Here is a 175,539-nt window from a genome sequence, read left to right on the forward strand (position 1 = left end):
TGCGTCTCTGCGGTTCGTAAAAAAAGGAATCTTGGTATTAAAATAAAAATAAAAAAACACAACTTCCACCAAAAATATGAACGCAACTTTGAGCCGTCCCATTTGGTCAACTGACTTAGAACTAGAAATATTTGATAAAATTATTAATCAACACGCACCCCATTTACCAAAAAAGCGTTTACATGAAACCAAACCCCCAGAAACAGCAGCAGAAATTGAAAAATTCTACCATTTTCGGGTAGCAGGTGCGGCGCATGATTTATTTATTGTTCAAGTTTGCGCTCAAATAATTGGTCAAATTCCTGACCCAGAACTCCAGCTTTTTTTAAGTCGCCAAATTGGTGATGATGGCGCACACGCTCATAATACCCGTCAACGGGCGCAAGTTATATCTGGACGTGACCCCATTCAAGATATACAACGACAAGTACAAAAACATTGGAACTATATGGGAGATTTACCAATTCGTAATTGGCAAGGTTTTTTGGCTTTTGAATTACATTATGAAATGCACATTGTGGCATCTTTATTAGTCAATAGCCGCACCAGTAAAATTAGTGATCCAGAATCAGCTAAATTTTCAGCTACCAAAATTCAACCAGAAGAAGCTTTTCACCGTTTAGGGGTAGTAAATTGGTGGCAACGCAAGTATGACCAAGCCTCACCAGCAGAGAAAGCAGATTTAGTTGCACAGGTGTTAGAAGTTGATGAAGAAGGGCAAAAAAGACGAAATCCCTACTTGAAAGAGCATTGGCAACTAACTCATGAAGCTATTGGTACAGATATTGATGATTTACCAAAAATTTATGATGCTTGGCGGCGAGAAGTACTGGCTTACTTCTTAAATGTTCCTGTATCTCAACTTCCTCAGCTTGTGAGTGTTAATGATTGATAGTGAAAAAGATTTTAGAAACGTTAGGGATTTCCAGAAAATAAATGATCTCATTTTGTGGGGTAGGCATACTTCGACAAGCTCAGTACAAGTCCTGCCTGCCTTTGATAATTAGCGGGCAAGATGCCCGCACCACAAGAAGTATTTGTATATTTTTTTATTTGGAAGTCCCTTACATGGAACGTCTCTACAAGGGTTAAAAGTCACGCATATTTAATTCTTATTCCTATGTCTAATAGGGAATAGGGAAGAGAGAGTAGGTAAGAAAATCCATTAGGACTTACGCACCATTCACGGAAAATCGTTCGCGTAGCGTGCCGTAGGCATACCGCAGAGGACGCAGAGAAATAAGAGTTTGAGAGGTTTTTTGCGTAAGTCCTATCCATAATTACAAATTACAAAATAATAGGCGGGTAATGCCTACCTATTATTTTCTGAATTATGGCTCATTTTAATTTTTTCTTAAGAAAATCATCAAAATATATTATATTTTTTTATGGTGTGAAAGGTTTTTATAAAATAAACTTTCACTATTTAAATAACTTAACTAAAGACGAGCATGATTATTAAATAATGTATTTGCAAATACAAATCTATCTAAGGTCAGATTTATAATTGTCGGATGTAAGAATATGTTTATTAAAAACAGCAAACTAATGAAAGCTAAATTTCCTGCCACCTTAACAATTATAGCTGCTTTTTTTGGCATAAATAGCGCCGTGTATGCTCAATCAATTACACAGCCTCAATCTGGAAACTGGACTTTAAGTGGCGACTCTTTAGTTAATATTAATGATCGCAGCGCCGAAAATGATTTTGGCAAGTTTTTTGATCAAATCTCCAAAACTCAAGCTCAAGAAAACACACTTTCTGAAGAATTACCTCTTAGTGAGTCAATATCAATTCCTTCTACTCCTATATTTTTACAACCCGCATATCAAAATCTCAATGAAAATGACGGGTTACAGTTGCAGTTAGATTTGAGTGATGGTAATTGATACTTTTCGACTACACACTCCACATTAAGGACTAATGCTTAATTAGTTCTATGCCTAATTTGCTACCTATTTCCATAACATTGTTTGTAAAATCTGTCATACCTGCTATCGGGGCAGCAGCTACACTAGCAGCAGTTAGTAAAGCTACTAGACGCTTTTTGAGTTTGGGTAAATTGCGTTCTTTTTCAGGCTTTTGAATTTCTGCTTCTACATCATCAATATCAATAGTAATATCGTCGTGGATTTCTGGTGGAAATTGGGCGGCAGTTTGGCGCAGGTTGTCGATTAATTGTAGAATTTCATTCATATTTGCGCCGCTTGTTTGGTTGAAGTTAGAGGCTTGCTGACTGGCGTTGTCTTTGACTTGGTTGGCAACGTTGGCGATGTTTGCGCCTTGAAAGTTGTTTGTGAATTGAGGATTTTCTGACATAGCATTTGCCTCGGCTTTATTAATAATTGGTCTGCTGACAGCTAGTTTAGCAATATCTCGCATATCTTCATAAGCAGTCCTATCATCTAAATCATTATCTCCTTTTTGTGATTTTCGCCGCGATTCTAGTGATTCGTAACCATCTAAAAGTTGACGCAAATCGAGTTTTAATTTTAGTTTGCCGATAGTGACTGTGCTTTCACCCATTGATTCGAGTCCGAGGAGTTCTTGGTAGTCGAGGGGCGGATGATTGGGATGGTTGGGGACGGGAACCCATTCTGTGATTTCGAGATTGGGGAGACTTTTGTGGATTGTTTGGAAGACCTCGCGGAGGATGCCGAGAAATAAGCGGCGGGTTTCTTTGCGTCGGCTAATGGTGATAAAGATTTTTTTGTCTTCGGGGTCGGCTTTGATCCGAGCGATGTTGTAGATTTCGTTGTTTTCTTGATATCGCAGCATTACGCCACTGCGCCAATAGATTTGGTTATAGATTTTGTCGTGGGTGTTAACAATGAAGCGGGAGATGATGCTTTCCGGGAGAACTTTGTAATGATATTGAAATTCCAGGGTTTCCCCTTCTAGTTCTGTTTCGTCTGGTTGGTCTTTAGGCAGAAGTCCCGCAATCAGGAATTTTGGTGGTTGACATTCTAGTTGAAAGCAAAGCTCAAATTCCTTCATTAGTCCGATTAGATAGCTGTGCCGCTGGGTGGGGTATCGCTCTGGATTGAGGATGCGGGTGAGATCGGTGCGGGTGAAAATGCCTTTAGCTTTAGTTTTGAGGTTTTCATCGCTCAGGAGGGCATAAATGCCTTCTGTCACCCAGTTGGGTTTGAGGACGTTGGTATCTTTGAGGATGGGATGATCTCGAAAGTTGAGAACTAAGCCAAGTCGATGGAGGAGATCGATGAGTTGATCTTGGTTTTGTTCTTCAGGAATATTGTTTTTGTAGCAGATGCCAATATAGTTACTGTAGCTGATGAAGTCTTGGGGCATGGATTCGAGTTGTTGTTTAACCTCAAACCATGACAGGGGTAGAAGGTCGTAGACTTCTTTGAGGTTGGCGATTTGCTGCAAAATGGCGGTGCGAAGTTTATCAATGCCGATATTGTCTTGGCAGGAAGTTTCGATAATGGCTTGGATGTTAGGATATTTTTCGCGTAATGCCTTGCGGTTGATGTCGAGAGGTTGTTCGTCTTTTTTGTTGCCAACGATAATCACGGGGGACTGTCCACCGAAGCTTTCGATTAGTTTCAGCCAATATTCGATGCGGTTTTCTTCTTCGCTGGTGCGACAATTACAGACTAGAAGATAGAGGCTGCGCTTAGTCAGAAAAAACTGATGGGTGGCGTGATAAATTTCCTGGCCGCCAAAGTCCCAAACATTGAGGCGAATGTCTTTGCTATTGACCTGCACGTTCCAAGTTTCTACATTGAGTCCGTCGGTTTGGGGTTGATTTTTGTCATATTTATTGTAGATTAGTCGCTCGATAAGGGATGTTTTGCCGACGCTGCCTTGTCCGATGAGTAAGAGTTTGGCTTCGTGTAATGGTCGAGTTTCACTTATGCTAATTTGCCTCAAGTAATTCAAAATCTCTTTTGCATTTCTTGAATTAAGAATTTCTAATGGAATATTGGTAATTGAATTGTTATCAAGGTAAAGCGTTGTCAGATTGGTTAATTTGGCGATCGCCTCTGGTATTTCCGTGATTTGGTTGTCACTGAGGTAAAGCTGGGTCAGATTGCTTAATTTGGCGATCGCCTCTGGTATCTCCGTGATTTGGTTGAAACTGAGGTCAAGCGTTGTCAGATTGGTTAATTTGGCGATCGCCTCTGGTATCTCCGTGATTTGGTTGTCACTGAGGTCAAGCGTTGTCAGATTGGTTAATTTGGCGATCGCCTCTGGTATCTCCGTGATTTGGTTGAAATCGTGGAGAAACAGGTCGCTACCGAGGTGAAGTAGGGTGAGATTGATTAATTTGGCGATCGCCTCTGGTATCTCCGTGATTTGGTTGTCACTGAGGTCAAGCTGGGTCAGATTGCTTAATTTAGCGATCACCTTTGGTATCTCGGTTATTTGGTTGTTATAGAGGTGAAGTAGGGTGAGATTGCTTAATTTGGCGATCGCCTCTGGTATCTCCGTGATTTGGTTGTCACTGAGGTCAAGCTGGGTCAGATTGCTTAAATTAGCGATCGCCTCTGGTATCTCGGTGATTTGGTTGTTTCTGAGGTCAAGCTGGGTCAGATTGCTTAAATTAGCGATCGCCTCTGGTATCTCCGTGATTTGGTTGTAATAGAGGTCAAGGTAGGTGAGATTGCTTAATTTGGCGATTGCCTCTGGTATCTCCGTGATTTGGTTGTTATAGAGGTCAAGCTGGGTGAGATTGCTTAATTTAGCGATCGCTTTTGGAATCTCGGTTATTTGGTTGTTACTGAGGGCAAGCTGGGTCAGATTGCTTAAATTAGCGATCGCTTTTGGAATCTCTTTTATTTGGTTGCCACTGAGGTGAAGCTGGGTCAGATTGCTTAAATTAGCGATCGCCTCTGGAATCTCGGTTATTTGGTTGTTACTGAGGGCAAGCTGGGTCAGATTGCTTAAATTAGCGATCGCTTTTGGAATCTCTTTTATTTGGTTGCCACTGAGGTGAAGCTGGGTCAGATTGCTTAAATTAGCGATCGCCTCTGGTATCTCGGTTATTTGGTTGCCACTGAGGTGAAGCTGGGTCAGATTGCTTAAATTAGCGATCGCCTCTGGTATCTCGGTTAGCTCTACGCGAATTAAGATAAGTTCTTCTAAATGTAGTATTTGCGCTACCACATCGGGAATGCTCTCTAAAGGATTGCCACTAATATCCAACTTACGCAAATTAGGCAAACCCAATAGTTCAAGTGGCAGCGTTTTTAAATTGTTACCTGAAACCTTACCGAGGAGGCGGCCTCCTACGTATTCATAACCTTCAACCTTCTTTCCCAAAATCAAAGACTCAAGCTGCTGCAATTTACCAATTTCCCCAGGTAACTCAGTCAACTCTTGCCCTGACAGGTCTAACTCTTGCCAACCCTCAGCCGCAGCGCGATCTATCAGAACCAACAACTCATCCTGCGTCATAATTTCAAAGAAAAGGTAAGAGAAAAGAAGATTGATGAAGATTATCTTAACTGATCAGTGTAAATGCTAGGTTATGGCTGTTTACTGTCAGAATCAGGATATCCAGGATTAAAGGATGAACAGGATGAAAAGAAGGATTTCATCACCAATTACCCATTACCAGCCTCAATTAGATACAGAATCTAAATTGAAACCTATACACAAAGCCAGTTTTACTTCTAACTTCTGACTCCTGATTCCTGACTCCTAACTCCTGACTCCTGCTATAACTAGCAACTTGAGTTAGTAATCTATCAGCTGATTTGCAGTAAAATTAGTCCTTTAGAGAGAAGAGGTTTTTTAATGACTCGTGTCATCATTGTGCGTCATGGTCAAAGTACATATAACATTGAGAGACGTATTCAAGGACGCACTGATGCGTCAACTTTAACGGATCAAGGTCGGAGTGATGCTGGTAAAGTCGGTGAAGCTCTGAGTAATATAGCATTTACAGCAATATACAGCAGTCCCCTTAACCGAGCGAAGACAACAGCGGAAATCATTCACAATCATTTGGTAGAAAAGTCTGCTGTAATTCAGATTTCTGAAAATTTGGTAGAAGTGGATTTACCTTTGTGGGCAGGAATGCTGAGTAGTGATGTTAAAGATAAGTTTGCTGATGACTATAGCATCTGGAAAAAACGCCCCCACGAATTGCGGATGATTGTCAATGATGCACAGGAGACACGAGAACTTTTTCCAGTTCTGGCTTTATATGAACAAGCAAAGCAGTTTTGGCAAGAAATTTTATCTCGTCATCAAGGGGAAACTATTCTCATTGTTGGACATAATGGTATTAACCGCGCCCTAATCAGCACAGCTTTAGGTATTCCTCCTACTGGTTATCATGGAATACAACAATCTAATTGCGGGATTAGTGTTTTGAATTTTGCGGGTGGTTTGGGTGAACAGGTGCAATTAGAATCAATGAATCAGACGCAACATTTGGGTGAGGCTTTACCCACTTTGCGACCAAATCATCAAGGATTCCGATTGTTATTAGTACGTCATGGTGAAACAGAATGGAATCGCCAAGGCAAGTTTCAAGGTCAAATTGATGTTCCTCTCAATGATAATGGTAGAAACCAGGCGGGAAAGGCTGGGGAATTTCTCAAAGATGTAGCAATTGATTTTGCTTTTAGTAGCACAATGGCGCGTCCAAAAGAGACAGCAGAAATTATTCTCAACCAGCATCCTCATATTAAGTTGGAATTACTGGATGGTTTGAGGGAAATTAGTCACGGGACTTGGGAAGGAAAGTTTGAGGCAGAAATAGAACAGGAGTTTCCTGGAGAGTTGGAACGCTGGCGCAATGTACCGGCTGAAGTGCAAATGCCGGCAGGAGAAAATTTACAACAAGTACGGGAACGTAGTGTAGTCGCTTGGCAGTCAATATTACAAGCTGCTGAGGTAAATCAATTCCAAATCGGTTTAGTGGTGGCTCATGATGCGACTAATAAAACCTTACTCTGTCATATCCTGGGTTTATCATCAGAAAATTTCTGGAATTTCCGTCAAGGAAATGGCGCAGTTAGTGTGATTGATTATCCTTCCGGTGCAAATGGTTTACCAGTATTGCAAGCAATGAATATCACTAGTCATTTAAGTGGCGGTGTGTTAGATAAAACGGCAGCAGGGGCATTGTAGGAATCAGGTGCAGGCTTGCCCTGAGTTTCGACTTAGCTCAACTACCGCGTAGTCGAAGGGGTGCAGGAAGAAAAAAATAAATATATGTTTGGTTTGCTCTCTGTTATGGATTTTAAAGCCGTTATTATTTATGACAGGGGTAAAAAATCTGAAGCACTTTCAGCACTGATAGGTAATAGCTAATAGCGCATGGCAACTGAACTTCTGCAACAAGTAAGGGTAATCGATCCGGTTTCGGAAACTGACCAAGTAAGTGATGTTTTGATTGTTGATGGTGATATCCAAGCTATATCACTGCAAATTTCTGATGTTAGTTCTGATACTTCTATTAAAGATTGTCGTGGCTTAGTTCTTGGTACTGGATTGGTGGATTTATATAGCCATTCTGGTGAACCAGGGTTTGAAGAACGGGAGACTCTGGTTTCGTTTTTGGCAGCTGCTGCGGCTGGTGGTTTTACTAGAGTGGCTGTTTTACCAGATACATCTCCGGCTATTGATAATCCTGCTCTAGTTGCACAGTTACAGCAAAAGAGAGTGGGGGTGAAAGGTTCACCTCATCTTCAGATTTGGGGGGCGATGACTCTCGATTTAGCTGGTAAGCAGTTGGCAGAATTTGCTGATTTGGCTACTGCTGGGGTTGTGGGTTTTACGGATGCTAAACCTTGGGAAAATTTGGGAATGGTGAGGCGGATTTTGGAATATCTGCAACCTTTTGGTAAACCTGTGGCGTTTTGTCCATGCGATCGCTCTTTATCATTAAATGGCATGATGCGAGAAGGTGCAGAGGCTTTGCGTGTGGGTTTACCTCCGGTTCCAGCCAGTGCCGAAACTAGTGCGATCGCATCTTTGTTGGAATTAGTCGCCGCTATTGGCACACCTGTACATATTATGCGGGTTTCTACAGCCCGGAGTGTGGAATTAATCGCCACTGCTAAATTTCAAGGTTTACCTGTTACGGCCAGCACGACTTGGATGCACTTGTTACTTGATACTAGAGATGTTAAAAGTTATCACACATCCTTGCATTTAGAGCCACCTTTAGGTAATCCCAGTGATGTAACTGCCTTGCGTAATGGTTTGCGTGGGGGAGTAATAGATGCGATCGCTATTGATCATGCACCATACACCTATGAAGAAAAAGTCCAAGCGTTTGCAGAATCACCACCAGGCGCAATGGGTTTAGAATTAGCATTACCCTTACTGTGGCAAAATCTGGTGCAAACAGAGGAATTTACACCTTTGGAATTATGGCGAGTTTTGAGTAATCAACCAGCAGCTTGTTTGCAGCAAAAAATGAAACCGATTAAACCCGGTGAAAAAGCCGAATTAACCTTATTTGATCCTCTACAACCCTGGAAAATCAACAGAGCAAATCTGCATACACTCTCTAATAACACACCTTGGTTTGGACAAGAAATCCAAGGGCGCGTTTTGCAAACTTGGTGCTAAGAAAAAGTACTGAGTATTGAGTACCGAGTACCGAGTGTTGAATTACGAATTACGAATTACGAATTACGAATTATTTTAAGTTAGTTCTAACCAGCCTTGATAACCGGTGACGATGCGATCGCCATCTTTGAGAATATGCACTTCTATTTGGTCACTGGCCCAGCTAATTTGGTCTTGTAATTCTGGGTTAAACACATGAACCCGTTGATTTTTAGAAGAAACGGGAGACATAGGAGAATTAACTGCTTGAGACTGGACAAAAGGCCCGTCAATTAAAATATCTAATTGTGATAATAATTCTTGTGAACCAGGAGGTGCAGATTCAGATTGTAGTTGCTTGAGAGTGAACCCAGTAAAAGACATCACATTTAATCCAGCGGCTTTAAGCTGACGTGCTAAATTAGCTAATGCAGATGCTTGCCAAAATGGTTCACCACCAGAGAAAGTTACACCTGTGTTATGGGGATTTTTAATAATATCTGCGGCGAGCGTATCAATAGCAACTAGTTGGTTAATTTCAAATGTCCACGAGTCAGGATTAAAACAACCATCACACTCACGAGGACAACCTTGCACCCAAACAACGGCACGACAACCAGGGCCGTTAACTTCTGATTTATCAACATAACCCATAATATTGAGATAGCCAGCGGGAATTTCCTGGAGTGCTAATAATGGTTCTGTTGACTTTGTTTCCATCTCTTTGAACTCCTTAAATAATTATTGTCTCTGCTTCCTGCTTTGTGCAACCTGTCTCCTGGAAGAGTAACGTACAGGAATTTGAGTAACATTTTGAATTGTTTCAGCCATCGAACAGAGTTCTTCAGGGCTGATACAGTTAAAATGTTCACAGGTATAAGCGCGAGATTCGACAATCTCATTACCTCTAGATTCTAACTGATGAACTAGGACGCGGGAACGAGAAGGAATGTTAAGTTGAATTTCATCAGGTTGGAGACGCTTCATCAAGTGTATGTAATGTGCTTGAGTTTCTGCTGTCCAAGCAGACAAAATCATGGTTTGTATTGCCATATATCCCCGATATTCTTGTCTAAATTTTGAAATTCCCTTGAGGATATCTGGTAAATTAATTGTCTCTAATGGCTGATTAATTTGCCGTAGTTGATTTGACGAAACAGCATCTAGTTTAATGGCGACAATATCGGCTGGTACTAAAGCGTCACGGACTGATTTATCACCTAGCAACGTGCCATTAGTTAATACCACTAATGGTTTGTTGATGATGTATGTCGTAGCTTGCAGAATTTCCTCTAAATTCAATGCGAGGGTAGGTTCACCACTACCACTGACGGTAACTACATCTATTGGTATTTCTTTTTGTATAAATGCTTGCAAATCAGAGATAACTTGGGTTGTGGGAACAAAAATTTGCCGTTGAGTTGTTTGTTGCTGGATATTTCCCAACTGACAATAGACGCAGTTCAAAGAGCAAGTAGGGCTGATACCAATAGGATCGATACCAAGCGATCGCCCAAATCGCCAAGAATTTACCAGTCCATAAACTGAAGAATACTCTATTTTTTCTGCGTATGATGGGGATAAACTCATAATTACCTCATTTAGCCTAGTCTGCAATCTAGTAGATGGAAATCCCATAACAGGATTTTCACTTACAATTTAGAACTAGTTTGTGAAAAACTTGTGGAGAGAGGTACGGTTATATCGGATATAATCTCGCAAGAATATACTAAAGGTAACAGTGGCCCTAGTTGTTCTTGTCCATTCACAGCTAAATCACTGTGACATAAGTACAGTTTTTCGGATACACGAGCGAGTAAATCAGCTAAGATTCTTTTTAATCTTTGTTCTTCTGCTAATTGCTCATCTGCTGCTGTCCAAGGTTCGCCTAATCTATCTTGTAGGAATAAGGTAGCACCAAACAAAGTGGCTGCACCGCCTTTAGCCCAGAGGGGTGAACCTGCATCTAGCCAAAAATGCCAACGGTGAAATCTGCGACTAGCACGATATTGGAAGATTGTCGCTAAAGTAACGGCTTTTCTGGCGCTACCAAGGGAATGAATAGGGTAGGGGTTAGCAGTAATTGTTCCCCGTCGCAGTAGTTGAATAAATTCTGCAATGCTGCTACAGAGGCTTTGTTGATTATGCAGTGAGAGTAAGTTGGAATCGGTTTGTCTTAATCTTGTATCAACTTCCCAATAGTGTTGAGCAGTTTCTAGCAATTCTCGTAATGCGGCTAGTTGCTCATAGGAGAGATTTTGATCTTTACACAAAAAGTCTTGAATTGCTTTGTAGAGCAGTAAAATTGGTGTGGGTAGAAAATTAGGATTTTGCTGTGAGCGCTTTTGTTCTTCTATCCACTGTAATATTTCCCCATAAGCTCTACTACCTTCATAGCCGATTCTATCCCAGCGTTCAAAGGCTGTCACTGGTAGCAAATGTGGGTGATCTGGATGGGGTACAAAACAGGAATCTGCTATTAACCCTGCGCGGACTGGATCAATTCTGGGTTGATGAGATTCTTGTGTTTCCCCGTCATGGGTGCGACTCTGACTTAAAATTACCAACATCTCTGCAACGGCATCCCGGTCTACTAAGCGCCCTAAGCCAGGATAAACTAGAGCTAGTAAGGTGAGTAATGCTCTGACAAAAGGTGAACTAACTAAAGGACGTTGGTCATTGAGAGATTCTACAGGGATATTCTGCTTGGTTAATATTTCTGTGAGAGTATAACGTGCGATCGCATCTAAACCCGGTGCAATAATCGCTATTTCTTCTGGTTTTACCTTTCCCGTCTCAATTCCATCAATGATCACCTCTGCTGTTTGACGCAATAGTTGAGCGCGAGAAGCGGTTTGGATAGGTTGTACAGATGCTGGTAAACGGAAAATTGCCATTGGTTCTGTGACTATTTTCACCATCGGTTCAGCCAGTTGAGCCGCTAAACTATCTAAAGGTGGGCTTTTTAAGGTTTCTATCTGACAACGCTGTGCTAACCTGGCTAAATATTGGGGATCTGCACCCAGTCCCCAGCGAATTGCACCATCAGGATTATAGCTAAAAGCCCCCACTGCACCGTTATCTAAGAGGAACTCAAACAAATTATGAGCGATCGCTGGATAATCATCCACATCATCTGCTAATATCGCCTGATAGCGACTGACTAAACGCTGCTGATAATCAATATTTTTTAACAAATGTTGGCTATATAATTCCGTAATCAATGCATAAGTCAGCATTCCCCTCTCTAAACACCAATTACGCCAATCTAGCAGCAAAGATGCCAAAAAATCAGGTTCTAAATTATTAACACTTTCCTGAAAACCGCTTTGCAAAATCTCAGCAATATCTTCGCAAGGCTTACCACTATAAGCTGCTAATTGCCATATATCTAATATACGCCTAACTAAGCGATATTCATTTACTCCTGCACTTCTCAATGTCTCTACATCTAACTGAGAACGCCAAAGTTTTGTTGCTAACTCCTGCTCAGTTTCTGGACGCAATTTTACAGGGAATTGTGCTTTAATCTGCAACGATTCAATTAATAACGGCCAAAATAAAATAACTTCATCCTGAAGAAACCCCAAGGTGGTTTTAGCACGAATTGGGTATTTTCCTGAAGTTAAGGATACAATTTTATCACTTAATAAACGGCGATTCTCATCATTAGAGCCTAAAACTAAAACCCCAAGTTCTGTTGGTAGGATATTTGATGTTTGTATTGTGCTTTTAGCTTTTTTATTGTTTGGATTTTTCGTATAAAATAATTCTGGATATTGATTCTCAATTTGTATCCAATGACAAAATTGCTCGGCTATGCGAGTAGTCTTACCGCTGCGACTAGTACCAACAATCCAAACAGAATCAGAAACCACAAATACACTCCTTATAGATTTGTTAGTATACCTCGTGCGTTAACTTAAGGTTAATAATCACCAAATTATGTTAGATAATCATCTACGATGAGAAACTCTGTCTTTAGTCAAAAAATATACAGTTTTTTGCTGGCTGCTTACAGATGGTACTTACTGACACCAGAACGATCTTTGGAGGAAGCTTACCAAACAGCATTAAAAATCAAGGAAATCGAAGATCAGCATTTCCAAGGTAATAAAATATCTGCTGATTCTGCTATGTACAGTAGTAGTGTCATGGATTACTTTGAGGCAGATTTAAAGAAATTATTAAAAAATGCCCGAATGCGACTGACAGAGTTTAAAGCTAGTCGTTGGTTTTCAAACGAATCTAAACAACAAGCAGCCATTAAAACAGGTATAGAATATCCCTCTCCAGCTTTAGTTTTAGAAAAACTAGAATTTATTGATCAAGTCATTGCTAAATACACAACGGAACATCTAGAAACAACTCCAGAAAATTTAACTTCTTCATCTACAATTGTAGCAGATAATGCAGCTATTTCCCAATCGAACAAGGCAACAATATCAGTTAAAAACAGTGATAAAAAACCAAAAAGAAAAGCTGATGCTACAGGAGTTTTACCTCGTTCAATTTTAAGCACTATCACTCGTCTCCAAGCAGAATTAGACCCCGATTCTGAAAAAGACATAGTACAGAATTTCCGCCAAACGCAAAAAACAACAATTATATCTATTCGATTTATTTTACTCTTAATTATAATACCACTGCTCACCCACCAGATAGCTAAGGCTGTAGTTGTAGGCCCTGTAGTAGATCATTTTAGAGGTTCCCAAACAGAGCAAATCTTCCTGAATACAGAAATGGAAGAAGAAGCACTTATAGAACTACAAAAATTTGAAGAAAGAATCAAATTTGAAAACATGATTAGTAATGCACCACCCATATCATCTGAAGATATAGAAATCAAGATGCAAGAGAAAGCACAGGAAGTAGCTGAACAATTTCGGGGTGAAAGTGCTAATGCAATTAAAAATGTATTTGCAGATATTTGTTCGGTAACTGCTTTTATTTGGCTGTTAATTGTCAGCAAACCTTCTATCTCAGTTCTCAAAGATTTCTTTGATCATGTAGTATATGGATTGAGTGATAGCGCCAAAGCATTTATTATTATCTTATTTACAGATGTATTTGTCGGTTTCCACTCTCCGCACGGTTGGGAAGTAATTTTAGAAGGTATCTCAAGACACTGGGGATTACCAGCAAATCGTGATTTCATCTTTTTATTCATTGCCACATTTCCCGTAATTTTAGATACGATTTTCAAATATTGGATTTTCCGGTACTTAAATCGCATCTCTCCTTCCGCTGTTGCTACATACCATAATATGAATGAATGATGGGAAGAATTCAGGAGTCAGGCTTCGCCGTGAGCGTCAGCCGAACGGAGTCAGGAGTCAGAATAAATCCTCTCGTTCCCATACTCTGTATGGGAATGAATTCTAGAAGGCTCTGCCTTCCATGAAAATAGAGGCAGAGCCTCTGTGGTAGCATTCCCAGTCAGAGACTGGGAACGAGATAATAATTATCAAATCAGTAATTTACTGAGTAGAAATTTTTTCAACAAAATCCAGTATAATGCTCCAATTTTTATTTATTATGTATCCTGAATCCTGACAATAAATGCGTAATTAAATAATTATTACCTCTTCCCTCCTAATTGTCATTTGTTATCTTTCACTTATTCCCTTAAATTAATTCCATGCAAAAGATATTGAACACGACTCTTAGCTTACCTGTGTTTTTAACTATTTTTTTGTTAGAAATGCCAACTATCAAAAATAAAGATGTAGTTTCTCCAGAATGTCAAGTAACCAAGTGGGATTTACCGGTTGCTTTGAAAACTGAAAACACAAAAAATTTACCTGTACTTGTGCAAAGAGTTCCAGTTACTTGTTGTGAAAATGATGCTTCTTGTTTAGATGAAAGAATTTATGGTGGTGAAAAAGATAAAATAGCAGATAAAAAAGCATTGTTAGCATCTATTGACCAAAGTTTAAAATATTTTAAATCTGGTCGTGCTACAAATGCTTATCAAAGATATAAAATTCCAGGAATTACGCAAGATAGAGTTTATAAAAGCTTGCAAAGATTCCGGCAAATTCTGATCTCAACTAATTCGGCGAAAGAATTACACGCAGCGATTGAAAAAGAATTTGTATTTTATCAATCAGTGGGTAAAGATAATCAGGGTTCGGTTTTATTTACCGCTTATTATGAACCTTTGTATTTAGCTAGTCGCACTCCTACAACAGAATTTAAATATCCTGCTTATCGCTATCCTGCTGATTTACAATCATGGACTAAACCTCATCCTACCCGATTAGAATTGGAAGGTGCAGATGGGTTACAAGGTGCAAAAGGTAAATTAAAAGGTTTAGAATTATTTTGGTTTAGAGATAGATTAGAACCATATATAATTCAAATTCAAGGTTCAGCACGTCTTAAACTAACTGACGGCAAACAAACAACAATTGGTTATGCTGGTAATACAGCTTATAATTATAAGAGTTTGGGACGTTTATTAGTAGATGATGGCAAATTACCTTTAGAAGGTTTAACTATGCCAATTATCCTCGACTATTTTCAAAAGTATCCCCAAGACTTAAATATTTATATTCCGCGCGATCGCAGTTTTGTGTTTTTCCAAGAAACGAACGGTAGACCAGCACAAGGTTCTATTAGTGTACCACTCACACCAGAACGTTCCATAGCTACCGATAAATCTTTAATGCCTCCTGGTGCTTTAGCTTTAATTCGCGCACCTTTCCCCTTTGTCAATCCTCAAGGTGAATTAGAACATCGTACAGTTAGCCGTTATGTATTAGATCAAGATACAGGTGGTGCGATTAAAGGTGCTGGTAGAGTGGATTACTTCTTAGGAACTGGTAAAATAGCAGGCGATCGCGCTGGGGTGACAGTTAGTGATGGACAGTTGTTTTATTTATTACTTAAAGCTAATAAGTAATATCATATGTGTTGGCTGGTAATGGGTAATGGGAAAGAGTAATAATTTCCTTCTTCTTTCTTCCTTCGCGCCCTTTGCTTCGCAACGCTTCGCGAACGCGCCTTCGCGGTTCATTTAAATTCTTACTCTTCCATCAACATCAACCGCAAAGAATCTAAACACACATACCAAGGAAAAGATTTGTCTTTAATTGTCACCCATTTTTCCTTATAAACTTCAGTTTGCAAGTGATAATCATGAGGATTATCAGCAGGAGAATGTAACTTTAAAAATAACGTCATGCGGTGAGGTGTTTCGCTGGTTCTGACTAACCAACAGGGAAAAGTATTTGATTGATTGGGGTTATTCGTAAAACTAATTTGATGGGCGCGAATACCAATGTGAGATAATTGATTTGGAATTGATTCAACAACAGTAAGATTACAACCCCAATCAGTTGCTTCTACCTGTTGGGATGATAAAACAACAGCACGAGAAAAGTTTTTACATCCAGTTAGTTTGGCAACATTCACAGTTGCAGGATGCTGAAAAATCTCATATTTAGAACCATGATGAGCTTCTTTCCCTTGTTCTAATACTAACAAATTGGGACAAAGACGATAGGCTTCTTCCATGTTATGAGTGACAAATAAAGTCACACCAGGATAATCAGCTAGAGTTTCTGTCATTTGTTGTTCTAACTGACTCCGCAGATGTGTATCCAGGGCAGAAAATGGTTCATCTAAAAGTAATGCTTCTGGTTGACTGGCTAAAGCCCTAGCTAAAGCTACCCGTTGCTGTTGTCCTCCTGAAAGTTGGTGCGGATAGCGATCGCCCAAACCTTGTAATTGCATCGCTAATAATTGCTGTTCTACCTCCAACCGCAGATTCCCCTTGGGTAAGCCAAAAGCGATATTTTGTGCCACAGTCATGTGTGGAAAGAGGGCATAATTCTGGAATAAAAAGCCAATATGGCGATCGCGTATCGGCACGTTAATTCCTTTCTCAGAGTCAAATAAAACCTTACCATTCAAGACTATCCGCCCTTTTGTGGGTGTTTCTATCCCCGCAAGACAACGCAGAATCATACTTTTTCCTGCACCAGAACTTCCCAGCAATCCCAAGGGTTGATTATCGGTGTTAAAAGCTACTCGGAGATGAAAACTAGCGAGTCGCTTTTCAATATCCAGAAACAAACCAGATGTAGGGGATTTGGTGGGTAAAGAAAAGGAGCGATTTTCTGCTTCTTTTTGTCCCTTGTTCTCATTGCGTCTGCGTCGCTGCTTAAGTTCTAGCCAGAAGTTAGTCAGAATAATTCCTGTGAAAGAAATTACCATAATAGCGATCGCCCAAAACCAAGCTTCATTCATATCCCCAGCTTCCACAGCAAAATATATCGCCATCGGTATATTCTGCGTTTGTCCAGGAATATTACCTGCTAACATCAAAGTTGCACCAAACTCACCCAAAGCACGGGCAAAAGCTAAAGTTGCACCTGCTAAAATGCCAGGAAACGCCAAAGGCAAACTCACCCGCAAAAATATTGTTAATTCCTTAGCGCCTAAAGTTCTCGCTACTCGCAACAGATTCCCATCAATTTGTTCAAAAGCCCCTAATGCCGTTTTATACATGAGTGGAAATGAAACCACCGTTGCCGCTACAGCTGCACCATACCAAGTAAAGACAATAGTCAAATCAAACGGTTCCAACAATTTACCAACCGGGCCATTTTTACCAAAAAATAGCAGCAACAAAAACCCAACAACCGTCGGTGGTAAAATCAACGGTGCAACAAAAATACCCTCAATTATAGATTTGCCTTTACCTCTATATCCCAACATCCAATAAGCAGCACCGATACCCAAAAAGAAAGTGATAAAGGTCGCTAAAAATGAAGTTTTCAGCGATATCCAGAGGGGTGATAAATCCTGTGGCATAGTTTATGTGTTTCCAACTAAGTTGGTATCGTAACATAAACTAGACCCAGATCCCTGACTTTTTAGAGATATCAGAAATCTATAATGTTTAATTATGTTGCTCTACTTAACTAAATTAGTTAACTATAGCGGTATGCCTTTGAATGAAATACATCATAGCCACCTCATCGCTTGCGGTGAACCAGCGCTGTAGGCGGGTTTCCCACCGTAGGCGACTGGTGAATCCGAAGGAGGATGGGGTTGGCGGTGGGGTTCTTGTATGTCACTCAACCGAGAACCGCCATAAAAGAAATCACAAATTACCGCTTTCCTAGAGTATTTTTAAATGCGGGTCTTGCGGCTATTCTATCAAGATATGCAACAACACTAGGATATTGACGATAATCGAGAGATAAAAGCACCTTTGCATAATGCAAGTATGAAGCAACTGCTATATCTCCAGCACTCAGTTTTTCACCTAATAAAAATGATTTTTGTTGCAAAATTTTATTAAGTGGCGTTAGTAAAATAGGCATCTCCTTTTCGCGTTTATCTGCTGAAAATAAAGCTGGTGCAAGAGTAGCATTAGCAAAAATTACCCACTGTTCAATTTTTGCACGCTCTGCTAATGAATTAGGCATTTGTTGATATTTTTCTGCTAAATATAATAGAATTACCCCAGATTCCCACAGTTTCAAATCACCATCCACTATTGCTGGCACTTTACCCATAGGATTAATAGCTAAAAATTCAGGTTGACGCTGTTCATTAGCCCCAATATTTAAGGAAATATAGTCATACGAAACCCCTAATTCTTCTAAATACCATTGGATAATAGGGGTTCGTGTTTGAGGTCCACCATAGAGTTGTAACTTATTTGGTTTTGTAGGTTTTTGACTAGATTCAGAAAGTTGTGTAAAATCACTTTGTAGCAGTGGTAAACCTAGAAGCGGTTGTATTGGCAGAAAAGTGAAAATAACGACGCTAGTAGGCAGCAAAAATTTTCTCGACAAAATTTGACACATTTTTAATATCTCTTGAGAATTGTTTACTTTATTTACGAGTAATTAATTACTCTAAATTTCCAATATACACTATATAATATATGGCAATCCTCAAACATTTTTGAAAATTTTTAAGTAGTGGATGGTGAGCAATACCCACTTCACTATGTTAAAAAAAATAAACACGATTCATATATAATTAAATGATTCTCAAACTATTTATCTCACAATGAAATCCAAAACTTATCTCAAAATCTACATTCAATTTTTAGTTATAGGATTGTCATTTGCTGCGGATAATGTCATTGCTCAAACATTACCTCTGGCATCTAATTTAATTGGTTTTGATACTCCAGAAGGGGAAACATTATTAATTAGTAGTAAATCGCGGGCTGATTTTTTCCCTTTAAGTATGCAATTTGTCACTCAAGATAATCTTGCTTATTGTGGAGTTGCAACTATTGTCATGGTGCTAAACAGTTTAAAAATTTCTGCACCGGAAACACCAGAATATCAAAAATTTAAAGTATTTACCCAAGACAACTTTTTTAGTAATCAAAAAACTCAACAAGTCATATCGCTAGAAAAAGTTATGCGTGGTGGAATGACTCTACAACAGTTAGGAGGATTATTATCCAGTTATGATGGCGTAAAAATCACAGTTTATCATGGTAGTAATAGCAGTTTACAAGAGTTTCGTAAATTAGCAGCAGAAAATTTAAAGCAGCCAGGTAATTTCGTGATAGTTAACTATTTACGTACCGAAATAGGACAAGAAAGAGGCGGGCATATTTCGCCCTTAGCAGCATATAATGAAGTGACAGATAGATTTTTAATTATGGATGTTTCCCGTTACAAATATCCGCCAGTTTGGGTCAAAACAGCATATTTGTGGAAAGCGATGAATACAGTTGATTTAGCCTCTGGAAAAACACGAGGTTTTGTATTTGTAAGCAGGGAATAATACATTAATCATCACATCACTATAAAACTTTAGCACTACTAAACCCTCAATTAAAAATTGAGATGTATCAAAAACCATCATATCCCCCTCTAAACCCTTTGATAAGGCAGTTTTTAACATAATATTTAGACATCTGGTGAAATTTAGATATGCCTCTTCAAGAACCCTTGTAGAACCGATAATCCCTACGAAATATCTTCTACGTGACTAGAATACTTTACACAAGTTTTTCACATTCTGTCTCTATATTTTGAATATACTTCTCAAAAAAGTGCAAAATTTGGCCATTTCAAAATTCCTTCCTGAAATTTCCCTATCCTGAATCTTTCAACTACTTGAGTAAGGAAATACAAGAGTGGACAGCTTTAGTCTATCAATCAGAAAATTTCTCTAGGAGATGTCTATCATGCATGACTTAAAACAATTTACCTTAAGAGATATGTCAGAATGCGGTTTAGCTCTGCGTCATTTAGGCAACGAAGCTAACAGCATGGAAGAAACCAGTAATGCTATTATTCAATATCTTTATAATAATTTAATTGATAAACAGTCTGGTGAAAAAGCTTGTGCGCTTATTCGTTTTTTTAAAACTCAATCTTACAGAGAACTCACACCAGAATTACAAGAATATACACATGGAATGTTAGGCAATCATGTACCAGAAGATAGTCTCAAATGTTTAACATTATTGGCAACTATTGGGCAACTACCAGAATGGAACTCACGGCATCAATCTGAAAAACATCAGGTGATTCCTCTCTTCAGTGAAGAGATGATTGCTCGCATACCTATGATTTTTCAACTTATCCAACAACTAGGGCTAAATCTTGGCACTGTAATACGTCCAGATCCGAATTTATTAACTGATTTAGAACAGCGAATGTATAACGTCTTTTATGTTCCTGATGCTTTGGGTAGTCCTTATATTCCTTCACAAACATCATTTGTAATTCCGTATAATATCAAATCTGTAGTTGGCTTTGGAGGATTATTGCCTTCAGGCAATATATTTGTAATTCTCATGTTTTTGAAAGTTGAAGTTCCCCGGATAAGTGTCGATTTGTTGCGTCCGTTAGCACTAAACGTCAAAATGGCAATACTACCTTTTGAGAATGACAGAATTTTCATGGGTCATGAGCAAGCTCGTGTCAGTGAGAAACCGGTCACGACAACAGACAATGAAGCCTTGGAATATATTAATTCACAAATAGCGACATTAACTCAGTTATTAGATGTATCAGAACAATCTACGATTAGTCAATCAGATCGCCTTGAACAAACAAACACCTACCTTCAGGAAACTTTACAAGAGCTGCAATCAACTCAAATTCAAATAGTCCATAACGAAAAAATGTCTAGCTTAGGACAACTAGTTGCTGGTATTGCCCATGAAATTAATAACCCTGTTAACTTTCTTCATGGTAATCTTAAATATGCTATGGACTATACCCATTTAATAGTACAAATTATTCAAAAATATCAAGATTATTATCCAGAGCCTCCCAAGGAAATTCAAAAATTAATTCAAGACCATGAATTAGACTTTCTGACTAAAGACCTAGCTAAACTTTTAAATTCCATGATGTTAGGAACGAAACGAATTACTGAGATTGTTAAATCGCTACGAAACTTCTCTCGTTTGGATGAAGCAGAAATTAAACAAGTCTATATTCATGAAGGTATTGATAGCACTTTAATGATTTTAGAACATCGCTTACGAGCTAGAGATGATAGATATCCCCAAATTCAAATTATTAAAGAATATAATCAATTACCTTTAATAGAGTGCTGTCCTGGTCAAATTAATCAAGTTTTTATGAATATCCTTACTAATGCCATTGATGCATTACAAGATGGTAGTAAATCATGGTTCATAGATAATGATCAACTAGAAAAACCCAATCACCTATTACCAACTATTCATATTCGCACGGAGGTAATTGATCAAGAATGGGTAGCAATCAGTATTGCTGATAATGGTTGTGGGATGAATGAAAAAGTGTGTGCAAGATTATTTGAACCTTTTTTTACTACTAAACCAGTGGGTAAAGGTACAGGCTTAGGTCTATCAATCAGTTATCAGATTATAGTCGAAAAACATAGTGGACAAATTAGCTGTATTTCTGATCCAGGGGAAGGAACAGAATTTATAATTAAGATTCCTATCAAGGCTAAAAATCCCTGAGTTTGATGTCAATAAAAAGTATCAAAGTGAATAATAGCAATCCTATTGGATTTATGTTCACGTGCCGAAGGCATCACGGAATTTTTAAAACAAACCGCAGAGAGCGCAGAGGTAGAGAAAATGTTCATATCTTAGTTTAGGATTGCTATACTGAGTCAAAAAGTATTGCTTATTGAGCAATCAGCAAGTTATTAAATTATTAAATGTTTTTTGTTTTACCATTAGCAGTTTCAATTCAAGAGTATTTTCGGATTATTAATTTTTCCTTAATTAACAATAACTTAACTTTTAATTATTGAAAATATAGTCTCTGTAAATAAAAGTTCCTAACGCCTTTTAAAACTGATTTCATGACATCTAAATGTAGTTAATACCATGTTAAGTTCTTCAATTTTTCTATTTTTTATTGTCACCCTAGTTACTCTTGGAGCTTGGATAATGGGACTATCCATTTTCAAGACTCAAAAAATTCTCAAATTATTTAAAACAGAACCAGAGCAACTAAGTTGGCAAATCATGTTTTTATTAATGATTTTTTTTCTGGGCGGTTATTTGTTATGCATCTATTTAACAATTGTAAGACTGATTGAATGGATACCATTGCTCACTGGTCTGGTTTTCTTTTTCGGATCATTATTCGTATTTTTTAGCGTTACTATCTACTATTATACATTGCAACGACTGTTTCTAACACAGGAAAAATACCGCACAGCAAAAGAAAATGCTGAGTCAGCTTTATTGAAATTACAAGAAACTCAGCAAACTCAAATGCAATTAATTCAACGCGAAACTATGTTAGGGTTGGGAAAAATGGTTGCTGGGGTTGCCCATGAAATTAATAATCCAATGAGTTTTATTCATGGCAATTTAGAATGTCTTCGTCAATATACTCATGACTTACTAAATCTTCTAGCAACTTATGCTTCTGTATATCCAAATCCAGATATCAAAATTGTCAATGCTCTTGCTAACTGCGACCTAACGTTTATCGAGAGTGACTTGCCAAAGCTCTTGCAATCAATGCAAGTTGGCACACTTCGTATTAGGGAGATTGTAGAATCACTTTCTAATTTCTCCCGTTTGAATGAAGCTGACTATAAAAAAGCTGATATCCACCAAGGTATTGATAGTACACTCGTCATTTTGCAGCATCGACTTAACTGTTATGCTAGTAATAGCAAACCTATTTCAGTGATTAAAGAGTATGGGAAAATTCCTCGTATTTTTTGTAATCCTCGCTTTTTAAATCAGGTATTCCTAAATTTAATTAATAATGCTATTGATGCCTTGATTAAAAAAGCAGCTACTTGCGGTAAAACTCCAGATGAAACACCAACTATTTGGATTAGGACATTTCACTCTCAGGACAATGAAATCGCTATCTCAATTGCTGATAATGGTTGTGGCATGAGTGAAGAGATTTGCCAGAGTATTTTTCAACCTTTTTTTACTACTAAGCCTGTTGGTGAAGGAACTGGTTTAGGTTTATCTATTAGCCATCAAATTATCGTTGAGCAACATGGTGGTTCTATCAAATGTACTTCTATGCCAAACCAGGGAACTGAAATTGATATTAGATTTACTATAAACAATTGACGCAAAAAGAATTAAAGACGAATCCATACTTAATCTTATGATTTCTTGATTCATGGAATTAAATCAACCTCACATAAAGATAGAATAGTATTAATAAATGCTTTTAATTCAGGACACTGATTAATAGAAAGCATCAAATCTTGGTTTTTCAAAATTCTGGCAGCATCACGAATTTTATTATAACTGCGTTGACATTTACCAGTTTCAAATATTTCTTTAATCCGATATGATGGTGGATTGCCATGATTAACCTTTTCCGGTATACTTCCTGGTACTGATTTATTAGATATTGCTAGTTTCTGAATTGTTGACCAATACGGTAATAACCAAGCTTCAAAATCATGCTGTGCTACATGGGGATAAAAATTAGGGTTATTCCCTACCCAATCTTTCATTTTAGCTTTAGCATCTGCTGCATCTTGAAAATCATTTGTTCCTGTATAAACATCGGTTAAGGCAATTACTGCATTAACAGCATCTTTACCTATAAACAAGTTATTAACAATTCGTTTAAGTTTATCTTCTTTTGGAATGCGTCCATTATGGGATATAAACTGAAGTTTGGGCATTTGTTGTTGCAAATGTGATTTAAGAAAATATTAATTCCGTAGTTTCCACTTGCCTAAAATACGAAAAAAGTGATATATGTAATAATACGTAACTTATAAGTATGTTCTATGCCTTTGAAAGCCCTAGACTCAAGTCAGAATGCTGTATACAGTTTAGCTTATGCTAATACTATTGAATTAAAAGAAAGACATCCTGAAGGTTTTACCTGCCCTTACTGTCAGCAAAAAATGTTTGCGAGGAAGCCTAATAAAAAAATATTCCACTTCTACCATGCTTCCCAGTGTACATCCAAAATAGAACATCATCCCGAATCTATGGAGCATTTACTAGGTAAGCAAACTTTATACGATGAACTAAATAAACAAATTCAAAATTCAAAAAATAGCGAACTTAAAGTGGAGATAGAATATCCAGTGAAAGAAGCTGGAGAACATGGAAGAATAGCTGATTTAATGATTACTCATAAAGAACAACCTCATATTGCAATTGAGTGCCAATTAGCTAATATTACTGTTGAATTACTAAAGAAAAGAACTCAAGATTATGAAAAACAAGGAATTGGAGTCATTTGGTTTATTGGTAAAAAAGCAGACACTCATGAGAACCGCCAGTTTCTATATGAAGAGTTTGGAGATTGTCACATCATTAAATTTGAAGAAAGAATTATCAACAATAACGAAACCATCTTTGAAGCAATCTTCAAAGATAATTAAAATACAAATAGAATCTTCAAAGATAATTAATGTACAACTTAATCTGGATGACAATTTTCTTGACAAATATCTAATTAAGTTTCAACGGCATTTAGCAGGAAAACAATTGAATCTTTTTGAAACAAATAATTATGAAAAGAAGGAGACAACAAACTATGAATATGACCAGTATTTTCACTAAAAATTAGTTGAATTTATATTCCTTAACATACTTAAAAAATGCCTATTATCGCTAAAACCCAACGCCACATCATCTCCTTAATCTCGCTTAGTACTATCTTCATCTGCCAAGTCGCATCAGCTACTATCACCGTACCTCTACACAGCAAAAAAGGGATGGTAGTTTCTGCCCATCCTTTAGCGAGTGAAGCGGGACTTTTAATGTTAAAAAAAGGCGGAAATGCGATTGATGCCACAGTAGCTACAACTTTTGCTATTTCGGTAGTTGAACCTTTTTCTGCGGGGATTGGTGGGGGTGGATTTTTACTTTTGCATTCTGAAAAAACAGGGGAAATCAAAGCTTTAGATTTTCGGGAACGCGCACCTATCAAAGCTACAAGAAATATGTATTTAGATGCAAATGGTAAAGTGCGTCTTGGTGCGAGTACAGATGGTTATTTAGCGGTAGCAACACCGGGAACTGTGGCAGGAATGTATGAAGTGCATCGTCGTTATGGTAAATTACCCTGGATAGAAGTTGTTAAACCTGCGATCGCACTCGCTCAAAATGGTTTTATCATTAGCGATAGGCTTTCTTGGCGTTCTCTGTCGGCTTTTGCAGAACGCAAACAAGCAATTCTGAACAACCCAGCCGCGAAAAACATCTTCACTCGCAATGGTGAATATTACCAACCAGGGGAAAAATTAATCCAGAGTGACTTAGCCAAGACATTAGTAGCCATTTCCCAAAATCCCCAAAATTTTTACACTGGGAAAATTGCCCAAACTATCGCTGCTGATATGGCGCAAAATGGCGGTTTAATAACCCTTGCAGATTTAAAAGCCTATAAAGCAATTTGGCGCACTCCCGTTTGTGGGAACTTCCGTGAAGCTAAAATCTGTTCTATGCCACCACCATCATCAGGAGGTGTGCATCTATTGCAAATGTTGAACATTATCGGTGACACAGACTTAAAATCTTTAGGATGGCATCATCCCGACGCTATACATTTAATTGTAGAGGCAATGAAGATTGCTTACAGCGATCGCTCAAAATATTTAGGAGATCCCGATTTTGTCAAAGTTCCTGTCCAGCAACTAATCAGTCCCGCATACGCCCAAAAGCGCCGCCTAAAAATTAACATGGACGTGGCTACACCATCAACAGAAGTCAACCCAGGACTCAAAACATCGAAATCCAAAGAATCAACAGAAACCAGTCATCTTAACGTTGTTGACGCAGACAGAAACGCCGTGAGTGTAACCTTCACCATTAACTTAGGCTTTGGTGCTGGGATTGTCACACCAGGAACAGGAATAGTTTTGAACAACGAAATGGATGATTTTGCAGCCGCACCAGGAGTACCAAACGCCTTTGGTTTAGTGGGTAACGAAGCTAATAGCATTGCACCCCGCAAAACTCCCCTTTCTAGCATGACACCCACCATCGTCACCGAAAACAATCGCTTGCGTTTAGCCGTGGGAACCCCTGGTGGTAGCACCATCATTACCCAAGTATTGCAAATTATCTTGAATGTATTCGCATACAAAATGGATGTGGGTGCAGCAGTTTCTGTGCCACGCATACATCACCAGTGGCTACCGGATGAGTTACGCGTCGAGCCTTGGGGTTTGGATGCTTTAACCTGGCAAGACTTACGCCGTCGCAGACACAAGATTATAGAAACTGCACCTTGGGGAAATGCCAATGCCATTACAGTTACAGAAGATGGTACTCTAGAAGGAGCAGCCGATCCCCGTGGTGATGGCTACCCCAGAGGATATTAATTTTCAACTGTTGACTCTGTATAGGTGCTGCTGAACTCGTTAGCTCGTGCGCTATGAACTAAAGTCCAACCCGCTTTTAACAGTTTTTGATAAGTTGCCCAACCTTTAGAACCACCGGGTATTTGATAATCTGGTACTGAAAATTGAGGAAAAGCTGTGTAAGGCCGCCAAGGTTGTCCAAGTGAAGTCTGCAAATGCAATATTTTTTCTCCATCACTACCAGACTTAGATAACCAGCACATTTGTCGATGCATGGTAAACTCCTTTGCGTTTAACTTGTTTCGCATAATGGCAGGTTTTTGGTAATACCTGCCTCAATCGTGTGAGGTAACTTAATGCTTTATAAAGATGAGATTATTCGACTATGTAGTTTTACTACTTACTATTGGTTGCAGAAAAATTACTGTTGAAGATAGACTCCTATATGCGGTAATCCGCAAGATATGAAGATTAACATTGAACACAAAGGGTTGTCCTAAATGTTTTCTTCTAGTGCGATATTTTTCTAATATTAACTACGGTTTATACGATTGTATGTAGCATTAACTACGATTTCTGTAAATAACGATAAATTCAGGTATTTATTTATCTAATCAGTATTAGAAGGATAGCAAATTAAAGCAGTATAAAGGGGTGAAGCAGCAAGATTTAGGCTTCATTCTGTTACAGAAACAGATATTGTGAACTATCCTGTTCATCAGATGACATCTGAACTGCTACATCCCAATACATCAAAGATAAAGCGGCTAAGAATCTGCTCCGTTCACTAAAACATTATGGTTATCGGGACTTAAACCTTTTTAAGGAAGAAATAAGCTTCAAAACCTGGCGGGGTAAGGGAAATACATTAAATGCCCAAAAATGCCACCAAACCCAGATATACCAACAAACCAATCAAAACGATGTAAAATCCCTTTGGGATATACGTTTGAGGTTATTTTATCGGTGTTTTTTGCCTAAGTCCCATTATACGATAAGCCCAGATGTAACCTCATCTTGATTCAGGATATCAAGGTACTGTTTATAGATGTATACCTTATTCCTGGGCTTACCCGTTGCCTCAATTACAATCCCAAGCTGCTCAAGGTCTTGGATTGCACGCTTAACAGTTGGTTTAGTTGTTCCGCAAGCCTCTGCGGTTTCAGGAATTCGGATCGCGATTCTTTTCTTTAAGTAATCGTAGACTGTTAAGTTTGACTGCACTGCAACCGATTGGTAAATCGAGCCTTTCCGCGACTGCTCTACCACTTTTCGATCCCGCTCGAAGAGAGCAAGCAGCGCCCGGATCTTTTCCGTAGCTTGATGAGCTATAGTTGTGACACCTTCAAGAAAAAATACGAGCCACTCTTCCCAATTTCCTTGGGTTCTGACTTGTTGGAGAAGATGGTAGTATTCAGTGCGGTGCTGTTTAAAATAAAGGCTCACATAAAGCCACGGTCGTTCGAGAACCCCCTCGGCAACTAGCATAAGTGCTATGAGCATACGGCCTACTCGACCGTTACCGTCAAGAAAGGGATGAATTGTCTCAAACTGTGCGTGAGCAAGCCCAACCTTTAGTAAAACGGGGTACTCCGTAGAATGGAGAAATTTCTCGAACGCACTGAGTATTTCAGGTAGCTCATGTGGTGGTGGTGGCACAAAGACTGCATCACTTGGTTTGCTTCCACCAATCCAGTTCTGGGAACGCCTAAACTCTCCAGGTGCTTTTTTGTCGCCGCGCGTGCCGTGGACAAGTCGCTCATGTGACTCACGAATAAGACGTAGGCTGAGTGGCAGCGTTGAAAGCCTTTCAACACCGTATTTTAATGCACCAATGTAGTTAGAAACTTCTTGAACATCCTCCAATATAACACCCGGCGCTGCCTGATTCTCATGAAGAAGTAGATCGGTAATAGATGATTGAGTTCCCTCTATTTGACTTGATAAAACGGCTTCCTTTCGTATGTAGCTGTATAGAAGTTCTTCAGGTCCAGGAAGTAGTCTTCCAATACCATCAAGCCGACCTAATGCCAACCCCGCAGCTTCAATCTGTCGCTGAAGCGCAGAATCTACTAGGATTGATGGAATAGGAGGCAAGGGTGCAGGAATAAAAGCTGCGTAGGATGCTTCACCAGTACCCTGAGGCATCCATCGACCTGCTCTTTCTGACTGCTTAGTAAAGGATGACATACTTGTGAAAAAATTAGTAAATTAAACCGCCTTTCATTTTACTAGACGAAAGGCATTCGGAAACATAGAGGTAACACATCAAGCAAATGTAAAGACGTTTTATGGAACGTCTCTACAAGGGTTCTAGGGCTAAAGTTTTTGTTCCTTCAGTCAGGAGAATGCGATCGCACAGATCGAACAGTTCTACCTCAGTCTGCACCCGTCGCATCAGCCGCAGGAAATTACCTTCAGCGTCAACACTCAGCGCAATGTAGTTGAGGAACATTTTCAGGTAGCCTACCCGTGATCGCTCTGGTATGGTTGACACTATGGGAGTTTGCCATAAACGATCAATATACTTGCGTACCTCTACTAAAGGAACAGGTGTAATCTCCTCTCCTCGTAAAGCCTGGCGAATTTGATTAAAAAGCCAAGGATTCCCGATCGCCCAGCGTCCCACCATCACACCCGCCGCACCCGTTTGAGAAAGCACTTCCAAGGCAGTTGTCGCTGAGTTGATATTGCCATTAGCCAACACTGGACAATCAACCCGTCTCACCGCTTCCGCAATCAAATCATATTTAACTTCCCCGTGGTACATATCTTTCACCGTGCGACCATGCAAACTCAACAAATCAATGCTGTGGCGATTGATGATATCTAAAATTTCATAAAAGTTATCTGTATTTTCAAAGCCCACGCGCATCTTCACAGTTAAAGGTTTATCATTCACAGCAGCACGCAGTTCTCCCAATATCTGATCTACTTTTTCCGGTTCTCGCAGCAATCCACCCCCAACATTTTTGCGATAGATTCTCGGCGCTGGACAGCCCATGTTTAAGTCTACTCCCGCGATATTATATTTGCAGAGTTCCTTTGCTGTTCTCACTAAATCAGGAATGCTTTCGCCAATCATTTGAGCAAAAACGGGGCGACCCGTATCGTTTTCGGTGATTGCTGCCAAAATGTTACGATTGAGTCGTGAGGTATCATTGACGCGGAAATACTCGGTAAAGAAGTAGTCAGGACTGCCGTAATGGGCAATGACCTTCATAAACCAGAGGTTTGTCACATCCTGCATGGGCGCAAGAGCGGTGAATGCTAGGTCTGGCTGAAGCGATGGGGGGAGCGATACCTGGGACATAGAGAAGTTGATAAAAAATCAGTAATTCATAGGAGTTAAGCACGATTTACGGAGTAATTAACCGCAGAGGCGCAGAGAACACAGAGAAATGAGAGTTTGAGAGATATTTTGCGTAAGTGTTGAAGAATCTTATCTTTTGATTTTAATCTGATTCATAATGATAACGAGCTTGTAAAAAATACACTTTATTCTCTGTGACTTTATAAACTAAACGATGTTCTAAATCTATCCGTCGTGACCAAGTATCAGGAGCAATATATTTAAGAGGTTCAGGTTTACCTAAGCCTGTAAACGGTTGACCATCAAGAATATCCGCTACTAAATCTAGTATTTTATCCCCTTTTTTCTTATCATGATTATACCACCAAGCTAAATCTGCTTTAAAATCAGGACTGAAAACAGGAAAATAACCAGATAATTCTTTTTCTTCATTATGAGTATCTGGCTTTTTTTTCTTACTACTCAATTCCTAACTCCTCTTTTAATTCAGCCACTGTTTGAGGAGTTTCCATTGCTGTTTCACTCCATTCTAAAGCTCGAAATAAACGTTTAGCATTTTCAGGTGATCTCAATAAATAAACACACTCTAATAAACTGGAAAGTTCATCTTCGGCAATTAACGCCACATTTTTCTCATTACGACGTTTAATTACTATAATTTCCCGTTGGTCACACACCTGATCTAAGATAGTTGCTAAATTCAACCTTGCTTGAGAGTAAGTGGTTTCTTTGTTTAACATTCTCTTTTTTAAGAAGTTGTACAGTATTATTGTACAATGTTGTATTTTGGTTGTCAAAATGGTATTTATTGATACAATTAGGAAACTGGATAAATCAAAATAGACAGTCAAAACACGGAACTAATTAAAATAGCCTTTCTCAAAACAGAAAATAGAAAATAATTATGAGACCATTAATTTCTGAATTTTCTTACGGATATGCTTTGACTGAAGAAATAGTTTCTTATCATCGTCATAAAATGAAAGTTGCACCTGTTTTTCCATCACTGTATAAGGAAGGGAAAGACGGATATGGATACGATGTTAGTATTGACGTATTAGGTATTCCTATTTTTTTACAATTCAAATTATCTGATTATATGAAAGGACGTAAAAAAACTAAAGAAATTGAACACAAACTTTTTACAGGTTCTTTTTATCGAATGCACTTACGCTCTCGCGAAAAATCCAAACAACATGACTTACTATTAAAACTAGAAAAACAAAGGAATCATGTTTATTATGTAACACCTCTTTTCTATGAACTAAAAACACTTAATGAACTTTATATAAATAAAGAAATAGTAAAAAATCCTGCTTTTATTTCTCCAAGTTTGATAGGAGTGATTCCAGATAATGATGAACATCATATATCTTTTCAAGCGACTGGGAAGCAATTTTATATATTTTCCGAACCTAGAGAATTAGGCATATTACCTAGTTATGAGACAGTCTTTGAAGATTTAAATTTCACAGAATCAGAATATCCTTGGGATACAATTACCTCTGATATGATTAGGATTTTAAGAGATAGTGAAATTCTTAGTGATGAAAATTTCAGTTTACTAAGAGCAAGATTCAGAAACCAACCTCAAATACAACAAGTTGCTTATTTAGCTCAAGTTTTTTTTGAGAGTCAGCTATTTGTTGCAAATCGTTCCAATTAAACCACAAATTTTAGTAATCTCCACTCACAACCCCAACCCTACCATTGACTTGCACTTTCAGTTAGAGAGACGAGGATGACAAAGAGGGGGACGAAATGGAATGCTCAAGTTTCCACACAAAAAACTACCCCATGTCAGTCCCCCATCTTTATCGTCAACTGCAAGCGCAAGTAAGTCAATGGATTCATCCCCAAGACATGAGAAATGGAATTTTTGATTTTCATACCTCAAATTCAGCAACGCCTAATTTTTAAATAAACATGATCCGAAATTCAACTTTGCTAAAGTCCCGATTTCTTAAATCAGCATCTTCAATAAAAAAGTAAAAGAATTCGCCATTGCACGATGTTTGCCCAAGTTCTAGCAACAATCGACCCTTTACGCCTTCCGTGGCTGCACCAACGTCAAAACAAGACGTATCTGCAAATCCTCCCAGCTTATCGCCAGAGCAATCTTCGGTATACTCTAGACTAAATTCTTCATAGAGGTCTGTCAGTGCTTCAGGCGGCTGAATCTCCTCATAGCGAGGATACCAAAACAATTCCTGTGCAACTGAAAACTCTAATGCGTAAATTTCTGAATAGTCGCGGAGAGTATCTTCATTGTCGATAAAGCTAAAGTCGGTGACTAATTCACTGTCAATCTCCAAAACTTCTGGAAAATAGAGGACGCGACATACTTCTGGGCTGAGTTCAGACATTGCCGCGTCGTAACCCAGGTAAAATTGCAAAATTCCCTGCTGGGGAAAATCAAAGCCAGCAATTGGGGGTACATCTGCACAATTAACCTGCATCAGCAACGGCATAATTTCTCCGGTGACGCGATCGCATGGATGTTCGTAGTCTTTCGGCAGATAGGGATTTCCACCAATTTTGCTTTGCCAAAGTTTTAACGGATCTCCGGTGGAATCCTCCTTTAGCTGGCCAACCTCTTGGCTACTAATTTTGATATAAGGCAACAACTGTGACTCTATAAATGGCCGCAGTTCCTCAAATTCAGGGGGGAAATCGCGCAAAATTTGGGGAATATGGACTATATTTTCTGCATTCATCATTGTTTTTTGCGATCGCTCTCAATTTATAGACTCTTCTGCATAAACTTTTCTTGACTCTTCTTTGTCACGCTTATTTTCATCACTATTCATAGACAGAACCAAAAGGGTAAAGTTTTGTGTTTTTTACAAAAAATATCTAAAAAATTCTAGACTCTCTAGCCAACTAGAGGGTTTAGGATGAATATACAAAGAACTCTGAGCCGAAAATTTAGTAACAGGAAAACACAAATTACTGATTTTTGGCAGAAATGCTCTAAACATTTCTGAGCAGATGATAACCGAGAAAGCTTCTGAAAATGCTACTCAGCCACAAATTCGTGACTTATCTCAAGCTATCATCAAAACGCCAACTGACCAAATTGAAAAGTTACAGCAATTGTCTTCAGCTAAATCTTAATTTTTTCACTCATTTAAACCTATGACAATCAAACTTACAGTTCCGGGAATGGCTTGTTCAACTTGTGCAACTAATATTACCAATGCAGTTAAAGCTGTTGATGCAAATGCCACTGTTGACGCTGATCCAAAAACCAAGCTTGTAAATGTAGATACTCAAGCATCAGAAACAGCAATTAAGGAAGCTTTAGTTACTGCTGGTTATCCTCCTGCTTAACTAGTTCCGTGGGTTTAAGTCCCCCGGTTCTATAATCGGCAAGTTTTGTGTTGGGGTTAAATCCCCATTACAAAACTTAATTACGAATTACGAATTACGAATTACGAATTACGAATTATTTTAAAGGTTGGAATATGGATAATCTCACACTTAAACTGCGGGGCATGAGTTGTGCCTCCTGTGCTAACAACGTTGAACAAGCAATACTTTCTGTTTCTGGTGTAATTGATTGCAATGTTAACTTTGGAGCCGAACAAGCAACTATTAATTACGATTCTAACCGTACTAATTTAGCAGAAGTTCAAGCCGCTATTGAAGCTGCGGGTTATTCGTCTTTTTCGCTACAAGAACAACAAGATGAAGATGATATCCAAAAGGCAATTCAGTTAGCAGAACAACGAGAATTGAAACTTAAACTATGGATAGGAGGTATAGTTAGTACTTTTCTATTTGTGGGTTCTTTACCCATGATGACTGGGTTAAAAATGCCTTTTATTCCCGGTTTTCTTCATCATCCTTGGTTGCAATTAGTTTTAACTACACCTGTAGAATTTTGGTGTGGAGGGTCTTTTTTCCGCAATGCCTGGAAGTCTCTGAAACATCATACAGCAACGATGGATACATTAATTGCTTTGGGAACAGGTGCAGCTTATTTATATTCTTTATTTGTCACGCTTTTTCCTGGCTTTTTTATCGCCCAAGGTTTGCAACCTCATGTTTATTATGAAGTAGCAGCAATGGTGATCACTTTAATTCTTTTGGGACGATTTTTGGAACATCGCGCTAGGGGACAAACTTCGGAAGCTATCCGCAAATTGATGGGACTACAAGCAAGAACTGCCAAGGTGATCCGAGATGGGGTAGAAATGGATGTTCCTATTGGTGAGGTGAGAATTAATGATGAGATTTTAGTACGTCCTGGGGAAAAGATTCCTGTAGATGGGGAAGTGATTGATGGTGTTTCAACAGTAGATGAGGCAATGGTGACAGGTGAAAGTGTCGCTGTGAAAAAGCAACCAGGTGATGAGGTAATTGGGGCGACGATTAATAAAACTGGTAGTTTTAAGTTTAGAGCTACTAGGGTAGGTAAGGATACTTTTTTGGCGCAGATTGTCAAGTTGGTGCAAGAAGCACAAGGTTCAAAAGCACCGATTCAGCGGTTAGCAGACCAGGTAACAGGGTGGTTTGTGCCGGCTGTAATTGCGATCGCTATTTTTACTTTTGTCATCTGGTTTAATTTTATGGGTAACTTTACCCTGTCTATCATCACAATGGTAGGTGTGTTAATTATCGCTTGTCCTTGTGCTTTGGGTTTAGCTACCCCTACTTCTGTCATGGTAGGAACTGGTAAAGGTGCAGAAAATGGCATCTTAATTAAAGGTGCTGACAGTTTAGAATTAGCTCACAAAATTAAAACTATTGTTCTTGATAAAACGGGAACTTTAACTCAAGGTAAACCCACAGTTACAGATTTTATTACTGTTAAAGGTACAGATAATCATCATGAACTGGAATTATTACAGTTAGCTGCAACTGTAGAAAGAAATTCTGAACATCCCTTAGCCGAAGCAGTGGTACAATATGCCAAATCCCAAGAAGTGAATTTAGCAAATGTTCAGGATTTTGCCGCTATAGCTGGTTGTGGAGTCCAGGGAATTGTTAATGATCATCTGGTGCAAATTGGGACAGAACGCTGGTTAACAGAATTGGGGATTAATACAGTTTCTTTACAACAGTATCAAGTAGGTTGGGAATCTGGAGCTAAAACGGTAATTTTAATGGCTGTAGATGGGGAATTACAAGGAATAATGGGTATAGCTGATGCCCTCAAACCTTCTTCAGCCGCTGCTGTGCAAGCATTACAGAAATTAGGCTTAAAAGTGGTAATGTTAACTGGAGACAATCGCCTCACAGCCGAAGCGATCGCACATCAAGTTGGTATTACCCAAGTTTTTGCCCAAGTCCGTCCAGATCAAAAAGTGGCAATTGTGAAATCATTACAAAACCGGGGACTGGGGAATGAAAGCCCAAACCCTAAGAAAATCGTCGCTATGGTGGGGGATGGGATTAATGATGCACCAGCGTTAGCCCAAGCAGATGTAGGAATTGCCATTGGCACGGGGACAGATATTGCGATCGCTGCAAGTGATATTACTTTAATTTCTGGAGACCTACAAGGCATTGTCACCGCAATTCAACTCAGTCGCGCCACCATCAAAAATATCAAGCAAAATCTCTTCTTTGCTTTTATTTACAACATAATTGGTATTCCTGTTGCGGCTGGTATTCTCTACCCTATTTTTGGTTGGTTACTCAATCCCGTTATCGCTGGTGCAGCGATGGCTCTTTCTTCCGTTTCTGTAGTCACCAATGCTTTAAGATTGCGTAACTTTCAACCAGGAACTAAGTAAATGTTGAACAAAAAAAAGCTTTGGGTAAGTCTTATTTGTTTAGTATTATTGACATCAAGCCCAGCATCAGCCGAAATGGCAAATTCTCACTCAGAGCAAATTAATCAATTTCATCAAATTGAACAACCTTTAAGAGTGAAAGTTGCTGTTACAGTTGCAGGTTTAGCTTTAATTAGCATAGAGTTATGGTGGTTTATTTTCAGTAAATCAAAATCACCATCAAGTAAACATAATTAGTAATAAAAGTTTTCTCGCTCTCCATTGTATTCCTATAGCCGTATTTAGAGAACTCCACAAAAAAGATGATCCAATCTTGTGGGATGGGCATCCTGCCCGTCCTTGTATTATTAGCAGGCTTTTCGGCCTGCACCACAAGAAATTTTGGGATATTTTTTTATTTGGAAGTCTATTAGTGAAAATTGAGACAAAAAAAGGCTAAACCTAGAACTAAAATCAAGAATATCTAATTTGTAGCAACAGCCGATTAGATATTCTGGGGGGTTTAACTTTGTGAATACAGGAGGGATCTTGAACAAAACCAAATCCACTTTTGCCTGTAATCACTAACTCACTTTCTTTACCATAATAACCATACACCTCTTCATCAGATTGGCGATTAGGAGCCAATAACATCCTTAATTGCTTCTGCTTTTGAGAATTCTTAATCATGATATGTGGACCAGAATCTGCATCTACATCTGTAATGTAGAAATAGATAGTCATAAAGTTACAACCGGCAACATCATAATGAAAATTTGTGGGTGGATAAATTTTTTTAATCTCTGCTTCTGGTAACTCTGAAGCAAAACTCCAAGTTAGATGTTGCGTAATCAGCTTTGGCCAATATTTGAGATATTGCCTGACTATATTTAAAAGTACAGGATCATGAACAATTTGCTTAATGGCATCACAATTCATCACATTACTTACCAACCCTCGCATCACATACCGTCCATTTTTTAAGCAACCATTTTTTACATCGCATTCTAAAAACTCATCATCATGTTCTGGTTCAGTACAAAGTCTATTTGTAGCAAATTCATAAATTTCTTCAACCATATATTGAGGTAGTTGCAATCCCAAAAAAACAGACTGCTTTTCGATATCTGTCACAATTTCATTAACTGGAAGATTCTGAAATATGGAATTTTCTAGTATTTCTAATCGCTTTTTGCAACCATTAGGGTAAAAATTTTGTATTTGGTTTTGAAAAATACTATACGCCTTGCGAAAACAATAAAATCTTCCTAGACTTTGCCAATAACTTATTCCTACTCTTTTATGAAAGTCGTTTGTCAAATTAGTATTGCTTATTACATATTGCCGTGATAATCCATTGAATAGTTTTGTCATATTTATCAAATGCCAAACTAATATTGATTAATCTTTTTCTATGGGACTTCCAAATAAAAAAATCCCCAATTCGTAGGGTGGGTTAGCGCAGCGTAACCCACCATTATCCCTAAATTTATGGTGGGTTACGGACAAACTTCCTATAGCCTGCGTGGCATAGCCATAGCCACCCTACGATTTTTGGGTAATTTATTTTTTGGTGTTCCCTATTCCATGAGATGCCTGTAACTTAATAAATTAGAACACTATATAGAAGGGAGCAACCAAAATAATGAAAGATGATTTGAGGATTTTCTGATACCACGGTTTGATTTTTCCACAATTAGCAAGAGATTGCTATCTATCCCAGGGTAGTTGCCAACAGTTGGAAATGATATGTTTTCGCATTCACTACCCATATAATTGAATAAAGCGCATCTTCATAAAAGAACGAAATAACGCTCAAAATCTTGATTCAATGTACCTTAATACGACCTAACTCTGAGATTTTTCCAAAATTTAAATTGGATTTCTGTAATTATTTTGAATAATAGGACAAATAGTTTCCTGGGGTTGGCTTTCCATACTTTGCCAACCTGAAAGTAACCCAGTTATTTCTGAACGCAAAGTTAACAATTGTTCAATCTGATTATCAATTTGTAATACTTTTTCTTGCAACTTATCTTGAATTTCAACACAAGGGGGTTGTCCGTGGTCATAAACTTGTAGAATATCTCGAATTTCTTCCAAACTTAAACCCAGATGTTGCGCTCTTTTAATAAAAGCTAATCGAGTTAGTACATCTGCTGAAAACTGACGAAAGCCCCCTTCAGTACGTCCTGATGGTTTAATTAAACCCACGCTTTCGTAATAGCGAATTGTACGAATTGAAATACCACTTAGTTCTGTTACCTGACCAATTAAAAGTTGTTGTTTATCCTGGGTTAACATAACAGATTCCCAAATTATTGTTGTTATTATTATTACATAAATAAAAAAAGCTGTCTGGAGATTAAACTTTTAAAAATTATTTGCTTAAATGATTCTCCTAGTACTGAAAATAACTGTTTTGATCAGCTTGACATGATATCTCTAAATTAACCGCTTCACCGCAAGTGAAACCCTAAAATGAATGTCAACGCTGAGAACGTGAGCTACCCCCGGAAACTTAAAACTTTCAATAACCCAGAGCGTTTTATTGAAGGATGGTATTGGGTAATACCTTCTCGAAAGTTACGGGTTGGTGAAGTAAAACCTGTAACAATTTTGGGGAGAGAACTAGTTATTTATCGTGGTCAAGATAGACGAGCAGCTATCTTTGATGCTTACTGTCCACACATGGGCGCTCATCTGGCTGAAGGCAAAGTTGAGGGTAATGAACTACGATGTTTTTTTCACCATTGGCAATATGACTCTGAAGGTTTTTGTGTTCATATTCCTTGTTTAGATGAGCCGCTTCCTGTTAAGGCAAAAACTTGGCCTACTGCCGAAAAGTATGGAATGATTTGGGTGTGGACTGGAGAAACACCACAACAACCTTTACCCTTTATTCCAGAGTTAGAAATTGATGATTGTGAAAGCACTTTTGGGGCGCATTTTATAACTAACTGTCACCCTAATGTAGTGATGATCAATGCTATTGATGCTCAACACTTCAATACAGTTCACAAGCTGCCATCAAAATTTAATTTTGAAAAACAGGAACTGAATGAAAATGCGATTACTTTCAGCAGTAATACACAGGAAAGTTTAGAATCTTTTTTGATTAAACTGATCTATCCCTCCTATAAAAATCCTGTTACTTATAGTCTTTGTTATTGGTACGGAACTACTGGGATGGTGACAATTGGACCCGAATTCCTTCATTTCTATATTATGTTTAGCTTGCGCCTCATTGAAGGTGGAAAAGCTGAAGGACAGGCAATTTTTATTACTAAAAAAAGGCTAAGTATTTTTGGGAGGTTGTACAATAAATTTTTGCTGTGGCTGACGAAAATTTTTTCTCAGTACTTTATTAAGAATGACAGTAAAATTTTTGACACGATTCAGTTTAATTTAAAAACTCCTATCCAGACTGACCAATCAATTATGCAATTTATCAACCACCTGGAAAGACAGAAACCTCTGAAATGGGGAACTTGGAACTTAGAGCGATACCCTCGCTCAGATGAGTTATCACGTGATGGTGAAACACGAGATATAGACAAACGGGAAACCCGCGACAAATGGAATGATGAGCTAGTCAATGATTGAAAGATCAACTTTTTGGCAATAAAAATGAAGTGGCTTGGCCACTTCATCAATTCCCAGGTAGAACCTTTGGAATGAGTATAACGACTGTCCAAATTTAAAATCGTATAAATTAACACTAAATCTCTGGTTATATGATACAAACTAGAAAAAATTCTATAAATTAGGTACAAATTATATTCTATTTACAACCAAAAAAGTTGGTAAAGGTACAGCTTTAAGAAGTGAAAGCATCGAAATCGCGACCGTATTTTTGTATACTTCCATTTTGAGATTACTGAATAGCACGGAAAATGCAAATAAAGATTAAGCTTCCCCAGTTTGAAGACGTGGGGATTTCTGACCTTCGGGTTGGGAATAGAGAACAAAGAAATAACCCTGATTTTTTAGGGTTAAAAGTACTATTATTTTTTTATAAAAAGAGTGAAAAACCGGAATCTAGATTTTATCTCTAGAGAACTCAGTTGAACATATCCCAGAAAAAATAAAATCAATGAGGGGATTTTAAGTAACTGGACAAAATTAGTCTCACATTTTTAAGTCTGTATTGTTGATTGGATAAATCACAAATACAAATAAGATGTAAAAGTAATTTTTATTGACTACCCATGTTTTTTACCAAACCTTAACCTAAAATATACTTAATCCTAAATTTTATGAGATAGACTTATCGAGTTCAGCAAACAGAAAAGGCTATAAAAGCGGCAAAATTACGGAAACTATCAGCTGCACCATCAAGTATTCTAGGGCTTTTGCAAAGCTAATTATCATTAGCTAATTCCCATGTAGAGATATTGTATTGAACGTTTTTACATAGCGCCAAAAACAAAAAGAATAATTTTTTGTGCAAACCAAAAATTAGGAGTTCTAAATTATGTATATAGAGCCAAATATCACTGATCTAATATCTCTTAAACAAGAAATTCAAGGACTGACTTATTGGCGAACTGAAGATTTTTTTCCTTATAGTGAAGATTTGGAAGTTAGCCTTGGTGAAACTACTTTTATTTTAAACTATGTAGATTATAAAAATAACTTTGCAATTGCTAAAATTATCATTAAAGCTGCTAAAAAGGCAGGAATTACCCCCCAAGAGTATTTACAACAATTGAATAATTATGGAAATATTCTCTCTAAGCCCTTCTGTTTTTGGAAACAAGATCAATCAGGAAAATGGCAATATAAACTCACTAATACGTTAACGGAATTTGAAACTTTCATACCTTTTTCTTTAGCGTATGGATAAATTCATATATTCCCTTGCCCAATTATGCAATTTATTTTGCAACTGATTAAGGGAACTCCGAAAAATAAATTATTCAATTTCTGGAATCAAAATGACTTTTTCTCCCCCTGCTCCCTGCCCCCTGCCTGATCCTAACGACAATTTTTAACTCTAACCTGCTTAATTATTCCGTTCCCTCATTGACAGGGAACCTATCAATTAGCTGCATAGCCCGTTGAGCGTTTCGCCGCAAAGAGTCTTGCACATAGGGAACATGAGGAATTTGGGATAATAAATCCAATGTCCGGCGTAATAGCCTGACTACATCACCTTCATCCAAAGTGGTGTTTGCACATAGTTCTACCCATTCTTTTCCTAATGCCCACTGTTCGACAATGGCAATTAATTCAAACTCTAACCAAATAGGTAGGGCAACATTATAGCGTCGTTGTATTTGGAATAATTGGCGACGAATTCCGCGCAATTTTGCCAAAGCATCTGCGACTTCATTACTGAGGTCAAAGCGCACTTTGCTATCTGGGCGTGGGGTTTCTGTCACTAAAGCCGCAGCAGCAGCAGCTAAATGATGGGGATCTAAATTATCTAGTTCGCCACTAGCGATGACTAAACCTAACCACAATTCATTTTCACCCCGAATAGCGGCGGCCATTTGTCCCAATTGTGTGGGTACTAAGTTCTCTAACCCGCCAAATTGCTGCAAGATGTGAATTAAATTCAGAAATTCTTCCCAATGTCTTTGGGACTGTTGTTCTACTTGCCCTTGCACCTCTTCTAATTCTGCTTCTAATTCCACACAACGCGCTCTGCGTTTAAAGATAGTTCCCACATTCCCTGATTGATGTAAGGGGTGATTTTCTAATTGTGCTTGAACGGCGTTAACGCGGCTGAGTTGTTCAGATACTTCTGGAGGCATATACATAAACTCGCCGGGATCGGGTATGCTTTGTGCGATCGCTAATGTTTCTTCGCTACCACTAACACACTGTCCCCGTTTTATAGCCAATTCTGAAGGTGGTAAGATATCGGGCGATACCTCAACCCTTGGTAATTCAGCATATAAATCAACTACATCGGCAGTTGTGGCCACATACCAGCGGTTATCTTTCCCTAAACAGACGAAATAAGAAGTTTGACCAGGACTGGTTGCCTTCCCCACTAATATCGCTGTTATGGGTAAAGTTGCTGTCATGTTTTTGTCATTAAGACTCAACATTGTCCCAGATATGGCAAAATCCAACATCATCGACAGTTGTTCTTGTCTGTCTGCCTGTGCTTGTTCTTGCAGGGTTTTGAATATATGGCGTTCTACTTTCAGGCGTTGCCGTAATTTTTCATATAGCGCCAATTCATTTTCATCAATTTCAGCTAATTCTGCCTGGAGTTTAGCTAATTCTGCCTCTATTTCCCCAATTTCGTCGTACTCAGGTCTTAAATGCAAGGTCGCCATGTACTGCCCAAAACTGCGTTCTATCAGTTCTCTGGCTCGTTCTAAGGTGTGGGTTTGCAGTAGATTCAGCACCATCCCATAGCTAGGTGTAAACTGACTCACGAGAGGATCTGCTGGAGATGTAGCCAAATAGGCTGCTTCTTTTGCCCCTTCAAAGGGTGTTTGTACTGTCACCACATAACCTTGTAAATCCATGCCCCGGCGACCAGCCCGGCCTGACATTTGCAGGAATTCGGAAGCTTTCAACAGGCGGTGTCCGTTGTCAGTACGCTTGGAAAGGGTGGAAATAACTGTTGTCCGGGCGGGCATATTAATTCCCGCTGCGAGGGTTTCGGTAGCAAAGACGACTTTAATTAATCCCTGTTGAAATAGTTCTTCGACTAACCCTTTCCATGCTGGTAAAATCCCGGCATGGTGGGCAGCAACACCCCGGTACAGGGGGGCAATTTGTCCAGAACGTCCAGCGTCAGGGTTGCGGTTGAGAAAATCGTCAATTTGCCGTCGTAATATTTGGGATTCGTCATTATTTACTAGCCATAAATCACCTACTTCAGCTACGGCTTTATCACATCCCCGACGGCTGAAGATGAAATAAATAGCTGGGAGCATATCCCGCTGCTCTAGTTGACTGAGGGTATATATGATACTAGGCGCTTCTGGTCTACCACCTCTGCCCTTTTCTGGTTTGCCTTTTTTACCACGTTTAATGAGGCGGGGGTTAATTTTTGTATTGCTGTCATTGAGCAGGGGAAACAGCCCTTTGGGATTGCAATAGTGAAATTCTAAGGGAACTGGGCGAAAATCGGAGTAAATGAGGTCTGTGGGTCCATGAACACGATTCAGCCAGTCGGTAAGTTGGTCACTGTTGGCAACTGTGGCCGAAAGGGCGACTAGTTGCACTTCACGGGGACAGTAGATAATAGATTCTTCCCAAACTGTACCTCGTTGGCGATCGTTCATGTAGTGGCACTCATCTAGCACCACTGCCTCAACGTCTACTAAAGAAATACCGATTTGCCCAATGGGTGTGCCATAGAGCATATTGCGAAAAATTTCGGTGGTCATGACCAAAATAGGTGCATCCCTATTGATGGAAGCATCACCTGTTAATAGTCCGACCTGTTCAAACCCGAATTTTTCTCGAAAGTCACGTAATTTTTGATTCGATAACGCTTTGAGGGGAGTGGTGTAAAACACACGTTTCCCCCGCGCCAGGGCGCGATAAATGGCGTATTCCCCAATTAATGTTTTACCTGAACCCGTGGGCGCACAGACGACTACGGAGCGTCCAGCATTCAAGGAGGCGATCGCATCTAGCTGGAATTGATCCAGTTCAAAGGGAAATATTGACCCTAAGTCAATTTCTGAAGATGGGACAGGATAGTTCACTCAATCATCATTAGCAACCAGACTATCTACTATCATAACCTGATTAGTGATTTGCTACGTTGACAGCTAAAGCTGAGTTGTGGAGTAATTACTTAGTCTTTTTTAATTATTTTACTGTTTCTGCAATTTTGCGTAGGACTCGACAAGCACTTTCTAATTCGCTTTGGCTAGTCAGAGGGGCAAATACTCGTGAGATAGCATAGTGTTTATTTTCTAGCTTGACAAACACAATATCGTCACCATTGGTTAGCATTCCAAAATTAGGCACATCAACATTTGGACTGGCCATCAAGTAAGCCAGAGTTTGGGGCAATGCTGACCAAACTGATAACATGGTTTTTTTTGATTCTAAAACTATTATCCAAAGGCGATCGCTTAATACCAGCACATCTATTCGACCCTGTAGAGTTTCTTCGCTATCAGCTACTGTTATCTGCACAGATTCTTCAGCTCTGATGCGAAAAGGTGGATCGTATAAACCAGCAACGGTCAGCAATGGAGAAACGAGTAATAGCATCACCGTACTTTCCAGTAAATATCCGCCTGAACGGTGATAAATATAACGCTTCCATAAAATTTCTAGGTTGGTGCAGTCATTAGCGTTAATCTCAGGTAATTGATCATGCCATTCTGTAAAAAAATCCTGAGCTTGACTGCGACTCAAGCCAAATCTTTTTTCTGCTTCTGCGATCGTGGTGATAGTCTCAGTAACGGCTAGTCCTTGCATGGTGGATTTTTGTTACAGTATTTATATTTATATCGTCACTGCTAAGTTCCCAATTTCGACCTTCATAATTTCCGTTTTTGATAACCTCCAAAAACACAATAACAATTTTTGCTTATTCTCTTGTCAAAAGCTAAAATGCCTGTCATGTACAGTCAAAAAATTGTATTATTATATGACGAATTACGCTAGAGACATCATTACTTTACAGTCCTACGCCGCAATGTGGTGGCCTGAAAATTTAAAGGATAAAAATGCAACGATAAGTATTATTCCTAGATTACTTGAAACACAAGACGATTTCATTTCAATTTTACAATTGAGCAAAAAGACTCCTACACAAGTCTTCGACCTTGTGGAAGCAGCGAAGTTTCCCGCAAACTTATTCCTAAAGCACTTAGTCGTCATTTCAGACTATGGTGGTGAACCCATGAAAAAGCTAGGAAAAAGTTTCACAAATATTTTTACTAAAAGAGATCAGGCCGCTAAACCAGTAATGGATTATGTCTGGAAAGGGGCAAATTACCAATATGTTTTTGAGTCAATGCCCGTCAAAGGCGAATTAGATAATAAAAAGCTGAATATTGATGGAAAGGGGCTGCAATTGGATAAACCATTTGACGGACTTAAACGTGACATGACTATGATTTTGCTTTATGCCAGTACGTCTGAAGTTTCAGATTATGCTGGCTTAGATGTCTGTATTCTTGGTTCTTTACTTGGTGATGAGGTTGCATTAGAACATCATATAAAGCAAAACTATATAGTTGTTAGTCAAATAACACGCGGTGCAAATGCCAATTCATTAGGACAATTAGCACAACGTTATATTGTCGAGTACCTAAAAGAAAAATTGGGAGATGAATTTAATATTACCAGCAATGGGTCAATTATATTGCAGGGTTATGGTAAAACCACTGGAATGCCTTTTGATGTAGTTGTCACAAAAGCAGGTACAAAGGTTGGAATTGAAGTTAGTTTTCAAGTAACCACCAACAGCACAATAGAAAGAAAAGCAGCACAGGCATCTGAAAGGCAAGCTCTTATGAACACTGCTGGTCACAAAATAGCTTATGTAATTGATGGGGCTGGAAATTTTGAACGCTCTGCTGCTATCTCTACAATTTGCCAGCATAGCGATTGTACAGTTGCTTATTCTGATAGTGAGTTTGATGTTTTAGTTGATTTTTTGCGTGAGAGTTTGTCATGATTCGTTTTATTGATCTTTTTGCTGGTATTGGTGGAATGCGCCTCGGTTTTCAGCAGGCGTGTGATGTTTTGGGAATAGAATCTCAATGTGTACTTAGCTCTGAAATTGATAAAAAAGCTATTGAAACTTATAGACTAAACTTTGATGATCAACCTACTGGAGACATCCGAGAAATTGATCTAATACCTGAATTTGATTTTATGCTTGCTGGTTTTCCCTGCCAATCTTTCTCTTACGCTGGTAAACAACAAGGCTTTGGAGATACAAGAGGCACGCTCTTTTTTGAAATTGAAAGACTACTAAAAATTCATAAACCACAAGGTTTTCTGCTTGAAAATGTCCGTGGTTTAACAACACATGATCAGGGTAGAACCTTTAAAACAATTATTCATACTTTAGAACAACTTGGTTACGGTGTTCATTATCTTTTACTCAACAGTAGTAACTTTGGTGTACCGCAGAATCGTGTTCGTATATATATACTAGGGCTACTTGGGAAAAAGCCAGTAATTAAACTTATGTCAGATAGAGGTGCTACTGACTCCCATACTTTTAAGGAACAGCTATATCAGCTAAGTCTTTTTGCTGATAGTTATACAGTTGTTAAGGTTAAAGATATTCTAGAAAAAAAAGTTTCTGAAAATTATTATCTCTCACAAAAATTTGAACAGCAACTTTTTGATGCTGTAAATGGTCAATTTGAAAAGCTTCATGGTGTTCGTCTTATTGACTTTCGTGGGGGCAATTCTATCCATTCTTGGCATTTAGGTATTAAAGGCAAGTGTACAAAGGATGAACGTGATTTTATGGATGCCTTAATATCCCATAGAAGGCATAAAGAATTTGGTGTTCATCAAGATGGTAAAAGCTTAACTCTAGAACAAATCAAGACATTTTTTGATCATCAAAATATAGAAAATATTATTAATTCACTCATTGACAAAAAATATCTTAAAGAAATGAATGGAAGATATAATCCTGTGAGTGGAAATATGTCTTTTGAGGTGTTTAAGTTTCTCGATCCAGACAGTATTTCTATAACCCTAACATCATCAGATGCTAATAAGTTGGGTGTAGTCCAAAATGGGCGACCCAGAAGAATAACACCTCGTGAATGTGCAAGATTACAAGGCTTTCCAGAGTCTTATATTGTTCATCCAGATGATAGTTCAGCATACAAGCAGTTTGGTAATGCTGTTAGTGTGCCTGTAATTCAAGCAATTTTAGATGACTTCATAGCAAATAATAGTCTCACAAAAGTAATGTTCTATTCTCATGCGAACACTTACCTGACAATGAACAATAAACCTTGAAAGTGGGACGCAAGCGATGAATAATATAAGTAGCATTCCTTTAAAGAAGATATGGATACTTTAACCAAAAACCGAGAGCAGATTATCGAGTCAATTAAGACATTGCCAGAAGATTCCCTCGCTGAACTCATCAATTTTGTTGATTACCTGCGCTATAAAGCAACTGAACAACAGTCCCAAAAAACCAGTGCAAACTTTTTGCTTTCAGTTGCAGCCTTGGGAAATTCACTAAAAAAGGATGTTTCAGAGCGAGATGAAGAAATTCTGGCAAATGAAGTTGATCCTATTCGCGGTTGGAGTTTACATCGAAATGAGCAAGTATGACAGTTATACTTGATACTAGCCTTCTCTTTGCACTTGCAGATCAAAGTGATCGTAATTTAGAAAGTTCCCAGTCCTATTTACCCAGTTCCTGAGAACGAACTGTAGCAGCTTTGACAGCTTCAATTAAAGCGGAACGAAATCCAGCTTTTTCTAATTGACTAACTCCGGCTATTGTCGTCCCACCAGGACTGGTAACTCTGTCTTTGAGTTCTGCTGGGTGTAATTTAGTTTCTTCTAAAAGTTTGGCTGTTCCTAATACCGTATGCAAAGCTAATTGTTTAGCTACTACCCTCGGTAAACCTGCGGCTACTCCCCCATCTGATAACGCTTCTATCATCAACGCCACATAAGCCGGTCCACTACCAGATAAGCCTGTCACCGCATCCATGAGGGTTTCTGGAACTTCTACAACTTCTCCCACCGCTGAAAAAATCTGTTGTGCTGTTTGCTGGTGGATGGGGTGGGTATAAGCACCTAGACAAATTGCCGTTATGCCTGCGCCCACTGTAGCGGGAGTATTAGGCATAGCACGAATAACTGGCATTTGCGGAAAGGCGGCTTCTAGCTGCTTTAAAGGCACACCTGCCAAGATAGAAATGATCAGGGGATAATGTTCTATAGGTAATATATCTGCTAATTCTTGAGCGATCGCACTAAATACTTGGGGCTTGACTGCCAACATTACCGCTTCTTGAGCCTCAGCCAAAACCAAGCAATTATCCGTCGTCACACCTACATCATATTGCTGCTGCAAAAAACTCTGCCGAGAAACTTGAGGTTCACTAACTAGGATTTCTGAACCTTGATAAATCCCCAAAGCAATAAGGCGGGATAACAGAGCTTCTCCCATCACCCCGCCACCAATTAAGCCAAATTTAATAGTCATTCGTTAATAGTCATTGGTCATTAGTCATTGGTCATTAGTCATCCAGATCACGACAAATAACATAAATGCCGGAAAGGCAACTTGCCTAATGGTAGAACAAAGGGCAAAAGACTAATGACTAATTTAACTTCTTTATTGTGCCATCCGGTTAACTTCATTTCCCCAAGCTGAAGTTGTGCTTGCAGGACGAGAAGGACGGGCAACTGGTTGTGGTACTTCATGTAAAAAACCACCTTGAGTGCTGACTTGCACACAACTGGGCGTAAACAAAAATATACTTTCTCCAATCCGCTCTTGATGTCCATCTAGAGCATAAGTACCACCGGCAACAAAATCAACCGCCCGTTGAGCTTGATCCGGGTCCATGATTGTCAAATTTAAGACAACCGATTTACGCTCACGCAATGCTTGAATTGCCTGGGGCATTTCTTCAAAAGTACGTGGTTCAAGTACTAAAACTTCAGAAATTCCATTAATTGCGCCTGGCATACCAATTACGTTACTCATAGGCTTTGACCCTGCTGCGGCTACTTCATCCCCCATTGTAGGCACAGGTTCGCGCCAACGTCGATTGGGGGTAGCAGTAGTTTCTTGTGGTTCTGGTTGAGGATTTTCTTGCTGATACAGATTTTGGTAGCCATCGGTATCTGGCTCTTCTTCGTAGTACTCGTATTCTACTTGCTCATTCAACCCCACAAAATCCCTGAGTTTGGAAAATATATTGTTCATTGTGTACGCTCCCAGTGGAAATTACCTTAATTGATCTGGCTGTAAACTTTGGTAGCCAGTATAGTGGCTGCTGCCTTCAGCAATTCTATTGCTGGTTGTAGCCTCTAGTACAGGTTTTCATGAAGAAAACACTGTTCTAAAAAGGACTATACCTTATGTGGACATTTAATGAGTTAAAATTATATCCTAAGGTAGAAGCAACTGAAAGTTATTTCAATCTCAATTCTGTCTTACTAATTACATTTGTCAATACCCTGGTCATTAGACACGTATTCAAACGGAAGTTACTGAATTTGTTTAGATATGATTTGTCCATTGTTTTTGATACCCAACTCCAAGCTAGACGTAAACAATGTCAACCTCGTTTCCCAAACAATACGGTTCCTAATCTTACCATCGTTGCACCTGTTTGCACTGCTAATTCGTAATCCCCTGACATACCCATTGATAGATGCTGCATGGTTATGTTTGACCAGTTCTGTGATGCAATTTCTTGGGCTAGTTGATGAGTACGATCAAAAACTTTCAAAATTGCCTCATGATCCAAGCCACGGGGCGGAATTGTCATCAAACCTTGAATTTTTAAGTTCTGGCATTGGTTAAGTGCTTCCAAGTCAGGTAATAATTCTGGTATCATCCAACCAGACTTACTCGGATCGGGGAGAATTTTGACTTGTAGGCAAACCAATGGACTCACCCCTAATTGTTGCGCCAGAGTATCTAAACGCTGGGCTATCTGTAGATTATCGACGGAGTGTATCCAATCAAATAATTCCAAAGCTTTTTTAGCTTTATTGCTTTGTAAATTGCCAATAAAGTGCCAAGTAATATCCGGCAAATCTTGTAACTCGATTTGTTTACTGGCAGCTTCTTGGACACGACTTTCACCAAAATCACGAATTCCTGCGGCATAGGCATCCCGCATCAGTTCGGTTGGTACTAACTTGCTGACAGCAATCAACCGCACTGAAGGAGGAAGTGAGACGCGAATGTTAGCAATATGTTCACGAAGAGAACTATTCATTGGAAGGTGCGTTGGAAAACACTTTGAAGCTGCTCGTACTCCTGGGACTTGCCACTGCGACGCAAAGTACGTAAGCGATTTTCCAGCATCATTCTTGCTTCAGTCCGGCCAAGAGACTGAAATTTAATACCTTTAACGTCATTTGCTACCAAAAAAAATAAGCGTTGGGCATAAAGTGTAGTGAATAGATCTTGGTTTTCATCAACCATACAGATCTTATATAGCAAACCCCACGTTGGATGATTTATGTAAGTTTCTGAGTTATCTGGATTCATTTAATAGTCAAGGTTGGAGTATATATTCTTTATTTCGCAGCCAAACACAAGCATTCCGACGATAATAAATATTCTTTCGCCAAGAATTTTGCTGACAATGCGAAACTAACGACATTTTGCCAGGTTATGGCTTTGATGAAGACCTTGATCTAGTTTTTCATTGGCAGGTGAAGCAGTACCGAGGGAAAAACACAATCAAGAATATGTTTCTCAGTCCTGGATCATGCACAATTCATAGATTGTGCCGGATTAGGAACAGAAAGTGATTCCTTTGTTTGTTTACAGTTTACCAGGAGGAAAGCGATCGCTAAAGTTCCTCAGAGTTAAAACCAGCTTTCGGGCTTTTCATTGCACAAGCTTCTTTCCATCGTGCCATAATTCTTGCTTTATGGCGCAAATAGTAGTTAATTTCACAGCTTGATAGAATTGATTGCTAACGCTTCTGTACGCAACACAAAAGAAAAGTGTAATATTGCTTTTCTTCTCATTTGGGGTTTGTCCGGATGCGTTGCTTACCTAAAACATGGTAGTCATGCTTTAAAAAATATCAATCTCTATACTTCGCTACTATTTATCGCACTTTAGCTTGAAAGCGGACAAAACCATAAGCTTCTAAAGCGTTAGTGTTGACACCAGGCAAAGTGCCTAAATTAACTACAATAGCCCCTTCTATATTCGGATCTGTACCACAGACTGAAGGTAGTGTTTCTCCGGGAGCATAGAATCTAGCATCATCACCATCATCAACATTTGTATAAGACAGTGAGGTGTTATTTTTTTGTACTAAGATGCCCCGATCTGCACCAGGTAATCCATTTGTAGCCTGATTGACATTATTGTATTTACTGGGTAAGTAAGTTTGATTTAAAGGAATGCGATCGCACAAACTCACATTAACTGCATCCTGTGGTCCCATTGATAAAAAGTAGATCGTATATTCAACTTCATCCCCAGGTTTGACCATACCTCCATTGACTTCTCCCGCTAGAGATGTACTCAGAGGTGTTGGCCATTGATCAGTATCTGGCTGCAAATTAGGGTCAATCACAGTAATGAGATTATCATCATAGGGGCTGGCAGTATCAATATAAGCACCAAGATTATTGCCATCGTTCATGGTTGAACCATTAACCCCAGTAATCCGTTTAACTAATAGCAGCGTCCCTTGGGGAGTACTTGTAACTGTAACTGTAAACAAGGTAGGGTCATCGTCTGCGCTACTAGCAGGATTGTTACCCGTATTTATACCATCGTCAGTAACTTGTAAAAAATAATTATTCACAGCAGGTGGATCAGTAGTCGCGGTAGCAGAGTCTGCATCTGTCAACACAGTACCAACTGATGCTAAGGGATTATCCGGTGTATTGAAATCAGCACTTGCTTGGTTACTAATAGGATTACCACCATTAGAACTATTAATTGTGGCAGTAATTGTAATTGTAATTGTATCATTTACACGTAAAGTACCAGAATTAGTAACATTACCAGAGCCATTGTAACTAGGATTGATTGTAATATTATTTCCTGGAGTAACAGCAGTAATCACCGTACTGACAAAAGTTAATTCCGGGGATAATGCATCTTTAATAACAAAATTAATGGCATCGCTATTACCAGGATTTAGGTTGGAATAAATAATAGTATATTCAATGGTATCGCCCACAGTCACTGTGCCACTATTATCAGTATCCGCTAGAAAACGCACTGATTTAGTACCTTTAACATTAGCTTGTTGGTTTGCAGTAATAACCAAAGGAGTAAATACTCCCTGACTCGAAAAATATGTCCAAGTATCTATCCCTTTAAAATCACCATAGACACCACTAAATTCATGCTCTCCAGCTGCACTATTAATTCCTAAAGCAGCATTACGAGGATTAGTAGCTACTTGTCCTCCTGTGGGATTTAAGTTAACAGATACTCCATTGGCAGTAGTATAGTTATTGTCATTGTAGTAAACAGTAGTTGGGCCAATCGGCTGTCCATTCACATCTAGGAAATTACTAAATGGACCAGGGGGATTTTGCATCGTGATTTTAAACCCCGATGGATTGTTCTCAGCATCTAACATAGGAAAGTGATATTCCCCTGCCCTCGCTGTGATTCTGGCATTATATGGCGCATTTCCTGGGAGGGGTGATAGGTTGACTCCACTAGCATTTTTTCCATCCCAGAACACTACATTAGAACCTACAGATGACGGGTTTTGCAAAACGCGATCAACACTAGGATCAAAAATGCCGTCGTTGTTAGTATCAATAATAATTTGATAGCTGCCAGGCGTACTAGAATTGAAACTAAAATTACCTCCTACCCCAACTGGTGCCTGGTTGCCACTACCTCCATTTCCTCCAGTAAATAGAAAAGAAGTTGGTTCTACGGGTAAAACTGCTGTTATGGGAATCCCCAGTCCTATCAATGCTGAAGGGTCTGGTTGATTAAAAAAAACTAAGTGGGTAATATCTGTGAGTGTATCTGGCAGACTTGGGTTTTGAACTGCCACATTACCAGAGAAGATCAGATCATTATTAGTAGCACCACCAGCAGAATGGTAAAGAGTTGAGTTATTAGTTTTGTCAATATATCCCCGACTATTGGCAAAAAAGATAAACCCAAAGGGATCGACTCCATTCATATCAGTTTCATATCTATATCCATCTTTAGTTTGAATATAAAGATTGGAATTGAGTCCTATGTTATTTGAACCCATATTCATCGCAATATAGTTGGTAAAAACCCTCCCTTTTTGGGCAGTGCCACCTGTATTTCTAACTGTAATATCCCAAGCGGCGACTCCTCCTTGTTGATTATTATTTATGGGAAATGGATTCGTGACTGTAACAACAGTAGGATTACTACCTCCGGGACTGAAAACCGGAGAACGAAATTCAACTTCGTAAATACCAGTTTCTGTGGCCACAAAGCTACAAGGAGTGTAACCACCGATATTGGGTAAAGGCCCTGCTGTTTCTTTGGCAACGGTGTCAATTAATCCAAAACCCGTAGATAGAACATCGCAAGTACCATTTTGACCCCCAAAGGGACTTCTATAGACAATATCTTGAGTACCATTACTACTTGTATGCACGCTAGAGCCAAGATTAACGGTTTCCCCTACTTGTACGTAAACCTTTAGGGTTGTTCTCCGAGGAATACCCGCAGAGACTAAATTAGTCCATTCTAGATAAGGTCTGTATCCACCATTAGAGACTAACTCTTTGCTGCCCTCAGCCCAGCTAGGTTGTATCCCTTGTCCCCAAATACATAAAATAAAGGCCAGACTACTAATTAATTTCTCTGAGTAGCTACTTAGTAATGACAGTTTCATATTAGTTTTCATATTTTTAACTTTTCTCCTGCTGGTTTAACTACAGACTCTCCTGCTGGAGACGGTGTGGGTTTTTGCAGACCAAAACCATCAAACAATTCGTTGAGTTTGACAGTCAGACCCAAATAAAGACCACCGGCAGAACGAGTACCAGAAAAATCAGGATCATCAACTTTGCCAAAAACATAGCCAGCAGAAAGGCGCAAATTAGAAGTTAAATAATAGCCAGCTTCAACTACAAAACCTGTTTCTGAATAATTAGATTGACCTATCCAACGAGTTTCTCCCACCAGATCCACACTATATCCTAAGCGATAAGTAGCCCGGAATTGTGCTAAATTGACTGTACTTGTACCAGCTAAATCATTAGCTAAATAAGAAGTGCTATTTCGTAGTGCATATTTCCCATAAAATTCCCATTGCCAGTTAGGAGCATAAATAGTTTCCATGGCAAAAGTATGATCTTGAGAACCTGTCCCACTGCCTAACAAAATTGTATCAGGAATTGTTGCCGGATTTTGGCGATATTCATACCTTAATAAAGCGTTAAATTTATCATTTTTAGGGTCACGGTAAGCCAGACCCATTTTTAAATTAATGGTGTCATCTAATCCTGATAGTTTTTGGTTAGCAGCATTAGCTTGTTGATAGCGTACTAAAGCAGTAAGAGAAGGAGAAATTTTCCCTGTAGCGCCCGCAGAAATGACTGTATTCCTACCACTAGAAGAAGTGCGATGTTCATAACGAGCGCTGGCTTGAAACTGAGGATTATTGCTATATTCCAGCCCAACACTATAGCTATCACCACCATTAAAACCAATGGCAGAAGCAGATTGACCAGAGGCGAATGGTTGAGCAAATTTTTGACCTGCTCCAGTATTACCAAAAAAGCTACCAAACACGTGTTCGTAAGCTAAATTTAACCGCAAACCAGGGGCAACAGTCCAGCGATTATTTAAACCAATTGCTCCTTGAGTAGTGATTTCATTCGCCCCACCTAAAATGGTATAACGACCTGTTAAAGTAGTATCTGAACCAAGTTTATGTTCGCCATTTACACTTAAACTAGTGATAGATTTACCATTATCTTGACCACTACTATAAAACTGTTGAGCTAAACTGACATTGACTCCAGGAATAGCTCGCCAATTTAGTCCTAAAATAGTCCGGTCAGGGTAAACATTATCAGCACTAGCAGAAAGGGTAAGTTCATTTTGTGCCTGGAAAGTGAGACTATTAGTAATCGGAAGAGACAACCGCGATCGCAACTGATCAGAATTACTTGTCAAACCACTACTGTTATCAATGCGATCTTTTCGATTCCGATGAATCCAATCTACATCAAAAGTAGCTTTACCTAAACGTTGTTGTATACCTGCTGTAATGGTTGTTAACGAGTTATCAACGTTGCTCCCTGGGATAGCTTGAGAACGAGGTGAAAATAATTCTTCAAAAGTGTCTAAAGGTAAGGGTGCAATACCAAAATTATCTTCATGATCATATTGAATCCGCAAGTTAGTGGTATTGGTCAGTTTACCGGTTAGTTGCGCTCCATAACGAGTTTGCCCAGGAACAAAACTAACTGTGGCATTATTGGCAAAACCTGTATCAGCAAAACGATAATAAGCACGACCTTGAAGACCATTAAAAATCTTGCCTTCAGCTTCCAAGCGATAAGCCTGACTGCTGACACTACCCATCAAATCAGAACTATTACTAGAATGGGCATATTCGCCAATTATTTTACCACTATTACCTAAAGAAATTTGTGTATCTGCACCATAGAGTTCAAAGTTATATAAACCTTGATTTTCTTTTAAATAAGTTGCTGCTATCCAAGTTTCTTGATTAAGGGTGCGATCCAAATTATATTGGAAACGACCTGCATAAATACTACTATTAGAGTCTTGTGAATCATATTGATAAGTAGTAACAATCCGCCGTACTAATACCTGTCCAAATTCATCAATGTCAGTACGGAGGATAGGTTCACGGAATAATAAAGTTCCGCGATCATAATCAATCTCATAATCTGCACCCCGGTTCAACTGTTGACGTTTAAGAACAGTCCCTGGACGATTTAATTCTTCTAATTCAATGAAAACATTTTCACTACCAGGAAGTAATATTCGCCGAGAAAGAAAATAATAACCACTAGTACCATCAGGGGCTAGAGTATCTCGTTGAAAACTTTCGACATTATTACCATAAAAACCTGTAATTTGTAGATTTCCCCAATTATAGTTAGCTTTAAAACCGTGAAGTTGACGGGTTGTGGCAGTATATTGTTGGGAGGGGCGAGAAAATTCTTCTGTGTTGTAATCACCCCACATAAAATAATCTGGGCTAACACCAGGAATCCCTGTGGAACGCTCTAAACGTGCATAGACACTATCAATAGAAGGTGCAGTAACATCAAGTTTGGAACTATCACCATAAACAGGATAGTTTTGTTCATTTGCTTGATAAGTTTTAAATAAACGATTTTCACAGTTACAATCTTCATTTAAAGGACGGGAACTGTTATATGCTCCAGTAAATAACCATTCCCCAATATTTCCGGTGGCAAATATTTGTGAATGAAAATTTAATTGAGTATTATTATTTTTATCTGGGGGTACAAAATCACGCAATTTACCATAATAATCAGTCCCTCTAGCACCTAAACGAATATCTATGACTCCCGTCACTAAACTGGGACGTAAAGCTGTAGCAAATTCTAATTGAGTAAAGGTTTCTAAATTATTAATTGAAGCGCGAATTCGCACGGTTTGGGCTTTCAAGTCTGAACGTAATTGGGCGGTAAATTCTCCTGTTTTTGCTTCTACCTGAAACCCTGGTTGGTCGGGTTTAAAATCTGCACTAATAAATTCTCCAGCGCTGGTTTCTAGAGTCACTACACCATCTTGGTTGGAGCGATTACCATTTTCATCAATCAGTTGACCCTTGATGGTTGCAGTAGAACGTCCATCAGCAGGAATATTCGCTTCTAGAGTTTCTATGGTTAATTGCTTGAGTGTTCCTCGTACTGATATCTCTACGGTGTCTGGAGGTGTTGTTGCTCCTACTATTTGTGCCGACAGGGTGTTTTTTCCTGGCTGGAGAGAAACACCATACCATGTCTGCGTAATCAAATTGGTCTCTGTATCAGTTTCTGTCCGTCCTACTAAAGAAGGGTCTATTAGTGTATCATTGACCCGCAATTCCACTTGACTACCTACAGGAAATTGCAATATTACTGTAGTAGCTGGAACATCAAAAATCCTATTTTCTGTTGGTGTGAGGATTTTGACTGCTGTTGATATTGGGGCTACTTGTTCAGGTATTTGGGTTGTAGTTGTTGGCAAAACTTCTGAATTTGCAGTAGTGTTTGATTCAATTTCTACAAATTTATCTTGTGGAATTTGGGTTAAAGTTGTTGGGAAAAATTCTGAGTTTGCGGTGGTGGTTGATTCAATTTTTACAAATTCATCTTGTGGAATTTGGGTTAAAGTTGTTGGCAAAACTTCTGAGTTTGCGGTGGTGGTTGATTCAATTTTTACAAATTCATCTTGTGCTATTTGGGTTGGAGTTATTGGGAAAAATTCTGAGTTTGAGGTGGTGGGTGATTCAATTTTTGCCACGACATCTTTTGGTAACTGATATTCAGTAACTTTGGGTGGTAGAGCAATTTCTTGATCAGTTATTTGCTCATTAATATTTGTAGGATTATCTAAAGGTTTATGGGTCTGGGGATTGTCCTTAGCGGTTTCTCCTTTGACTACATGAGGATAAAATAGATAGCTACAAGCACCAGCTATTACCCCTATAGCTTTCAGGTTCTTGATATGGTGCAGTGGTGGTTTCATTTCTTTACTTGCTCCTGAAAGATGGGGGTGACAGCAAAATTCATTCTCACCAAACCACCTGGTTCTAAACGCACTAAACGAGATTGGCTATTACGTTCACGGAATTTGTGATTGGGAGCGAGGGCATAACCAGGAATACTACTCAGATCAAGAACTCCGGTGTGACTTCCAGGTAAGACATTGGCTACGGAAAATAAACCATTAGGATCTGTGGTGATCCGATTACCATCTTGCAGAAAAATTACTGCGTTAGCTATTCCTGGTTCATCATTTTGTTGTTCACCATCAAAGTTTTTATCTAGGAATACGCGACCAATTAAAGTACCACAATCACTGACTATTCCTGGTCTAATTTTTAGTTGGTGAGTTGCTGGTCCATCTTTGACACTAAAGCTGTTATCAATTCTTTGTGCATTGACAATGGCACTATTTCGACCTGTACCTCTTTGAGCATCATTTGTGAGTTGAACAGCGTAAGCAATGTTGAGAATTTTTGAGCTTAAAAGAGTAATGTTTGTGCGGAATGTGATGGTATTACCGTTAATTTCGCTGGTAACACTAACTGGGTTTCCTTCTAATTCTCCCCGGACATATTTGGGTAAAAATTGAAAGCCTAAAGGTAAGTTGTCGGTGACTATAATATTATTTAAATCTGTATCTGATTGATTTTTGAGTGATACGCGATAGATGGCTGTATCTCCGGGTTCAGCGGTTGCGCGATCGCCTGTTTTGATGATCTGTACTTGACTGGGTTGACACAGGTTTGTTGTTAGTTCAAAAGCTAATAAGTTTAGTCCTTGGAGTTCGGCATTATTAACTAAAACAGTTGTGGCTTCTACTGTTGTTCCACCCGTTAAACTAATGGGTTGTCCATCTAAAGAAGTGGCAAGATAACGAATAACTTTGTTAGCTGTTCCTCCGATATCAATGCTATCTAAAATAACAATTTTAATTCGGCGTTGTTTATAGATAGAATTAGCTGGGGTATTAATCACAAAAATATAAGTTTTCCCTGGTTGGGTTTGACCTTTGTTGGGGTCAAGAAGAAAATTATAAACACCTGCGGGATTATTGGTAATAAAATAGGGATTACTATTTTCAATATTTGGCGCTTTTCCTCCAGGAATATTATTATTAGGAATATCTGGTAGTTCTGTCCGTGTTAAGGAAACTAAATTTCCTAACTCAGATCCTGTGGGATCGTTAGAGTTAGCTTCATACACACCAACAGAGAAACCTGTATAGTCTGGTAAGAGTGTACCAGCACAACCTAAAATCCGCCCTAGAGGGTCAACTAATGAACTAAAATTGAAGTCAAGTTTACTAGAACTTCCTTTAAATTCACCTTCATCATTTGCAGGATCTGTATAGGTATAATCAGCCTGATTTGTGATAATTGTTGTACTTTGGGCTATTACCCTATTTATGGTAGCTATGGGAGTTTGCAAAATACATCCTAAAATAATTGCTGTTGTCAGTCTTGGCAATAGTTTTTTAATAAAATAATTTTTCCTAGATTTACGTTTATTAATCATGTCCAGTTTCTTCTACAATGTTATTAGTTATTTAATAACTAAAAAATCTTCAGTAAATACAGTGCAAATAATTTTTGCTATTCCGTAAAACAGATTTTTTAAACCAGTTAGTAATGGGTAATTTTAAAAAAGTGTTTACCCATTACAAATTTTTTATGATTAGCGCACTTGGGTTTGATAAGTGGCTTTAAATGTGGTTTTAGCTGCAATTGTTGGTACTTGTAAGCGGATATTAGTATAAGCAGTTGCTGGTGCTGGTTTAGTTTCTACTGTTCCGTTAGGAAGGGTAACTTTAATAGTGGGATTTTTGACAAAACTGCGTCCACCATCAATGCTGTAGGTGATAGTGGTATTGCTGCTAGTATTAAGACTTTTCAAGACATAGGACATTTGTTTGGGTATGGGTTGATTTAAAGTGAGGTTTTTGAGTTGGCGATCGCTCTTATTTTCTCCCTTTAATGTATATAGCAATACATCCCCTGGTTTGACCACGGCTTGATTTTTCAAAGCTTCCCATTTCTTGATTTTATTACCTTGTTGATCCTGCGTTTCTACTTGCTTTTCTGCTACTAACTGCAACTGTAGTTGTGATTGATTCTTACTATTTTGAGCAGTTGCACTTTCTAACTGAAAGAGAGAAGTTACACCAGGAATTTGACCTATTAATGGTGCTGCCATCATCAAGGAAATTGCACCAATACTGGCAATATAAACTTGTTTCATTGTTATTACCTGCTTTGATTAATTTGCTGATTGTATTTTGAGAGGATGTTGGAAAAGTTGTGGCTGATGTATTCACAAATTTTAATCTTCCTAAATCCTCCTTTCTAAGGAAGACTTTGAGAAGATTATTTTACCCTTAAAAAAGGATTTTCTTGATACAACCTTAGACTTTTCCAACATTAACGTTGCTGATAGTCAGGACTTACGCAACTGGCACATTGGTAAGGTGCGTCAGATATCAATAATCTGTTTATTTGCAGGATTTATGCAGTCTGACGTGGTTGGTGAGCTTGCCGAACCACACCCTACAACAGATTTTTAGTGTGACACGCAGCTTTAGTCCTAATAGTATCAGCAACGCTGGATATAAGTTTCACTAAGTCTGGCTAATTACTTATGATCAGTTTGGTTTAGTTGGTAGTTGCTTTTTTCAATTACTCATTACCAAACCAAACAGATATGATCAGTATTCAGACAGACACAAGATTAATTCATCTTCCGTTGGAAAATGAATGTTCTTTGGACACCTGGTGCAACTATTCCTGTGACTTGATTGATATATTTTGTGACATCAGTATTCACTGTTGTACCAGTTTGATCAATACTAGCAGTGGTAGCTGGATTACCACTAAAGAAGTTGATAGTAGAAGCACCTGAATCTTGGGCTGAACCAATAATATTGCTAGTATCACTTTGACCATTAGTGTCATTATCTAAAGCCCAGTTGTTCGTGCCTGTAGTGCCATCTTCAGTAATCACAATTTTGTCAGCGTTCAAAATCACATTACCTGAACCAGCTTGGGCATCAGAAATATTTGTGTACCGAATTAGGTACTCAATAATATTGCCTGGTGCTGGAGTTCTGAGTACATCAGTAACAGTTGAATTAGGATCAATACCATTGACAGCAGGTGTAGACTCAAAATCATCTTGACCTGTACCAACTGCTGGACCAGTTCCTTGTAAAATTCGTGAGAGTTTTACCAGTTTCAAGTAACCAGTGTATACCCGGTCAATAGTGGTATTTGTTGTTGTAGTACCTGCTACATCAATTGTGGCAGTGATGGGGACTGGGAAGCCAAATTCTGTATCACCTCCATACTGGGCGATAGTATCAGTTGATAATGGAGTACCTGCTGGTAAATTAACTTCTACACCATAATTAATAGTTGCATTAGGAGCAACATTTGGGATTGTAATTGGTGTACCAGCGGTGGTGAAAGTTCCTGTTCCTTGATCGTAGGTATAGATAATAGATTGGGCATTATAGGTAAGAGTTACCTGTGTTCCATCAGGCAAGTCTAATTGATTTGCTGGTGCGGTTGGCGCTAGTGTGATATCACCTGGGCTGGTACCACTGTTCTGAAGAGTATTAGTGAACCCAACTGACTGCGGATCAAGTGTAGAACCCGGTGCAGTACCAGCAGGAACAAGGGCTGATTTATTGGTGAAGTCATCATTATTATCAGTTGGACCAATGGCATCTGGTACACCCTGTGGCCCGTTGAGAACTGATGCTGCTCCAACTACTACTACATCGAAGACGTTGGCTTCACCACCTTCACCAGTACCAGTATTATTGTTGGCTGTATCTGTTCCCGTTGCTGCTAGTTCTGCGTCAGTTACTAAGCCATCAGTAACATTATTAGTTATATCATCGGGAAGACCATCAGCATTCGTATCTGTACCAACAGGAGGTGTAGAACCATCGAAGTTACTGGGATTTTGGTCACCGGATTCATCGTAAACTGGGAGATTATTACCTGGTGTTTGACCAAATAATTGGGCGATATTGATGACTTTTAATGGTGAAGTCGCAGTTGGCATCGCTAACTGAATCGAAAAACCATTGACTGTTGTACCAGGAGCAATGGAAGTTATGGTATTGGTTTTGTTGATAAAACCAACGCGGGTGATACCTGCCAAGGTATCAGCACCTTGTAAGGGGAAGCGTTTCCATTGTGCTGCATTGGCATTAATCGTTGCGGCATCAGATGTGGTATAAACTGCGTCCCAACCAGTAGGCGGAGTGGGTGCTGCTGCTAGTTGTGTACCTGCGGGAATGGCATCAGAAACGAGGATATAAGAACCATCAGCAGTGTCAACATTGATGGTTGTACCGGCTAAAGGTGCTGGCGTAATACCACTGCCAGTGATATCATTGCTTTCTACGCGCAAACCTAAATCATAGGTTAGTGTGTCATCTGTAATATTATTTACAGTTGCATTGTTATCGTAATCACTACGCACTTTGAGAATGGTAGCTAATGCGTAAGTTTTTGCTGTGACACCAACTTGAATATCCTGAACGGCGCTGGCTTCCCGTGTCCCGTTGATGGGTGCGCCAGCTGCTTCATTAGTAGTACCATCGGGGTTATCTACTGTGTATACGTCACCACCATCTGGGATGCGAAGTTGGTTTTGAGCATTACCAGGGGTGTTACCTAGGGTAACTCCAATAGAGTCACCGGTTTGAGCGCCTGCTTGTACAGTTATTGGCACACGAACCAATACAGTGCCGTTAGGAGCAACTGAGGGTGTGATTGCCTCTGTATTAGTAATTTCTATCCAAGTTGTGCCGCCGTCAGTGCTGTATTGGAGATTATTAGCTGTAGTAGCACCGGGTAAGGTTCCTGATACTGTACCCGGACCAGTGGTGGTGGCTAAGTTAGGAATACGGAATGTGGTCGGGTCGTTACCAACGTTGGTGACGGTGTAGGTGTAGATTAATAGGTCTCCAACTCCTACAGTTCCACCGTTGTCATCTACTATTCCTGCGGCTGAAACGGTAATACCTGCGACTTCTGCAACGGTGATGGTGACGGTGTTGGAGGTGGTATTTAAGGTTGTTCCTGGGCTATTGGGGTCTTCGTAAGTTGCGGTGGCGGTGTTGCTAATAGTTTCACCTGCGGTAGTTCCTTCTGCCATTGCAGGTGCTAGTAGTTGGAAAGAACCATTGGCTAATAATGCGATCGCAACTAAAGAACGGTAAAACTTGGATGTTTGATACTTCACTGTTTCTTACGGGATGTATTGAATATTTATTGTTGTTTCCGTTGGCTACTGACTGGAAGCGCGTTTAATTTGATGACTCAAGGCCATTCAATGTCAACAAGCTCCGAAGTAATCAGACATTAAGTCACTAGTCGCATAACTGAATCAGTTACTTGAATAAAACTGCCAATACTGACATAGCTTCTTTAATGCACATACTAAAAAGATATCAATAGCTTTTAGATAATTTTGTAACCATATAGTAATGGAAAAATATCATTAATTGAGCTATTCACATCTCAAGTATCTAAATATAAATACTTGGAGGTTGTGCTGTTGTCAAAGCTGCTTTTTTCACCTGACAACCTAAGAAGATTTAGGTGGTTTTGCTACTGCTGTATGACATCATAACAATAATAAAACAGTGGTGTATAAATATAAAATATTTTTTATGTAAAAATTTGAAACCTGCCTGAGCTTGACAAAATCGTAGATAACCACGGATAGCATTCTGTAACACTATCTATATAGTATTACTTAACTCTTATGCCTTTACTGAGAGGGGATAAACAACATAAGAATTGCTTGATGGAGAAGACGTAAAAGTAGTCTGGCTAAAGGTTTAATGTATTTAATCTAAGCTTCGTAATTATCACTTCATAACCTATAATTAACCGAGAGATATGCAATATTTTGTACTAAAAAATACATTTATTCTCCGATTAAATATTTAAACTAACAGGTTCTCAGATATTATTTTTACTTATACTGGGATGTGATTTAATGTTGTCTACGCACAAGTACTAACAGTAGAAAATATACGGTCGTATTCAAGCTGGTTGTTTGCATTTTACACTGTAACATACTAGTGTTACAAACATGGAACTATTTGTAGTTAAATAGCAATTGCTACACTCGCCGTAGCGATCGCTAAAAGCTTAAAAAATACCTATATTTTTTGTAAAAATACAAAAGATATCCGCTTAAAAAATGCAATTACGAGTAAACCGTGCCTTTTGCCTTAATTAATCCAGGTGTGTTGGAGTTTGACGCTTCTCAACAACCGGATTTTTGATTGCTTGGGCTGCAACCATGAATTCAGGCACATTAATAACGCCCCGAAAGCAAAAATCGCGCAGAAGTTGCCATCCTCTGAGAGTCAAAAACTGTTCACGCATATTTGGCCTAGCGGCTGGATAGAGTTGTCTCCAAAGCAGAAGATCCCTACGAGTCAGACACCAATCATCACAACGGTACTGTTCTACCAAAAAACCTGCTTTTTCAAGTAGTGCAAACACATCCTCCTGACTAAATGCATGGAGGTGATAGGGATCTATATGCCGAGTTTCACCGAGTGGGGCTGACAGTAGCAACTTACCTTCTGGAAGCAGAAGATAGCGGAGACGATCCAGAAATTTGTCAGGATGGAGGACGTGTTCTATCGTCTCAAAAGAAACAATAACATCAAAATGCTCCTTCCACTCGAAAGCAAGAGCATCAGCACAAACAAATTCTACATTATTCTCTTGATAGTGCTTTCTGGCATATTGTACCGTCTCTGGGCAGATATCTACACCTACCACAGCGATCGCACCAGCACGACGAAGCATCTGACTACCGTATCCTGTACCGCAAGCAATATCCAGAACCCTTTTCCCTTTTACATAGCGTGCTGCGGTTTCATAACGCCGGAGATGGATCTCAAAAAGCTTTTGACTAGCCGGATCATTTGGTATCTGTTTAGGAATGAGGCGTTCCCAGGTAAAAGGAAGACTTTCTGAATCTGTAATCGGCTGAATAGGAACATCGTGTTTATAGTTCATCGTTCTACCTACTTATCTAAAACATTCAAGTCCACTTTTTGTAGCCATTCCTGGGTGCGTCGCATTCCCTCCTCCAAATCAATTTTTGGTTTATAGTTTAATAATTTCTCGGCTTTAGCAACCGAATAAGCATAGGGGCGAGTGATAAAATCTAAAGTCTCCGGCACAATATCAACTTTCTTACCTAAAAGCTTCTGTCCTTGATAGCGCAACTGAATTAGCAGTTTGAGTTCATTTTTAGGCAGAGAAGAAGGTACCGGCAACCCAGCAATATCAGCTAAACGCGTAAAATATTCTTGCCAAGAAGTCTCTTGTCCATCAGTAATATTAAAAACTTCTCCATAGGCCTCTTTTTCCATAGCCAGAAAGATCGCATCTATGAGATTGTCCACATAGAGATGATTTATCACTCCCTGTCCATTGTTTGCCAACAGAAATATTTTTTGGCGCATCATTACGAGTGGTCGGACTACCCAAGGATAGCTCCTAGGCCCGTAAACATCTCCTGGTCTGAGGATAATAATATTAAAATCAGGTGGCGAATTGAGTTGCAAAAGTTCTTTTTCACTTTCTATTTTTGTCTGACAATAAGGATGATTCTCAGCAAAAATTGGACCGGATTCAGTGACATAATTGGGATAGTTATAACCATAGACTAGAACACTGGAGAGATGAACAAAGGTTTTGACACCTGCATTCTTAGCAGCTTTAGCTATATTAACTGTTCCACCAACATTGACCTCACGAAAATCCTTGAGTGACCCATGTTCTTTGACAATAGCAGCCGTATGTAGAACTATATCCACATCTTGGCAAGCCTTTTGGACAGCAGCAGGATCAGTGACACTACCAACAATTACCTCAGCGCCTAGTTTTTGCGCTTTTTCAGCTTGAATTTGGGAATGTTGCAGCCCACGGACTTTCATTCCTTTTGTGAGAGCAAACTCAGTAGCGTGCAAACCGATAAACCCACTGATTCCAGAAATAAGCAGCGTTTTTTCAGAAAGGTTCATAGAACTTGTAAAAATTTAATTTTCTTGCAGATTTAAATTAATTTTCTAGAGAACTCCACAAAAAAGATGATCCAATTTCACCAAATCAAAGCGACTTTTCTTCCCCCTGCTCCCTGCTCCCTGCCCCCCTGCCGTCACAACGACGGGATATTTTTTTAGTTGGAAGTCTCCTAGAATTGAGCGACGTTCTACTCAACCCTCTAACCCCTACACTCTTTTCATTTCATAAAGGAACGGTTTTATCTGTTCAGGGCTGGAGTAATATTGCATATTTCTTAAATTCAACAAACAACGGAAATAACCTTTCACAACCGCATAGGGTTGTGTGTGCTTAGTAGCTTCAAAAATATCAGGAAGATATTGGTGAGAGAGATAAGGATACCGATGATGCACTTGCTGATAATTAATGTGGCTCCATAACCAATTCATCAAAGGGTTTGTTAATACCACCCAACTGTCAACTTGTAGTTGGTCAGCTTCAAGGTTCTTGTACTCATCCTCCGTGTCAGCTTCCAGATCAATGCTTTTTTGAGCAACAGGTGAAAGAGCAGCTACAAAAGCATAATGATCGCATAAAGAACGGAAAGAATATACAATTGGCGCTAATAGAAACGTGGGAATTACTGTATATGAAAGAGAAATCCCTACTAGTGGCAGAAGATAAAAATAGAAAGCCGTAACTAATCCCACAAAAAAAATATCTTTTAGACCTCGATACGCCTTACTCCACTTATGAGAAAATACAGCCAATAAATGAGATGCAACTATTGTATAGTGATCATAAAGAGCGATTAATCCTCCCATCATAAATGCATACCAAAAAGGGTGGTTATGCAATCTTTCCTCAGGATCTAGTCCTGGTTGATGAGTGTAACGATGATGGGTTAAATGAAAATGCCGATTGGCATAAAAAGGGAGCAATAAAACTAAAGCAGTCATGATTCCACCACAGAGGTCATTCCAAAACTTACTTTTAAATAACACTCCATGAATACCTTCATGTGCAATAACTGCAATACCTGTTAGCAGCAAGCAATTAAATACTGCCAAAACCATCACAAATGTCCACTTAACGACCAGATGTGCTGGTTGAGGATGAACCTGGAAGTAAGCATCAATTGCGGTGACACCAATCTGGGCTAAAGCAAAGGAACTGATGAGCAGACTGATCAATAAAAGTGATTTGAACAGATTGTCTAGCTGAGGAATTACCTGTTCAGCGGGTTTAGGAATTTTGAATTCTTTCATAAGTCAACTTCTAGGAATGGGGAGCATCTCACTTCCGGGATTTTATTTTTTGTGAGATGCCTGCGATCGCTAATTAGTGCAATGAATCAGGTAGCAGACCGAGAAAACTGCTCAAAGCCCTGAATATTATTTTGGATGGCCTGACTAATCGAGCCACCTGAAGCCATAACGCGCATTTCGCGGTTAACCGGCCACAGATAGTCAATATCTTGAAAAAACCGCCGCAATTCTGACAAGAGACGTTGATGAGACTTAAATACAGCATGAAAACCTTCATGTTCATGACAGAAGCATTTCTCTATCCAAGAGAGAGCTTCTTCAGTAGACATATCAAATAGAGGAGTTTTTAGTATTTTGTAGATCAAAGGCATAATCAATAGTTTATCTGGATAAAAGCTCCCGACTGCAACTCCAGACAACGTATTGAGAACAGTTAATTGCATCATGTAAATTGACAAATTAGCCATGAATTTTTCATAGGCTGTTGGCTTGGGGAAGTCCTTATACAAATCGTGAGCAATCAATTGAGAAGTGGTAGTATGGAAAGATTCATCTAAGAAATGATAATGAGAAACGGCTAGGGGAACAGGAATAAACTCACCTTTTTTTTCTAACTTTTTGAAATACTGGGAGCGACTATATTCTGTAAGTTTGAGAATCATATTAGCGATGAAGCGTAAGGTATAGTACTGGGATGCCAAAAAAGGTGTACTACCCCAATTGAAACTAAATAAATGTCGCATAATTCCAGGTGATAAACGCCCAATCATTCCTCCTTGCATTAGCTGAGATTCTTTTCCTGAGAAAGGGTTGCCAATGATAACATCACCTAGCAGACCTATCTCAGTCATATTTGCAATAGTGCGAAAAGCCTTAATATGATAGCGTTCCTGAGAAGTTTCCATATCTAATTCATGGCAGAGAGTTTCGTAGCCACCTAGACCATAAAAAACGCTGCTGGTGATTTGATTGTAAAGAGCAGTATTAGTTTCACTAGCAGCAGTAAGGTTATAACCTCCAACCCAAAAAAGATGATTAAGGGCAATTTTTTGGGTTGAGGAAGCTGCTTCGTAAAGTGGAGTACCGTATAAAAGTGAAAGCTCAGGTTCACTCCAATAATAATCTCTGTCTCTGCTATAGTTGAAGTTATTTTTTAGCTCTGTTATTTTCTCCGTGTAATCGGATTCAGTATTATTTTTATAGTTGATTTCATTCAATTTTAAATGCTTTTTAACTTTGTCTTCAAGAACGGCAGAAGATACTTCATCTGTTTCTACTTGTTTGATAATCTCTGTCATAAATACTCCAAAAAAATTATCAAGAAGAAATATTTACAAACCTGTATCCCTTCGGGACACTTTGTGAACACGGAGCGTGCCGGAGGCTATAGCATTTCCGAGTAATCGCTCAAACCCTAGATTCTTTCCTTCAGATCCCGTTAGGGATACGTTCCACTCAGAATGAAAAATTATACCTTTTCCAACTTTTCAAACACCCTCTAATTGTTCACCGATGTTTACTGTTTGGTAGATAGCATGACATCAAAATCAGATATTATTGATTTTCCCGCTGCTAATAAATCTGAACTCCCCCCTAGACCCCCATTGAGGATGTTATCCTTGATATTGCTTCCGAAGATATCAGCACTACCACCAAAACTAGATATTTCATTTTGAATCTCATGCTTTAGAGACCCGCTCAAGTCTTGTAGCTTTCCTGATACCAAACTTTTCCCTAGCATCCCATCAATGATGTGATCCTGGAAATGGCTGTCGAAGATATCTGCACTACCACCAAAACTAGATATTTCATTTTGAATCTCATGCTTTAGAGACCCACTCAAGTCTTGTAGCTTTCCTGATACTAAACTTTTCCCTAGCACCCCATCAATGATGTGATCCTGGAAATGGCTGTCGAAGATATCAGCACTACCACCAAAACTAGGTATTTCATTTTGAATCTCATGCTTTAGAGACCCGCTCAAGTCTTGTAGCTTTCCTGAATTAGAGTCGAGCTTGGCTACCCAGCTATCTACAGACCCAGCATTGATACCCCCTAAAGATCCCTCAGTAGTTCCTGTCACGAATACATTACCCGCCTGGTCAAGGGTAACACTAGTGGCGACATCAGACTTAGAAGTTCCAAACTGTTGAATCCATAACTGTTTACCGTTACTGTTGAACTTAGCTGCCCAGGCATCATTAGAACCAATATTCTTTCCTCCCAAATTGTTGTCAGTATATCCAACAAGAAAGATATTGCCATTTAAATCAACCTTCATATCCAAGGCAGCATCATTACCATTAGTACCAAACTGTCGAGTCCACAGAGAATTACCATTGCTGTCATATTTGGTAATCCAAGCATCTTCAAACCCGATATTCTTTCCCCCCAAATTACCTAAAGTCCATCCTGTTATGTAGACATTACCCTGACTATCTGTATCAATTCCCTTAGGAAATTCATAATCCTTAGTGCCGAACTGTCGAATCCATTCCGACTGACCATTGTTGTCATTCTTGGCAACCCAGACATCATATAAACCAGAATTTTTTCCACCTAAGTCACCCATTGTCCACCCTGTAGAGTAGACACTGCCATCATTACTGACAGCAAGACTGTAAGCTTCGTCAAAGGCGGAACTGCCAAACTTTTGAAACCATTGCTGGTTGCCACTGCTGTCATACTTGGCTACCCAAGGATCATCTGTGAAGACATCAGGCTGAAAAAAAAGTCCTCGCTGTTGTTGCTCGATGGAGAATCCTGTGAGGTAGACATTGCCATCCTGATCGACTTTCATGTCAAAGGAGGCATCAACAAGCTCATTCCCAAACTGTTTCATCCACTGTTGCTTGCCACTACCGTCATACTTGGCTATCCAGATATCATAATTTCCTTCTCCTTGGTTAAATCCCCCCAAATTGCCTTTTGTCATTCCTCCCAGGTAGAAGTTACCTTTGTTATCAGTGGCGACGCTAGTAGCAAAGTCAGACTGGGAAGTTCCAAACTGTTTAATCCACTTTTGATTGCCATTGTTGTCATACTTGGCCACTAAGACATCATTAGACCCAGCATTGGCTGCTCCTAAAGAACCACCTGTAACTCCAGCCACAAATAGATTGCCATAAGGATCTGTGGCTGAACTGACAAGGGAATCAAAACCACTAGATCCTAATTGTTGAGTCTTCTTGAGGACAGGCGCAGGTGGTGGAGTGTAGCCCTCATACTGGAAATATTTGCCATCAAGACTTAAATGATAACTTCCAGGCAAAAAAGCAATGAGGTCAGGTACAATTCCGTGTTTCCAAAATATCGCCGTACCCAGAGGAGATTTTACTAGTTGGTAGTCTTTTGAGCGGCCGTGTAGTTGAATAGTATCTTGCTTAGGGTTGAAGTCTAAAATTGAAGCAAATTGCTTAAAACCGAAGTTGAGTCCTTTCGCATCGGTATAGTAGGGCTGTTTCCAATCACCAAGAACAAATCTATCGCTCCAGTTAAATTGACTACCATTTTGCAGAGCCATTAAGTCGCTATCACCCAGCATGATATCAATTTGCAATTGATCGGGATGATTATCACCAGGTTGCAAACCAATTAAGGTATCATTTCCAGAGCGACCCCACATGAATTCACTATCTTCGCTTTTCAAAAGCAAGTCGCTACCAGGAGTAGTTACATTTATAACTCTTAAACTGGTGGCATTGATTTGGCTTTCCAACTGGGTCAATATATCTTCCATGTGTTCCAAACTGGAGTTTTGAGTGCTGACCGCTGACCGAAAAATTTTAGATTTTGGATTTTAGATTTTGGATTGGGAATTTTCGGTACAAGCCCCGCCTCTTCAGGGCAGAATTAATCCAAAATACTCGCTGCGCTGCGTACACTTCGCTAACGCCAATCTAAAATCCTCAAGCTCCACCCTAAAGTGTGGAGTAAATCCAAAATCCAAAATCGTAAATCCAAAATTGATTGACGGCTGCTTGTATAGTCAATGAAAAATTAAACGGCTGTCAGGTGCATATAAGCGTATGAGAATCTAGCACTTTCGGGAACCAAGCAAAATATTTTATCGCCTCGTTCAATTTTTCCTGAAGACATCAATTCCTCTAGCATCACGAAGATAGAAGCTGAACCTGTATTTCCTTTTGTGGTTAGATTGGTAAACCATTTATCATATGTAATATGCATTCCAATATCCGCCATTTTGTCATAAAGTTCCTGTCTAAAATATTCTGATGAGTAGTGAGGTAAAAACCAATTGATGTCTTCGGCTTTGAGGTTGTATTTGTCTCGAACTTTTGCTAAACCTTTTTGACCATAATCAATAATATTTTCTCCTAGAAGTTTGGCATCCTGTTTGAGAGCTAAATAACTCTGTTTCCATACGTCTTCTAGCTTTTCGACATCTCGCCAGCCTTGTACAGAACCATCTGCTCTTTTCACACATCCCATATACATACAAGTTTCCAGAGAATTTGCAAAAGAGATATAATCAATCCAATCTATTTTTAGGGAAATACCATCTTGACGAGGTGTATTTGTGATCAAAACTGCTGTGGCTGCATCAGAAAGCATCCATCTTAAAAAATCTTTTTCAAAACCTATGACTGGTTTGTTTTCTAATTCCTGAAGTTTTGATTCTATTTCCGATTGAAAGTATGCTGCTTTTAACAAATTTGATGCGAGTTCGGAGCCAGTTGTGACAGCATTTTTTGTCAAGCCAGATAACACGTTCATATATCCATACTTGAATGCAGTTACTCCTGAGCAGCAGACACCACTTGTAGATACAACTTCACAAGGGGGAGATTGAAGTTCTCCATGCACCATCAGAGCATGATTAGGAATAAGTTGATCTGGAGATGATGTGCCACACACTAAACACTCAATTTCTTCAAGGGGCAAATTAGAATTTTTGGCAAGAATACGCACTGCCTCAGCCGTTAAGTGGGCGTTAGTGTGAGTTGGTTTACCAGTTTTTGGATCTATAGCATAGTGTCGAGATTTTATGCCGTTGTTTTTGAGAATGCGATTTTTACAGCGAGAAGGTTTGTTATTGATTAACCCAAGAACATTTTCAATTTCTTCATTATTTACGGGTTGATTAGGTAAAAAAGCGCCTAAACCTGTGATGTATGCTGAAGCCATAATCTTCTCCAAATAAGTTGATTAAAAATCAAATTAACAAAGGTAATTTTTGGCAATTAAGGAGTTATGATGCACTTCTAACCCACAGCAGATGGGGATTTGAGGAGTTGAACATAAGACGCTATTTGTTTGTTGAGCAGTGGAGCTAAGAAAAATTGAATGATGGTGGAAACTAGAAGGACAATGGGAATAGCAAATATGAGTTGGAATGCAAAGATGCAGATGATTGGTAGTCTGCTCCAACTTCCTTGTTTGCCAAATAAACGAGCGATTTTAGCCCAAGGACGATAAGCCATCCGGCCGATTAGTTCGGGAATGACATAGCGGTGATTGACTTCAACTGCATCTAGACCTTTGAGTAAGGGCTGATTTGAGCGATCGCTTTGCCCGCCGTAGGCATCGCTACACCCATCGCTCAACGCGGGGAGATTGTTGGCTATTTGCTGGCCGAATCGTGATAAGTCATCAATTGTGCGATCGCTTACTCCTCCTGGAGGTAAGACCCCCCAAAGCCCATTTTTTTTCCCAGTCAACAGTAATCTGGGTGTACTAATAAATGTGGCTAAAGGTTTACCTTGGTGAGTAACAACCACATTATCAACATGAATACCCCCCACATCAGCAATCATTTTCTTCATAGTTTCTGAGGCTGAGTGCCACATATTTCGACACACCAATAACGTCATAACTTTCGTATTCTGTAAAACTTGGGCATATTTAGATTTTAAAAAGCCCTGAATTGGTAAAGATGGCGACAAAAACCAAACTTGATAAGCAATAATCACTAAATCAAATTTATCATCTTCACTAAATTTCGGTGGATAGATTTCCGGTGGTTCGTTGTTAATACATTCTGGAAAAACATCAAAAAATTTAAATAAACTCCAAGGATAAGGATAATCAATCTTTGCTTTAATACACTCCCAGTGAATTTCAACTTCTGGGATACTGAGACACTTCGTAAAAGATTTTATTGCTCGATCCACATCTCCCGAATGTGAATAATACACTATTAGTAAACGTTTCATAACTGTTAATATTAGTAACTGAAAAAAAGAATCAACTTATCATGATTACAACACAGTTTCATTCAGCATTTTTTCTTCTTTATCTGGAGATTATTGTTTAACAAACCTCTGATAATTGGCTAGGTTAATCTGCATTGAGTTGATTTGCTGTAGCGATTCCTGTCGTACCTGTAAATAAGCAGTGTGAGCTTCAGTCATCAGAGAAGTGTTTTTACTGTGCTTTTGGTAGAGAGGATTACTGAAATTGGATTGTTGATTTTTCAGTTGAGTAAATTTGTCCATTAATTAAATCCCCATTCTGATCGCTTTAATTCAGGACTTATGCAACTGGCATATTAGTAGGGTATATCAGACTCAACAGATTTTTAACATTTGACAGACCCTGAAAAATATTGAGTGTAACGCTTGCATAAGACCTATAATTTAGATTATTTTTTCAAAACATAGCAAAGATATTCTTGGTCTCCTTTCATAAATGCTTCATACATCGGAGTTCCTTGGCATCCAGCAAACCAGTTTGCTACTATATGTAAATATTTAGGGAGATACTGGTTAATTATTGCCAACTTGCGTTCATTTTCCAAATCCATAGCTTTAATAACATTGGCAGTAATCTTTTCTAGGTTTAAAATTTTGAAACCAGATTCTTGTAAAAGTTGTGTAGTCTTATCAATCTCGTCTTTTGGTCTAAAGTCAGCAAATAAAAAGTAACCATTTGTACGAATAACTCTAAAAGCTTCCGCAAAAAAGCGTTTTCTTGAACCGTAACAATGTGATGATTCAACATTAACGAGAACATCAAAAGAATAGTCATTAAATGGTAAAAATTCTGCATCTCCTAATTGAAAATTTAGTTGCGGAACAGAATGATTTTTCTGACAAAAGGCAATATTGCTTTCCGAAAAATCAACCGCCGTCATTGTTTTTGGATGTAAATAACGCATCATGTATGAAGAGCCTCCTCCACGCCCACATCCTACTTCAAGAACATCTAAGCCTGTTAATGAGATAGAATTTGCCACATGATGATAGAGTTGAATGCAATAACGTTCCTCTTCTTCATAGCTGCTTAATTTTAACTGTTTAGCATCCGGTTCCAAATCTGCATAACCATAGTTAATAAAAGTAATTTTTATCTTACTAAAATTAGATGCAAAACGGTTATACCACACCTTCCAAAACAATCTTCTTAAAGGATAGTAATTGGGGCGAGCTATGAAATTATTTAAACTATTTTCTGGTGTAGAAATGAAATTATTGAACATTTGCTTAACTCCAATTAATGGGTGATATAAAATTGTCAACTAATAATCAAATGTTTGCAAAAGCATAGAGTATTGAAAAATTCTTTTTTGGCTAATCAAAAAAGACGACATCAGAAAGTTATCAATCGCCTAGATTTGCTTTGAGAGAAGCAAAATGTTTTCCACCTAGTTCTATTTTTTCTGCTAGACAACCATTTTTTAATCTATCAACTAGATACTCCATATCGCGAGCAATAAAATTTGTACCATGATCCGGTTCTATTAAACTAATTAAGTTGATATTTTGTGTTGATTGATTAGCTAAGTTAGAAAGACCTAAAAAATTTAGCACTCCTGATTCATATGTTCCGCAGGGTACAGAAGGATGATTAACTCCCACACAGTATTCATCCTTTTGAAACCAATCAAATGCAGGATAGCCATGAAAATGAACAATTGGCGCACCATTTTGAATTAATTCCGGTGTATACAAAGCAGCAGCCATGCTAATTGCCAACATGACATAGATATCATAAGAAGGTTTAATATCTAATTTTTGGGACTTATTCCCTAAAGGTAATTGCAGTTGTAAATTATCTTTTAAACCAATACGAATGATATCTTGCTCAATCTTTAAGTCTGTTTTATTTGAACCTGAACGAGAGCTTACCAGCCAAATGTCAGGAATTTGCTTAAATACATATTCTCCAGCAATAATGATTTTAATATAACGTCTACCTGCTTGATTTCTACGAATTTCATTACTACTAAATCCAGGAACAGGCAATAAGTTTTCCCACTCATTAGTATTAATTTCTGGTTTTCCTATATAACAAGGAGGTTCAGCATAAGCTACAAAACCATAGGAAACTCCTGTCCTACCATTGACAATAACATTGACAATATCTCTGTGGGACTTTCTCTTAATAACTTCAGCCAGTTTAAACCCTGCTGGAAATAGGCCAGTTGAGGCTAATTCTTGGCCTAATTTAACTAATTTATGAGCATAATTAGATATAGAAGGATTATACTCTCCTATTTGAAATCTACTCATTAATAGTGGAGCAATGGGGACGAATATTTTAGGAATTAGTGATTTATAAACGAAATTATTTATTTCATGTTTAGAAAAAATAGAATCAGAAAGATTCATATTGAGAATAGAAATATTCTCAGTAGATATGCCAATTACAATTTCAGAAAAAGTTTTAATTAATGTATTAATGCCGATGCTAATTTTTTCTTGATACTGGGTTGATGGATTGATAAATCTATGATCTATTTCGCCAAGAATGATTACTTGAGTGTTTGCTGGATCTTCAACATATTTAGCTGCATGATCTTCAGCCCAAGTACTTAATTTAGCAATTTGGACGACAGACATTTTTTGCTGATTTAGCAGCCAGGGATAAGATAAAACATAAAAAGTCTCAGCTATAAATATTCCTAATTTTCTCAGCCAAGAATTAGGTCTTGCCACATCTATTACGGCGTTAATTTCGGCTTTTACTCCCCTAATTTTTAAAGATTGATTCCAGTTAAATAGTGGGATTTTAATATTATATAAAAAATCTGTTGTCGCTTCTTGCCAAGGAATAACAGCAACGCCAAATTCTTTTAATTTAACTGCTAATTCCTGACGAAATTTAATAATAGTGTGATGATGATAACCATAAGGTAAAGGTCTAAATGTGACACTAAGATTTTGAGCCATCAATTTTGGATCAATGATTGGTGGCTGATATTCTATAGGTGATTCACCAGCAAAACCACCAATTAATCTGCCGATAGTTTGCAGGCTAATTCCTTGACTTAGAGGTTCAGATGAAGATTTAGTGACGATATTCATTTCTTGCAATAACGCCAAAATATCTCCTTTATGCATGGCTATTTCTGCTTGTATTTCTGGTGTAATTACTTCCTTAGGAGAACGAATATTTAGTTTGTTATTTTCCACCCAAAATTGTACACCTTGTTGAGTAAGTTTGGCTAAAAGTTCGGATGCATTCATGACTAAATCTCCCAGATTTTAATAAGCTATAAAGCCTCAAGAAAAAGAAGACACTCCACTGAATCATGTTGTCTCTATTCTGGCGAAGTGTCAGTCTTAGAGGAGGAAAAACTTAAAAAACTTTATTGCTTACAGTTGCAAAATTTCTGATTGGGAATTTTCCAATTCTTCAGCTAATCGTTGAGAAAGTTCCTCAATTGTAGGGTAGTGCCAAAGATGGATAAGAGATAATTTCAATCCCAGGAATTTCTCAGCTTTACTCGCAAGAAGCATTGCTTGTGCTGAATCTAATCCATAACTATCTAAAGGTTCACGGATATCTATTTCTTCAGGATTGACTCCCATCATATAGGAAACATTAGAGACAAACCACCCTTGAATATCCGCTACTGAATAAGATGTTTTTGGCTGAGAATTGTCCATATGTTGATTCATTTTTATCCTGATAATGTTGTGGTATGTAAAATTTATTAATCAACTAGCTACTCGAATGCAAACATCATCTTTTACTACACATTGACAAGCTAGGCGAATATGTGGATTTTCAGGGGCTAAAATATCAAGTAGAATTCGCTCTTCCTCCATGACAGGAGAGAGATTTTCCATCCCACTCATAACTTCAATTAAGCAAGTTCCACAGACACCATTACGACAACTAAATAGAATCGAGTTAGGATATTCATCACATATCTGAATTAAGGATTGGTTAATTGGAACTTTAATAGTTTTTTGGTCGTCTTCAAAGTGAATAGAAGCTATCATTGTTTGCTCCAATTTTTCTATTTCACTAAACCTAAATTATGGCGGAGTAATTAACAGGTACTTTAATCATTACGCAACCTCTACAAAAGTTTGAATTTCCTTGGTCTCTAGACTATCTTTATACCGTTGATAGCGATTACCAAGCCTGCTTTCATTTAAGTCAAGTTCTAGTTGTTTGATGAGACGATAAATTTGCTGAGATTTATAATGCCAAGTTTTTTGTTCTAGAGATCCAATGATTTTTTGCCAATTCCGACTAATCTTCCGCCAAGAATTAATTAGTTCATTGAGATTTACTTGCTTATCAGATAATTCCGGATGGTGTAGTGTCATGCACAGTGCATTTAGCCCAACTCTGACATCAGTAAATACAAATCCTTCTTGACTTATATTTAACTTCTCCAAATAAGTTGCAAAAGCAGCTTGAATATAGTCTTCTACAACTTTCTGTAAAAAATAACGGATGAAAGCTTGAGCTTCCGGAGGAGCTTTCTTGTACAGTTCCATACCTAAATCAAAAGATGTTGTATAGTGGCGTGCCTCATCTGTTAAATGTGCTTTATTCAATTCCACAGCCAATGGCTCATATTCAAAGTTTTCCGGAGTATCAAATAAATAAGATTCAGCTTGTTTTAATTCCACATTAGCAACATATCTGTACAGCAGCCATAAACTTCCGAGTCCATTTTCTTGAACTTTATCAGCAGGTAGCATTCTGACAGCATCTCCAACTATAAACTGTAAAGTTCGATATATTGAAGTACTGTCTTTATTTTTTAATTGCTCTACTATTGTTTCCAAGTAATTTTTACCTTTTAATAGTAAAGACAAAGTTTCATGATGTTCAGAATCAAAGCTGAAACAAGTAGTTAAACTTTCCCAATCTGATTGAGGTATAGCTCTAAAATTTCCGAAGAAGAAGCCAGGCTCGTCAAATAAACCAGTAAATCCTGTTTCTCGGCAAACCATACTATATAAGGTTCTAAAAGACCAAATATGATCTAACTCTTCACTGGTTTCTTGATGAAGAATCATATACTCATCCGAATAGGGAACAAAAATTTTTTCAGCCACACTTATATTGGATATAAGAGTTTGGGATTCGCTATTGGCAACAGATTTATAAAAGTTAGCTAAGAATGCAGCAGATAAAATTGACTTCTGACGAGCATTGAAAGAATGTAAATGTTTACAGCCTGCTATTGGTAAGGTAATTATTTCTGGATGAGAGTACAGTTTTTCTCCTTTAATTCCTTGCTTATTCATAGCTATGGCGAGGAATTTTAATTCTAAAGGCTGAGTATGTGCTTGCTCAAAAAGCTTATTTTGAATCAGAGTAATTCGGTCATTGATTTTGACAGTATTCATCTGCATATCCTTATTGATTAGTAAAATCTATGTGTATCTAAAACCTGAACAATTACTACAAGTTTTTTATGAGGAATGCTAGGAAACTTGAAGATAGGCTATTAGAATTTCAAAAGAAATTATCTACTAGAAAAAAAGTGTTGCCATTATTTGAATTGCCAATCTCATAAATACATGATATAATATTTTCTATTAAATAATCCATCAATTGTTTACTAATTGAAGGCTGGGAAAATACAAAATTTAACAGCATTTTCCCTTGGAAACTAGCAGCATGAATCACAAACATACCTCCATATAAAGCATGAGAACCAGCAAAGCTAATATCTTCTAGTTCTAATTCACCATAAATATTGGGAATATTTATCTTGCCAATATTAGAAACTGAAACTGTAGCGGCTACTTGTTTGGGAAAGAAAAAACAAAAATTTATGAGTTGTTTGGCAATTAATGGCATACTGAAAATATCACCACGCTTGATACTAGTTTCTAAATTATGTTTTACTAACCGTGCTAATTCCCAGAAAGATGTGTGCGCTTTTATAGTGTAGAATTGCATCATAGAAGTAGCCATAATACCTAAATCTGATTCACTAATTTGAGGTTGTAAACGCCTACGTAAATCAAGATATGATAAGCAATTTACGTTCATACTTTTTTGATTAGGTTTGATAATTTTTCTGGCTACTGTGAACATGAGTATGGCACATAAAGCACTATATACTGTGACATTTTCTCGCCGACATTTATCAATAAACTTTTGGGTTAACTCTGGCTCAATTTGTCTATGGATAATTTGAGAAATCCGTTCAGGAATAGATACATATTTCTCAAATCCTAATGTTTTTGGTCGGTAGAAAAGCTTTTGAATCCCAATTTTTAACGACAATAAATTACTGCTTATATATCCTCTATAATCTTGTGCATATTTGGTGATTATGCTTTCAATAGGTGGTAATGATTCCAAGCTAATAATTGGTTGAATTGTGTCGCCGGAGGCGAGTCTTTGATAATAATTTAAGATTTGTGAGTGAAGTTGAATGCTTGATAATCCGTCTGCGATTGCATGGTGCAAAGTTGTAATGAGATAACTAATTTTTTGATCCCCCAGGATAGGAGCTAATACAACTCGCATTAGGCATTTGCTACTATCAATTTCCTGGTTCATCTCTTCATTAACTACTTCTTGCCATTGTGTCTCATCTAAAGGATTAATAACTCGCAAAGCAATTTTTTCTGTACCCGCAGTTTGAAAGTAGAGACAATTTTCAAAATCTATAATTCGGGAATTTAGACGAGGATGACGATATTGGAGAATGTCTAGAGATTTTCTAAGAAACGCTTCTTGGAAATTACCTTTGATACGACTAATAGTAACTAAATTCCAAGTTTTAGCTCGTTTGTTGAGAATTTCCATTATTTCTTCCAGACTTCCCAGTTTTCTGTTGTCTGGCATATTTATAATCCTTCTGGACGATATTGACTGTATTCATCTGGAATTTGTAGTCCCTGAATTTTTAAATTTTGAATGCGGTATAAAAATGTTGATCCTGTCATAATATGATCAGCAAGTTCTACGACTTTACGATTTTTTGGTTCAGATAAATAGGAGCCTCTGACCCAATCATTAAAGCTACCCATTGCTGGACCACACCAGATTTGATAATCAATTTCTCGACCTTTTTCACCAGTGTTAGACCAACGAGAAGATAGTCCTAAATACCAGCGGAAAATCAGAGCCATTTTTAGTTTAGGATTACTTGCTGCTTTGGTTAATTTATCAGGGTTGCGTTGGGATAAATAAGTAACGGTTTCTTGCCAAACTTCTTGTACAGTTTTTTTCAAAATCTGCTTTTCTAATTTTTCTTTTTCTACTGAAGGAATTTCTTCAATTGAATTATAGTTTTTGTAAAATTCTAAAAGTTTTTGAGCGCGAAGGGGAAAGAGGGTTCCTCTTTTAAGAACTTGCAGTTTGACTCCCATTTCAAACATATCAGCAGCAGGAGCCATCATGACATCAGTCATTTCCGCTTGAGCTAGTAATGCTTTGGTATATTGAGAAGTTTCTGCTTCAATACAGGATTGATTAATGGAGCCTGTGACTACATAGGCAGCACCCATCATAAAGGCAGCTAAGGCTGATTGCGGTGTAGAAATTCCACCGGCTACGCCAATTCTGACAGGGTTTTCATATTTATATTTATTTTGAATTTCATCTCGCAATTCTAAGATGGAAGGTAATAAACAAATGAGAGGACGATTATCTGTGTGTCCGCCAGAATCTGCTTCTACGGTGATATCATCAGCCATCGGAATTTTAGAGGCTAGAGTTGCTTGTAATTCGCTAATAAGACCTTGTTGAACTAATTGTTTGAGAATTTTTGTGGGAGCAGGTTGAAGAAATTTGCTGGCTACTTCTCGCCGAGAAACTTTGGCAATGACTTTATTTTTGATTTCAATTTGATTGGCTGAATTTAAATTTAGTCCAGCAACTCGATAGTAAACAATGTTGTCGGTTAAATCTAAAAATGCAGAGGCTTCTATGATTCTGATTTGGTATTTGAGATATAAATCAATGCTACGCCGTTCAATTGCTGGTTCGCTGGGACTATGGAGTAAGTTAAAAGCAAAAGGTTTTTGATCTAAGGCTGGTTGAATGCGATTAATTGCTGCTTCAACACGGGAAGGAGATAAACCTCCTGCACCAAATGAACTAAGAATTTTTTGTTTTCCTAGAGAAATTACCATTTCTTCAGAAGCAATTCCCTGCGCCATTGCACCTGTAGCATAGGCATATTTTACGCCGTAAAAATCTAGAAAACTTGGATCACCTAATTGTTGAATTGTTAAGGGAGGAACAGCCATAAGCATTTCTAGTTGGGCTGTTTTACCATTATTGGCATGAGATAAATTACCTTCATTGGTAATGCCAATTTGTCCTTCATACCTAACTATATAACAAGGTTTATTTAAATTCTTCAGTTTAATTTTAATTTCTTCGGCATTAAATGAAACAGTATTTAAATTACCTTGCCAAATTTGAGGATTGTTGATGAATAGGTGGGATAATCTGAGATGATCATGTTGGTGCAGGTTATTTTCTGTATTAAACACGTTAATAAACCTCTGATTTTAGGAATTTGCACGTAATCTAAGAGATAATTTTGGATTGACCCACGGCTTTATCCGTGGGATTTTAGCATCAAGAAATCATTGGTGAAGATGCTATAGCGGTTCTCGGTTGAGTGAGATACAAGAACTCCAACCCCCGCCTACAGCGCTGGTTCACCGCAAGCGATGAGGGGGCTATGATGTATTTCATTCAAGTGCATACCGCTATAAGATTTTGACTGGTTTTTGTGAGATTAATTTATTGTTATTCTTACTCAAGTATTTTTTTGTAAAATTCAATTTGCTGTTGAATTAAGGAATTTATTTGTTGTAGTGATTCCTGACGTGATTTTACTAAAAAGGTATGAGTTTTAGTCATAAGTGCATTATTGTTACTCAATTTCTTGTAGTGCCAATTAGATGGTTGAGAAGAAATAGATTTGAAAATTTTCTCTGGTTGTTTAATGGCAGGATTTTCTAGGTTAATTAAAGGCTGATTTTGTGGTTTTATATTAGTTTCCCGTTGATTTTTTGGCTGAGGTTCTTCTGAAGAGAGAGAATACAAGGGTGATAAATCTAATTCAACACGATGGCTGAGAAGTTTGCCTAATGCTCTGATAATTGAAGTATGATCATCTAATCCTCTGCGATTAATAGATACGGCTATGTGTTCTTTTTCTTTGAGGTGTGAGCTAATCCATCTTGAACAACTGCTACCAACACCTACTTCAATAAATATTCTGATATTGTCGTTGTAGACCCGGTTAATGAGGCGAGGAAAATCAAGTTGCTGACATAGGCATTTAGCAATGTTGTGTCCTATAGTATGGCTATTGAGTTTGATTGGTTCATATTCTGCGGCGGAATAAAAAATAGATGCTGATACGTTTCCAAGAGGTAAAGTGTTAATTTTTACTAGTTCATTGTACTCGGAGTGCATTGGCTCACAATGAATTACATGATTGATGGAAGTTGGAAAAGCATCACAATTTAGTTGTTGAATTATTCTTTGACAGGCCTTTGTTTCACCAGAGATAACAATTTCTTCTGATGTATTAATTAAAGGTATGTAGACGCGAGTTTCGTTTTTTATTGCTTCCTGGACACGGGATAATGGACATATGAGAACGTAGTTGCTCCAAAAATCTGAGGTTTGATCTTCTACGGGTAATTTCCAATATTGGCGAACTGCATTTTTGGGGCCGGATAATTGAGTTTTAAATAGCGGCGATGAATTCAAATAATCACTTGTTTCTTTAAAGCTAGTCCAAATACCTTGGGCTAACATCATGCTGGTTTCACCAAGGCTATAACCAAAGGCACATTGTGATTGTATTTGGAAATAATTTTTGAGTATTGCGGTCATGAGTCCAGCAAAGCCAACTTCAGATTCCAGCATTGCTACTGGATCATCTATTAATTGCTGTTCTAAGGCTTCTATTTCTATTTTTGATAATTTTTTTAAGCTGCGGGGATAGAGAATTTTTTCAATGTTGGCGGTGCGATTATAAACGCTATTGATAATTGGATCATCATAAATTTTGGGAAACAGCCGTAAGAGATTTCGCCCTACTCCGATGTAAGAAGTGAAGGAACCGGGGTAAACGAAAGCGACTTTACCTTTTTTGCCCTGTGGTTTGGCGGTAAAATAGCTCCCAAGGGGGGTTTGCCAGTCTTTTCCGGTATCAAAGGCAAGATTAACGCCTGAGATGGCGCGGTCTATTTCTCGTGTGAGTTCTTCTTGATTTCGTGCCAGAATTGCGATCGCATAATTTGCATAATTTGAATGTTGATGTTTCTGAAATTCTCTGAAGGTTTGGCTGGCCAGTTGAGAGAGAACAGGGGCCTCTTTGAGGGTTTGCTGGAGTGCGGTAATTTGGTTTAATAGGGAGGTGCGATTTTCCGCTGCGATCGCATATAAATAATAAGGAATCTGCTCTAAATATCTGCTCCTGCGTTCTATCTGGCTGACTTCCTCTGATAAAATCAAGTGTGCATAACTGCCATTTGCCTCCATGCTGTTAACAGCAGCTATTCTTTTATTCGTACCTGGTTCTATAAACCAAGGTTTAGATTCTGTAGCCACATAAAAGGGACTTCCACTCCACATATCCGGTTGTTTGGGACGTGACCAATTGGGAACTGCGGGAATGTAGCGGTGATATAAACACAGTGCTGTTTTAATTAAACTGATGATTCCTGAAGCATTATGAGTATGACCAATATTAGCTTTGATGCTACCTACCGCACAACTTAAGTTTGATTCCCCAGTTGTATAAGCTGTAACTAAACCTTGAATTTCCGTTTCATCTTGTTGGAGATTTCCACTAGCATAAACTTCCAAATAGCCAATATCTTGAGCTTGAATATCTGCGATCTGAAAAGCAGTCTGACAAGCTTGAGTAACTGCTTGCGGTTGATATGGGGAATTCTGCACCACACTCAAAGCATCAATTACTGCATATATGCAATTATTCTTTTGTTTGGCTGTTTCATGAAGTTGCAATACTACAGCGGCTGCACCTTCTCCTACTAAAGTAGGATCAGCATTTTGATCATAACTGAGAGTCTGCAAACCTGTAATATGATTTTTCTCGTGAGCAAAATCCATTGCTGCAACTAAAACAGCATCTACTTGTTTATTTATTAATAGTTTCTGTGCTAAATTCAAGGCTGAAAACCCTGAGTTTTCTTCAGCGAATGCAGGACTAGTCGCATCCCAAAGCCGAGAAATATAACTGGCTAGTTTATTTTGATAGTGACTTTGAGATTCAGTCACCATCACAACTGCAATTTTTGTCTCTGGATCTAATTTAGCATCTTTGAGAGCATTATTAGCTACCTGCAACATTAATTGTTGTTGAGAGGAAAGTTGATTGATTTCTGCGAATGGAATTGGTAATGATGGTGTATCGCCATAAGTCAGGGGTGTAAAATGTTGTTTGCCTTGGTAAATACTGCTTTCAAAAGCATCTAATCCAGAGCAATTACTAACGAAGCAATCCATTCCTATAATGGCAATTTTAGGAATTTTATTTTTCGGAAATTCTTTCATGCTTATTCTCCAATTTCGTACTAAATGAATATGGATTAAATGAACCGCAAAGACGCGAAGAACGCGAAGGAAGAAGAAAGAAGATAGGTATTATATAGCAGTTGTCAGTTGAATAATATTCAAATGTAATTTACAAATGACCGCTGCTATATTGGGAAGGTAGTTTTGATACAGGAGATTGCAGATCAATGAGGTACAAAATCAAAATTGAAACCTAGACACCAAGGCAGTTTTACTCCTGATTCCTGATTCCTGATTCCTGACTCCTGACTCCTGAATTCTGCTGTATGTCTATCCTATTTGCTTGGGTAAAATAGTCCCTTTTGCACCAATCATCCGGTTATAAACTTGTCCTTCCTTGTTATGGGTAATGACGTTAGCTACTACATTTGATTCTGTCTTGGATTGGATTTCACAGGTAACGTAAAATGTTTCACCAAAAGGTACTTGTGCAAATTGTTCAAAGTTTTTAATTTCTGAGGGTAAGCAACCTACTTGATGAAAATGCTGTGTCCAAATCCAGAGTGCATGAATCTGCACATCTGCAATATAAGGATTGAATGTTTGGACTGGAAATTGTCCCTGTTGTTGTGCTGTAGGTTGTGGTAAATTACATTCGATGGTGAGTTTACCAGGACTGGTATTTAATACAGATTTTACGCCTTGAAAGATAGTTCCATGAAATAAGCTAGAAGCGCCGTTTTGATAAAGTAATTGATTGGTAGAGAGGAATTGCTCATCCTGGTTTAAGTTTAGCAATTCATAGTTAGAGGTAATGGGAATTTCGCGCTTCAAAATCAGATTAGTACTGAAGTGATACCTGATTTTACCTTCTGGAGTGATACTGCTAATTTTAGCAGAAATTTCTATTTCTTCGTTTTCAATTTTAGCAACTTCTTGAAGTTCTAGAGTATATTCATCGACGAGATTTTCATCAAAAACAATTCCCTTTAAAACTTTGAAATTGGGGCAACTAAAAGCCTTGAAACCTGGATAGATTTGTTCGCAGGTGTTAGCCATCCATAGTAGTCCACAAGTAGCGGGAAGAACTGGACGACCGACAATTACATGATCCTGTAGAAATGGGTTAGCTGCTAAGGTTAATTGGCGATGAATGCGATAGGTTTTTAATTCGCTGGGTAAGGAAGATGGGATATAAACTAGGGGGCTACCAATTATCAATTGCACTGTTTCTGGACTCGCATTTGTTAGTTCATCAACTAACATTTGTGTGCCGATTTCTATGGGTATGGTTTCAATTCCCCGTTCTGTAAAGGCTTGCTTTAATTCTGGTGATACCATGCCGCTATCCCAAGGACCCCAGTTAATAGCGGCTACATGGCAGTCAGGATGGTTGCGTTTGACGAGATGGGCAGATTTGTTGAGGATCTCGTTAGCGATCGCATAATCCGATTGTCCCACATTACCATAAAAACCAACCACTGAGGAAAACAAAACTAAATATTGCAGTTGTTTTGGTGGTACACAACGGAGTAAGTTTTCTAAACCCTTGACTTTGGAAGAGTAAACTGTTTCAAAATCACGAATTGATTTTTTTTCAATGCGCTTATCAGCTAAATTTCCGGCACCATGAATAATTCCAGTTATCTCCCCTACACATTCAATTATGGATGCCAGTTTCTGTTCTAACAAAGCGCTGTCAGTAACATCTACACTCAAATATACTGCTTCCCCTCCTGCTTCCTCAATTGCTTTCAATGTATTTTGAATTTCTCGTTGTGCGGAAATTGCCTGATATTTTTTTTGCACCATTATTGGTGTTGGCTTTTCTCCTCTGGCTTGAAAATCCTCCATAATTCGCTGTTTTAATCGGGCTTCATTCTCATAGCCCTCTGCCCAAACTGGTTCTGCTTCTGTACTCGAACGACCTAAAAGAATGAATTTACATTGATGTTGCTGGGCTAATTTAATGACACATTGGGCAGTTATACCTTTTGCACCACCACTAACTAGAAATACTTGATCCTTGGTAATTGATAATGGGGAATTGGTAATGGTTAATGGAGTGGGTTCTGCAATTAAGGTTACTCTACCTTTGTTGCTATATCCTACTTCTGTAACTAAAAGATTAGGATCTTGAAGTTCAGCAAGAATATATTTTACAGAAGTGTCTGTATCTAAATCAGGACTTAAATCGAGAGAACGACAAAATACAGCTTCCCATTCTTGATTTAAACTCTTGGTCAGTCCAAATACCCCCGCACCAATCACACCAAAATTAATTGTGTGTCCAAGTCCAAACTCACCATCTAAACGGGCAACATTGATAAAACAACTGCGTCCTTTTGTAGCTGCATTATTTAGTGATTCTTTGAGATATTTAGCAATCAGAAATACATGACGCAGCATGGTATGTTCTGTTTCTAAATAACGCACACTATGACTTGCATGGTCGTGAGTGGCAGGATGTAAGTGAATAAATGTACCAACAGTTCCATAATCACGAGATATATTTTCTAACTGTTGTTGTAAAGCTTCTTCACTCCAATCATCTAAAACTACATGATTAATTCCTTTCACTAAAGTTGACTGCACAGAGGGGAAACTTAAAACTACAGTTTTCCAACCTTTTTCCATCAAAGCTGCTGCTAATTTACTAGTAGTAGGAGAACCATTATCAGTAATTAAAGCAATATGATTTTCAGGAATCTTGAAATCTAACACATCAGGTTGGGGAAGTTGCTTTAATTTCACAGGACTGCGAAGAATCTTATGATTCAATTCTGGTGCTTTCACATCCTGCTTTTTTTCAGTTAGTAACTTAGTTATACCCTTAGCCTGATCTTGCATATATTCGGCAATTTGACCCAAGGTACGCAATTGACCCAATTCTTCTGGATTCGGTCTGGGTAAGTCGGGGTAAAGTTCTAGCAACCCTCCTAAAATTTCTACCCGTTTGATAGAATCAATTCCTAAATCCGCCTCAATATCCATTGATAGTTCTAACATCTCTGTTGGATAACCTGTTTTATCACTAACAATAGTGAGGAGAATATTACTCAAATCTGTGGGTATGATTGCTTCTTTATCTATATCATTTGCAGCAATTTCTTCTAAATTATCCTCACTTGTAGAGAGAAGTTTTATGGGAGTTGGAGAAACTTCTGATTCAGGAAAAGTAGTTTGAAATTCGGAGATTTGTGAGTTATTTTCTACAACATCATGAGGAACTTCTACTAACGTTTGTGCTGGAAAATTAGTAGCTTCTGAAACCTCTACTTTTTGATTAAGTAACTCTGGAACTAGAGTTTTTATATACTCTGCAATTTGACCCAAGGTACGCAATTGACCCAATTCTTCTGGGTTTGGTCTGGGTAAGTCGGGGTAAAGTTCCAGTAAGCCGCCTAAAATTTCTACCCGTTTGATAGAATCAATTCCTAAATCTGCCTCAATATCCATTGACAGGTCTAACATCTCTGTTGGATAACCTGTTTTATCACTAACAATGGTGAGAAGAGTTTGTCCGAGTGTGGAAATATTAATATCAATTGGATTTGTCGGTACTACTGTGATAGTGTTTGACATTTCCTCTAACCCTTCTTGCAGGGGAGGAGAATTATTAACCCCATTCTTGTTAATCAAATTTTTTTCATTTTCCGCTCTTTCTCGCGCTTCTTCAGGGAGATATCGAGAAGGGTTTTGGGGTTGGGGTCTATCATTAGGAACTAGCAAAAAATTATAATGTTGTTGCAGCAGTTGGAAGTAAGTATGAGTGTATTCCTGCTGATAGTTCAGATATTGTTTATGAATGCGGATAGTGTCAGTTTGATGATCATGAAGCCGCATTATGCTACGTTCAGAACTAGAAATTGCTAGTTGTTGTGTTTGTGCTTGATATTCATTAACTTGATTATTTGCTAATAAGGAATGCTGCTGTTGCATCAACTGGTAAAAGGTTTTCGTATACTCTGTTTGATTGTGCAAAGATTGTTCATGAACCTGTGTAATATCACGTTGATTACGAGTAAATTCTGCTAATGACTGTTCTAAGCCATCAATAACTTTTTCATAATTTTCAATGGGAATTTCCACTTTATCTAATTTGCTATTATTTCCATTATTTGTGGATTTACCATTACCGTTCATTAATTCAGTATGGGCAGGAAGAAGAGATTCTATCTCTACAGCTTGGTGATGTCCATTCATTAATTCTGCATGAGGAGATACCATACTAGTTTGATGTCCATTCATTAACTCTGCATGGGGAGATATCATACTAGTTTGATGTCCATTCATTAATTCTACGTGGGGAGATACGGTATTAATTTGATGTCCATTTTCCAGGGCTTGTGCAAATGCTTTTTTTGCTTTGTCAGTGATATTGGTACTGTTTAACCGCACGTTTAAAACCTTCTTTTGATCAACTTGAGTAATTTTCGTTTCAATTTGATAGGGGTCGAGGTTTTTTAGAGGTAAACCAGCAACTCGTAATTGTATTATTGCTTCTCGTAAAACTAAGTCGCTATTCTTAGTATGATTCCCATTTAAAGCTACAGCGATATGTGGTTTATCATTCAGAATATCTTTGACTAAGTTGGTCAGAACATTTTTAGGGCCAAACTCAATAAAGCAATAGCCACCATCTGCATATATATTCTCAATTTCCTGTTGAAATAGAACTTGATTTAGCAGATGTTCTTTGAGAATTTTTTGAATGCTTGAGGAATCACTAGGGTAACGTTTACCTGTAACATTGGTATAAATTGGAATCTTGGCATCGTTGAAAGTTACTTTCTCAATTGCTTGGGAAAAAGGTTCCTGGGCATGGGCTACTAATGGTGTATGAAAAGCTGCGGAAACTCCTAATGAAAACGTCAAAAATCCCTTTTCTTTTAAAACATTCTGTACTTGGGAAATTTCTACTTTTTTTCCAGCTAATACCACCTGATTTGGAGAATTCCAATTAGCAATAGCAACTTGGGGGAAATCTTTAATTAATTCCTGCACCTGACCAACATCACCTTTAACTGCTAACATTCCCCCTGCATCAGATTCCAGGGGTGTAGTCATTGCTTTTCCCCTAGCTTTCACCAGGAAGAAATAATCTTCTTCACTCAACACTCCCCCAGCCCACAAAGCTGTTAATTCTCCAAAACTATGACCGGCAACAAAATCAGCTTTAAACCCAGCTTGTTGTAGTATGTTGTATAAAGCTGCGCTGAAAGCACCAATTGCAGGTTGTGCATATTCGGTTTTTTGTAGTGTTTCTAGCTGATGTTTCTTTTGTTCTGTATCAAAAACTGGGTGTGGAAAAACTACTTCAGATAGAGGGTTTAGCCCATCTTTGCATAACAATTTATCCATGCGAGCATAGTTTTGACGCAAGTTAGGAAAGTTAACTGCTAGTTCCCTTCCCATGTCTAAATATTGGGAACCTTGTCCAGAAAACAAAGCAACTATCTTACCTTTAGTTTCTATGCCAGTTTGGCGATAGTAAATTCCTTTGGGATGTTCCCATGATTCGGATTTGGGCTGGTTTTGTAACTGGTCAATACTAATTTGTAAAAATTCTTCTACTTGTGTAAAATTATCTGCTAAAAATCCAATTCTGGCATAGTTGATGGGGATTTCTACGGCTTCAGATTCTGTAGTTATTTGTTGATAATGAAGTTGTTTTTGATCTGATTTTAATTGTTGCTGAATCTCTTGGCAGCGAGATAATAATTCTGGGGTTGTGGGTGCAGATAATAGGATTGATTTGGGAGTATTGTGTAAACGATAAGATTGATCATGTTCGTTTTCATATTCTTCTAAAACAACGTGATAATTTGTGCCTCCAAAACCAAATGCACTTACCCCAGCCCGTCTAGGTTGGTTACTAATCCAAGGGCGAGTTTCTGTATTTAAATAAAATGGGGAATTCTCAATATTTAGTTTTGGGTGTGGTTGAGTAACGTTAATTGTGGGTGGTAGTACTTTGTGATGTAATGCCAACGCTGTTTTAATGAGACTTGCTGCACCGGCTGCGGCTTTGGTATGTCCAATTTGTGATTTAACGGTTCCTAAAGCTATATGTTGGGTTTTGGAATTGTTTTCACCAAAAAACTGTTTGATAGATGTGAATTCTGTAGGATCTCCTACCATAGTTCCCGTTCCATGTGCTTCAATTAAACTCACACTAGCGGGGGAAATTCCTGCTTCTTGGTAAGCACGTTGCAAGGCTTTGATTTGTCCTTCGGAACGTGGTGCATAGATACTTTTATACTTACCATCGCTGGAAGAACCAATTCCTTTAATGACTGCATAGATGCGATCGCTATCTCGGACTGCATCTTCTAATCGTTTCAGTACTAACATTCCTACGCCTTCACCCAACATCATGCCATCAGATTCAGCATCGAAGGGTTTGACTTTCTCTCCGGGGGAAATAGCTGGGGTTTTACTAAAACACATATAGGCGAAAATCGAGTTATCGGTGTCAACTCCGCCAGTCAGCATCATGTCGGCGCGATGTTCAACTAATTCGCTAATGGCCATTCTCAACGCACCTAAGGAACTAGCGCAAGCTGCATCAACTACGCAGTTCATCCCTCCCAAGTCGAGGCGGTTAGCGATACGCCCAGAAATGACGTTAGCTAACATTCCAGGGAAGGCGTTTTCTTCCCATTGCACATATGCACTTTTGATTTTTTGAATGATTTTTTCGGTGTCTTTGTCTGATAAACCGCTGTTTTTCAGGACTTTTTCCCAAACTGGGTATTGCAACCTTGCACCTAAAGGTACTGCTAACTGCCGACCAATGGCTACTCCTAATACTACTCCAGTGCGATCGTAGATATCACTGTTAATCTGGCTAGATTCACCATATCCAGCATCCTTCATCGCCGCTTTTGCAACTACTAAACCGAGTAACTGGGAAATATCTGTCACCTCTAGGATGTTGGGAGGTAAGCCAAATTCCATTGGATTAAAATCAATGTCTGGGAGAAATCCTCCTCGTTTGGAGTAAGTTTTATCAACTGCATGAGGATTAGGATCATAGTAATCTTCTATACTCCAACGTGAAGCAGGTACATCCGTAATACAATCAATTTTCCGAATAATTGTTTCCCAATATTCCTGTAAGTTTTTTGATTGGGGAAATATAGAAGCCATGCCAATAATTGCCACATTAGTTTGCTGCAATTGCGTATTAATTTTACTAAGTAAATTTGTGTTTTCTGACATATTTATTTTCCTCTTGATCAGCTTGAGCAAAGCCTTTTCACAATTGCTGATTTCATCTTGCAATTGTGCCAATACAGCTTCAATTTTGGAAGCAGCCATGACTATATATTCACTATTTTGCTCGTGAAATTTAGAGTTGCTAAGACAGTTTTAGTTTGAATCTAGATTATTTAAGTTAAATAACTAGAGACAACAAACTTCTCTTCGCTGAAAATTATTGATTGCTAATCTAAATTTGGTAAAATGCATGACTTGGCGGCTCAAGTTGGGATATTTTTATCCAGAGAACTTTATCTTCTTCTTCCCTGTATCTTCATTAAATTGCCGCTTGGGTTTATCTTAAACTGGTGACAAATCTTTTGCAACTCATATGCAACTTAAATGCAACTTGAGAAATTTATGCCGACTGCAAAGTTGCTAGAGCAATCTCAATGTGAGATTTTATTATCCAATTATTTTCTATTATTAACTCATGCAAATAAGACTGTTCATAAAATTGCATATAAATTGCATGAATTTGACAAAGCCTTATCTATATCTTTATAGATTCTACCAATCAGAATTTTTTATTTATCTAGTAATTAATCTGTAAATGGGCATAAAAAAATATTATCTCCCCTGATGTAAATAACGTCAAGATTTGCTATATAATAAAATCTGAGACATTAATACAAAAATATAACTATAGAGAGGTGTTGTAATTAATAAAAATATAAGTTGGTACTACTATTTAATACTTTTATTTGTAATTTATATATCAACAGGTAGTCTCGATTATTACACACACAGCAACAGGATATGTTAACCGATTCTCTCCACTATCTATAGACAGATTAGCTCCTGCACTGTGATCAGCAATCAAGTCTACTGTAAATTTTAAATCACTCAAATTTATTTTTAAGCATCTATCTTAAAGTAGATTTTTTATTACTAACATCAATATTTTTGATAAGATATTTCATTGTTATAAAAATTGTTTTTTCTAAATTTTCCATATTCTATATTGTTATTTTTACAACTTGCAACTATGCCTTAAGTAGTAAATTATTAGTATTTTCAGTAATGAATATACCCGTTTTTAGTTAATGAATAACATAAGAAAAAACTCTATCGACAAGTTGGAAAATTGCCAAAACCGATCAATTATTTAATTTAGACATATTTGTTGCATAAGGCTTGAAATTGAGGATAAATCAGTTTATTGTGTGTGATTGAATGATGTAAATGTAAATCCATACTGTTCGTTTAGCATAGTGAGTAGATACAGAGTTAATTAGAGTAAATATATAAATTCACTTTATTAATTCATCGCTCTATCCACTCTTAAACGCACAGTCTTGCAGCACAAATTTATGCAATATAAACTTATTGTGTCTGGCATTCTGCAAAATTGGAATTACACGAAAATATAAGGGCTTGCTGGCATGAGACTATCTGAACTAGATCCACTCATCCCGCTAAATGAGTTGAGAGAAGAACTTCTCAAGTTACCAAAAGGCTACTCTTTTTACGAAGACGAGTTGGTAGATTTCTTATCAAGACGAAGATGGCCTGAGAGCGATCGCCGGATTGATAGAACAACTTTCTGGCGGTGGCGTAACGACAACGGAATTGAGCATCAAAAAGTATTTAGTCGCTTGGATATCCTCAAACTCTGTCAAATCTGTGATCATTATCGCGTGGATGGAACTCGTAATGAATACTTAGCAATTATGAAAAAGAAAAAAGAAGTAATGCTCAACAAATAACTATGCATCTTCACTGGTGCAGAAAATACTCAATAGCTCTACTCACAGCAGATACAGCTAACACCAAGTTTGGATTTTGAATTTTGGGTAGATTAACGGTTTTAAGTAAGAGGCTGTTATCAAAATCTTCAACAATACTAACTATCCAAATTTGGGATCAGGAATAGATGGATATTTTCACAATATATCCATCTTCCTAGCTCTATCTTTGCCAAATATTGAAAAATACATCGAACCGACGTTATCAGGGAATGCTCTCAAGTGTACTGCTCTGTCTCTTTTGTAGAGATAGAAGCTTCTGTCAACCCCTTTGGGGAATAAAGCGACGTGCTAATTGCTAATTTAAAAGGCATAATTATGGTACACAAAGAAAAGCAGTCATTGACAAACCCTGTAGGTTGGTTGTCGATAACTTTGGCAATTACTACAGCTGTAGCGACTGGTACAGTAGCTCTCTACAGTCTTTCACGTTTTCATTTAAGGTCTAAATCAAATGCTCCAGTTCCTATCAGCAGTCCAACTCCAACAGTGACTGCTGTTGCTGCTTTAGGACGTTTAGAACCTCAAGGAGAAATTATTCGTCTGTCTGCTCCCGATTCACTAGGTGGGGGTGTGAGACTAACCAAACTTTTGGCTAACAAAGGTGATAAAGTCCGTCAAGGACAAGTGATAGCTGTTCTTGACAGTTACGATTCTAATTTTGCAGCTTTAGAAAAAGCCAAGAGGCAAGTACAAGTTGCTCAAGCGAGTCTTCAGCAAGTACAAGCAGGCGCAAAACAAGGTGATATCTATGCTCAAGAAGCAACAATTGCACGTTTAGAAGCTGAGTTGCGTGGAGAAACTTTTACTCAAAAAGCAACAATTGCTCGCCTAGAAGCTGAATTAAATAATGCGGAAACAGAGCATCAGCGATATCAGAAATTATACCAAGATGGTGCTATTTCTGCTTCTGATGCAGACACAAAACGCCTGAGAATGGATACTGTACAACAGCAACTCAATGAAGCTAAGGCTTCCTTAAATCGAACTGTAGAAACGCTTCAAAAACAGTTAACTGAAGCCAAAGCTAGATTGAATAGTATTGCCGAAATTCGTCCTACTGATGTGCAAGCAGCACAAGCTGATGTTGAGAGTGCAAAAGCATCAGTTAAACAAGCTCAAGCACAACTAGAATTAAGTTCTGTCCGTTCACCTATAGATGGTCAAGTGTTAAAAATTAATGCTTGGCCAGGAGAAATAATTGCTAGTAACGGTATAGCTGAAATAGGTCGCACTCAACAGATGTATGTAGTAGCAGAAGTCTACGAAACCGATATTAAAAAAGTGCGGTTAGGCCAGTCAGCGGTAATCACTGCTGATGCTTTTACAGGAAAAATACAGGGAACAGTTACAGATATCGGTTTGCAAGTAGGTAAACAAAATATTTTCAATAACAATCCTGGTGCAAATACAGATAACAAAATAGTTGATGTCAAAATTCGTATTGATAAATTAACAGATAATCAACGAGTTGCAGCCTTGACTAATTTGCAAGTACAAGTACTCATCAAGATATAGGAATTCTGGCTACTGACTCCTTTTTTAATAACTCGAAAATAATTCAATAGACATAGTAAATGTGCGTTTCTTAGAACCCTTGTAGAGACATTCCATAGAACGTCTCTATATCCTTTTCCACTGTCTAATAAGTGTAATCTGACTCCCAGAGGTTTTCAACATGATTCTCAATATACCTCTAGCTTGGCTACAACTAGCCAAACAAAGAGTTCGCTTTTTTGTGGCTTTAGCAGGAATTGCTTTTGTTGCCGTTTTGATGTTTATGCAAATAGGCTTTCAAGATGCGCTCTATGCGAGTGCTACACAGGTACACAAACATCTTCAAGGAGACTTGTTTTTAATTAGCGCACAATATCAATCCCTGACTTCTAATCAAAGCTTTTCGCGCAATCGTTTATACCAGGCATTGGGCTTGGCTGATGTTGAATCAGCCGATCCTTTATATGTGCAGTTCGCCAAATTAAAAAATCCGATTAATGGGCGCAAATATCCTATATATGTACTTGGATTTGACCCAGTAAAATCAATTTTAAAATTACCAGAGTTACAGGAAGGTTTTAAATTATTAGAAATACCTAATCAAGTATTTTTTGACCGTGCTTCTCGCCCAGAGTTTGGTCCAATTGCTGAATCTTTTCAACAAAATAAATCTCCAAATATGGAAATATTTAGTTATCTGGGTACAGTTGGTTACAAAGTTAATGTAATCGGCTTATTTAGTCTCGGTCCTTCCTTTGGAGTTGATGGTAATTTAGTTGTTAGTTCTTCAACTTTCATGCGAATATTCCGAGAGCGTGGAGCAGAAAACATAGATATGGGGTTGCTTCATCTCAGACCTGATGCTGATCCAAAAAAAGTTATAGCGAATTTATCAGTTAGGTTACCTAAAGATGTCATGGTGATGACTCGGCAAGAATTTATGGAATTTGAAAAAAGTTATTGGACTTTGAGAACACCTATTGGTTTTGTGTTTAATTTGATGGTAATTATGGGTTTTGTAGTTGGCATCATTGTTGTTTATCAAATTCTTTATAGCAATATATCTACCCATTTTGTTGAATTTGCTACCTTAAAAGCAATGGGTTTTAAAAATAAGTATCTTCTACGAGTTGTTTTTCAACAAGCTTTAATTTTAGCCTTTTTGGGGTATATTCCTGGTTTTGCTATATCATTGGGACTTTATGATTTAGCCAAAAATGCTACAAAATTACCAGTTATTATGGATATGGAAAAAGCATTAATAGTATTAATTTCTGCAATTTTAATGTGTTTGATTTCGGGATTTTTCTCTACAAATAAATTACGCAAATTAGATCCAGCAGAAATTTTCTAATTCTATTTACTATGATGCTATCAAAATTTATTCTGGAAATTACAAACCTAAATCAATATTTTGGTACAGCCAAGATACGTGACCAGATATTATTTGACATTAATTTGACAATTAATTCGGGAGAAATTGTCATTATGACGGGACCATCGGGTTCAGGAAAAACTACTTTATTAACTTTGATTGGTGGTTTACGTTCTGTTCAAGAGGGAAGTCTCAAATTTATTGGACAGGAATTATGTGGAGCTAGTAATGATCAATTAGTGGAAGTACGCCGGAAAATTGGCTATATTTTTCAATCTCATAATTTGCTAGACTTTTTAACAGCTAGACAAAATGTACAAATGTCGCTGGAATTACAAAAAGATATTTCTAAATGGGAAGCGCGTATGCAATCGGAAGCAATACTTGATGCTGTTAAATTAGGTAATCGAATTAATTATTATCCTTCTGATCTCTCAGGAGGACAAAAACAACGGGTTGCTATTGCTCGTGCTTTAGTTAGTCATCCCAAAATGGTATTAGCTGATGAACCAACCGCAGCTTTAGATAGTAAATCAGGTAGAGATGTTGTAAATCTGATGCAGCAATTAGCAAAGGAGCAAAATTGCTCTATTATAATTGTGACTCATGATAACCGAATTTTAGATATTGCTGACCGGATAATTCATATGGAAGATGGTCGCTTAATCAAACAGGTTTCGTAATTATTTCAGGGTAAATATAGTTGCTAAAATTAAAGTATTTCTTCAGGAGGAAATTATACCTGCTGAAAGTATGAGGTGATTATTTCTCTATATAGGTAAAGTATGAAGACTGTCTAGTTAGATTGAATCTGAACATTAGTTTAGGTTGTGCTGAATTATGGTGCAAGATTTGATTATTTGCCTACAAGAAGCAACTTTATACTTTATACTTAAAAAGTCTTGGGTTCCTAAATATCGTGATGAATGTTTAGTAAATCTTCCCTGTGAATGTCTAAATCCTGGGAAAGAAATAAAATGCGAAGATTGCCCATATTTAGAGGCTTGTTTGTCTAATTGGAAGCTCCAAAATGATCATGTTAAGCCAAGGACAAAATCTAGCAATTCAAGATAGTAAATGAGCAGAATTTATATCTAAAAATAAGGTTGCTTGGGGTTGTTTACGCAAAATAGAGGCTGGACAATTTGTGGTAATGGTTTTTTGTAATATCTCTTGGACTATCTTGGCTTTGCGTGTTGCTGGTGCTAGACAGATAATTTTTTTGGCTGCACAAATCATGGAGATAGTAATGGTAAAAGCATATTGAGGAACGGTTTCTATGTTAGAAAAGTATCCTGTATTTACTTGTTGTTGACGGTTAACTTGATCTAGTTTTACTAGTTTGACACTAGCGGGGTCTTGAAAATCTGCTACTGCTGGGTCGTTAAAAGCTAAATGACCATTTTCACCTATACCAAGAAGGCAGAGGTCAATGGGTTGAGCTTTTAGTAGTTTGGTATAGCGATCGCACTCGGCTACAGGTTCTAATGTATCCCCTTCTATATAGTAAAATCGTTGTGGAGATACCCGCTGTTCTACACGCTCCCGTAAATAACGCCGAAAACTAGCAGGATGGTCAGCAGTGATTCCCAAATATTCATCCAGATGGAATAAGGCTATCCGTGACCAATCTAGACCACCTAAAGCGATTAAAGCATCAAGAAATTGAAGTTGAGAGTTTCCTGTGGCTAATAACAAAGCAACTTGATCTTGTTGCTGGAGCAGATTATATAAATACTCTTGTGCGATTTTGGCAGCATCTTCTGCCATTTCCGCTTCAGTGTTGTAAATCTGCACTAAGAGATCATCGACACGAAAAGATTTTGTAGCGGCTGACATTGGCTTTGAAAATCACAATTTATTACGGTTGTCGGTTTTGTTTGTTACCCCTCCTCTCATCATTTATTTATGGGTGTTTTGCTTTCCCATTCGTGTTCAAATTCCGCTTCGGAAATTTCAAATTCTGTGATATTTCCATCATCTAATCTTTTATCGCATAACATTCCGTAATTATCGGCAAAATGCTTACTATCATAGAATAAAACATTGCCATTTTCATAAACTTCTATTTGTCTGCGGGCATACAAATCTCCACCCAGTTCCATAAAGTAAGTGCTAGTACCCCAAGCGTCATATTCACCACCAAGAGATACCTCCCAGAACCATTTGTAATATTTCTTTACTTTTTGTAATGTAGACATAGTAATTTTACTCCTAATACTGCGGTTACTACTTTAAATTTTATGACTTACTGAATTACCTCTAATAATATCTATTATCCACATTATCTGTGGTAGATATTATTAGTATTATACTGTAAAGTTAGCAATGTTTCTAGTTTAGGTATTCAGTTAAGTTGTATTGTTTCCCGTACTTCCATTAAAATGATGCCCAGCATATTTTTTCCACTGCCATCAGATCCACACCCCCAATAATAGTCTATAGGCGAATTTTCAACTAGTTCTTCATTGCCTGTGGCTAGGAGAATATCTCTAATATCTGTATGGGTAGAAAACTTACAGAGTAAGGCTTTCCGCATGATATCATCTTTTACTTGCTCCCAATCGGAACGCAAGGGACGAGTTCTTTCTCTACCCATTTTTGCAGCGTCTTTTGGAGTTTTAACGAGACGAATTTGTTCTAAATGAGGTGTACCAATAAACTTCTGTGCTTGAAAGTAATGTTCGCTGGTAAACCAATATAAATCATCTAATATAAAACCATGAGATGAGAAATTAGAAAAACAGCCATATTGATCACGAGTGTTATAAAAATAAATTGTCATCGAATCCTTACCTTAAATATCAATTTACGAATTAGGTTGGTGTAGCTTGCGGTCGGCATTATTACAAATTACGAATTATTTTAACTTTGTTTTTCACTATCAGTTAATTTTCTCGGTTCATAGTGACGACAGTCCTGGCAAGGGCCACTAGGGTTGACAGCACAACGGACGTAACCAGAACGAGCATTAAATTGACAACTAATATCACCTACCAAATAGCCTACACCTTCTAAATAATAGCGATCTATCTCAACGGGTCTGATATATTGCCTGATCTGTATCCTGGAAGAGTTTATAGCAGCTTGTCTGATGCGTGCGCGTGTCCGCTGCTGGGTTTTGCGAATCACCCACAAAGACAAAAGGGACGGTAAGAATCCAACGGTGATCAGCAAAAGTGTTCTTAACACCTTCTCTTTACCTCGTTTGTGCGCTAATTGATACTTTTCCCAGTTTAGCTAAATTCTGGGAGTTTAAATCTGGGTTACAAAAATTAATTAGAGCAAGGAGTTAGGAGTCAGAATTAGTTCAAAAAATCTGAAAAAGTGTTTGATATTTAATGGTATCTACGAATTAAGAATTATCTGTCAGTTGTTTGACCTGAGCAGGAAATCTAGCATTTTTTAACGATTGCACAGTTGAGAAAGAATCTTGTACCCAAAATTGTTTACCAAAACGCACAAGTTGACGAGAGTTACCGGATTGAATAATGCCAATTACTGGAACTTTCGCTTTATCTTTATCTCCTGACTGTTCTTTTAAAATTGATCTAAGGCGATGCTGGACTTCAATGGTACCAGCTTCTTGGGGATTTAATTCCACCATTACCATCTTGACTTCTTCAACTGGTTCTGCATCTTCAACGATAAATTGATTTTGATCATCTCGTTTGTCTACTTTACCCCAAATGATTAATCTGGCATCAACTTGTAGTAGTGAAGCAACTCGTTCATAATTTTTGGGAAAGACGATTGCTTCTGATGATGCAGTTAAGTCTTCTATTTGTAAAATTGCCATTGGATCACCTTTTTTTGTCACTACTTTTTTGACATTATTTAGCATGACAACGGCACAAAGCATGGTATTATCTTTTTGTTCTCCTAACTGAGATAGGTTAATTGGTGCTAGAAGTGATGATGATTGTTTGATATCTTTGAGTGGGTGAGCCGATACATAAAAACCTAATAATTCTTTTTCCATCCGCAATTTTTCTTGGGGAGGAAAATCTGAAGTTTTTTCAGCTTTGGGAGCAGATTCAAAGGCGTTATTTGATTTTGGTTGATTATTATTGCTGGCAAAACCGCCACCCATTAAATCAAACAGGTTTCCCTGTCCACTGGCTCGATCTTTAGCACGAGATTGCGCCCAATCGTATACTAATTCTAAGTCGCGGCTTAATTGCTGACGGTTGGATTCAATTTTGTCAAAGGCTCCACATTGAATGAGTGATTCGAGAGTGCGACGGTTAACTGTACGTAAGTCGATGCGATCGCAAAAATCGCCCAAGGATTTAAACTCCCCTCCCTCGGCTCTTGCTTCCAGAATACCTGCGATCGCATTTTGTCCCACATTCCGCACTGCGGAAAACCCAAATAAAATCTTCTCTTCCGCCGGCGTAAAGTCCAAACCAGAGCGATTAATATCCGGTGGATCTATGGCAATACCCATACTCATACAGTTATTCAAATATTTCTGCACTTTGTCGGTATCTCCACTGTTAGCTGTCAACAGTGCAGCCATATATTCCAAAGGATAATTCGCTTTTAAATATGCAGTTTGATAAGTTACATAAGCATAGGCAGTAGAGTGGGATTTATTGAAGCAATTAGAAGCGATAAAGCCATTTTTGATGGCAAAATTATGATCCTCTTCAACGCCAATATCATAAACATTGGCTTGACCTACGTATTGACGGGAAATTATTTTAACCATATTACTTAGCTTTTAAAAATTTGTTTATTTACTGATTTTATGTTAACCCTTACCAGTGCTACGATTAAACTCATCTGATTGAATGATCAGAACTAGTCTACGATATCCTGGTTCAAAAGCAACAGGTATGGGCAAGTTCTACCCACCAAATTTCACCTCGCTGCATCACCAATTTTATTGAGATATTGTATGGGCTTGTAGACTTATAAACAATGGATCAATACTGCTATCTTCATCGGCATATACAGCATCTAACTGTTGAGTAATTTGATCCGGTTGATGTGATTGCAAGTATTCTTGAAGTGCTATGGCATAAAGCTGACTACGGGATAAGCCTTTATGTTTTGCAAATTGTTCAGCAGCTTCAAAAAGAGGGTCAGGGATGGCAATTGCTGTTTTCATAGCTTGGTATATCTTGATTATACCGATTTTGTGTAATTAAGGCAATAACCGTTTTAGGACTGTAGGTTGGGTTGAATAAAATGAACCCCAACAAATAAATATCAACAACAGCGATAGTCTTAATGTTGAGTTGTGTTCCTGAATCCAACCTACAAGAGCAGCTACCACAATAGCATTCTAGGGACGGTCTTGATTGTTATAAAATAGGCAATCACACTAGATTCTTGAAGTTGAAGAAGGTAAAGGTTTTGCTAAATTTCTAACACGCTCATAAATCTTTTCATATTTTTTAAATATTTCTCTATCTGAAACAATTTCAATGCTCTTAAGTTTACGATTTTCATGCAAATGGAATATAGCTAAACGCATATCATCAATGAGTATGAACCCGAAATCAAGGGGTTTTTCACAAATTGGAGGAGTTGATTCATACAGTTTCTTTATTTCAACATATGAAACACCTATTTCATACTTTTGATGATATTCAATAATCTGACCTAAATTTTGTAATTCGCTCAAATCATCAATTACAAATATACGATTTACATCAGCATATTCAGTATCAATTTTACTTTTTAGTGGAGATAGGAGTCTTCTAGTATGTTCTTGCGTCCATTCGTCAGGATTTATATAACTAACAGCATAAAACTTATTGTCTAAGTCATACATCAATTTTTTCCAAATAATGTATAGCTGTTCAGCAGGAAAGGTTAGTGAGCCATAATGTACAAGATTAATCAATTTACAAGCGGATTCAATCTCATTTGAAAGACGATCAACCCTCCCACTTAATTTCAATATTTCCTCACTTAATCTAAGTTGACTAACATCCTTTTTACTGCTGATAACAAGCCATATAACAACTGTTGAAGCCGTCAAAGAAATGAAAAATACTGCAAATGTAAGTAATTGAACACTTGGATTGTTTGAAGTTATTCCGACTAAAACAGATCCAGTTGCAAAAACTAAAAGGATTCCAAATATAAACAAATATTCTGGTTGGACTTTTAGCCCTTCAATAATTTGTATATGTGCGCTGCTCTTTTCTGAATTGTTTGTATTTGTAGGCATTATCTCTAAATAAACTCCTAAAAGATATAATTTTCATTATTACTGTAACTTTTTACTCATGCTGGTGTCGAGTATTTACTTTGATTTAATAAGGATTTAAGCGTTCAGATGAAAATTCTCCAATCCCCAGTCCTGTAAATGCTAAAATCAATGACTTGATTAATAAAGAGAAAAATTATGGCATCCATCCGCGAGTTGCACGCACAGCTAGTAAAAAAAGAACGTTCTGCTGTTGAAATCACCCAAGAAGCTTTAGATCGCATTCAAGCCTTAGAGCCGAAATTGCACAGTTTCTTAATTGTAACGGCACAACAAGCTCTAGAACAGGCTCGTGCTGTGGATGCAAAAATCGCTGCTGGGGAAGAAATTGGCATCTTAGCAGGGATTCCCATTGGTATCAAAGATAATATGTGTACTAAGGGTATTCGCACCACTTGCGGCTCTAAAATTTTAGAAAATTTTATCCCACCTTATGAGTCAACGGTAACGCAAAAACTGGCAACGGCTGGGGCTGTCATGGTTGGTAAAACCAATTTAGATGAGTTTGCAATGGGGAGTTCCACAGAGAACTCGGCTTATCAAGTTACAGCGAATCCTTGGGATATTTCACGGGTTCCTGGTGGTTCTTCTGGTGGTTCGGCTGCGGCTGTAGCGGCTGAGGAATGTGTTGTCTCCCTGGGTTCGGATACGGGGGGTTCGATTCGTCAACCGGCTTCTTTTTGCGGTGTGGTGGGGATGAAACCGACTTATGGTTTAGTTTCCCGTTATGGGTTGGTGGCTTATGCTTCGTCTTTAGATCAAATTGGCCCCTTTGCTCGTACAGTTGAAGATGCGGCTATATTGTTGAGTGCGATCGCAGGATATGATGCCCAAGATGCAACCAGCTTAAATGTAGAAATTCCCGATTACGCAGCCAGCTTAACTCCAGATTTACCAACTGGAAAAAAACTGAAAATCGGTGTAATTAAAGAAACTTTTGGTGAAGGTTTAGATTCTGAAGTAGAAGCAGCAGTTAAGGGCGCGATCGCACAACTAGAAAGTTTAGGCGCAGAAATTCACTACATTTCCTGTCCCCGCTTCCGTTATGGTGTACCCAGTTACTACATAATCGCTCCCTCCGAAGCATCAGCCAATCTAGCTCGTTACGACGGTGTTAAATACGGCTTGCGTTCTCCAGATGCAGACAACCTGCTTTCCATGTACACCCGTACACGCTCCACCGGATTTGGGACAGAAGTCAAACGTCGGATTATGATTGGTACTTATGCTCTTAGCGCCGGTTATTACGACGCATATTATCTACAAGCGCAAAAAGTCCGCACATTGATTAAAGAAGACTTTGAAAAAGCCTTTCAGCAAGTTGATGTTTTAGTCACTCCTACTGCTCCCACCACAGCATTTCAAGCCGGCGAAAAAATCACCGATCCCTTGAGTATGTATTTAAATGACTTAATGACTATTCCCGTCAATCTCGCAGGTTTACCAGGTATCAGTGTACCTTGTGGTTTTGACAGCAAAGGTCTACCAATTGGATTACAGTTAATTGGTAAAGTGCTAGGAGAAGATCAACTTTTACAAGTAGCTTATGCCTATGAGCAATCAACTAATTGGCATCTTCAAACAGCGAAAATAGCTTGATAATTCGTAATTGATAATTCGTAATTCGTAATTAATTCATAAAGGTGAATCAGGTGCAAGGAATAAGCGTTGAAACTACCAAAAACCTATCACTTGAACAGCTTCAGGACTATTCTTCTCTTCTTCTAATTCTTCCTCCTGACTCCTAGCCCTAACCAAAAGACTTTTATGGCTTACGCCACGCTACGCTATCAGCAAGTCCTAATTACGAATTACGAATTACGAATTACTAATTACTATATGTAACCTCCTTAACTTGACCCTCATTTCCTAATGGTTTAGGTTGTTCTTCATTAACAGATACCAAAACCGCACCCGCATTACCAGAGCGTATAGTCAAAGATTTTTTAGCTGTCCAAGTTTTGCTTTCCCCCTTACTTAAAGTTCCCTCAAATGCAGTTCTGCCATCAGCTTTTACTTGCAGCCACGATAGTCCTTTAAGTTCCAAAGTAATAGCCATATTTGTAGAAGGCTTAGACTGACTAGTTAAAGGTATTGTTGCGGAAGGAGTAGACTTAATAATCGGAGATGGTTGAGGTGTGGAAATACTTTGACTTGGAGATGGTAGTATTTCCTGTTGAACGCTAAGTATTGGATCTTGCGTTTTAGCTAATGATGTGCCTGTAAGTTTAGGTTTGAGTAAATAAAATAGTCCAACAGAAGCAGCTATTAATAAAAAAATATAAGGAACAAAAAGTGGTATGTATAAACTTGATTTTGTAGTTGAATGATTAAATTCTAGAGGTACAACATCAATGGGAAAACTATTTGCGATCACAGTCCCATCTAGTCCTAATTTATCTGCATAGCGACGGAGAAATCCTTGCACAAAAATAGGCTCCGGTAACTCCTCAAATCTCCATTCTTCTAAAGCTTGTAAAAAAAATAGTCGAATATGGGTTTGAGCAGCTATTTCTTCTAAGCGGATAGATTTTTCTTGTCTAATGTGTCGTAAATTGGCAGTTATTTCTTTTAGCCGTTCTTGTTGTGCCTCATTTAAAACAGTCACTGTCATCACCTCTGGAGTAAATACGTAAACTATTTGTATATAAATTCAGTGTACAGTTTAAATTCATTAACGATCATCTTGATACTTAAAGTAAATTTTCAACCGAAAATATCAAACATACACAGTTAAAATTATAACTGTATTTATCCTTACTCTCAAATTGGAAAATATATATACAGGATATATATTGTAACTAAAAAAATCACCTCTTACCTCTATTGCAAGGATTATTTATCTAAGCTTTAAGTAGAAAAAGTTACAATCTTATTTTCAGAAGTTATTGTTTTATTAATGTTTGCTCAAAAAAATATTATTAGTATTGACACTCCCTAACTGAAAGGTACGGGGATTTCTCAGCATTTACCAATAATTATTCCTACATTAAAATATAACTTTCAGGTGTGGTAGATACCGCAATTGGTTAATTTATGAGATTCAGAAACAGATGAATTGCGAGAAAGCTCTGCGTACATCCATGCTATCAAGGACTATTGAATCTTTCCACCAAAGTTAAAAACCCAACCTCAAGGGTTCTCAGCTTATTTGATGATAATGATGAGTCTTTGCTAAAAATCGTCGGAAATGATACTCATGACTCCGGATGTCGCAATTAATCACAGAAGAAATTACTCAGGTCAAACCACTGTTTCCCCTAGCACCCGGAGGGACTTAGATCATGACTATGGCATCTGCGTATTTTTTCAGCATTCCTGGTAGTTCTACCGTTCAAATTAGTAAAGATGAATTGCGATCGCTACTCAGAGAGATAGAATCTGAACTACACCGTAGTAAAGTATATCGTCTTGCTGTCGCTAATGTACAGAAATTGCTTGGTTCATCCGATGAACAAGCAACTACTTTATTTAAGGCTGTCGGTAGAGAAGCGATTAGTTTAGCATTTAAGCAGTTCGCAAGAAAACATGAGATGGTTATAGATACCCATCCCAAAATAGATGACATTGAGTTATCAAATGTAGATTTAGAGCCATCTAGTAATTCACCGCAAAATTTAAAAATTATTACATCCAGTCCACAGCTAGGTTTGGTTGAGAATACTCCCAGTAGTTTATCATCTACAACTAAACTTCAACCTGATGTAGTAGCAAATAAGACCGTAGAAGACAAACCTAAAACAAAGACACCAAACAGATGGTTTCGGCAACATCAAAAACTTTCCAAAAGTGAACTAGCAGCACAACTAGCAGCAGAACAGCGGTTAGAAACCCTGCGTCAAATCGGGCAACAACTCAAGCAAGCACGCGAGTTTCAAGGTCTAACTCTGCAAAAACTTAATATTTACACTCATATATCAGTTCATCAGATGCAAGCAGTCGAGAATGCTGATTTAGAGTCATTGCCGGAAGATGTTTTGATTCGTGGTTTTATCCGCGTCATGGGCAATGCCCTAGGGTTAAATGGCACAATTTTAGCTAATACTTTACCGATACCCAATCAGACAAAATCAGTTTTGCCCTCTTGGTATCATTCCAAAAATTACTCTGGAAAATTAAATGTAGAAATCCGTCCCATACATCTATATGTAGGCTACACAGCCCTTGTTGCGGGCGCTTTAGGGGGATTATCCTTTGTTTCTCAGCAAACAAACAATGACACCGTACAAAATTCTCAAGTGATTGTTCCCACATCTTCATCACTATGTCAATCAACTCAAAAAACTGAAGCGAATTTTAAACCAGGTCTTAAGTCTAGTACCAATGGTGTTTGTGTTGGCTCGGATATTTCTCCACCAGAAGCATTGTAATTGAGCATAAATAAACTTCAACAACAATTGTAAGAATTCAGGAGTCAGGAGTCAGGAGTCAGAAAAAAGGAAGGATGAAGAATATTTTCTCTTCTGTTAAGAGTTAAGACCTCCTTGCTATATCAAACATTCTGTATTCTGAATCCTTAGCAACAATTACTTGATACAATGGAATTCAAACAAATTGCTTTATTCAACAAACGTCTACTTTAAAGAAATTTCCTAGCGAAAACCTCCATTTTCATGAGCAGCGACACCCAACTGAGTCTCTTTAATGAATCAAGCTTTAACCAAAAAGATTTGATTCCCACTGACGCGAAAATTCCTATTCCGTCCGGTACATATTCTCATATGGCCGATTTAGCGCAGCACTGCAACAATTGCCGTCGTTGTGGGTTGGGTGAAAATCGCACTCATGCTGTGGTAGGACGTGGTAATCTCCAAGCCAAAATTATGATTATTGGGGAAGCACCAGGGCAAAGCGAAGACGAAACCGGTTTACCATTTGTGGGTAAATCAGGTCAATTATTAGAGAAAATTTTGGCATCTGTAGAATTGAGTACAGAGAATGATGTATATATTTGTAATATAAACAAGTGCCGTCCACCAGAAAATCGAGTTCCTACACCTGATGAAATGGCGGCTTGTAAACCTTATTTATTAGAACAAATTCGTTTAGTTGACCCGAAAATTATTTTATTAACTGGTGCAACTGCTGTCAAAGGCATTACAGGAAGTAAGCAGGGAATTACGAAAATTCGCGGTCAATGGTTGGAATGGGAAGGGCGTTTATGTATGCCGATTTTCCACCCCGCTTATTTGTTGCGTAACTCTTCTAAGGAGAAAGGTTCGCCTAAATGGTTGATGTGGCAGGATATTCAGGTTGTAAAAGCTAAGTATGATGAAATTCGGAATAACAGCTGATGGAACTGAAAGCTATAGTGAGACTTTTTTGCTGGTTAATCTGGGAAACATCACCAAAACAGGAAAACTATGTCAGTTCTCATTGGTTTAACGGCTGTACTCTTATTAGCAGGTTTTCCTATCCTAATGTTGACAATAGCAGCTAATTCAAGCAGTAACAATTCATCTACTAGAAAAAATTCTGACTCTAACGACTACTCTAGCAGCAGCGATACTTGGTTTGTTGGAGATGCTGGGAGTTATGACGGTGGTAGCAGCAATGACTCAAGCAGTTGCGACAGTGGGGTATCTGACGGTGGTGGTTGTGATTGATGGTAGTGATGATTAAAATTGTTCTAACGAAGATAACTGTACCAGTGAAAAAAGTTTAAAAAGCCGAACAAGCAAGCTTTATTCACACAGTGTAATGCCCACAGTATGGGGGTTGCAGTGATCAATGCTAACCCTCCCTAAGTACATTTCAAAAATTAAAAAATCAAATAGGAGTCCTATAGTTGTCTAACTTTGTGAAGATATTTCGATATTATTACCGACTTCTACGGTTTTTCCAACTTCAGATTTAGCTACTCTTGTATTCACACTTAATCTAAAAAAATGATTAAATCTAGATGCAGCCACCCAAGGGGGCATAGTTGCTTGACGGTTCTGCACAAATATTTTTTGAAAGTTGGGGTAAGCTTCACCTAAAGAAGAATCTCTTGTAGGAACTATGCAACGCTGACAGGGATTAACTCCCAAAAACTGCACGTCTCCTACTATAAAAGATACAGTTTCTCCATTGGCAGTATACAGCCTATCTTCCCAAAATGCGGGTACACCATCAATCTCAATATTGGCACGCATCCGACGACGCATTTCATCTACACTCATACCAGGAAACCAAGAAGCTACTTCTGTTAATGTTGCGGTGCTAATTACTGTTGCACCAGGTGAGTCTGTATCATCAGGAAAACCCATATTGGTGTTTTGGGTTAATTTGACAGCAAACCCGAAAAAATCACTTAATGTTGCTTGTAGTTCTGCTTGTTCTCTATCAAGATGAAAAATTTGTGGTGAGTCGCTATCAGGAATTTTGAGGTGAATAATTCTCTCTTTTAAAGAAAATTCTGAGCGCAATAAATGAATTTTGGCATGGCGTTTACCATTGACAAATTTACCCTGTGCATCAACAATAGCAAATTCGCGGTCATACTGAAGTGCGCCACTAGGTAAAATCGTCGCTTTTTCTACTTCGATTCCATCCAATGATTTAATTGGATATAGCAAAATCTTAGCTAAATACGGCATTTTTTAAAATAATTCGTAATTCGTAATTCGTATACTGCAAACGGGTGAAATCTGGACTTATGTCATACTGTTCGCGGAGCGTGGCGTTAGCCATACGTAACGTAGTGCAGCGTTCGCGTAGCGTGCCGTAGGCTCTAGTACCTCGGAGATTCTTCACTTCGTTCAGAATGACACCAAGCCAGTTTTACTCCTGACTCCTGACTCCTGACTTCTGACTCCTAGCCCTAACTATCGCGATCGCACACTTCCGGCTTGACAATCGCGTAACCAAAGTTTAACACCTTGTGCGATCGCACCACTACTACTTTCCCTCGCTGCTGCAATAGGTGGTTTAACTGGATATTCACCAGTGCGAGTAAACATCATCACTACATTCCAACCATTTTTAGTTTTCGTCAAAAACAACCAGTGAAATTGTTGTAATTCTACGGCTTTTTGATTTAAATACTGTCTTTCAAAGGTAGTAAAGAAAACTTGCTCTACTCCCTCTGATTCATATTTATTTGCGGTATCAATCCCAGGATTTAAAGGTAAAGCTTGAAACTCAGGTTTACCAGCTACCAATACATAAGGGAAAATATCAACGCTGCGACTGAGACGACGAGCGCGTTGGGTGGCACGGTTAGCATAACTCGGTAAATCTAACAGTAACTGTGTAGTTAAAGTTTCTAAACTTTGCTCTGAACAAGAATTACCTATTTCTGGGTTGACAGTTTTGGGAGTGAGAGTTTTGGACAATGCAGGAGAAATGAATAGCAAATAACTACAGGCTACTAACCACAAGCAATAGGTGACAGAGTTGAAAATCTGTTTGTGTCTAAATTTTATCATTAGTTGATTTCCTAATCACCTTGGTAGTTGCTATATACAGCAGATTCCAGATCAATGAGATACAGAGTCTAAATTCAAAGCCAGATACTAATCTGACTCCTTCTTCCTTCTTCCTTCTTCTTTACTCTTGTACGGGCGAAGCATTCGGGCGATCAATTATCAGTTTTTGTCCAAGGCTATTTTCCGAATGCTTCGCCCCTACTTTTCCTGACTCCTATTTTCATTTAGTTCTTCGGTAATCTTCTGCCAAGCTAACACAGGATCAGCCGCTGCTGTAATTGGACGACCAATAACCAGATAATCTGCACCTGCTTTGATAGCTTGAGAGGGTGTGAGCGATCGCTTTTGGTCTCCTTTTTCAGCCCAGGTTGGACGTACACCAGGACAAACCAACAAAAAGTCATTTCCACAACTTTCCCGTAATTGTCCCACTTCTTGGGGTGAACACACAGCCCCGTCTAAACCCGATTCTTGAGCCAAAAGCGCCATTTGTAAAGCAAATTCTGGCAATTCTATGGGTATCTTTAATTCAAACGCCAATTGTCTGGTTGAAATGCTGGTTAACAAAGTAATCGCAATTAATTTGGGCGGTTTTGTACCCGCTTTTTCGGCTCCTACTTGTACCGCTTCGGTGGCAGCTTTCAGGGCATCTATACCATTAGTAGAGTGGATTGTCAATAAATCCACACCATAAGCAGCAGCAGCACGACAAGCACCTGCAACCGTGTTGGGGATATCGTGAAACTTTAAATCTAGAAAAATGCGTTTTTGGCGAGATTTGAGAATTTCTAGAATTGTGGGACCTGTGCTGGTAAACAGTTCTAAACCGACTTTCCAGAAAGTGACTTGAGGAAGTTTATCCACAAGAGCGATCGCACTATCTAAATCTGATACATCTAAGGGAACGATAATTTGGTGATTGGTCATTGGAGTCAGGAGTTCAGGAGTTCAGGAGTTCAGGAGTTCAGGAGTCAGGAGTTTTAGATATTGTTGTATTTCTTCCCAGCCCCTTTTCAATCTATTAAACGCACAAACTTATTTTTACCAACTTGCAAAACTTTACTGTGTAAATCACTAGGTTCTGAGAATGTAGTATCTGCATCAGTAATTTTGACACCATCTAAGCGCACTCCACCTTCTTGAATTTTGCGTTTCCCTTCCCCAGTGCTTTTACACAAACCAGTAGCACCGAGAAGATAAGCTAATTTAGCTGGAAATTGAGGTACAACAGCCAGTGAAAATTCTGGAACAGCACCTTCCTTCCCACCGCTTTTTGCAGCTTCCTTCGCTTCATTAGCTGCTTGTTCACCATGATACTGTCTGACAATTTCCCAGGCTAGAAATTCCTGGCGATCGCGTGGTTTTTCTGGCAAACTATCTAAAGGTAAATCTGTCAGCAATTCAAAATATTGTGACAGTAAATTATCTGGCACACCTTGGAGCTTCTGATACTTTTGAGAAGGGTGTTCTCCCAAGCCCACATAATTACTTAAGGACTTAGACATTTTTTGTACACCATCTGTACCAATCAAAATTGGCAACAGCAGCCCAAATTGAGGTTTTAGATTAAAATGGCGTTGCAAATCTCTACCTACTGCAATGTTAAACTTTTGATCAGTACCGCCTAACTCCACGTCAGCCTCAACTGCCACAGAATCAAAACCCTGCATTAATGGATACAGGAACTCATGAAGGAAAATAGGATTCTCTTTTTTATAACGTTCCGCAAAACCTTCCTTAGCTAACATCTGTCCCACAGTCATAGTAGAAAGTAACTCCAAAGTTTTCCCCAAATCAAGACGGGAAAGCCACTCTGAGTTATAACGCACCTCCAATCTGCCTGGTGTGTCAAAATCTAAAATAGGGCGGACTTGGTCAAGATAAGTTTGAGCATTTTGAGCCACATCTGCCTCTGTCAGTTGACGACGCACATCAGACTTACCAGTAGGATCACCAATACGAGCCGTAAAATCGCCAATAATCAGAACAGCCGTATGACCAGCATCTTGAAAAGCTCGCAGTTTTCTTACAGGTATGCTATGACCAAGATGAATATCTGCACCAGTAGGATCAATACCCAGCTTGACTCTTAAAGGACGATTCGCATTTGCTAAACGGGTTTCTAGACTTTCAGCTTCACTATCATCATCAGGTTGAGGAAAAATATCTGCCACACCACGATGTAACCAAGAGAAATTTTGCGTCATAATATGAAATTCGCTATTAACTACACTTTGTACTTTAGAAATTAGGTTAGTTATGTTCACTGGCAAATTATCTGTGTTTTGCTCTGCCAGACTACTATAATTGCAAAAAATTAACCGACTTTTTCCATTCCATCAATTACATTTATATTTACTAGTGAGGAAGTGAGAACGCCGTGTCGTCTAGGACTTTTGAAGACAAACAGCCACAAGAGCAGGCTTCATCTGGATTTGAGTTTTTTAAAGGAGTAGGTCAAGTAACCGGCGCTACTCTGCTATCTATCACGCTGTTAACAAGCTCTATTGTAGCCGGGGGACTGGTTGGACTAGCCACTAGTTTCCGCAATTTGCCAGACGTGAGACAATTACGTAACTTTTCTCCTTCAGAAACTACATACATATATGACATTAAAGGTAAACTTTTAACAAGATTTCATGGTGAAGCTAACCGGGAAGTCGTACCCCTAGATAGAATTTCCCCAAATCTGAAACGGGCAGTATTAGCCAGTGAAGATAGTCACTTTTTCACTCACCACGGTATTAACCCTACTGGTGTTGGCCGGGCTGTAGTCGTCAACTTAGTAGCAGGTGGTGTCAAAGAAGGTGGTTCTACCATCACCATGCAGTTAGTCAAAAACCTGTTTTTGTCTCAAAAACGTGCTTTTACTCGCAAATTAGCAGAGGCTGTACTAGCAATTCGGTTAGAACAAATTCTCAACAAAGACCAAATTTTAGAAATGTACCTCAATCAAGTTTATTGGGGTCATAACAATTACGGCGTACAAACAGCAGCACGGAGTTACTTTAACAAATCAGCAGAATTTTTAACTTTGGGTGAGTCAGCAATGATGGCTGGTTTAATCCAAGCCCCTGAGGAATTCAGCCCCTTCGCTAGTATGAAGCTGGCAAAACTGAAGCAAAAAGAAGTGCTGGGGCGGATGTTGGAATTGACTTGGATTACCCAGAAAGAATATGACGATGCTCTCAAGCAAGAAATTAAACTCGGTAGAATCAGGTCATTTCAAGGTAGTGCTTCACCTTACATAACCAATGCTGTAGCCCAAGAATTAGCGAAAAAGTTTGGGCGTGACGCATTGCTAAAAGGCGGAATGCGGGTACAGACGACTGTCGATGCTAAATTTCAAGAAATGGCAGAAGAAACAGTCGCCAAGTGGCATAAAACTCTACTGGGTCGAGGGTTATACAAAAATCAAATTGCCCTTGTGGCAGTTGACCCCCGGACTCATTTTGTTAAAGCCCTAGTGGGTGGTGTAGATTCTAAAGCCAGTGAGTTCAACCGCGCCACCCAAGCTCAACGTCAGCCTGGTTCAGCTTTTAAACCCTTTGTTTACTATGCTGCCTTTGCTACTGGTAAATATACTCCAGATAGTACAGTGGTAGATTCTCCAGTTAGCTACCGAGATGGTAATGGTTGGTACTTTCCGAGAAACTATGATGGCGGCTTTAGCGGTGCAATGTCAATTCGTACCGCCCTTTCTCAGTCTCGGAATATCCCTGTAATTAAGCTTGGCAAAACCGTAGGGATGAATAGAGTGATTGAAATTTGCCGCACCTTGGGCATTATGAGTCCGATGGAACCTGTTACTTCTTTACCTTTAGGTGCGATCGGTGTCACTCCTCTAGAAATGGCTAGTGCCTATGCTACCTTTGCTAATTATGGCTGGCAGTCACCACCAACAGTGATTGTAAGGGTAACAGATAGCAGTGGGAATGTGTTACTTGACAACACACCTAAACCGCAGCGAGTCCTTGATCCTTGGGCATCAGCAGCGATTATTGATGTCATGCAATCTGTTGTTACAAGTGGTACAGGTAAAGGCGCTGCTATAGATAGGCCAGTTGCAGGTAAGACGGGGACAACTTCTTCAGAAAAAGATATTTGGTTTGTGGGTACAGTACCACAACTCACAACTGCTGTCTGGATCGGGAGAGACGATAACCGCCAATTATCTAGCGGTGCTACAGGTGGTGGGATGGTTGCTCCTATCTGGCGTGATTTTATGAGCAAAGCTCTTAAGGGTGTACCTGTAGAGAAATTCAAGTCACCTTCTCAGTTTTCTCGCCCTAAATCAAATTAGGGAGTAGGGAGCAGGGAGCAGAAGAAAGATAAATACTCTTCCCCTGTCCCCACTTTCCTGTCTCCCTTCAAGGCGTTTTTTCCAGTTCGGCTTTCATCCTGTTGAGGGTGACGTTCATTTGCTCAAACATTTGTTGCGGGGTAACGCCAAACTGACCTAGCTGAGTTTTTAGTTGCTCTATGGTCATTTGCGCCATGAAGTCTTCTGATAGCTCAAAACGCTTCATAAAGATGCGATATCGATCCATCATTGCTTCCATCTGCTCAATAAACAGCTTTTTGCCCTCGCGGTCAAATTTGCCGTAGTCGTTGCCAAGCTTAATCAGCGATTGATAATCTTCAAAAAGCTGCTTGGCTTCATGCTGAACTATCTCAGAATCAAAGAATCCCATTTTGCTTCTATTTAACTGAGTGCTATTACCCAGTAATTTCAAATTTTGCCTCTAGTATTATTTTAGCTTAAACAAAAAGAAGCCCCACATCTCGCTCTTAGGGTTAATTAACAGTTAAGGTGTAGAACAAGAAGTCTTAGATAGAATAAGACCGTGGGGTAGAAAATTTGCTATTTGAGCAACTAAGTTAACTTGACCTTTGGCATCGACAACCCATCCTTGCGCTTCTACAATCTCTGTTGGTATACGGTCACTAACACCTACAGGTTGAATATCTGGGTTATTTTGTTGATTAGACACTAGTTCCACTAAATCAACTAATGCTCTTGTCCCAGTAAATAAATCATCAGGACTAGATGGTAATCCACCACGGCCAATGATAGTAAACTTATTTTCTCGACTGGCAAATTTGCTACCAGCTGCACATCCCTGGGCAACCTGATTATCAGTATCAATCACACTAGTTGACAGATCAATTAAGCCTTGACTGGGATCGGTAGATAACTGATTAATTTGGACTGTACCACTAAACTCTGGACTTGCTCCAGTGGCAGTAATATCACTTTCTGGAGTTAGTTGATCTCGAAACTGTGTCCCAAAGACACCTTGAGTAGTAATTGTCACCTTACCACCACGAAAATCAGTCGAATTGGCACTAATGTCACTATTTTCTGCTGCTGCTAAAACATCAGTAACAATGGTGATATTGCCACCAATAACATTGCTACCAGTCGCATTAGTAGTAATTTTGCTACCATTACGCATAATCAAATCTTGAGAACGTAAATTAATACTAGCTTGCTCTTGATTAGTATCAGTACTATTGCTGCGGCTATTGCCACTAATAATACTAAGGTTGTCCATCAAAATCGAGTTAGCCTTCAAGCTAAAATTGCCTGCATTTCCTGAGCCTAAAGCCTCTACAGTGATTGTAGCCCTATCAAGGATTTGTAAATTATTAGTATTAACTTTTATATCTCCTGCTGCCCCTGTTGCACTTAACCCAGAACTGGCAAAAAAACCACTGGATGATCCATTAATATCAGTACCAACTAGTTGGATATCAGCAGCATTGACTGTTAAAGTTCCAGCTTTACCTGCACTAATAGTGGAAACACTGATTTCTGCCCCCTCCTGAAGTTGCACTTTATTAACATTAATAAGCAAGTTTCCTCCATTCCCGACACCAACAGCACCAGCACTAATTTTGCCATCCTGCATTTGCAAAGTATTAGCATTAATATTTAAATTACCTCCGTTACCTGTTGCCCCAATTTCTGATGCAGTACCTAAAGCATTAACAAAGCTTTCAGGTTCTTTACCAATTAAGTGAATATCAGAGGCATTAATTGTTAAATTCCCACCATTTCCCGCGCCAAAAGTGGCAGCCGATATAGCAGTATTTTTTCTTAGAATTAATTGATTAGTGCTAATTTCTATATTTCCAGAATCAGCAATACCCAGGGTAGAAGAGTTGATATTTGTATTAACATTTATATCATCAAATACTTGGTAAAAAGATTCACTTGGCGTTAGTTGAATTGATTCAGAAGCATTAATGTTAATATTACCTGCTTTCCCTGTACCTAAAGAACTACTGGCAATAGATCCTCGATTTTGAAGCCGCAAATTTTTTGTCTTAATATTGATGTTACCAGCATCTCCACTACTTTGGAGTCGATTTCCTGTTGCTAATAAAGATTCAATTACTTCTATTGACTCAGAGGCGTTAATGTTGAGATTACCACCATTACCCTGATCAATAACAGAAACTAATAAAATAGCTCCATTCTTAAGTATCAATTTATTTGTATTAATTTCAAAATTTCCGGTACTTCCAGAACCATTACTAAGGATAAAAAAACCATCCCTTCCTTCAGAAACATCAGTGCTGGGATCGAGAATGTTTGCTGCTTTTTTCTCAAATTCACCAGTACCAATTATTTCTATAGTATCGGTGGCATTAATGGTTATATTACCTCCTGGTAATGACCCCAAAGTTAAAGATGCTATGCGCGATCCTTCACTCATTTGCAGATTACCAGTTTGTATCTGCATCTCTCCCCCACCAATGCCACTGGTATCAACATTAGCTTCAGCAGTTAGTTGAATATTGCCAAATTTTTGTATGCCATCATAAGCCAGGGAAAATCCTTGGTTGGTGGAGGTAAGACTAACTAAACCTTCTCCAGCAACACTACCCAATTCTAATCTTCCTCCATTTGTCTTTAGTGTTGCACCCTTTAAACTGATATCACCACCTACTAAAGCTAAGGTTTGATTTGCTTGTATCTGCAATCCAGTAACTTTACTCTGTACTTGAATCAATTCAGGATGTGCTGCAAATTGCAATCCCATAGGCATACTGATAGTCAATAATGGTGTGCTTTGAGAAACTTGACTACTAAACTGCGTACCATCTACAAATTTGATGCTGTTGGCTGTACTCGCTATCAAAGAACCACCAATGTTTAAATTGGCATTTTCACCAAATACAATCCCGTTAGGATTGATGAAAAACAGGTTTGCACTACCATGAGTACGAATCAGTCCATCAATATGGGAGATGGAGTTACCTGTTACCTTGGTGAGGATGTTTTGAATTGCCGAACTATTATTAAATAAGGCTTCACCACCAGTAGGTACAGAAAATTCTTGGAAACTGTGAAATAGATTAACTCCCTTAACTGTACCACCGTTAATTTCACAGACTGTGCAATTTTGTTGTACCTGAGAGTTAGTTGGAAGGGTGTTGTCAGGAATTATTTGGGCTGTGGCTTCTTTGGTGTGAGAGGAGGAAATGAGCAATGCTAACAGGTACAAGCTTAAGGGTAAAATAGCAGATTTTTTTGCACCTTGGCTTTGTTTGAGAGGATCGATTTCCTGTTTGCTCATGTTGGGTTATTTATTTGTCTATGTTGTTATTTTTGTTCGCTAGTTGTTAATTATACAATAAGGCTGTGCAATCCGCCTATACAAGAAAATTTGGTTCTTCGGTTCTTTTTATGGAAAACCTGATAAAAGAGATGCAAGAGTCGGGAAACTGTCTGATAGCGTAGCGTGGCGTAGCCATATCAGGATTTCCAGGATTTAAGGATGAACAGGATAAAGTCTGGGATTTGATCACCAATTACCAATTACCAATTACAAAAAAGGGAACAGGGAACAGATAAGAAACTTTAGTTCTGAGTTTAAAGCTCAGTCAAAAAAAAAGATGTTTTTACAAGATGACGAGCAGCGAAAAAAACAGTTTCATTATTTCAATTTCATGTTTTTAAACATTAGTTTTTTCTGTAAGCATTAGCGCCCATATCCCAAAGCCATCTTGAGTATATCTTTGTATATTTCGCTGAATCCACGTCTGAGTCATTTGGCGATCAAAAGGTTTCGGGTAGAACTGCATTGCTTCAGGATTGGAGAAGACTTCGAGTAAATCGTCTACGTCATTAAGAGTCATTTCCCGCAAAATTAATCGTTTAGTTTCTAAGAGCATATTGCGATTCCTACGGAGCGCTTTGCTATCGCTTTACTAACACCCTCAAAATATCACCTGAGTGATAGTTTTACTAGCTCGATGGGCTGTTACAAAGAAAAATGTGACATCATTCCAATAGCCTTCTTTAGTTGCAGCTTGATTTACTTCTGTAAAGTATTCTTGCTTACAACGCTCTAAGTCCTCCTCTGATATTTTCACATCCTGAAGCCCGAATGCACTCTTAGCATTACCATTCCACGCAATCTCAGCATCTTGCAAGTAGAAGCCTAATTGCTCAGTTGTAATTTCGATCTCTTCAAAGCCAATTGTTTCCAGTATTTGGTAACACTTCTGATGTGTTCCGAGTAATTCATTAGGATTTGGGATAGTGATACCGTATTTTTGAACTACTGCCCGAAACAAAACAGATGCGGTTGGAGAGGTTTCTGCAAGGCAGGAAAATGCGACAATTCCGCCTGGTTTTAGAGCATTATGCCATCGACAAAGTGATGTGGGAATATCTGTGAAGTAGGCGATCGCAGATGAACACATAATAGCATCAAATTGCCTCTCCTCAAATTCTTGCTCATCTGCATCCACTGTATCAAACATGATATTAGTCAATCCTAAAGCTGCAACTTTTTGCTGGGCTTGCTGCAACATTCCCAAAGCAAAGTCAGTTCCCAAAACATAACCTGTAGAACCAACAATTTGAGCCGCAGCAATAGCTGCTAGACCTGTGCCAGTAGCGACATCTAAAACTTTCTGACCTGGTTGTAATTTTGCTAATTCTACTAATCGAGAGGCAGCTCGTCTATGAAACTCATTCTCGTAGTTTGGGCGGTTGTTGAAATCGTTAAGAATCTGCTGTTTATAAGCATTTAGCGATGAGTAATTCATACACAGTTATTGATTTAGTCTCTTACATGAAATAATTAAAGTCCTTCACGCAAACCCATGGCAATTTTACTGTGTTTTTCTATTTGTCCCATTACCTGTTTTGCCCGCTTTATTACCACTGCTGGTAAGCCGGCTAATCTTCCGGCTTCGATACCATAGGATTTATCAGCACCTCCTGGTTGAACTTGATGTAAAAAGATAATTTGGTCGGGTAACTCTTTAACTGTAACTTGATAATTAGCCACATTAGGAACAATACTAGCTAGTTCATTTAATTCATGATAATGGGTAGCAAAAATTGTCCTTGATTGAATTTCTACTGCTAAATATTCTGCGACAGCCCAAGCTATTGATAATCCGTCAAAAGTAGCTGTTCCGCGACCAATTTCATCTAACAAAACCAAAGATTTAGCAGTCGCATGATTGAGGATATTTGCTGTTTCATTCATCTCTACCATAAAGGTAGATTGACCAGTTGCTAAATCATCAACAGCACCGACACGGGTAAAAATGCGATCGCACACTCCCAGCCTAGCAGACCGAGCCGGCACAAAACTCCCCACCTGCGCCATCAACTGAATCAACCCCACCTGACGTAAATAACAACTCTTCCCACTAGCATTTGGCCCCGTCAGAATCACCAAATCAGGCTTCTCCTCCTCCGCGTCCTCTGCGCCTCTGCGGTTCGTTTCTCCTCCTAACCCAGTCGAATTAGGAACAAAAAACCCAGCAGGTAAAGACTGTTCCACCACAGGGTGACGACCATCAACAACCTCAATCTCCTGCCCTGCAAGCATTTCAGGACGACAGTAACCTTGATGTACAGCCAATTCTGCCAAACCACACAACACATCCACAGCTGCTACCGCACGGGAAATATTCCGAATTATCTCCGCATGACTACCCACTTCTTCCCGCAAAGCTGCAAAAATCTCATATTCCAACTGATTTAAATCATCCCTAGCTGTGAGAATTCGCGCTTCTCGTTCCTTCAAATCTGGGGTGATGTAACGTTCCTCATTTGTTAAGGTTTGCTTGCGGATGTAATTATCTGGAACTTGGTCAGATTTAGAACGCGAAATACTAATGTAATAACCAAAGGTTTTATTAAATCCCACCTTCAAATTTGGAATTCCCGTTCTCACCCTTTCATCAACTTCTAAATTTGCAATCCATTGTTGATCACCTTCCACAGTCGCTTTTCTTTCATCCAACTGCGGATTTATCCCTGGACGAATTAAACCGCCTTCTTTGAGATGAATAGGTGGTGATTCTACGATATGCAGTTGTAATTTTTTTGCTAATTCTTCCAGTACAGCGGGTACTTTTTGCAAAGCTTTGAGAAATGGGGATTGCGCTTCTGATGCTATGTATGATAATTCAGGTAAACGGGAGAGAGAATCAGCTAAAGCGACTAAATCCCGTGCATTTGCTCTCCCTGAACCTGCGCGACCTGTTAACCGTTCTAAATCGTAGATTTGTCGTAATAACTGCCGTAAATCTTGACGGAGAGGGGTATTTGTAACTAATTCTTGAATGGTATCTTGGCGTGATTTAATACCTTTAATATCAAGTAGCGGTTGTAACAACCATCTTCTTAAAGCTCGTCCACCCATTGCAGTGCTAGTTCTGTTTAAAGCCCACAATAAAGAACCGTGAAATGTGCCATCGCGGACGGTTTGGGTAATTTCTAGGTTGCGTCGGGTTTGGTGGTCAACAATGAGATAATCAGTCAGGGTGTAGGTGTGTAATAGTTGCAGAAAAACGGTATTTTCTTTTTGGGTATCTTCGATATATTCCAATAGTCCACCAGCAGCGCGAACAGCGAGGGGGAGATGTTCACATCCTAAACCTTCAAGCGATCGCACTTTGAATTTCTGCAATAATTTACTTCTAGCTTCAGCTTGGGAAAAGGGAAGTTGCGATCGCAAACTATAACAAAATGTGGGTGGTAAACATTGGGGAAGAGATGGGGAAGTTTCCCCTGGACGCAGTAAAGTACCTAAATCGGGGGCATTTGTGGGAAACAGAACCTCAGATGGTTGCAACCGCATTAGTTCTTGAGTAAGATTTTCTAAATCGCTACCTTGACAGGTGAGAAATTCTCCAGTTGATATATCTGCGTAAGCTAATCCCCAATGATTAGCCGCAATTACCACAGCCGCAAGGTAATTATTGCGACTTGCTTTGAGCATTCCTTCTTCTAGCAAAGTCCCTGGTGTGAGGATGCGGGTAACTTCGCGTTTTACCAAACCAATAGCATCAGCAGAGTCTTCCACTTGGTCGCAAATCACCACAGCGTAACCTTTTTCTATCAGTAAGGTTGTGTAGCGTTCCCAAGCGTGGTGGGGTACACCGGTCATAGCGACGCGACCAAGTTCACCACCGTGTTTACTGGTTAAAACTAATTCTAGTTCTCTGGAGACTGTGACTGCATCTTGGAAAAAAGTTTCAAAAAAATCACCGACGCGATATAGCAGCAACGCATGAGGATATTTATCCTTCATTTCTACATAGTGCTGATACATCTTACTCAGCTTGCTGCGGTCTTCTATTAATCGCGTATCGCTAAGAGGTGTATGAGGTTGATTGGGTTCCGTTGGTTGAGGTGTGTTGGGAGAAACGGTCATAGATGCTTAGGATGTTACGCACGGAATAGCCACAATACTCGATGATAACGTGATGTGGGGGATGGGGGTGCGATCGCTTAAAGTTTATTTATTTTTTGGTGTTGTGGATTTAGGAAGTCTCACGCAAAGGCGCAGAGGCGCAAAGAGGAAGAGAGAGATTATGATTGTAATACTGGTTCTCTATCTACAAGAAGCATTTCAATTACTTCACCTCAATTTTGCCGTAATTCATCCAATGTTTCACCTTGAGAATACACTCCAGGAAATCCAGGTGCATAAGCAACATAAAGCTTTGTTTGTGAATCTCTCTCAATAATTGTGGTGAAAGTCTTCATAGAATGCTATGTGAGATGATATGTTGAGATTTTATATGAGTTTAATCTGCTGCGATAGCTGGTCAAAAATTCTGGTTTTCTCTACTATTAATGTAAATGTCTATTTTCCACGGCTACTACGGCGTGTAGGAGGAGTTGGTTGTGGTGGTTCTTGAGATTTTAAACCATTATCATCAGTCAGAAATTCTACATGAAAACCTTTTTCACGATAGTAATACCAACCCAATACGACAATACTAGCATCTCCCATCGAGGTTTTTTCTACAGCTTGATTAGGAAATTTATCTGCTAAATTTTTCAATCCTTCCGCTTCCCAAAGTATGATTTGTTCATGAAAAGCAGCCCAAGGACTTTTTTCATCAGCAGCATCAATCATTATTTCTGCAAATCTTTCAGATGTTATCCGTTTACTGTCTGAATTTGTGGTTTTAGCTTGTGCAATATGATTACCTGTTTCTATAACTGTAGCTAAAGGAAGTACCAAAGTTGTTCCTTTCTCAATTTCTGTGTGTATTTTCTCGTCAACAAGCTCAAAATCCCATTTATTATTACCAGCAGTTTCTTTACCTGGAACTTTTAACCAGACGCACAATAAAGACGTATCTATTAATAAAACTTTTCTCATATTTTTAATTACTCCCCATGAGAAAGGCTGCGTTCAATTGCGCCTTTAGTAGTCATTTGTCCCAAGGAATATGATGCAAATAGTTTTGGGAAGTTGTCAATATCTTCTAAAAGGGTAAGTTTACTTTCTCCGGTTTCTGAATCTCGATGTGCAACAACCACAAACGGAACTATTTCTGAACCAAAAGCATCAAGTAAAGCTGGGTTATGGGTAGTTAGTAAAATATCAATATTGCGTTTACTGCCAATTTCTTTTAATATTTTCACAAGTAATGCTGCACGGGAAGGATGTAAACCATTATCTATTTCTTCTATGACAATTTGACTACCTTCTGGGCGTGTGAGTAATGCTGTGAGAATTGCTAGAAAGCGTAATGTTCCATCTGACATATTTCTAGCATCAATTTCTGTTGTTTCTCCAGGTTTCCATTCTTCCTGACAGTAAAGCATAGCATCTGTACCAAATCTACCCACTTTTTCAGCCCATAGTTTTTGAATATCACCTTCGGGTAAATCTTTAATATAGTAAGATAGATTTAATTCAACTTCTGCTTTTTTTTCTTCTGATAATGCTGCAAGTACACCAGCAATGTTTGAAGCATCACTTTCTATGTTTTCAGAAAGTCGTGAAAAATCACGCATTTTGGAAGGAATGGGATTTAAAATTAGAATGTTTGCAATTGTTGGACGAATTACATTATTAATTAAATTAGGCAACTTTTTATCATTAAAGTCTAATGTCCTTTTATGCGATTTTTCATTTTCCTCATTTAGTCCATCTATTCTGAGGTTAAAAAATTGACCTATTGTACAACTTTGATAATTTGATAAATAACTTCTAACTACAAAGTTATATCCATCTAGAGAAAAAGTTTGGTACAAAATACGATTATTATCTTGATAATCATAGACAGTTATATTTTCTTCTAGAAGATGAACAGGATTGTCTGTACATACTTCAATGGAGTGAAGATAATCAATTTTATTATTATCTCCCTGAATTAGTGTCTTCAAGGTGAATACCGATTTACCTTGATAGCCAGCCCACTCAACACCACCACGAATAGAAGGAAGTGTTTTATCTCCTGCTAAAGCTGTTTCAATATTTTCACCGTTAGCTATTCTTTGCAAAAATTCCAAAGCTTCGACGACATTAGACTTACCACTTGCATTAGTTCCAATCAGCACAGTTAAAGGATCAAGTGGAAGTTCAGCATAACGGAAACTTTTCCAATTTTCGAGAATGAGTTTTTTAAGCATAATCAACTCCCAAAATATTTCTTATCTTTATCGTAAACAAAATCAACCCTCAGCGAACCTCCGCGTTAACCTCAGCGCCCCTCTGCGTTTCAATTACATCCTCAACCTTCCTCAACTCACCAGCCCGCCAACTATCAGCAATATCCTTAATAAAACTAGCAAGAGGAATAGCCACCAACAAACCCAAAACGCCTCCCAATTTTGCACCTAATAATAAAGAAATTACCACCCAAACAGGATTTAACCCAGTCAAATTACCCAAAATACGCGGTGCGATAAAATTAGAATTTATTTGGTCAATAGCAACAGCTACACCTAAAACTTCTACACCTAACCAAAAGTTGTTCAACGCCACCAATAGACTAACTATTGCAATACCTATACCTGTACCAAATGGAAAGAGAGAAAAAAGACCAATTGCAATTCCAAAAAGTAATGCTAATGGAACTCGTAGCGCCACAAATGCCAGAGTTACTACCACACCTAATACAGCACCTAATGTTGCTTGACCAATAAAATAATTTTGAAAATCTTCTCGTAATAAGTCTCTAACTCTTGTACCAATATTTCGCGGAAACCACTGGTAAATTCCATTCCATAAAGGTTCACCATTTAAAATTAAATAAACGGTTATTACTAATGTTAATAGTATGTTAACTAAAGCCCCAATCGTGTCGAAAGCAAAACCTAAAATTTTACCTGTAAAAGACTGAAATTGATTAGAGATTCTTTCCAGAAATTGAGTTGCCAAACCACTTAAATTCACAGGCAGTTGTTGTGTTGCTGCCCAATTTAAAAATGCTTGCAATTGATCATTGCCAGATTCAATCCAATAGGGGAAAATATTAACTAGTTCGTTAAGTTGTTGAAAAATTAGTGGTACTAAAATAACGCCAACAGCCCCTAAAATTACTATGGCTAAAAGTAATACTCCCACAATTGCTAAATTACGGGGAACTCCGCGTTTCTGAAAAAATTTAATCGGATAGTTTAAAACAAAAGCTAATAAAATTGCGGCAGAAACAACACTTACTAAAGGTTGAAAGTACTGCACAACCTGAATTAATAACCAACCATTAAGAATGACTACGGGAAAGGCTAAACCTATACTTACCCATTGCGGTATTTTGTTTGCTATTTGCATGAAGCTAAATCCACTATATTTATTAAGTTTTACAATGTCAGATATCTAGTTGAAATTTTGCAATTAGAAGATAGAAATTTTTCTTTTTTGATTAATAAAGTCCATCATGATTTTTTTATGGATAGTGCTTAAAGGTCTGACTTCATTTGCTATGGCTGAATAACAATCACCTCGATAGATATCTTCTGGGGTTAATAATCCCATGTCCCAACCTTCATTTAAAACTAATTGATCTAATTCCACTAATAATGGTGCTTGAAAAACATGACGGATAACTCTCTCGTCGGGATAAATTCCAAATTTGCTAAAAGATGGTAATTCGTAACCAATTTCTTCAATTACTTCCCGCACAAGTGCTATTTCTGCTGTTTCACCAGGTTCTAAATGTCCCCCAAAGAATCCCCAGCAACCAGCAGCGGCGATAGTGGGGATATTGTCGCGTAGTTGCATGAGATATTTGTCGTTTTGGTAAAGAATTACAATTGCTACTTGTGGTATTTGATTATTCATAAATTTCTACATTGGGTAAGGTTATTTGTGCTTTTCTGTGTGAAATTACGTATTTTTTATAGTGTTTGGTAGAGAATGGTCATCCCTACCTGTTCATTTTCATTGTTATTCTTCTTCTAAATAAATTTCTCCGTACTCTTGACCAGCTAAAGGAATACTTTTGTATTTTACTTTACCCTTCAACACTACATCTTGTCCCACTTGGAAATTTTTTTGATTAGTCACAACCCAGATTTTGCCTGTTGAGTCAGCGATTTGATATACTTGCCGCTTAACTAAAGGAGCTTGTTTTTCTACCTTGCCTTGGATGTAAACTGTAGTAGTGCGGTTGTCTTGTGCTGGTTTAATTGCCTGAATCGGTGTAACGTTAGCGCCAATTCTCAGATTATTTAAGTTCAATTCACCAGGTTTTCCGTTACCACAACTACAAAGTCCTAGTACCAGAAAAACGGTTAATCCTTGGTAAAAAGATTTCATAGAAGTCAGTTTTGCTTGTTGCCGAAAAGCAAACGATTGAGAGAATTTTTGCATGAATTCTAACCTTGTTACCAGTTTTCTCAAGTTTCCATTCATACCAAGTTGTGCTGATTACAGGAAATGGACAGAACAACTGTTTTTAATTTATCCTTTTCTTCTTTATCCTTCAGTTGACGCAGCTAATCTGAGAAAATAGTCGAAGGCAGAATGCAGGAGTCAGGAGTCAGGAGTCAGAAGGCAAATCAATACTCTCCCTCATTTTTCAAGTCCCCAGTCCCCTTACAGGTAAATTTTATGGAAACACAAACTGCCAAACTGCTTGATGGTAAGGCATTAGCTGCTAAAATTCATCAAGAGTTGGCTGCTACGATCGCACAATTACAACCTAAAATTGGACGACCTCCTGGTTTAGCAGTATTGATGGTTGGGGACAATCCCGCATCAGCAGCTTATGTAAGTAATAAAGAAAAAGCCTGCACTAAAGTGGGTATTGCCTCTTTTGGTAAGCATTTTCCTGCCGCAACTACCTTAACAGAGCTAGAGGAAGTTATTAGTGAACTTAACCAAGATGAACGGGTAGATGGGATTTTGGTACAGTTACCTTTACCTAATCATTTAGACTCAATCGCACTATTACATCAAATTGCACCCGATAAAGACGCAGATGGACTACATCCAGTGAACTTAGGACGACTGGTGCGGGGTGAGTCGGGTTTACGCAGTTGTACTCCCGCTGGTGTGATGAGACTGCTAGAAGAATATAAAATTCCTTTGGTGGGAAAACAAGCAGTAGTGGTAGGACGTAGTATTTTAGTGGGTAAGCCTATGGCCTTGATGCTATTAGAGGCTAATGCCACTGTCACCATAGCTCATTCGCGATCGCACGACTTAAAATCCATCACCCAAAATGCTGATATTCTGATTGCAGCAGCAGGTCTTCCCGGACTAATCACGGCTGAGATGGTGAAACCGGGCGCGGTTGTGGTAGATGTGGGAATAAATCGCGTCACTGATAGCAGTGGGAAAAGTCGTTTGGTCGGTGACATCGACTTTCAATCAACGGCTAAGGTGGCAGAATATATCACCCCAGTTCCCGGTGGTATCGGGCCAATGACAGTCGCTATGCTATTGCAAAATACAGTTTCTAGCTATTTACGTGCAACGGGCAATTAGAGTAACGAGTACCGAGTATTGAGTGTGGAGTATGGAGTATGGAGTAATTAACGGTTTCCTGAACATTTTGACAGTTAAGCAGTAATAGTTCCTAACTGACTGTAACGATTTAAGATTTTTTGGCTCAAAACCCCTAGTTGAAAGTAGGAAATCAAGCTAAAATCCAAAATCGTTCGACTGACTTGTACTGAGCCTTGTCGTAAGTCCTACGGACAGGCTGCGCCAACGCGGAGCGTCCCGCAGGGAAGTAGCGCTCACAACGAAGTCTAAAATCCAAAATAAAATTACCAGTGAATCTTTCTGCTCCAGCACACCGTAAAATCTTCATATATATTGCAAGCAACCGAAAATTTTAGGACTCTAGGAATGGTAGCAACGGATAACTTTCAGAAAAAATCAGAGGAAACCAGGTTTAACCTCGCGTCCTATCTCAAAGAACGACAAAAGCTCTGTGATACTGCTTTAGATCAGGCTATTCCTGTCGTTTACCCAGAAAAGATTTATGAAGCCATGCGCTACTCTCTATTAGCAGGAGGTAAGCGTGTGCGTCCCATTCTTTGTCTTGCTACATCAGAAATGATTGGTGGCACAATTGAAATGGCCATGCCTACGGCTTGTGCAGTGGAAATGATCCACACCATGTCGTTGATTCATGACGACCTACCGGCTATGGATAATGACGATTACCGTCGCGGTAAATTGACGAATCACAAGGTATACGGCGAAGATATTGCGATTTTAGCAGGGGATGGCTTATTAGCTTTAGCTTTTGAGTTTGTCGCCACCCAAACACCCCAAAACGTGCCGAGAGAGAGAGCTTTACAAGTAATTGCTCGTTTGGGTAAGGCATTGGGTGCGGCTGGTTTAGTTGGTGGTCAAGTGGTAGATTTAGATTCAGAAGGTAAGTCAGATATTTCTCTGGAAACACTGAATTTTATTCATAATCACAAAACAGCCGCCCTATTAGAAGCTTGTGTTGTTTGCGGCGGAGTTATTGCTGGTGCATCTGCTGAAGATGTAGAAAAATTAACTCGTTATTCGCAAAATATTGGTCTGGCATTCCAAATCATTGATGATATTCTGGATATCACCTCTACCCAAGAACAACTAGGCAAAACCGCAGGTAAAGACCTAAAAGCCGAGAAAGTCACCTATCCCAGCCTGTGGGGAATTGACGAATCACGCGCCAAAGCCCAACAACTAGTTGAGTCAGCTTGTGCAGAATTAGCATCATTTGGAGAAAAAGCCATACCTCTTCAAGCGATCGCTCATTATATAGTTAGTCGTAATCACTAACATCAAAACCTAAAAAGCAGAAGGCTTTAAATATATCCATCTATTTAGCAATTTCTGCTGTGCTAGGCGAATTTGGCATCTTGGCTTACATAAAAAACTGTTCCTCAACACACAACCACTGCCCATATTTAACTAATTACCTAACCAAAACACCATGCAGGACATAGGCGACATTTTAAACAACAGGGTGCTGCTGGTTGCTCTTGTAGCTTGTTTTGTTGCTCAAGGATTAAAACTCATCTTTGAAGTCATCAAACATCGCAAAATAGATGTGCGTGTCTTAGTAACCACCGGAGGTATGCCCAGCGCCCATTCAGCTTTAGTAACAGCTTTAGCCGCTGGTGTCGGACAAACTCTAGGTTGGGCATCTCCTGATTTTGCTGTAGCTGTGATTTTTGCCATCATTGTCATGTACGACGCAGCTGGAGTGCGTCAAGCTGCCGGTAAACAAGCTCGCATACTCAATCAAATGATTGACGAATTATTTCATGAAAAACCAGACTTTAACCAAGACCGTCTCAAGGAATTACTTGGACATACACCAGTTCAGGTCATAGCTGGTGCGGCTTTGGGTGTAGCTATTTATTGGTTATCTAGAGCAGCTTATTAGTTATTAGTCAGACAATTTTAGATTTTGGATTTTGGATTGACCCCACATATAAATCTGGGGACTTGTACCATCAAATGATCATTAGTCATTGGTAAACTGTTAACTGAAAAAAATCACTTGGAACTTACTGCTGAACGCAGTAACATCACTTTTCTACCATCTGCTAAGAGGGCAAAAAACCCACCCTCATTTAATTTTTCTAACGTTTTGTATGCCTCTGTTTGATTGGTAGTATAAACAGCCAATAAATAAGGGCGTTGTCCATAGGAAACAAGACCCACATTACCCCCTACTGCTCTTTGCAAACTACTTGCCATGTCCGGGCGATTGAAATAATCTACCAGTACAGCATAACCATCTCCCAAAACTTTAGGATTATAGCTGACTCTCTGAGTTGATATCTGAGTTGCTACAGGTGGAGGTGTAACCATTGCAGGTGTCAAAGTTGGTGCTGTTGGTCGAGTCGTGATAATGGCAGATAATCCCACGATATTGTTAACATATTTTGCCCAACGATTAGCATCATCAATCTTGTTGAACCCGCCGATCCTCGTTACTGTTTCATTCAGATATTTACACGTAACAGGTTTCAAATCAGATGGTAAAGCACTGCGTAACTGTTGTTGACTATTAGTTGTAGGACTAACAACTAATAAAAGATACTCACCTGTATTAGGCGGTTGACACACAGGAATAGCTTGTTGAGCGAAAACAGAACTAATACCACCGATAAAGGGAGCGATCGCTAATAATAAAGTACTTGGTAAAAAATGAAATCTTGGCACAAACATTGGATACCTGATATTGTTTATTTTACAAGATGTATAAAACTACTTTTTGTTCCCTTTAGATTTGGCGAGGAAGAGCAAATAAACATAAATAAAGATAAACAAATATTTATCATTACTCTCCTCTACCTCAGCAACTAATGAGAAAATATATGGGACTTTATGACACAGTTGTCAAAGATGCCAAAGGATCAGAAATTGTTGCTGAAGGAGCCGTAAATTCCCCGGTGATTACATACTCTAATCGCAATTTTAGCCAAGTAATAAATTGAGAATTAGTAGAAATAATTGCCACCGGAGGTTGAGGACATTTCGCTTTTATTTGTTTCATTTCCGGTGCTTCCAGAAAAGCTGGTTGCTTAACTAACCAAAAATCAATTTCTTTTTCTTGTTCGTGGTAATGACGAGTGCGTTCCTTCAAAACTTCGTGTATTGGTTCTTCTTCGAGTAGAAAGTGTTGACTAGCCAAGACGTAATAGTATGTTTGCATTTTCATATCCTTTGGTTACTATTTAACAATTTATAGGGTACAGGAGCATTTCTGTACCCAACTCAGTTAACTTTTTTTGAATCCCTTAAACCAAGAACTAAAGGGACAACCACCACCCTTGCTTTCACTATTTACTAGTTTGCCACCTGCTGTCAGTTTTTCTAAAAACAGGTTGTTGTCAAAATAGTGTTCCAAGGATATAACCTTTAAATCATCGGTGACACGAGCCACACTCATACCGATAATTTCCACTGTCTCCCCAGTCGGTGCAAACTCTTTGTAAGCACCCTGAAAATGTCCCCAGTGTCGCCACTTGAATGTAACATTAGGTGGGGCTGAATAGACTTCCAGAACTTCCCAAGGAAAACCTTGAGGAAATGTACTGTGAAAGATTTTAGCCGATGATTCAAAACTTTCTTCAGAAGCTTTGTAATGTTCGGAATCAGCCATAAATAGATTGTAAGTACCTTGGGCGGATAAATCGTCTGCTGTATACTCTTTACCCCCATTAGTACTAACTCGAAACTGATCATTGACAACAGATAACCATTGCTGGGGGTTACTTTTGAAAGATACCTCCATCTCGAAGGTTCTCACCAAGTTCTGCACGATCGCTTCTAGTGTACCCTCTAAGTGATTGCAGGTACTCTCTTTAGCTAGATTTTCTTTAGAACGGCTATAGTCTGGTGGTGTTTGATAACGCCATTCAGCATGGGTACTGTATGCAATCACTGTATCCCGATCCTGTACCCAAAGCGGTAGGTTGTTAGACTGTGTGGAAGTCATAGAAGTCTTGATTTACAAATGTGACGTTACATGGCTTTGGATTACGCAGATAACTTCCCTCTAGTCAATTACGAATTACGAATTACGAATTACGAATTACGAATTACGAATTACCAAGTATGGCTTGTTTCATTTCTCGGACGGCTCTTTCTATTCCTACTAAGGCTGCCCGACTGATGATAGTATGACCAATGTTGAGTTCTTCCATACCTGGGAGCGCCGCTACGGGGTAGACATTCCAATATGTGAGTCCGTGTCCGGCATTTACCCTCAACCCAGCTTTAATCGCTCGCTCGCAACCCTGCGCTAATAAAGCTAGTTCGTGTTTGCGGGTAATTTCGTCTTTAGCTTCAGCATATTGGCCTGTGTGTAGTTCAATAAACTTAGCTTGCACCTTAACTGAAGCTTCGATTTGTGCTGTTTCGGCATCAATAAATAGACTTACGGGAATGCCAGCACTTTGCAGTTTATCAACTATCTCGCCTATTCTAGCAATTTGCCCGACAATATTCAAACCGCCTTCTGTGGTGACTTCTTCGCGTTTTTCGGGTACTAATGTTACATAATCAGGTTTGATGTCGAGAGCGATCGCTAACATTTCATCGGTTGCTGCCATTTCTAAGTTTAAGTGCGATCGCACCGTTTGCCTTAAAATTCTTACATCTCTGTCTTGAATATGTCTTCTATCTTCTCGTAAATGCACCGTAATTCCATCTGCACCTGCTAATTCTGCCAACACCGCAGCCGCTACAGGGTCGGGTTCTACAGTCCGTCTGGCTTGGCGAATGGTAGCGATATGGTCAATATTTACACCGAGTGTAGGCACGCCTGTTTTCTCCTGTTTCACTGTCTTCAAATGTTGATTTTAACCAATTCAGGGGGTATGAGTAAGTTGGTGTTAAAAATTGTCGTTATGATCAGGCAAGAAGCAGGGAGTAGGGGAGATAATAAATAATTACGAATTACGAATTACGAAGAGGTAATATGCTTTTAGAACTGCAACAAATTATTGTCAAACCAGGCCAACAAATGTTACTCAAGGATATTAGTTGGCAGCAATTAGAAAATATTTTAGAAGAAATAGGAGAAAAGCGTGCTGCACGTATTTCTTATAGTGATGGCTGGTTAGAAATCATGGTTCCTTTACCCGAACACGAAAAAGATAAAGAGATATTTGGTGAGTTGGTCAGAATTTTATTAGATAAACTCGAAATTGATTTTGAGCCTTTTGGTTCTACAACACTTAAAAATGAGAGAATGCGCCAAGCTGTCGAACCAGATACCAGTTTTTATATTCAAAATCAAGCTGCTGTAATTGGCAAAAATAGGATTGACTTAAATATAGATCCACCACCAGATTTAGCTATTGAAATTGATATTACTTCTCGCACTCGATTTGAGAATTATGAAATTTTAGGAGTTCCTGAACTTTGGAGATATCAACAACAAGGTTTGGAAATTTTCTTGTTACAAGAAAGGAAATATGTAAAGTCTCAATCTAGTCCTAATTTTCCTAATATCCCTATTGTGGAATTAGTTAATGAATATGTTCAGCAATGTTTAAAAATTGGCAGAAGTCAGGCTATACGTAATTTTAGAAATTGGGTTAAGGATAATTTGTAATCCCTGTTTAGTAAAGTTGCAAAATTAAGGTTGAATTGGTACAAAATCATATTCATCAGTTCCAGGTTTTTGTTGAACTTTGAGCAAGTCGATCCTAGTATTTCTGGTATTTCTGCGATCGCCTGATAAAAATTGAATCTTTCCTGTTGCACCATCGACTGAAAAATCCGAACTGTACAGTGCTTTTTGCAATCCATTACGGGTGTTACTCGTCTTCAAACCTTTAGTGATCGCCAAAGTCGCATCATAAGCCGTAGCCGTTCGCCAGTTTACGCGTCCACCCCAAAGTTTCATGGCATTTGATGCAAAAGGATTATCAGCTATAGCTGTAGGATGCCAAGGTACAGCAACTATTATGCCGTTGATATCGGCTTTGCCCTTCTGTAGAGTGTTATATGTTGCTAGAGTGGAGCTGCCAAGTAGGGTCAATCGTCCTTTATTAGCTTGTGCCACTCCTAAACCTTTATTCTTTGTGTCTACGTATATAGCTAATACCAAGCCATCTGCACCATTGGAAATAGCTTGAGAAATGACTTCACCAGCGTTGAAATTGGGGGCTGAAATATCGCAATTGGTGGAATTAATTCTGCCACCAGCATCCCCAATCGCTTTAATAAACACATCCTTAAATGATGAGCCATCAATGGCGCTGGAATCACTACAAATCAGAATATTTGTTTTGCCAGCCGTCTTAATGACGTAATGAGAGAGGGTATTTGCTATCGAACTAACACTGGGCGCAGTGCGGAAAATGTAGCTGCCGAACCCAGAGAGGTTGCGAGCAAAACTAGTGGGAGACATCATCACTAATCCCCTCTGTTGATATACTGGGGCAGCAGCAAGGGAAGCATTACTACTATTGTGTCCTATCACAGCCAAAATTTTGGGATCTTTGACAAAGTGAGTGGCAATCTGTACGGCTTTACCTGGATCATTATCATCATTAGCGATCGCTACTTCTAAAGCTTTGCCCTTAATGCCACCACTATTATTTACTTCATCTTGTGCTTGAGCTACACCACGTAGGATTTCTTTTGCTATATTCTGGTCAAGACCAATGGGTACGCTCACAGCAATTTTGAGCCGTTCTCCTTTTTTACGAGCCTCAGCGTTGTTCAAGTAAATCAATGCTTCTGGGTCTGTTCTATTAGTGAGATTAGCTTGACGGTATGAATTGAACTTATTAATAGCAGTCAGACAATCACCATTTAAAAATGCTTTTACTCCAGCTTCTCTATCTCGGTTAGTATCTTGTTTTAATAAAATTTCTTCACCCAGGCTAATATTATCATTCAGACTATACTGTTCTTTTTCACAAGTTATATTTATTCTATTACTTAGCAAAATATATACTAAGCCGCCACCAGTAATTATTCCGATTAAAAGTCCTAGTAACTGGCGAAAATTACTATTTTTGTTCGGAGGATTATTTATATTTACGCCAATTACTTTATCTGTTTGTTCAGCCAGTATAGGTGCTTCAACTAATGCTATATCTTCATTTCTAAGTCCTAAAATTTTCTGAAGACGTTTCAAATCAGCGCGAGCTTGTTCATTAAGAGGAAATTGATGTTCAATCTCGTTACGTAAAGCCAGCTCATAGCGCTGCAATTTTCTCTTATACACTTCAATAGGTTCTAAAACCACAGTTTCAATTGCAGCAGCATCCTCAGGCGTTAGTTCCAGTTCCTCTTGTCGCCCTTCCAATGCAGTGCGACCAGTAAAAGAAATCTCACCATTACCACACTTTAGCCAATGCTCAACTTCTCGATGATATCTAAGCTACAAAGTTTCTATGGCTACCGCTATTTCCGATTGTTGAGGATTTACCAGCACTTTAACCTCATCAAACCCGCCAATTTCTGGGTTTTCCAAAACTTTCTGCATGGCTTCGACATCTTTTGTCGCTGCTGGTAATGGGTTCAGTCCAGGTTCATACTCACTAACTCCTATTAGCAGTGCTACTTTCGCCATCTTGTTATTCTTCCTTAATGCTGAAATTTCTTAGTTACCTGCGATAAACCTTTGCGCTTGTTCAATGACAGCGGTTAATTCTTCCTGACTGCTGGCTTTTACTTTCAGCTTTTTACCGTTAGCTTCGACTTCCAATTCAATAGTTTTGTTACCCAAGCGATCGCCCAAAAATCCCAACAATTTCTTACAATTACTAATAGTTACCTCAGCTTGCAAAACCCCGACTAAAAAACCACCAACAGATTTCGCTCTTTCGGGTATTTCTGTAGCTACTACGAGTTCAGCACTTTCCACATCCAAATCTCTGATTTCTCTGAGCAAATTTCGCGTTTCTTGTTCTTGTCGTTCTTGCTCATCTGCATCTAAATCTGGATTGGAAAGAGTGATTTGGAGTTTAACATTAGATTCTGAACTCATCTTGCACCTTAGAAGTTTGTTACCTTGTTGACTATACTATGGCATTTATGTAATTTTACTGTATAAAATCGGAAATATTTCTAACTTTTACGCAACTATTGCTATGGTCAAAGACTTTTAGGAAGCTCCTGACAGATTATGATTAAGATTTACGGCTTGATGAAAAAGGTGAGAATTGCTCATGACTACCGAAAACAATCTAGCCATTGTGGACTGGGAATCCCATAACCCACCTACAGATTTAATATTTGATGATGGTGAACCCTTGGAATCAAATCGACATCGTATTGCAATGAATGTCTTGATTCGGTCATTGCAGCAAGCTTGGTGCGATCGCAATGATTATTTTACTGGTGGCAATATGTTTATTTATTACAGCAGTAACCAGATTCGGAATCGTGATTTTCGAGGTCCCGATTTCTTTGCAGTTCTCAACGTTGATGGTACAAATTCTAGACAAGGTTGGGTAGTTTGGGAAGAAGATGGTCGCTATCCTGATGTGATTGTGGAATTAATGTCACCGTCTACAGCAGGAATAGATAAGGGAATTAAAAAAGACCTTTATGAACAAACTTTCCACACCTCAGATTATTTTGTCTACGACCCATTTGACCCTAATTCTTTACAAGGATGGCATTTAGATGATAATCAAGAATATCAACCTTTGACTCCCAATGAAAATGGTTGGTTATGGTGCAGACGTTTGGGGTTTTGGTTAGGAACTTGGGAAGGAACTATAGATAGAGAAAGTGCGATTTGGGTGCGGTTTTATGATGTTGCTGGAAATCTAGTTTTGTTACCAGAAGAAGCAGCTAAATCACAAGCAGCTAAATTGGCTGCTAGATTAAGAGAACTGGGTGAAAATCCAGATATGTTGTAATGTAGCTTCAATGTAGGTTGGGTTGACGCAAGGAAACCCAACATTTAACTAATTTGTAACTAACTTGAAGCGCTAGTATAAAACCGTAATGCAAACCGCCAAAACCAAGTAGAAATTGAAAATAACGTCACCGCTAATATTACTGCACCAAATAACCAAATCAATTGACTTTCACCTAACATTACTTGAGCAGGAACTGTGGTTAAAAATGCGACTGGAACTACAAAGGTGAAGAAAACGCGATAAGCTGCCGGATAGGCTATAATTGGATATCTGCCAGCTTCTAATAAACCTCGTAATACTTCAGTCACATTGTATATTTTGACAAACCAAATTGTGGTAGATCCCAACATGAACCACAAACTATAAAGAATCACTAAGCTGCAACATAAAGGTAATATGCTGAGTAAATATTTGTCGATTCCTAAACCCAGATTTTTACCTGCGTAGCCAATAATGACACAGCCAAAAATTAAATCTGGTAATCCCCACGGTGATAGGGTGTGAGTAGAAAGCCAAAACTGACTGCGGATAGGTTTTAATAATACAAAGTCTAATGTACCTTCCTGGACATGACGAACAATGCGGTTTAAGTTGGGAGCTAGGAGAGTGGCAGAAAAACCTTGTAATAAGGTGAAAATTCCTAAAACTATTAAGGCTGCATCCCATGACCAGCCAGTAAAAGTATAGCCTTGGCGGTAAAATAAGAATAGCCCAAATAAGCTACCTGCTAGATTGCCTATGCTGGTGAGGGCGGCTAAGATAAAATTAATGCGATATTCCATCTCTGCGGCAATAGCAGTAGTCCAAAATAACCGTAGTACTTTCAAATATCTTTGCATCTTGTTCGTATAAACTGATAGCTAGTAGATTCTAAAATAACTTCATATAATTTTAATATTATTTTTTATTTTCTGAAAATTTTGAACGTTAAGATGTTGAGTGCAACTTCTTGATTAGGTTAGATTTGAAGGATCTTAATTTCCCATAATCAATTCAATGACTGGGTTGCGTTGGTTTATGGAGAATTATTTTGGCTGAATCTGGCTTACTGATTAGTTTTTTCTTGCTGGTGATAATTTACTACTGGAGTTTAAAAAATTCTAACAATATATGGCTAAACTTTCTAACGAATTACAACGCTATTTTTTTGAAGAAGAAAGACCTGAAAAAGTAACTTTGGCAGATATTTTGTTACTAGCTAAAGAAAGAATTTTTGGTTTCTTGCTGGTGATTTTGTCTCTACCTTCAGCTTTACCAGTTCCTGCACCTGGTTATTCAACTCCTTTTGGTGTGCTGATTTTTCTGTTAGCTATACAATTAATTGCAGGTGCGAAAACTCCTTGGCTACCTCCGAAGATGTTTAATCATCCTCTGCAACTATCTACTGTTCAGGGTTTTCTCAAAGCGGGACTGCCTTGGTTGCGTAGGATTGAAGCGATCGCACGTCCACGTCTATCCTATGTTTGTACCACGTTACCAGGTAGAATAACCATTGGTAGTGCGATCGCTCTCATGGCTATTTCAATGATGATTCCCATCCCTGGAACCAACACTCTACCAGCAATGGGCATTTTCGTGACAGCTTTTGGTTTATCAGAAGATGACGGTGCTATTAGTTTAGGTGGTTTAGTTCTATGTGTGATGGGAGCAATTTTAACTACCTCAATTCTGTTTGCTTTGATGTGGGGTGGTTCTAGTTTGTTAGATGTGATCAAAACTTGGTTGGGACGGTAAAATCATACTCCAGGAGAATGAACCCATAACCGCAGCAGTTGATAATTTTCTCATGACTTCCAACATTAATCTTGATTTATTCCTGGAAAATCTCTTTTTTTTCCTAGTAGCTACATCTTTTTTTGTCATTGTAGATGCTGCGTGGAAACACGCAAAACCTTACACCCTGCCGGAACCTTTGCCAGGATGGTTTAAAATCTGGTTTGGTACAGTGCAACTGGGGGGAATAGTCTTACCACTCATAGTTATGCTGTTGTGGGGTGTTCTCTGGGGATATACTTTAGTTTTAACCGTACTCGCTGGGTATTTTGTGATGCTAGGGTTGCAAATACTTTCAGAAATCCTCACACTCAGACGTTTTCAAACCGTAGTTTGGGTAATGGTTCCTTACATATATTTGCCTTATCGGATTTGGCAGTTGTATGAAGGTTTAAATCTTTTGGGTTCAGAAACTGATTTACTGTGGGTACGTAACTTATTAGTTTTTGAGATTGTGTTGTGGACTTTAAACTATGCCTTGGATGTAACACAGTTACCAAGATTGCTGCGGTGGGAAGTGAGAGAAGGAAGCGGATTAGAACAAGAATACACCGTTGATTAATTAGTAATTACTCTTATTACCCTGACTCCTGACTCCTGTTCTCCTGACTCCTGACTCCTGACTCCTGATATGGTAACTTCAAACAAGGAAAATATTTTTTTGGAAGTTACGACTTGAAAACACGTTCTAATTATTGGTTACTGCTACCCTATATCCGCACCCAATGGGAAACCGTCGCTAAGGGATTTGTGGGTATTCTAGGATATGTATTGGCTACGTTAACGCTGATTAATATAGCGGGTAAATTGGCAGTTCCCTTTGGACAGGGTAATGTAGTAGCGATCGCTCAATTAGCAGGAGTCTGTGCATTAGTATTTCTCGTGCGTGGTTTTTTTCAGTCCATGCAAGATTTATACATGGCACGCGCAGCTTTAAGAATTGCTTTTCACCTCCGTCAACAAGTTTACACACACTTACAAAAGCTCAATCTCAGCTATTTTGAAACTGCAAAAGCTGGTGATTTATCTTACCGTCTCACCGAAGATGTTGACAGGGTTGGGGAAGTTATCAACAAGCTTTTTCATGATTTTGCACCTTGCGTTTTGCAGTTGTTAGCAATTCCCATTTACATGATTTACTTGAATTGGCAACTCACTTTGGCTACAGTGATTGTTGCTCCAATTATGGGAGTTTTAATTGGTTGGTTTGGGGAACGTTTACGGAAATATTCTCTCAGAAGTCAAAATCGAGTTTCGGATTTATCTGCTATTCTCACAGAAGTATTCAGTGGTATTCGGTTAATTCAAGCTTTTGCAGCGGAAAACTATGAAATTGCGAGATTTAGCCATGAAGCGGAACGCAGTTTAAAAGCTAAATATTCAGCAGAAAAATTAAAAGCAATTCAAATTCCCATTGTGGGATTTTTGGAAGCTTTGAGTGCTTTATCTTTACTAATGGTGGGAACGTGGCAAATTTCTCAAAATAATTTAACGGTAGGAGCTTTTTTCAGTTATTTAGCAGCAGCAGCTTTGTTAATTGATCCTATCGGACATACTACTAATAACTATAACGAATTTAAACAAGGCGAGGCTTCAGTTGACCGAGTATTTGAGTTGTTAGCAATTCAACCGACGGTATTAGAAAAGCCAAATGCAATTAAGCTGCCAGCAGTAATTGGCAAAGTTGAATATCGTGATGTGACGTTTGCTTATAAAGCTGGTGAACCTGTATTAAATAATATTAGTTTATTAGTAAAGCCCGGTCAAGCGATCGCACTTGTAGGTGCTTCTGGTGCTGGTAAAACTACTTTTGTCAATCTTTTGCCCCGTTTCTATGATCCTGAAGTGGGGACAATTTTTATAGATGGTGTAAATATTCGTGATGTGACTTTAAATAGTCTCAGGAAACAAATTGGCATAGTTCCCCAAGAAACTATCATGTTTTCGGGAACAATTGCCCAAAATATCGCTTTTGGACAAAAAGTTTATGACCTTAGCACAGTTGAAGATGCAGCAAAAATTGCTAATGCTCATCAATTTATTCAGCAACTACCAGAGGGTTATAATACATGGGTAGGTGAGCGTGGTGTGAATTTATCTGGTGGACAAAGACAGAGAATTGCGATCGCTCGTGCTGTGCTGTTAAATCCGCAGATTTTAATATTAGATGAAGCGACATCTGCGTTAGATTCAGAATCAGAAGCTTTGGTACAGGAGGCTTTAGAAAGATTGATGAAAAACCGCACAGTGCTAATTATCGCTCACAGGTTATCGACAGTGCGGAAGTGCGATCGCATTTTGGTTTTAGAAAAAGGACAAATAGTGGAATCGGGAAATCATGAAGAATTGTTAGCTTTAGAAGGAAGATATGCGCGGTATTATGCTCAACAGTTTAGTTAAATCAACCTCATATTAACCTTGCCTCTAAGAAAAAGCTGCCAAATAGTTAGCTGCTTCTTCTAGAGTTTGAATCAAATCTTCCAATGTGTAGATATTATTGCTTTGGACGCTGGTTTGACTTGCAGGAGTAGATGCTTGTGTAGAATGCTGGGTAAAAATACGATTAATCAACTGCATAACTATGTTTCCCCACTAGTTTATATAAATCATAGTCGGCTATTTTTATGAATTAGATAGTGATGGAGATACGATAAAGTTGTGATTTTAAGTAAGTTTAATGCTGATATTAGTAGGTGATAGCCAGTGATTTTAACTAGATTGCTTAGTGATTCACACCTAAAAAACCGTGTGATCAGTATCACTACTACTAGTAAAGACCGAAAAAGACAACACTGAATTTATTTTGATGAAAAAGATTTAGGAACTAAAGATTTTTTTGCTTTGGTTATACAACTAAAAATTCTAGATTCAGAATATTTGCAAGAGGTCTATTTAATTTACCAAAAAAAGCAGAGGTTAAAAAACAGAGAATGGATAACTTTAACTTCTTTTCTGATTACTTGGTTGCGAGTTTCCGTTTAACTGTACCCCTAGCTTATGCTGCCTTGGGAGGATTATATTCTGAACGGTCAGGAGTTTTAAATATTGCTTTAGAAGGAATGTTACTCAGCGGTGCTTTTATTGCTGCTGTAGCGACTTTTTATACAAAAAATCCGACATTGGGATTACTAGCTGCCTTATTTGTTGGTGGCTTGGTGGGGTTACTTCACGCTTTTTTATGTGTGACTTTGCGCGTTAATCAGTTAGTTTCTGGTTTAGCTATTAATCTTGTTGCATCAGGAATAACATCATTTTTAGCGCGGTTAGTATTTCCAGGTAATAGTATTCAAAGATTACCAGAAATTACAGTTATTATTGTTCCCGGTTTGGCTAATATTCCTCTCATTGGCAATCTTTTATTTCAGCAAGATATTTTAGTTTATTTACTATTTTTATTAATTGCTGTAACTACATATATATTGTTTCATACCAACTTCGGTTTAACCCTCAGGGCTGTGGGAGAATATCCCCAAGCAGCAGATACATCTGGTATATCAGTACAACAGGTGCGTTACTGTGCTGTAATTATTAGTGGCTGTCTTGCCAGTTTAGGAGGAGCTTATCTTTCTTTAGTAGCGGTAAGATTTTTTGCTGAGGGAATGAGTGCTGGTAAAGGATTTATTGCCATTGCGGCTTTAATATTTGGTAGATGGCATCCTTTAGGTAGCGCTTTAGCTTGCTTGTTATTTGGTGCAACCGAAGCTTTGCAGTTACGCATACAAGCTTTGGGTGTAAATATTCCTTATCAATTTTTATTAATGTTACCTTATGCGATCGCTATTTTGGCATTAGCAGGATTGGCAGGTAAATCTACACCCCCAAAAGCATTAGGTACTGCCTATCGAAAGCACTAATTACAGCCGTTGCCTTATCTTGCCCTCAGATTTGACGGAGATTCCCATAGATGATTTAACCTGGATCAACGGCTGAGATATCTAGTAATATTTACCCTGATTACTACTAAGGTATGACTAAGAGGGAATATACTGTGATAGAGTCTTAGCTAAAGTAGTTTTTGGTACTGCACCAACAACAGTATCGACTTGCCGCCCCCCCTTAAATACCATTAAGGTGGGAATGCTACGAATACCATAATGACTGGCAACAGTGGGGTTCTGGTCTGTGTTCAGTTTCACCACTTTTACCTGTCCTTCATATTCAGCAGCAACTTCATCAACAACGTTTGCCAACATTCGACAAGGGCCACACCAAGGGGCCCAAAAATCAACTAAAACTGGAGTCTCACTCTCCAACACTTCTTGCTTGAATGTGGCTTCTGTGACATTGGTAATAGTCATAGTTGTTCTCCTGATTTGATTCAGTCATTCGATCAGATCGAATAAACGTGAAAGCTGGATATTTCCTCATGCTTACGGGAGGTGATCCCGATGCATTCATTGGAAAGCAGATTATGGGGATTAGCGATAATCAACAACTTAAATATTCAGTTATCTAGCGATTTTACCGCATAAACCGATTTTATCGAGGTTTCAATTACTTAAATCATTATTACAATGCGTCTTTACACAGATACGGTGTTATTACCTAAGAGTTAAAATAAGAGCAGAAAAATCATGAGAGGGATTTATGATGAGCGATCGCGACTATACATTAATTATTGATAAAAGTGGTAGTATGTCCACTCCTGACCAAGCAGGTGGTAGAAGCAGATGGGAAATAGCCCAAGAGTCTACCCTCGCTTTGGCTAGAAAAGCCGAACAATTCGACCCCGATGGACTCACAGTTTACGTCTTTTCCGGCAGATTTAAACGTTACGAAAACGTTACCTCAGCCAAAGTAGCACAGATATTTCAGGAAAATGACCCTGCTGGTACAACTAACTTAGCCGCTGTGCTAATGAATGCACTCGATAATTACTTTCAGCGCAAAACCGCTGGACAAACTAAACCAAATGGGGAAACAATTTTAGTCATTACCGATGGTGAACCAGATGATCGCAAAGCGGTATTTGAAGTCATCATTAACGCAACTCGAAAAATGGAACGGGACGAAGAATTAGGAATTTCCATTATTCAAGTAGGGACAGATCCTCAAGCTACGAAATTTCTCAAAGCTTTAGATGATCAATTGCAAAGCGTTGGCGCTAAATTTGATATTTGCGACACCGTAACTTTAGATGAGTTAGAAGATATGAGCCTTGCAGATGTCTTGATGAATGCCATCACAGACTAATTCATAGTCATCTTTTCTGACCATAACCTCTAAAACTTATTTTGGATAAATCGCTTCCAAAATATCAAATATAACTACTGATGAAAACGGGAGAATTATAAATGTTAGAAAATCGGGATTACACACTAATCATCGACCATAGTGCTAGTATGGCAAAACCATCTGAAAAAGGTGACAAAAGCAGATGGTTATCCTTACAGGAATCTACATTTGCCTTAGCTTGTAAATGTGAACAATTTGATCCCGATGGTATAACAGTTTATCTATTTTCCCGAAAATTTGAACGTTTTGATCATGTGACTTCGGCTAAAGTATCACAGATTTTTGAAGAAAATATTCCCGCTGATACGACAAATTTAGTAGGTGTCCTTCAAGATGCCATTAACAACTACTTTACCCGCAAAGCTGCTGGTCTAAGCAAGCCCAATGGGGAAATAATTTTAATCATCACTGATGGCAAACAAGATGATAAGCAAGCAGTCTGTGAAGTCATAATCAATGCCACACACCAAATGGAACACGAAAAAGAATTAGGAATTTCAATTATTCAAGTAGGCTCAGATCCTCAAGCCACAAAGTTTCTTAAAGCTTTAGATGATAAGTTGCAAACCGTTGGTGCTAAATTTGATATTTGCGATACCATTACTTTAGAACAATTAGAAGAAATGAGTCTCACCGATGTCTTGATAAATGCGATAAATGACTAATTTGATTTTATAGATTTTGCGTCACAACGGGAGGATTTAGAAATGCTAGACAATCGGGATTACACTTTAATTATTGACAAAAGCGGTAGCATGGCTACCCCAGATCAAAAGGGTGGAAGAACTAGATGGGTAGCAGCCCAAGAATCTACTTTAGCTTTAGCTAGTAAGTGTGAGCAGTTTGATCCAGATGGAATCACTGTTTACTTATTTTCTGGTCGATTTAAACGTTATGAAAATGTCACAGCTAGTAAAGTTGTGCAAATCTTCCAAGAAAATGACCCTTCCGGTACTACTGATTTAGCAGGTGTATTGAAACACGCTACTGATGATTATTTGCAACGCAAATCTAGCAATCAAACCAAGTCAAATGGGGAAACAATTTTAGTTGTTACTGATGGAGAACCAGATGATCGTAAAGCGGTGATGAAGGTAATTATAGAAGCTTCTCGCAAGATAGATCGAGATGAGGAATTAGCTATTTCTTTCATTCAAGTTGGTGCAGATCCCAACGCTACCCGCTTTCTCAAAATCTTAGATGATGAATTGCAAAGTGCGGGTGCAAAATTTGATATTTGTGACACAATTACAATGGAAGATATGGAAGATATGAGTTTATCTGAAGTACTACTAAATGCAATTAATGACTAGTTATAGACATAATTAGGACTGAAAGCAATGGATTCCATTGATAAGTTATTAGCTGAACTTCAGGCTGAATATTTAGAAGCAAAACCACAACCGCAGCAACAAATAACTCCACCTAAACCCTTTATTTATTCTTCAGCAAAGTCAAATTCTTTAATAGATAATTTGTTATCAGAAGTCAAAACCGACTTTCTGGAAAAAGATGCTGCGGAAGAATTGAAACAAAAACAAGAATTAGAACAAGAAAAAAGTCGTCAAGAACAATTAAAAGCTAAACAATTAGAAACTCTGAAAAAGCGAGCAAAAGAGTGGTTATCTAAATTAGATCCGTTTTCACCCGAAGGACTTTGGTTTGAAAGGTTCGCTGAAGCATACCCTTCAAAATTAGAAGCAGCAATTGAATATCTACAAACTAGTCAATAAAATGTAAGTATTCAGCTATCAGCGGTCAGCTTTTTAACGGTTACAGAAAAGATCACTATCCGATCATCTACCGTTTTATCAAACATTCTGACTCCTGACTCCTGAATTATTACAATAAAATTATGATTTGGTCATGGGTAATGGGTAATTATTACTGTGTTCTACTTTTACAAATTACAAATTACCATTTTCATGATCATTCATCTGAGATAAATGCTGACTAGCCCATTCGTGCATTGCATAGAGAATTGGTTTGAGACTTTCTCCTAAAGGTGTGAGTGAATATTCTACCTTAGGGGGGATTTGTGCATAGATTTCTCGGTGTACAATACCATCCTCTTCCAATTCTCTAAGTTGCTGAGTGAGCATCTTTTGGGTAATCCCGTGTAAAGAACGCTGCAATTCTCCAAATCTTTTTACTCCTGTAATTAATTCTCTAATTATTAATACCTTCCAACGTCCACCGATGATCTTGATAGTGTTTTCCACTTCACAAGTCAGCCTATTTACACTATAATTTTCTGCTTCTGCTTTCATAGTTACTTTTTAGTAAGTATAGTACTTTGAAGTGCCTACTATTCATAGTAGTTGTACATAGGTTAAAGTCAATAGTAATTAGAGGAATAAGGAGAACACTATGAACGAACCTGTAATTGCGGATAAAAAACCTGCGGTTTTAGAACTAGAAGCAGGTACTTATTACTGGTGTACCTGTGGACAATCTCAAAATCAGCCTTTTTGTGATGGTGGTCATAAAGGTAGCGAATTTATACCCCAGGTTTTTGAATTAACTGAGAATAAAAAGGTGGCATTATGCCAATGTAAATATACAGCTAATGCTCCTTTTTGTGATGGCGCTCACAGTAAACTTTAATGTGTAATTGGAACAAAAATAAATAGAAACATCTTTTTGTTCTAGCAATTATCGTTACATCTTAACTGTTTAAAAACTCAACAGCCCCTTTTCCTTTTTTCACCTGTCTAGAAAATTGGTAAAGGGGTGTTTTGTATTTGCATACCTTAGAGGATTTTTGAAAAGTTTGCGGCGAATATAATAGAGCTTACGGGATCTGGAAGCATCTTTCTAATCGCCCATTTAAGTAATAAATTAGACTTTTAAAACATCCTTTGAAATGCTGTTAGAGAACTCCACAAAAAGAAATGCCCAATGTCATTCTGTTCAGGAAGTGTGGGGTTAGCCATACGGAACGAAGTGTAGTGAAGAATCCTCCGAGATGCTTCGTTTCGCTTTGCTACACTCAGCATGACAAAACAGGATCATTTATTTTGTGGCTTACTCTTAAGGTACTTCAATGGGAATTAAAGTATTTTCCGGTAAGTAGCTATGAAAACAACCTTCATCTGCTAAAACCAACATTAGACGCAGGGGATAATCTGGGGGAACTTGCAAATCTGCCCAAGGTATGGCTATTTCTAAACAAGTATCTAAAGCAGCTTGAGCGCGACTAACACGAGGATGCCATTGATAGTTGTCTCCTGCTTCTCGGAATTGAATTGATTGTGTGAGTAAATTAATTTCTAGATGATGGTGAAACAGGTAATTAACTGGCGATATATCTGGTGTTTCTGCCAAGGGTACGGGGCTATTAACCATTGTTCTGTCTGGATAAAACCAGAGTAAATTCAATTCTGGTGGTAGTTCTTTTCCTGGTGCAATGCCGCTTTTAAAGTCTACCCGCAAATAAAAATTCAGGTGATCTACTCCATACCACAGTCTCTGAACGAGGCTGCTGTTGTGCATTGTTCCCCGTGCGCCGCCTATTTCTAAGCGTCCAGCTTTATCCCAGTCTTGTTCATCACCTAGACCATTAATGACCGGATGAATAAAGCCTTCTGGTCGATGATCTGCCCGTGCTGCATGAACTTCTAATGGTTTTGTTAAATAGGCTGGGATGGGTTCATTTAAGGCTTTATAAATGCCATAGAGATGTTCACGAAATAACTTGTCAAAGATGGCATCTTGATTTGAGGAATGTCCTTCACCAAACCACCAAAACCAGTCGGAACCTTCGGCTGCATATAAGGCTTCCCAAGCAGCGGGGTTGTTCTCTTCTGTGGCTTCGGGGTGATTGGCTAGAACTTGTCTGGCGTGGGTGAGGTAGTCCCAAGCGCGATTTTTGGCGGGATCACCTATCCAGGTGGTGAAGCTACCATCTACCCAGGAACCGCTATGGAGTTGTTCTCCGGGAATGGTGGCTGTGGGGGGAAATTTGTCTAGGAATTCGGAGACGGTGACGAGTTTGATGTGAGGTTCGTCACTTAAGCTTTGATATAGGGTTTCTAGGAAGGGTTTACCATCTTGAGGATAAAATTCCCAGCAATTTTCACCATCTAAGGCGATGGTAACTAACCAGGGCTGTTCGCTGGGGTTCTCTCTTTGCATTTTAGCGATCGCTTGCAAATGTCCCACTAAGTCTGCTGTAGCCTGTTTTGGTGGCATCGAACTGTATGTAAAACCAATCAAATCTGATAATCTATGGTCGCGGAATACTATTGATACATCACCAGCGGGAGTTTGCACACGATAAGGACGATAAAGCAATTCTGGTTGCATGACATTTCCTGCCCCATCTCGATGGAAAAAGTGTTTCAGCGTCCAACCCAAAACGGCTTCATCCGAGCAAATCCACTTAAAACCTTGTTTAATAATATACGGTAAAATTTCTGGGCTAACTGACTGTTCAGAAGGCCATAAACCTCGTGGTTCTTGTCCAAAGCGGTCTTGATATAAATCCCAAGATTTTTGTAAATGACGGGGAATATCTTCAGCCCACTGAAAACGATCCTCTGGTAAGTTCATGTTTGGCACTGCTACCCGACCGGAATTGGTATCCGCTAACAAGGGTAAAATTGGGTGCGTGTAGGGCGTTGTCGTGACTTCTAGTTGCCCCGTTTCCTGCATTTTCCGGTGTTGGGGAATAATGCGGCTGAGGATTTGGCGTTGTTTAGAATAAATGCGTTGGCGATCGCTTAAAGTAAAATTTCGTCCCTGTTCTAACCAAGCTGCAATTTCCGGATCATCCCAAAACAGCGGGTCAATCCAAGCTAAATTATGCCAAGCCAGTAAATCGCTGTAATCTGAAGCTTGCCAATTTGCTAAACACCAACCTTGTCCCCGTTCCTGCCTTTGGCAGTACAATTCGGCATAGCGAGGATGAGGATCAATTAGTGTGTGGTGATTCGCATCAAAAAAATGCTCAACAATAAATTCCCGCTGTTCTGTGGTTAACTTTTCAACAGGTGTCAAGCTGGCTGTCAGGTAAGGATCAAAAGCAGTACCAGCAATATAATCTTCTAGTTGTAAAATCAAAGATGGTACTAAATTCACCGTTTGGTGTAACTTAGGATACTTTTCTAACAGCAATATCAAATCCAGATAATCTTTAGTTCCATGTAACCTTACCCAAGGTAGACGGTACTGCTGGCTAAGAGAACCCGCACCACTGCTGCTAGGAGACTTATACAGTGGCTGATGTTGATGCCAGATAAAAGCGACATAGAGGGGGTGAGACATAGGGAGTGATCAAGTAATGGGGGGATTGGGTAATAATTTTGAATTATCAATGATGGTAATTGGTAATGGGTAATTGGTAATGGGTAATTGGAAAAATGACTTCCCCATCCTCTCCATCTTCGCCATCTCCCCAATCCCCAATCCCTAGATAACCTGTTCGATTTCGGAAATTTCAGGAATCATTTCCTTAAGACGGCGTTCAATACCCATTCTCAGCGTCATTGCTGAACTGGGACAAGAACCGCAAGCACCTTGTAACCGCAGTTTCACAATCGGTCCATCCAGTTCTACGAGTTCCACATTACCGCCATCAGACATCAGGTAAGGACGCAATTCATCTAATACGGTTTCCACGTTTTCAGTTGTCAGTTCCAGAGTTGCCATAGTTGTAGACCTGTTAAATTAACGATTGGGATGAAATTTGGAGTTGAGAAATTGTATCCTTTACCCAAAATATCCAAAATTTATGCTTTTGCTGATTTAAATCGATCCTAGATCCAATTGTCGCTATATTGTTAGTTATCTGTTTTTGATCACTAAAGCAGCTGGATATGAGAGTAGGTAAAATTAGTGATGGAATCAGCCGCATTCAAGGAAACATCACTAATACCATTTTCATACTCTTCTACCACTTGCTTCGTCATGATGTAATAATCGTCAAATTTTTCATAAGTGTCTGTAAATTTCAGCACACTGCTAACCTCATTGGTTTGAGAGTCGCAAAACACCACATCATAGCGATTGGCAATGTAACCAGCACCAGTATCAAAGTAGTCTAGAGTCTCAATGAGTAAAGCCATACGACCCATGACTCGATTTTCTTGATAAATTTTGCGATCGCGGATTTTATACTGGGAATCTATAGATTTACCCTTGACTAAAATTGTTACTGAGCCTGTTTCATCCGTCTGTCCTAAAGTAAACTCGTGCTGACTGTGAGACTGCTGAAAATTGGTGCGTTTGCAGTGTGTAACTATTTCCTGTAACTGGATATAAATGCCTTCTTCTATTTGGTGATCTGCAACGCCTGTAACTTCTACATCCAAGTCACGGTTAATCTGAATTTTGCCAGTGTAAACATCACTTCCCTGTAGCAGTTGTACATCTGCGCTGTAACCAGGAAAGTTATCGTCCCAAGTGTAACGACTTTCGTAAGCATTTTGAAATAAAATGCCTGCTGTTGTCTGAACTGTCATAAAAGCACTTTGACTTCACTTTTATTCACTCTAGCAGATAGTAGTAAAACTTTAAGGTAATTAAATCCGGCTCTTGATACTTCAACTCTCTGTTCCCCGTTCCCTGTTCCCTTTTAAAATTGAGTTTCTATCTCGCACTCAACAGGGGAAAACAACACAGGTTGTTGATAAAGTGGCACTGTGAACGTAACTGTTGAGCCAAGTCCTTCGCCTAAACTATAGAAATGTACCTCACCTCCCATTGCCTCTATCAGCTTTTGGGATATGGTTAGTCCCAAACCTGTGCCACCGTAATGGCGAGTGCGGGAACCATCCACCTGAGAAAATAATTGAAACAATTTATCTTGTTTATCTAAAGAAACACCAATACCAGTATCTGCCACTCTTACCTTTACCATGCCAGGTAAGGTCGGTGATTGTAATTTGCCCTTGCCTTTTTTGAGGACTAAATCAGCACTAATGGTGACACCACCTTCGTTAGTGAATTTCAAAGCATTGCCTACCAAATTAAGTAACACTTGTAATAACCTTCGGTAGTTACCTTGGACGATGATTTCATCGGATGTAGAAGGCATTTGCATCTGAAAACTGAGGTTTTTCATCTCGGCTTGGGGACGCACAAAGTTTTCTACATCAGTGAATAACTCATGAAGTCTGACCGGACCACAGCGGATGTCCATTTTGCCAGCTTCTATTTTGGCAAAGTCTAAAATATCATTGAGAATACTGAGGAGGTGGATGGATAAGTCATGAGCATCTTGTACAAACTCATGCTCTTCTGGTCCATCTGCCATCCCTTCCAAAATCAGCTTTAACAACCCAATCATGCCGTTGAGAGGGGTACGAATTTCATGGGATACGTTGGCCAGAAATTCGCTTTTTAGGCGTGAAGCTTCTTCTGCTTGTTGCCGAGCCTCTTCTAGTTCTTTATATAAGGTAGCATGAGCGATCGCAGTTCCTAACTGGTCTGCTAGCTCTCTGCTCAATTCCAGTTCAGTTTCTGTTAATATGTGGCATTCATTGCTTAAGCTTAAGGCAAATAATGCATTCGCTTGGTCTTGATAACAAGTAGCCACCAGCAAAAATTTCTGTTTTTGAGAATTATTCGGAACGGGAAACTCTATCACCATCGGTTCTAAAGTTGCCAAAACTTGAGCAAAAGCAGGCTCAGAAGATATGTCTATTTCTGAGCCAAGCATGGGATCTAAGCCTGGTTGGTGATACTCTGCGATTACCTGGACTTTCGTTATGTTGGGCTGATAAGGACAGATAACACAGCGTTCTACTTTGAGTACCTTTCCTAAACTATCAACCGTTTGCTGCCAAATAACATCTAAATTCAGTGTCCGCCGAATATTTCTGGTGATTTTATTTAATAATTTTTGGTGTTGCTGTGACACCTGCGGCATTTTCAGCGAAGGTAAAGTCAGTTCTGGTTGTGAAGGCTGTCTGGATTCCTGATTCACTACTTGAGTTTTAACTCTAGCTTGCAACAACCGCCCCATCACCAAAACTGTAGTCGCGACTTGACCCAATCGCGGCATAATCGGAGTAATTGTCAACTCCAACTCTAATAAATCCTGACTGCATTTAAACCAGCACTGAACCCTTTCTGGAACTAGATTCGTCAAAATCCGCTGTAATCTTTCCAGATAGGCAATTTCATCTACTGGAGTAAAGGTTTTATGCTTATTAAGCACATCGAGTATTTTCTCAGTCTTTAAATCTAGGAATTCGCTATGCTGCCAATCAAATGTCAGATAACGCCCAGTTCTATCTTGCGTATATACCAACTCAGATCCGAGAGTTGCTAATAAGCCATCCGTGCTGCGGTTGATAGATTCCAGATTCTGAGAAAATAAGTTCGCCAATTGGGTGTTCGCAGTAATAGTCATTAATCGAGTTGGATAGACAAATTGCTTTCCACCGTAGTTGTACTAAAGCTGTTTAAATTTTGGCATAAAGTTTTACAGCTTTTACATTTTCGATTATGTATTTTTGAGTTTTTTGGAATCTGGAGCCTTAAAATTTACATTTCTTATCATTAGGGGGTAAAGGAGGCAGGGAATTGATAGCTAATTTCAATCGTTCCATTCACCGCGAGGAGGAACTGGTGTCCGCATCGGAGTGCGTGTTAACTCATCATCTCTAGGTACATCTCCCCGCAACCATTGACGGATAGCAACCTCAATCACTTTACTGGGATCATTGGTGAGATGCTGAATTTGCGCTATTAACTCGGAGTCTAGACGAACGGCTATTTCTACCTTATCGGGGTGTTTTTTTTCCACATCGGTAGGTTTTTCTTGCATATTCATGGGTTTAAATGCTCTGAAATGTTTTTGTCTAAAGCTATGTCAAGCAATGATATTGATGATTTAGGCTATTTCACTGAACAAATATTAAAAGTACAGTTTCATAGCTCACGGAAATAGTACCAAAATAACAGGATTAGATTCTAAGTGGCAATTTTCATAAAAATGCTCAGTAAGTGGGAAACTCAGGGACTTTAGCCTTTTTTTAATATGGTTCAACGTGGCTCACCAGCCAAGACACGGGCGGATTTAAGCGCTGTTACCATTACATGGCAGTTGCTTGATTTAGTGTACTTTTGGAATACACTTGCAATGGAACAATTACCATTTAAAATTTCATAACCCTGTACACATAACGGTTTTGCTCAATTGAGCCTCCCTTTCGGAGTAATGTTCCCTTGGTGTAATTAATGCTTATTTATTGTATGCTCTTGGTTGAAGAATACTAGCAGCTATAATTAGACTTTCATAATATTCTTAAAAATTCACCTATCTAGAGAGTGGGGATTTGAGGAATTACTCTACCACCAATCACTAATTATCAATTACCCATTGCCTAAGAAAGCATTAAAATACATTAAGTAAATAGCTTTAACTTTTGTTTGCTGCTGAAGCAAAGATGGTATATGACTGACGTTCCCGCAGTTCGCATTCGTAATTTTTGTATTATTGCTCACATTGACCACGGGAAATCTACTCTCGCTGATCGCCTCCTACAAGCCACTGGGACTGTAGAAAATCGACAGATGAAGGAACAGTTTCTCGACAACATGGATCTGGAACGGGAGCGCGGCATTACAATTAAGCTGCAAGCTGCCCGGATGAACTATACTGCTAAAGATGGCCAGCAGTATGTTTTAAATTTAATTGATACTCCTGGACACGTAGACTTTTCTTATGAAGTGTCGCGTTCTCTAGCTGCTTGTGAGGGCGCTTTGTTAGTAGTGGATGCTTCCCAAGGTGTAGAAGCACAAACTTTGGCCAATGTCTATTTGGCACTGGAGCATAATCTAGAAATTATCCCAGTTTTGAATAAAATCGACTTACCAGGAGCAGAACCTGACAGGGTAATTGGTGAAATTGAAGAAATTATTGGTTTAGATTGTAGTGGCGCAATTCTGGCTTCTGCTAAAGAAGGAATTGGTGTTCCGGAAATTTTAGAAGCCATCGTCGATCGCATACCACCAGCACCAGATATCATTAATGAACGATTACGGGCGTTGATTTTTGATAGTTACTATGATAGTTACCGGGGTGTAATTGTTTACTTCCGGGTGATGGATGGTAGTGTCAGGAAAGGCGATCGCATTTACTTGATGGCATCTGGGAAAGAATACGATATTGACGAGATAGGCGTTCTTTCTCCCACCCAAAAACAAGTTGAAGAACTACACGCTGGAGAAGTGGGCTATTTAGCCGCATCAATTAGGGCTGTAGCTGACGCACGGGTAGGAGACACCATTACTCTAGCTAAGGCCAAAGCCACAGAAGCTTTACCTGGTTACACCGAAGCTAACCCAATGGTTTTTTGTGGGATGTTCCCCATTGATGCCGATCAATTTGAAGATTTGCGGGAAGCTTTAGAAAAACTCGAACTCAATGATGCAGCCCTGCATTATGAACCAGAAACTTCTAGTGCTATGGGGTTTGGTTTCCGCTGTGGGTTCTTAGGTTTACTGCACATGGAAATTGTCCAGGAACGCCTAGAACGTGAGTATAATTTGGATTTAATCATCACAGCCCCATCGGTTGTTTATAAGGTGATTACGCTCAAAGGGGAGGAACTATACATTGATAATCCTAGTCGCCTCCCCTCTCCTAATGAGCGCGAAAGAATAGAAGAACCCTATGTCAAAGTAGAAATGATTACTCCTGAAACCTACGTTGGCGCTTTAATGGAGTTGTCGCAGAATCGCCGGGGTATTTTCAAAGATATGAAATATCTCACCCAAGGACGAACCACACTCACCTATGAGTTGCCTTTGGCAGAAGTAGTCACAGACTTTTTTGACCAAATGAAATCGCGATCGCGCGGTTATGCCAGTATGGAATATCATATCATTGGCTACCGTGAGAATCATTTGGTGAAGCTGGATATCATGATCAACGGTGAGCCTGTAGATTCTTTAGCAATGATTGTTCATAGAGATAAAGCCTACAATGTTGGCAGAGCAATGGCTGAAAAGCTCAAAGAACTGATTCCCCGTCATCAATTCAAAGTCCCCATTCAGGCTTCTATTGGCAGTAAAGTCATTGCCAGTGAACACATCCCAGCTATGCGAAAAGACGTTTTAGCGAAATGTTACGGTGGTGACATTAGCCGCAAAAAGAAACTCTTACAAAAGCAAGCCAAGGGTAAAAAACGCATGAAAGCAGTAGGTACAGTAGATGTACCACAGGAAGCATTCATGGCTGTGCTGCGTTTAGATCAAAATTAGGATCACGTCTTTGGTTCCAGGGGAAAAGGGAAGAAAAACCTCTAACCTATCCCCAAACCAACTGACTAACTGAGATTTTCCTCCTGATTACGAATTACCCTGCGGTTCTATTCCCAAAGCTCTTAACTGCGCTTCTAGTTATGCAGTGCGTTGTTGAGCTAGTTCGGCTTCCTGTTTTGCGATTTGAGCTTCCTGTTAAGCTTGTTGTGCGCTTTCTACCAATGCCGACAGGCGTTCGCGTAGCGTCTCGTAGAGAGGGAGGGAAACATCGAGGAAACGTAGCTTGCTTGCCCGTTGCGGTACAAATCTTTTGCTATGTGATTTTATAACAAACGTTGTTTACTCTAATATGCTAAAAGTTGTCAAAATCAGGTTATATCCAGATGTCCAGCAACAGCAGTCACTAGCACAAGCTTTTGGCAGTTGTCGTTGGTTATGGAATTACTTCTTGAATTTGATGAACCAAACATATAAAGAGACTGGCAAGGGTTTATCTGGATACGAAGTTAAAAAGATAATTCCCCAGTTAAAGAAAGAGTATGAGTGGCTATCACAAACTTATTCACAATGTTTGCAGCAAGTTTGTTTGAATCTTGGGGTAGCTTTCAATAACTTCTTTGAAAAAAGAGCTAAATACCCTAGATTCAAATCTAAACACGGTAAGCAGTCAATACAATATCCTCAAAATGTCAAGGTTGCTAATAGTTGTTTAACCCTCCCCAAAATAGGGGATGTATCGGCAATTATTCATAGACCAATTGAGGGTAAGGTTAAGACTGTTACTATATCTAAAAACTGTTCTAATCAATACTTCGCAGCTATCCTGTTTGACGATGGTAAAGAAAAGCCAGCATCAAGTACGGATGGTAAGGCAATAGGTATTGATTTGGGATTAACACACTTCGCTGTTACTAGCGATAGTTCTAAGTTTGACAATCCTAGAATAATTAATAAATATGAGAAGAATTTAAAAATTAAACAACAGCAAATATCTAGAAAGCAGAAAGGTTCTAATAACCGGATTAAAGCCAGAAAAAAAGTTGCTAGAGTACATAGAAAAATAACAAACTGCCGTGAAGATTTTCTGCACAAGCTATCGCGTAGGATAGTTAACGAAAACCAAGTTATCGTGCTTGAAAATCTCAATATTAAAGGCATGATGCAAAACCACTGCCTAGCTAAATCCATTCATCAAGTTGGCTGGGGTATGTTTTGTACTATGCTGAAATATAAGGCAGAAATGGATGGGAAGATTTATCTTGAAGTTGATAGATTTTTCCCCTCTTCAAAAACTTGTCATGTCTGTCTTAATCAAGTTGGCAGTTTGCCACTGGATGTCAGAAATTGGACTTGTGAAAACTGCCAAACTAAGCATGATCGAGATATTAATGCAAGCATCAACCTCAAAGATGAGGGACTACGAATTTTGACCTCTGGGACGGGGGGTAAAGCCTGTTGTCCAGATGTAAGTCGGAGTAAGGGAGGACGTAAGAAATCCACTACTACGCTTTCTGTTGGACAGGAAGCCTACAGTGACGCTTCGCGTACACTGTAGGTAAGTTCACAACCTAATTCATTTCCTTCGCGGTTGGAAACTATTTCTATCACTACATCTGGTGCTTTACCAAACTGCCAATTAAAATAACTCCGGTTCTTCTTCTCTCCCCAATTTTCCGGCATGGTGACATCTAAACTGAGCAAAACATCCGGTACAAGCGGAGGTAAACCGATGTTATAAAAAACTCCCACATTGGCTGCGGCGATAAAGGTTTGTGACTCCGTGGGGGGCAGCCAAGCATTATATAAAACTTCTGTTAATAGACGCTGTTGTTTTTCAGAGAGAAAATTATCCACTGGGGTATCATCTTCAGTAATAATCTGGCTGATATCGGGTTCAGCAGCAAGTTCAGTTGAAAAAGCCTGTTGTACCATGATGAACGGCCTACTTGTATCGGTTTGGGTTTCTATAATTTAGTTTATCCTCTGGGAGTGAGCAGTGCGATTGCCTCCAGCACTGCACTCCGCACAATCGCACTCTTTGGGTATTTTAAAATCTCAAATAGTTCCCTAAGTTTGACAACTCTGATAAGCTTTATGAAAAAAAACTCTTAAAAAATTAAAAAGCTTTAGTAATCATCCTTATCCTAATTGTCAGACTTGTATTTTGAGACAAATATAGTTTTTAAAAGTTTTTTTAAGTTTTGTAAATCATCGGGGAGTTGCGTAAATGAAAATACTAGTACTGAGTTGGGAATTTCCGCCGAGGATAGTGGGAGGAATTGCCCGTCATGTAGCAGAATTATACCCAGAACTGGTGAAGCTAGGACATGACATTCACCTGATTACACCTGAATTTAACCAAGCATCGCTGTATGAGTTAATTGAGGGTATTCATGTTCATCGTGTACCAGTAGAACAAGGCAAAGACTTTTTCCATTGGGTAGCCAATTTAAACGACAGTATGGGAGATCACGGTGGTAAATTGATCATAGAGGAGGGCGGATTTGATATTATCCATGCCCATGATTGGTTAGTTGGAGATGCTGCGATCGCACTCAAACATACTTTTAAAATACCACTAATTGCTACTATCCATGCTACAGAGTACGGTCGTTATAATGGTATTTATAATGACACACAAATGTATATTAGTGGTAAAGAAAAGTTGTTGACTTACAACGCCTGGCGAATTATCGTCTGTACTGAATATATGCGTGGAGAAGTAGTGAGAACGCTACAGAGTCCTGGAAGCAAAATAGATGTTATTTATAATGGTATCCGCCCCGAAAAAAAACAACATCACAAAGATTTTCATGCTCAAGATTTTCGTCGCCAATTTGCCGCTGATCATGAAAAAATAGTTTATTACCTTGGCCGGATGACCCATGAAAAAGGCGTACCTGTATTACTTAATGCGGCTCCTAAAGTGCTTTGGCAAATGGGAGGATATGTTAAATTTGTGATTGTTGGTGGTGGTAATACCGACCATCTCAAGCGTCAAGCTGGGGATTTAGGAATTTGGGATAAATGTTATTTTACTGGTTTCCTATCTGACGAATACTTGGATAAATTCCAAACAATTGCAGACTGTGCAGTTTTTCCTAGTCTTTACGAACCCTTTGGGATTGTGGCTTTAGAAAGCTTTGCTTCTCGTGTACCCGTCGTAGTTTCAGATACGGGTGGTTTTCCTGAAGTAGTGCAACATACGAAAACAGGAATTGTAACTTGGGCAAACAATTCCGACTCTTTAGCTTGGGGAATTTTGGAAGTTTTAAAAAATCCAGGTTATCAACAATGGTTAGTGGATAATGCTTATCAAGATTTAGAACGACGTTTTCGATGGCCGAAATTAGCCAAACGCACAGAGGCAGTATATGAAAGAGTATTAAGAGAGCGATCGCAAATTGATTGGTAATTGATAGGTTATTTAACACAAAGCAAAACTGAGGTTTTTGCAGAGTAGTAGCGAGAATTAAAGACTACTCTGGATTTTTTGGCGTAAAAAAACATTACAAGTCCTGTACGCTGGGAATTTTACCCTTTCTGGTGAGAGAGTTAGCAATAATTGCTGTTTGCGCCAAAAAATTAGTATGACAAGAGCATTCCCCATAACAAAGCGTTTGAAGAATGCAAGAACTACGTTGTTGAGGATGGTAAACCGCATCATAAACCGTCTCACAGCAAACTTGAAGCGCTATTTTCGAGACATCACCACCGATGTCCGTCCTCCTTCAGCGAAAACAGGTTATAAATTGCCCCTTTTAGCCGGCCCTGTGCATAATTTGGGTGGGGGAGGTAATGATGTCGATGACGCTATCCAGTGGATGATTAACAGTGTCAGGGGCGGTTCTAACTCCGACACCAAAGTAAACGTTTTAGTGATTCGCGCTGCTGGTGACGATGATTACAATCAACTAATTTATCGCATGAAAGGGGTAAATTATGTAGAAACTTTAATCATTAGTAACAGACAAGAAGCAAACAGAACTGATATCTTTGATAAAGTCAGAAATGCTGGTGTAATTTTCTTTGCTGGTGGTGATCAATGTGAATATATTCGCAACTGGAAAAATACAAAATTAGAAGTTGCAGTCAAATCAGTTTACGATAAAGGCGGTGCTATTGGTGGTACAAGTGCAGGTGCAATGATTCAAAGTGAATACGTTTATGATTCTTGCGCTTGTGAAGACAGCATTGAAACCAAGGAAGCACTGAATGATCCTTATGGGAATATTACCTTTAGCTATAACTTTTTCCAATGGAAATATTTGCGGAAAACCATCATTGATACCCACTTTGATGAACGCAAAAGAATGGGTAGAATTATGGTTTTTATTGCGCGTCAAATTCAAGATGGTGTATCTGCAAGTGCTTTAGGTATAGCAATTAGTGAAGAAACATCTTTACTTGTTGATAAATACGGAATTGCAAAAGTGATAGGTAGAGGATCAGCATATTTTGTCCTAGGAGATCATTTACCAGAAGTCTGTCAACCTGGAAGTCCTCTCACTTTTTCTGACTACAAAATCTGGAGAGTCCCCAGAGGTGATACTTTTGATTTAAACAAAATGCCCACTAAAGGTTATTATCTCAGGAGCGTAAAACGGGGAAGGTTTGATTCAGATCCTTATTAATTGAGTAGAGTGCGAAATTTGGCGTAACTGAAAATCAAGAATTGGTAGTGCTTGCTGAAAATTTTCTTGGTAAGAGTAGGGGTTTAGCAGTGCTAAACCCTTATAGGAATCAGTAGAGAGAGTTAGAAAGAAGTCAGATAATCTCGAATCTGAAAAAGTATAAAAATATTTTTGAATAAGTACTTATTATAAGAATTACTCATCTGTAAAGTAATCAGAATCTATTTTTTTAATCTCGTAAATAGAGACAGTTGAAACGCCAACATGATTATCAATCATCTATTGGGCTAATTCCTGTCCATCTATTAACACAATTTTACTATCTATAATAGATACATATTCTCTAGCTTCTTGGGAAAATCTAGAAGTAGTTATAAAAACACCTTTTTTAGCCCTTTGTCCATGTAAAGCCCCGACAAACTTTTGAATTTCCGGTCTACCAACAACAGTATTATCCCATCTTTTAGCTTGAATATAAACAATATCTAAACCTAATTTATCTTCTTTAATTATGCCATCAATTCCTCCATCTCCACTTTTCCCGATTGCTTTCCCAGCATCACGCCTTGAGCCACCATAACCCATTTTTACTAATAAATCGACTACCAATCGTTCAAAAAAATCAGGTGAACAACTTTTTACACGGTTAAGTAATTCTAACTCTAATTCTTTTCTAATTTTCTGATACCCAAATTCTATAGATTCTTGGGGTGTAGTTTCCGAGATTTCTATAATTTCCGGTTCTGATTTATCATTATCTTTTTTAGAATTTAGGAATTCTATATGCTCTGGAAACTGATTTAGAAACTTGATATTTATTTTCGTTGGATTTTGAATTAATAAATCCTTACCTCTATCAGTAATTTGAAAAAATCCTCTTTTGGGATATTCCAGTAAAACAGCTTTTTTTAAATGAGTTCTAGCCCACCCCACACGATTATCAAAAACGGTTTGTTGTCCACTAGGTAATAAACCCTTTTTTCTTCATCACTTAAATTAAAAACATCAGCTAAAAATGTAATAGCGTCTCTTAAAGAATGTTCCTTACCATCACTTGCATATTGCAATAAAGGAAGCATAATAGATTGAAAATCAGGAATAGTCACTTTCCACAAATTGACAAATTAATGTATTACTGTTTATACCATAATCTTGTATTTTTTTAGAAAATCTTTTCCTTCCTGCGCCAAAGAAATAAACATATTATAATAATATAAAAGATGAAAAAACTAACAAAATAATTTATAAATCTATGACTAAATCACATCGTCCCCCGATTCTCAAACCTGACGAAACATATACATTTCGTAAGTATTTTGAGTTAAGGTTTGCACCTGCGGATATTTTACAAGAATTAGGAGTTGATTTAACTAGAGGAACAATTGATTGGCCAATAAGTATCAATAAAATATCTCGATTAGTTGATCTAAAAGAACGATTAGAAGAAGCAATTCAAAGAGTTAGTTTGACAAGTGAAGCTGCAAGAAGAGAAGTTTTAATTGCGCCAATTCTCTTAGAAGTTGCACATATTACTGAATCTAAAATTAATATTGAATATCCCATTGAAATAAATCAATTTTTGCGGGGTGATTTAGATTATTACCTGCAATCTCAACATCAGGTTTTAGTTGTCGAAGCTAAACACGCAGATTTAACGCGAGGGTTTACTCAACTTGCAGTTGAATTAATTGCTTTAGATCAATGGATTGAAGGAGATGAAGCAATATTATATGGTGCTGTAACAACTGGAGATATTTGGCAATTTGGAAGTTTTCAACGAGAAAAGAAACTAATAACTCAAGATTTAATGTTATATCGAGTTCCGACTGACTTAGAAATATTAATGCAAATTTTAGTAGGAACTCTTACCCAAAATTAATAAATGTAACTTTCTAACTTCTTCCTTTGCGTCTTCCCTGCGGGACGCTCCGCGAATGCGTCTTTGCGTGAGGATTTAATCAAAATTAAACCCCCTGCAAAAAGCAGAGGGAATAATCAAACCTTACGCTTTTGGTTTAAAAGTCGAAGCAACGTGCAACTCTTTCAACTGTTTTGCGTCTACACTTGAAGGAGCATCTGTTAATAAACAACGAGCTTGTTGTGTCTTGGGAAAAGCAATAACATCACGAATTGATTCTTCTCCAGATAACAGCATTACCAAACGATCTACACCGTAAGCAATACCACCATGAGGAGGAGTACCATATTCAAAAGCTTCTAATAAAAAGCCAAATTTACTTTGTGCTTCTTCGGGTGATAAACCAATAGCTTCAAACACCTGTTCTTGAACTTCTCGCTTATAAATTCGCAGACTTCCACCACCAACTTCAAACCCATTAAACACCAAATCATAAGCTTGAGCGCGGGCGGTTTTTAAATCATGCAAATCATCAGGATGAGGTGCGGTAAATGGGTGGTGTAATGCTTCTAATCTTTTCTCATCAGCATTCCATTCAAACATCGGAAATTCTGTAACCCAGAGAAAGTTAATTTTATCTTGTGCAATTAACTTAAATTCTCTAGCAATAAATTGGCGAATTCTATCTAAAGTTTTATTGACAGTTCCTGTGTCAGCCGCTGCAAATAATAACAAATGACCAGCTTTTGCACCTGTGCGGGTGAGAATTTCTTGTTTTTGTTCTGGTGTCAAGTTATCTTTAATCGCACCTATAGTGTCAATTTCTCCATTTTCTCGGACGCGAATATAAGCTAATCCTTTTGCACCGGCTTCTGCGGCTTCTTTGAAGATGTCTCCACCTGGTTTAATGCGAACATTAGAAATTGCATCGTTACCGTTAGGAATGGGGAGAATTTTAACTATGCCACCGTTAGCAATAGCTTCTCGAAATACTTTGAAACCGGAATCTTTTAAAACGTCGGAAACATCAACTAATTCTAAATCGTAGCGGGTATCTGGTTTATCACTTCCGTAACGGTTCATGGCTTCGGCGTAGGGAAGACGAGGAAAAGGACGAGGTAAATCAATTCCCTTAACGGTTTTGAAAATATGACAAACTAACTTTTCGTTGAGTTCGATAATTTCATCTTCAGACATGAAACTCATTTCCATGTCTAATTGTGTAAATTCTGGTTGTCTGTCTGCGCGTAAATCTTCATCCCGGAAACATCGCGCAATTTGATAATATCTATCCATTCCAGATACCATCAATAATTGTTTGAATAGTTGCGGTGATTGAGGTAAAGCAAACCATTCACCTTCATTAACGCGACTGGGAAGAATATAATCTCTCGCACCTTCAGGAGTGGAACGGGTGAGAATGGGGGTTTCGACTTCGATAAAACCTTCTAAGTCTTCCAGGTAGCGACGCATAGATTTAACGACTTGATGACGCAGTTGCATATTTTGCGCCATGCGATCGCGTCGTAAGTCTAAATAACGATATTTTAACCGCAAGTCTTCCCGCACGTTTTCGGTATCAGCAATGGAAACTTGGAACGGTAATTGTTTGCGGACGGCGTTGAGTAGTTCTATTTTATCAGCGTAGATTTCTACTTCACCTGTGGGGATGCGGGGGTTGAGTGATTCGTCGGGACGTTGTGTTACTCTACCAGTAATGGCGACAACGTATTCATTCCGTAGCGCGTTAGCTTGTTCGTAGGAGTCTGGGGTGCGTTGGGGGTCGCTAACGATTTGGACAATTCCAGTGCGATCGCGCAAATCTAAGAATATCACACCACCGTGATCGCGGCGACGGTCTACCCATCCGTAAAAAGTAACAGTTTCTCCAATATCCTCTTTTCGGAGTTCGCCGCAATAGTGAGTTCTCATAGTGATTAGTTCTTTTTTTCCGGGCTAGATGGGTGAATAAATAGTCAAAGCTTTCCCATTATCCAGCATCAACACTAATTGTAGTCATTTTGGGGTAAGAAAAATCAGGAGTCAGGAGTCAGGAGTTCAGGAGTCAGGAGTTCAGGAGTTCAGGAAGAGGAGGGTTTAGGGAGAAGGATGCAGAAGTCAGAATAACCATTACCCATTACCCATTACCCATTACCTCATACAGTAACTGCTTCCCGCACTGCTACTGGTTCTCCAGTCAAGCTAAAAGGGCGAACTTCGGTAATTTTCACTTGTACCAACTTTCCTTGAAGTTCGTTGATATCACCGTTGAAGAATGTCAAACGATTTCCGCGTGTGCGTCCCATTACTTGGGTTTTGTCCTTGGTATTTTGGGCTTCGACTAAGATTTCTTCGATTCTGCCAAAATAACGCTGCGATCGCTCTGCTGCTTTGACATTAACTAAATGATTGAGTCTTTGCAAGCGATCGCTCTTCACTTCTTCACTCAATTGATTATCCCACAAAGCCGCAGGTGTACCGGGACGGGGTGAATAAGCAGCAGTATTCAACAAATCAAAACCAATATCATCCACCAATTTCATCGTATTTTCAAACTGCGCTTCCGTTTCCCCCGGAAAACCCACAATTGCATCTCCACTAATTGACGCATCTGGCATATAACGGCGAATAGTATCAATAATCCGTCGATATTTTTCGTGAGTATAACCCCGTGACATCGCCTTTAAAAGCTCATTATCCCCAGACTGAAAGGGAATATGGAAATGTTCGCATACCTTCGGTAATTCCGCGCAAGCCTTAATTAGTCGTTCTGTAAAATAACGGGGATGACTAGTAGCAAAACGTAACCTTTCCACCCCTGGCACATCATGTACATGATAGAGTAAATCTGTCAAGGTGTGCAGGTGACGACCTTCGGGAGTTGCTCCAGGTAAATCTCTCCCGTAAGCATCAATATTTTGACCCAAAAGAGTAATTTCTTTATAACCTTGTTTCCCTAACTCTTCCATTTCTGCGCGAATAGCTGCTGGTGTCCGAGATTGTTCGACACCGCGCACGTTGGGAACTACACAATAAGTACAACGCTCATTACAGCCATAAATGATATTTACCCAAGCTGTCACCTCACTATCTCGGCGTGGTTGGGTGATATCTTCAATAATATGCACCGCTTCTGTAGCGACAACTTGATTACCATCCAAAACCGACTCCAGCAAATCTTTGAGCCGATTAGCGTGTTGAGGCCCCATCACCAAATCCAATTCTGGCACACGTCGCAATAATGCCTCACCTTCTTGTTGGGCAACGCAACCAGCAACGATTAAAGTTAGATCAGGCTGTTCATGTTTGCGTTTTGCCTGTCTACCCAGATAAGAATAAACCTTCTGCTCGGCGTTATCCCGAATCGTACAAGTATTATAAAGAATTAAATTTGCATCATTAGGATCTTCTGACCATTCAAAGCCCATGTCTTCTAGTATGCCAGCCATGCGCTCTGAGTCGGCTTTATTCATTTGGCAACCGAAGGTAGTAATGTGGTAGCGACGGGGTGAAGTGGTCATTTGGAATTACGCTTAATCAGTATCATGTATTTTAAATCTATTTACCATTCTATCGAAAGCGATCGGCTTATCGCAGGGAACATCTCCCAAAACTGTGGTTTGTGGAAGTCTTCAGTAAGTTTACTTAAATTTCGGAACAACTCACATATCATATGACTAATTATTAGTCAATCACTCTTTAGATATACTTGTGCCTATCTCTCTAGATAGATGAGGTATAAGAGAAATAAGTTATATCTTCAATTATGAGACATTGATAGGATTTCCTTGGGTGGAAACTACATAGTTGTTAAAGCTTTTTCTTGCGTAATTACAGCTAACCTATAAACCAATTTCTCTGCCATATACCCCTCCCTTCAAAAGAGGCATTAGTGACTTCAAAATTATCCTTCCACAGGTTCTAATTCTTATAGAAACTATGGATGGATTTTTTTTAACCGAATTAGCTCAGAATTAATTTTTGGAAACTTTGTTCATGCTTAATATCATCAAAATCTATATCAATTGCAGCGTCTTCCTTATAACTAGGTTTAAGTTGAATTGCTGTTTGTAGATTTTCTAAAGCTAATTCTACTTCTCTCTGTAGCGCATAACAAGCGGCTTTATTGTAATAAGCACTAGGATAGTCTGATTTGATTTCTAGCGTTTTGTCAAAATCAGCGATCGCTTCGTCATCCCTTCCTAATCTTACCAAGGTGTAACCACGTTTATCTAAAATCTTAGGTGAATTGGGTTGAAATTGCAGCGCTTGATCAAAAGATGCAAGTGCATCTTCATAACGTTCTAACTCAACCAAAGACAAACCCCGATTTAACCAAGCTACACCATCATCTGGCTGAATTTGGGTAGCTTTATCAAAACAGTTAAAGGCTTCTTTATGTTTTCCTAGATTCCCGCAAGCAACACCAATATCACACCAAGCTTGATGATAATCAGGTTTAATTTTTATAGCTTGGTTGTAAGAAGCTATAGCTTCTTTGTAGCGTTTTAGCCTATTCAAAATAATGCCACGTTTGAGCCAAATTTCTGCATCATCAGATTTGATATTTACCGCTTGCTCATAAATAGCAAAAGCATCTTCATAACGTTTTTCTGAAAACAGCATATCTGCTTCTTTGATATAATCATCAGCAGAAACTTCTGGTTGTGGTGGTTCTGATTCTGATATGGTTTCCGGTTTTGGTGTAGGTTTAACTTCCTTTAACTCTTCTAAAATAGCATCTTTACGCTGTTGAGCATCTAATTGTAATTCTGAAAGTTGGTTAACAAATTCAGCTTCTAATTTTCTCAAGTTCTCCAGAATTATCAATTTGTGTTGTTGAGTATCAGTTTGAATATCTGAGAATTGAGAAGTAAATTCTCTACCAGATATTTCTAAATTATCAATAATTTGTTGTTGACGAACTTGAGCAGCATTCTGTAATTCTGCAAGGTGATTCACAAATTCAGATTCTAACTTTTGTAAATTTTCTAAAATTATCAATTTGTTTTGTTGAACATCAGTTTGAATATCTGAGAATTGAGAAGTAAATTCTCTACCAGATATTTCTAAATTATCAATAATTTGCTGTTGACGAACTTGAGCCGCATTTTGTAATTCAGCAAGTTGATTTACAAGTTCAGAATCTAACTTTTGTAAATTTTCCTGAATGAGAGCTTGCTGTTGTTGAACATCAGTTTGAATTTCTGAAAACTGAGAAGTAAATTCTTCACCAGATGCTTCTAAATTATCAATAATTTGCTGTTGACGAACTTGAGCAGCATTCTGTAATTCAGCAAGTTGATTTACAAGTTCAGAATCTAACTTTTGTAAATTTTCCTGAATGAGAGCTTGCTGTTGTTGAACATCAGTTTGAATTTCTGAAAACTGAGAAGTAAATTCTCCACCAGATGCTTCTAAATTATCAATAATTTGCTGTTGACGAACTTGAGCAGCATTCTGTAATTCTGCAAGTTGGTGAGAGAATTCTAATTGTAAATTAACCAAACCATCAAAGACATGATTTTTTTGAGTTTGAGCATCAGTTTGTAATTCAGCGATTTGTGATTTAAATAAATTATTTAATTTTTCTAAATGCTCTATAGTTATATCTTTTTGGTTTTTAGCATCTAATTGAAATTCTGATAATTCAGCAGTAAATTCTGATTGCAATTTTGATATACTTTCAAAAGTATGATCTTTGTGTTGTAAAGCTTCTGACTCTAACCCATGAAGTTGAGATATCAACTGAGAACGGGATTGTTCAATATCACCAGCAGCGATATCTTTTTGGTTTTCCAGTTCTAACTTCAGTCTAGTAAATTGAGCAACTAAATCAGCTTCTAATTTTTTAGCATTTTCAATTGCAATCTTTTGTTGTTGACTAGATAAATTTAATTGTTCTAATTGAGTATTTAATTTAAATTCTAAATTGCTAATATTTTCTTGAGCAGATTCAACCTCACGCTCTAATGCTGTTAAAAATTCTTGTTTTGATTTTGGTAAATCCGATAATAAGATAGATAATTTATTCTCTTCACCTTGAATTTTTTGTTGAAGCTTGTTAACTCCCTCTCCTAATTCATGGGTAAGATTTTGAGATATTTTAATCAGGTTTTCCGCATCTTGATTAACTGTAATTAATTGAGTTTGCAACTTTTCTATTCCTTGTACTTGTTCCATTGCTCGCTCAACAATTTCCCGAATTATGGCTTTCCGTAATAACCATAATGTAGCAATTAAAACCACAGGAAATAAACTTAAGATAGTTAACCAGATATTGAGCAGGGTATTGGTGCGAGTGAAAGCACGCTCAAAGTCTGACTGTACTTGCTTTTGAAGTTTGGTTTCTGTTCGCAGTCTGGTTAATTCTTCCCGTTCCTGATTTGATAATACCTGAGCATTAGCGGATAATTGGAGTTGTCCACTGACAAAACCAGTAGATATCAGCAAGGGTGATAATAAAATTGCGCTTTTTAAAGCCAGAGTTGAGATTATGGGGTTTTTGCTCTTCATGACAACCTTCCCTATCCGTTGGTTAGTTTTTGCAGCGGTTTGCCTATATGCCATCTATGATAGATGATGGGTGTGGGGTTGCTAGATTTCAGAGCCGTTGTTTGATTTTAGCAGATTAGTGGAGTGCGGTGCGATCGCCTATTCTAGAACGGAAGTATGGAAAAATCAACCAGAGAACATCTAGAAGCTAGAGGTTGAAAAATTGGAACAGTCGTAGAATTTCTAGAGCTAACTTTAAAGGAAGCAGCTTTATTAGAAATTAAATTAGCACTTAGTCGCGACAGTAAGATAAAGGAAAAATCTTAGTCTCTCATTGCTGTTGAGTCGTTAATAGTTTAAGATATCTATAATTACCATCTTAGAGTTAAAGTAAATTCTGTGCTGGATTATATCACTGCAAATCTTCCATTATTTGCGGATTTGGATCGAAAGTTGATAGTAAAAATAAAAGATATTGGTGAAGCTAATTTCGAGCAAGCAAATTTTATTATCAATGGAGAAGCTTTAGATTCTCTGAAAAAACTCCCAGATTCATTAGTACAAACGGTAATTACCAGTCCTCCTTATTATGGTCAGCGTGATTATTGTTCAGAAAAACAAATTGGAACTGAAGAAAGTCCAGATGAATATATAAATCGACTTTTAGAAATATTTGATGAAATAAAAAGAGTTTTAAAAGAAGATGGTACACTTTGGATAAATCTAGGTGATAAATATATAGATGGCAGTTTGGCAGGACTTCCTTGGAAATTAGCATTAGCTCTTAAAGAAAGAGGATGGATTTTGAGGTCAGATATTATCTGGTATAAACCTAATGCAATGCCATCTTCGGTTAAAAACCGTCCGACAACTGATCATGAATATATGTTTTTATTTGCGAAAAGTGCAAAATATTACTATGATGCAGATGCTATTCGTGAACCTCATGTGACTTTTTCAGAAAATAGTAAAATGCGGGGAGGACGAAATCATTTAGGTAAGAAAGGGGGAACTCCAGAACAGGGAAAAAATTCAGGTAATTCTAATTTACATAACGGTAGATGGGATCAAGCTTTTCATCCCAAAGGTAGAAATAAGAGGACTGTTTGGGAAGTTCCTTTATCGAAATTTAGAGATGCACATTTTGCAGTCTTTCCTGAACAACTAATAGAACCATGTATTTTAGCAGGTTCATCTGAAGGAGGAATAGTTCTTGATCCCTTTTTTGGTGCTGGTACAGTGGGATTAGTATCTATGAAAAAAGGACGTAGGTTTATGGGTATTGAACTTAATGAAGATTACTGTAAGATTGCTAGTAGGCGTATTTTTTCAACATGATTATTCAATTGATTTAAAAATATGTAAAATCTCTTTAAGTTTATTATTGAGTAAAGGTTCTACTTCAATTATTTGATTGGGATTTTTATCAATGTGAATAAATACTTGAGATTTCAGTGAATCAAAATCTATTTTCCATGCTTCGGCAATGATAATTGGAATACATTCATATCCATCATTCTTCGCTTTTTCAATTGCTTGATTAATGTCTCTGGTAAAAAGTAGAGCATGGCCACCACCAGTTGTTTCTCTTGTTTTAACTGGAATTAATATTGTTCCTTTATTTCCTTTAATTGTAACATCATAAGTCTCACCACCAAGTTTCATTTGAATTTCCCCAATTGTCAGTTTTAGGTTGTTAGTTTTAAATATTTCTTTTAAATTTGTCCGAATAATTGCTTCAAATAAATTTCCTTTTATGGCTCGACGACTTCCTTCTAAGCGTTCCATCATAACTTCACAAATAGGAAACCATTCCCATCTTTCTGGCTCAGGTAAAATTGTAGATACATATTCACGCACATGATTTAGAAGTATGGCTTTACGCTCATTAGCTGTCCCATCAATATTTTTAAGTATTCCTTGTAATCTTTGTATGGGAGCATCTCTAAAAATCCAACCTAACAAAAGCCATTTAGCTTTACTTTGAGGATATGGACGCGCAATACCATCATACAAATTTAAGTTTTTAGCTAGTTTACACTGTAAATATTTTTGCAGAACTATTTGCGCTTTGGATGAGTCTTTTTCAATAACAAATTCATATAGTCCAATATAACTTTCTGATTGTAAAAATTTAATAAAATCATCAAAAAAAGGTTTATTTGAGTTAGCAATTATTGCTAATTCCTTGATTCGTATATTATCGGAAATATTAGTCATTAAAAAACTCTTTGGGTGAAATATTTAACGCATCTGCAATTTTATGAATATTTAGAAGACTAATATTTCTTTCTCCCCGTTCTACTCCTCCAACATAACTGCGGTCTAAGTTACATAAATGTGCTAAGTCTTCTTGAGATAGTCCTAGATTTTGTCTAATTTGACGTAGACGACCACCAAATTTTTTTTGAATATTTTTACTATCAGGTGTAGTCATAAAGACAATTAAAATCTATTGATGATTTTAAGTCCACGGACTTTAAGTACCATAATCATGTAGAATCAAGTATGAACATTTCCCCAAAGCTACCGTCTACAATTTGACGTAGTGTACAGAATGCATAAACCATGAAAAACAGACACAAAATGGCTTGTCACCAAAAATCACTCATCAGTCTCAGCTTAATTACCACCTTTCTCGCACCCTATTCCGTTGCTGCTACCACTCCACGCACTCCTGATAAAACCGTCAACTGTGAAATTCTTGTTGTTGGTGGTGGACTCTCTGGAGTTGCTACAGCTTATGAAAGTTTACTCGCAGGACGGACGGTTTGTTTAACGGAAATAACCGACTGGTTAGGTGGACAAATATCTTCTCAAGGTACATCTGCGTTAGATGAAAGACCAACCCAAAGAGATAAACAATTCTATTCTCGTGGATATTTGGAATTAAGAAACCGCATTCAACGCAAATATGGCAAACTTAATCCTGGTGATTGTTGGGTAAGCGACTCCTGCTTTCTTCCCCGTGATGCTCACAATATCATGACACAAATGCTCAAAGAGGCTGAAAAGCGGGGTAAAGGAAAGTTGCAATGGTTTCCCAATACAGTAATTAAAGATTTAGCAATTAGTCAAGATGGTAAAATCATTAATAGTGTGATCGCAATTCAACATCAACCAGCAACAGGCGCACCACCCCTAAACACCGCTACATTATCTCAAACGATTGAAGATGCTTATCGCTACGAAAACTCCTCACAATTAAGCAAAACTTTAATTCGCTTTCTCCCCAAACAAACTAAAAACAATACTTCCAAATGGTATGTTGTAGACACCAGCGAAACCGGGGAAATTATCGCTTTAGCCGATGTTCCCTATAGACTAGGAATAGATGCGCGTTCCTATCTAGAACCTTCATCTTCTAGCACTACCAACGATCCCTATTGTACCCAAGGTTTTACTTATACCTTTGCAATGGAGTCTACCAAAGACCCGCAAAATCAAGTAATACCTCCATTTTATCCCCAATATGCGCCATATTTTAGTTATGAATTAGCGCGATTGGCAAATTTTGATTTAGTCTTTACCTACAGACGGATTTGGAGTCCGCAAAAAGGACAACCAACTACATTCAATGGGGTTAAGTTTACCGCACCCACACCAGGAGACATCTCCATGCAAAACTGGACTTGGGGGAATGACTACCGTCCAGGAACCGCTAATGATAATCTCATTTATACACGTCAACAATTACAAACTTCTGGACAGTTAAACCCTGAAGGTTGGACGGGGGGATTAAGAACCGAAACACTCCGCAAAGGTGAAGAAAATGCTCTTGCTTATTATTACTGGCTAGTCGCGGGAAATACTGACTCCCAACTCGGTGCAGGTGTAAAGCAACCCCAACCAAATAACCGTTTGTTAACAGGGTTAAATTCCCCAATGGGAACCGCACACGGTTTATCAAAATACCCATATATGCGGGAAGGAAGACGCATTATCGGCCGTCCTAGTTGGGGACAACCGGAAGGTTTTGGAATTTGGGAAATTGATATTTCTCGCCGTAATTATAATGATGAATATTACCGTAACAACTTGCCAGCGGATATGTATCGTCGGTTAACAGCAGCACTGGCAGGTTTAGAAGCACCATCAGTAATTAGTGGTCAAATCTCTCCAGATAAGATCATGCGGCGAAGTCGTTCAACGATTTTCCCTGATTCTGTGGGTATCGGTCATTACGCCATAGATTTTCATCCTTGCATGACAAAAAGCCCTGCTGAAGCACCTGGTAATACTGAACGTGCGGGAGAAAGACGGGGTGCTGGCCAAGCATATCCTTTCCAAATTGCCCTCAGAGCCATGATTCCCCAAAAAATTGATAATTTATTGGTAGGGGGTAAAAGTATTGCTACCAGCCATATAGCTGCTGCTGCCTATCGGGTTCATTCCTTTGAATGGTCTTCTGGTGCGGCTGCGGGAACTGTGGCCAGTTTTGCAATCAAACAAAATATTGCACCCTATCAATTAGTTGATGATTTACCTAAACAAGAACTGCAATTACAAGTTTTAAAACGGCTGTTGGAACAAAATGGTAATCCTACAGCTTTTCCTGATACCTCCATTTTTAACCAAAATTGGGAAGATTGGCGGTAGGTTCAACATCTTCACCCACAGTAGCAATATAATTAAGGGCGGGAAAACCCCGCCCCTACAGGGTTGTTGATCAATAACTGCGCCTCACCTTGGGTGAAAAACATTATATCCGAACTCCTGACTTCTGACTCCTACTCTATGGTAATCAAGAATTAAGGGGCTTCCAGAAAATAAATGATCTCATCTTGTGGGGTAGGCATCCTGCCTGCCCTTGATAATTAGCGGGCAAGATGCCCGCACCACAAGAAATATTTGTATATTTTTTTATTTGGAGGTCCCTAATTACTATCACTTGATGGAGATGGTTGTTGCAAACGTCGCCGCCAGCTGCTAGGTTTAGGGCTACTTTGACTATTGTTAGTGACTGAAGAAGCTGGAGTTGTTTCCCGTCTTCGTCTTCTTTTGGTTGTTTGTCCTGAAGATGAAGAAGCATTAGTTACTGCTGGATTTCTTCTTCTTCTGAGAGCTTCTCCCAAACGCTGACTTTTAGTTGATGATTGAGTGGAAGTAGATTCTGTTGATGCTGCTGTATTTCTGCTGCGGCGAATTCTTCTGGTAATTGGGTTCGGTTCTCTAGGAATATTTTCATTAACAGATGTTACCAATCTTCGGCTGCGTCTGGGTGTTTCACTTGCAGAATTACTTGCATTGTTTGTAGATGCAGCGTTTCTTTGTTCTGATTCTCTTTGTTTCTTGCGTTCTTGCAGTTGGCGATATCGTTGGGAACCTGCGATCGCATATTCAGTCCCAATACTAACACCTTGTCTACCTTCTGAACTGGGTTTGAGTTTCCACTTTTGCGCTCGCTCTAAATGTTCTGCATCTAATTTCTCGTTACCACTGGATCTCAACAACCGAACTTTAGTAACATTACCACTATTATCAGTATCAACAGCTACTTCAACTCTGCCTTCTACTCCTCTTCTCCTCGCCCAATCTGGATAATTTGTATTACACTCCCGACAAGCAGCACGGCCATTACCGCTACCAGAGTTAGTTCTTACTTTAGAAGGTGTAGGTGAAGTGGCAACTTTTGAACCACTACTACTGCTGTTACTACTGGCGTTACTACTGCTATTATTACTGGCGTTACTATTGCTATTACTATTATTGCCGCTATCGGTGCCATTACTATTATTGCCGCTACCTGTGCCATTACCACTGCCAGGAATCCCTATTGAGTTTGATGTTATTCCACCATTCCCACCCGCAGTACCTTGAGAGAGTTGTGGAACTTCTTGATTTGCCCTTCCATCTCTGATTCCTGCTAACAATTTACTGAGATTGGAACTGGATTGTGAAGATGGCTGAACGGCAGTTTTCTCAGTAGATAAGGGTTTAATAGCGGTATCTGTTGACTGAGAAACTTGAGGCTGAGTATCTGCTGTTTTTGGTGATAATGCTGCCTTTGCGATCGTAGGTAAAGGTTTGAGAGGTTCTATTCTCGGAGCAGGAATCACAGCAGGTTGAGGCGAAACTACTGTGTTTTTTTGTGGTTGCGGTACAAATACGGTTGGAGAGGTATTAGAATTAATTGAACTTGTGAAAATTCTGGAATTATCAATAACTTTAGGTTTTATTTCCTTTTCTGGTTCTTCTATTGGTTTTATTTCTTCTTCTGGTGGAGTCTCCACAAAAGTGATTTCTACAGGCTCTTCTTCCGGGACTTTTGTGAGTAGACTACCAATACCAGAAGCCAGCAACCCAATATGTATAGCCAAAGAGCTAATCAAGCTATAAGTCAAAAAGGTTGTTAGAGTCTTTAATTCTTTTTCTCGCTGCTCTAGGGCTGTGCTGGAAAAACTCATAGTTCTTTGCTACCTATTTTATTGCTACCTATTTTCAGTAACATTGGCAGATTAGCAGAAATTTGCTGCAAATGTCAATCAATAAATTTGAGCTTTTTATAGTTGCGAATTTTAGCCTAAATCTCTCATCAACAAAAGATTACAGCGATTTTAACCTCTACTTGGGCTGTATTTTTACCCTTCAGATGTAGCAAAAGATTGACATATATTTTCATTTGCTCTAATTTAAGTTGAGAACTTATATCAGCTATTCCCGCTGAAAATAGTCAGGAAATTTTATTGAAAGGCTTGCAAATCGGACATGGATATTAAAAATCTGTTTATCGCAGGTGGTGTGGTAATGTGGCCGCTGCTACTGTCTTCTGTGTTGGCAGTAGGGTTAATTATCGAACGGATCAAATTTTGGGTAAATATCAGTAGTCGTCAGCAACGGGTAGTCAGAAATGTATTGAATCTCTATCGTCAGGATAATGTGGTAAGTACAATTGATACACTGCAAAAGAATGCAGATTTACCAATTGCACGGATTTTTTTGACGGCTTTAGAATTAGAAGAACCGAATCCAGAAGAATTTCGTTTGGCTTTGGAGAGTGAAGCCCAGGCAGAAATACCTTTATTCAAAAGGTTCAATACAATTTTTGATACCATTATTGCTCTTGCACCACTGTTAGGATTACTGGGAACCGTATTAGGGTTAATTGGTTCTTTTGCTTCACTTAATATTGGTGATGTTGGCGGAACAAAAGCGGCCGGAGTAACTAGCGGTATTAGTGAAGCCTTGGTTTCTACCGCTACTGGGTTAATTGTGGCAATTTTTACACTGGTTTTTGCTAATACCTTCCGGGGATTTTATCAAAGACAAATTGCTTTGATTCAAGAATACGGCGGTCATTTAGAACTGCTATACCGTCGTCGCTACGAAAGAGGAGAAAAAACCTATGCGTCTACAAGATGAGCCGGAAATACCAGCACAGATAAACATTGTGCCGATGATTGATGTGATATTTGCAATTTTGACATTTTTTATCATGTCAACGTTGTATCTAACTCGTTCTGAGGGTTTACCAGTTAATTTACCTCAAGCCGCTACGGGAAAAACAGATCGTCCCGCACAGGTGACACTAACAATCAATAATACTGGCAAGATTTTTCTGAATAAAGAAGCAGTTAGTTTAGAGCAATTAGCAGCCCAGGTGAGAGAAAAAGTAGAACCATCAAAGCCATTGATGGTGATACTCAATGCAGATGAAGCTGTTAATCACGGACAAGTAGTAGCGGTGATGGATAAAGTGCGACAGGTAGAAGGAGTGAAATTAGGTATAGCGACACGGAAATAATTAAGGAGTCAGGAGTCAGGAGTCAGGAGTCAGGAGTTAAGAAGGAAGAAGGAAGAAGGAAGAAGGAAGCAAAAAAACAAAACAGTATAAAGTATGACGACAGATTCTTTCGTTTTTCACGAGCAGATAACGCCACCAGTGGGAGGCTAATATTTTGATTAATTCGGCGGCTAAACCTGTATTCAGTTTGGTTGTTTGTGTGGTGCTGCTGCTAGTTTGTTTAGTATCTAGTGTCACCTTGGGAGCAGCAGAAATACCAATAGATAAGATTTTGACATCCTTTGTCAGCTTTGATGGTTCATATCAACATCTAGTTATTCAAACTGTCAGATTACCGCGATCGCTCATTGCCATTCTCGTCGGTGCATCCCTAGCAGTTTCCGGGGCATTGATGCAAGGTTTAACACGCAACCCTTTAGCAGATCCAGGTATTTTAGGCATTGAATCCGGCGCAGCACTCACCGTAGTTGTCACAATTTTTGTATTTGGTAGTTCATCTGTTACTACTTTGACAATTGCGGCTTTTTTGGGTGCGGGAATCACAGCAGCTTTAGTCTACTTCTTGGGTTCACTGGGAAAGGGCGGCGCTACCCCACTCAATCTCACAGTAGCAGGTGCAGCACTGACAGCTTTAATTTCTTCCCTAACCACTGCGATTCTGATTATCAGTCAACGCACATTAGAAGAAATTAGATTTTGGTTAGCTGGTTCATTAGCTGGTAGAGATGCCACTATACTCGTTTCCGCACTACCTTTTGTCACCATCGGCTTAGTAATTGCCTTGGCTTTGGGTAGACAAATTACCACCATGAGTCTGGGTGACGATGTAGCCAAAGGTTTAGGCCAAAAAACAGCCTGGATAAAAATTCTGACTGCCATTAGCGTAGTTTTACTAGCAGGAAGTTCCGTAGCCCTGGCTGGTCCCATCGGTTTTATTGGTTTAGTTGTTCCCCACATAGTCCGATTTTTCATTAAAACCGATTATCGCTGGATTTTGCCTTATTCCGCTGTTTTGGGGGCAACTCTGCTCTTAGTAGCAGATATTACCGCCCGTGTCATCCTCAAACCCCAGGAATTACCTGTAGGTGTAATGACAGCACTGGTGGGCGCTCCCTTTTTTGTCTACCTGGCTAAATCAAAGGTGAAGAAATGAAGGTTGATTGGTTGGTTTTTCGTTCCTCAGCAATATCTTTTCGCATAGACCGACGTGTACCAGTGATGCTGTTATCTTTAGTAGCAGTAATTGGGGTAGCAATGGTGATGAA

At 38.7% G+C, this 175,539-nt stretch carries 143 protein-coding genes and 3 pseudogenes; 55 read left to right on the forward strand and 91 right to left on the reverse strand.

Annotated elements, in window-relative coordinates; all coding sequences use genetic code 11:
- Positions 1-76: 76 nt before the first annotated feature.
- Both ACSQ6I_RS24915 and ACSQ6I_RS24920 read left to right on the forward strand, forming a co-directional pair.
- Positions 77-892: a hypothetical protein gene (locus ACSQ6I_RS24915; RefSeq protein WP_438892917.1), complete on the forward strand. Its 816-nt coding sequence runs from the start codon at positions 77-79 to the stop codon at positions 890-892.
- Between the two features lie 632 nt (positions 893-1,524).
- The gene (locus ACSQ6I_RS24920; protein ID WP_438892918.1) at positions 1,525-1,890 is read left to right on the forward strand and encodes a hypothetical protein; all 366 of its coding nucleotides are present in this window, start codon (positions 1,525-1,527) and stop codon (positions 1,888-1,890) included.
- Between the two features lie 31 nt (positions 1,891-1,921).
- Here ACSQ6I_RS24920 and ACSQ6I_RS24925 read toward each other — a convergent pair whose 3' ends face one another.
- Positions 1,922-5,425 (reverse strand): leucine-rich repeat domain-containing protein, encoded by a 3,504-nt coding sequence (locus ACSQ6I_RS24925; protein ID WP_438892919.1) that lies wholly within the window; start codon positions 5,423-5,425, stop codon positions 1,922-1,924.
- Positions 5,426-5,767: 342 nt separating this feature from the next.
- On the opposite strand from ACSQ6I_RS24925, the gene ACSQ6I_RS24930 reads away from it, so the two are divergent.
- The gene (locus ACSQ6I_RS24930; protein ID WP_438892920.1) at positions 5,768-7,111 is read left to right on the forward strand and encodes a histidine phosphatase family protein; all 1,344 of its coding nucleotides are present in this window, start codon (positions 5,768-5,770) and stop codon (positions 7,109-7,111) included.
- Positions 7,112-7,300: 189 nt separating this feature from the next.
- Positions 7,301-8,560 carry a dihydroorotase gene (locus ACSQ6I_RS24935; protein ID WP_438892921.1) on the forward strand — a complete coding sequence of 420 codons (1,260 nt, stop codon included), beginning with the start codon at positions 7,301-7,303 and terminating at the stop codon, positions 8,558-8,560.
- Between the two features lie 75 nt (positions 8,561-8,635).
- On the opposite strand, the gene ACSQ6I_RS24940 is transcribed toward ACSQ6I_RS24935, so the two are convergent.
- The 3 genes from ACSQ6I_RS24940 to ACSQ6I_RS24950 are packed head-to-tail and all read right to left on the reverse strand — an operon-like array spanning position 8,636 to position 12,417.
- Positions 8,636-9,259, reverse strand: coding sequence for a 4Fe-4S single cluster domain-containing protein (locus ACSQ6I_RS24940; RefSeq protein WP_438892922.1), 624 nt, complete (start codon positions 9,257-9,259; stop codon positions 8,636-8,638).
- A 21-nt stretch (positions 9,260-9,280) separates the two neighbouring features.
- Positions 9,281-10,177 (reverse strand): radical SAM protein, encoded by an 897-nt coding sequence (locus tag ACSQ6I_RS24945; protein ID WP_438892923.1) that lies wholly within the window; start codon positions 10,175-10,177, stop codon positions 9,281-9,283.
- Between the two features lie 14 nt (positions 10,178-10,191).
- The gene (locus ACSQ6I_RS24950) at positions 10,192-12,417 is read right to left on the reverse strand and encodes a recombinase family protein (protein WP_438892924.1); all 2,226 of its coding nucleotides are present in this window, start codon (positions 12,415-12,417) and stop codon (positions 10,192-10,194) included.
- Positions 12,418-12,504: 87 nt separating this feature from the next.
- On the opposite strand from ACSQ6I_RS24950, the gene ACSQ6I_RS24955 reads away from it, so the two are divergent.
- Together ACSQ6I_RS24955 and mltA are read left to right on the forward strand one after the other, a co-directional pair.
- Entirely contained in the window at positions 12,505-13,818 is a 1,314-nt protein-coding gene (locus ACSQ6I_RS24955; protein WP_438892925.1) for a proton extrusion protein PcxA, read from the forward strand.
- A gap of 362 nt (positions 13,819-14,180) precedes the next feature.
- On the forward strand, positions 14,181-15,446 hold the full coding sequence (gene mltA, locus ACSQ6I_RS24960; protein ID WP_438892926.1) for a murein transglycosylase A: 1,266 nt from the start codon (positions 14,181-14,183) through the stop codon (positions 15,444-15,446).
- A gap of 122 nt (positions 15,447-15,568) precedes the next feature.
- On the opposite strand, the gene modB is transcribed toward mltA, so the two are convergent.
- Together modB and ACSQ6I_RS24970 are read right to left on the reverse strand one after the other, a co-directional pair.
- Positions 15,569-17,362: a molybdate ABC transporter permease subunit gene (gene modB, locus ACSQ6I_RS24965; RefSeq protein WP_438892927.1), complete on the reverse strand. Its 1,794-nt coding sequence runs from the start codon at positions 17,360-17,362 to the stop codon at positions 15,569-15,571.
- Positions 17,363-17,661: 299 nt separating this feature from the next.
- Positions 17,662-18,366, reverse strand: coding sequence for a glutathione S-transferase family protein (locus tag ACSQ6I_RS24970; protein WP_438892928.1), 705 nt, complete (start codon positions 18,364-18,366; stop codon positions 17,662-17,664).
- 208 nt (positions 18,367-18,574) lie between these two features.
- Between ACSQ6I_RS24970 and ACSQ6I_RS24975 the strand changes: the two genes are divergently transcribed.
- The 3 genes from ACSQ6I_RS24975 (at position 18,575) to ACSQ6I_RS24985 (ending at position 23,090) form a co-directional block, all read left to right on the forward strand.
- Positions 18,575-19,309 carry a phytochelatin synthase family protein gene (locus ACSQ6I_RS24975; RefSeq protein ID WP_438892929.1) on the forward strand — a complete coding sequence of 245 codons (735 nt, stop codon included), beginning with the start codon at positions 18,575-18,577 and terminating at the stop codon, positions 19,307-19,309.
- Between the two features lie 406 nt (positions 19,310-19,715).
- A complete protein-coding gene (locus ACSQ6I_RS24980) occupies positions 19,716-21,494 on the forward strand; it encodes a sensor histidine kinase (protein WP_438892930.1) in 1,779 nt (592 codons plus the stop codon).
- Positions 21,495-21,932: 438 nt separating this feature from the next.
- Positions 21,933-23,090, forward strand: coding sequence for a sensor histidine kinase (locus ACSQ6I_RS24985; RefSeq protein ID WP_438892931.1), 1,158 nt, complete (start codon positions 21,933-21,935; stop codon positions 23,088-23,090).
- 50 nt (positions 23,091-23,140) lie between these two features.
- Here ACSQ6I_RS24985 and ACSQ6I_RS24990 read toward each other — a convergent pair.
- Positions 23,141-23,686 (reverse strand): annotated as a pseudogene (locus ACSQ6I_RS24990) (DUF4276 family protein); the annotation flags it as partial.
- Between the two features lie 81 nt (positions 23,687-23,767).
- Between ACSQ6I_RS24990 and ACSQ6I_RS24995 the strand changes: the two are divergent.
- Positions 23,768-24,373, forward strand: coding sequence for a competence protein CoiA (locus tag ACSQ6I_RS24995; RefSeq protein ID WP_438892932.1), 606 nt, complete (start codon positions 23,768-23,770; stop codon positions 24,371-24,373).
- A 219-nt stretch (positions 24,374-24,592) separates the two neighbouring features.
- Positions 24,593-26,320: a gamma-glutamyltransferase gene (ggt, locus tag ACSQ6I_RS25000; RefSeq protein ID WP_438892933.1), complete on the forward strand. Its 1,728-nt coding sequence runs from the start codon at positions 24,593-24,595 to the stop codon at positions 26,318-26,320.
- Here the strand turns inward: ggt and ACSQ6I_RS25005 are convergent.
- The 5 genes from ACSQ6I_RS25005 to ACSQ6I_RS25025 form a co-directional block, all read right to left on the reverse strand.
- Positions 26,317-26,574 (reverse strand): hypothetical protein, encoded by a 258-nt coding sequence (locus ACSQ6I_RS25005; RefSeq protein ID WP_438892934.1) that lies wholly within the window; start codon positions 26,572-26,574, stop codon positions 26,317-26,319. The two genes, ggt and ACSQ6I_RS25005, sit on opposite strands and share 4 nt — an antisense overlap.
- Before the next feature lie 712 nt (positions 26,575-27,286).
- Complete coding sequence (locus ACSQ6I_RS25010) at positions 27,287-28,447, reverse strand: Fic family protein (RefSeq protein ID WP_438892935.1); 1,161 nt, start codon at positions 28,445-28,447, stop codon at positions 27,287-27,289.
- A 154-nt stretch (positions 28,448-28,601) separates the two neighbouring features.
- The gene (locus ACSQ6I_RS25015) at positions 28,602-29,612 is read right to left on the reverse strand and encodes a tRNA dihydrouridine synthase (protein ID WP_438892936.1); all 1,011 of its coding nucleotides are present in this window, start codon (positions 29,610-29,612) and stop codon (positions 28,602-28,604) included.
- Between the two features lie 142 nt (positions 29,613-29,754).
- Positions 29,755-30,078, reverse strand: a complete 324-nt coding sequence (locus ACSQ6I_RS25020) for a Txe/YoeB family addiction module toxin (RefSeq protein ID WP_438892937.1) — start codon at positions 30,076-30,078, stop codon at positions 29,755-29,757.
- A complete protein-coding gene (locus ACSQ6I_RS25025; RefSeq protein ID WP_438892938.1) occupies positions 30,071-30,352 on the reverse strand; it encodes a type II toxin-antitoxin system Phd/YefM family antitoxin in 282 nt (93 codons plus the stop codon). The genes ACSQ6I_RS25020 and ACSQ6I_RS25025 overlap by 8 nt, the downstream gene beginning before the upstream one ends.
- Before the next feature lie 164 nt (positions 30,353-30,516).
- Between ACSQ6I_RS25025 and ACSQ6I_RS25030 the strand changes: the two genes are divergently transcribed.
- Complete coding sequence (locus ACSQ6I_RS25030) at positions 30,517-31,278, forward strand: hypothetical protein (protein ID WP_438892939.1); 762 nt, start codon at positions 30,517-30,519, stop codon at positions 31,276-31,278.
- A 131-nt stretch (positions 31,279-31,409) separates the two neighbouring features.
- A complete protein-coding gene (locus tag ACSQ6I_RS25035) occupies positions 31,410-31,532 on the forward strand; it encodes a hypothetical protein (RefSeq protein ID WP_438892940.1) in 123 nt (40 codons plus the stop codon).
- Here the strand turns inward: ACSQ6I_RS25035 and ACSQ6I_RS25040 are convergent.
- Positions 31,529-32,332 (reverse strand): DUF1963 domain-containing protein, encoded by an 804-nt coding sequence (locus ACSQ6I_RS25040; RefSeq protein ID WP_438892941.1) that lies wholly within the window; start codon positions 32,330-32,332, stop codon positions 31,529-31,531. The genes ACSQ6I_RS25035 and ACSQ6I_RS25040 overlap by 4 nt on opposite strands.
- 271 nt (positions 32,333-32,603) lie before the next feature.
- Here ACSQ6I_RS25040 and ACSQ6I_RS25045 point away from each other — a divergent pair, with 271 nt between their 5' ends.
- The 4 genes from ACSQ6I_RS25045 (at position 32,604) to ACSQ6I_RS25060 (ending at position 35,593) form a co-directional block, all read left to right on the forward strand.
- Positions 32,604-32,729: a hypothetical protein gene (locus ACSQ6I_RS25045; protein ID WP_438892942.1), complete on the forward strand. Its 126-nt coding sequence runs from the start codon at positions 32,604-32,606 to the stop codon at positions 32,727-32,729.
- Positions 32,730-32,750: 21 nt separating this feature from the next.
- Positions 32,751-32,945, forward strand: coding sequence for a heavy-metal-associated domain-containing protein (locus ACSQ6I_RS25050; RefSeq protein ID WP_438892943.1), 195 nt, complete (start codon positions 32,751-32,753; stop codon positions 32,943-32,945).
- A 134-nt stretch (positions 32,946-33,079) separates the two neighbouring features.
- On the forward strand, positions 33,080-35,356 hold the full coding sequence (locus ACSQ6I_RS25055) for a heavy metal translocating P-type ATPase (protein WP_438892944.1): 2,277 nt from the start codon (positions 33,080-33,082) through the stop codon (positions 35,354-35,356).
- Positions 35,357-35,593 (forward strand): hypothetical protein, encoded by a 237-nt coding sequence (locus ACSQ6I_RS25060; RefSeq protein WP_438892945.1) that lies wholly within the window; start codon positions 35,357-35,359, stop codon positions 35,591-35,593.
- A 216-nt stretch (positions 35,594-35,809) separates the two neighbouring features.
- On the opposite strand, the gene ACSQ6I_RS25065 is transcribed toward ACSQ6I_RS25060, so the two are convergent.
- Entirely contained in the window at positions 35,810-36,709 is a 900-nt protein-coding gene (locus ACSQ6I_RS25065; RefSeq protein WP_438892946.1) for a hypothetical protein, read from the reverse strand.
- Between the two features lie 498 nt (positions 36,710-37,207).
- Positions 37,208-37,639, reverse strand: a complete 432-nt coding sequence (locus ACSQ6I_RS25070) for a heavy metal-responsive transcriptional regulator (protein ID WP_438892947.1) — start codon at positions 37,637-37,639, stop codon at positions 37,208-37,210.
- Between the two features lie 177 nt (positions 37,640-37,816).
- Between ACSQ6I_RS25070 and ACSQ6I_RS25075 the strand changes: the two genes are divergently transcribed.
- Entirely contained in the window at positions 37,817-38,941 is a 1,125-nt protein-coding gene (locus tag ACSQ6I_RS25075) for an aromatic ring-hydroxylating dioxygenase subunit alpha (protein WP_438892948.1), read from the forward strand.
- Between the two features lie 871 nt (positions 38,942-39,812).
- Positions 39,813-40,184 carry a hypothetical protein gene (locus ACSQ6I_RS25080; protein WP_438892949.1) on the forward strand — a complete coding sequence of 124 codons (372 nt, stop codon included), beginning with the start codon at positions 39,813-39,815 and terminating at the stop codon, positions 40,182-40,184.
- 163 nt (positions 40,185-40,347) lie between these two features.
- On the opposite strand, the gene ACSQ6I_RS25085 is transcribed toward ACSQ6I_RS25080, so the two are convergent.
- A complete protein-coding gene (locus tag ACSQ6I_RS25085; RefSeq protein WP_438892950.1) occupies positions 40,348-43,020 on the reverse strand; it encodes a DEAD/DEAH box helicase in 2,673 nt (890 codons plus the stop codon).
- A 106-nt stretch (positions 43,021-43,126) separates the two neighbouring features.
- Complete coding sequence (locus tag ACSQ6I_RS25090) at positions 43,127-43,747, reverse strand: type I restriction endonuclease (RefSeq protein WP_438892951.1); 621 nt, start codon at positions 43,745-43,747, stop codon at positions 43,127-43,129.
- Between the two features lie 172 nt (positions 43,748-43,919).
- On the opposite strand from ACSQ6I_RS25090, the gene ACSQ6I_RS25095 reads away from it, so the two are divergent.
- From ACSQ6I_RS25095 to ACSQ6I_RS25105, 3 genes are read left to right on the forward strand one after another with little or no spacing between them, the layout of a single operon-like run.
- A complete protein-coding gene (locus ACSQ6I_RS25095) occupies positions 43,920-44,954 on the forward strand; it encodes a restriction endonuclease (RefSeq protein ID WP_438892952.1) in 1,035 nt (344 codons plus the stop codon).
- Positions 44,951-46,267, forward strand: coding sequence for a DNA cytosine methyltransferase (locus ACSQ6I_RS25100; protein ID WP_438892953.1), 1,317 nt, complete (start codon positions 44,951-44,953; stop codon positions 46,265-46,267). Before ACSQ6I_RS25095 ends, ACSQ6I_RS25100 begins: the two co-directional genes overlap by 4 nt.
- Before the next feature lie 51 nt (positions 46,268-46,318).
- Positions 46,319-46,591 carry a DUF2281 domain-containing protein gene (locus ACSQ6I_RS25105; RefSeq protein WP_438892954.1) on the forward strand — a complete coding sequence of 91 codons (273 nt, stop codon included), beginning with the start codon at positions 46,319-46,321 and terminating at the stop codon, positions 46,589-46,591.
- Between the two features lie 73 nt (positions 46,592-46,664).
- Here ACSQ6I_RS25105 and proC read toward each other — a convergent pair whose 3' ends face one another.
- The 26 genes from proC to ACSQ6I_RS25235 all read right to left on the reverse strand — a co-directional run bounded on the left by proC (position 46,665) and on the right by ACSQ6I_RS25235 (position 91,031).
- Entirely contained in the window at positions 46,665-47,477 is an 813-nt protein-coding gene (proC, locus tag ACSQ6I_RS25110; RefSeq protein ID WP_438892955.1) for a pyrroline-5-carboxylate reductase, read from the reverse strand.
- A gap of 132 nt (positions 47,478-47,609) precedes the next feature.
- On the reverse strand, positions 47,610-48,206 hold the full coding sequence (locus tag ACSQ6I_RS25115; RefSeq protein WP_438892956.1) for a cell division protein SepF: 597 nt from the start codon (positions 48,204-48,206) through the stop codon (positions 47,610-47,612).
- Between the two features lie 355 nt (positions 48,207-48,561).
- Positions 48,562-49,230, reverse strand: a complete 669-nt coding sequence (locus ACSQ6I_RS25120) for a YggS family pyridoxal phosphate-dependent enzyme (protein WP_438892957.1) — start codon at positions 49,228-49,230, stop codon at positions 48,562-48,564.
- Positions 49,227-49,505, reverse strand: a complete 279-nt coding sequence (pipX, locus tag ACSQ6I_RS25125; RefSeq protein ID WP_438892958.1) for a transcriptional coactivator PipX — start codon at positions 49,503-49,505, stop codon at positions 49,227-49,229. Before pipX ends, ACSQ6I_RS25120 begins: the two co-directional genes overlap by 4 nt.
- A 571-nt stretch (positions 49,506-50,076) precedes the next feature.
- Positions 50,077-52,845, reverse strand: a complete 2,769-nt coding sequence (locus ACSQ6I_RS25130; RefSeq protein WP_438892959.1) for an isopeptide-forming domain-containing fimbrial protein — start codon at positions 52,843-52,845, stop codon at positions 50,077-50,079.
- Positions 52,842-56,681: a TonB-dependent receptor gene (locus ACSQ6I_RS25135; protein ID WP_438892960.1), complete on the reverse strand. Its 3,840-nt coding sequence runs from the start codon at positions 56,679-56,681 to the stop codon at positions 52,842-52,844. Before ACSQ6I_RS25135 ends, ACSQ6I_RS25130 begins: the two co-directional genes overlap by 4 nt.
- A complete protein-coding gene (locus ACSQ6I_RS25140; protein WP_438892961.1) occupies positions 56,678-58,216 on the reverse strand; it encodes a hypothetical protein in 1,539 nt (512 codons plus the stop codon). Before ACSQ6I_RS25140 ends, ACSQ6I_RS25135 begins: the two co-directional genes overlap by 4 nt.
- 159 nt (positions 58,217-58,375) lie before the next feature.
- The gene (locus tag ACSQ6I_RS25145) at positions 58,376-58,939 is read right to left on the reverse strand and encodes a hypothetical protein (protein ID WP_438892962.1); all 564 of its coding nucleotides are present in this window, start codon (positions 58,937-58,939) and stop codon (positions 58,376-58,378) included.
- Positions 58,940-59,425: 486 nt separating this feature from the next.
- Positions 59,426-61,954 (reverse strand): beta strand repeat-containing protein, encoded by a 2,529-nt coding sequence (locus ACSQ6I_RS25150; RefSeq protein ID WP_438892963.1) that lies wholly within the window; start codon positions 61,952-61,954, stop codon positions 59,426-59,428.
- A 1,004-nt stretch (positions 61,955-62,958) separates the two neighbouring features.
- Positions 62,959-63,756: a class I SAM-dependent methyltransferase gene (locus ACSQ6I_RS25155; RefSeq protein ID WP_438892964.1), complete on the reverse strand. Its 798-nt coding sequence runs from the start codon at positions 63,754-63,756 to the stop codon at positions 62,959-62,961.
- Positions 63,757-63,764: 8 nt separating this feature from the next.
- The gene (locus ACSQ6I_RS25160; RefSeq protein WP_438892965.1) at positions 63,765-64,769 is read right to left on the reverse strand and encodes an NAD-dependent epimerase/dehydratase family protein; all 1,005 of its coding nucleotides are present in this window, start codon (positions 64,767-64,769) and stop codon (positions 63,765-63,767) included.
- Positions 64,770-64,976: 207 nt separating this feature from the next.
- Positions 64,977-66,017: a fatty acid desaturase family protein gene (locus ACSQ6I_RS25165; protein ID WP_438892966.1), complete on the reverse strand. Its 1,041-nt coding sequence runs from the start codon at positions 66,015-66,017 to the stop codon at positions 64,977-64,979.
- An 86-nt stretch (positions 66,018-66,103) separates the two neighbouring features.
- Positions 66,104-67,315 (reverse strand): hypothetical protein, encoded by a 1,212-nt coding sequence (locus ACSQ6I_RS25170; protein ID WP_438892967.1) that lies wholly within the window; start codon positions 67,313-67,315, stop codon positions 66,104-66,106.
- A 218-nt stretch (positions 67,316-67,533) separates the two neighbouring features.
- Positions 67,534-69,756: an SBBP repeat-containing protein gene (locus ACSQ6I_RS25175; protein WP_438892968.1), complete on the reverse strand. Its 2,223-nt coding sequence runs from the start codon at positions 69,754-69,756 to the stop codon at positions 67,534-67,536.
- Positions 69,757-70,016: 260 nt separating this feature from the next.
- Complete coding sequence (locus ACSQ6I_RS25180) at positions 70,017-71,165, reverse strand: beta-ketoacyl-ACP synthase III (protein ID WP_438892969.1); 1,149 nt, start codon at positions 71,163-71,165, stop codon at positions 70,017-70,019.
- 77 nt (positions 71,166-71,242) lie between these two features.
- Complete coding sequence (locus ACSQ6I_RS25185; RefSeq protein ID WP_438892970.1) at positions 71,243-72,193, reverse strand: hypothetical protein; 951 nt, start codon at positions 72,191-72,193, stop codon at positions 71,243-71,245.
- A gap of 90 nt (positions 72,194-72,283) precedes the next feature.
- Entirely contained in the window at positions 72,284-72,475 is a 192-nt protein-coding gene (locus ACSQ6I_RS25190) for a hypothetical protein (RefSeq protein ID WP_438892971.1), read from the reverse strand.
- Positions 72,476-72,621: 146 nt separating this feature from the next.
- Positions 72,622-73,458 (reverse strand): class I SAM-dependent methyltransferase, encoded by an 837-nt coding sequence (locus tag ACSQ6I_RS25195; RefSeq protein ID WP_438892972.1) that lies wholly within the window; start codon positions 73,456-73,458, stop codon positions 72,622-72,624.
- Between the two features lie 121 nt (positions 73,459-73,579).
- On the reverse strand, positions 73,580-75,448 hold the full coding sequence (locus ACSQ6I_RS25200; protein ID WP_438892973.1) for a hypothetical protein: 1,869 nt from the start codon (positions 75,446-75,448) through the stop codon (positions 73,580-73,582).
- Between the two features lie 129 nt (positions 75,449-75,577).
- Positions 75,578-75,883: a phosphopantetheine-binding protein gene (locus ACSQ6I_RS25205; protein WP_438892974.1), complete on the reverse strand. Its 306-nt coding sequence runs from the start codon at positions 75,881-75,883 to the stop codon at positions 75,578-75,580.
- A gap of 39 nt (positions 75,884-75,922) precedes the next feature.
- Positions 75,923-76,210, reverse strand: coding sequence for a 2Fe-2S iron-sulfur cluster-binding protein (locus ACSQ6I_RS25210; protein WP_438892975.1), 288 nt, complete (start codon positions 76,208-76,210; stop codon positions 75,923-75,925).
- A 69-nt stretch (positions 76,211-76,279) separates the two neighbouring features.
- On the reverse strand, positions 76,280-77,578 hold the full coding sequence (locus ACSQ6I_RS25215) for a hypothetical protein (RefSeq protein ID WP_438892976.1): 1,299 nt from the start codon (positions 77,576-77,578) through the stop codon (positions 76,280-76,282).
- Positions 77,579-77,687: 109 nt separating this feature from the next.
- Positions 77,688-79,034 (reverse strand): phthiocerol/phthiodiolone dimycocerosyl transferase family protein, encoded by a 1,347-nt coding sequence (locus ACSQ6I_RS25220; RefSeq protein WP_438892977.1) that lies wholly within the window; start codon positions 79,032-79,034, stop codon positions 77,688-77,690.
- Positions 79,035-79,036: 2 nt separating this feature from the next.
- Positions 79,037-80,671 (reverse strand): PfaD family polyunsaturated fatty acid/polyketide biosynthesis protein, encoded by a 1,635-nt coding sequence (locus ACSQ6I_RS25225; protein ID WP_438893052.1) that lies wholly within the window; start codon positions 80,669-80,671, stop codon positions 79,037-79,039.
- 289 nt (positions 80,672-80,960) lie between these two features.
- Positions 80,961-83,744, reverse strand: a complete 2,784-nt coding sequence (locus ACSQ6I_RS25230) for a beta-ketoacyl synthase N-terminal-like domain-containing protein (RefSeq protein ID WP_438892978.1) — start codon at positions 83,742-83,744, stop codon at positions 80,961-80,963.
- Between the two features lie 291 nt (positions 83,745-84,035).
- Positions 84,036-91,031, reverse strand: a complete 6,996-nt coding sequence (locus tag ACSQ6I_RS25235) for an SDR family NAD(P)-dependent oxidoreductase (RefSeq protein WP_438892979.1) — start codon at positions 91,029-91,031, stop codon at positions 84,036-84,038.
- A 1,325-nt stretch (positions 91,032-92,356) separates the two neighbouring features.
- Here ACSQ6I_RS25235 and ACSQ6I_RS25240 point away from each other — a divergent pair.
- The 4 genes from ACSQ6I_RS25240 to ACSQ6I_RS25255 all read left to right on the forward strand — a co-directional run bounded on the left by ACSQ6I_RS25240 (position 92,357) and on the right by ACSQ6I_RS25255 (position 96,274).
- On the forward strand, positions 92,357-92,680 hold the full coding sequence (locus tag ACSQ6I_RS25240; RefSeq protein ID WP_013192762.1) for a hypothetical protein: 324 nt from the start codon (positions 92,357-92,359) through the stop codon (positions 92,678-92,680).
- Between the two features lie 357 nt (positions 92,681-93,037).
- A complete protein-coding gene (locus ACSQ6I_RS25245) occupies positions 93,038-94,237 on the forward strand; it encodes an ABC exporter membrane fusion protein (RefSeq protein ID WP_438893053.1) in 1,200 nt (399 codons plus the stop codon).
- Between the two features lie 160 nt (positions 94,238-94,397).
- Entirely contained in the window at positions 94,398-95,570 is a 1,173-nt protein-coding gene (devC, locus tag ACSQ6I_RS25250) for an ABC transporter permease DevC (protein ID WP_438892980.1), read from the forward strand.
- 11 nt (positions 95,571-95,581) lie between these two features.
- Complete coding sequence (locus ACSQ6I_RS25255) at positions 95,582-96,274, forward strand: DevA family ABC transporter ATP-binding protein (RefSeq protein ID WP_438892981.1); 693 nt, start codon at positions 95,582-95,584, stop codon at positions 96,272-96,274.
- A gap of 382 nt (positions 96,275-96,656) precedes the next feature.
- Here the strand turns inward: ACSQ6I_RS25255 and ACSQ6I_RS25260 are convergent, their stop codons facing one another.
- The 7 genes from ACSQ6I_RS25260 to ACSQ6I_RS25290 all read right to left on the reverse strand — a co-directional run bounded on the left by ACSQ6I_RS25260 (position 96,657) and on the right by ACSQ6I_RS25290 (position 101,778).
- Entirely contained in the window at positions 96,657-97,430 is a 774-nt protein-coding gene (locus ACSQ6I_RS25260) for a glucosamine-6-phosphate deaminase (RefSeq protein ID WP_438892982.1), read from the reverse strand.
- A gap of 59 nt (positions 97,431-97,489) precedes the next feature.
- Positions 97,490-97,792, reverse strand: coding sequence for a hypothetical protein (locus ACSQ6I_RS25265; protein ID WP_015215090.1), 303 nt, complete (start codon positions 97,790-97,792; stop codon positions 97,490-97,492).
- A gap of 146 nt (positions 97,793-97,938) precedes the next feature.
- Positions 97,939-98,376, reverse strand: coding sequence for an NADAR family protein (locus ACSQ6I_RS25270; protein WP_438892983.1), 438 nt, complete (start codon positions 98,374-98,376; stop codon positions 97,939-97,941).
- A gap of 80 nt (positions 98,377-98,456) precedes the next feature.
- On the reverse strand, positions 98,457-98,783 hold the full coding sequence (locus tag ACSQ6I_RS25275; protein WP_438892984.1) for a DUF6464 family protein: 327 nt from the start codon (positions 98,781-98,783) through the stop codon (positions 98,457-98,459).
- A 163-nt stretch (positions 98,784-98,946) separates the two neighbouring features.
- Positions 98,947-100,305 (reverse strand): OB-fold nucleic acid binding domain-containing protein, encoded by a 1,359-nt coding sequence (locus ACSQ6I_RS25280; RefSeq protein ID WP_438892985.1) that lies wholly within the window; start codon positions 100,303-100,305, stop codon positions 98,947-98,949.
- A gap of 174 nt (positions 100,306-100,479) precedes the next feature.
- Positions 100,480-100,707: a ChpI protein gene (locus tag ACSQ6I_RS25285; protein WP_438892986.1), complete on the reverse strand. Its 228-nt coding sequence runs from the start codon at positions 100,705-100,707 to the stop codon at positions 100,480-100,482.
- A 216-nt stretch (positions 100,708-100,923) separates the two neighbouring features.
- On the reverse strand, positions 100,924-101,778 hold the full coding sequence (locus ACSQ6I_RS25290) for a hypothetical protein (protein WP_438892987.1): 855 nt from the start codon (positions 101,776-101,778) through the stop codon (positions 100,924-100,926).
- A 177-nt stretch (positions 101,779-101,955) separates the two neighbouring features.
- Between ACSQ6I_RS25290 and gatA the strand changes: the two genes are divergently transcribed.
- Positions 101,956-103,416 (forward strand): Asp-tRNA(Asn)/Glu-tRNA(Gln) amidotransferase subunit GatA, encoded by a 1,461-nt coding sequence (gatA, locus tag ACSQ6I_RS25295; protein ID WP_438892988.1) that lies wholly within the window; start codon positions 101,956-101,958, stop codon positions 103,414-103,416.
- 229 nt (positions 103,417-103,645) lie between these two features.
- Here gatA and ACSQ6I_RS25300 read toward each other — a convergent pair whose 3' ends face one another.
- Positions 103,646-104,431 carry a helix-turn-helix domain-containing protein gene (locus ACSQ6I_RS25300; protein ID WP_438892989.1) on the reverse strand — a complete coding sequence of 262 codons (786 nt, stop codon included), beginning with the start codon at positions 104,429-104,431 and terminating at the stop codon, positions 103,646-103,648.
- 670 nt (positions 104,432-105,101) lie between these two features.
- On the opposite strand from ACSQ6I_RS25300, the gene ACSQ6I_RS25305 reads away from it, so the two are divergent.
- From ACSQ6I_RS25305 to ACSQ6I_RS25315, 3 genes are all read left to right on the forward strand, one after another.
- Positions 105,102-106,187 (forward strand): helix-turn-helix domain-containing protein, encoded by a 1,086-nt coding sequence (locus tag ACSQ6I_RS25305; RefSeq protein WP_438892990.1) that lies wholly within the window; start codon positions 105,102-105,104, stop codon positions 106,185-106,187.
- A 243-nt stretch (positions 106,188-106,430) separates the two neighbouring features.
- Complete coding sequence (locus ACSQ6I_RS25310) at positions 106,431-107,111, forward strand: uracil-DNA glycosylase (RefSeq protein WP_438892991.1); 681 nt, start codon at positions 106,431-106,433, stop codon at positions 107,109-107,111.
- Positions 107,112-107,180: 69 nt separating this feature from the next.
- Complete coding sequence (locus ACSQ6I_RS25315) at positions 107,181-107,423, forward strand: hypothetical protein (protein WP_438892992.1); 243 nt, start codon at positions 107,181-107,183, stop codon at positions 107,421-107,423.
- A gap of 186 nt (positions 107,424-107,609) precedes the next feature.
- On the opposite strand, the gene ACSQ6I_RS25320 is transcribed toward ACSQ6I_RS25315, so the two are convergent.
- The 4 genes from ACSQ6I_RS25320 to tyrS form a co-directional block, all read right to left on the reverse strand.
- Entirely contained in the window at positions 107,610-108,398 is a 789-nt protein-coding gene (locus ACSQ6I_RS25320) for an MOSC domain-containing protein (RefSeq protein ID WP_438892993.1), read from the reverse strand.
- 228 nt (positions 108,399-108,626) lie between these two features.
- The gene (locus ACSQ6I_RS25325; RefSeq protein WP_438892994.1) at positions 108,627-109,229 is read right to left on the reverse strand and encodes a hypothetical protein; all 603 of its coding nucleotides are present in this window, start codon (positions 109,227-109,229) and stop codon (positions 108,627-108,629) included.
- Between the two features lie 198 nt (positions 109,230-109,427).
- Complete coding sequence (gene pyrF, locus ACSQ6I_RS25330; protein WP_438892995.1) at positions 109,428-110,156, reverse strand: orotidine-5'-phosphate decarboxylase; 729 nt, start codon at positions 110,154-110,156, stop codon at positions 109,428-109,430.
- An 86-nt stretch (positions 110,157-110,242) separates the two neighbouring features.
- A complete protein-coding gene (gene tyrS, locus ACSQ6I_RS25335; protein ID WP_438892996.1) occupies positions 110,243-111,436 on the reverse strand; it encodes a tyrosine--tRNA ligase in 1,194 nt (397 codons plus the stop codon).
- Positions 111,437-111,609: 173 nt separating this feature from the next.
- Here tyrS and ACSQ6I_RS25340 point away from each other — a divergent pair, with 173 nt between their 5' ends.
- Entirely contained in the window at positions 111,610-113,532 is a 1,923-nt protein-coding gene (locus ACSQ6I_RS25340) for a transglycosylase domain-containing protein (RefSeq protein WP_438892997.1), read from the forward strand.
- A gap of 67 nt (positions 113,533-113,599) precedes the next feature.
- On the opposite strand, the gene ACSQ6I_RS25345 is transcribed toward ACSQ6I_RS25340, so the two are convergent.
- From ACSQ6I_RS25345 to ACSQ6I_RS25395, 11 genes are all read right to left on the reverse strand, one after another.
- Positions 113,600-113,923 (reverse strand): DUF1825 family protein, encoded by a 324-nt coding sequence (locus ACSQ6I_RS25345; protein ID WP_015215072.1) that lies wholly within the window; start codon positions 113,921-113,923, stop codon positions 113,600-113,602.
- A gap of 114 nt (positions 113,924-114,037) precedes the next feature.
- Complete coding sequence (locus ACSQ6I_RS25350; protein WP_438892998.1) at positions 114,038-116,818, reverse strand: two-partner secretion domain-containing protein; 2,781 nt, start codon at positions 116,816-116,818, stop codon at positions 114,038-114,040.
- 379 nt (positions 116,819-117,197) lie between these two features.
- Positions 117,198-117,416: a GNAT family N-acetyltransferase gene (locus tag ACSQ6I_RS25355; protein ID WP_438892999.1), complete on the reverse strand. Its 219-nt coding sequence runs from the start codon at positions 117,414-117,416 to the stop codon at positions 117,198-117,200.
- A gap of 45 nt (positions 117,417-117,461) precedes the next feature.
- Complete coding sequence (locus tag ACSQ6I_RS25360) at positions 117,462-118,298, reverse strand: class I SAM-dependent methyltransferase (protein ID WP_438893000.1); 837 nt, start codon at positions 118,296-118,298, stop codon at positions 117,462-117,464.
- A gap of 35 nt (positions 118,299-118,333) precedes the next feature.
- The gene (gene mutS / locus ACSQ6I_RS25365) at positions 118,334-120,928 is read right to left on the reverse strand and encodes a DNA mismatch repair protein MutS (RefSeq protein WP_438893001.1); all 2,595 of its coding nucleotides are present in this window, start codon (positions 120,926-120,928) and stop codon (positions 118,334-118,336) included.
- A gap of 212 nt (positions 120,929-121,140) precedes the next feature.
- A complete protein-coding gene (locus tag ACSQ6I_RS25370; protein WP_438893002.1) occupies positions 121,141-121,263 on the reverse strand; it encodes a type II toxin-antitoxin system HicB family antitoxin in 123 nt (40 codons plus the stop codon).
- Between the two features lie 100 nt (positions 121,264-121,363).
- Positions 121,364-121,888 (reverse strand): hypothetical protein, encoded by a 525-nt coding sequence (locus ACSQ6I_RS25375; protein ID WP_438893003.1) that lies wholly within the window; start codon positions 121,886-121,888, stop codon positions 121,364-121,366.
- A gap of 8 nt (positions 121,889-121,896) precedes the next feature.
- Complete coding sequence (locus tag ACSQ6I_RS25380; protein WP_438893004.1) at positions 121,897-123,147, reverse strand: AAA family ATPase; 1,251 nt, start codon at positions 123,145-123,147, stop codon at positions 121,897-121,899.
- A 49-nt stretch (positions 123,148-123,196) separates the two neighbouring features.
- A complete protein-coding gene (locus tag ACSQ6I_RS25385) occupies positions 123,197-124,291 on the reverse strand; it encodes an AI-2E family transporter (RefSeq protein ID WP_438893005.1) in 1,095 nt (364 codons plus the stop codon).
- A gap of 63 nt (positions 124,292-124,354) precedes the next feature.
- Complete coding sequence (locus ACSQ6I_RS25390; RefSeq protein WP_438893006.1) at positions 124,355-124,801, reverse strand: NUDIX hydrolase; 447 nt, start codon at positions 124,799-124,801, stop codon at positions 124,355-124,357.
- Between the two features lie 105 nt (positions 124,802-124,906).
- A complete protein-coding gene (locus ACSQ6I_RS25395; RefSeq protein WP_438893007.1) occupies positions 124,907-125,332 on the reverse strand; it encodes a hypothetical protein in 426 nt (141 codons plus the stop codon).
- Positions 125,333-125,572: 240 nt separating this feature from the next.
- Here ACSQ6I_RS25395 and folD point away from each other — a divergent pair, with 240 nt between their 5' ends.
- The 3 genes from folD (at position 125,573) to ACSQ6I_RS25410 (ending at position 128,357) form a co-directional block, all read left to right on the forward strand.
- Positions 125,573-126,451 (forward strand): bifunctional methylenetetrahydrofolate dehydrogenase/methenyltetrahydrofolate cyclohydrolase FolD, encoded by an 879-nt coding sequence (folD, locus tag ACSQ6I_RS25400; RefSeq protein ID WP_438893008.1) that lies wholly within the window; start codon positions 125,573-125,575, stop codon positions 126,449-126,451.
- Between the two features lie 366 nt (positions 126,452-126,817).
- Positions 126,818-127,747, forward strand: a complete 930-nt coding sequence (gene crtE / locus ACSQ6I_RS25405) for a geranylgeranyl diphosphate synthase CrtE (protein ID WP_438893009.1) — start codon at positions 126,818-126,820, stop codon at positions 127,745-127,747.
- A gap of 154 nt (positions 127,748-127,901) precedes the next feature.
- On the forward strand, positions 127,902-128,357 hold the full coding sequence (locus ACSQ6I_RS25410) for a divergent PAP2 family protein (protein WP_438893010.1): 456 nt from the start codon (positions 127,902-127,904) through the stop codon (positions 128,355-128,357).
- Positions 128,358-128,470: 113 nt separating this feature from the next.
- Here the strand turns inward: ACSQ6I_RS25410 and ACSQ6I_RS25415 are convergent, their stop codons facing one another.
- From ACSQ6I_RS25415 to ACSQ6I_RS25430, 4 genes are all read right to left on the reverse strand, one after another.
- Entirely contained in the window at positions 128,471-129,148 is a 678-nt protein-coding gene (locus tag ACSQ6I_RS25415) for a hypothetical protein (RefSeq protein WP_438893011.1), read from the reverse strand.
- Positions 129,149-129,305: 157 nt separating this feature from the next.
- Positions 129,306-129,635 (reverse strand): MgPME-cyclase complex family protein, encoded by a 330-nt coding sequence (locus tag ACSQ6I_RS25420; protein WP_438893012.1) that lies wholly within the window; start codon positions 129,633-129,635, stop codon positions 129,306-129,308.
- A gap of 66 nt (positions 129,636-129,701) precedes the next feature.
- Complete coding sequence (locus tag ACSQ6I_RS25425) at positions 129,702-130,421, reverse strand: SnoaL-like polyketide cyclase (protein ID WP_438893013.1); 720 nt, start codon at positions 130,419-130,421, stop codon at positions 129,702-129,704.
- A 103-nt stretch (positions 130,422-130,524) separates the two neighbouring features.
- Positions 130,525-131,247 carry a pyridoxine 5'-phosphate synthase gene (locus ACSQ6I_RS25430; protein WP_438893014.1) on the reverse strand — a complete coding sequence of 241 codons (723 nt, stop codon included), beginning with the start codon at positions 131,245-131,247 and terminating at the stop codon, positions 130,525-130,527.
- 158 nt (positions 131,248-131,405) lie between these two features.
- On the opposite strand from ACSQ6I_RS25430, the gene ACSQ6I_RS25435 reads away from it, so the two are divergent.
- Complete coding sequence (locus ACSQ6I_RS25435; protein ID WP_438893015.1) at positions 131,406-132,044, forward strand: Uma2 family endonuclease; 639 nt, start codon at positions 131,406-131,408, stop codon at positions 132,042-132,044.
- A 24-nt stretch (positions 132,045-132,068) separates the two neighbouring features.
- On the opposite strand, the gene ACSQ6I_RS25440 is transcribed toward ACSQ6I_RS25435, so the two are convergent.
- The 3 genes from ACSQ6I_RS25440 to ACSQ6I_RS25450 form a co-directional block, all read right to left on the reverse strand.
- A complete protein-coding gene (locus ACSQ6I_RS25440; RefSeq protein WP_438893016.1) occupies positions 132,069-133,751 on the reverse strand; it encodes an ABC transporter substrate-binding protein in 1,683 nt (560 codons plus the stop codon).
- Between the two features lie 75 nt (positions 133,752-133,826).
- The gene (locus tag ACSQ6I_RS25445) at positions 133,827-134,018 is read right to left on the reverse strand and encodes a caspase family protein (protein ID WP_438893017.1); all 192 of its coding nucleotides are present in this window, start codon (positions 134,016-134,018) and stop codon (positions 133,827-133,829) included.
- 30 nt (positions 134,019-134,048) lie between these two features.
- Entirely contained in the window at positions 134,049-134,435 is a 387-nt protein-coding gene (locus ACSQ6I_RS25450; RefSeq protein WP_438893018.1) for a hypothetical protein, read from the reverse strand.
- A 181-nt stretch (positions 134,436-134,616) separates the two neighbouring features.
- Here ACSQ6I_RS25450 and ACSQ6I_RS25455 point away from each other — a divergent pair, with 181 nt between their 5' ends.
- Positions 134,617-135,315 carry a Uma2 family endonuclease gene (locus ACSQ6I_RS25455; protein ID WP_438893019.1) on the forward strand — a complete coding sequence of 233 codons (699 nt, stop codon included), beginning with the start codon at positions 134,617-134,619 and terminating at the stop codon, positions 135,313-135,315.
- 59 nt (positions 135,316-135,374) lie between these two features.
- On the opposite strand, the gene ACSQ6I_RS25460 is transcribed toward ACSQ6I_RS25455, so the two are convergent.
- Positions 135,375-136,157 (reverse strand): ABC transporter permease, encoded by a 783-nt coding sequence (locus ACSQ6I_RS25460; RefSeq protein WP_438893020.1) that lies wholly within the window; start codon positions 136,155-136,157, stop codon positions 135,375-135,377.
- Positions 136,158-136,428: 271 nt separating this feature from the next.
- Between ACSQ6I_RS25460 and ACSQ6I_RS25465 the strand changes: the two genes are divergently transcribed.
- The 3 genes from ACSQ6I_RS25465 to ACSQ6I_RS25475 all read left to right on the forward strand — a co-directional run bounded on the left by ACSQ6I_RS25465 (position 136,429) and on the right by ACSQ6I_RS25475 (position 139,491).
- A complete protein-coding gene (locus ACSQ6I_RS25465; protein ID WP_438893021.1) occupies positions 136,429-137,052 on the forward strand; it encodes an exopolysaccharide biosynthesis protein in 624 nt (207 codons plus the stop codon).
- Between the two features lie 52 nt (positions 137,053-137,104).
- Positions 137,105-137,653 carry a hypothetical protein gene (locus tag ACSQ6I_RS25470; protein WP_438893022.1) on the forward strand — a complete coding sequence of 183 codons (549 nt, stop codon included), beginning with the start codon at positions 137,105-137,107 and terminating at the stop codon, positions 137,651-137,653.
- 113 nt (positions 137,654-137,766) lie between these two features.
- Entirely contained in the window at positions 137,767-139,491 is a 1,725-nt protein-coding gene (locus ACSQ6I_RS25475) for an ABC transporter ATP-binding protein (protein WP_438893023.1), read from the forward strand.
- A 24-nt stretch (positions 139,492-139,515) separates the two neighbouring features.
- Here ACSQ6I_RS25475 and ACSQ6I_RS25480 read toward each other — a convergent pair whose 3' ends face one another.
- The gene (locus ACSQ6I_RS25480; RefSeq protein ID WP_438893024.1) at positions 139,516-139,668 is read right to left on the reverse strand and encodes a serine dehydratase; all 153 of its coding nucleotides are present in this window, start codon (positions 139,666-139,668) and stop codon (positions 139,516-139,518) included.
- 353 nt (positions 139,669-140,021) lie between these two features.
- Here ACSQ6I_RS25480 and ACSQ6I_RS25485 point away from each other — a divergent pair, with 353 nt between their 5' ends.
- The gene (locus ACSQ6I_RS25485; RefSeq protein WP_438893025.1) at positions 140,022-140,945 is read left to right on the forward strand and encodes an ABC transporter permease; all 924 of its coding nucleotides are present in this window, start codon (positions 140,022-140,024) and stop codon (positions 140,943-140,945) included.
- 117 nt (positions 140,946-141,062) lie between these two features.
- Here the strand turns inward: ACSQ6I_RS25485 and trxA are convergent, their stop codons facing one another.
- Entirely contained in the window at positions 141,063-141,389 is a 327-nt protein-coding gene (gene trxA / locus ACSQ6I_RS25490; protein ID WP_438893026.1) for a thioredoxin, read from the reverse strand.
- Positions 141,390-141,678: 289 nt separating this feature from the next.
- Here trxA and ACSQ6I_RS25495 point away from each other — a divergent pair, with 289 nt between their 5' ends.
- The 4 genes from ACSQ6I_RS25495 (at position 141,679) to ACSQ6I_RS25510 (ending at position 144,059) form a co-directional block, all read left to right on the forward strand.
- Positions 141,679-142,284, forward strand: a complete 606-nt coding sequence (locus tag ACSQ6I_RS25495) for a vWA domain-containing protein (protein WP_438893027.1) — start codon at positions 141,679-141,681, stop codon at positions 142,282-142,284.
- A 101-nt stretch (positions 142,285-142,385) separates the two neighbouring features.
- A complete protein-coding gene (locus ACSQ6I_RS25500) occupies positions 142,386-142,991 on the forward strand; it encodes a vWA domain-containing protein (RefSeq protein ID WP_438893028.1) in 606 nt (201 codons plus the stop codon).
- A 42-nt stretch (positions 142,992-143,033) separates the two neighbouring features.
- Complete coding sequence (locus ACSQ6I_RS25505) at positions 143,034-143,639, forward strand: vWA domain-containing protein (protein ID WP_438893029.1); 606 nt, start codon at positions 143,034-143,036, stop codon at positions 143,637-143,639.
- A 27-nt stretch (positions 143,640-143,666) separates the two neighbouring features.
- On the forward strand, positions 143,667-144,059 hold the full coding sequence (locus ACSQ6I_RS25510) for a salt stress protein, Slr1339 family (protein ID WP_438893030.1): 393 nt from the start codon (positions 143,667-143,669) through the stop codon (positions 144,057-144,059).
- Between the two features lie 174 nt (positions 144,060-144,233).
- Here ACSQ6I_RS25510 and ACSQ6I_RS25515 read toward each other — a convergent pair whose 3' ends face one another.
- Positions 144,234-144,596 (reverse strand): winged helix-turn-helix transcriptional regulator, encoded by a 363-nt coding sequence (locus ACSQ6I_RS25515; RefSeq protein ID WP_438893031.1) that lies wholly within the window; start codon positions 144,594-144,596, stop codon positions 144,234-144,236.
- A 100-nt stretch (positions 144,597-144,696) separates the two neighbouring features.
- Between ACSQ6I_RS25515 and ACSQ6I_RS25520 the strand changes: the two genes are divergently transcribed.
- Positions 144,697-144,933, forward strand: a complete 237-nt coding sequence (locus ACSQ6I_RS25520; RefSeq protein WP_438893032.1) for a CDGSH iron-sulfur domain-containing protein — start codon at positions 144,697-144,699, stop codon at positions 144,931-144,933.
- 426 nt (positions 144,934-145,359) lie between these two features.
- Here the strand turns inward: ACSQ6I_RS25520 and ACSQ6I_RS25525 are convergent, their stop codons facing one another.
- From ACSQ6I_RS25525 to ACSQ6I_RS25545, 5 genes are all read right to left on the reverse strand, one after another.
- Positions 145,360-147,594 carry a glycoside hydrolase gene (locus ACSQ6I_RS25525; RefSeq protein WP_438893033.1) on the reverse strand — a complete coding sequence of 745 codons (2,235 nt, stop codon included), beginning with the start codon at positions 147,592-147,594 and terminating at the stop codon, positions 145,360-145,362.
- Between the two features lie 144 nt (positions 147,595-147,738).
- On the reverse strand, positions 147,739-147,969 hold the full coding sequence (locus ACSQ6I_RS25530; protein WP_042466033.1) for a NifU family protein: 231 nt from the start codon (positions 147,967-147,969) through the stop codon (positions 147,739-147,741).
- Positions 147,970-148,130: 161 nt separating this feature from the next.
- Entirely contained in the window at positions 148,131-148,790 is a 660-nt protein-coding gene (locus tag ACSQ6I_RS25535; protein WP_438893034.1) for a DUF3386 domain-containing protein, read from the reverse strand.
- Between the two features lie 113 nt (positions 148,791-148,903).
- The gene (locus ACSQ6I_RS25540) at positions 148,904-150,685 is read right to left on the reverse strand and encodes an ATP-binding protein (RefSeq protein ID WP_438893035.1); all 1,782 of its coding nucleotides are present in this window, start codon (positions 150,683-150,685) and stop codon (positions 148,904-148,906) included.
- Between the two features lie 186 nt (positions 150,686-150,871).
- Positions 150,872-151,108 carry a hypothetical protein gene (locus tag ACSQ6I_RS25545; RefSeq protein ID WP_015215319.1) on the reverse strand — a complete coding sequence of 79 codons (237 nt, stop codon included), beginning with the start codon at positions 151,106-151,108 and terminating at the stop codon, positions 150,872-150,874.
- A 623-nt stretch (positions 151,109-151,731) separates the two neighbouring features.
- Between ACSQ6I_RS25545 and lepA the strand changes: the two genes are divergently transcribed.
- Positions 151,732-153,543: a translation elongation factor 4 gene (gene lepA / locus ACSQ6I_RS25550; RefSeq protein WP_438893036.1), complete on the forward strand. Its 1,812-nt coding sequence runs from the start codon at positions 151,732-151,734 to the stop codon at positions 153,541-153,543.
- 349 nt (positions 153,544-153,892) lie between these two features.
- Positions 153,893-155,098 carry an RNA-guided endonuclease InsQ/TnpB family protein gene (locus ACSQ6I_RS25555; RefSeq protein ID WP_438893037.1) on the forward strand — a complete coding sequence of 402 codons (1,206 nt, stop codon included), beginning with the start codon at positions 153,893-153,895 and terminating at the stop codon, positions 155,096-155,098.
- 2 nt (positions 155,099-155,100) lie between these two features.
- Here ACSQ6I_RS25555 and ACSQ6I_RS25560 read toward each other — a convergent pair.
- Positions 155,101-155,475 (reverse strand): annotated as a pseudogene (locus ACSQ6I_RS25560) (Uma2 family endonuclease); the annotation flags it as partial.
- A 295-nt stretch (positions 155,476-155,770) separates the two neighbouring features.
- Between ACSQ6I_RS25560 and ACSQ6I_RS25565 the strand changes: the two are divergent.
- Entirely contained in the window at positions 155,771-156,958 is a 1,188-nt protein-coding gene (locus ACSQ6I_RS25565) for a glycosyltransferase family 4 protein (protein ID WP_438893038.1), read from the forward strand.
- Positions 156,959-157,133: 175 nt separating this feature from the next.
- On the forward strand, positions 157,134-158,177 hold the full coding sequence (locus ACSQ6I_RS25570; protein WP_438893039.1) for a cyanophycinase: 1,044 nt from the start codon (positions 157,134-157,136) through the stop codon (positions 158,175-158,177).
- A gap of 279 nt (positions 158,178-158,456) precedes the next feature.
- Here the strand turns inward: ACSQ6I_RS25570 and ACSQ6I_RS25575 are convergent, their stop codons facing one another.
- Entirely contained in the window at positions 158,457-158,762 is a 306-nt protein-coding gene (locus tag ACSQ6I_RS25575; RefSeq protein ID WP_438893054.1) for a restriction endonuclease, read from the reverse strand.
- Positions 158,763-159,074: 312 nt separating this feature from the next.
- Positions 159,075-159,256 (reverse strand): annotated as a pseudogene (locus ACSQ6I_RS25580) (winged helix-turn-helix domain-containing protein); the annotation flags it as partial.
- A 173-nt stretch (positions 159,257-159,429) separates the two neighbouring features.
- Between ACSQ6I_RS25580 and ACSQ6I_RS25585 the strand changes: the two are divergent.
- Complete coding sequence (locus ACSQ6I_RS25585; RefSeq protein ID WP_438893040.1) at positions 159,430-160,056, forward strand: hypothetical protein; 627 nt, start codon at positions 159,430-159,432, stop codon at positions 160,054-160,056.
- A 123-nt stretch (positions 160,057-160,179) separates the two neighbouring features.
- Here the strand turns inward: ACSQ6I_RS25585 and aspS are convergent, their stop codons facing one another.
- The 3 genes from aspS to ACSQ6I_RS25600 all read right to left on the reverse strand — a co-directional run bounded on the left by aspS (position 160,180) and on the right by ACSQ6I_RS25600 (position 166,551).
- Positions 160,180-161,967, reverse strand: coding sequence for an aspartate--tRNA ligase (gene aspS / locus ACSQ6I_RS25590; RefSeq protein WP_438893041.1), 1,788 nt, complete (start codon positions 161,965-161,967; stop codon positions 160,180-160,182).
- 224 nt (positions 161,968-162,191) lie between these two features.
- Positions 162,192-163,556, reverse strand: coding sequence for a tRNA (N6-isopentenyl adenosine(37)-C2)-methylthiotransferase MiaB (gene miaB, locus ACSQ6I_RS25595; protein ID WP_438893042.1), 1,365 nt, complete (start codon positions 163,554-163,556; stop codon positions 162,192-162,194).
- Positions 163,557-163,998: 442 nt separating this feature from the next.
- Positions 163,999-166,551 (reverse strand): tetratricopeptide repeat protein, encoded by a 2,553-nt coding sequence (locus tag ACSQ6I_RS25600; RefSeq protein ID WP_438893043.1) that lies wholly within the window; start codon positions 166,549-166,551, stop codon positions 163,999-164,001.
- A 432-nt stretch (positions 166,552-166,983) separates the two neighbouring features.
- Here ACSQ6I_RS25600 and ACSQ6I_RS25605 point away from each other — a divergent pair, with 432 nt between their 5' ends.
- Positions 166,984-167,868: a DNA-methyltransferase gene (locus tag ACSQ6I_RS25605; RefSeq protein ID WP_438893044.1), complete on the forward strand. Its 885-nt coding sequence runs from the start codon at positions 166,984-166,986 to the stop codon at positions 167,866-167,868.
- Here the strand turns inward: ACSQ6I_RS25605 and ACSQ6I_RS25610 are convergent, their stop codons facing one another.
- Together ACSQ6I_RS25610 and ACSQ6I_RS25615 are read right to left on the reverse strand one after the other, a co-directional pair.
- Positions 167,869-168,750, reverse strand: coding sequence for a hypothetical protein (locus ACSQ6I_RS25610; RefSeq protein ID WP_438893045.1), 882 nt, complete (start codon positions 168,748-168,750; stop codon positions 167,869-167,871).
- Positions 168,743-168,967 (reverse strand): helix-turn-helix domain-containing protein, encoded by a 225-nt coding sequence (locus ACSQ6I_RS25615; RefSeq protein ID WP_438893046.1) that lies wholly within the window; start codon positions 168,965-168,967, stop codon positions 168,743-168,745. Before ACSQ6I_RS25615 ends, ACSQ6I_RS25610 begins: the two co-directional genes overlap by 8 nt.
- A 131-nt stretch (positions 168,968-169,098) precedes the next feature.
- Between ACSQ6I_RS25615 and ACSQ6I_RS25620 the strand changes: the two genes are divergently transcribed.
- Positions 169,099-171,129 (forward strand): FAD-dependent oxidoreductase, encoded by a 2,031-nt coding sequence (locus ACSQ6I_RS25620; RefSeq protein ID WP_438893047.1) that lies wholly within the window; start codon positions 169,099-169,101, stop codon positions 171,127-171,129.
- A 278-nt stretch (positions 171,130-171,407) separates the two neighbouring features.
- Here the strand turns inward: ACSQ6I_RS25620 and ACSQ6I_RS25625 are convergent, their stop codons facing one another.
- A complete protein-coding gene (locus ACSQ6I_RS25625; protein ID WP_438893048.1) occupies positions 171,408-172,937 on the reverse strand; it encodes an energy transducer TonB in 1,530 nt (509 codons plus the stop codon).
- Positions 172,938-173,238: 301 nt separating this feature from the next.
- On the opposite strand from ACSQ6I_RS25625, the gene ACSQ6I_RS25630 reads away from it, so the two are divergent.
- The 3 genes from ACSQ6I_RS25630 (at position 173,239) to ACSQ6I_RS25640 (ending at position 175,427) form a co-directional block, all read left to right on the forward strand.
- Positions 173,239-173,892 (forward strand): MotA/TolQ/ExbB proton channel family protein, encoded by a 654-nt coding sequence (locus tag ACSQ6I_RS25630; RefSeq protein WP_438893049.1) that lies wholly within the window; start codon positions 173,239-173,241, stop codon positions 173,890-173,892.
- Positions 173,876-174,274, forward strand: coding sequence for an ExbD/TolR family protein (locus ACSQ6I_RS25635; RefSeq protein ID WP_438893050.1), 399 nt, complete (start codon positions 173,876-173,878; stop codon positions 174,272-174,274). Before ACSQ6I_RS25630 ends, ACSQ6I_RS25635 begins: the two co-directional genes overlap by 17 nt.
- A 157-nt stretch (positions 174,275-174,431) precedes the next feature.
- Positions 174,432-175,427, forward strand: a complete 996-nt coding sequence (locus tag ACSQ6I_RS25640) for a FecCD family ABC transporter permease (RefSeq protein WP_438893055.1) — start codon at positions 174,432-174,434, stop codon at positions 175,425-175,427.
- Positions 175,428-175,539 lie beyond the last annotated feature (112 nt).

The organism is Anabaena sp. WFMT (assembly GCF_051781005.1).
In the GTDB taxonomy this organism is placed as follows: Bacteria; Cyanobacteriota; Cyanobacteriia; order Cyanobacteriales; family Nostocaceae; genus Anabaena.

Coding starts and splice junctions, on each gene's coding strand:
- ACSQ6I_RS24915 (WP_438892917.1), top strand. CDS start 77: ATGAACGCAACTTTGAGCCGTCCCATTTGGTCAACTGACTTAGAACTA.
- ACSQ6I_RS24920 (WP_438892918.1), top strand. CDS start 1,525: ATGTTTATTAAAAACAGCAAACTAATGAAAGCTAAATTTCCTGCCACC.
- ACSQ6I_RS24925 (WP_438892919.1), bottom strand. CDS start 5,425: ATGACGCAGGATGAGTTGTTGGTTCTGATAGATCGCGCTGCGGCTGAG.
- ACSQ6I_RS24930 (WP_438892920.1), top strand. CDS start 5,768: ATGACTCGTGTCATCATTGTGCGTCATGGTCAAAGTACATATAACATT.
- ACSQ6I_RS24935 (WP_438892921.1), top strand. CDS start 7,301: ATGGCAACTGAACTTCTGCAACAAGTAAGGGTAATCGATCCGGTTTCG.
- ACSQ6I_RS24940 (WP_438892922.1), bottom strand. CDS start 9,259: ATGGAAACAAAGTCAACAGAACCATTATTAGCACTCCAGGAAATTCCC.
- ACSQ6I_RS24945 (WP_438892923.1), bottom strand. CDS start 10,177: ATGGGATTTCCATCTACTAGATTGCAGACTAGGCTAAATGAGGTAATT.
- ACSQ6I_RS24955 (WP_438892925.1), top strand. CDS start 12,505: ATGAGAAACTCTGTCTTTAGTCAAAAAATATACAGTTTTTTGCTGGCT.
- mltA (WP_438892926.1), top strand. CDS start 14,181: ATGCAAAAGATATTGAACACGACTCTTAGCTTACCTGTGTTTTTAACT.
- modB (WP_438892927.1), bottom strand. CDS start 17,362: ATGCCACAGGATTTATCACCCCTCTGGATATCGCTGAAAACTTCATTT.
- ACSQ6I_RS24970 (WP_438892928.1), bottom strand. CDS start 18,366: ATGTGTCAAATTTTGTCGAGAAAATTTTTGCTGCCTACTAGCGTCGTT.
- ACSQ6I_RS24975 (WP_438892929.1), top strand. CDS start 18,575: ATGAAATCCAAAACTTATCTCAAAATCTACATTCAATTTTTAGTTATA.
- ACSQ6I_RS24980 (WP_438892930.1), top strand. CDS start 19,716: ATGCATGACTTAAAACAATTTACCTTAAGAGATATGTCAGAATGCGGT.
- ACSQ6I_RS24985 (WP_438892931.1), top strand. CDS start 21,933: ATGGGACTATCCATTTTCAAGACTCAAAAAATTCTCAAATTATTTAAA.
- ACSQ6I_RS24995 (WP_438892932.1), top strand. CDS start 23,768: ATGCCTTTGAAAGCCCTAGACTCAAGTCAGAATGCTGTATACAGTTTA.
- ggt (WP_438892933.1), top strand. CDS start 24,593: ATGCCTATTATCGCTAAAACCCAACGCCACATCATCTCCTTAATCTCG.
- ACSQ6I_RS25005 (WP_438892934.1), bottom strand. CDS start 26,574: ATGCATCGACAAATGTGCTGGTTATCTAAGTCTGGTAGTGATGGAGAA.
- ACSQ6I_RS25010 (WP_438892935.1), bottom strand. CDS start 28,447: ATGCCTCAGGGTACTGGTGAAGCATCCTACGCAGCTTTTATTCCTGCA.
- ACSQ6I_RS25015 (WP_438892936.1), bottom strand. CDS start 29,612: ATGTCCCAGGTATCGCTCCCCCCATCGCTTCAGCCAGACCTAGCATTC.
- ACSQ6I_RS25025 (WP_438892938.1), bottom strand. CDS start 30,352: ATGTTAAACAAAGAAACCACTTACTCTCAAGCAAGGTTGAATTTAGCA.
- ACSQ6I_RS25030 (WP_438892939.1), top strand. CDS start 30,517: ATGAGACCATTAATTTCTGAATTTTCTTACGGATATGCTTTGACTGAA.
- ACSQ6I_RS25035 (WP_438892940.1), top strand. CDS start 31,410: ATGTCAGTCCCCCATCTTTATCGTCAACTGCAAGCGCAAGTAAGTCAA.
- ACSQ6I_RS25040 (WP_438892941.1), bottom strand. CDS start 32,332: ATGATGAATGCAGAAAATATAGTCCATATTCCCCAAATTTTGCGCGAT.
- ACSQ6I_RS25045 (WP_438892942.1), top strand. CDS start 32,604: ATGATAACCGAGAAAGCTTCTGAAAATGCTACTCAGCCACAAATTCGT.
- ACSQ6I_RS25050 (WP_438892943.1), top strand. CDS start 32,751: ATGACAATCAAACTTACAGTTCCGGGAATGGCTTGTTCAACTTGTGCA.
- ACSQ6I_RS25055 (WP_438892944.1), top strand. CDS start 33,080: ATGGATAATCTCACACTTAAACTGCGGGGCATGAGTTGTGCCTCCTGT.
- ACSQ6I_RS25060 (WP_438892945.1), top strand. CDS start 35,357: ATGTTGAACAAAAAAAAGCTTTGGGTAAGTCTTATTTGTTTAGTATTA.
- ACSQ6I_RS25065 (WP_438892946.1), bottom strand. CDS start 36,709: ATGACAAAACTATTCAATGGATTATCACGGCAATATGTAATAAGCAAT.
- ACSQ6I_RS25070 (WP_438892947.1), bottom strand. CDS start 37,639: ATGTTAACCCAGGATAAACAACAACTTTTAATTGGTCAGGTAACAGAA.
- ACSQ6I_RS25075 (WP_438892948.1), top strand. CDS start 37,817: ATGAATGTCAACGCTGAGAACGTGAGCTACCCCCGGAAACTTAAAACT.
- ACSQ6I_RS25080 (WP_438892949.1), top strand. CDS start 39,813: ATGTATATAGAGCCAAATATCACTGATCTAATATCTCTTAAACAAGAA.
- ACSQ6I_RS25090 (WP_438892951.1), bottom strand. CDS start 43,747: ATGCAAGGACTAGCCGTTACTGAGACTATCACCACGATCGCAGAAGCA.
- ACSQ6I_RS25095 (WP_438892952.1), top strand. CDS start 43,920: ATGACGAATTACGCTAGAGACATCATTACTTTACAGTCCTACGCCGCA.
- ACSQ6I_RS25100 (WP_438892953.1), top strand. CDS start 44,951: ATGATTCGTTTTATTGATCTTTTTGCTGGTATTGGTGGAATGCGCCTC.
- ACSQ6I_RS25105 (WP_438892954.1), top strand. CDS start 46,319: ATGGATACTTTAACCAAAAACCGAGAGCAGATTATCGAGTCAATTAAG.
- proC (WP_438892955.1), bottom strand. CDS start 47,477: ATGACTATTAAATTTGGCTTAATTGGTGGCGGGGTGATGGGAGAAGCT.
- ACSQ6I_RS25115 (WP_438892956.1), bottom strand. CDS start 48,206: ATGAACAATATATTTTCCAAACTCAGGGATTTTGTGGGGTTGAATGAG.
- ACSQ6I_RS25120 (WP_438892957.1), bottom strand. CDS start 49,230: ATGAATAGTTCTCTTCGTGAACATATTGCTAACATTCGCGTCTCACTT.
- pipX (WP_438892958.1), bottom strand. CDS start 49,505: ATGAATCCAGATAACTCAGAAACTTACATAAATCATCCAACGTGGGGT.
- ACSQ6I_RS25130 (WP_438892959.1), bottom strand. CDS start 52,845: ATGAAAACTAATATGAAACTGTCATTACTAAGTAGCTACTCAGAGAAA.
- ACSQ6I_RS25135 (WP_438892960.1), bottom strand. CDS start 56,681: ATGAAACCACCACTGCACCATATCAAGAACCTGAAAGCTATAGGGGTA.
- ACSQ6I_RS25140 (WP_438892961.1), bottom strand. CDS start 58,216: ATGATTAATAAACGTAAATCTAGGAAAAATTATTTTATTAAAAAACTA.
- ACSQ6I_RS25145 (WP_438892962.1), bottom strand. CDS start 58,939: ATGAAACAAGTTTATATTGCCAGTATTGGTGCAATTTCCTTGATGATG.
- ACSQ6I_RS25155 (WP_438892964.1), bottom strand. CDS start 63,756: ATGAACTATAAACACGATGTTCCTATTCAGCCGATTACAGATTCAGAA.
- ACSQ6I_RS25160 (WP_438892965.1), bottom strand. CDS start 64,769: ATGAACCTTTCTGAAAAAACGCTGCTTATTTCTGGAATCAGTGGGTTT.
- ACSQ6I_RS25165 (WP_438892966.1), bottom strand. CDS start 66,017: ATGAAAGAATTCAAAATTCCTAAACCCGCTGAACAGGTAATTCCTCAG.
- ACSQ6I_RS25170 (WP_438892967.1), bottom strand. CDS start 67,315: ATGACAGAGATTATCAAACAAGTAGAAACAGATGAAGTATCTTCTGCC.
- ACSQ6I_RS25175 (WP_438892968.1), bottom strand. CDS start 69,756: ATGGAAGATATATTGACCCAGTTGGAAAGCCAAATCAATGCCACCAGT.
- ACSQ6I_RS25180 (WP_438892969.1), bottom strand. CDS start 71,165: ATGGCTTCAGCATACATCACAGGTTTAGGCGCTTTTTTACCTAATCAA.
- ACSQ6I_RS25185 (WP_438892970.1), bottom strand. CDS start 72,193: ATGAAACGTTTACTAATAGTGTATTATTCACATTCGGGAGATGTGGAT.
- ACSQ6I_RS25190 (WP_438892971.1), bottom strand. CDS start 72,475: ATGGACAAATTTACTCAACTGAAAAATCAACAATCCAATTTCAGTAAT.
- ACSQ6I_RS25195 (WP_438892972.1), bottom strand. CDS start 73,458: ATGTTCAATAATTTCATTTCTACACCAGAAAATAGTTTAAATAATTTC.
- ACSQ6I_RS25200 (WP_438892973.1), bottom strand. CDS start 75,448: ATGAATGCATCCGAACTTTTAGCCAAACTTACTCAACAAGGTGTACAA.
- ACSQ6I_RS25205 (WP_438892974.1), bottom strand. CDS start 75,883: ATGAATCAACATATGGACAATTCTCAGCCAAAAACATCTTATTCAGTA.
- ACSQ6I_RS25210 (WP_438892975.1), bottom strand. CDS start 76,210: ATGATAGCTTCTATTCACTTTGAAGACGACCAAAAAACTATTAAAGTT.
- ACSQ6I_RS25215 (WP_438892976.1), bottom strand. CDS start 77,578: ATGAATACTGTCAAAATCAATGACCGAATTACTCTGATTCAAAATAAG.
- ACSQ6I_RS25220 (WP_438892977.1), bottom strand. CDS start 79,034: ATGCCAGACAACAGAAAACTGGGAAGTCTGGAAGAAATAATGGAAATT.
- ACSQ6I_RS25230 (WP_438892978.1), bottom strand. CDS start 83,744: ATGAAAGAATTTCCGAAAAATAAAATTCCTAAAATTGCCATTATAGGA.
- ACSQ6I_RS25235 (WP_438892979.1), bottom strand. CDS start 91,031: ATGGCTGCTTCCAAAATTGAAGCTGTATTGGCACAATTGCAAGATGAA.
- ACSQ6I_RS25240 (WP_013192762.1), top strand. CDS start 92,357: ATGAGACTATCTGAACTAGATCCACTCATCCCGCTAAATGAGTTGAGA.
- ACSQ6I_RS25245 (WP_438893053.1), top strand. CDS start 93,038: ATGGTACACAAAGAAAAGCAGTCATTGACAAACCCTGTAGGTTGGTTG.
- devC (WP_438892980.1), top strand. CDS start 94,398: ATGATTCTCAATATACCTCTAGCTTGGCTACAACTAGCCAAACAAAGA.
- ACSQ6I_RS25255 (WP_438892981.1), top strand. CDS start 95,582: ATGATGCTATCAAAATTTATTCTGGAAATTACAAACCTAAATCAATAT.
- ACSQ6I_RS25260 (WP_438892982.1), bottom strand. CDS start 97,430: ATGTCAGCCGCTACAAAATCTTTTCGTGTCGATGATCTCTTAGTGCAG.
- ACSQ6I_RS25265 (WP_015215090.1), bottom strand. CDS start 97,792: ATGTCTACATTACAAAAAGTAAAGAAATATTACAAATGGTTCTGGGAG.
- ACSQ6I_RS25270 (WP_438892983.1), bottom strand. CDS start 98,376: ATGACAATTTATTTTTATAACACTCGTGATCAATATGGCTGTTTTTCT.
- ACSQ6I_RS25280 (WP_438892985.1), bottom strand. CDS start 100,305: ATGGTTAAAATAATTTCCCGTCAATACGTAGGTCAAGCCAATGTTTAT.
- ACSQ6I_RS25285 (WP_438892986.1), bottom strand. CDS start 100,707: ATGAAAACAGCAATTGCCATCCCTGACCCTCTTTTTGAAGCTGCTGAA.
- ACSQ6I_RS25290 (WP_438892987.1), bottom strand. CDS start 101,778: ATGCCTACAAATACAAACAATTCAGAAAAGAGCAGCGCACATATACAA.
- gatA (WP_438892988.1), top strand. CDS start 101,956: ATGGCATCCATCCGCGAGTTGCACGCACAGCTAGTAAAAAAAGAACGT.
- ACSQ6I_RS25300 (WP_438892989.1), bottom strand. CDS start 104,431: ATGACAGTGACTGTTTTAAATGAGGCACAACAAGAACGGCTAAAAGAA.
- ACSQ6I_RS25305 (WP_438892990.1), top strand. CDS start 105,102: ATGACTATGGCATCTGCGTATTTTTTCAGCATTCCTGGTAGTTCTACC.
- ACSQ6I_RS25310 (WP_438892991.1), top strand. CDS start 106,431: ATGAGCAGCGACACCCAACTGAGTCTCTTTAATGAATCAAGCTTTAAC.
- ACSQ6I_RS25315 (WP_438892992.1), top strand. CDS start 107,181: ATGTCAGTTCTCATTGGTTTAACGGCTGTACTCTTATTAGCAGGTTTT.
- ACSQ6I_RS25320 (WP_438892993.1), bottom strand. CDS start 108,398: ATGCCGTATTTAGCTAAGATTTTGCTATATCCAATTAAATCATTGGAT.
- ACSQ6I_RS25325 (WP_438892994.1), bottom strand. CDS start 109,229: ATGATAAAATTTAGACACAAACAGATTTTCAACTCTGTCACCTATTGC.
- pyrF (WP_438892995.1), bottom strand. CDS start 110,156: ATGACCAATCACCAAATTATCGTTCCCTTAGATGTATCAGATTTAGAT.
- tyrS (WP_438892996.1), bottom strand. CDS start 111,436: ATGACGCAAAATTTCTCTTGGTTACATCGTGGTGTGGCAGATATTTTT.
- ACSQ6I_RS25345 (WP_015215072.1), bottom strand. CDS start 113,923: ATGGGATTCTTTGATTCTGAGATAGTTCAGCATGAAGCCAAGCAGCTT.
- ACSQ6I_RS25350 (WP_438892998.1), bottom strand. CDS start 116,818: ATGAGCAAACAGGAAATCGATCCTCTCAAACAAAGCCAAGGTGCAAAA.
- ACSQ6I_RS25355 (WP_438892999.1), bottom strand. CDS start 117,416: ATGCTCTTAGAAACTAAACGATTAATTTTGCGGGAAATGACTCTTAAT.
- ACSQ6I_RS25360 (WP_438893000.1), bottom strand. CDS start 118,298: ATGAATTACTCATCGCTAAATGCTTATAAACAGCAGATTCTTAACGAT.
- mutS (WP_438893001.1), bottom strand. CDS start 120,928: ATGACCGTTTCTCCCAACACACCTCAACCAACGGAACCCAATCAACCT.
- ACSQ6I_RS25370 (WP_438893002.1), bottom strand. CDS start 121,263: ATGAAGACTTTCACCACAATTATTGAGAGAGATTCACAAACAAAGCTT.
- ACSQ6I_RS25375 (WP_438893003.1), bottom strand. CDS start 121,888: ATGAGAAAAGTTTTATTAATAGATACGTCTTTATTGTGCGTCTGGTTA.
- ACSQ6I_RS25380 (WP_438893004.1), bottom strand. CDS start 123,147: ATGCTTAAAAAACTCATTCTCGAAAATTGGAAAAGTTTCCGTTATGCT.
- ACSQ6I_RS25385 (WP_438893005.1), bottom strand. CDS start 124,291: ATGCAAATAGCAAACAAAATACCGCAATGGGTAAGTATAGGTTTAGCC.
- ACSQ6I_RS25390 (WP_438893006.1), bottom strand. CDS start 124,801: ATGAATAATCAAATACCACAAGTAGCAATTGTAATTCTTTACCAAAAC.
- ACSQ6I_RS25395 (WP_438893007.1), bottom strand. CDS start 125,332: ATGCAAAAATTCTCTCAATCGTTTGCTTTTCGGCAACAAGCAAAACTG.
- folD (WP_438893008.1), top strand. CDS start 125,573: ATGGAAACACAAACTGCCAAACTGCTTGATGGTAAGGCATTAGCTGCT.
- crtE (WP_438893009.1), top strand. CDS start 126,818: ATGGTAGCAACGGATAACTTTCAGAAAAAATCAGAGGAAACCAGGTTT.
- ACSQ6I_RS25410 (WP_438893010.1), top strand. CDS start 127,902: ATGCAGGACATAGGCGACATTTTAAACAACAGGGTGCTGCTGGTTGCT.
- ACSQ6I_RS25415 (WP_438893011.1), bottom strand. CDS start 129,148: ATGTTTGTGCCAAGATTTCATTTTTTACCAAGTACTTTATTATTAGCG.
- ACSQ6I_RS25420 (WP_438893012.1), bottom strand. CDS start 129,635: ATGCAAACATACTATTACGTCTTGGCTAGTCAACACTTTCTACTCGAA.
- ACSQ6I_RS25425 (WP_438893013.1), bottom strand. CDS start 130,421: ATGACTTCCACACAGTCTAACAACCTACCGCTTTGGGTACAGGATCGG.
- ACSQ6I_RS25435 (WP_438893015.1), top strand. CDS start 131,406: ATGCTTTTAGAACTGCAACAAATTATTGTCAAACCAGGCCAACAAATG.
- ACSQ6I_RS25445 (WP_438893017.1), bottom strand. CDS start 134,018: ATGGCGAAAGTAGCACTGCTAATAGGAGTTAGTGAGTATGAACCTGGA.
- ACSQ6I_RS25450 (WP_438893018.1), bottom strand. CDS start 134,435: ATGAGTTCAGAATCTAATGTTAAACTCCAAATCACTCTTTCCAATCCA.
- ACSQ6I_RS25455 (WP_438893019.1), top strand. CDS start 134,617: ATGACTACCGAAAACAATCTAGCCATTGTGGACTGGGAATCCCATAAC.
- ACSQ6I_RS25460 (WP_438893020.1), bottom strand. CDS start 136,157: ATGCAAAGATATTTGAAAGTACTACGGTTATTTTGGACTACTGCTATT.
- ACSQ6I_RS25465 (WP_438893021.1), top strand. CDS start 136,429: ATGGCTAAACTTTCTAACGAATTACAACGCTATTTTTTTGAAGAAGAA.
- ACSQ6I_RS25470 (WP_438893022.1), top strand. CDS start 137,105: ATGACTTCCAACATTAATCTTGATTTATTCCTGGAAAATCTCTTTTTT.
- ACSQ6I_RS25480 (WP_438893024.1), bottom strand. CDS start 139,668: ATGCAGTTGATTAATCGTATTTTTACCCAGCATTCTACACAAGCATCT.
- ACSQ6I_RS25485 (WP_438893025.1), top strand. CDS start 140,022: ATGGATAACTTTAACTTCTTTTCTGATTACTTGGTTGCGAGTTTCCGT.
- trxA (WP_438893026.1), bottom strand. CDS start 141,389: ATGACTATTACCAATGTCACAGAAGCCACATTCAAGCAAGAAGTGTTG.
- ACSQ6I_RS25495 (WP_438893027.1), top strand. CDS start 141,679: ATGATGAGCGATCGCGACTATACATTAATTATTGATAAAAGTGGTAGT.
- ACSQ6I_RS25500 (WP_438893028.1), top strand. CDS start 142,386: ATGTTAGAAAATCGGGATTACACACTAATCATCGACCATAGTGCTAGT.
- ACSQ6I_RS25505 (WP_438893029.1), top strand. CDS start 143,034: ATGCTAGACAATCGGGATTACACTTTAATTATTGACAAAAGCGGTAGC.
- ACSQ6I_RS25510 (WP_438893030.1), top strand. CDS start 143,667: ATGGATTCCATTGATAAGTTATTAGCTGAACTTCAGGCTGAATATTTA.
- ACSQ6I_RS25515 (WP_438893031.1), bottom strand. CDS start 144,596: ATGAAAGCAGAAGCAGAAAATTATAGTGTAAATAGGCTGACTTGTGAA.
- ACSQ6I_RS25520 (WP_438893032.1), top strand. CDS start 144,697: ATGAACGAACCTGTAATTGCGGATAAAAAACCTGCGGTTTTAGAACTA.
- ACSQ6I_RS25525 (WP_438893033.1), bottom strand. CDS start 147,594: ATGTCTCACCCCCTCTATGTCGCTTTTATCTGGCATCAACATCAGCCA.
- ACSQ6I_RS25535 (WP_438893034.1), bottom strand. CDS start 148,790: ATGACAGTTCAGACAACAGCAGGCATTTTATTTCAAAATGCTTACGAA.
- ACSQ6I_RS25540 (WP_438893035.1), bottom strand. CDS start 150,685: ATGACTATTACTGCGAACACCCAATTGGCGAACTTATTTTCTCAGAAT.
- ACSQ6I_RS25545 (WP_015215319.1), bottom strand. CDS start 151,108: ATGAATATGCAAGAAAAACCTACCGATGTGGAAAAAAAACACCCCGAT.
- lepA (WP_438893036.1), top strand. CDS start 151,732: ATGACTGACGTTCCCGCAGTTCGCATTCGTAATTTTTGTATTATTGCT.
- ACSQ6I_RS25555 (WP_438893037.1), top strand. CDS start 153,893: ATGCTAAAAGTTGTCAAAATCAGGTTATATCCAGATGTCCAGCAACAG.
- ACSQ6I_RS25565 (WP_438893038.1), top strand. CDS start 155,771: ATGAAAATACTAGTACTGAGTTGGGAATTTCCGCCGAGGATAGTGGGA.
- ACSQ6I_RS25570 (WP_438893039.1), top strand. CDS start 157,134: ATGACAAGAGCATTCCCCATAACAAAGCGTTTGAAGAATGCAAGAACT.
- ACSQ6I_RS25575 (WP_438893054.1), bottom strand. CDS start 158,762: ATGGGTTATGGTGGCTCAAGGCGTGATGCTGGGAAAGCAATCGGGAAA.
- ACSQ6I_RS25585 (WP_438893040.1), top strand. CDS start 159,430: ATGACTAAATCACATCGTCCCCCGATTCTCAAACCTGACGAAACATAT.
- aspS (WP_438893041.1), bottom strand. CDS start 161,967: ATGAGAACTCACTATTGCGGCGAACTCCGAAAAGAGGATATTGGAGAA.
- miaB (WP_438893042.1), bottom strand. CDS start 163,556: ATGACCACTTCACCCCGTCGCTACCACATTACTACCTTCGGTTGCCAA.
- ACSQ6I_RS25600 (WP_438893043.1), bottom strand. CDS start 166,551: ATGAAGAGCAAAAACCCCATAATCTCAACTCTGGCTTTAAAAAGCGCA.
- ACSQ6I_RS25610 (WP_438893045.1), bottom strand. CDS start 168,750: ATGACTAATATTTCCGATAATATACGAATCAAGGAATTAGCAATAATT.
- ACSQ6I_RS25615 (WP_438893046.1), bottom strand. CDS start 168,967: ATGACTACACCTGATAGTAAAAATATTCAAAAAAAATTTGGTGGTCGT.
- ACSQ6I_RS25620 (WP_438893047.1), top strand. CDS start 169,099: ATGAAAAACAGACACAAAATGGCTTGTCACCAAAAATCACTCATCAGT.
- ACSQ6I_RS25625 (WP_438893048.1), bottom strand. CDS start 172,937: ATGAGTTTTTCCAGCACAGCCCTAGAGCAGCGAGAAAAAGAATTAAAG.
- ACSQ6I_RS25630 (WP_438893049.1), top strand. CDS start 173,239: ATGGATATTAAAAATCTGTTTATCGCAGGTGGTGTGGTAATGTGGCCG.
- ACSQ6I_RS25635 (WP_438893050.1), top strand. CDS start 173,876: ATGCGTCTACAAGATGAGCCGGAAATACCAGCACAGATAAACATTGTG.